Genomic DNA, 230,686 nt, shown 5'->3' with positions numbered 1-230,686 from the left:
CGTGCCAGGCGCGGTAGTCGAGGGCCGCGGTGAGGTCCTCCTGCCAGCTGCCGGCGCGGTCGTCGGCCTGCCGGCGGGCGATCTGCTCCTGGAGGAAGGCGCCGACTGCGGCCCGGTCCTCGGGCGACCAGGCGTCGGCCGACTGGCGCAGCCGGTCCCGGGCCTGGGCCAGCCCCTGCGGAGCGCGGCGGGAGGCGCGCCAGACCAGGCGCAGCTTCATGCCCGTGGACGTCGGCCGCTCCTCCAACTCCTTGTTCATGGCGCGCACTTGGCGTTCGGCCGCGCCGATCAGCTCCTGGAGGGTGCCGGCGACCTCGGTGATCAGATGGGTCTGCAGGATCTCGCGTTCGTGCGCGGAGAGGATGCGGGTCAGTTCGGCGACCTCGGCGGCGAGGGCTTCGGCGAGTTCGGGTACCGCACGTTCGCGGCCCTGGTAGACGATGTCGACGCGCATGCCGTCCTCGCCGGGGCGGGCCGTGGCGGTGTGGCCGTGCCGGGACAACGCGTCCTGGAGCCGGCCGAGTTCCTCGCTGAGATGTTTCTGGATGCGTTCCCAGGCCGCGTCGGAGTCGTCGATCGTGGCCAGCCGGGACTCGACGGCGCGGGCGAGGGTCACGGCGGGGGTGGCCGCCCACGGTCCGCCGTCCTCGTCCGGTACGGACAGGCCGGGGAGGGCTACGGCGAGGAGTCCGGTCGCCGTGAACCGCTGGAGCGCGGCGACGGCCCGTTCGCGGGCGGTGGTGGCGTCGGTGACATCGTCCGCGAGCCGCTCGATGCGCCCCTCGGCGTGGCCGGCCCGCCGGTCGGCGGCCTGGATGTCCTCCTGGGCCCGCTGTCGTTCGCGCTCACAGACGCGTGCGGCCTCCCCGGTCTCGGCCAGCCGCCGCTGGAGTTCGGCGACGGCCGCACCGACGGTGGAGCGGAGGGTGCGCAGGTGTTCGTCGGCGGCCGCGGCGAGCCGGGCCGACTCGGTGGCCCGGCCGACGAGTTCGGCACCGAGTCGCTCGGCGCGGCCGGCCTCGGCGCGTTCCCCGTCAACCGCATGCTCGGCGTCCACGCGCTCACGCGCCGCGGGCCAGAGTGCGGCGAGGTGGACGGCGTGGTCGACGAGTGCCTGCCGTACGGCGGCCAGGCCGTCCCGGCCGACGGGAAGGTTCAGGTCGCCCGCCGTGTCGCCGAGTTCGTTCGCCGTACGGTCGGCGTCGGCGGCCGCGCGGGCCAGTTCGGCGGCCCGCTCCCGCTGCCGGGTACGGGCCCGGTGGACGGCTTCGGCAGCCACGCCGAGCCGGGCGTGGGCGTGGCGCAGGTCGTCTTCGCCGGGTACGACGGCGAGTTCGGCGTCGAGTACGGTGCGCCGCTCGTACACCACCCCGCGCTCCCCGGCGAGTTGCTCCCCTTCGGCCGCCAAGGCCGCCTGTTCGACGAGCAGTTCGCCGATCCGGTTGCGGCGGTCCCGTTCGCGGGCCCCCTCTCCCACGTACTGGGCGCTGTCCTTGGCCCAGCCGCCGGTGAGCGCGCCGACCCGGAAGCGGCCGTCGATGGAGACCCAGGTACGGCTGTCACCGTCCTTGCCGACGTCCACCAGCGCGATGGCGGCCAGCAGTCGCTGGACGGTGTGCTCGCCGACGGCCGCGGCCCCGGCGTCGGCGTGGTCGACAGCCGGGCACAAGGCGCGGTCGAGCCCGTTTCCGGTGGGCAGGTCGAGCGGGTCGAGGAGTACGTCGTGGCCGTCCGCCCGCACCGCCGCGCCGTCCGGCCGCACCCAGGCGTCGAGGAGCCCGGAGGCCTCCAACGCGGCTTCCAAGCCCGCCCGTTGCGCTTCCGTCACGTGCGGGCGGAAGTCGACGAGACGCCACAGCGGGGCGCCGAGGGCGCGGCTGCGGAGATCGGCGGTGCGGGTGTGAGGGGCGGTGGGGCCGCGTTGCCCGCCGGTTTCCAGGGCGGCCAGTTCCTCGGCCCCGAGACGCAGGCGTGCGGCCGTCGCCGCCTCCGACTGGGCCAACGCCGCGGCCCGGTCGGCCAGTCGGGCGCCGAGTACGCGGTGGGCGGCGCTGGCGGCGAGTCGGGCCGGATGGGGCCCGTCCAGGCTGCCCGTCCAGCTCTGCACGGCGTCGAGCACCCCCGGCAGCCCGTCGACACGCAGTTCCACGAACGCCGACAGCTTCTCCCGTACGACCGCGACCAGGGCGTGCCCCGCCTCCTTGGCCGTCTCCTCGGCCTCGGCCAGCAGCTCCGCGCTGTGCCCGGCCTCCTCGTCGGCCTCGTCGGCGCGCAGCCGGGCGGCCTTGCGGGCGCCTTCCGCGCTCTCGGCCGCCGTCACGAGGGTCTCCACAAGGTCGACGGCCCGCCGCCTGCTCGCCGTGGCCTCGTCGGCGGCACGGCGCAGGGCCGGGGTGGGGGCTCCGGAGGTCTGGGGTATGTCGATGCGCGCCACCGTCGCGCTGTCAGCGACCCGGCCCTCGATGTCGTCCAGGGCATCCTGGGCGGCGGTCAGCCGGTTCGTGGCGGTGGCGAGCCGGCCGCGGGCCCGGGTGTGCGCTTCGGCGGCCTGCCGCCGGTCCGCCTCGGAGCGGGCGGCGTCCCCTGCCGTGCGGGAGGCGTCGGCCGCCGCCTGGTCGAGGGCGCGGGCGTCGCGCATCTCGGGACCCGACCGCAGTGCGGCTTCCTGGGCGCTGAGCCGTGCCGCCCGCTCGGCGAGCGCGACCGCCCGGTCCTGCGCCTCGTTCCGGTCGGTCACGGCCCGGTCGTGATCGGTCTGCGCCCTCGCCAGTTCCCGCTGGAGGTGTTCGTAGCGGGCGTGTTCGGCGCGGGGCAGGCGGGCCCGGCGGCGGGCGGCGATGCGGGCGTAGCGCCGGTAGTGGTCGAGGAACGCCGACGACGCCTGTTCGGCCTCGCGGGCCGCCCGCAGCTCCTCCTTCTCCTCGTCCAGCGACCGGAACGCCTCCGCGGCGTCGGCGATGACCGCCTGGTCCATCGGCGGCAGCGCCTCCGTCAGCGCCCGCGACAGGGCGGCCTCGTTGGGCCGCTTGGACAGCTGGGGCTGGCGCAGCTGGATGAGGAGGTCGACGAGCGCGCCGTAGCGCCGTTCCCCCAGCCCGAACAGGGCCTCGTCGACCGCTCGGCGGTAGGCCCTGGCGGTGTCGTACACCATGCCGTGGCCGCCGATGGCCTCGGCGAGCCGGTCCCGGGACAGGGCGGTGCCGGTGGCGTCGAGCAGGTCGAGTCCGGCGGCGATCCGCTGGGTGGTGACGGCGAACCAGTGGCGGGCGATACCGCGTCCGGCGACGGCCTTCAGGCCGCACAGCAGGGTGCGGAAGTGGGCCTCGCCGGTGGTGTCGTCGAGCCGGCCGAACTCGATCCAGGTGTAGCCGAGCCGTTCCGGATGGGGGTGTTCGCCGCCCAGGAGCAGGTTCCACTCCATCCGCTTGCCGGGGTCGCCGTCGGGCTCGACACGGCGCGCAGAGAGGTCGCCGTCCAGCAGGAACGGCAGGGTGAGGGCGAGCACCTTCGACTTGCCGGTGCCGTTGTTGCCGCGCAGCAGCAGCCGGCCGTCGCGGAACCAGAACTCCTCGACGTCGTAGTGGAACAGGTCGACGAGCCCGATCCGCAGCGGCCGCCAGCGGCCGGGCGCGGGGGCGGGGAGGACGAAGTTCGGGGACGCGGTCTGTATGGTCGGCGCGGTCACGGCGCGGGTCACCTTTCGTCGCCGGTCGTTCTGGTGACGGCGTCGCCGACCGCGTACCGCGCGAGGGCGGGGCGGGGCACGACGCCTCGCGGGGTGTGCTCGGCGAGCCCGAGGGCCTGGAGCTTGGTCAGGGCCTGCGCCACGAGCCCGGGTTCGGCTCCCGGCTCGCGGGCCGTCTTCGACCAGAAGTTGCCGTGCTCCACCGCGAGTTCGCGTACGTGCGCGGCCAGTTCAGCGACCGTGACGGGCCCGTCGGCCCGTGCCAGGTGCTGGGCGAGGAGCAGGGTGACGTGGCCGTGGGTGCCCTGTTCCGGCATGCGTACGTCGGTGAGGTCGTCCAGGGGGTCGACCATGGCGATGCCCTCGGCCCGGACCTCGGCGACCAGTCCGGTCAGTTCGGTGATGCGGGCGGTGATGAAGCCGCGTTGCCGGGTGAGGTAGCCGAGTTCGTCGTCGGTGAGATCGTCGTAATAGAGCACGGGGTCGTCGAGGAGGCGGCGGGTCAGTTTCCAGCGGATGGCCCGGAAGCGCAGTTCGTCGCTGTCGAGGGCGGTCCGTGCCGTCATCTCCGTCAGTCGTTCGGCGAAGTCCTCGGCCTCGATCAGGGAGGGACCGCGCAGGGCGGCGGGCATCCCGGCGAGAACCCGCCGGCGTACGTCGTACAGCACGTCACCGGAGCCGCTGACGTACGCCTCCTCGTCACCGGCGACCCGCCGCAGCACGCCGATCCGGAGCAGCAGACGTACGACGGCGGCGAGGTCGAGGCGTTCGTCGCGCCGTTCCAGGGTGAACTCGATTCCGGCGGCGAGGAGTTCGGGGTCGGCGGCGGCCAGGACGACCTGTTCGGCGAGACGGCCGAGGGCGACCTGGGCCTCGCCGCGCTCCAGGGCGGCGAGGGTCAGGCAGAGCAGGACGTAGCGGCGGCGGGTGAAGGGCAGGGCGGTGCGGGCCGTCTCGCGGGCGGGGTGGGTGGCGTCGGTGAGGGTGCCGGGTGTCTTGCGCAGCCGGGCCGCGTCGGCGTCGGTGCGCAGCGTCCAGCCGACATTGCGGTCGAACCAGTCGCGCAGTGCGGTGGCGTGCCGACGAACCAGCCGGAACTCCTCGGTGTACGGACCGTCGGCGGTCAGCAGCGGCTCCTTCAGCAACGCGCGTGCGGCACGCTGGAGTTCGGCCTCACGCTGGCCTTCGAGGACTTCCGCGAGAGGGCCGGAGGGGCCGGTGCCGCCGATGGGGCCGGTGGGGCCAGGGGGGCCGGCGGAGTCGGTCACCGGCCCTCCCCCGTGCCGGTCGTGGTGAGGTCGATGATGTCGATCAGGTGGTCGGGGCCGCTGAACACGCCGTCGAGAGTGCGCACTTCGGCTGTCGTGCCGTCGTCGAGCGCGGTCAGCCGTATCTCCATGGAACCGTCCGAGCCGGTCGCCGTGGTGGTCCTCATGCCCGGTCGCCAGGTGGCGAGGGCGTCGCCGAGCAGCCGCAGGAACAGCTGGAAGGCGAGGGGGTCGAGTTCACCGAGCCGGGACAGCCGTACCGGCCCGCCCGTCACGAGCCGGTCGCGGGCCTGCCTGGCCTCCGCCGTCTGGCGGGCGGCGAGTTCGGCGAGCCGGCGTTTCGCCTCGCCGCGGTCCGCCACTCGGCGTGGCCTGCCCCGGCGTTCGTAGCTTCCGGTACGACGCAGCTGGGGGCTGATCCGCAGGGGGCGCGCCTTGGCCCAGGGCGTCGCGGCGGGCTCCGGTACGGCGGCGCGTTCGGCGAGGGTGTCGGCGTCGACGGTGAGGTGCCGGGACGAGTGGAGCCCGAACGCCACCCGCCACAGCCGGTGCCGCGTCTCGTCGTCCGGCGCCTGGGCGAACCAGCGGGCCAGTGTGCGGAAGTCCGCGGAGCGGTCCGAGCGCCCGGCCCGTCGCTCGTTCAACTGCCTGACAACAGCCAGCAATTGAGGAATGGCTCCGAGGGCTCGCCCGCGCAGCAGCCGAGCCTGTGACTCCCGCCCCTCCTCCGACACGAACCACTGGGCGAGCCCGGACCAGCGAGCGGCCCACCTCTCGTACGCCATCGCCTCCGCCCGCTCGGCCTCCTCGGGAGCGGCGTCGGCGGCCTCCCGCCCGGCGGCGAGGGCCAGCAGTGGCGCCACCCTCCCCTGTTCCTCCAACTCGCCGATGAGCAGGGCGATCCGCCCACCGAGTGTGATCAGATCCTGGATGAACCGCTCCAGGTACTGGATCAGCCGGTCCTTGTACGCGAGGAACCCCTCGACCTGGATGTCGTGCAGGTCGATGGTGCGCTGCAATGAGCCCATGAAGGCACGCGCGTTGTCCGCGAGGTCGGTGAATCGAGCCGTGAGGACGGACAGCGCGATGTACGCCTTGGCCGGATCCGGCTCGTCCTCCTGGGCGATCACCAGCAGCGCCCGCAACTGCGTGACGATGTCGCGCAGCGCGACCGCCTGGAGTTCCCCGCGCCGCCCGAGCGTCGCGTCGTACGTCCCGAGCGCCGCCTCGGCCGCCTCGCCGGCCCGGGTGAGCTGGTAGATGAACCGCCTGCGGTAGAAGTCCTCGACGGCCGTCACCCGGGCGTGGTCCGGATCGGCCCGCAGGTTCCCCCACCCCACAAGCCTGTCCAGCGCCGTCACCACCGCCTCGACGTCACCGGGCCGGGCATCCGCGTCCAGCGCCGCGAACACGTCCTCCGGCCGCAGATGCACCGCGAACCGCTCCTTGGCGTCGAGGAACGCCCGCATCACCTGCCGGTAGAGGGCGGAGTTGGGCACGGTGAGGTGTGCGAACGGGCTGTAGTCCTGCGAGGTCATCGTGGGTCCATTGTTCCCGACCGCCGCCCCTGCCCGTGCGCGATGTCCGGTTTTCGTCTCACACCGGGCGCGAGACCGCGCGCCGACTCCACCCTGGTGCCGGCGGCCGTCCGCCGCGACCGCGCGGGTCCGGCCACCGCACGAGGCCGTGATCTGGAGCGCAGGTCAGCCATCCGTCTTCTCATGCTGGGCGCCGTGCGCCAGCACGGGCGGGCCGACGGCTACCAGGTGCGCAACGACCCCGCCCCGGACCGAGTACGAGATGACGGCGAAGGGCACCGAGGAGTACTTCCGGCTGCGGCGAAGCCGATGGATCTCGTGATCGTCCGTGCCGATCGGTTCCACCCTCACCGGAGCCGGAAGTGGCCGTGGCAGTGGCGGAGGGGTCAGCGGGTGGCCTTGGCAGCCTCGATGACGAGGTCGGCCACGGCGTCGGGCTGTGAGATGGCTACCGCGTGCGACGCCGCCACGCGCACGACGTGCGATCCGGCGCGCTCGGCCATGAACTCCTGCGCTTGGCCGGGGATCGCATTGTCCTGAGTCGCGATCACTGCCCACGACGGCAGCGTGCGCCAGGCCGGCCGACCGGAAAGCTCCGCCGTCAGGGCCTGCACGCGCACCGAGCGCTGGGTGACCGCGAGGACGTCGGTGACCTCGGCGGGCAGGTCACCGGCGATGACGTCCCGGTAGTGCTCAGGCAGGATGCGCAGCTCCGGTTCGCCCTCGTGCTCGGTGGCGACGGTGGTGTCCGGGCCCATCTTGGCGCCCGGGAAGCGAGCGGCGTTCTCCAGGCAGCTCTCGCCCTCGTCGGGCTGGAAGGCGGCCACATAGACCAGGGCCTCGACGTTCGACGCGTCGCGGGCGGCGCGGGTGATGATCGCGCCGGCATAGGAATGGCCGACCAGGACGACCGGGCCGTCCACGGTCTCGGCGACGGTGGCCGCGTACTGGGCGTCGGACTCCAGGCCGCGGAGCGGGTTCGAGACGGCGAGGGTGGTGTATCCCTGCGCCTGGAGCTTGGCGATGACGCCCTTCCACATGCCGGAGTCGCCGAAGGCGCCGTGGACGAGAACAATCGTGGGGGTGGTGCTCATGGGTTGGGTTCCGTACCTCTCAGGGAGAATGACCGGTCTTTCTTCAAGAAAGACTAGTCGTTCTCCCTAGGTGCGGCAACGTGACGAGGGCGACCGTCCAGAACGACTGGTCTTTCTTTACGATGGGTGTATGAAGACCGCCTCGGAGCTCCACCCCAAGGACCGGCTGCTGCGCACCGCGTCCCGCCTGTTCTACGCGGAGGGCATCCACGCTGTCGGTGTCGAGCGCCTCATCACCGAGGCCCAGGTCACGCGGGCCACCTTCTATCGGCACTACCCCAGCAAGGACGACCTGGTCTCCGCCTACCTGGCGACGACCGCCACGGGGATCCGGGACGCTGTCGGCCGTGCGCGAGACGGCAGGTCACCGCGCGAGGCGATCCGTGCGGTGATGGCCGTCCTCGGCGACGCGACCCTCGAAGACGGCTTCCGCGGCTGCCAGTTCCTCAACGCGGCCGCCGAGTACCCCGACCGCACCCATCCGGTGCGCGCGGTCATCGACGACCAACGCACCTGGCTGTTCGAGGTGTTCCGCGAACTCTCCACCGGCCTGGGTCATTCGGACCCCGAGCACGCCGCACGCGTACTCGTCCTGCTGCACGACGGCGCGTTCCAGGCAGCAGAACTCGGCGACCCGGCGGTCGTACGCGAAACACTGCGCCGAGCCGTCGACGAGGTGTTCCCCGCCGAGGAGGCCTGACCGAGACACCGGCGCCGGCCGTCAATCCCACCTTCTGCGCCTGACACGAACAGCCCCGACAAGGACGAGGCCGGACCTCAAAGCCCTGGCCCAGTACGGGCGCCGCCCTCACCGGCGGATCGAGGAGGCGCCTCCACAAGAACCGTCGAGTGACGCCGCCCCTCAGGACCGCCGCAGCGGTTGGATCCCGAACACCTGCCGACATCCCGTCAGAACGCGCGTCGAACGAGCGTCACGAGCACCGTCTCAGCGTCAGGACATCGCCCGTAACGCCCGCACCGCGCATCATCCGCACGGGCAGAACCGCGGGTCAGGCACCCTTCCCCACCGGCTCCAGGATCGCCACGCACTCCACATGGTGCGTCATCGGGAACAGGTCGAACGCCCGCAGTGTCCGCACCCGGTAGCCCCCGTCCCGGAAGTACGCCAGGTCGCGGGCGAGTGCCGCCGGGTCGCAGGCTACGTAGGCGATGCGGCGGGCGCTCAGCGACGTCAGGTGCTCGACCGTCTTGCGGCCCGCGCCCGCGCGGGGCGGGTCGAGGACGATGAGGTCGACCTCCGTGATGCCCGTGCGCGGCAGGACCGACTCGACCTTGCCCTGTTCGACGCGGACCCGGGGGAAGTCGGCGAGGTTGTGGCGGGCGTCCTCCACCGCGCGCTTGCCGGACTCGATGCCGAGGACCGCACCCTTCTCGCCGAGGCGGTCGGCGAGGGCCCCGGCGAAGAGGCCGACCCCGCAGTAGAGGTCCAGCGCCATCTCCCCCTTGCGCGGCAGCAGCCCCTGCATGACCGCGGTGACCAGGGTGTCGGCCGCCATCGGGTGGACCTGCCAGAAGCCGCCGCTGCCGACCCGGTGGGTACGGCCGTCGGCGCGTTCGCGGACGAAGGCGCGGCCGTGGACGCGGTGGATCCCGCCGTCGTGCTCGTCGACCCGCATCACCGAGACCGGCTTGTCGAGCTCGACCAGGGGAAGGCGCGCGCCCGGGCGCGGCTCCAGGATGACCATGCGGTCCTGGGAGCCCGTCGCGGCGATCGCCTCCACCGCGGCCATGCCCGACCAGTCCCGCTCCTCGATGCCCAGTTCGCTGACGCCCGGCGCCGCGATCATGCAGTGCTCGATCGGCTCCACCTCGTGCGAGCGGTGCCGGCGCAGTCCCGCGTTGCCGTCGGCGTCGACGGCGTACTGCACCCGGGTCCGCCACTGCGGCACCTCGCCCGCCGGCAGCTTGTCGCCCTCGGCGGGCATCACCGTGCCGTCCCACCCGGCGTCCTCCGGGGTGAGACCGGCCAGCCGCTTCAGCTGTTCGGCGATCACCTCGCCCTTGAGCCGGCGCTGGGCGCCCGGCTTGGCGTGCTGCCAGTCGCAGCCGCCGCAGCGGCCGGGGCCGGCGTAGGGACAGGGAGCCTCGACGCGGTCCTTGGACGGGTCCAGGATGTCCACCGCGTCCGCGCGCAGGAAGCGGGCGCCCTCCTCGCCCTCGGTCACCCGTGCCACCGCCCGCTCGCCGGGCAGCGCGTGCCGGACGAAGAGCACCTGGCCCTCGGCGGTCCTGGCGATGCAGTGCCCGCCGTGCGCGACCGGGCCGATCTCGACCTCGTACTCCGTCCCCACCAGCGATTTCTTCGGTTCTGCCTGCATGGCGGGGTGACTCCAGATCAAGGGGGAGGGAAACGGCCCGGACGAGGGCCGACGACAGCCCACCAGTCTACGTGGTCACCGAGCCGGCACCTGCCGCGCGGGCCGCCGCTCCCCTGCCCCGGTTGACCCCGGTTCCCCCGGTCAACCCCCGCTGTGCTCCTTGGGCCGGTGTTCCGCCGGGCCTCGGCGGACCGCACCCGGTGCGTTCCATTCCTGGCGCTTGCGGGCCCGGTTCCGTGCCGCCTCCGAGGACACCAGCTGGTAGGGCACGGACGTCACCATCACGCCGGGTGTGAACAGCAGCCGGCCCTTGAGCCGCAGCGCGCTCTGGTTGTGCAGGATGTGCTCGTACCAGTGGCCGACGACGTACTCCGGGATGATCACCGAGACCGCGTCCCGCGGGGACTGGGCGCGCAGGCCCTTGACGTACTCGATGATCGGCCGGGTGATCTCGCGGTACGGCGAGTCGAGGACCTTCAGCGGCACGTCTATCCCGCGCCGTTCCCACTCCTCGCGCAGCGCCTTCGTCTCGGCCGGGTCGACGTTGACGGTGAGCGCCTCCAGGGTGTCCGAGCGCATCAGCTTGGCGTAGGCCAGGGCACGCAGGGTGGGCCGGTGGATCTTCGAGATCAACACCACCGAGTGGACTCGGGACGGCCGTACCAGGTCGTCGTCCGGCTCCTCGGGGGCCGAGATCTCCTCGGAGACGCGGTCGTAGTGCTTACGGATCGCGGTCATCGTGGCGTAGAAGATGCACATGCCGAGCAGCGCCACCCAGGCGCCGTGGGTGAACTTCGTGACCAGGACGACGACCAGCACCAGACCGGTGAAGAAGGCGCCGAACGCGTTGATCGCGCGGGAGCGGACCATGTGGCTGCGCTTGGCCGGGTCCTGCTCGGTCGCCAGGTGGCGGTTCCAGTGCCGGACCATGCCGGTCTGGCTGAGCGTGAAGGACACGAACACGCCGACGATGTAGAGCTGGATCAGGCGGGTCGAGTCCGCGCCGTAGATGACCGTGAGCAGCGCGGCGGCGCCGGCGAGCAGCACGATGCCGTTGGAGAAGGCGAGGCGGTCGCCGCGGGTGTGCAGCTGGCGCGGCAGGTAGCGGTCCTGGGCGAGGATCGAGCCGAGCAGCGGGAAGCCGTTGTACGCGGTGTTCGCGGCCAGGAAGAGGACCAGGGCGGTGGCCGCGGCGAGCACGATGAACAGGAAGCTGCCCTTGCCGAAGACGGCCTCGGCGACCTGGGAGATCACCGGGTTCTGGACGTAGCCGGAGCCGATGGCGACGCCGTTGTGGATCAGGTCGGTGGCGGGGTTCTCGGCCATGCGGACCTTGGTGACCATGGCGAGCGCGATGATGCCGCAGAACATGGTGACCGCCAGCAGGCCCATCGCGGCCAGCGTGCTCGCCGCGTTCTTCGACTTGGGCTTGCGGAAGGCCGGGACGCCGTTGGAGATGGCCTCGACACCGGTGAGCGCGGCACAGCCGGAGGAGAAGGCGCGCAGCAGGAGGAAGACCAGGGCGAAGCCCGCCAGGCCCTGGTGCTCGGCCTTGATGTGGTAGGCCGCGGTCGGCGCGCGCATCGTGTCCCCGAGGACCAGGCCCCGGAACGCACCCCACGCGATCATGATGAAGACACCGCCGACGAACACGTACGTCGGGATCGCGAAGAGCTTGCCGGACTCCTTCACGCCGCGCAGGTTCATCAGCGTGAGCAGCACGATCACGGTGACCGCGCAGAGCACCTTGTGCTCGACGACGAAGGGGATCGCGGAGCCGAGGTTCTCGATGCCGGAGGCGATGGAGACGGCGACGGTCAGGACGTAGTCGACGAGCAGGGCGCTGGCGACGGTCAGGCCGGCCTTGGGGCCGAGGTTGGTGGTGGCGACCTCGTAGTCGCCGCCGCCGCTCGGGTAGGCGTGCACGTTCTGCCGGTAGGAGGCGACCACCGTGAACATCAGCACGACGACCGCGACCGCGATCCAGGGGCTGAAGTGGTACGCCGACACGCCCGCGATGGACAGGACCAGCAGGACCTCCCCCGGCGCGTAGGCGACGGAGGACAGGGGGTCGGAGGCGAAGACGGGGAGCGCGATGCGCTTCGGCAGGAGCGTTTCACCCAGTCTGTCGCTGCGCAGTGCGCGCCCGATCAGGATCCGTTTGGGCACGTCGGTCAGTTTGGACACGAGAGAGGATCGTAGGCCTTCCACCTGGTAGGTCTCCAGCCGCAGTACCGGATCTGCCTCCCGAGTGAAAAAGGAGACGGCTGGAACTGCGGATTCCGCAGCCTACGTCCGATCCGTGCCTAGATGACAGATCCCGCCCGTCTTCGCACTTCGGAGGTCCCATGCCCGCGACCGCAGAGCTGATCGGTGCCACGCTCGCCCTCGTCGGCCTCGGAATCCTCACCGCCTGGAGCGTGCGCAGCATCACTCGGCGATGAGCCTCGCACAGGGGTGCCCGGCCGGGACGGTGCGTGTGTAGCTTGGGCCACGGTCTGAGACCCTGATGGGGCTGAGCAGTAACTTTTGGACACCGGAAGGACGGTCGTGCACATCGTCATCATGGGCTGCGGCAGAGTGGGATCCGCTCTGGCCCAGACCCTGGAGCAACAGGGGCACACGGTCGCCGTGATCGACCAGGACCCCACCGCCTTCCGCAGGCTGGGCCCGGGATTCGGCGGCCGCCGGGTCACCGGTGTCGGCTTCGACCAGGACACCCTGCGCGAGGCGGGCATCGAGGAGGCAGGCGCCTTCGCCGCCGTCTCCAGCGGCGACAACTCGAACATCATCTCCGCGCGGGTCGCCCGCGAGATGTTCGGGGTGGAGAACGTCGCGGCCCGGATCTACGACCCCCGGCGCGCCGAGGTCTACCAGCGCCTGGGCATCCCGACCGTGGCCACGGTCCGCTGGACCGCCGACCAGATGCTGCGCCGGCTGCTGCCCTCGGGTGCCGAGCCGCTGTGGCGCGACCCCACCGGCGGGGTCCAGCTGGCCGAGGTGCACGCCTCGCCGAAGTGGGTCGGGCACAAGATCAGCAAGCTCCAGGAGGAGACCGGGGTCCGGGTCGCGTTCCTGACCCGGCTCGGCGAGGCGATGCTGCCCACCTCGCAGACGGTCCTCCAGGAGGGCGATCTGGTGCACGTGATGATGCGGACGGACGACGTCGACAAGGTCGAGGCCGCCTTCGCCGGGGGTCCGGAAGAGGAGAGCGGTCACTGATGAGGGTCGCCATTGCCGGAGCCGGTGCCGTCGGCCGCTCGATCGCGGGCGAGCTGCTGGAGAACGGCCACGAGGTCCTGCTGATCGACAAGGCCCCGACCGCCATCTCGGTCGAACGGGTCCCGCAGGCGGAGTGGCTGCTGGCCGACGCCTGTGAGATCACCTCCCTGGACGAGGCGGCGCTGCAGCGCTGCAACGTCGTGATCGCCGCGACCGGCGACGACAAGGTGAACCTGGTCGTCTCGCTGCTCGCGAAGACGGAGTACGGCGTCCCGCGCGTCGTCGCCCGGGTCAACAATCCCAAGAACGAGTGGCTCTTCAACGAGTCCTGGGGCGTGGACGTCGCCGTCTCGACGCCGCGCCTGATGTCGGCCCTGGTGGAGGAGGCGGTGTCGGTCGGCGACCTGGTCCGCCTGCTGCGCTTCAGCCACGGCGACGCGAACCTGGTGGAGCTGACGCTGCCCGAGGAGTCGGCGCTGGCCGGCACCCAGGTCGGTGACGTGGAGTGGCCCGAGGACACCTCCCTGGTCACGATCATCCGCGGCACCCGGGTCCTCACCCCCTCCCGCGAGGACTCCCTGGAGGCGGGCGACGAACTCCTCTTCGTCGCGGCCCAGGCCCGCGAGGAGCAGCTGGAGGACCTGCTGTCGGTCCGGCGGGAAGACAGCTGACGCGGACAGGAAGAAGGGCGCCCTCCGCAGCGGAGGGCGCCCTTCTGTCGTAACGGTCTACTTGCGGTGGCGTCCGGCGGTGCCCGAGGTCTCGCCGCTCCCGGCGGCCTGCGCCTGCGCCGCCTTGCGCTCCTCCTCGGCCTTCTCCTCCGCCTCCATCTCCGCGAACACGTCGATCGGCGGGGGCGCCTTGGCCAGGAAGACCCAGGTGAGCCAGACCGCGAGCAGGAACGGCGGGATCTTCAACGCGACGAGCACCCAGCCGAGTTGGGCCGTGTTGGCCCACCAGTACAGCGGGAAGAGGATCGCGCACTTGGCGAGCAGGATCAGGCCCCAGGCCCAGCTGGCCTTGGCGTAGGCCTTCTTGCGGCCGGGGTTGCGGGTGCGCCAGGAGAGGTTCTCCTTGAAGACCGGGCCGAGGATCAGGCCGATCAGCGGGACCCCGCACAGGGTCGTGACGATGTACGCCAGCGCCAGGCCCAGCGTGTAGAGCATGCCGGGGAGGTAGAAGTCCTTGGCGTTGCCGGTCATCATCGCGAAGACGACACCGAAGGCGACGCCGAAGACACCGCTGAAGGCGTGCTTGACGGTGTCCCGCATGGCGAGGCGCACCACGACCAGCACCACGGAGACCGCGAGGGCGGCGATGGCCGACCAGTGCAGGTCCTTGTTGATGGTGAAGATGGTGACGAAGAGCAGGCCGGGCAGGACCGTCTCGACCATGCCCCGGACACCGCCGAACGCCTCGAAGAGCGCGGCCTCGGTCACCGCCCGCGCGTCCTGCTGCGCGGTGTCCTCCGCCTGCGTGTCTTCGGTCGGCTTGTCGAGCGACGTCACCGGCTACTCCCTACCGAGGGGTCTCAGTTCGTACTTGGGATTGAACAGCACCCGGCGGCCCCGGCTCAGCGAGATCCGGCCCGATGCGATCAGCCTGCGCCCCGGTTCTATGCCCACGATGGAACGCCTGCCGAGCCACACCACGTCCAGCGCGGCGGAGCCGTCGAACAGCTCGGCCTCCAGGGCCGGGACTCCGGCACGCGGCCGCAGGGTGACCGTGCGCAAGGTACCAGTAACGGTGACGATCTGCCGGTCGTGGCAGTCACCGATCCGGATGCAGCCCTCGGTGTCGGCGTCCTCGCGCAGCTCCTCCGACTCCAGGTCCTCCTGGGACGAGGAGAGCCGGTCGAGCATGCGCCGGAACCGGCCGGCCGGCTTTTCGGAACGAGGTACAGCACTCATGTCTGAAGCGTACCGGGGCCCACCGACACCGCCGTAGTCCAGCTCACTTCTCGAACCGGTAGCCCATCCCCGGCTCCGTGATGAAGTGCTTCGGGTGGGACGGGTCCGCCTCCAGCTTGCGGCGCAGCTGTGCCATGTACACGCGGAGGTAGTTGGTCTCCGTCCCGTACGACGGCCCCCACACCTCCTGGAGCAGCTGCTTCTGGCTGACCAGCCGGCCGGTGTTGCGGACCAGCACCTCCAGCAGGTGCCACTCGGTCGGGGTGAGCCGGACGTCCCGGCCAGCCCGGTTGACCTTCTTCGCGGCCAGGTCGACGGTGAACCCCTCGGTCTCCACCAGGACGTCGTCCTCGCCGCCCCCGGCGACCGGCTCGGCGCGGCGTACGGCGGCCCGCAGCCGCGCCAGCAGCTCGTCCATGCCGAAGGGCTTGGTGACGTAGTCGTCGGCGCCCGCGTCGAGCGCCTCGACCTTCTCGTCGGAGGTGTGGCGGGCCGAGAGGACCAGGATCGGCACCCGGGTCCAGCCGCGCAGCCCCCTGATCACCTCGACGCCGTCCATGTCGGGCAGGCCGAGGTCGAGGACGATCACGTCGGGGTGGCGGGAGGCGGCCAGTTCGAGGGCGGTACGGCCGTCGGGGGCCGCGTCGACCTCGTACTTGCGCGCCTTGAGGTTGATCACGAGGGCACGCACGATCTGCGGCTCGTCGTCAACCACGAGCACACGCGTGGGGGTCTGGGGGGCACCCCCAGTCGGGCTCAGCATGAGGCCTGCCTTTCCGGTTCTGCTACGGGTGCCGCTGCCACGGCGGTGACCGATCCTGCCGCGCGGAGGCTGAGGACCATGGTGAGCCCGCCGCCGGGCGTGTCCTCGGCGTTGAGGGTGCCGCCCATCGCCTCCGCGAAGCCCCGGGCGACCGCGAGCCCGAGTCCGACGCCGGCGCCGCGCGGAGCGTCACCGTAGCGCTGGAAGGGTTCGAATATGCGTTCCTTGGCCTCGTCGGGCACGCCGGGTCCGCGGTCCACGATCCGTACCTCCACGCGGTCCGCGATGGCGCTGGCGGAGACCAGCACGGGCCGTTCGGGCGGGCTGTACTTGACGGCGTTCTCGACCAGGTTGGCCACCGACCGCTCCAGGAGCCCGGCATCGGCCTCGACCATCGGCAGGGTCTCGGGGACGTCCAGGTCCACACTGCCGTCCGGGACCCCGACCAGCGCCATCGGGACCACCTCGTCGAGGTCGGTCTCGTGGACGATCGGGGTGACGGTGCCGGTCTGGAGGCGGGACATGTCGAGCAGGTTGCCGACGAGGTGGTCGAGGCGGTCGGCGCCCTCCTCGATGCCTTCGAGGAGTTCCGCCCGGTCCTCCTCGGACCAGTCCACGTCGTCCGAGCGCAGTGACGAGACCGCCGCCTTGATCCCGGCCAGCGGGGTGCGCAGATCGTGGCTGACGGCGGCCAGCAGGGCCGTACGGATCCGGTTGCCCTCGGCGAGCGCGCGGGCCTGCTCGGCCTCCTCCTGGAGGCGCCTGCGGTCCAGTACGACGGCGGCCTGGGCGGCGAAGGCGGCGAGCACCCGGCGGTCCTCGGCGGGCAGCACCCGGCCGGTCAGCGCGAGGGCCATGTGGTCGCCCACCGGCATGTCGACGTCGGCGTCCTCGGGACGCTCCAGCGCGGGCCCGAACCCGGCGCGGCCCGCGCAGGTCCAGGGCTCGACGTCGCCCGCCCGCTCCAGGAGGGCTGCGGACTCCATGCCGAAGGTCTCCCGGACCCGTTCGAGCAGCTCCTCCAGGCTGGTCTCGCCGCGCAGCACGTTGCCCGCCAGGAAGGAGAGGATCTCCGACTCGGCGCGCAGCCGGGCCGCCTGGTGGGTGCGGCGGGCCGCGAGGTCCACCACCGAGGCGACGGACAGCGCGACCCCGAAGAAGATCACGATGGCCACGATGTTCTTCGGGTCGGCGATGGTCAGCCGGTGCAGGGGCGGGGTGTAGAAGTAGTTCAGCAGCAGCGATCCGAAGGCCGCCGACGCCAGCGCCGGGAAGAGCCCGCCGAGCAGCGCGGCCGCGACCGTGAGGGTCAGGAAGAGCAGCATGTCGTTGGCGAGACCGAGGTCGACGGTGTTGAGCAGCACCGCCATGACGGCCGGGCCGACCAGGCCGACCAGCCAGCCCGCGATGATCCGGCCGCGCCCCAGCCGGGTGCCGCGGGCCACCGGCAGTCCGCGGCCCTTGGCGACCTCCTCGTGGGTGACGATGTGGACGTCCAGGTCGGGTCCCGACTCGCGGGCGACGGTGGCGCCGACGCCGGGTCCCAGGACGTACTGCCAGGCCTTGCGGCGCGAGGAGCCGAGCACGATCTGGGTGGCGTTGACGCCGCGCGCGAAGTCGAGCAGGGCGGCCGGGATGTCCTCGCCGACGACGTGGTGGAAGGTGCCGCCGAGGTCCTCGACCAGGGTGCGCTGGACGGCGAGTTCCTTCGGGGAGGCCGAGGTCAGGCCGTCGCTGCGGGAGATGTAGACAGCGAGCACCTCGCCGCCGGCGCCCTTCTCCGCCAGCCGCGCGGCCCGCCGGATCAGGGTGCGCCCCTCCGGCCCGCCGGTGAGGCCTACGACGATCCGCTCCCGCGAGCCCCAGATCGCCGAGACCCGGTGCTCGCTGCGGTACTGCTTCAGGTACTCGTCGACCCGGTCGGCCACCCAGAGCAGGGCGAGTTCGCGCAGGGCGGTGAGGTTGCCGGGCCGGAAGTAGTTGGACAGCGCCGCGTCGACCTTGTCCGGCTGGTAGATGTTGCCGTGCGCCATCCGCCGGCGCAGTGACTGGGGCGACATGTCGACCAGCTCGATCTGGTCCGCGCGCCGTACCACCTCGTCGGGCACCGTCTCGCGCTGGCGCACGCCCGTGATGGACTCCACGACGTCGCCGAGCGACTCCAGGTGCTGGATGTTGACGGTGGAGACGACGTCGATGCCGGCCGCCAGCAACTCCTCGACGTCCTGCCAGCGCTTGGCGTTGCGGGAGCCGGGGATGTTGGTGTGGGCAAGTTCGTCCACCAGGGCGACGGTGGGGTTCCGGCGCAGTACGGCGTCCACGTCCATCTCCGTGAACAGGGCGTCCCGGTACTCCAGCTCCTTGCGCGCGACCTGCTCCAGGCCGTGCAGCATCACCTCGGTGCGCGGCCGGTCGTGGTGCTCGACGAACGCGACCACACAGTCGGTGCCCCGTTCGACGCGCCGGTGTGCCTCGGAGAGCATGGCGTAGGTCTTGCCCACGCCCGGTGCCGCACCGAGATAGATCCGAAGCTTGCCGCGTGCCATGGTCCTATTGTCTTCCTGCAACTGCCGCCTACGCAGCGTCGACCTTACGGCCAACAATCCGGTCGAACGGGGCAGGGAGCCCGGCAGCGGGCATCCTTGACGCAACCCTGATGGGCGCCGGTACGGCGGCTCCGGCGCCCGTCACCGTGCGCTCAGTTGGGGTTGTCGCCGTGCGTGAGGGTCTCCCAGGCGACGAAGAGGTTGTTGCTGCCCGCGGGCCGGTTGTTCAGGGTGAGCGTCTGCGTGTTGGTCATGGCGATGCCCAGGCGGTTGTGGAGGGCGTTGTAGCCGACCTCGGTGACGGGCCCGAGCCCGAGGTTCAGGGTGCCGCCGCAGAGCCAGCCGGGGACGGCGGTGCCCAGCTGGTACTTGGACTGGAAACCGAGCGCCTGCCGCAGCCGCTCGCCGACGTCCGTGCCGTACAGGTCGGTGCCCTGGATCCGGCTGGTCTCGGCGACGTGCGAGATCGCGGAGATGCCGTACCCGGTGTGCGTGAAGTCCCGGCAGGTCTCCTGGGTGAGGCCGGTGACGAAGGTGGACTGGCCCTGCCAGTAGGAGACGATCTTGGCGGTGGTGTCCAGGTTCTGACTGGGCACGGTCTTCGGCACCGACCCGTCGGAGGCCAGGTAGACGTAGGCGGCCGCGCGGGTGCGGAACTTCGCCATGGCCGTGTCGTACGACGCCTTGTCCTCCAGGAAGACGGAGATGCCGACGGCGGCCTCCATCATCGACAGCTCCCAGTTGCCGTTGGAGTTGGAGCCCTTGATGACGGTGGGGAGGTAGACGTTGCGCAGCATGGTGGCGAAGCGGGCCTCGTTCGCCCAGGTGCCGGTGTAGGTGTACCTGATGATCTCGGCGGCCTTGGGCCAGGAGGAGCCCGCCCAGCCGGTCTGGAGGGGCGCGTTGCTGTTGGTGTGGCCGGTGATGGTGGCCGACCAGGCGTCCATGATCTGGATGGCCTTCTGGGCGTAGCGGGCGTCCTTGGTGACGTACCAGGCGAGGGCGTCGGTGTAGGCGGCGATCGCGTCCTCGCGCTCGTCGGTGCAGCCGTGGTTCGGGTTCGAGTACGAGCCGCACTCGACCGTCGCCCAGGGTGTGGGCGTGCGGTTCAGGTCGGCGTACTCGCTCGCCATCATCTGGTCGTAGGCCGCCTTCCAGGGCTGGGCGCCGGCCAGTACCTCGGTGCGGGCGAAGTCCAGCTGGGCCTTGGAGACGGTGACTCCGGGATGCACGAAGGTGCTGGGTGCGGAGTGGGCGGCGGGGGCCGTGAAGGCGCCCAGGAGCAGGGCTCCCACGGCCGCGAGCAGGGGGATGCGACGCACAGCGACTCCGTTCTCGTACGTTCTCGTATGTGAACCTGGAGCGCCTCTGTGAACGTAGGCGTGATCCGAGACCGTAGGTACGGACCAGACTTCCGTCAAGGTGTGAAGTAAGCGGGAGTCATTCACACCGCAAGGCCCGCGCATGTGAAAGGGCCGCACCCCGGTGCGGGGTACGGCCCTCGTCGCCTGCCTGTCCTGCTACCGGACCTCGGTGATCTCCGGTCCGCGCTGGAGCTGGCCCATGCCACCGGAGAAGCGCGAGGACTCCTCCTGCTGGACACCCTCGGGGACCATCTGGGCGTCGTTGGGCAGCTTCAGGACGATCGGGTCGCGGGGCGCCATCGGGCCCTCGCCACGGACCACCACGGTGTCCCGGAAGATCTGCTCCAGCAGCCCGGCCGCCTGCGGCTGCACCGCGCCCTGCCCGGAGATCACACCGCGCAGGAACCAGCGCGGGCCGTCCACCCCGACGAACCGCACGACCTGGAAGCCGCCGGTGCCGTCCGGCAGCTGCACCGGCACCTGGGCGCGCAGCTCCCAGCCCAGCGGACCCTCGACCTCGTCGACGATGCCGCCCTGCTGGGTGATGCCGGTCGCGATCTCCTCGCGGACCTCGCCCCAGATGCCCTCGCGCTTGGGCGCGGCGAAGGCCTGCAACTGGATGGCGCTGTCGCGCAGCACCACGGTCGCCGCGACGATCGCGTCGCCCGCGACCTCGACCCGGAGCTCCATGCCGTCCACGCCGGGCACGAACAGACCGCCCAGGTCCACCCGGCCCTCGCCGGCCTCGCGCACCTCGGTGTCGTCCCACGGCCCGTCGGGCCGGGGCTCCGGCTCCAGACGAACGCGCTCGCGCTCGCCCTCTTCCTCGTCCGCCTCGGTGTCGACGCTGTCGACGACCTGCTCGGCCTCGCCGGCCGCGTCCTCGGCGGCACCCTTCTTCTTGCGACGTCCGAACACGTCACTGTCCTTCCCGGTCGGATACGACCGAAGCGTATCGATTCCCACCCGTCCGACCGCCCTCGGCGGCCTGACCGCTTGTGCCGCTCACGTCGCCCACCGCGGCATGACCGCCGGTGGACCCGAAGCCCCCCTCGGCCCGCGCCGAGTCGGGAAGTTCCGCCACCTCCTGGAAGCGGACCCTCTCGACCTGCTGGACGACCAGTTGGGCGATCCGGTCGAAGCGCTCGAACCGCACGGCCTCGCGCGGGTCGAGATTCACCACGATCACCTTGATCTCCCCACGGTACCCGGCATCAATCGTCCCTGGGGCATTCACGAGGGCCACACCGCACCGGGCGGCGAGCCCCGAACGGGGGTGCACGAAAGCCGCGTACCCCTCAGGGAGGGCGATCGACACTCCCGTGGGCAGTACGGCCCGTTCTCCGGGCTCCAGCTCGCACGCCTCGGTGGTGCGCAGATCGGCTCCCGCGTCACCGGGGTGCTCGTACGCCGGAAGCGGTACGTCGGGGTCCACTCGGCGGACGAGGACGCCGAGCGGGCGCACCGGGCCGGCCGGGGTCTCGGGGTGTACGGAGTTCACGGGTTCACCTCGAAGGCGCGGGTGCGCCGGGCCTGGTCCGGGTCCTTCATGGCGGCCTGGATCTCTTCCTCGCGGCCGTTGTCGACGAAGTGCTCGACCGGGACCTCGACGAAGAGGGCCTCGGCACGGACGGCGACGGGCCCCGTGGGGCCGTCCATGCGTCCGGTGGCGGTCGAGTAGATCTTCCGGCCGGCCACGGCTACCACCTCGGCCGCCAGGTGGAGCGTGGTGCCGACGGGCACGGGCCGTACGAAGTCGGTCTCCAGCCGGCCCGTCACGGCGATCTTCCGCAGCAGCCAGTTGAGCGAGCCCAGGGTCTCGTCGAGGGCGGTGGCGAGCACCCCGCCGTGCGCGAGGCCGGGGGCACCCTGGTGGGCGGGGCGCACGGTGAACTCGGCGGTGAGGGAGACGCCCTCGCCGGCCCGTGCCTCCAGATGCAGCCCGTGGGGCTGCTCGTGGCCACAGCCGAAACAGTGTTCGTAGTGTGCACCGAGGAGCTCACCGGGCGCGGGCGCGTCGGGGTGCCGCTCCGGTTTCCGGGCACTGGCGGGAGGCTGAAGAGCTGCGGAACTACCACTCACAGCCGCAGACCTTACCCGCGCGTCCAGTGAATCCGGACACCATGCCAAGCTTGGCTCCATGCAGCTCTCCGCCACCCCGTACGAAGAACGCCTCACCGCCCCCCGGTCGTGGTGGTTCATCAGCTTCCTGGTCGGTGTCTCGTTCGCCCTGATCCTGCTGCCGTTCGGCACCCTGCCGATGCTGGGCGGCCTGGCCGGCGGCACCGCGGCGGCGGCGGTGGTGGCCAGCTCGTACGGCTCCCCGCGGATCCGGGTCGTCGGTGACTCGCTGATCGCGGGCGAGGCGAAGATCCCGGTGTCGGCCCTGGGCTCGTCGGAGATCCTGGACGCGGAGGAGGCGCGCGCCTGGCGCACGTACAAGGCCGACGTCCGCGCCTTCCTCCTGCTGCGCTCCTACATCCCGGGGGCGCTGCGCGTGGAGGTCACCGACCCGGAGGACCCGACGCCGTACCTGTACCTGTCGACGCGGGAGCCGGAGGCCCTGGCGGCGGCCATCGAGGCGGCGAAGAGCCCGAAGGGGTAAGCGCCCGGCTGGAGGCGCCGCGATCTGCGGTCCGCGGCGCCGTCATGACCGGTCACGCCCGCGCGGCGGAGCCCTCGGCGTGATCCGCGACCGGATCATCCCCAGCGGCCGGTCGCGCCCGCGCGGCGGAGCCGCGTGTGAATACCGGCCCCGCCTCTTCGGGGCGCTGCCGAACCGCCGTGCACCTCGCCGGACCCGCTCGGCGCCCCCGGCAGCCGCCTACGGGCCCCTCCGGGGCCTGCCGAGCCGTCGGCCGACTCGTGCCGTGGGTCCGCCGCCGCGGCCGGCTTGCGCCGCCGGAGGGGACGGTTCCTCCGTCGGCCCTGGTTCTCCGCGGCTCCGTCCGCTCCCGCCGCTGATCTCTTTCCCGCCGCGACGGCGCTCCGCGACCACGGCACGGTCCGGCGGTGCCGAACCCACGCGCGGTGGCGGCGCCGGGGTCAGCCCCCGAAGTCCTCCGGGAGCTCCGCGATCGGCAGCGGCTCCGCCGGCTTCTCCAGCGGCGGCAGCTCCGGCAGCGCCTCCCACGGCACCTGGATCCTTCTCAGGTCCGACCGGATCCGCGCCGCGAGTTTTCTGGTGTCCCGGCGGTTCATGACGGCTCCCACCGCGGCGCCCACCATGAACGGCATCAGGTTGGGCAGGTCCCGCACCACCCGCTTCATGATCTGCTGGCGCAGCTCGCGCTTCATGTGGCCCCCGAGGGCCGTGTTGATCGTCGACGGCTTCATCACGTCGATCCCGCGCTCCCCCGACCAGGAGGACAGATACGCGGTGCTGCGGGCCTTCACGTTCCCCGGCGGCCGCGCGCCGTACACCTCGTGGAGCTCGGCGATCAGCTTCAGCTCGATCGCCGCGACCCCGGTGATCTCCGCGGCCAGCTCGGTCGGCATCGCCGGCGGCACCGGCAGCATCGCGGCAGCCCCGACACCGGCCCCGACCGCCGAGGTCGCGGCCGCCGCGCCCGCCACCAGTTTGTCGGCGAGCTGCTCGGGCCCGAGCCCCGGGAACTGCCGGCGCAGGGTCGCGAGGTCACGTACGGGGACACGCGGGGCGATCTCGATGATCCGGTCCGCCAGGTACGCCAGCCCCGCTTTCGCCCGGCTGCCGCCCTTACGGGCGCCTTCCCGGGCCATGTCCACGGCCCTGTCACGGATGGCCGCAACCCGTCGCCTGGCGACGGGCGCGGCCTGGTCCACCGGCGACGCCGGGAGGTCACCCCGGCCGGCCGCCGGTTCGAGCGAGGCTCCCGGATCGGATGAGCCCCGCTCGTCGTCATCACGCGCACGTGGGCCGTCGGACGGCCCCGAGTCCGCTCCCGGCAAGGGGAAGCGGCGCTTCCGAGGTGGGGTCGAGCCAGTCATGCCCGACCCGTCCTCAGTCGCAGTCGCGGCAGATCGGCTGACCGTTCTTCTCCCGGGCCAGCTGGCTGCGGTGATGCACCAGGAAGCAGCTCATGCAGGTGAACTCGTCCTGCTGCTTGGGCAGCACCCGGACGGCCAACTCCTCGTTCGAGAGGTCCGCGCCGGGCAGCTCCAGGCCTTCGGCGGCCTCGAACTCGTCTACGTCCACCGAGGACGTTGACTTGTCGTTCCGCCTGGCCTTCAGCTCTTCAAGGCTGTCCGAGTCGACGTCGTCGTCGGTCTTGCGTGGAGTGTCGTAATCGGTTGCCATGTCGCTCTCCCCCTCTGGGTGTCTGCGGTGTCTCCAGCGCACGTAACGCGTGAGAGGCCGGACTTGTGCCCGACCCGAGGCGGAGATTTTGCCTCACATCAAGGTCTGTTACTCAATCGACACCCAACCGGACCCCTCAAGAGCGATCGGGTTGAATGGCGATGGGGACCGTACACGGTCTTGTCGAGGCACTTCAAAGGCGCCTCACCCTGTACTTCCCGTGATCAAGACCCCTGAAAACAGGGATTTTCCCGGCTTTATTCCCCTAGCCATGATCACAGAGAGTAGATGGCCGGAAATCCGCCCTTGTGATCGATCACACACGGGGGAATGTGCCGCGCCGCCGGAAAATTCAGCGCAAAGCGAACATCCCCCGCGAGTGTCGCGATCTTGTAACAGCGTCAGACCGGCAGCGTGACCCTCATCACGAGCCCACCGCCCTCCCTGGGCTGTGCCGCGATGTGCCCGCCGTGCGCCCGGGCCACCGACCGCACGATGGACAGGCCGAGGCCCACACCCTTGTCGCTGCCCGTGCGCTCGGTACGCAGGCGCCTGAAGGGCTCGAAAAGGTTGTCGATCTCGTACGCCGGGACCACCGGCCCGGTGTTCGCGACGTACAGCACCGCCTGGCCGTGCTGGATCTCCGTGTTGACCTCGACCCAGCCCTCCTCGGGCACGTTGTAGCGCACCGCGTTCTGCACCAGGTTCAGGGCGATCCGCTCCAGGAGCACACCGTTGCCCTGGACCACCGCGGGCTTGCGTACGCCCCGGATCGTCACGCCCTTGGCCTCCGCCTCGGCGTGCACCTGGTCGACGGCCTGGGAGGCCACCTCGGCCAGGTCGACCGGCTTGCGCTCGACGATCTGGTTGTCGCTGCGGGCGAGCAGCAGCAGGCCCTCCACGAGCTGCTCGCTGCGCTCGTTGGTGGCCAGCAGGGTCTTGCCGAGCTGTTGCAGCTCCACCGGCGCGCCCGGGTCCGAGAGGTGCACCTCCAGGAGCGTGCGGTTGATCGCCAGGGGGGTGCGCAGCTCGTGCGAGGCGTTGCCGACGAAGCGCTGCTGGGCGGTGAAGGCCCGCTGGAGCCGCTCCAGCATGTCGTCGAAGGTGTCGGCGAGCTCCTTGAGCTCGTCGTCCGGGCCGTCCAGCTCGATCCGGCGGGACAGGTCCGAGCCGGCCACCGCGCGGGCGGTGCGGGTGATCCTGCCGAGCGGGGACAGCACCCGGCCGGCCATCGCGTAACCGAACGCGAAGGCGATCACGGCCAGGCCCAGCAGGGCCAGCAGCGAGCGGCTGAGCAGGTTGTCCAGGGCCGCCTGGCGCTGGTGGTCCACACACTGGGCGATCGCGTTGTTGAACTCCTGGAGCGGCACGGTGTTGGCCGTGCCGGCCATGTTGATCGCGGGGCAGTTGTCGCTGGAGACCTGGAGATTGTCGAACTTGACGATCTTGAACAGCGGCTGGTTGCCGGTGCTGATCGCCTGGGCCGCGAGCAGGTAGATGATCGACAGCAGCAGGATGCCCGCGATCAGGAACATGCCGCCGTACAGCAGGGTGAGGCGTATGCGGATGGTCGGGCGCAGCCACGGGAAGACCGGCTGCTGCTGCCTCCTCGGGTCCCAGGTGGGCTTGGGAGGTGCCTGCGGGGGTGCGGGAGTGGTCGCCACGGTCGTCAGATCCGGTAACCCGAACCGGGGACGGTGACGATCACCGGGGGCTCGCCCAGCTTGCGGCGCAGGGTCATCACGGTCACGCGCACGACGTTGGTGAAGGGGTCGGTGTTCTCGTCCCACGCCTTCTCCAGGAGCTGCTCGGCGCTGACCACCGCTCCCTCGCTGCGCATCAGCACCTCCAGGACGGCGAACTCCTTGGGGGCGAGCTGGACCTCCTTGCCGTCGCGGAAGACCTCGCGGCGGTTCGGGTCGAGCTTGATGCCGGCCCGCTCCAGGACGGGCGGCAACGGCACGCTGGTGCGGCGGCCGAGGGCGCGCACGCGCGCGATGAGCTCACTGAAGGCGAAGGGCTTGGGGAGGTAGTCGTCGGCGCCGATCTCCAGGCCCTCGACGCGGTCGCTGACGTCACCGGACGCGGTGAGCATCAGCACGCGGGTGGGCATGCCGAGCTCGACGACCTTGCGGCAGACGTCGTCGCCGTGCACCAGGGGGAGGTCGCGGTCGAGGACGACCACGTCGTAGTCGTTGACGCCGATGCGCTCCAGGGCGGCCGCACCGTCGTACACGACGTCGACGGCCATGGCCTCCCGGCGCAGTCCGGTGGCCACCGCATCGGCGAGCAGTTGCTCGTCCTCGACGACGAGTACGCGCACGTCGCTTGTCCTTCCTCTGTCCACTCGCGTAGCGCACGGCGGCGCACACGGGCAGGGGGCTCCATGGGGTGTGTGACCTCCATCCTGCCCTTTTCGGCCATAAGTCGGCAGTAAGACAGGGGGCCGGGCAACGGGATCGGAGGCCGCCGGGCGGGAATGCGGGATTTTCTCCTGCGGTTGAGGTTTCCACGGAGGGGAGCAGGGGGAGGACGGCAGGTACACCCCGCGATCACGCTCTGCATGTGCCGCAGCACCATGCGGTACGTACACCGCCGCTACAGCAGAGTGGACGATGGGGGTGTCCAGGCACCGTCGCCGCCCAGCAGGGCAGCGCTGGGCACCCGCGAGAGACGTGATCGCCCCTTTCGAACGGCACACCCCCGTGCCACCGACCCACGACCCAGGACGAGGGGGCGCAGCATGGACGCATTCACGACGGGGCTTCTACAGCGCATAAAGGCGACCGAGTCCGACATCACCAAGGCTCGTGACGAGGGTGACGACTTCCTCGTCGAAGTGGAACAGGCCGAGCTCGACGACCTGCGCCGCCTCGCCGCCGAACACGGTGTGGAAGTCGGCGCGACCAGCGTCTGACAGTCCCGCAGCACAGCACCACGAGAACAGGGCCCCGGCGAATCCAGCGCCGGGGCCCTGCCCGTACCTGATCCTTTCCCCCGTCACGGCGTTCGATTCCTGTCGGCCGCGGATGCACGCGATCTTTTTCGCGAGACCGGCGGCGGGGTACCGGCCCCGTCGCCCCCGCGCGCGGCGGATCTCAGTCGTGCCAGGCCCCGAAGTCCTCCAGGAGGCGCTGGAGGGGCTCGAAGACGCCGGGGGTGCCGGCGATCGTCAGGTCGCGGGAGAGGGGCTCTCCGGGGCGGCCACCGGTGCGGGCGCCGGCCTCGCGGGCGATCAGGTCCCCCGCTCCCCAGTCCCACGCGTTCAGCCCGCGCTCGTAGTACCCGTCCAGCCGGCCGCAGGCCACGTCGCACAGGTCGACGGCCGCCGATCCGCTGCGCCGGATGTCCCGGAGCAGCGGGATCAGCCGGGCGGCGACCTCGGCCTGGTGGGCGCGGACGCCGGAGACGTAGTTGAACCCGGTCGACACCAGCGCCTGGTCCAGCGGCGGCGCCGGACGGCAGCGCAGCTCCCGGCCGCCCTCCCACGCCCCGGTCGCCCAGGCCCCGCCGCCGCGTACCGCGTGGTACGTCTCGCCGCGCATCGGGGCCGCCACGACGCCGACGACGGTCTCCCCGTCCTGCTCGGCCGCGATGGAGACCGCCCAGGTCGGCAGCCCGTAGAGGTAGTTGACCGTGCCGTCGAGCGGGTCGATCACCCAGCGGATGCCGCTCGTGCCCGGCGTCGACGCGCCCTCCTCGCCGAGGAAGCCGTCGTCGGGGCGGTGACCGGCGATCAGGTCGGTGATCAGTTTCTCCGCCGCGATGTCCATCTCGGTCACCACGTCGATCGGGCTGGACTTGGTCCGGGCCACGGCGAGGTCGGCCGGACGGCCGTCCCTCAGCAGCTCGCCCGCGCGGGCGGCCGCCTCCCGGGCGAGCTTCAGGAGGTCGGTGTGCAGGGCGTCGGTCACGGGACTCCTCACGCGTAGGGGCTGTCGGCACCGGCCGCGGCCGGACTGGCGGCGCGGGCCGGGCAGCAGCCGACCGGGCAGAGGTCGTGGCTCGCGCCGAGCGTGCCCAGGGCGCACGGCGTGACCTTCCGCCCGCTCTCCGCGGCCGCACGCTCCAGGACGAGCTCGCGGATCGCGGCGGCGAACCTGGGGTCGTCCCCGACGGTCGCGGAGCGCCGTACCGGAAGATCCAGTTCCGCGGCCTTGGCCGTGGCCTCCGTGTCGAGGTCGTAGAGGACCTCCATGTGGTCGGAGACGAAGCCGATGGGGGCCATGACGACGGCCGGCACCCCGGCGCCGTGCAGCGCCTCCAGGTGGTCGCAGATGTCCGGCTCCAGCCACGGGATCTGCGGGGCGCCGGAGCGGGACTGGTAGACGAGCCGCCAGGGGTGGTCGACGCCGGTGCGCTCGCGGACCGCGTCGGCGATCAGCTGGGCCACGTCCAGGTGCTCCTCGACGTACGCGCCGCCCTCGCCGTGCGTCCCGACCGGGCCGGAGGTGTCGGCGCTCGCGGTCGGGATGGAGTGGGTGGTGAACGCGAGGTGGGCGCCCGCGCGGACGTCCTCGGGGAGGTCGGCGAGGGACGCGAGGACCCCGTCGGTCATCGGGTCGAGGAAGCCCGGGTGGTTGAAGTAGTGCCGCAGCTTGTCGATCTTCGGGAGTTCCAGCCCCTCGGCCTCCAGCGCGGCCAGCGAGTCCGCCAGGTTCTCGCGGTACTGGCGGCAGCCCGAGTAGGAGGCGTAGGCGCTGGTGGCGAGCACCAGGATGCGGCGGCGGCCGTCGGCGACCATCTCGCGCAGGGTGTCCGTCAGGTACGGCGCCCAGTTGCGGTTGCCCCAGTAGACCGGCAGGTCCAGGCCGTGCTCGGCGAAGTCCTTGCGCAGGGCGTCCAGCAGGGCGCGGTTCTGGTCGTTGATCGGGCTGACCCCGCCGAACAGGAAGTAGTGCTGCCCGACCTCCTTGAGACGTTCCTTCGGGATACCGCGCCCGCGCGTCACGTTCTCCAGGAACGGAACCACGTCGTCCGGGCCTTCCGGGCCGCCGAAGGAGAGCAGGAGCAGGGCGTCGTAGGGGGTGGCATCGAGCGCGTCTGACATGAGCCGATCCTGTCACCCGGCGCTGACGCCCCGGAAACAGGAGCGTGAAGAGTCGGATTCGGGAGATTTATCCCCGGTACCGAGCGGGTGCAACACGGCTGTCTCACTCGTAAGCTGTATCAGCCGCAATCACGCCTTACTCGCACATCTGTCGGAGATCCCCGTGCCCAGCCCCTATCGCGCCCTGTTCGCCGCCCCCGGCAGCAAGGGCTTCTCCGCCGCGGGCTTCGTCGGCCGGATGCCGCTGTCCATGATGGGCATCGGCGTGGTCACGATGATCTCCCAGATCAGCGGGCGGTACGGGCTCGCGGGCGCGCTGTCGGCCACCATGGCGCTGTCCGCCGCGGCGCTCGGCCCACAGGTGTCCCGGCTGGTCGACCGGCACGGCCAGCGCCGTGTCCTGCGCCCCGCGACCCTGCTGGCTCTGGTCGCCGCGGCCGGGCTGCTGTTCGCCGCGCACTACGGGTGGCCGGACTGGGTGCTGTTCGTGTGCGCCGCCGGGATCGGCGCGGTGCCGAGCCTGGGCGCGATGATCCGGGCCCGCTGGGCCGCCCTCTACGGGGGCACCCCGCAGCTGCACACCGCCTACTCGTTCGAGTCGGTCGTCGACGAGGTGTGCTTCATCTTCGGACCGATCCTCTCCATCGGCCTGTCCACGACCTGGTTCCCGGAGGCGGGCCCGCTGCTGGCCGCCTGTTTCCTCGCGGCCGGCGTCTTCTGGCTGACCGCGCAGCGGGCCACCGAGCCCGAGCCGCACCCGCGCGGACACCACGGCGGCGGCTCGGCGCTGCGGGCGCCCGGCCTCCAGGTGCTGGTGGCGACCTTCGTGGCCACCGGAGCCATCTTCGGGGCGGTCGACGTGGTGACCGTCGCCTTCGCCGACGAACGCGGCCACAAGGGCGCCTCCAGCATCGTCCTGGCGCTGTACGCGGCGGGCTCCTGCGTCGCCGGAGCGGTCTTCGGGCTCATGCGGTTCGCGGGGAGACCGGAACGCAGGTGGCTGCTGGGCATATGTGCGATGGCCGTGAGTATGATCCCCCTCCTACTGGTCGGAAACTTGCCGCTTCTGGCCGTGGCGCTGTTCGTTGCGGGACTGTCCATCGCGCCGACGATGATCACGACGATGTCCCTCATCGAAAAGCACGTACCTCGCGCGAAACTCACCGAGGGCATGACCTGGGTGAGTACCGGCCTCGCGGTCGGGGTGGCGCTCGGCTCCTCGGTCGCCGGCTGGGTGATCGACGCGGCCGGCGCCCGTGCCGGGTACGGGGTTCCGGCCGTGTCCGGAGCCGTCGCGGTCGCGGTCGGTTTCCTCGGGTACCGCCGGCTCAACAGGCCGGTCACGGGTCGGGGAGGCACCGTTGGGCAGCACAGCGAGCGGGAAGAGCGGCACGTGGCGTAACTGGGGAGGGAACGTCATCGTCCGGCCCGCGCGGGAGGTCATGCCCGCCTCCGTGGACGAACTCGCGGCGGCCGTACGGCAGGCGGCCGAGGACGGCCTGAAGGTGAAGGCGGTCGGCAGCGGTCACTCCTTCACCGCGATCGCCGCGACCGACGGTGTCTCGATCCGCCCCCAACTGCTGACGGGCATCCGCGGCATCGACCGCAAGGCCATGACCGTCACGGTCGAGGCCGGCACCCCGCTCAAGAGACTCAACGTGGCCCTGGCCCGCGAGGGCCTGTCGCTGACCAACATGGGCGACATCATGGAGCAGACGGTCTCCGGGGCCACCAGCACCGGCACCCACGGCACCGGCCGCGAGTCGGCGTCGCTCGCCGCGCAGATCAGGGAACTCGAACTGGTCACCGCCGACGGCTCGGTGCTCACCTGTTCGGAGAAGGAGAATCCCGAGGTCTTCGCGGCGGCGCGGGTCGGCCTCGGCGCCCTGGGCATCGTCACCGCGATCACGTTCGCGGTGGAGCCGGTCTTCCTGCTCACCGCGCGGGAGGAGCCGATGCCGCTGGACCGGGTGCTCGCCGAGTTCGACCAGCTCCGCGCCGAGAACGAGCACTTCGAGTTCTACTGGTTCCCGCACACCGGCAACACCAACACCAAGCGCAACAACCGCAGCGCCGGGCCGCCCCAGCCCGTGGGGCAGCTGGCCGGCTGGTTCGAGGACGAGTTCCTCTCCAACGGGGTCTTCCACGCCGCCCAGTTGCTCGGCCGCGCGGCGCCCGCCGTCGTGCCGACGATCGCCCGGATCTCCAGCACGGCGCTGTCCGCACGGTCGTACACGGACATCCCCTACAAGGTCTTCACCTCCCCGCGCCGGGTGCGCTTCGTGGAGATGGAGTACGCCGTCCCGCGCGAGGCGCTGGTGGACACGCTGCGGGAACTGAGGGCGATGGTCGACCGCTCCGGTCTCCGGGTCAACTTCCCGGTCGAGGTCCGCACCGCTCCCGCCGACGACATCGCCCTGTCCACCGCGTCCGCCCGGGACAGCGCCTACGTCGCCGTGCACATGTTCCGGGGCACGCCGTACCAGGCGTACTTCACCGCCGCCGAGCGCATCTTCACCGCGCACGAGGGGCGCCCGCACTGGGGCAAGGTGCACACCAGGGACGCGGACTACTTCGCCGGGGTCTACCCGCGCTTCGGCGAGTTCACGGCGCTGCGGGACCGGCTCGACCCGGACCGGCTGTTCCAGAACGACTACCTGCGGAGGGTCCTGGGCCAGTAGCCGAGGAGCCGGACCTTTCCCGCATTCCCGAACCTTGCCCGCCCTTCCCGTACTTGTCCAAACGACTGTGCGGGAAAGGGGCGTGGCGACGAAGCCATTGGTTCCGTTTCTGCGTATTGCGTGAAGTGCGCCACGTTCAAGATCGCCCGAGATGGGCAAACAACGGCCGGAGAGCGGTTGTTGCCAGAACTTGGGTGGCGCGCCAATCCACGCACGTGGCCCGAATGGAGTACTGTTGCGAGCCCTGGGCCAGGTCTCCCGCCAGGATGTCCGAGGCCTTGCAAGGACCGCCGGGAGGGGGCTAGTTGCACAGGGTGATGGAGTTGGTCACTTAGCGTTGCGAATAGGTAACCGTGCCATAACGGCGACCCCGGGCCCATGCCCGACACGCCGGGCAACTCGGCAAGGTTGTGGCAGGCTGCACCCGGGCAGGCCACACTCGACTAGCGGAAGCAGCGACGCACGTGACGTCGGCAGGCACCACCCGGGAGGTCCCCATGCCCGAACTGCGTGTCGTGGCCGTCTCCAATGACGGCACACGGCTGGTGCTCAAGGCTGCCGACTCTACGGAGTACACCCTTCCGATCGACGAACGGCTCCGTGCCGCCGTGCGCGGCGACCGGCCCCGGCTCGGCCAGATCGAGATCGAGGTCGAGAGCCATCTCCGGCCCCGAGACATCCAGGCGCGGATACGGGCGGGCGCCAGCGCGGAAGAGGTCGCGCAGCTCGCCGGGATCCCCGTCGACCGGGTGCGGCGCTTCGAGGGTCCGGTACTGGCCGAGCGCGCCTTCATGGCCGAGCGGGCCCGCAAGACGCCCGTCCGCCGGCCCGGCGAGAACTCCGGTCCACTGCTCGGCGAGGCCGTGCAGGAACGACTCGTGCTGCGCGGTGCCGAGAAGGACACCGTGCAGTGGGACTCCTGGCGCCGCGACGACGGCACCTGGGAGGTCCTGCTCGTCTACCGGGTCGCGGGCGAACCGCACTCGGCGAGCTGGACCTACGACCCGCCCCGGCGGCTCGTCCAGGCGGTCGACGACGAGGCTCGCTCGCTGATCGGCGAGTCCGACGACCTGTCCGTACCGGAGCCCAGCTTTCCGTTCGTGCCGCGTATCGCCCGGCTGCCGCGCGACCGGCCGCTGGACCGCTCCGCGGACCGGGACCGCGAGCGGCCGAGCCTGCCCGCCCAGTCCTCCGAACCGGCCGAGGAGAGCATCGCCGAGCGGGACTCGCTGACCAGCCTGCTGGAGGCGGTGCCGAGCTTCCGGGGCGACATGGTGGTCCCGGAGCGCCCCGCCGAGGTCACGGAGGAGCCCGCCCCGGAACCGGCGGAGGAGGAGCCCCCGGCCCCGGCGGCCTCGGCCGGCTCCGCCTACGCGGACGTCCTCATGCCCCGCTCCGTCGGCAGCCACCGCGACCGGCTGATCGGTGCCACCGACCGCCAGGCCGAGGCCGACGGCGTCCGCCCCGGCCGCCGGGCCGCCGTGCCGAGCTGGGACGAGATCGTCTTCGGAACGCGGCGCAAGAAGCAGGAGTAGGGAACAGGAACAGGCCGTACGACGGTACGAAGAAGGGGCACGCGCGCGTGCCCCTTCTTTCGGCTTCCCTTACTGCGGGTCCGGGCCGACCGCCACCGGGCGGGACGGGTCGGCGGACCACTCCGACCACGAACCGACGTACAGCGCCGCCGGAATGCCCGCGACGGCCAGTGCCAGCACCTCATGGGCACCGGAGACTCCCGAGCCGCAGTACACGCCCACCTCGGCCGCCTCGGAGGCGCCCAGGCCCTTGAAGCGGTCGCGGAGTTCGGCGGCGGGCAGGAAACGGCCGTCCGGGCCGACGTTCTCGGTGGTCGGCGCCGACACGGCGCCCGGGATGTGGCCGCCGACCCGGTCGATCGGCTCCACCTCCCCCCGGTACCGCTCCCCCGCGCGGGCGTCGAACAGGACACCCGAGCGGGCCAGCGCCGCCGCCCCGTCGGCGTCGAGCAACCGCCCCGCGCCCGGGGCCGGTTCGAAGTCACCCTCGGCCGGCTCGGGCACGTCGGTCGAAAGAGTGCCCGGCCAGGACGGCAACCCGCCGTCGAGGACCCGCACGTCCGGGTGACCCGTCCAGCGCAGCAGCCACCAGGCGCGCGCCGCCGCCCAGCCCTGTCCGCCGTCGTAGACGACGACCGGTCGGCCCGCCGACACCCCGGCGCGGCGCATCGCCGCGCGGAAGACGGCCGGATCGGGCAGCGGATGCCGGCCGTTCTCGCCGGGAGCGGCGGCCAGTTCGCCGTCCAGACGCACGTACACGGCGCCCGGCAGATGCCCTGCCGCGTAGGCCACCCGGCCGTCGAAGGGCGGCGTGTTTGGCGAGGGCAGCTGCCAGCGGACGTCCAGCAGGACCGGCGGAGTCGGCCCGGCCAGCTCGTCGGCGAGTTCGGTTGCGGTGATGATGGCTTCCATGGCCCCATCCTTACGCCAGGGGTGGCCGCATCGTCCAGGGACGACTACTCTGCTCGGCCGGACAGGCTCGATCACCGGGTGTACGGGATCGGGCACATGCTGTACAGCTGATGGACACGCGACGGCAATCGGCCGGAAACGGGCGGGAAACGGCAGACCAGGCATCCTCGCGGCGAAGCCGCCCGACAGCCGTGGACGCAAGCCGCCACGGAGGGTGCGAGCATCGGCACGGGACGTGTCCGCGGCTGCGGCGCAACCGGTCCGGAGAGCGCAAGCGACACGGCCACCGCAAGGGGCCGAGGGGAGAGTGACGATGACCGAGGTACGGGGAGCGGCCGGACCGAACGGCGGCACGGACGCTCGGCGCGCGCCCGGGACCCCCTGCTGGGTGAGTCTGATGGTGCACGGCTTGACCGCGACCGAGGAGTTCTACGGAGCCCTGTTCGGCTGGGAGTTCGAGCCCGGTCCCCAACAGCTCGGCCCCTGTGTCCGGGCCTTGCGCGACGGGCGGGAGGTGGCGGGCATCGGACAGCTGTCGCCGGACCTGCATCTGCCGATCGCCTGGACGCCGTACTTCGCCTCGGACGACGTGGACCTGACGGCCGAGACGGCCCGGCTGTGCGGCGGCACGGTGGGCGTCGGCCCACTGGACGCGGCCGAGGCCGGGCGGATGGCCATCGCCTCCGACCCCGCCGGCGCGGTGTTCGGCATCTGGCAGGCCGCGGCCCGCCTCGGCACGGCCCTGAGCGGCGTCCCGGGCACGCCCGTCTGGGACGAACTGCTCACCTTCGAGACGTCGAGCGTCGCGAAGTTCTACGAGACGGTGTTCGGTTACGAGGAGGAGCCGGTGGTGTCCGCCGACTTCGACTACGTGACCCTGCACGTCGGGGGCCGCCCGGTGGCCGGCATCCACGGCGTCGGCCTCTCACTGCCCCGGGACCGGGGGCCGCACTGGCTGACCTACTTCGAGGTGGCCGACGTGGAGGCGACCCTGCGGGAGGTCGCCGAGCTGGGCGGGCAGGTGCTGAAGCCGGCCCGGGACAGCGCGCACGGACGGGTCGCGACGGTGGCCGACCCGGAGGGCGCGGTCTTCTCGGTGATCCAGAGCCCGCGCTGAGCCGGCGCCGGCGTGGGACGGGCGGTACGCGTCCGCCCGTCCCACGCGACGGTGACGCCGGTCAGTGCCGACGGCACCTGTTCACGTCGATCCGTACGATCTGCGGGTCGTGGTCGCTGGCCTGGTCCGCGAACTCGGCGTTGATGTGCACCACGTCGTAGTCGAAGCGGGTCACGGCCGGGCTGGTCAGGATGTGGTCCAGGGTCTGCGAGTTGCCGTCGTACACGTAGGTGTAGCGCTCGGCGGCCGGCAGGGTGGTGATCAGCGGGGTCAGGGCGCCGCCGTCGGTCAGCCTGGTCAGCGTCTGCGAGAACTCGTAGTCGTTCAGGTCGCCGAGCACCACGGCCTTGGCGTCCTTGTCCGCCGCGAGCAGGGACTTGACGAACGTGTTGACCTCGGTGGCCTGGGCCGCGCGCTGGGTCTCCGAGCTGCGGGCCGGCGGCTGGTAGCGGCCGTGCAGCGGCTGGTCGCCGCCCTTGGAGACGAAGTGGTTGGCGACGACGAAGACGGTCTGGCCCTGGAAGACGAACTCGCCCACCAGCGGCTTGCGGCTGTCGTCCCACGCGTCGCTGGTCGGGTCGATCCGGCCCGGGGAGTAGGTGAGCCGGGCGCCCTTGCGGGTCTTGACCACACTCGTGCCCGTGGTGGCGTCGCCGCCGGGCCGGTCGGTGAAGGAGACCCGCTTCGGGTCGAAGAGGAAGACCTGGCGGATGTTGCCGCCGGGTTCGCCGCCGTCCTGGTCGTTCTCGGGCGCGATGTAGCGCCAGGAGTAACGCGGGCCGCCGGCCGCGCGGATGGCGTCGGTGAACCGCTTGAGGGTGGCCTCGGCGGTGACGGTGCCGTCGTCCGTGGCGCCGTTGTCGTCCTGGATCTCCTCCAGGGCGACGACGTCGGGCGAGTTGAGGTTGACCGCGACGCCCTCGGCGAGCCGGTCGAACTTCTCCTGGTCGTCCAGCGCGTCCAGGTTCTCCACGTTGTAGGTGGCGACCGCGAGTTCGTCACCCTTCTGCCTGCGGGTCACCTCTCGCTTCAGCCCGTTGTCGACCAGGGTGCCGAGCTCGGTGGCCTGGACGTCGTAGCCGCCGTAGGCGGAGTAGTCGAGCGGGCCGGTGGTGGTGCCGGACAGTTCGTCGCCGACGTTCGCCGCCGGGAAGGCGGTGCCGGTGTCCAGGGACATCACCTCGATACGGCCGGTGTTGGGCTGGTCGTAGGAGGAGTAGAGGGTGCCGCCGCGCGGGGTCGGGTTCTCGTCGGGCTTGACGGTCACCCAGAGTTCGCCGTACGCGTCGCTCGCGCCGACCACGCGGGCGTCGGCGAACGTCGTCCGCATGCCCTCCAGGGACTCGTAGAAGTCCTGGGCGTAGACGGCCGGCTGGAGGGCGAGCGACTCGATGCTCGCGCCGTCGGCGGTGGGGATGTACGCGTCCGGGACGGCCGCGGCGTCCAGGGTGACGGCGGCGGGCAGTGCGTTGCCGCTGGAGAGCACGGTCGCGGTCGGGCCGTCGAGCTCGGTGACCGACTGGCTGGTGCTGCTCGGGTAGTACTCGCTGACCTTGCCGGTGACCAGCACCGAGTCGCCGACCGCCACGGCGGGGGTGGCCGAGCCGGTGTAGACGAAGACGCCTTCGCTGGTGCGCGGGTCGGCGTCGGGCGCCGGGTCCTGGATCCAGTAGCCCTTGGAGCCGGTCGTACGGACGCCGGTGACGATGCCCGGCACCTTGGCGACGGTCTGCCCGGCGAGCGGGGACTTGCGGGTGGTGCCCTGGATGTCGTGGATGCGGACGGTGCCGGGCTGGGTCGGGTCGTCACCGCCCCCGCCGTCCCCGCCGCCCGAACCCGGGCTCTGCCCGGCCGAGTTGACCGGGGAGGGGGTGCCCGCGGTGAGGTCCGCCGCGTTGTCGTCGGTGTCGGCCAGGGTGTCGGCGCGGGCCACGGAGGCGGTGTTGGAGGCGCCGGTGACCGGGCCGCTGCCCTCGCGGACCACCGCGGTGCCGTAGCCGACCAGGTCGACGACACGGCTGTCGGCCGCGCAGTCGGCGGCGGTCTTGCAGGTCAGCGCGGTGGTACCGGAGACCAGGGCGATCGTGCCGGTGGTCGCGCTCATCGCGATCGTGCCGGTCGCGTCCGGGGTCGGCAGGGCCGTGGTCCCGCCGCTGCCCTGGGACTCGGCGACCAGGAAACGGCCGCCGGGCGCGACCGAGCCGCTGAGCGCGGTCACCTGCCACTGCGAGGACGACGACGGCGAACCGGGCAGGTACTGCACGCTGTAGCCGGCCAGGTCGTAGGCCGCGGCCCCGGCGTTGCCGAGTTCGACGAAGTCCCGGGTCAGGGTCGCACCGGAGTTGCCGCCACCGCCGTACACCTCGGCGATCACCGCCGCCGCGGACGGCGTGGCGTACGCGGCGGGAAGGGCGGTCATCGCGAACGCGCTCGCCACGCTCACGGAGATCAGCGGGTAGGCGGCGCGGCGCATACGGGATCTGTTCCCTGCGGGTCTGGACACGCTGGCGGTCCTCCTCGGACGTCGGATGCTTCAACACACCGCGGACGGGCGGTGCTTGAACCGGGCGTGTGGGGGGAGGCGGGCTCAAGTTACGCGTGTAGACGCCCGATCGCCAGGATGCCGTCGGTTAATTCCAGGGAACGCGGAGGTGGTCGGCGGCGCGCGACACCGTCGGCAGCCGCCGGGCCGGTCCTACGTGACCGGCAGTACGTCGGGAGACAGGGCCGCCGCGCGCGCCGTCGCGCTGGTCATGCGCTTGCGGTGGTGGCGGCGGCACAGCACCTCGTAACCGACCTTTCCGCCCGCCCCGTTGACGTCCCCCACGACCACCTGGGCGCCCTCGACGACCATCTCGCCGTCGACCGTACGGGCGTTGTGGGTGGCGCGGGCGCCGCACCAGCACAGGGCCTCGACCTGGAGCACCTCCACCCGGTCGGCCAGCTCCACCAGCCGCTGCGAGCCGGGGAACAGCTTGGAGCGGAAGTCGGTGGTGATGCCGAACGCGTACACGTCCAGGCCCAGGTCGTCGACCACGCGCGCGAGCTGGTCGATCTGCTCCGGCGCCAGGAACTGCGCCTCGTCGGCGATGGCGTAGTCCGCACGACCGCCCTGCGAGAGATGGTCGACCAGGTACGCGTACAGGTCCTGGCCGTCCTCGACCTCCACGGCGTCCGTCACCAGACCGAGACGGGAGGACAGCTTGCCGTGGCCCGCGCGGTCGTCGCGGCTGAAGATCATGCCGACCAGACCGCGCGCCGACCGGTTGTGCTCGATCTGGAGAGCCAGCGTCGACTTCCCGCAGTCCATCGTTCCGGAGAAGAACACCAGCTCGGGCATGGGGAGTTGCGCACCTTTCGGTGAGTTCTGCGGTCAGGGGTGTCAGGAGCGTACTTCGAGCAGCGGTACGAGCTGCTCGGCGGGGGTCATCGAGCCGTGGTTGCCGACCATCGCCGACTCCTTGGGCTCCCGCTCGGAGGCGATGAGCAGGACGTCGTCGTGCGCGGCCGCGACCACGTCGCCGATCCGTTCGTACACCCGCTCGTCGAACCGGTCCGGCGGGCCGAACCAGCCGGCCGCGATCGCCTCGTCCCGCGAGGCCACCCAGAACTGCTCGCCGAGCACCTCCCGCCAGCAGGTCAGCACGTCGTTCGAGGCACCGGGCACCGCGTAGACGTGCCGGGCCCGGCCCTCGCCGCCGAGCAGGGCGACGCCCGCCTTCAGCTCCCAGTCCTCGTCGAAGTCGATGCGGTGCTGTTCGTCGAACGGGATGTCGACCATGCCGTGGTCGGCGGTGACGTACAGCGCGCTGCGCGGCGGCAGCTGCTCGGCGAGCCGCTGGACGAGCCGGTCGACGTGCATCAGCTGGCCGCGCCAGGTGTCGGAGTCCACGCCGTAGCGGTGCCCGGCGCCGTCCAGTTCCGCGTAGTACGTGTACACCAGGGAGCGGTCGGCGACGGCGAGCTGCTCCGCCGCGAGGTCCATCCGCTCCTCGCCGGTCAGCCGCCCGTGAAACGTTCCGCCGCTGAGCGCGACCTTGGTGAGCGGGGTGTGCTGGAAGGTCGGGGAGGAGACCTGGGCGGAGTGCACCCCGGCGTCGGCGGCGAGCTGGAAGACGGTGGGGTACGGCTGCCAGGCGGCCGGGTCCGACCACGGCTGCCAGCGGAGCTGGTTCATCAGCTGGCCGGTGGCCGGATTGCGGACCGTGTAGCCGGGCAGGCCGTGGGAGCCGGGCGGCAGGCCGGTGCCGACGGAGGCGAGAGAGGTCGCGGTGGTGGCCGGGTAGCCGGCGGTGATCGGCCGCCCGGTGCCGCCGCGCGAGCTGCCGAGCAGCGCGGTGAGGAAGGGCGCCTCGTCCGGATGGGCCTTGATCTGCTCCCAGCCGAGCCCGTCGATCAGGAAGACGCAGTTACGGTCGGCGGGCGTCAGCTCCGTGATCGACGCGGTCATGCCGGGTACGGCCATGCCCGCGGCCAGGGTGGGCAGCAGGTCGGCGAGGGAGCCGCTGCCGTACTCGGGCAGCGGCGCGGAGCCGAGGGCGAGGGGTTCGGGATGGTCCCAGGCCGCGTACGCCATCAGCGGGTGACGTCCGCGGTCGCCTCGGAGATGGCCTGCGCGAAGACGAGCGCCTGGCGCACCGTCTCCGGGCCGTCCCCGGCCTCGCTGACCCGCAGGCTGAGGTCGTCCGCCGTGGAGTTGCCGGTGTAGCCGTGGTCGGCCTCGCAGTTGGGGTCGCCGCAGGCGGCGGGCTCCAGGTCGATGCGGGAGACGGCGCCCCAGCCGATGGTCAGCACGATCTCGCGGGGCAGGGTGCCCGGTGTGTACTGCTCCGGGTTGGCCACGACCCGGCTGACCACGACCGACGAGATCCGGCCGAGCTTGACCGACTCGGTCGAGGTGGTGGCGTAGGGGGTCGGGGAGGTGCTGTCGGCGGCCTGCTCGTCGGTGTGGCTGACGATGAAGCGGTTGCCGGTGAGGACGAGCACGGTCACGTGCCGCCGCACCTCGTTCTGGTCGAACGTCGTCTCCTGGTGGACCAGGTACGACCGGATCGGCTCGCCGCCGATGGCGGCCTCCACCGCCTCGGCCACGAGGGCCGGGTAGTAGCCGCTGCGCTCGATAGCGACACGCAGCCCCTGGGTCGTCGTACTGGTCTTGGCCATGGCGTCCATCCTAATCCGTGGGCAAGGGGACCCGGGCCAGTCGCGCACGGCGGCGTTCGACGCGCCCGCGTGCGACGGCCGGGCGCGACGGCGGCCGCGTCGAACGCCGCCGACGGGTGCGGGCGTTCGCCTCGGTCAGTAGGCGGGCAGGGTGCGCGGGCCCAGGTCGTCGCGGGCCGGCGGGGGCGCGAGGCGCACGGTGGCGCCCAGGACACTCACGCCGTGCCGGGCGACCACGACCGGCTCCAGGGTGACCGCGACGACCTCGGGGTGGTCGTCGACCAGCCGGGAGACCCTGAGCAGCAGCTCCTCCAGGGCAGGTGTGTCGACGGGCGCGGAGCCGCGCCAGCCGAACAGCAGGGGCGCGGTCCGGATCGACCGCACCAGCGAGGTGGCGTCCCGGTCGGTGACCGGAACCAGTCGGTGCGCCATGTCGCCGAGCAGCTGCGAGGCGGCGCCGGCGAGACCGAAGGAGACCACGGCCCCGGCGGCCGGGTCGATCACGGCCCGTACGACGGTGTCGACGCCCCGGGGCGCCATCCGCTGCACCACCGGCCGCAGCTCCTCCGGCGGCCCGTACAGCTCGCCCAACTCGTCGTACGCCCGGCGCAGTTGCTCCTCGTCGGCCAGGTCGAGGCGCACTCCGCCCAGGTCGGCGCGGTGGCGCAGGTGGGGAGCGGTGGCCTTGAGGGCGACGGGATACCCGAGCGCGCGGGCGGCTCCGACGGCGGCGTCGGGGGTGGCGGCGGGCAGCGCGCGGTGCACGTCGATGCCGTACCTGCCGAGGAGCCGGCAGGTCTCCTCGACGCCGATGGTGAGCCCCTCCCCGCGCTCCAGCAGCCCGCCGATCAGCTCGGCGGCGCCCCGCTCGTCGATGTCGTCGAACTCGGGCACCTTCCCGGGATCGGCGGCCTCCCGCCGCCACTGCGCGTACTTCACGGCTTCGGCGAGCGCCCGCACGGCCCGCTCGGCGGCCGGGTAGGCGGGGATGAGCCGGGAGTAGGGGGCGCCGAGCTTCAAAGCCCGCGGCACCACGGCAGCCGACGCCTCCGCCTCCGCAGCCACCCCGGCGAGCACGTCCGCCGTTGCCGCGGCGGGCACGTCCGCCGCCACCCCGGAGGGCACGTCCGGCTTTACCGCGGAGGGCACGTCCGCCGCCACCCCGGAGGGCACGTCCGCCGCCACCGCGGTGGGCACGTCCGGCTTTACCGCGGAGGGCACGTCCGCCGCCACCCCGGAGGGCACGTCCGCCGCCACCGCGGTGGGCAGGCGTTCCGCAGGGCGGAACGGGTGGGCACCGCCACCGGTGCCGGGTGCCGTCGGACTCGCGGTAGGTGCGGTACGGCCTGCGGCGGACAGCGCCTCCGCCAGCCCCCCGAGCTCCACGTGCACCACGAGCACCGGCTTGCCCGGAACCTCTTCGGCCGCCGACCGCAGCGCCTCCGCCAGCTCCGCGTCCCCCACCGCCCCCTCCCCGATCGTCGGGATCGCCGTGACGACCACCGCGTCGCACGACTCGTCCGCCAGCGCCTGCGACAGCGCCCGGTGGAAGTCCCCGGCACTCGCCCGTGTCGTCAGGTCCAGCGGCCGGGCCGGGCGCAGCCCCTCCGCAAGGCAGCGGTCGTACGTCAGCAGCCCGAGCGACTCCGAGTTGCCGAGGATCGCCACCCGCGGCCCCGCCGGCAGCGGCTGCCTCGCGAGCAGCAGCCCCGCGTCGACCAGCTCGGTGATCGTGTCGACGCGGATCACCCCGGCCTGCCTCAGCAGCGCGGACACCGTGGCGTGCGGCAGCCGCGTCGCCCGTACCGCGTGGCCCGGCGGCGCCCCCGCGCCCTGCACCACGACCAGCGGCTTCGCCGCCCCCGTCCGGCGGGCGAGGCGGGTGAACTTGCGCGGGTTGCCGATGGACTCCAGATACATGAGGACGACGTCGGTCTCGGGGTCGTCGTACCAGTACTGGAGGACGTCGTTGCCGGAGACGTCCGCGCGGTTGCCGGAGGACACGAAGGTGGAGACGCCCGTGGTCCCGGTGACGCCGCCGCCGCGCCGGTGCAGCCGGGACAGCAGGGCGATGCCGATGGCGCCGGACTGGGCGAACAGGCCGATGCGGCCGGGGCGGGGCATCTCGGGTGCGAGGGAGGCGTTCAGCCGGACGTCGTCCGCGGTGTTGATGATGCCGAAGGCGTTGGGGCCGATGATGCGCATGCCGTAGCTGCGTGCCTGCCGGACGAGCGCGCGCTGGCGCTCCCGGCCGTCGGGGCCGCTCTCCGCGTATCCGGCGGCGAGGACGACGAGTCCCTGGACGCCGTGCTCGCCGCACTCGGTGACGACGTCGGGTGCGTGCTCGGCGGGCACGGCGACCACCGCGAGGTCGACAGGGCCGTCGATGTCCCGCACCGAACGGTGCGCGGGCACCCCGTCGACCTCCTTGAGGTCCTCGGGGAAGGCGTGGTTCACGGCGTGCAGGCGGCCGGTGAAGCCGGCGTCCCGGAGGTTGCCGAGGACACTGCGGCCGACCCCGCCGGGCGTGCGGCCGACACCGATCACGGCCACGGAACCGGGCGCGAGCAGCCGTCGTACCGAACGGGCCTCCGCGCGCTGCTCCCGCGCGCGCTGGACGGCGACCGAGCGGTCCGTGGGCTCCAGGTCGAACTCCAGGCGGACGACGCCGTCCTCGAAGCTGCGCTGCTGGGTGTAGCCGGCGTCCGTGAACACCTTGATCATCTTGCTGTTGGCGGGCAGCACCTCGGCCGCGAAGCGGCGGATCCCGCGCTCGCGCGCGACGGCCGCGATGTGCTCCAGGAGGGCGGAGGCGACGCCCCGGCCCTGGTGGGCGTCCTGGACGAGGAAGGCGACCTCGGCCTCGTCGGCGGGCGCGGAGGCGGGCGTCCCGTCGGGGCCAATGCGGTCATAGCGTACGGTTGCGATGAACTCGCCGCCGATGGTGGCCGCGAGTCCCACCCTGTCCACAAAGTCGTGGTGCGTGAAGCGGTGGACGTCCTTGGCGGAGAGCCTGGGGTAGGGCGCGAAGAAGCGGTAGTACTTCGACTCGTCCGAGACCTGCTCGTAGAAGCTGACCAGCCGGTCGGCGTCATCAACGGTGATGGGCCGGATGCGCGCGGTACCGCCGTCGCGCAGCACCACGTCAGCCTCCCAGTGGGACGGGTACTCGTGCCGGTCCTGCGGGTCCGCCGGGGTCTGCATGGGCCCCAGAGTACGGCTCGCGTCCGACAACGGCGCGAGGCAGTCTGTGCAGGACGCAAGTCGGGCCGAGGCCGCGGTCCGACGACACACCCGGAGGGGACCCATGTCCACTCCGGGCATGCTTCACGATATGGGAAACTGGTCTAGACAACCCTGAAAACCGAAGGGCAGCATCACATGGCTGAGCGCCGCGTCAACGTCGGCTGGGCCGAGGGTCTCCACGCCCGTCCCGCTTCCATCTTCGTCCGGGCCGCCACGGCCGCAGGTATCCCGGTGACGATCGCCAAGGCCGACGGCAACCCCGTCAACGCGGCCTCCATGCTGGCTGTCCTGGGCCTGGGCGCCCAGGGCGGCGAGGAGATCGTCCTCGCCTCCGAGGCCGAGGGCGCCGACGCCGCCCTCGACCGCCTGGCCAAGCTGGTCGCCGAGGGTCTCGAGGAGCTCCCCGAGACCGTCTGAGCGCCCGGCGCCCGCACGTCCGGGGCCGCGCCCACTCCCACGGAGGTCGGCGCGGCCTCGCCGTCTCCGCCGCCGCCCCGGGCCCGAGCCGGGCCACCGTCATGTGCCGCAATTCCATGACGGCCGCACATGACTTCACAACAGGGCCGCACGCGCCTTTACGACGGGCCCGCCCCCGGAGTTTCCGAAGACCCCGGCACCCGGCTTTACCCCGGACACACACGGAGGACACGACCGCGAATTCTCGACGTGCGTCAATTCGGGCAGCAAAAAGGGGCCCCGCCGAATAACACCTCTTTGTATACGGCGCGCGTGTTAATGCCGCAGGCCCGACATGTTTACGGGATGTTGCGAAGTCCTCACACCGTTCGCCCGTTCGGTCGCACCGGAAAAACGCAGCCGGTGGGAGGCCCCGGAGCGCTCGGTGTGCAGGGCCGTGATCGCCCGCGCGCGCTCGCCGTCGCCGCGCGCCACCGCGTCCACGATGGCGCCGTGCTCGGTCCAGGACTCCACGGGGTTGGCGGGCGTCTCCACGGTGTACATCCAGGCGATCTTGTGCCGCAGCTGGGTGAGCGTGGAGGTCAGGGCGTGGCTGCCGGAGGCCTGGGCGAGCGTCTCGTGGAACCAGCCGCCCAGGGAGCGCAGGTCCTCGCTGTTGCCGCGCCTGGCCCGCTCCTGCCCCAGCCGTACCAGACCGCGCAGTACCTTCAGGTGGGCCTCGGTGCGGCGCTGGGCGGCCCTGGAGGCACCGAGCGGTTCCAGGAGCATGCGCATCTCCAGCAGGTCGGCGGCCTCCTGCTCGGTCGGTTCGGCGACGCACGCGCCCGCGTGCCGGCGCGTCACGACGAAACCCTCGGCCTCCAGGGTGCGCAGCGCCTCGCGGACGGGGACCCGCGAGACCCCGTAGCGGCGGGCCAGGAGTTCCTCGGTGAGCCGGCTGCCGCGCTCGTAGACACCCGCGACGATGTCGTCCCGGATCGCCGTGCATACCGAGTGCGCCGGAATACGCATGACCGACCTCCGTCTTAATCCCCGTGAAACGCCGCCGAGTGACGCCCGTTCCGTGACTCTATTGCAATGAGCCGGAATTTCCGACGGCGGGCCGGAATCCGGGGATATATTTTGGACACCGGGTGCACGAAAACGACGAAAGCCCCGGCACGGGGGCCGGGGCTCCGGAAGATCTCACGAGTTGTTGTCGCAGTACCCTGCCGGGTTTGCGTCGGTGGTCGGGTGCGGTGCGTGGGGGTTGCTCGCACAGTTCCCCGCGCCCCTGAAGGGGCGCTGCGCCTGACGCCCCTGAAAGGGGCGGGGAACTGCGCGAGCAGCCACGACGACCCGCACCCGGCGCACGCACAGCAACCCCTACGTCCGTCTCGGCGCCGGACCCGCGTCCAGCTCCCTCAGACGTCCACGCCGTGCTTGCGCAGGTAGGCGACCGGGTCGACGTCGGAGCCGTAGTCCGCGGTGGTGCGGGCCTCGAAGTGGAGGTGGGGGCCGGTGGTGTTGCCGGTCGCGCCGGAGAGGCCGATCTGCTGGCCCGGGGTGACCTTCTGGCCCACCGAGACGCCGATGGAGGAGAGGTGGCCGTACTGGGTGTACATGCCGTCGGCCATCCTGATGACGATCTCGTTGCCGTACGCCCCGCCCCAGCCGGTGGAGACGACCGTGCCGGTACCGACCGCGTGGACGACCGTGCCGCTGGCGGCGTGGAAGTCGATGCCGGTGTGGGCGCCGGAGGACCACAGGGAGCCGCCGGTCTTGTAGCCGGTGGAGACGTAGGAGTCGCTGATCGGCGCGACGAAGGTGTTCAGCCGCTTGCGCTCGGCCTCGCGGGCGGCACGTACCTTGGCCGCGCGCTCCTTCTTCGCCTGCTCCGCGGCCTTCTCGCGGGCGGCCTCCTCGGCCGCCTTGCGCTCGGCGACGGCCTGCTGGGCGGCCGCCTGGGCGTCGATCTGCTCGGCGACGGAGTCGCTCATCGTGATGACCGGGGTGAGGCCGGTCTGTTCGACGGAGTTCTCGGCGGCGAGCGCCGGAGCGGCCGAGACGGTGCCGATGACACCCGTGGTGGTGAGGGCCGCGATACCGGCGGCCTGCGCGGTGGTGCGCTTCACCCGGCCGGGACGACGGTGCTTCCCGGGGGCGCACATGAACGCCATGTAGAGGCTGGTCCTTTCCTTCCCTCTCGCCTACCGGGTTAGCTGACGGGTTCGGAGCAGGAAGGTCTCCTACGGGCCCCCTCGCGGCACGCGCGGGCGCTCGATTCACCCCAGGGACTGCATGGGTCCCCGGCTCCCCTGGCTCGCGCCGTACGGGGACTCGGCGATGACTGTCCGGTGCCGCGGATGCGGCGCACTGCCTGACGGACAGCCCGGACGAACCTACGAGGCCGCGCTTGCGCCGCCCAAACCGAACCCGGCTTTTGTAGCGCATCCCACAGGGCAGACAGGCAACCTCCACCTCAATTCGGACATGCGAGAGCCCTGATGACCCGACAGTCACCAGGGCTCTTCAGCCGCGTCGGCCCTAATCCGCGGTGACGACCGTGACTTCGCCGATGCCGAGCGCCTCGACGGGCTCCCTGATCTGTGCCGCGTCCCCGACGAGGACCGTCACCAGGCGGTCCACCGGGAAGGCGTTCACGACCGCCGCGGTGGCCTCCACGGTGCCGGTGGCGGCCAGTTGCCGGTACAGCGTCGCCTGGAAGTCGTCGGGCAGGTACTGCTCGACCTGGTCGGCCAGGGTGCCCGCGACGGCCGCCGCCGTCTCGTACTTGAGCGGCGCCACCCCCACGAGGTTCTGCACGGCCACGTCGCGCTCGGCGTCCGTGAGTCCCTCGGCGGCGAGCGTGCGCAGCACCGTCCACAGGTCCGTCAGGGCCGGGCCCGTGTTCGGGGTGTCCACGGAGCCGCTGATGGCGAGCATCGAGACACCGGTGCCGTCGGGGGCGGACCGCAGGACCTGGCCGAACGAGCGGACGCCGTAGGTGTAGCCCTTCTCCTCGCGCAGGACGCGGTCCAGGCGGGAGGTGAGGGTGCCGCCCAGGCAGTAGGTGCCGAGCACCTGGGCGGGCCAGACGCGGTCGTGCCGGTCGGAGCCGACGCGGCCGATGAGCAACTGGGTCTGGACGGCGCCGGGGCGGTCCACGATGACGACCCGGCCGGTGTCGTCGGCGGTCACCGACGGGACCGGGCGGGGCTGCCCGGCGGCGGCGCGCCAGGCGCCCAGGGTCTCGCCGAGCAGCTCGTCCAGGTCGATGCCGGTCAGGTCGCCGACGACGACCGCGGTGGCCGTGGCGGGGCGGACGTGCCGGTCGTAGAACGCGCGGACGGCGGCCGCGTCGATCTTCTCGACGGTGTCCTCGGTGCCCTGGCGCGGGCGGGACATCCGCGCGGTGGCCGGGAACAGCTCCTTGTAGAGCTGCTTGGCGGCCCGGCGGCTGGGGTTGGCCAGCTCGTGCGGGATCTCGTCGAGGCGGTTGCGGACCAGCCGCTCGACCTCGCTCTCGGCGAACGCGGGCGCCCTCAGGGCGTCGGAGAGCAGCCCGAGGCCCTTGGCGAGCCGGGAGGCCGGGACCTCCAGGCTGATACGGACGCCGGGGTGGTCGGCGTGCGCGTCGAGGGTGGCGCCGGCCCGCTCCAGCTCGGCCGCGTAGTCCTCGGCGGAGTGCTTGTCGGTGCCCTCGGAGAAGGCGCGCGCCATGATGGTGGCGACGCCGTCCAGGCCGGCCGGCTCGGCGTCCAGGGGCGCGTCCAGGAGCACCTCGACGGCGACGACCTGCTGGCCCGGGCGGTGGCAGCGCAGCACGGTCAGACCGTTGTCCAGGGTGCCGCGCTCCGGGGCCGGGAAGGCCCAGGGCCTGGCCGCGCCCGGCTGCGGCTGGGGGTGGAAGTCCATGGTGGCGAGCTCGGTCACTTGGCCGTCTCCTCGTTCTCGTTGCCGGCCTCTACGGTCGCTTCCCGCTCCGGGTCCTCGCCGCGCCCCGCCTCCTGGGTGTGCTCGGCGGACTCCGCGGACAGCGGCTCGTAGACGAGCACCGCGCGGTTGTCGGGCCGCAGTCGGGCCTGGGCGACCTCGCGGACCTCCTCCGAGGTGACCGTCAGGACCCGCTGGACGGCGGTCAGGGCGAGCTGCGGGTCGCCGAACAGGACGGCGAAGCGGCACAGTTCGTCGGCGCGGCCCGCGACGGTGCCGAGCCGGTCCAGCCACTCGCGCTCCAACTGGGCCTGGGCGCGCTCCATCTCCTCGGGGGTCGGGCCCTCCGCGGCGAACCGGGCGAGCTCCTCGTCGATGGCGGCCTCGATGACCGGCACCTCGACGTCACCGGAGGTCTTCACGTCCAGCCAGCCCAGGGAGGGCGCCCCGGAGAGCCGCAGCAGACCGAAACCGGCGGCGACGGCCGTACGGTCGCGCCGCACGAGGCGGTTGTAGAGGCGGGAGGACTCGCCGCCGCCGAGGACGGTGAGCGCCAGGTCGGCCGCGTCGGACACGCGCGTGCCGTCCTCCGGGAGCCGGTAGGCGGCCATCAGCGCCCGCGCGGGGACCTCCTCCACGACGACCTCGCGCAGCTCCTCGCCCATGATGTCGGGCAGCGAGCCGTCGCGCGGGGTGGGCTTGCCGTCGTGCGCCGGGATGGAACCGAAGTACTTCTCGATCCAGGCGAGCGTCTCCTCCGGGTCGATGTCGCCGACGACCGACAGCACGGCGTTGTTGGGCGCGTAGTAGGTGCGGAAGAACGCGCGGGCGTCCTCCAGGGTGGCCGCGTCCAGGTCCGCCATCGAGCCGATCGGCGTGTGGTGGTAGGGGTGGCCCTCCGGGTAGGCGAGCGCGGTCAGCTTCTCGAAGGCCGTGCCGTAGGGAACGTTGTCGTAGCGCTGGCGGCGCTCGTTCTTGACGACGTCCCGCTGGTTCTCCATCGACTCGTCGTCCAGGGCGGCGAGCAGGGAGCCCATGCGGTCCGCCTCCAGCCAGAGGGCGAGCTCCAGCTGGTGGGTGGGCATGGTCTCGAAGTAGTTGGTGCGCTCGAAGCTCGTGGTGCCGTTGAGCGAGCCGCCGGCGCCCTGGACGAGCTCGAAGTGGCCGTTGCCCTTGACCTGGGCGGAGCCCTGGAACATCAGGTGCTCGAAAAGGTGAGCCAGGCCGGTACGGCCCTTGACTTCGTGCCGGGAACCGACGTCGTACCAGAGGCAGACCGCCGCGACCGGGGTCAGGTGGTCCTCGGACAGCACCACGCGCAGACCGTTGGCCAAGCGGTGCTCGGTCGCTGCCAGGCCTCCGGAGCCTGTCTCGGCCGTGGTCGTGTGACCCATGGGCATGTACGTCCCTTCGCTCGCGGAAGCGGTCTCGAACCGCGGTTCTTCTGCCGGTCCTGCCACTGTATGCAAGCGTGCGGGGACCCGGCGAAGTTCCCGCACTACGTACGCCCACAGCGGATCGTGCGGGCGGATCGCGTAGCCTGCGTCCCACCCGCCCTGTGACGGCTTCCGGCACCGGGGCGGGCCGCGGCGCCCGGGTCCTGGCCCGGGTTGTCAGTACCGCGGTCCACAATGGTCAGCGTCAGATCCGTTCACGCATGAGCAAGGAGCCGGCAGCGATGGCCCGCCGCAGCACGAAGACCCCGCCGCCCGACGACTCGTTCGAGGAGAGGATCCTCGACATCGACGTCGTGGACGAGATGCGCGGCTCCTACCTTGAGTACGCGTACTCGGTCATCTACTCGCGCGCCCTGCCGGACGCCCGCGACGGTCTCAAGCCGGTGCACCGCCGCATCGTCTACCAGATGAACGAGATGGGCCTGCGCCCCGAGCGCGGCTATGTGAAGTGCGCGCGCGTGGTCGGCGAGGTGATGGGCAAGCTGCACCCGCACGGCGACGCGTCGATCTACGACGCGCTGGTGCGCATGGCCCAGCCGTTCTCGATGCGCGTCCCGCTGGTCGACGGCCACGGCAACTTCGGCTCGCTGGGCAACGACGACCCGCCGGCCGCCATGCGGTACACCGAGTGCCGGATGGCCGAGGCGACCAGCCTGATGACCGAGTCGATCGACGAGGACACGGTCGACTTCGCGCCCAACTACGACGGCCAGGAGCAGGAACCGGTGGCGCTGCCCGCCGCGTTCCCGAACCTGCTGGTCAACGGCTCGTCGGGCATCGCCGTCGGCATGGCGACCAACATGCCGCCGCACAACCTGGGCGAGGTGATCTCCGCCGCGCGCCACCTGATCCGCTACCCGAACGCGGACCTCGAGACGCTGATGAAGCACGTCCCGGGCCCCGACCTGCCCACCGGCGGCCGGATCGTCGGCCTGGAGGGCGTGCGGGACGCCTACGAGACGGGCCGCGGCACCTTCAAGATCCGGGCGACGGTGGAGGTGGAGACGGTGACGGCCCGCCGCAAGGGGCTGGTCATCACCGAGCTGCCCTTCACGGTCGGTCCCGAAAAGGTCATCGCCAAGATCAAGGACCTGGTCAACGCGAAGAAGCTGCAGGGCATCGCCGACGTCAAGGACCTCACCGACCGCGAGCACGGGCTGCGTCTGGTCGTCGAGATCAAGAACGGCTTCGTGCCGGAGGCGGTCCTGGAGCAGCTCTACAAGCTGACGCCGATGGAGGAGTCCTTCGGCATCAACAACGTGGCGCTGGTGGACGGCCAGCCGCTCACCCTGGGCCTCAAGGAACTGCTGGAGGTCTACCTCGACCACCGCTTCGAAGTGGTCCGCCGGCGCAGCGAGTTCCGCCGTACCAAGCGCCGCGACCGCCTGCACCTGGTCGAGGGCCTGCTCACCGCCCTGGTCGACATCGACGAGGTCATCCGGCTGATCCGCTCCAGCGAGAACAGCGCGGAGGCCAAGCAGCGCCTGATGGAGCGCTTCTCGCTGTCGGAGATCCAGACCCAGTACATCCTCGACACGCCGCTGCGCCGTCTCACCAGGTACGACCGCATCGAGCTGGAGGCGGAGAAGGAGAAGCTCACCGCGGAGATCGCCGAGCTGACCCGGATCCTGGAGTCGGACGCGGAGCTGCGCAAGCTGGTCTCGGCCGAACTGGCCGCGGTCGCCAAGAAGTTCGGCACCGAGCGGCGTACGGTCCTGCTGGAGGCGTCGGGTGCGGCGGCGGCCGTGGTGCCGCTGCAGGTGGCCGACGACCCGTGCCGGGTGCTGCTGTCCTCGACGGGCCTGCTGGCGCGCACGACGAACGGCGAGCCGTTCCCGGAGGACACCGACGGCAGGCGTGCCAAGCACGACGTCATCGTCTCGGCGGTGCCCGCGACCGCGCGCGGTGAGGTCGGCGCGGTGACCTCGACAGGCCGCCTGCTGCGCATCAACGTCGTCGACCTCCCCCAGCTCCCCGACACGGCGACCGCCCCGAACCTCGCCGGTGGCGCTCCCCTCGCCGAGTTCCTCTCCCTGGCGGACGGCGAGGCGCTGGTCTGCCTGACCACGCTGGACGAGTCCTCGCCGGGTCTTGCGCTCGGCACCGAGCAGGGCGTGGTCAAGCGCGTGGTCCCCGACTATCCGTCCAACAAGGACGAGTTGGAGGTCATCACCCTCAAGGAGGGTGACCGGATCGTCGGCGCGGTGGAGCTGCGCACCGGCGAGGAGGACCTGGTCTTCGTCACGGACGACGCGCAACTGCTGCGCTACCAGGCCTCCCAGGTGCGTCCGCAGGGGCGGCCGGCGGGCGGTATGGCGGGCATCAAGCTCACGGAGGGCGCGAAGGTCATCTCCTTCACCGCCGTCGACCCGGCGGCCGACGCGGTGGTCTTCACGGTGGCCGGTTCGCGCGGCACCCTCGACGACTCGGTGCAGACGACGGCCAAGCTGACCCCGTTCGACCAGTACCCGCGCAAGGGCCGGGCCACCGGTGGCGTGCGCTGCCAGCGTTTCCTGAAGGGCGAGGACTGCCTGTCCTTCGCCTGGGCGGGCCCGGTCCCGGCGAAGGCGGCCCAGAAGAACGGCACGCCGGCCGAACTCCCCGACATGGACCCGCGCCGCGACGGCTCCGGCGTCTCGCTCGCGAAGACGGTGTCGGTGGTGGCGGGCCCGGTCTAGGCCTCGTAGTCCTCCTCGGGGCCCTCCTCCAGGCCCTGTACGTACCGCAGGACGCCCCACATGCCGTGTTCGTCGGCGTGTGGGGCGTCGTTCGTGCACGCCTCGAGTTCCTTGCGCAGGGCGGCCGTGTCGATGCCGGAGCCGATCAGCACGAGCCGGGTGAGCCGTTCCTCGCCCGGCCCCCAGGGTTCCGGGTAGAACCGCAGGAACCGCCCCACGGCATGCACGGCGTACCGGTTCGCGCTGTCGTACGGCCCGAAGTCGACGTACCCCTTGATCCGGTAGAGCCCCTCGGGACGGCTGTCGAGGAAGGCCATCAGCCGGCGGGGGTCGAGCGGCGGTTCGGAGGCGAAGGACAGGCTGTCGTAGGCGGTGTGCAGATGGCCCGCGTGCGCGCCGTCCGCGTGGTGGTCGTGCAGGTCGTCGAAGGACAGCTGTCCGAGGCGTTCCTCGCTGGGCCGGCAGTCGAAGAGGAACTCGGGGTCGATACGGCCGTAGGTCGCCGGGACGACCGCGGACCCGGGGCCGCCGAGCGACCGCACGAGCCCGAGGACGCGCTCGCCGCCCTCCGCGGCCCGGTCCAGCTTGTTGACGACGACCAGGTCGGCGAGGGCGAGATGCCGGTCGATCTCGGGGTGCCTGGCGCGCGTGTCGTCGAACTCGGCGGCGTCGACGACCTCGACGAGGCCGCCGTAGACGATCCCGGGGTGCCCGCTGGCGAGCAGCATCCGGACGAGTTCCTGGGGTTCGGCGAGGCCGCTGGCCTCGATCACGATGACGTCGACACCGGTGCCGGGGGCGGCCAGCCGCTCCAGGTAGACGTCCAGTTCGCTCGCGTCGACGGCACAGCACAGGCACCCGTTGCCGAGCGAGACGGTGGAGTCGCCGAGGGCGCCGGCCACGGCCATCGCGTCGATCTCGATGGCCCCGAAGTCATTGACGATCGCCCCGATCCGGCTCCCTCCGCTGCGGTGCAGCAGGTGGTTGAGGAGCGTGGTCTTCCCGGAGCCCAGGAATCCGGCGAGGACCACTACCGGGATCTGCCGTGGGGTGGGGTGGTGCTCCAACGGGGGCCTCTTTCGCACGGGCGGGGGTGTGGCGGGCCGGTCCAGGATAGGAAACGGCCGGACCGGACACCGTGCCCCGTGCCCCGTGCCCCGTGCCCCGTGCCCCGTGCCCCGTGCCCCGTGCCGACTGTGCGGTGACGGCGTGGGCCTACGCGGTGACGGCGTCGGCCTACGCGGTGACGGCGTCGGCCACGATCGGCTCCGGGCCCACGTACCGTGCCACCGGGCGGATGATCTTCGAGTCGGTCGCCTGTTCCAGGATGTTGGCGCTCCAGCCGACCACGCGGGCCGCCGCGAAGGTGGGGGTGAACATCTCGCGGGGCAGACCGCACAGTTCCATGACGACGCCCGCGTAGAACTCGACGTTGGTGTGGAGTTCGCGGCCGGGCTTCAGTTCGGCGAGGATGCGCTCGACGTGGCGTTCGACCTCCACGGCGAACTCGACGCGGGGGCCGCCGAAGTCCTGGGCGATCTCGCGGAGCATACGGGAACGAGGGTCCTCCGTGCGGTAGACCGCGTGGCCGAAGCCCATCACGCGGTCGCCGGCGAGGACCCGTTCGCGGATCCACGGGTCGATCCGGTCCGGCGTCCCGATCGCGTCCAGGGTGTCCAGCGCGCGGCTGGGCGCACCCCCGTGCAGCGGACCGGACAGCGCGCCGACGGCACCGACGAGGCAGGCCGCGACATCCGCGCCCGTCGACGCGATGACACGTGCGGTGAACGTTGATGCATTGAATCCATGATCAATGGTTGAGATCAAGTATTGCTCGACCGCACGCGCCCGCCGGGAATCCGGTTCCGTGCCCGTCAACATGTAGAGGTAGTTGGCCGCGTACGACAGGTCCTCGCGCGGCTCCACCGGGTCGAGCCCCTGCCCCAGCCGGTACAGCGCCGTGAGCAGCGTCGGTACGGCCGCGCAGGCGGCGACCGTGTCGGCCCGGCGCCGGTCCGCGCCGATGTCGTACACCGGCCGGAATCCCTTGGCCGCGCCGAGCAGCGAGAGGGCGGTGCGCAGCCCGGCCAGCGGGCCCGACGCGCCGCTCGCCGCGGCCACCGCGGGCAGGGCGGTCCGGACCTCGGCGGGCAGACGCCGCAACGCGGCGGTCCCGGCGGCGAAGGCGGCCGCGCGCTCCCGGTCCGGCAGCGCGCCGTGGACCAGGAGGTGCCAGACGTCCTCGAAGCCGCGGGTGCGGGCGAGTTCGACGGCCGAGTGCTCACGGTAGTGGTAGAAGCCCTCGGTTCCCCGGACGTCTCCGACCTCCGTGTCCGTGACGACGACACCGGCGAGCCCGCGCGGCACCTCGACAAGGGTCGACGCGCTCCTGTTGACGGTCATGACCTGCCTCCGCTTTCCTCCCTGAACTTGATTCGACTGTCCATGATTGACTATATGGGTGTCAATATTGATTGGATCAACATATTGCAGGGAGCGCCGGCACGGCCGGGTGGGGTCACTGGTTGCTGAACGCCGAGTCGAAGGCCGCGTCGGGCAGTGGCCACAGGGCGGCACGGATCCGGCCGAGAGCCTCCGCCGCACCGTGCAGCCGGTCCATGCCCGCGTCCTCCCACTCCACGGAGATCGGGCCGTCGTAGCCGATGGCGGCCAGCGCACGGAAGGCGTCCTCCCAGGGCATGTCACCGTGGCCGACGGAGACGAAGTCCCAGCGCCGGCGCGGGTCGCCCCAGGGCAGGTGCGAGCCGAGGATCCCGGCGCGACCGTACGGTGGCCGGACCCGGGTGTCCTTGCAGTCCACGTGGTAGATGCGGTCCGCGAAGTCCGTGATGAAGCCGACGGGGTCGACGCCCTGCCAGATCATGTGCGAGGGGTCCCAGTTGAAGCCGAATGCCGGGCGTCGGCCGATCGCTTCGAGGGTGCGCTCGCTGGTCCAGTAGTCGTAGGCGATCTCGGACGGGTGGACCTCGTGGGCGAAGCGCACGCCCTCGGCGTCGAAGACGTCGAGGATCGGGTTCCAGCGGCGCGCGAAGTCCTCGTACCCCTCGTCGATCACCGCCTGGGAGACCGGCGGGAACATCGCCACGTACTTCCAGATCTTCGATCCGGTGAACCCGACGACGGTGTCGGCGCCGAGCCTGCGGGCGACCCGCGCGGCGCGCTTCATGTCCTCGGCCGCGCGCTGCCGGACGCCCTCGGGGTCGCCGTCGCCCCAGATCTCCGGACGCAGGATCGCCTGGTGCCGGAAGTCGATCGGGTCGTCGCACACGGCCTGGCCGCCGAGGTGGTGGGAGATCGCCCAGACCTTCAGCCCGTACCGCTCCAGGACGGCCTGGCGCTGGGGCAGGTAGTCGGGGTCGGCCTCGGCACGGGCCAGGTCCAGATGGTCGCCGGAGGCCGCGATCTCCAGGCCGTCGTACCCCCACTCGCCCGCCAGCCGCGCCACCTCCTCGAACGGCAGATCCGCCCACTGGCCGGTGAAGAGGGTGACCGGCCGCCGGGCCGGTTCCTGGCTCTGGTTCATGTGCAACCTCCTTGGCGTTCCGGATACTTTAGCTTAATGTGAGCAAAAGTCGACCTTGCTGGAGTCGCCAATCTCCGTTTTTTCGACTTGTTCACGCGTTAGCTCCCGGAGTGGGAAGAAGAGAAGAGGTGTGTGGCATGCGCGTCGCTGTCATCGGTACCGGCTTCATGGGGGCCGTGCATACCCGGTCCGCGCTCGTGGCGGGCGGCGAGGTGGTGGGCGTGGTCGGGTCGACGCCCGAGAAGGGCCGCCGCGCCGCCGCGGAGTTCGGGGTCGGCCGCGGTTTCGACTCGGTCGAGGACGTGCTGCGGCACGGGGTGGACGTGGTGCACGTGTGCACGCCCAACGCCACGCACGCCGCCCTCTGCCGTACGGCCCTCGCCGCGGGTGTCCCGGTCGTCTGCGAGAAGCCGCTGGCCACCGACGCCGCGACCGCGCGCGAACTCACCGAACTGGCGGCGGAGCGCGGGCTGGTCACCGCCGTGCCCTTCGTGTACCGGTACTACGCGTCCGTACGGGAGGCACGCGACCGGATCCGGCGCCCGGGGCACCGGCCCCCCTGGCTGATCCACGGCAGCTATCTGCAGGACTGGCTGGCCGACCCCGAGGCCACCAACTGGCGGGTCGACCCGGCGAACGGCGGTGCCACGCGCGCGTTCGGGGACATCGGGGTCCACTGGTGCGATCTCGCCGAGTTCGTGACCGGGCAGCGGATCACCCGGGTGAACGCCTCCTTCGCCCGCGCGGTCCCGGCCCGGCCGGCGGCGGACCGCACCCCGCGCCCCGTCGAGACCGAGGACGGCGCGGTCGTCCTCCTCGAGACCGACGCCGGCGCGATCGGATCGGTGGTGGTCAGTCAGGCCTCCGCGGGGTACAAGAACGCGCTGTCGTTCTCCTTCGACGGGCCCGACGCGAGCTACGCGTTCCGCCAGGAGACCCCCGAGTCGCTGTGGATCGGCGGCCGGAGCGCCAACGAGGTGCTGCTGCGCGACCCGAACCGGGCCGGGGCCCCCAGCGGGCGGGCGGCCCGTCTGCCGTCCGGGCATCCGCAGGGCTACTACGAGGCCTTCGCCGACTTCGTCGCCGATGCGTATGCGGCGATCCGCGGCGAACAGGTCACCGGGATGCCGTCCTTCGCCGACGGGCTGCGCGCGGCCGACCTCGCCCAGGCGGTCGTCGACTCGGCACGTGACGGCGACTGGGTCGACGTCCCGGCAGCCGAGCAGGCGATCCGGTCCGCGTAGGCACGACAGTCCCCGTCACGGGGGACCGGAAATCGGGGCTTCCAAGGGCCCAGGACCCAGGCGCAGGACCGTAGGGGCACCAGGGGCAGGGCCGGGCCGTAGCGGCACCAGCGAGTCGCTACCGCGCGCCCGCCAGCGGCACGTCGAGTGGGCGTGGCTCGGTGAGGTCGCCGGTGTGTGCGCGGATCCCGCGCGGGTTCCCGTGCCGGAGCCACCGGTCGAGCAGTTCCGGGCGCAGCAACTCGTCGATGACCAGGGTCGCCGCGCCGACGACTCCCTCGGAGCGGTCCAGTGCGACGCGTTCGATGACGAGTTCGTCGGTGGCCAGCGGCAGCGACCGCCTGGCCACGACCTCGGCGACGGGGTCCCGGAACACGTCACCTGCCTGCGCCAGCACACCGGCGAGGTAGACCGTCGACGGGTTGAAGACGCTGACGAGCGTGGCCAGTTGCCCGCCGACCAGCTCACCCGCCCTGGTGACGAGCTCGGTGCTGACCCGGTCGCCGGCCCGGCAGCCGTCGAGCACGTCGGTGACGGCCAGTGGCGCGTCCCGGCGCTCCAGACGCTCGGCCAGGAAAGGGCTCCGCCCCTCCAGGGCCGCGGCGCGCGCGTCACGGGTGAGGGCCCAGCCGCCCGCGAACGCTTCGAGGCACCCGAACTTGCCGCACCGGCACCGGTGGCGGGACTCCTCGGCGACGATGGTGTGCCCGAGGTCGCCGGCCGCGCCGCGCGCTCCCCGGTGCAGCCGGCCCCTGGACATCAGGCCCAGCCCGATCCCGGTGCTCGCCTTGACGAGGAGGATGTTGTCGCCCGCGGCCGCCCGGGTCCGGCTCCAGGCGCCCAGCGCCATCAGGTTGGCGTCGTTGTCGACCCAGGCCGGCACGTCGTAGTGGGCTTCGAGCCGGTCCCGGAGCGGAAAGCCGTGCCAGCCGGCCATGATCGGCGGCTGCACCGGCGTCCCGCGCGCGAAGTCGACCGGCCCGGGGACACCCACGCACACCCCCCACAGGCACTCCCGCGGCTCCGGGGCGAGCAACTCCCCCGCCATCTCGACCAGGGTGGCCAGGGACGCCTCGGGGCCCGACTCGATGTCCCACGGCACCCGCCGCTCGGCGCGCACGGTCCCGTCGAGATCGGTCACCGCGGCGTGCAGATGGGTGGCGCCGAACACCGCACCGAGGACGACTCCGCGGCCCGACGCGATCCGCAGGATGCGGGAGGGCCGTCCGCCGGTGGAGGGGGCCGGCTCGCCCTCGGCCACCAGGCCGACCCGGATCGCGTGGTCCACCCGCTGCGTGATGATCGTCCGGCCCAGCCCGGTCTGCCGGCCGAGGTCGGGCCTGGTCACGGCCGCTCCGCTCCTGATCAGGCTCAGGACCAGGGAGAGGGTACGGGTGTGGTCGGTCATGCAGTGAGCTTATGGTCCCGGCGGCCGCTGTCGTCGCCGACGGCGGGCGGGTGGGAGGGCTCCACCGGCATTTCACCGCGCACGGAGCCGACCACACGGAGCCGACCGCACGGAGCCGACCTCGTGGAGACGTCACCCGGGCGGCTCGGTGCGATGCCGCCGTCGAGCGACCGCGCGACACCGGCCTGCCCGTCGCCTCGGTGAGCCCCTGGACCTCCGTCAACTGAGCCGCGGACCTCTGTCAACATTGATCGAGTCAATCCATGTCGGAGCGGCTACGGTGACGCCCATGCACGATCAACACCCCGCTCCCGGCAGTCCCGCGCGGCGGCTGAGCACCAGGGAGACCGCCGAACTGCTCGGCGTGAAGCCCGAGACCGTCTACGCCTATGTGAGCCGGGGCCAGCTCAGCAGCAGACGCGAGCCCGGGGGCCGCGCCAGCACCTTCGACGCCGGGGAGGTCGACGCGCTCGCCCGGCGCAACAGGCGGGAGGCCGCCGGGACTCCGGGCTCCGGCGGTGATCTGTCGGTGCGCACCCGGATCACACTGATCGACAAGGACCGGTACTTCTTCCGGGGGGTCGACGCCACCGAACTCTCCACACACCACTCCTACGAGGAGGTGGCCGAGTGGCTGTGGACGGGCCGCATGACCCGCGGCGTGACCTTCACCGCCCCGGAGACCACCGCCGCGGTCGCCCGCCGGACCGCCGACGCGCTGCCCGAGCACACCTCGCCCACCGACCGGCTGCGGGTCGCCACGATCGCCGCGGCCACCGAGGACCCGCTGCGCTTCGACCTGTCCGAGGAGTCCGTCCTCGGTTCCGCGCGCGTGCTGATCCCCACGCTCGTCGCCGCGCTCCCGGTGCGGCGCCGGCGGGGGCACGACGACGGCCCGCTGGCCCATCGCCTGTGGCGCCGGCTGACCGGCACCGACCCCAGCGACGCCGCGCTGCGCGTCCTGGACACCGCGCTCGCGCTGCTCGTCGACCACGACCTGGCCGCCTCCACCCTCGCGGTCCGGGTCGCCGCCTCCGCGCGTGCGCACGCGTACGCGGCGGTGTCGGCGGGGCTCGGTGTGCTCGAAGGCCCCCTGCACGGCGCCTCCAGCGGCCTCGCCCACCGGATGCTGCTCGACGTCCTCGACCAGGGCACGGCCGTCACGGTGATCGCGGACGAGCTCCGCGCGGGCCGCCGCATCCCCGGCCTCGGCCACCGTCTCTACGAAGGCGAGGACCCACGCGCGCGCGTCCTGTTCACGCTGCTGGAGCAGGTGCCCCGCGCGGAACCCGCCCTGCTCGCGGCCCGGGACATCGTCGCCACGACCGCCCGGCACGCCCCGCTGCACGCCAACGTCGACCTGGCGCTGGCCGTGTTCACGGCCTCCTGCGGCATGCCCGCCACCGCGGGCGAGACGATCTTCGCCGTCGCCCGGACCGCGGGCTGGATCGCCCACGCCCTGGAGGAGTACGGCGAACGCCCGCTGCGCATGCGCCCCAGCGGCCACTACGTCGGCCCGAAACCACCGCAGCCCCTGCCCGAATAGCTCCCGCGGCGCCCCCTCGGTACCGCGGACGGGCGAGGCCGGAAGCCACCCCGGGCAAAGTCAGGTTAGGCTCACCTCTGTGAGTAGGTGCGCAACCGTCTCCCGGATGCTCGACGAGCCCGTTTCGGGTACCGCCGCCACCGCGACGACGTGGCTACTGCTGGAACAACCCGGCCCGTGGGGTCCCAAGGCGCTCACTTCGAGCCACCTGGACCCCGCGCTGGGCCGCGCCCTGGAGGCCGCCGCCACGGGCACCGGTGTACGGATCGCGCTCATCCGCCGCCCCGGCCGCCACGCCGATCCCGGCGGCTCCGCCCTCCGGCAGGTGTACGTCGCCCACACGGTCCCCGGGAACGTCTGGCTGCACAGCGCCACCACCCGCGACCCGCGCCGGCTGCTCGACCTCGACTTCGCCGCGCTCGGCGCGGGCGACCACCGTTCGTTCGACACGGCGCTCGACGGCCGGCCGCACCGGGGCAACCCGCTCGCGCTCGTCTGCACCAACGGCAGGCGCGACCGCTGCTGCGCCCTGCTGGGCCGCCCGCTCGCCGCCGAGCTGGCCGCGTCCGGCGTGACGGGCACCTGGGAGGTCACCCATCTGGGTGGTCACCGTTTCTCGCCGACGGTGCTCGTCCTGCCGTACGGCTACACGTACGGCCGCGCCGAGGCCCACGCCGTCAAGGAGGTCCTGCACGGCATCCAGGACGGCCGTGTGGTGCTGGAGGGGTGCCGGGGCTGCTCCGCCTGGGAACGGCCCGGCCAGGCGGCCGAACTGGCCGTGCGCGAGGCCGCGGGTGAGTACACGGCGGGCGTGCTGAGCGTCGTACGGACCGAGGGCGCGGCCCCGCGCTGGGAGGTCACGGTCGCCCACGCAGACGGCCGCCGCTGGCGGGTGTGCGTGGCCCAGGGCGCCTCGCTGCCGCCGCGTCCGGAGAGCTGCGGGGTGTCGGTGCTGGGGTCGCCGGCCCGGATGGACGTGGTGTCCCTGCGGGAGCTGCGGACGACGACGGCCCTGGCGAGCTGACCCGCGCTCTCCCAAGAACCGGTCAAGAGATCCATGCCACACCCCCTTAAGCACGGCGTACCCGCGCACGTACCGTCGTGGGTATGAGCCCCACACCCCCTGTGCGCCGTCTGCGCCCCCGGCTGCCCCGGAAGGTGTTCTCACAGGTCCTGTTGATGCAACTGGCGATCGCCGCGGGCGTCGCCGTGCTCGCGACCGGGCTCTTCCTGGCGCCCCTGAGCAAGCAGCTGGACCAGGAGGCGATGCGCAGGGCGCTGGCGATCGCCCAGACCACGGCGCAGGACCCGCAGATCGCCGAGGGCGTCCTGACCACGGCGCCGACCGTGAACGGGCCGGTGCAGCAGGAGGCGGAGCGGATCCGGAAGGCCACCAACGCCGAGTACATCGTGGTGATGGACCGGGGCGGATTCCGCTGGTCGCACACCACGCCGTCGGAGATCGGCCGCCATGTGTCGACCGATCCCACGGAGGCGCTGGACGGCAAGGAGGTCATGCAGATCGACAACGGCACGCTGGGCCGCTCCGCACGCGGCAAGGTGCCCCTGTACGACTCGCGGCACCGGATCATCGGGGCGGTCTCGGTCGGCATCGCCTACGACAGTGTGCGGGCGCGGCTGCTCAGCACGATCCCGGGGCTGTTCGCCTACGCCGGCGGTGCTCTCGCGGCCGGTGCGCTGGCCGCCTGGCTGATCTCCCGCAGGGTCCAGCGGCAGACCCGTGACCTGGCGTTCTCCGACATCTCGGCGCTGCTCGCGGAACGCGAGGCGATGCTGCACGGCATCCGGGAGGGCGTCGTCGCCCTGGACCGCGGCGGCCGCATCCGGCTGCTGAACGACGAGGCGAGACGGCTCCTGGGCATCGGCGACGAGGCCGTCGGCCGGTCCCCCGACGACGCGCTCGGCACCGGCCGTACGACCGACGTGCTGGCCGGCCGGGTGACCGGCACCGATCTGCTCACCGTGCGCGGCCAGCGGGTCCTGATCGCCAACCGCATGCCCACCGACGACGGCGGCGCCGTCGCCACCCTGCGCGACCGCACCGAACTGGAACAGCTCGGCCGTGAACTCGACTCCACGCGCGGTCTGATCGACGCCCTGCGCGCCCAGGACCACGAGCACGCCAACCGCATGCACACCCTGCTCGGGCTGCTGGAACTGGAGATGTACGACGACGCGGTGGAGTTCGTCGGCGAGGTGGTCGGCGACCACCGGGTCACCGCCGAGCAGGTCACGGAGAAGATCCAGGACCCGCTGCTGGCCGCCCTGCTGGTCGGCAAGGCCACCGTCGCGGCCGAGCGCGGGGTCGCCCTGTGGGTGTCGGACCGCACCTGGCTCCCGGACCGGCTGATCGACCCCAGGGGCCTGGTCACGGTCGTCGGCAACCTGGTGGACAACGCGCTGGACGCGGTCGCCGGTACCCCGCACGCGCGCGTGGAGGTCGAGTTGTGCGCGGAGGGCCGCGCGATCGTCCTCGGGGTGCGGGACACGGGGCCCGGGATCCCGGCGGCACAGCGGGAGCTGGTCTTCACGGAGGGCTGGTCCACCAAGAAGCCGCCCACGCACGGCAAGCGCGGCATCGGGCTCTCCCTGGTGCGCCGGCTCGCCGAACGCCAGGGCGGCAGCGCGCACGTGGACGAACCTGAGGGCGGGGGCGCCCAGTTCACCGTCGTGCTCCCCGAGGCGCTGACCGAGCCTGAACTGGAGCCGGCGCTCGCCCCTGCCGAGGAGGAGACGCGATGATCGAGGTCCTGGTCGTGGACGACGACACCCGGGTCGCCCGGGTCAACGCCGCCTACGTCGGCAAGGTGCCCGGCTTCCATGTGGCCGGCGAGGCCCACAACGCGGCCGAGGCTCTGCGGCAGTTGGAGACCCTGCCCCGCCTCGACCTCGTCCTGATGGACCACTATCTGCCCGACGACACGGGCCTCGCGGTGGTCCAGGAGATGCGCCGGCGCGGCCACCAGACCGACGTGATCATGGTGACGGCGGCCCGGGACGTGTCGACCGTGCAGGCGGCGATGCGCCAGGGCGCCCTGCAGTACCTGGTCAAGCCGTTCGCGTTCGCGGGGCTGCGCGCCAAGCTGGAGGCGTACGCGCAGCTGCGGCGCACCCTGGACGGCGGCGGCGAGGCCGAACAGTCCGAGGTGGACCGCATCTTCGGCGCCCTGTCCGCGTCCTCCGAGCCGGGGCTGCCCAAAGGTCACTCCCCCACCACCGCCGAGCTGGTGCGCCAGTCCCTGATGAGCGCCGAGGGCCCGCTGTCGGCCCTGGAGGTCGCCGAGCGGACGGGGGTGAGCCGCCAGACCGCCCAGCGCTATCTGAAGCTCCTGGAACGCACCGGACGGGCCCGGCTGACCCTGAAGTACGGCGACGCGGGCCGCCCCGAACACCGTTACGTGTGGGCGACCCGCGGCTGAGACGTACTGCCTGGCCTACTTGGCCTACTTGGCCGCCTCGACGAACTCCGTGGTGTACGTCTTGCTGAGGTCGACATCGGCGTTCTGGATGTTCGTGTTGAACGCCTTGAGCACCTTCTCCACCGTCTCCGGGCCGTTCTCCGGCATCACACCGTCGTCGGTGAACATCGGCAGCGTGCTCTTGATGGACTGCGTGTAGAGAGCCTTGTCGCCCTGGGAGTAGTCGGCGGGCATCTTGGCCGCGATCTCGGCGGCGCTGTGCGTGGACATCCACTTGAGTGTCCTGACGAATGCATTGACCAACTTCTGGACGGTGTCCTTGTGACCATTGACCCAGTCCGTCTGCATGTACAGGCTCGACGACGGGTACGGCCCGCCGAGCGCCTTCTGGGAGCCCTCCGGCGTCCGCATGTCCACCAGGACCTTGCCCGCCTTCTTGTCCAGGATCGTCGCGACGGTCGGGTCGGTGGTCATGCCGCCGTCGATGGAACCCTGCTGGAGCGCCGAGATGAAGGTCGCGCCCGCGCCGACGGCGACCGGCGAGAACTCGTTGACCTTCACCCCGTTCTTGACGGCCAGGTACTTGGTGAGGAAGTCGGTGGACGAGCCGAGGCTGGTGATGCCCAGCTTCTTGCCCTTGAAGTCCTTGGGCGAGGTGATGTCGCCGGCCGCCTTGGTGGAGACGATCTCCACCTCGCCGGGCGCACGCGAGAACTGCACGACGGACTCCACGGCCTTGCCCTTGGTCTGGAGGTCCAGCGTGTGGTCGTAGAAGCCGACCGTCCCCTGGACCTGCCCCGCGACGAGCGCCGTCTCGGCCTGGACGCCGGCCGGCTCGGTCAGCAGCTCCACGTTGAGGCCCTCGGCGTCGAAGTAGCCGAGCCGCTGGGTGAGCATCGCGGGCAGGTAGATGACCTTGTCGAGGCCACCGACCATGATCTTGACCTTCGTGCCCTTGCCGGAGCCGGTGGAGGTCGTGCTCGCGGCGTCGTTGGCACAGGCGGTGAGGGAGGAGACGGCGAGCAGGCCGGCGGCGGCCAGGGTGCTGTATCTGGCGGACTTGCGCATGCGGTTCACGTCCTTGTGAGAGGGCGGTGCGGGGAGGAGCAGGGGAAGCGGGACGGGGGTCAGCTGTCGGAGTCCGACGGCTTCCACCGGAAGATGCGGCGCTCGGCGAAGGTGAGCAGCCCCTCGGCGGCGAGCGCGACGACGGCGAGGATGACCATCGCGGCGTACACACCGGCCGCGTTGAAGGTGCCCTGCGACTGCGCGACGAGCAGGCCGATGCCCTTGGTGGCGCCGATGTACTCGCCGACGATGGCGCCGATGAGGGCGAAGCCGAAGCTCACGTGCAGGCTGGTGAAGATCCACGAGGTGGCGGACGGGATGACGACCTGGAGGGTCACCCTGCGGTCGCTCGCGCCGAGGATCCGGGCGTTGGCGACCAGGTTGCGGTCGACCTCACGGGCGCCCTGGAAGGCGTTGAAGAACACCGGGAAGAACACCAGCACGACGGCCGAGGCGACCTTGGAGGAGGCGCCGAGCCCGAACCAGATCACGAAGATCGGGGCGAGCACGATCCTGGGGATCGAGTTGAGCACTTTGATGTACGGGCCGAGGACGTCGGCGAGGAAGGCGATCCGCCCGAGGGCGATACCGAAGACCACACCGGCGATGACACCGATGACCCAGCCGAGCAGCGCCTCGTAGAGCGTGTACCAGATCTGCTCGCCCAGGGGGCCGAGCGCGGTGCCGTGGGTCACCCAGGTCCAGATCTGGTCCCAGATCTTCGACGGCATCGAGAAGTTGAACGGATCGATGACCTCGGCCCGGGACAGGGCCTCCCACAGGCCGAGGACGGCCACCAGGAGCAGGACGCGCACGGCGAACACGATCGCCTTGCGTCTGCGGGCGGCCTGGGCCCGCGACCGCGCGCGGTCCGGACCGGCCTTGACCGTGTCGACGACCGGTGTGCTGAGCGTCTCAGGCGACATGGGAGGCACCCCTCTCACGGGTGATGCGGACCTCTTCGCCGAGGGACTCCCAGATCTCGCGGTAGATCTCGATGAACCGCGGCTCCAGACGCACCGACTCGACCTTGCGGGGACGGGGCAGGTCGATCTCGAAGACCTGCTTCACGGTCGCGGGCCCGGCGGTCATGACGACGACCTTGTCGGCCAGAGCGATGGACTCCTCCAGGTCGTGGGTGACGAAGACGACCGAGGCGCCCGTGCCCTCCCACAGTTCGAGGAGTTCGTCCGACATCAGGGCCCGGGTCTGCACGTCGAGCGCGGAGAACGGCTCGTCCATCAGCAGGATCTCGGGGTCGTTGACGAAGGTCGCGGCGAGCGCCACGCGCTTGCGCTGACCGCCGGAGAGCTGATGCGGATAACGGTCCTCGAAGGCGGCGAGACCGACCTTGGCCAGCCAGTCACGGGCCTTCTCCTTGGCCTCCGCCTTGGGCACACCCCGGAAGCGGGGGCCGGCCATCACGTTGGACAGCACCGTCCGCCAGGGGAAGGTGGCGTCCTGCTGGAAGACGAAACCGACCTTGTCGCCGACGCCGGTGACCGGCTCACCGGCCACCAGCACCTCGCCCTCACTGGGCTCCTCCAGCCCGCTGACCAGGGTCAGCGTGGTGGACTTGCCACAACCCGTCGGCCCTACGACGGCCACGAACTCACCACGCCCCACGGTGAGGTCGAGGTCGCGGACAGCCGTGTGCAGACCCCCCGACGGGGTCTTGAAGATCTTGCTCGCGCCCCGCAGCTCGATGGCGGGGCTGATGTCTGCGCTCATGGGCCGGGACGGTAGGTGTGACCCGGGCCACGGCAGCAGTCTTCTGGGCGCAAGCCGTTCTTTTGCTCGCAAGCATCTGTTGTGCTCTTTTTGCTCGCGCTACAACTGCGCAGACGAAACACGGGCTTAACGCTCGCCGGCCTTGAAGGAGAGGCCTGATGATTGACGTCCTGGTGGTCGATGACGACTTCCGCGTCGCCGAGATAAACGCCAAGTACGTGGGGAAGGTTCCCGGCTTCCGGGTGGCCGCCCGCGCGCACAGCGCCGCCCAGGCCCTGGCAGCCGTGAACCGCGGCACCATCGACCTGGTCCTGCTGGACCACTACCTGCCGGACCGGACCGGCCTCGAACTCGTCCACCAGATGCGGGAGCAGGGCCACGGCACCGACGTCATCATGATCACGGCGGCCAGCGACGTGACGACCGTCCAGAAGGCGATGCGCCTGGGCGCCCTGCACTACCTGGTCAAACCGTTCACCTTCGCCGCCCTGCGCACCCGCCTGGACTCCTACGCGGCCCTGCGCCGCACCGTCGACCGGGTCGGCGGCCGGGGCCTGACGGGTCAGGAGCAGGTCGACCGGATCTTCGGCGCCCTGCGCACCTCACCCGCGCCGTCCGCGCCCGGCCTGCCCAGCGGACAGTCCGAGCCCACGACGGACCTCATCTGCGGCGTCCTGCACCGCGCCGACCACCCGCTCTCCGCCCACGAGGTCGCCGCCGAGACCGGCCTGAGCCGCTCCACGGCCCAGCGCTACCTCCGTCACCTGGAACAGGCCGGCCGTCTCAGCCTCTCCCTGAAGTACGGCGACACGGGCCGCCCGGAACACCGCTACGCCTGGGTCGCGCCGTAGCCGCTAGACCGCCCCCGCCCCCGTCAGCGACCGCACCTCGGTCTCCGCGTGCCTGGCCTCGTCCGGGACCTCGTCCGAGGTGACCGTGCCGAGCCAGCCGGCCAGGAAGCCCAGCGGGACGGAGACGATCCCGGGGTTCTGCAACGGGAAGTACTGGAAGTCCACCCCCGGGAACAGCGCACCCGGGCTCCCGGACACCACCGGGGACAGCACGACCAGCGCCAGCGCCGGCACCAGCCCGCCGTATACGGCCCACACCGCGCCGCGTGTCGTGAAGTTCCGCCAGAACAGGGAGTACAGCAGCACCGGCAGGTTCGCCGAGGCCGCCACCGCGAAGGCCAGCCCCACCAGGAAGGCGACGTTCATGTCCCGGGCCAGCAGGCCCAGGGCGATCGCCACGACACCGATGCCGACCGCCGCCGTGCGCGCCACCCCGACCTCACTGCGATGCCTGGCGTGCGACCTGCGCAGCGAGGCGTACAGGTCGTGGGCGACGGACGCCGAGGAGGCGAGGGTGATCCCGGCGACCACGGCGAGGATCGTCGCGAAGGCGACGGCGGCGACGACCGCGAACAGCACCGTGCCACCCGTGGAGCCCGAGCCACCGCCCAGGTCCAGCGCCAGCAGCGGCATCGCGGTGTTCCCCGCCTCGTTCGACGCACGCACCGCGTCCGGTCCGACCACGGCCGCCGCCCCGAAGCCGAGCACGATCGTCATCAGGTAGAAGCTCCCGATCAGCCCGATCGCCCAGACCACCGAACGCCGTGCCGCCCGCGCGGTCGGCACCGTGTAGAAGCGGGACAGGATGTGCGGCAGACCTGCCGTGCCCAGTACCAGCGCCAGTCCCAGGCTGATGAAGTCCAGCCGCTCGCTCCAGCTCCCGCCGTACTTGAGCCCCGGCGCCAGGAACGCCCTCCCGTGCCCGCTGCGCTCGGCGGCGGTGAGCAGCAACCGGTCGACGTCGCCGTGGAAGCGCAGCAGCACCAGCACGGTCAGCACCACCGTCCCGCCCATCAGCAGGACCGCCTTCACGATCTGGATCCAGGTGGTGGCCCGCATCCCGCCCAGCGACACATAGATCACCATCAGCGCGCCGACCCCGATGACCGTCCACGCCTGTGCCGCCTCGCTGGTCCGCCCGAGCAGCAGCGCGACCAAGCTGCCCGCCCCCACCATTTGCGCCACCAAATAGAGAACGGACACGGTGACCGAGGACGCACCCACCGCGATCCGCACCGGCCGCTCGCTCATCCGCGCCGCGATCACGTCGGCCAGCGTGAACCGACCGCAGTTGCGCACCAGTTCGGCCACCAGCAGCAGCACGACCAGCCACGCCACCAGGAAGCCGACCGCGTACAGCAGCCCGTCGTAGCCGAACAGCGCGATGAGACCGGCCACCCCGAGGAAGGAGGCCGCCGACATGTAGTCGCCCGCGATGGCAAAGCCGTTCTCCATCGGAGAGAAGAGCCGCCCGCCCGCGTAGAACTCCTCCGCCGAACCGTGCCGCTTCCGGCTCACCCACGTCGTGATCCCCAGCGTCACGGCGACGAACGCGCTGAACAACAGCAGCGCCAGGGTCTGGTGATGGACCGTCATGACACACCACCCCGGGCACCCCGGGTCAGCTCCTGGGTGTCCCAGCGCAGCTCCAGCGCGGCACGGTCCCTGCGCAAGCGCGCGTGCCGGGCGTAGGCCCAGGTGAGCACGAACGTGCTGAGGAACTGCCCGAGCCCCGCGACCATCCCCACGTTCACCGCTCCGACGACGGGGCGCGCCATCAGTCCCGGCGCCGACGTGGCGGTCACCACATATCCCACGTACCAGGCGAGGAAGACGGTGATCCCCGGCACCACGAACCTCCGGTAACGGCTGCGCACCTCCTGGAAGGCCGCACTGCGCTGCACCTCCAGATACACGTCACGGGCGCGAACCTCCGCCCTGTCACCCTCCGCCTCCGCTCGCGCGCCGGGTACGGCGGGAGCAGGCCGCCCGGCGCCGTCCGACTCGCCCCAACCAGAGGCCAGTGCGTCGTACCAGGGGTCCTCGTACCTGACTTCACGGGAGGCCGTGCCGTACTCGCCCTGGTCCTCGTGCTGCCCGGCCGAACTCTCGGAGCCGCCCCCGCCGTCGCGGTGACGCCCGTTGCTTGACTGCATGCCCAAGGATGGACAGATCGGGAAGATCCCCGACACTCTTCCCCCAGCTCTTCACCCCATTAGGTGACTCAATTCGCTGGTGGCCTCACCAGCCCCTTCCCGTACGCGTAACGCACCGCCTGGGCACGGTCCTTGAGCCCCGTCTTCGCGAACAGGTTGTTGATGTGTGTCTTCACGGTCGCGGTGGAGACGTGCAGCTTCCGGGCGATCTCCTGGTTGGTGAGCCCCTCCGCGATCAGCACCAGAACCTCGGTCTCCCGTGCGGTCAGCCCGTCCGGCGTCTCCGTGGCCACCGGCACCGGTTCGGGCTGCGACAGCTTCTCCAGCAGCCGCCGTTGGATGCTCGGCGACAGTCCCGCGTCCCCCGAGAGCACGCTCTCCACGGCCCGCACGATCTCGTCGCCGCCCGCGTCCTTGGTCAGATACCCACGGGCACCGGCTCTCAGCGCCGGGAACAGCGACTCGTCGTCCGCGAACGTGGTCAGCACCACGACCTGGGTCCCTGGGTACTGCGACCGGATCCGCCGGGTCGCCTCCACCCCGTCGCAGCGCGGCATTCTCAGATCCATCAGCACCACGTCCGGCGAGAGTTCCGCGACCAGCCGCACCGCCTCCTCCCCGTCGCGCGCCGCTCCGACCACCTCCACGCCGGGCAGCAGCCCGAGAAGCATCACGATGCCTTCCCTGACCACGGTCTGGTCGTCGACGACCACGACCCGCGCGGGCTTCTTCTCCCCCTCCGTCATGCGGGCACCCTCAACCTCACCTCGAAACCCTCGTCGTCACGCCCTGCCTCCAGCGACCCGCCCAGCAGTTCGGCCCGCTCACGCATACCCAGCAGACCGTACCCGCCGCCGGATCCGGTGAGTTCGCCCGGACGACCTCCCGAGTCACGCACGTTCAGCGTCACTTCGTGCTCGCTGTAGTCCAGCCGCACCTGGACCTTGGCGCCGTGGGCGTGCTTGCGGACGTTCGTCAACGCCTCCTGGGCGACGCGTCGTACGGTCTGCGACGCCTCGGCGGGCAGGGCCCTGCGTTCACCCGTGACGGTCACGTCGGCGCCGTCGGTCGAGCCGACGAGCTCGGTCAGGAAGTCCTCCAGCGGGGTGAGCTCGCCGCGCAGGGCGGACAGGGCCTGACGGGTCTCGGCGAGTCCGTCGCGGGCCATTCCCCGGGCGGCCACCACCCGTTCGAGGATCTGCTCCCGGTCGGCTCCGCGCTCGATCAGCAGCCGTGCGGCCTCCAGGTGCACCATCTGGGCGGAGAGGCTGTGGGCCAGCACGTCGTGGATCTCCCGGGCGATCCTGGCGCGCTCCCCCAGCGCCGCCGACTCGGCCTCGGCCGCTCTCGCGGCGCGCTCCTGGGCCAGCAGGAGCTGTGCATGGCCTCGGGCCTCGGCGTCGAGCCTCATGACGTAGCCGGCGAGTGCCATGCCGACGACCGTGGCCGCGGTGGTCAGCCACACGTCGTTGTTGAACGCCGAGTACGAGGCCAGGGCCACGGACGTGACGGGCAGCGCGACCGCGATCGGCAGCCGCTCCAGGGCCGAGATCCCGCAGCCGCACCAGATCACGAGAGCCTGTCCGCGGAAGCCTGCGATCTCCGCCGCCACCGCGACGGCCAGGAGGACGGAGATGAGGACGAGCGAGGGCAGCAGCCGGTGGGCGTACGTGGCCCGGTAGAAGCCCCAGGCGGTCGCCGCGGTCACCAGGACGGCCGCCACCGCCGCGGCCATGCCCCAGCCGTGCACGTGCGACTGGTTGAAGGCGCTCCACAGCAGCAGGGCGAGGACGAGCAGTCGCACGCCCCAGGCCAGGGAGCGCCGTGGCCGGGAGACTCCCGCACGGCTCAGCGCTTCTCGCGAGGGCCAGCGCGTCCAGGCGTTCTCCGTCACACGCCCTCCCTCCGGGCGACCCGAGCCATGCCGTCACCGTACGCCCGGGTGGGGCCGCCGACAGGCGGGGCGGAGGGGAGGGTCTGAACACGCCAGACGAGGATGCCGGCGCGGACGAGCAGGGTGACCGCCAGTCCGAGCATGAGGGCCGCGCTGTCCTGGTGGACGCCGACGCCGGCTCCGAGGGCGTAGAGACCGACCCGCACGGCGATACCGGCGAACCAGACGGCCGCGCTGGCCTTGGTGCTCTTGGACCACACGACACCGTCGGCCTCCGTCCACACCCGGGTGGTCCAGGCCCACGCTGCGCCCGTCACCATTCCCACCACCATCTCGGTGGCGAGCAGGACGGCGGACGCGGTGCGGTGGTGGGCGTCGAGTATGCCGTGCTCGCGCACCGCGACGACCGCCAGGATCACGGGCAGCAGCCACCAGCGCCGGCCTGTGTCGATCGGGCGGGCGCGGAACTGCCGCACGATCACCACGACGACGACGGCCACGACCAGCAACGCGTTGACGAGCCCGGACATCAGAGCCTCCGTGAGCGGGAAGGGCGGTGCCGGGAGCGGGAGCTGCCGACGCCTTCGACGCTACGGAAATGCACAGGTCAGCAGATCGGAGCGGGGGTGGATCACGGGTGGATTCCGACGAGCGGGATCTCTCCACCCCCGGGTGGAGAACCACAGGCGGCGCCGCACGGGCGTCGGCCCGGCACCTCGGGCGGGCCGGCCGCCGGACCGGCGCGAAGACCGACGGGGCGCGGCAGGGCCGCCGGGGAATCCCGCAGAGCGGCCGACCGGCATCGCGCAGAAAGGCGGGCAGACGACGCGCGGCTCGCGAGCGGGCGGCCGGGCGGCACACACCGCGAAACGCTCGGCTGACGCCTCGCGGAGCGGCCGGCAGACGGCCCGTGGAGACGCCGGTCGGCGTTCGGCCGGGCAGCCTGCGGGCTTCCTGGCCGGATGAGGCCGACCAGACAGCGCGCACCTCGCCGCTGTCCGGCCCGCCACGACCCGCCGGCCGTCTCGTCGGCCGCGGCCCAGCGCAGCGGCTACGCGTCGATCCGTGACCGGTCCAGCGTCGCCGCCGAGCTGGAGATGAACTCCTTGCGCGGGGCCACGTCGTTGCCCATCAGCAGGTCGAAGACCTGTTCGGCCGCATCGAGGTCGGAGAGGTTGATGCGGCGCAGGGTGCGGTGGCGCGGGTCCATCGTCGTCTCGGCCAGCTGGTCGGCGTCCATTTCACCGAGACCCTTGTAGCGCTGGATGGAGTCCTTGTACCGGATGCCCTTGCTCTGGAACTCCATGAGCTTGTCCCGCAGCTCGCGGTCCGAGTACGTGTACACGTACTTGTCCTGCCCCTTCTTGGGCTGGACGATCTCGATCCGGTGCAGCGGCGGCACCGCGGCGAAGACCCGGCCGGCCTCGACCATGGGCCGCATGTAGCGCTGGAACAGCGTCAGCAGCAGGCAGCGGATGTGGGAGCCGTCGACGTCGGCGTCGGTCATCATGATGATCTTGCCGTAGCGGGCCGCGTCGATGTCGAAGGTGCGGCCCGAACCCGCCCCTATGACCTGGATGATCGCCCCGCACTCGGCGTTCTTCAGCATGTCGGTCACCGAGGACCGCTGGACGTTGAGGATCTTGCCGCGGATCGGCAGCAGAGCCTGGAACTCGGAGTTCCGGGCGAGCTTCGCCGTACCGAGCGCGGAGTCACCCTCGACGATGAACAGCTCGCTGCGCTCGACGTCGTCGCTGCGGCAGTCGGCGAGCTTGGCGGGCAGCGACGAGGACTCCAGGGCCGTCTTGCGGCGCTGCGCGTCCTTGTGCTGGCGGGCCGCGATGCGGGTCCGCGCGGCAGCGACCACCTTCTCCATGACCACGCGGGCCTGGGCGGCGGCGTCGCGCTTGGTCGAGGTGAGGAAGGCCTTCAGTTCCCTGGAGATCACGCTGTTCACGATCCGGCGGGCCGCCGAGGTGCCGAGGACCTCCTTGGTCTGCCCCTCGAACTGCGGCTCCGCGAGCCGGACCGTGACGACGGCGGTGAGGCCCTCCAGGGCGTCGTCCTTGACGATGTCGTCCTCGGCGACGCGCAGCAGCTTCTTGGCGCGCAGTGCCTCGTTGAGGGTCTCGCGGATGGCCTGCTCGAAGCCCGCCACGTGGGTGCCGCCCTTGGGCGTGGCGATGATGTTGACGAACGACCGGACGTTCTGGTCGTAACCGGTGCCCCAGCGCAGCGCCACGTCGACGCCGAGTTCGCGGGTGACCTCGGTGGGGGTCATCTGGCCGTGTTCGTCCAGGACCGGGACGGTCTCCTTGAAGGTGCCCTGCCCGGAGAAACGGAGGACGTCGCAGACCGGCCTGTCGGTGGCCAGGTACTCGCAGAACTCGCTGATGCCACCGTCGAAGCGGAACGACTCCTCGCCCTTGCTGCCGCCCTCGCCGAGGCCGTACTCGTCACGGACGACGATGGTCAGGCCGGGCACCAGGAACGCCGTCTGGCGGGCACGCTGGTGGAGCGTGTCCAGGGAGAGCTTGGCGTCCTTGAGGAAGATCTGGCGGTCGGCCCAGTAGCGCACGCGTGTGCCGCTGCGGGTCTTGGGCACCCTCTTGGTCTTGCGCAGCCCGCTCCCGGCCTCGAACGTGCCGTCCGGACCGACACCCGTGAAGGCCCCCGGCACGCCGCGGCGGAAGCTGATGGCGTGCACGCTGCCCCCGCGGTCGACCTCGACGTCGAGACGCGCGGAGAGCGCGTTCACCACGGAGGCGCCGACGCCGTGCAGACCGCCGGAGGCCGCGTAGGAGCCGCCGCCGAACTTGCCGCCGGCGTGCAGCTTGGTCATGACGACCTCGACGCCGGACAGGCCGGTCTTGGGCTCGACGTCCACGGGGATGCCGCGGCCGTTGTCCCGGACCTCGACGGAGCCGTCGTCGTGGAGGATGACGTCGATGTGGTCGCAGTAGCCGCCGAGAGCCTCGTCGACGGCGTTGTCGATGATCTCCCACAGGCAGTGCATCAGGCCCCGGCTGTCGGTCGAGCCGATGTACATGCCGGGACGCTTGCGCACGGCTTCGAGGCCCTCAAGGACGAGCAGGTGCCGCGCGGTGTAGTTGGAGCCGTCCCGGTCTGCTCCTGCCAGCAGCGCAGTGGACGGCACGGACGTATCGGCGGTCACGCGGTTCGCTCCTCGCTGAATTTCAATGGAGCCCCTTTGGGGTAAGGGGCCGGCTTCGGTCGCCGCTCAGAGGGTACCGAGGCCTGGTAGAGCCGTTGCAACGCCACCCTCGTCGTGAACTCACCCTAGTCCAAGGTCGTATGCGTGTTCGATCCCTCGATGGAGTGAAGTACATATCACGTTCCCTTCGAGGCATGAACCATTTAGGCTCCGGGCACGTCCTCACAAACAACCGGCAACCCAGCCGGGAGGATGAGACCGATGAACCGCGCGAACCCGTAAGCACTCAAGAAACGCAATACGGCACATTCGCCGCCAACCGGCAGCAGACGGCCACCTCGAAAGATTTTTTTCGAGGAGAAGCCCCGAGCGGGAACGTTTTCGGGCTGGTTGGATGTTGACCCTGGTACGACAGCTCGTCGAGCTAGAGAAGAGGCGACGTGACTACTGTTCTGACCCCCGCGAGCCACCTGACGGCCGCCGATCGCTGCGACCGCTGCGGCGCCCAGGCATACCTGCGCGTCGTGCTGCTCAGCGGCGGAGAACTGCTCTTCTGCGCCCACCACGGTCGCAAGTTCGAGCCGGAACTCAAGAAGATCGCCGCTGAGATACAGGACGAGACGGAGCGGCTGACCACCGTTCCGGCCATCGCCTCGGAAGATGAGCGCTGACCTCTCGCATCCACGACGAGCCAGCTCCGGCACAGGCCGGTGAAGGGCGGCCGCTCCCTCCGGGGGAGCGGCCGCCCTCGTCATAGCTCCGCAGAGGCCGTCAGGCGGGCGTGTGAGGCCTGCGTGAGCCGCTGAGGGCACCGCCGGGGCCCAGCGCCCGTACGACCTCCGAGACGCGCGTGTAGACGCCGGGATTCCCCGGGCGTCCGCAGCCGCTGCCCCACGACACGAGCCCGATCAGCTTCCCGTCGGCGACCAGCGGTCCTCCGCTGTCGCCCTGGCAGGCGTCCGGGCCGCCCCGGGTCTCGCCCGCGCACACCATGGAGTCGGCCCGGTAGGTGCCGTCGGCACCGCCGGGATAGGCCCGCTCGCACGTCGCGTCGGGCAGCACATGGAGCCGCGCCGCGTACAGCCGGCGCGAGTAGTCGCCGCCGCCCGTGACGTCACCCCATCCCGAGACCAGGGCACCGGTGCCGGGCGCGTAGGCGGTGTCCCCCCGGCGGGCCATCGCGATGACCGCGTCGCCCGGCAGGGGCTCGGCAAGGGTGAGGACGGCGAAGTCACCGGTATTGGCGTCCGGGTCGTAGCCCGGGTTGACGCGGACGACGGTGACGGGGATCTCCTGGCCCTGCGTCGCCAGCAGATCCGTGCGGCCCGCGATGACCTTGAGGTCGCGGATCCGGTCGGACGACCCGCCGATGACCTCGTCGGCCAGGCAGTGGGCCGCGGTCAACACGGTGGTCCGGCCGATGGCCACGCCCCCGCAGAACTGTCCGGCCCGCGTACCCCCGAACCGGTCACGGCTGGACAGCGCGACCGTCCACGGGGCCTGGGAGACGTCGACGGGGAAGCCGCCTACCACGACACTGTCGGCGGTGGCGGGAGGCGTGGTGGCCAGCGGTATGGCCGTGGCGACAGCCGCCAGGATCAGCGGCCGGATCAGGGCCGGGGCAACAGAACGGCGCATGCACGCTCCTCACTCTGGGTGGTACCGGGACACCCAGAGTCATCCACCGCACCGCGACCCGCAGCACGAAGGCCCGGCCCCCACGGTGGGAGGACGGGCCTTCGACGTCGTGCGACCGCGACCTAGTCGAGGTAGTCGCGCAGCACCTGCGAACGCGACGGGTGGCGCAGCTTCGACATGGTCTTGGACTCGATCTGGCGGATGCGCTCACGCGTGACGCCGTAGACCTTGCCGATCTCGTCGAGGGTCTTCGGCTGACCGTCGGTGAGACCGAACCGCATGGACACGACGCCGGCCTCGCGCTCGGACAGGGTGTCCAGCACCGAGTGCAGCTGCTCCTGGAGGAGCGTGAAGCTGACGGCGTCGGCGGGGACGACGGCCTCGGAGTCCTCGATGAGGTCACCGAACTCGCTGTCGCCGTCCTCACCCAGGGGAGTGTGCAGGGAGATGGGCTCACGGCCGTACTTCTGGACCTCGATGACCTTCTCCGGGGTCATGTCGAGTTCCTTGGCCAGCTCCTCCGGGGTGGGCTCGCGGCCCAGGTCCTGGAGCATCTGACGCTGCACGCGCGCGAGCTTGTTGATGACCTCGACCATGTGCACCGGGATACGGATGGTGCGGGCCTGGTCAGCCATGGCGCGGGTGATCGCCTGGCGGATCCACCAGGTGGCGTACGTGGAGAACTTGTAGCCCTTGGTGTAGTCGAACTTCTCGACCGCGCGGATCAGACCGAGGTTGCCCTCCTGGATGAGGTCCAGGAAGAGCATGCCGCGGCCGGTGTAGCGCTTGGCCAGGGAGACCACCAGACGGAGGTTGGCCTCCAGGAGGTGGTTCTTGGCGCGGCGGCCGTCCTCGGCGATGATCTCCAGCTCGCGCTTCAGCTTGGGGGCGAGCTTGTCGGCGTTGGCCAGCTTGTCCTCGGCGAACAGACCGGCCTCGATGCGCTTGGCGAGCTCGACCTCCTGCTCGGCGTTGAGCAGCGGGACCTTGCCGATCTGCTTGAGGTAGTCCTTGACCGGGTCGGCGGTGGCACCGGCCGCGGCGACCTGCTGCGCCGGCGCGTCGTCCTCGTCCTCGTCGGACAGGACGAAGCCCGCGCTCTCGGCGCCCTCGGGCTCCTCGGTGCCGGCCTTGGCCTCCTCGAGCACCTCGTCCTCGAGGATCTCGGCATCGTCCTTCTTGGCGGCGGTCTTCTTGGCCACCGTCTTCTTGGCGGCGGCGGTCGCGGTCTTCTTCGCGACCGTCTTCTTGGCGGCGGGGGCGGCCTTCTTGGCGACGGCCTTCTTCATGGGCGCCGCCTCGTCGGCCGGGTCGTCGCCGACGCCGGCGGGAACCATGGCCGGGGCGGCCGTGGCGGTGGCCTTCCTGGTGGTCACCGTCTTCGCCGCGACCGTCTTGGTGGCGGTGCGCTTGGCCGGACTCTTCGCTGCGACGCTCTTACGGGTGCGCTTGGGCTCCGCGGCACTGACCATCAGCGTCACACCCTCTTCCTCAAGGATCTGGTTGAGGCTGCGCAGTACGTTCTTCCACTGAGTGGCCGGAATCTGGTCAGCTTCGAAGGCCCGACGCACATCGTCGCCGGCGATCTGCCCCTCAGCCTTTCCCCGCTCAATGAGAGCCATGACAGAGACGGACTCGGCGATCTCCGGCGGGAGCGTACGGGATGTGCTGGCCGACACGAACAACCTCTCGGAACGTTGGAAAACGGCTTCCGGCCCCGTCCGGGACGGACTGGAGCCGACCGTCGGCTTGGGGATGGGCCGACGGCGCGGGCGGGGGCCGGGAAGATACACAGCGCCATGAATGGCGTCCGTATTCCCTCCGCGGCTGTCACCTCTTAGGTCATCGCGTTGTTCGCAAGAGCGTTACGCCCAATCTACGTGGCCCGAGTCACACCCCGTAAGCGCTCAAAAATGGTTAGAAGCGGGCAGAAGTTGTCGTTGATGATCTCTCCGGACCGTTCGGACCACCGCAGAGCCTGCCACACGACCACCGCGGAACCGGTCGTACGACCGTCGCGGAACCTGCCGCACGACCGGATCACCGCGAGCCGCGCCGACCCCACCGCGACACCGGGCCCACCACCGCACCGCCGGGCCCCGCCGGAGCCCCGAGGGCTTCGGCGGGGCCCGGCGGTGGCCGACGGGGGCGGATTCCCGGACCGACGGCGCCCCGCGCACGCGGCACTGACCGAGCGCACCGTTCTCGCCCCGGGTCAGTGCTCGCGCGGGGCGGGCACCACGCGCTCCACCTCGGGGTGGACGGTCAGCAGCTGCCGCATCGCCGACTCGGCCGCGGTGGCGTCGCCGGTGCCGACCGCGTCGACGATCCGCGCGTGCTGGGCCAGGGACGTCTCGTTGGGCCGCTCGCAGCCGGCGACCGGGCCGCCGGACACCTGGAGGGCCGCCGACACGATCCCGGAGAGGTGCTCCAGCATGCGGTTGCCCGCGACCTGGATGAGCAGCGAGTGGAACTCGGCGTCGGCGCGCGAGAAGGTCAGCGCGTCGCCCTGGGCCATGGCGTGACTCATGATCTCGACCATGTCGCACAGGCGCTGCTGAACGTCCTCGCGCCCGTGCCCGGCGGCGAGGCGGGCGGCGAGCGGCTCGATCGTCCAGCGCAGCTCGCTGAGCTCACGGCGCTGGTCGTCGCGCTGCGGCCCGAAGGCCCGCCACTCGATGATGTCCGGGTCGAGGAGGTTCCAGTCACTGACGGGACGCACGCGCGTGCCGACGTTCGGGCGGGCGCTGACCAGGCCCTTGGCCTCCAGGACCCGGAGGGACTCGCGCACGACGGTGCGGGAGACCTCGAAACGCTGGCCGATCTCCTCGGGGACCAGGGGGCGGTCCGCGCCCAGGTCACCGGAGACGATCATCTGACCGAGCTGTTGGACGAGTTGACCGTGCAGTCCGCGGCCGCGGCTGCCCGCGGCGCGTCGGCCCACACGGCCGAGTTCCGGATCCGCGCCCTCCCAGGAGGGCGTGCCGACGCGATCGGTGGCCGGGACCTCCGCATAGGGGTAGCGGTCGAGTTCGCCCGGGCCGACCAGACCAGAGTCTGCGGAGCGGGCGGCGGTCATCATGGTGTGCGCAAGGGTACTCACGGATCCTTTGTCGGCGCTGCCTTCAACTCCCTTGAGGTCTTTGGTGAAAAGCACACGAAAGGGTGATCGCTCACCCCGTCGCAATTGACGCCTTATCGGAAAGAAATGGGCTTTCTGCGGGGAGTTGTGCGCACGGCGGGATCGCAAGCGCCCGGTCCGCGGTCATCGCACCCTGGCCCGCAGGGTGCTGAACAGGTACGCGCAGAGCAGCGCGACCAGCGACAACGCCAGCGCACCGGCCACGGGTTGGGCCAGTACCCGGGCCGATCCGACCAGATAGCGCTCTCCCCCGAAGGGCCACTTCAGCAGGAACGTCTCCCGCATCCGCACCGGAAGTCCGGCTGCCATCCGCACCCCCGTGCCCTGTACAGCCTTGTGTACGACGGGCACGACGAGCACGGGTACGGCGAGCACCGCGGCGAGACCGGCCGTGGTGGAACGGAAGACGCCTGCCGCCAGTACGCCGGCCCAGGCGCAGCCTACGATCAGCCCGAACCAACTCGTGGTCAGCAAGAGCCAGTCGGCGGGAACCTGTGCGAGCTCCCGACCGTAGACGAGATAGAGCACTTCCGCGTCGCAGCCCACGGTGAGGAACGAGAGGAGGACCGCGGTGGCCCCGGAGACCAGCAGTTTCGCGGTGAGCAGCCCCAGCCGACGGGGCACGGTGCCGCGGTCCGCCGCCAGCGCGGGGTGACGGAACTCGTCTCCGAAGGCCAGCGCCCCGAGCAGTCCCGCACCGAGTGCCGCCGGGGGCAGCGGCAGCTCCCGCGGCCAGGCCGCGAACAACCGGGCCTGCGGGGTGTGCCCGACCCGGGCCAGCAGTACGGCGGTGAGGGCGGACACCAGCAGTACGGCACCGCAGGTGAGGAACCCGGCGCCGATCCCGGCAGCTCGGCGGAGTTCGTAGCGCACCGGACGGAGGGGGCGGGGCGCGGGGCGGACGGTGATGGGGGGAGGCAGCGGGGACAGAGGGTCCGGACCGTCGGCGGGTCCGGAGCGAGCGGGCGCGCGGCCGGTGGAGGCGTCGGCGGGCACGGCACGGATCGGTGACTCGCCGCCGGCGGCTGCGGCGGACACGGCGCGTGCCGACGGCTGCGCACCCGGAGCCTCGACGGGCAGCGCTCGGGCCGGTGGCTGGGCCGTGGTGGGTGCGGTGGGTGTGGCGGGTGCGGCGTGGACCGGCGGCGACTGGGCGGCGGGGGCTTCGCCGGACACCGCCCGGTTCAGCGGCTGGGTGGACATGGCGGCCGGCGGCTGGGCGGGGACGGCGGGCGCCGTCCTGGTGGAACCGGCATGGCCGGAGGGCTCGGCGGAGCCGAGGGAGACCGACGGCTTGGCGAGCGCGGGCGCCGTCGAAGGCTTGGCGGTCGCCGGTGCGGGCAACTGGTCGGCGGGCCGCACGCTCGTGGAGAGCTCCGTGTCCGGGGTCGCGGGCAGAGAGGTGACGGCCGGGTCGCCGACGGGTTCTGCGGCGGCGGAGGGCCGTGGTCCAGCCGTGCCGGAGGGGTCCGCAGCTACCGCCGGCGTGCTTCGCCGCGGGTCCCGGTCAGCGGTGCGCGACTGCTGTACGGGGCTCGGGGCGGCCGCGGGCTGCGAGCGGCCCAGTTCCGCCCTGGGCTGCGGGGCGACCGCGGGCGTCTCCGCGTCCCTGCCCCGGTCCGTGCGCGGCGCTTCCTGCCGACCGGCGGCCGGCATCTCCGCAACGGTCCGCCGCGGAGACGCCGGCCGGGCACCGTCCACCGTGGTCCGCTCACCCTCGCTCGCGCCAGGTCGCCGCTCGCCCGTCGGCCGGGCCTCGTCCACCGCGGTCGGCTCGCCGCGGTCCTGGTCATCGTGGTCCTGGCCAGCGTGATCCCGGCCAGCGTGGGCCGGCTCCCGCCACACCGTCTCCGGCGCGCTCCTCGTATCCCCCGTCTCCTCCAACGACGGCTCCGCCCCGGCGCCCGGCCCCATGTCGCCGGTCTCGTGCGCGAGTTGGTGGACGAGGATGCCGTGACGGAAGGCGGTCTCGCCGACCTCGGCGGTCGTACTGCCGTACACGGAAAGGCGGTTGCCGCCTTCCCGCACCACCTCCACCGAGCGGTGGGCCGTGCGGGCCTCCTTGCCGAGAACGGCGGCGAGCCTGGCGGCGTGGGGGCTGCGGACGGCCACCCGCGGGCGGAGCCGGGTGCGGGCGAACTCTCCGGCCCCCTGGTCGGCGACGAGCCTCCCGGTCTTCAGGGTGACGACCCGGTCGGCGGCGCGGGCGGCCTCCTTGGGGTCCGCGGTGGTGAACAGGACCGTGCCGCCCTGCGCCGCGTGCGCCCGGAGCATGCGGTGCAGCCAGTAAGCCTCACGGGCGGGGAGACCGGCCGTGGGTTCGTCCAGAACGAGGGCGTGCGGGTCGGGGAGAAGGGCGCAGGCCAGGCCGAGTCGACGGTCCATGCCGTGGGACAGCGTGCCCAGGCGCTCCTCGCACAGGCTGACGAGCCCGACCGCTTCGAGCACTTCGTCGGCGCGCCGGGCCGGCACCCCGGTCGCCGCGCACAGCATCCGCAGATGGCCGCGGACGGAGCGCGACGGATGGCCGGGGACATCGCCGAGGAGTACGCCGACCTCATGGGAGGGATGGGCGATGCGGTGCAGGGGGTGGCCCCTGAAGTAGGTGAGCCCACGGCCCTGTTGGAGTTCGAGCATCAGTCTGAGCGCCGTGCTTTTGCCCGCGCCCGCCTCACCCAGGAGCGCGGTGACGCGGCCCGCGCCCGCCTCGAAGGTCACGTCGTCGACGGCGGGCGGGTGCGCCTTGCGGGGGTCGCTGGTCAGTCCGAAGGCCTGGATCACCTTAGGGAAGATAGCGCGGAATGACCGTTTTTCCGGGTATAGAGAGGTTTATTGCCGATCGAGTTCGCGCTGTCGGACGGTCACACCTCGGGTCGCAGCATCGGCGGGTTGAGCAGGGTGGCCCCGCCGGCCCGGAAGAGCTGGGCCGGGCGACCGCCCTGGCGGGTGGTCGTGCCGCCGGTGGGGACGAGGAAGCCGGGGGTTCCGGTCACCTTGCGATGGAAGTTGCGCGGGTCGAGCGCCACGCCCCACACCGCCTCGTAGACCCGGCGCAGCTCGCCGACCGTGAACTCGGGCGGGCAGAACGCGGTGGCCAGGGACGAGTATTCGATCTTGGAGCGGGCCCGTTCCACACCGTCGGACAGAATCTGGGCATGGTCGAAGGCGAGCGGCGCGACCGGCTCGCCGTCCCGGCCGTAGCCGCCCTGCGCGAGCAGTTCCTCCACCGGCGCCCACCGCGCGTTGCTGGCGTCGCCGCCCGCGCGCGGTGCGGGAAGGTCGGGGGCCAGGGCGAGGTGGGCCACACTGACCACGCGCATCCGGGGATCACGCTTGGGGTCGCCGTAGGTCGCCAGCTGCTCCAGGTGGGCCCCACCCTCCTGGGCGGGGGCGTCGGGGTCGTGAGCCCGTAGCCCGGTCTCCTCGGCCAGTTCTCGCGCCGCCGCCTGCGAAAGATCCTCGTCGGCCCGCACGAAGCCGCCCGGCAGCGCCCAGCGCCCCTGGAACGGCGACTCGCCTCTGCGTACCGCCAACGCGCACAGGGCATGGCGGCGCACGGTCAGCACGACCAGGTCCACGGTGACGGCGAACGGCGGAAAGGCTGACGGGTCGTAGGGCATGTGGTGATCATAGTCGTCTGCCTGACGATAAACACTCCCTTCGGTCCTCACTCCGACGGCTGATCCACTTCGCGTGCCGCCGTACCGGCTCGCCCTTCTGCCGGGCAGGTACTCACACGCCCAGTTGCAGGCCGTCCGCGGCCTCCTCGACCATGGCCAGGCCGAGCCTGCTGACCCGCACCGAGAACGGCGCACCGGCCACCCGCAGTCCGGTCAGGCCGAGTTCTCCCAAGGGCGCGCTGTGGACCGGTCGGAGGGTGACGGTCCCTGCCGGGGCGTCGGGGCGGATGCCCGCCAGCGAGGTCAGGAGCAGGACCCCGGCGGCAGCGGCCGTGGCCGCCGGACGGCAGGCCGCAGGGTGCGGAAGGGGGGCGCTCCCCTCGGCGCGCTGTTCACCGGCGAACATCTCCGGCAGCCGGTGACCGAAGTGCTCGGCCGCCGCCAGCAGGCCGCGCAGCAGTCCGCCCGCCTCCTTCTCGTAGCCCGCGGCGGCCAGCCCGGCGACGGCAAGTGCCGTCTCCTGGACCCGGACGGCGCCGGACCGATGGCCGAACGGGCTGTGTCCCGCCTCCTTGGCTCCCAGGCCGCGCAGCCCCCACCCCGAGTCCATGGCCGGTCCGCCGAGCAGCCGGGCGAGCTGCTCGGTCTGCACTCTGTCGAGCAGGCCGACCGCCCGTTGGCCCGCGCCGAGCAGGCCGGTGTCGAGCAGGTGCACGGCGGTGGAGCAGAGGTGGGTCAGGGGGCGGCCGTCCGGGGTCAGCGCTGCCGCGGGACGACCGCCGCCCCGGTCCTCGACCCAGAAGTCCGTCCGGAAGGCCTCTCTCAGCTCCGCCGCCCACTGCCGCAGCCCGGCACCGCCGGGCCGGTCGCAGGCGTCGAGGAGGTCGGCTCCGAGCAGGGCGGCCCGGTGGGCGTGGGCCTGGGTCTCGGCGCGCGCGGGGCCGCCGGGCTGCGGGTCGCAGAGGTAGGTCCGCTCTCCTGCCGTGGTGCGCAGCCAGGTCAGGCAGCGCTCGGCGGCGGGCAGCAGTTCCCGTGTCTCCTGTTCCGGGAGCCCCCAACGGCGGGCCTCCGCCAGCAGGACGGGGAAGAGCAGGGTGGCCTCCGTCCCGGTGCAGCCCGGCGGCAGGTGTGCTCCGGCGTCCCGGCGCGGACCGGGGATCATGCCGGCCCGCGGCCCCGGACCGCGGAGTTGGGTACGGGCCAGGGTGCGCAGTGTTCCTGCGGCGAGGCGCGTGCCGAGGGGCAGGGTCATCCGGGCGGCGGCGAGTGCGTCGGCCGGGGCCAGACCGCAGCGCCAGGGCGCCCCGGCGGCGAGGTAGCTGTCCGAGGGGTGCGCGGGGTCGCGAAGCAGCAGCGCCTGGAGGTCGTCGATGCTCGTCCTGAGCAGCCTCGAGACCCTGGGGTCGTCGCCCGTGACCCTGGCCGGTGCCAGCGGGCTGGTCGCGGCGCGTCCCACGGCGCGCAGGGGGCCCGCGCCGTCCGGGCGTACCCGCAGTTCCACGCTCGCCGTCGCCCCCGGGGGCAGTTCGAACTCCCAGCGCAGCAGTCCCGCCGAGGCCAGCGCGTCGGCGGGCGGCGGGTCCGCTGTCACCGACGCATTGCCGGTAGGAGTGGTCCAGCGGAGTCCGGAGTCGTGGACGCTGGCCGGGAGTTCGGGTCCCGGGGTGCCGGAGGCGATGGCGCTCAGGTCGGCCAGGTCCGTGCCGAGGGCCGTCTCCAGCGGGAGGCGCAGGGCGTGGAGTGCGCAGTTGCGCAAGGTGATGCGCTCCGTGCCGTCGGCGTGCCGGATCCGTTCCACGACGACGTCCGGATCCGGCCCCGCCGTCGGGGAGGCCCGGAGCGTGCCGACGAAGCGGGCGGAGTCCGCCCCCGTCATCCGGGCCTGCACGGCGAGCGGTTCGCGGCCTGCGACACGGACCTGGCAGCGCGCGAGCAGCCGCCGGCCCGCGCGGTAGAACCCTTCCAGGCCCTGGCCGGTCAACTGACCGTGTTCCGTGGAGATGGCGAGGCCGGGCAGCGCGACGCAGATCAGGGCGGTATGCGTGGGCGGCAGCCCGCCGACGCGCCCCCGACCTGGGGGAACTGGTCGGGCGGGAGCGGCCCGCGGGGCGCGGCCGCGAGGCTGTGCCGGGCCGCCTTCCGTCGACGAGGGCCAGGGCGGGCCGTCCCGCAGTCGACGGTTGTCGGCGGTGGTGGAGGGCGGAGTCGGCTGATGCATGAGGAGGCTTCTTCTGCGCGCTGTGCGCCTGTGATTGTGCCGGGCGCCGGACGGAGGGCTCTGGGGGACGGGGACGGGCGGCGGCACGGCCCGTCCAGGCGTTCCGCCACTCAGGTGAACGGAGACGGGCTGCTCCTGGTCACGCACCCACTTGTTGAAGCCGATCGAATGCCGGGGCGGTGCTCCGTCGTTCGTACCGGCCGGCCTGCGCCCGTGGCTGCGGACACCCGGGTCCGGCAGGCCGGTCCGCCGGGTGCCGGTGAACCTGTGACCGCATCGCCGTTCCCCTCCGACGAGGCCTCGGGCCCAGCGGCCGACTCGGCCTGCCCAGGTTCGATCCCAGCGGCCGACTCGGCTTGCGCAGGTCCTTGCGACTGCCGCCCCTGCGCGGCGCCCGTTCATTCGTCCCTCTGGTTTCGGCCGTTCCCAGAGCGCCTGCCCTCCTGCGCGGCTCGGCCGCCGCCCGTCTCGCTTCGCTCTGCTTTCTCCGCCGCACGCCTGCGTGTGGCGCCCGGCCCGGACATACCGGGGCGGGTGTGCTCCGCGCGCACCCGACGCGGACGGGAGTCTTCCGGCCGCGGCCGTCGGTCGTCGGCGGTGTCCACGGTGCGCGGGCGACGGCGACGGCGGGTGCCGGAAGCGGTGGCCGACGCGTCGTCGGGGCAGGGGGCGGCGTCGAGGCAGGGGGTGGCGTCGAGGTGAGGCGGACCGACATCGCCGAGGGCTGCCGTGCCGTCCTGCGACGCCCGGCCCGTGTGGCTCATGAGTTCCGTGCGTCCCGTGCGTTCCGTGCGCAGGCAGCGGCGGATCGACTCCGGGTCCAGGCCCTCGTTGCAGGCCTGGTGGAGCAGCCGGGCGAAGAGGTAGTCGGGGTCCGCGCCGAGGGCCATCGCCAGAGCCTCCCGTGCCTCCAGGTCGTCGCCGGTCGACCAGGCGACCCAGCCCGCCAGGGTGAGGGGAGCAGCGGCGTGTTCGCCGTACGGGCCGACGCAGCGGCGGGCCAGGGCCCGCCACAGGCGCAGTGCCGGTCCGGCCTCGTCTCCCTCCATCCAGGCGGCCGCGCGGTCGCGGGTCGTGCGGTCCTGGAGTCCGAGAATCAGCGTCGCGGCCTCGTCGTGGGAGAGCAGGGTGTCGTCGCGGAGGTCCGCCCGGTGGGTGCCGGACACGGGGGCGGCAGCGGCGTACCGGGCGATGACCAGTTCGGCGAGGGCGAGGGTGCCCTCGGCCACGTCCGCGCGGAAGGCGCCGTCGAGGATGCGGGGCACCAGGGCCATTCCGGCGCTGTCGAGGGCGGTCTCCTGCTCCAGGATGGCGCCCGTCTCCCAGGGGAGCAGCCTGGCCCGCAACTCCCGCAGGCTGCCGCGCACCTGGATCCCGGCATAGGTGGCGGCGGCCGCGAGCACGGAGGTGCCGGGCAGGCCCATGGGGGCGCCGTCGGGCGGACAGCATTCTTCGGTAGGGCAGCAGTACGACCAGAAACGGCCGTCCGAGACGCACAGTGCCTCGATCACGGGCACGTCGAGGCGACCGCACTCGGTCCGCAGCAGCTGGGCCAGCGGTGTGAGCCGGCGCATCACGTCACGGCCGGATTCGCCGGACGCCGGTTCCTGGCAGACGTAGGCGACCATCTGCTCGGCGCGGGCTCCCCGGCGCTCGCCGCCGGTGACCAGGCCCTGTGCGAGCTGGCGTGCGGCCGACTCCCAGTCGTCCTTGTTCGCGGGGATGCCGAGCCGGGCCCGACCGCCGAAGCGGCCGCGGCCGGCGCGGTCGTGCAGGGCCACCAGCACCATGCTGTCCTCGGGGCGGTACCCCAGCAGATAGGGCAGCGCGTCCGCCAGTTCGGCCGGGGTGCGCAGGGTGACCTGGGTGTCGTGGGCGGATCGCCCTGGGGAGCCCCCGTCTCGGCTGATGTCGCCGTTTTCGGAGGGTCCGGTGGTTTCGCTGTGATTCGTCATGCGCAGACGATCTCGCGGATCTCGCGATTCCGGTTGGGCCTGTGGATAAGTCGCAGCAGGGACACGACAAAGCCGTCTCCCGTATCCACAGGGCCGCCCGACTGTCGGTCCCGTCCTGTTGTATGGGACGCATGGAGCACACGAGCAACGCGGAACTCCGGGCCCGGGCGGACACCGTCCTCGCCCGTCTCGTCGGGGACGACACGGGCACCGCCCGGCTGCGCGAGGACCAGTGGCGGGCGATCGAGGCACTGGTCGCGGACCGGCGCCGGGCCCTGGTCGTCCAGCGGACCGGCTGGGGCAAGTCCGCGGTGTACTTCGTGGCGACCTCGCTGCTGCGGGCCTCGGGCGGCGGGCCGACGGTGATCGTCTCCCCGCTGCTCGCGCTCATGCGCAACCAGGTGGAGGCCGCCGCCCGGGCCGGTATCCACGCCCGCAGCATCAACTCCTCCAACACGGAGGAGTGGGAGTCGATCCAGGCGGAGATCGCGGCCGGCGAGGTCGACGTCCTCCTCGTGTCCCCGGAGCGGCTCAACAACCCGGACTTCCGCGACCAGGTCCTGCCCAAGCTCGCCGCGGCGACCGGGCTGCTCGTCGTGGACGAGGCGCACTGCATCTCGGACTGGGGCCACGACTTCCGGCCCGACTACCGGCGACTGCGCACCATGCTGGCCGACCTGCCGCCGGGCGTGCCGGTGCTGGCGACCACCGCCACGGCCAACGCGCGCGTGACCGCCGACGTGGCCGAACAACTCGGCACCGGTGGCGCCTCGGACGCGCTGGTGCTGCGCGGTCCGCTGGACCGGGAGAGCCTCAGTCTGAACGTACTGCGGCTGCCGGACGCCGCGCACCGGATGGCCTGGCTCGCCGACCACCTGGACGAACTGCCGGGTTCCGGCATCGTGTACACACTCACCGTGGCCGCCGCGGAGGAGGTCACCGCGTTCCTGCGGCAGCGCGGGTACACCGTGGCGTCGTACACGGGGAAGACCGAGAACGCCGACCGGCAGCAGGCCGAGGACGACCTGCTCGGCAACCGGGTCAAGGCGCTGATCGCCACCTCGGCGCTCGGCATGGGCTTCGACAAGCCCGACCTCGGGTTCGTGGTGCACCTCGGCTCGCCCTCCTCCCCCATCGCCTACTACCAGCAGGTGGGCCGTGCGGGCCGCGGTGTCGAGCACGCCGAGGTGCTGCTGCTGCCGGGCAGGGAGGACGAGGCGATCTGGAGCTACTTCGCCTCGCTCGCCTTCCCGTCGGAGGACCTGGTGCGCCGCACCCTGGACGTCCTCTCCCGGGCCGGCGGCCCCGTGTCGCTGCCCGCGCTGGAACCCCTGGTGGAACTGCGCCGCTCCCGGCTGGAGTCCATGCTGAAGGTCCTCGACGTGGACGGCGCGGTCAGGCGGGTCAAGGGCGGCTGGATCGCGACCGGGCAGCCGTGGACGTACGACGCGGAGCGGTACGCCTGGGTGGCGCGGCAACGGGAAACCGAGCAGCAGGCGATGCGCGAGTACGCGGCCACGTCGGAGTGCCGGATGGAGTTCCTCCAACGCCAGTTGGACGACGAGGACGCGAAGCCCTGCGGCCGCTGCGACAACTGCGCGCGGCCCCGCTTCACGGCCGACACCTCCTCGGCCGCCCTGGACGCCGCGCGGGTCGACCTGGGACGTGCGGGCGTCGAGGTGGAGCCGCGCCGGATGTGGCCGACCGGCCTGCCGGCGATCGGTATCGATCTCAAAGGGCGCATTCCGGCCGGTGAACAGGCGTCGGCGGGAAGAGCCCTGGGACGGCTGTCGGACATCGGCTGGGGCAACCGGCTACGGCCGCTGCTCGGCCCCCAGGCCCCGGACACTCCGGTGCCGGACGATGTCGCCCGTGCCGCGGTGGAGGTACTGGCCGACTGGGCGAAGGGTTCCGGCGGCTGGGCTCCTGGCGCGGCCGACGCACAGCCGCGCCCCGTGGGCGTCGTCACCGTCGCCTCGCACTCCCGGCCGCGGCTGATCCACTCCCTGGGCGCGCGCATCGCAGAGGTCGGCAGACTGCCGCTGCTGGGCTCCGTCGAGTACCTGGGTGAGGCGCCACGGGTCTCGCGCAGCAACAGCGCCCAGCGTCTGAAGGCCCTCGACGGCGCACTGACGGTGCCGCCCGACCTGGCCGCCGCTCTCGCCGAGGTCCAAGGACCGGTCCTGCTGGTGGACGACTTCACCGAGACCGGGTGGACCCTGGCGGTTGCGGCTCGCATGCTCCGCGGGGCGGGAGCGCGGGGGGTGTTGCCGCTGGTCCTCGCCGTTCAGGGCTGACCGACCCACTGTTGTTCGAATACGGAGACGGGTACGGCGTACGAACGTGCCTCGCTCGAAGGTCCCAGGGGTCGCCAGGCGTCTCATCGGGTAGGGATATATGCCACACACCATCAGATAACAGTCGGTGGCCCCATTTGCTCGTTGCCGCATCCAAGTTCGACAGGAAGAATTGAAGTCCGCTCCCCGCACGGTTCGCCCGTGATCCGGTTGGGCTTTGCTGCGGTGTGCGCGGCCCCGAATCCGATCTCGCCCCCTGTGTGGGCGCGTAGCCGAAGGGAGGAACGTGACCTTCGGATTCGCTCCGTCCTCGGCGGCATCGTTGTCGACATCCGCGTCCGCCGCTTCTGCCAGTCGTCTGCTCGAGCCCGCGGAGTGGGCCGACGCCGGGATACCGCTGCTGCGCAACCCTCGCGAGGTCGTCAGCGGTCTGCACGCCCGGCATCGCCCCCGTCCGGGGACCGCGGTCGTCGCCGTCCTCGATCCGGAGGAGCGGCTGTGCGCCAGCGCCTCCTTCAGCAGGCGCTCGGCCCCGGCCGACGGCTGGATGTTCCGCAACGTGCTGCTGGCCCAGCTACGCCGGGTCATCCCGCACGACCTGCGCCGCCGCACCCCGGTGCGGACCGCCGTACTGCTCTACTGCCGCGAGGGGGACGCGCGTTGGACAGAGGAGGACGGTGCGTGGATGTGGGGGCTGCGGGACGCCTGCACGCTGCACGGCCTGCGCTGCGGGGCGTACATCACGCTGACGCATGACGGCTGGCAGGTACTCGGCGAGGGCCGCGGCGGCCGACGCCCCAACGCCGACTCGCCTCCCGAACCCTTCGCCCTGTCGGAGGTCCCGCCGCTGCCGCCGCGTACCGGCGGCGCCGTCTCCGACGTACTGCGTCGCGCGGCCGCCCGCTGAACGCCGGCCCCCGCGAGGGGGCACCGGTCGTGCACACTCCGCCGGGCACGGCGCCCCGGACCTGACGTCCGGCGTGCTCGTGCGCTCGGCGGTCGCGTCGTGCGCCGCGACGGACAGCGGTACCCGCCCGCCGTCCGGGCATGCCGAAGGCAGCGCTGTGCGAGTCACCGCTGCGGCTCCTGCGGTACCTCCGGAGTCCCGGAGGCGCCGGAGACAGCTCAGACGCCCGCGCCCAGCACCGAGTTGATGTGCTGCGGGTCGCCGCAGACGATCAGCAGGGCGCCGGCCCGGGAGAGGGCCAGTGGCAGCGCGGTGGCGGCGACGGAGTCGGGGCCACCGTTGACGGCGACGACGACCACGGCGCGGGTCACGGCACGGGAAGCGGCGGCGGCGTCCAGGTAGAAGACGTCGTCGCCCGCGTCGTGCTGAGCCCAGTAGGAGGCTTCGCCGAACGACAGCTCGTGGTCGGCCCACGGGTGCTGCGCGCCGGTGGTGATCACCAGCACGTCGCCGGGGGCACGACCCGAGTCGAGGAGCAGGTCCACTGCTTCCTCGGCCGCGTCGAGAGCGCTCTCGACCGTGGCCGGGATCAGCTGGACCTGCGGGGCCGCCGCTGTCGCGGCGGGGACGGCCGGGCCGGAGGGGCCTGGCTTGGCCACGTCACGTGGGGTCCGCTGCACCGGCGGCGTGGGCCGCAGAGGGCCTGGACGACCGGGACGCGACGGAGCCGCAGGGCGGGGGCCGGGTACGGGACGAGGGGTCGGCGCGGTACGGCCACTGGCCGGAGTGGCGCGGGGACCCTGGGCACTCTCGTGAATCTGAGGCTCCTCGGGAATGAGAGGCATGAGCTGATTTGTATCAAACATTGGTGCAGGTCACGTGAACTGGGTGGCACAACAGTGCGACTGGAAGGTCAGAAGTCGAAGCCGAGCTGACCCTCGATCTCCGGAACGCTTCCCTCCGCCCAACTGCGGACCTTCTTGAGGTGCCGCCACTGGGGCAGCGCATCAAGATACGCCCACGACAACCGGTGGTACGGGGTGGGGCCCCGCTCCTCCAGTGCGGCCTTGTGCACGGGCGACGGGTACCCCGCGTTGGCCGCAAATCCGAAGTCTGCATGGTCGATACCCAGTTCGGCCATCATTTTGTCGCGCTGAACTTTGGCGATCACCGAGGCCGCGGCCACGGCGACACACGATCGGTCACCCTTGATGACCGTGCGCACCCGCCACGGGGCACCCAGGTAGTCGTGCTTCCCGTCGAGGATGACCGCGTCGGGACGGATCGGCAGAGCCTCCAGGGCACGGACCGCCGCCAGACGCAGCGCGGCCGTCATCCCGAGGTCGTCGATCTCCTCCGGCGAGGCATGGCCCAGGGCATAGGCCGTGACCCACCCCCGCAGCGCCTCGGCAAGTTCCGTACGCCGCTTGACGGTCAGCAGCTTGGAGTCGGTGAGGCCCTCGGGCGGTCGGCGAAGACCGGTGACCGCGGCACAGACGGTGACGGGCCCGGCCCAGGCGCCGCGCCCCACCTCGTCGACACCGGCAATGACCTTGGCTCCGGTCGTGGCGCGAAGGGAGCGCTCGACGGTGTGAGTAGGTGGTTCGTACGGCATGGCGCCCTTAGGGTACGCCGCGCTGCTCCCCGAGCGACACCCCGGCCACCCGGACCGTGCCAGGGGCCGTCGGCGCCGCGACTCACGCCGGCCGCGACAGCAGCAGCGGAAGCATGAACCGGTCGATCATCTCCTCGATCTCCTGGTCGTTCCATTCGCTTCCAGAAATCTTGTTGCGGTACATCATCATCGCCGGAATGGCATCGAGGACGTAGCCGTTGGCCGCGTCGGCGCGCACCTCCCCTCGCTCAATTCCACGGGTGACGACGTCGCCGATCAGCTGGATCGTCGGCCCCACGACCCCGTCGAAGATCACGCCATGGAAGCGCTCGACCTGCAAGGGATCGCATTCGTGAATCACCGACCGCAGTGCGAAGCCAGGACGCGAGAACATCGCGTCCCGGGCCTGCCGGCACAGAGCCAACAGGTCTTCGCGCACACTTCCGAGGTCGGGGGCCTCCTCCAAAGGTGGCAGACCGGCCTGCAACGCGTCGGCGACCAGCTCCTCCTTGGAGGACCAGCGGCGATAGACCGCCGCCTTCCCGGTCTGGGCGCCGGCGGCGACGCCCTCCATGGTGAGGCCGTTCCAGCCGACGGTGCTGAGCTGCTCCAGGGCGGCGTCCAGGATCGCGCGTTCGAGGACCGCACCGCGCCGACGAGGGGTTGCCGCCTGAGGAGGAGCGGCAGTCCAGCGCGAGGTAACCATCTGAGTTTCTCCAGCGAGCAAGGGGAAGGCGGGGATTCCGGAGCGGAGGGGCACGGCGCGCGACGACAAAGGGGGACGCGACACGCGACGCACAGTTAAGTGAACGCTTGCGTTCTCTACCGAGGACTCACTACCGTTGACGCGACAGTGAACGCTGGCGTTCACTAAAACCTTCGTGGGGGATCCATAGTGACAACCTCTCAACTGATACAGGACCACAAACCGGGTGCCGCCCGCCGGCAGGGGCGCCCCGGCATCGCGCTCACCGTGATTGCCGCCTGCCAGCTCATGGTGGTACTCGACGCGACGATTGTGAACATCGCACTCCCGCACATTCAAGACGCGCTCAAGTTCAGCACCACGGACCTCACGTGGGTGGTCAGCGCCTACACCCTCACCTTCGGCGGTCTGCTGCTCCTCGGTGCACGGGCCGGTGACATCCTCGGCCGACGCCGGGTGTTCATGACCGGCATCCTGCTGTTCACCTTCGCCTCGCTGCTCGGCGGTCTCGCCCAGGAGCCCTGGCAACTGCTCGCCGCCCGCGCCCTCCAGGGCATGGGGGGCGCGATCGCGTCGCCGACCTCGCTGGCGCTGATCACCACGACGTTCCCCGAAGGTCCGGAGCGGAACCGGGCGTTCGGCGTGTTCGCCGCGGTCTCGGCGGGCGGCGGGGCCATCGGCCTGCTGGCCGGGGGCATGCTGACCGACTGGCTCGACTGGCGCTGGGTGTTCTTCGTCAACGTGCCGATCGGACTGCTGATCGTCGCCCTCACCCCGCAGTACATCAACGAGTCCGAGCGGCACCCCGGACGGTTCGACATCACGGGCGCACTGACCTCCACGCTGGGCATGGCCTCCCTGGTCTACGGCTTCATCAGGGCCGCGGAGAAGGGCTGGCACGACGGCCTGGCCCTCGGGTCGTTCGCCGCAGCGGTGATCCTGCTGCTGGCCTTCGTCTTCAACGAGACCCGGGCGAAGGAACCCATCACCCCGCTGCGGATGTTCGCCGACCGCAACCGCTCCGGCACCTATGTGATCATGCTCAGCCTGGCCGCGGCGATGTTCGGCATGTTCTTCTACATCGTGCTGTTCGTGCAGAACGTGCTGGGCTACAGCCCGATCAGGGCCGGTCTGGCCTTCCTGCCCGTGACGGCGGCCATCGCCGTCGGCGCCGGGCTCTCGCAGCGGTTCCTGCCCGTCCTGGGCCCGAAGCCGTTCATGATGACCGGTTCGGCGCTCGTGGTGGTGGGGCTCACATGGCAGACGTTCATCAGTCCCGACAGCTCCTATCTCGGCGGAATCCTCGGGCCCATGCTGATCTTCGGCTTCGGGATGGGGCTGAACTTCGTGACCGCGACCGTCACCGCGGTCTCCGGGGTCGCCCAGCACGAGGCCGGAGCGGCTTCCGGGCTGCTCAACGCCATGCAGCAGGTGGGCGGTTCGCTCGGTCTGTCCATCCTGACCACGGTGTTCGGCACGGCCAGCAAGGACGAGGCGAAGAAGCAGCTGCCGAAGTTCCTCGCCGATGGTTCGCCGGAGCAGAAGGCGGCGTTCGCCAAGACCCACCAGCTGCCCGCGCCATGGGGGCACGAGGTGCTCGCACACGGCATCTCGACCGCGTTCATCCCCGCCGCCGCCATGGCCGGGCTCGGCCTGCTCACCGCCTGGCTGGTGATCAAGGTCCGCAAGAGCGACCTCGAAGCCCTCGCCGGTACGGCCGGCCCGGGGATGGGCTGACCCCACCGGGTCCGCGCGGAGCAGCGGACGGCCGGGCCTTCGCCGGGGGACAGCCGGCAGAGGCAGGGCTCCGGTCGTCCGCACCGCGGCCGTCGGAGCCGCGGTCGTCAGCGCCGCGCACATCATCAGAAGAGCCACTCCGACCGACACGACCGACACCTCCCCCCCGGCTACACCTCCCGCCCGCCTGTCCGCACATGCGCCAAGTGGGGCGGCTGCCGTGAAAACGCCTGGCGGTCACGCAGAGTTCCCATCGGGCACGGAGAGTTTTCCATACGGACCGCGGGATTCACCATGGCCCGCAGGCGCCGGTCACGGGACTGGCCGCGGACCAGCCGCGGACCGACCACCGACCCACCGCGGACCGGCCTCGCGCCAACCACAGACCCGACCGTGGACCGACCTCGCGCCGACCACGGGCCCCTCTCAAGCCGCTCCAAGCCGCTCCAAGCCGCTCTCGGGCCGCTCTCGGGCCGCTCTCCGACCGATCAGCTCGCCCCGGCGCCCGTCGCCGGTGCCCAGACGGCTCAGGGCCCGCCTCAAGACGGCAGCGCCGCGACGAGGTCGCATTCGGCACGAGTAGGCCCGGCAGGGGGGCGCCGGGTCTCGTCGGCGCCGCCGCACCGGGGTCCGGGCCCGTCCTCGGCCGGTCAGCCGCCGGCGCCGGTCCCCGTACCCGCCGGCATCCACTCCGGCAGCGCCTCGGTCCGCTCCGCCCATGCGGCCGGCGGTGCTCCCGACCGGCCGCCCGCGAGCACGCCGCCGACGATGGCGCAGGTGGTGTCCACATCGCCGCCCACCTGGGCGGTGGCCCAGAACGCCGTCCGGTAGTCGCCGAGGGCGCGCGCCGCCGACCAGAGCGCGAAGGGGACGGTGTCATGGGCGGTCGTACGCCGTCCGCAGCCCAGGACGGCCGCCACGGTGCCCGGGTCGGCGTAGTCGAGCATGTCGCGGGCGCGCCGCAGGCCCTGGCCGACGGCGCTTCTGGGAACGAGGGCGACGACCCCGTCGAGGAGTGCCTGGGGGCTCGGCGGGCCGCCGGGCGCGGCCACCAGCGCCGCCGCGGCCGCAACGGCCATGGCGCCGACCACGGCCTCCCGGTGCTGATGCGTGGGATAGGCCGAGATCTCGGCCTGGTGGGTGGCCTGCTCCGGGTCGTCCGCGTACCAGGCGCCCAGGGGCGCGATCCGCATCGCCGCGCCGTTGCCCCAGGACCCCTGGCCGTTGAAGAGCGCGGCGGCCAGCTCGCGCCAGTCGCCACCCTCCCGGACGAGGCGCAGCAGGCGGTTGACGGCGGGGCCGTAACCCCGGTCGAAGTCGTGGTGCGCGGCGAAGGAGTGAGCCAGCGCGTCCTGGTCGATGCGGTGGTGGGCGGCCAGGACGGCGACGACGGAACAGGCCATCTCGGTGTCGTCGGTCCACTGCCAGGGGGCCGGAGGCAGTTCCCGCTGCTTCAGCAGCGGGTAGTTCGCCGGCACGAAGAACTGCGAGCCCAGCGCGTCGCCGACCGCGAGTCCGCGCAGGCTGGCCAGGGCGCGCTCCAGGCGCCCGGGGGTCGAGGAGTCAGTGGAAGAGATCATCGCGGCCAGCCTAGCCGCTCATCCAGTAGGGCTCCGGGTCCCGCCAGCGGTCGAAGGGCTGGTTGAGGGTGTACTTGCCGTCCTCCCCGAGGACGAGCATCCGCATCTCGGCGTTCCCGGGGTTGGAGAGCGACTCGAACTCCGCGACCGTCCAGTGGAACCAGCGCATGCAGAACAGCCGCATCGCCAGGCCATGGGTCACCAGGAGCACGTTGGGCGGATGGTCCGGCGCCTCGAAACTGCGGAACAGACTCTCCAGGAAGCCGCCGACGCGGTCGTACACGTCTGCCCCGGACTCACCCTGGGGGAAGCGGAAGAAGAAGTGTCCGTACGCGTCCCGGTACGTCTTCTGCAGCCGTACGTCGTCGCGGTCCTGCCAGTTTCCCCAGTCCTGCTCACGCAGCCGGGGCTCCTCACGCACGCGTATGAGATCCGGGTCGAGGTGGAAGGCGCGGAGGGTCTCGTGCGTACGGCGGTACGGGGAGACGTACACGCTGACAGGTTCCCGGCCGAAGATCTCCCGGACGCGTTTTCCGGTCTCTTCAGCCTGCCGCCAGCCCCGCTCGGTCAGGGCCAGCGCGTGGTCGGGTTCCCGCTCATACACGGAGTCGTCGACATTGCCGGTTGACTCGCCGTGCCGGACAAGGACGATGCGCCGTGGTCGTGCCATGCCAAAACCCTAGATCGAGTGACGAAAAATCGAGCACTCGGATGGGCCTCATACGGCGCAGGTCACACAAATCAAGGGTTGGACATTCAAACGATCCAGCTCGGTTCGAGCTCCACGATGTCACCCGTGAGGGCCGCGATGTCGGCCTCCGTCTGGGCGCGCAGGGCCAACCGCTCCACCCGTTCGGTGCGGTACTTGCCGTGCTCGGCGGCCGACCGCCACATCGAAAGGATCATGAACTCGTTCGCCGGGGCCTCCGCGAACATGCCACGGATCATGCCGGGCGAGCCGGCCATCGCCGGGTTCCAGACCTTCTCCTGCATCAGCGTGAAGTGTTCGACGCGCTCCTCGTGCACCCGGCAGAGTGCCACGCGGACCAGGTCGCTGTCGGTGAACCGAGGTTCGAAACCGGTCTTCACATCGAACCGGTACTCGAACAGCTTGACCTGCTGGTCCTTGTACGTGCCGGACTGGGACGTGGCAAGGCGATCATGCGAACGCGCCATGAAGGAGTCGTAGAAGGCACGGCTCTCCCAGAAGGCGAAGATGTGCGCCACTCCGGGTCGCTGCCGACTCCAGCCCCCGCCCTGTCCCCGAAATCCCGGCTCCCCCAGAAGCCCCGCCCATTTCCGCTGCCCCCGCTCGAATCCCCGGCGGTCCACCACGGTGCAGCGAATCCACTTGACCAGCACCGCGCCATCGTAAGGCCATGGAGCGTGGTGTTGGTCACGCTCCGGCTGAGATCACCCGCGCATGCGCCCCCGCGCACGTGGCACGATGGACAAAGAGCCTGGGCAGCACGTCAGTTGGGGCAGTGGACCTCTAGGGGGAAGGGGACGCGTGATGAGCGGTCTCAGCAAGGCGATCAGCAAGGTCGAGGTCGCGGTGAAGTGGGATCCCAGCCCTTCCGGGCAGCCGCCCACCGATCTCGACGTCGTCGCCGGGACGTTCACGGCGGCCGACCCGTACGGAACTCCGGCCTATCTCGTGCACTTCGACAGCCGTTCGCCCGACGGCACGATCTTTCTCAACCGGGACAGCCAGGACGGCAAGGGCTTCGGCTGGGACGAGGTGATGACGCTCGAACTGGACCGGCTCGGCAGCCGGTACGCGCGCGTGGTCGTCGGAGTCGTCATCCAGCAGCGGCCCACGCACCGGACGTTCGTGAACGTCCTGAACCCGGCCGTCCGCGTCCGGGAGGGCTACAACGTGCTGGCCGAGGACGACTTCGGCTCGGTCCTCGGGGCGACGGCGGCCACGGTCGCGGAGTTCGTGCGCGACGGTTCCGGTGACTGGAGCTTCCGGCCCGGGCTGCACGGCTTCGAGGACGACCCGGTGGTCTTCACCCGGGAGATGGGCGGGCTCGGCCGTCCCTGACGGCCGACCATCACCCGGGGCAGGCAATCGGTAAGGGGCGCCGGCAGTGGTCGGCGCCCCTTACTTCACGTCACTTCGGCTCGTCCTGGGAGAACGCGCGCAGCCTCAACCGCGGCGCCCGGTGATCGGCGAGCCATCTCATCCGGTTGTCACCCGCCGCGAACCCCGCGCGTGCGGTCCGGGTCCACTCCTCCCGGTCGAGGACTTCGAGGTACGTCGTCCGGAGCGCTTCCCGCTGCGCCGCCGTGCACCCCGCGTCGTCGAGGGACTCCGTGGTCAGGTGCTGTGCGAGCGCGGCGACCGTGAAGTAGCGCTCGACGGTCGGACCGAGTGAACCCACATGGTGCGCATGAGCTTCCAGGACGACTCCCGCGTGGGGGTAGTGGGCGAGGGTGATTCCCATCCCTCCGCAGCCGCTCATGAGATGGAGCAGCCGACCTGTGTGATCGACCAGCTCGCTGTCGGAGTCGAGGTCCGCGAGCGCCTCATGGAGTCTGGCGACCATGGCGACCTCGCCGGCGAAGTATCCGTTGAGGGCGTCGCCGTCGCAGGCCCTGCGCAGCAGCCACGGCCGGGCAGCCGGATCGTCAAGTCTGCAGAGAGCTTCGACGACATAGACGCGTCCCCAGCCGGTGACCCGCTCGGCAAGCCACAGCAGGGCCTCGGCTCCTCCTGGCCGAGTCTCGAAAGCGTGCGCCGCCAGTGGCCCGAAGTGGTGGGAGAGCAGCCCGATCGTCTGGATCAACGGGATGTCGTCGGCTGTTCCCACCGCTGCGACCAGGGCCAGCCCAACAGTGACGGAGCATCGGTCGGTGCCGTGTCGGACCAGCCAACGGCCGGTCCGGCGACAGCGTTCTCGGTCCGCCCGCTCAGCCGCGGCGGTGATGTGCTCGTTGGGTTGGATCGGGATGTAGACGTCGTGGAAGGCATTCGCCAGTTCGCCGGGCAGAGCAGAGGCCGTCGCGAAATGCGTGTCCAGGATGCGGGCGACGTCCTTGTCGGCCGAGCGCCGGTCCTCAGGCGCCTCAGGGCCTCCCTGACGATGGTGCGACTCGCCGTCGGGACAGGGTTCCCCGTCGCGCGGAAGCGGCTCCCCCGGAGCCGACCGGTGCAGCCGGAGTGCGTGATCGAACAGCGCTGTCGGTGACCCGGGCAGTCCTGTCCCGGTCGTCTCGCTCATCGGCGGACGGAGGACTCGATTCTCTTGATCATGGCCCGGAGCGTGCCACAGGAGCAATCGCCACGACAAGGCCTCGACGCGGCGGCGCGCTGCATCAGACACGACAGCCAGGCGTCACACACGTCGAGGGCGGTGCAGCCGGAAGACCGGCTGCACCGCCCTGAACATGCGATCTACGCCTCAGCGGCGCCCAGGGTCAGCTGCAACCGCTGGTCGAGCCGCAGCCCTCGCAGATGTAGCAGGAACCGGCCCGCTGCATCTTCGTGCCGCAGGAGAAGCAGAGCGGGGCGTCGGCCTGGATGCCCAGCTGCATCTCCACCAGCTCGGCGCTGGTGTGCGCCTGCCTCGGGGCGGGCTTGGCCGAGTCGGCCTCGGCCCGCGGGGCGGCGACGGCCTTCAGCTCCTGGGTGCGCGGCGCCGACTGGGCCAGACCCTCGACGTCGACCTCGTCAGCATCGAGGGACGGCTCGTACGAACCGGTGTCCAGGTGCCGCTGACGCTCCTCGGCGGAGTGGATGCCGAGCGCGGAGCGCGTCTCGAACGGCAGGAAGTCCAGCGCCAGGCGGCGGAAGATGTAGTCGACGATCGACTGCGCCATCCGCACGTCCGGGTCGTCCGTCATACCGGCCGGCTCGAAGCGCATGTTGGTGAACTTCGAGACGTACGTCTCCAGCGGCACGCCGTACTGGAGGCCGACGGAGACCGCGATGGAGAAGGCGTCCATCATGCCCGCGAGGGTCGAGCCCTGCTTGGACATCTTCAGGAAGACCTCGCCCAGGCCGTCGTCCGGGTAGGAGTTCGCCGTCATGTAGCCCTCGGCACCGCCGACGGTGAAGGACGTGGTGATACCGGGACGACCCTTCGGGAGGCGCTTGCGGACCGGACGGTACTCGATGACCTTCTCGACCGTTTCGCGGATGGTCGCCTCGGCCTTCTCCGTGACCTCGGCCTTCTCCTTCTCCTTGGTCTTGGCGGAGAGCGGCTGGCCGACCTTGCAGTTGTCGCGGTAGATCGCGAGCGCCTTGACGCCGAGCTTCCAGGCCTCGTAGTAGATCTCCTCGACCTCCTCGACGGTCGCCGTCTCCGGCATGTTGACCGTCTTGGAGATGGCGCCGGAGATCCAGGGCTGGATCGCGGCCATCATGCGGACGTGGCCCATCGGGGAGATGGCGCGCTCGCCCATGGCGCAGTCGAAGACCTCGTAGTGCTCGTGCTTGAGGCCGGGGGCGTCGATCACATTGCCGTTCTCGGCGATGTGGGCGACGATCGCCTCGATCTGCTCCTCCTGGTAGCCCAGGCGGCGCAGGGCCTGCGGGACCGTGCCGTTGACGATCTGCATCGAGCCGCCGCCGACCAGCTTCTTGAACTTGACCAGGGCCAGGTCGGGCTCGACGCCGGTGGTGTCGCAGGACATCGCGAGACCGATGGTGCCGGTGGGGGCGAGAACGGACGCCTGGGAGTTACGGAAACCGTTCTTCTCACCGAGGCGGACCACGTCCTGCCAGGCCTCCGTGGCGGCGGCCCAGACCGGGGTGTCCAGGTCGTCCATGCGGACGGCCACGGTGTTGGCGTCGGCGTGCTGCTTCATGACGCGCTTGTGGGCGTCGGCGTTGCGGGCGTAGCCGTCGTACGGGCCGACGACCGCGGCGAGCTCGGCGGAGCGCTTGTAGGCGGTGCCGGTCATCAGGGAGGTGATGGCACCGGCGAGGGCGCGGCCGCCGTCGGAGTCGTAGGCGTGGCCGGTCGCCATCAGCAGGGCGCCGAGGTTGGCGTAGCCGATGCCGAGCTGGCGGAAGGCGCGGGTGTTCTCGCCGATCTTCTGGGTCGGGAAGTCCGCGAAGCAGATGGAGATGTCCATCGCGGTGATGACCAGCTCGACGACCTTGGTGAAGCGGTCGACGTCGAGGGACTGGGTGCCCTTGCCGTCGTCCTTCAGGAACTTCATCAGGTTCAGCGAGGCGAGGTTGCAGGACGTGTTGTCCAGGTGCATGTACTCGCTGCACGGGTTCGAGCCGTTGATCCGGCCGGACTCCGGGCAGGTGTGCCAGTGGTTGATGGTGTCGTCGTACTGGATGCCCGGGTCGGCGCAGGCCCAGGCCGCCTCGGCCATCTTGCGGAACAGGCTCTTGGCCTCGATCTCTTCGATGACCTCGCCGGTCATCCGCGCGCGCAGACCGAACCGGCCGCCCTGCTCGACCGCCTTCATGAACTCGTCGTTCACGCGGACCGAGTTGTTGGCGTTCTGGTACTGGACGGACGTGATGTCGTCGCCGCCCAGGTCCATGTCGAAGCCCGCGTCACGGAGGGCGCGGATCTTCTCCTCCTCCTTGACCTTGGTCTCGATGAAGTCCTCCACGTCCGGGTGGTCGACGTCGAGGATGACCATCTTGGCGGCGCGGCGGGTGGCACCGCCCGACTTGATGGTGCCGGCGGAGGCGTCCGCACCCCGCATGAAGGAGACCGGGCCGGAGGCGTTGCCACCGGAGGAGAGCAGCTCCTTGGAGGAGCGGATCCGGGACAGGTTCAGGCCGGCACCGGAGCCGCCCTTGAAGATCATGCCCTCTTCCTTGTACCAGTCGAGGATCGACTCCATGGAGTCGTCGACGGCCAGGATGAAGCAGGCGGAGACCTGCTGGGGCTGCGGGGTGCCCACGTTGAACCACACGGGGCTGTTGAAGCTGAAGATCTGGTGCAGGAGGGCGTACGCCAGCTCGTGCTCGAAGATCTCGGCGTCCGCGGGCGAGGCGAAGTAGCTGTACTCCTCGCCGGCCTTCCGGTACGTCTTCACGATGCGGTCGATCAGCTGCTTGAGGCCGGTCTCGCGCTGCGGGGTGCCGACGGCACCACGGAAGTACTTGCTGGTGACGATGTTGACCGCGTTCACCGACCAGAAGTCGGGGAACTCGACGCCACGCTGCTCGAAATTGACCGAGCCGTCGCGCCAGTTGGTCATGACGACGTCACGGCGCTCCCAGTTCACCTCGTCGTACGGGTGCACGCCGGGGGTGGTGTGGATGCGCTCGATACGCAGTCCCTTGGTGGCCTTCGTCCCCTTAACGCGGGAACTCCGTGCCGGACCGCTCGCCGTCTCTGTCATGCCGCCTCCCTCTACGGGCGAAAACGCCCTGAAATGCCACGATGTTCCCGTGACACGCTGCTCTGTTATCGCGCCGCGGGCACCTTCAGCTGCCACCCGCGACAAGTCCTGGATCGCCGTCCGACAACCGGATCCGGGCCCTCCGCCCGGTTCCGGTCCGCCCGTCAGCCGGCGATGTGAACGGGCGCGGGCACCTGAGCGCTCCCGCCCGGCCCGTGATCGTCCTCCCGGCCCCCCGCTTCCGCGTCTTCGTCGTCCGCGGCGAGGTCGTGCGAAGCCCTCCTGAGTTCCGCGATCGCGGCCTCGAAGTCGTCGAGCGAGTCGAACGCCCGGTAGACGGAGGCGAATCGCAGATAGGCGACCAGGTCGAGCTCCTGCAACGGGCCGAGTATGGCCAGCCCCACGTCGTGGGTGGTCAGCTCGGCGCTTCCGGTGGCCCGCACCGCCTCCTCGACCCGTTGGCCGAGCTGGGCGAGCGCGTCCTCGGTGACAGGCCGTCCCTGGCACGCCTTGCGCACGCCATTGATGACCTTGGTACGACTGAACGGTTCGGTGACTCCGGACCGCTTGACCACCATGAGCGAGCACGTCTCCACGGTCGTGAAACGACGGGAGCAGTCCGGACACTGGCGGCGCCTGCGGATCGACGTGCCGTCGTCGGTCGTACGACTGTCGACCACGCGGCTGTCGGGGTGCCTGCAGAAGGGGCAGTGCATGATCTCCAACCCTCCTCACAGCAGACTCGATAGCCTCGCTGGGCCACATGGGCCCCTCGAAGCAGCCCCAAGCATAGGCGATCTCAGAGGGACCGTGGACCCGGGGGACCACAACTTGTGGGCTGCTGTAGCAATCCAACCACTAGATGTGGTGATTGGCTGATACATCGCCAGGTTGCGCGTGTCGCACACGTACCGCTACGGCAGATACGGAGATACCGTGGGCGCCGCACGGAGGTCACGTGCGACTCCGGCGCAGATGGGGACCTACATCCTGGTCGGCGGCAGCCCGGATGGCAGACTGGGCACACCCACAAGGTCATCCCCCCGGCGGGGAAGAGTACAACAATGGGCCCTTTTGCCCGCCGGGCATCGCGTGAGCCATACACCCAGACATGTGATTGCGTACGGTGAACCGCGTTTTTTCACTCGAACGTGTGTTTGGCGCAACCTTTCGAAAGCAACTACCGTTGTCCAGCAGGGAGACCATCGAGAGGGGCCGACGTGACCACGACCGCAGACAGTGCCACCATCACCGCCCAGGACCGCTCCCAGGGCCGACTCGACCCGGTGCATGCCATGAACGAAGCCGTGAATCCAGAGGGACACAAGCGTTCCCTGCCGGGCCGACCGCCAGGCATCCGGGCGGACAGCTCGGGCCTCACGGACCGGCAGCGCCGGGTGATCGAGGTGATCCGGGACTCGGTACAGCGGCGGGGCTACCCGCCGTCGATGCGGGAGATCGGCCAGGCCGTCGGCCTGTCCAGCACGTCCTCGGTGGCGCACCAGCTGATGGCACTGGAGCGCAAGGGCTTCCTGCGCCGTGACCCGCACCGCCCGCGCGCCTACGAGGTGCGCGGCTCGGACCAGGCCGTGACCGTGCAGCCCACGGACACCGCCGGCAAGCCCGCCGCGTCGTACGTCCCGCTGGTCGGCCGGATCGCCGCCGGTGGGCCGATCCTCGCCGAGGAGTCGGTCGAGGACGTCTTTCCGCTGCCCCGGCAGCTGGTCGGCGACGGCGAGCTGTTCGTGCTCAAGGTCGTCGGTGACTCCATGATCGAGGCCGCGATCTGCGACGGCGACTGGGTGACCGTCCGCCGCCAGCCGGTCGCCGAGAACGGCGACATCGTCGCCGCCATGCTCGACGGCGAGGCCACCGTCAAGCGTTTCAAGCGCGAGGACGGCCACGTCTGGCTCCTCCCCCACAACGCTGCCTACGAGCCGATTCCCGGCGACGACGCGACCATCCTGGGCAAGGTCGTCGCGGTACTGCGGCGCGTGTGACGCCTGCGGCGGGCGGTCATCCCGCCCGCCCTCCGATCGGGCCCCGGGACCCCTGCGCCGGTTCCGGGGCCCTGCACTGCCCGGGGGCTCTTCGTTCACCTGTCCGGATCGCGGGCCGGCCTGTCCCGGCGTCGGGGCAGGCCGGCCCGCGATCACGTCGCCTCCGCCTGACGTGCCACCGCGTCGATCGCCGCGAGCGACTTCCGGGCCTGGTTACGGTCCGTGGTGTACCAGAAGTCGGGCAGCGAGGACTTGAGATAGCCGCCGTAACGCGCGGTGGCCAGCCGCTGGTCGAGTACGGCGACCACGCCACGGTCCCCCGACGCACGGACGAGCCGACCGGCGCCCTGCGCCATCAGGAGCGCGGCGTGGGTGGCGGCGACCGCCATGAAGCCGTTGCCGCCGGCGTCCTCGACGGCCTTCTGCCGGGCACTCATCAGCGGGTCGTCGGGACGCGGGAACGGAATCTTGTCCATGACGACCAGCTGGCAGCTGGGGCCGGGGACGTCGACACCCTGCCAGAGCGACAGCGTGCCGAAGAGACAGGTCCGGGGGTCCGCCGCGAAGTTCTTGATCAGCTCACCGAGGGTCTCCTCGCCCTGGAGGAGTATCGGGAACTCGGGGATCCGGACCCGCAGCTCCTCGGCGGCCTGCTGGGCGGCCCGCATGGAGGAGAAGAGGCCCAGAGTGCGGCCGCCAGCGGCCTGGATCAGCTCGGTCAGCTCGTCGAGCATGTCGGCGCGGTCGCCGTCCCGTGCGGGGCGCGACAGATGCTTGGCGACATAGAGGATGCCCTGCCTCGGGTAGTCGAAGGGCGAGCCGACGTCGACGCCCTTCCACTGCGGGAGGTCGTCACCTTCGATGCCCTCCGCGGCAAGGCCCAGAGAGGCGCCGACGCCGTTGAAATCGCCGCCGAGCTTGAGGGTCGCGGAGGTGAGGACGACCGAGCGGTCCGCGAAGAGCTTCTCCCTGAGCAGGCCCGACACGGACATCGGGGCGACCCGGAGGGAGGCGCCGAAGCGGTCGTGGCGTTCGTACCAGACGACGTCCCACTCGGAGCCGTTCACGATCCGCTCCGCCACGTCGTGCACGGACTCCACGGAGGCCAGCGCCTGCTTGCGGACCGCGTCCTCGTCCTGGACCGACTTGTCGCGGGTCGTGCCGATCGCGGAGATCACGGTGCGGGCGGCGTCCCGGAGCGCCGCCAGAGCGTAACCGAGATCTTCCGGGATCTCCTCCAGACGGCCCGGCAGGGCCAGCTCCATCAGCCGCTCGAAGCCCTCGGCGGCGGTCTGGAGCTGGTCGGCGGCCTTCTCGTCGACCAGCTTGGCGGCGCGCCGGACCGCGCGGTTGACCTGGCCCGGGGTGAGTTCGCCGGTGGCGACACCGGTGACCCGGGAGACCAGTTCGTGCGCCTCGTCCACGATCAGCACCTCGTGCTGCGGGAGCACCGGGGCGCCCTCGATCGCGTCGATCGCGAGCAGGGCGTGATTGGTGACGACCACCTCGGCGAGCTTCGCCCGCTCACGGGCCATCTCGGCGAAGCACTCGGCGCCGTAGGCGCACTTGGACGCGCCGAGGCACTCCCGGGAAGAGACCGAGACCTGGGCCCAGGCCTTGTCGGAGACACCCGGTGTGAGGTCGTCGCGGTCGCCGTTCTCCGTCTCGTCGGCCCAGTCGCGCAGTCGCAACAGGTCCTGGCCGAGCTTGCTGGTGGGCGCGGCCGCCTCGAACTGGTCGAAGAGACCCTCCTCCTCGTCCTGCGGCACACCCTCGTGCAACCGGTGCAGGCACACATAGTTCGACCTGCCCTTGAGCATGGCGAACTCGGGGCGCCGGCGCAGCAGCGGGTGCAGGGCGTCGACGGTGCGCGGCAGATCACGCTCCACGAGCTGTCTCTGGAGGGCGAGGGTCGCCGTCGCCACGACGACCCGTTCTCCGTGCGCGAGCGCGGGTACCAGATAGCCGAGCGACTTTCCGGTACCGGTGCCGGCCTGGACCAGCAGATGGGATCCGTCGTCGATCGCCTCGGCGACCGATTCGGCCATGGTCACCTGGCCGGGGCGCTCCGTGCCGCCGACTGCTGTGACAGCGGCATGCAGGAGTTCGGGGAGTGAGGGCTTCGTCATAGCGCGACCACCCTACGACCCGGCACTGACAATCGGGCGATCACGGCGGGGACGGGGGGTGGGATCACGCCGGGGGCTCCTCGACGGCAGGCCAAGGGGGAAGGGCCGGCCGGTGACCGGGCCGCTCGGATTTTTTTGGACGACCGGGAACTCGATCGGTCGCCGCTTCGTACTACATGTGTACACACAACTACTCAGCGCTACATCAGATGACGTAGGGACCGGTCCCGCATCATGAGGGCGGCCCGTTTGCAGGGAAGGTCGACCTCGGCCGCGTAGCGGAAGCCCGCGTTGAGGAAGGCGGCCACGGAGGGGGTGTTATGAAGATCGGGTTCCGCGACGACGCGCGCACAGGCGGGGCGCTGATCGAGTACAAGATCGGCCACGGCTCTGAGCAGGGCGGACCCCAGTCCCCGTCCCCGGTCGGCGACGTCGCCGACGAGGAGGTGGACACCGGTGTCGTGCGGGCGGGCCGGATAGCAGCGGGCGAGCGGGTCCAGGTCGGCTCGGTAGATCTCCCAATAGCTCATGGGGACGCCGTCGAGCACGCCCAGACACGGCACGCTGCGTCCGTCGCCCGCGAGCTGGGCGCGCAGATGCTCCTCCGTGTGCACCGGTGAGCCGGCCAGCTGCCAGAACGCGGCGACGGCGGGGTCGTTCATCCAGCCGCTGATGATCGGCAGGTCGCGTTCGGCGTGGACGGGCAGCAGTTGGAAGGGACCGACGGGGGTCTCGGTGGGGCCCCAGGTGCCGACCTGGTCGAGCAGGTCGTGGGCGTCGAGCGGGCCGGGCCGGTCCTGGGCGAGCCCGGGGACTCGTTCGTCGGCGTCGGGCGTCCTCCCCGCGATGAGGGCGAGGAATTCGTCGGGCAGGCGGAGGTCCAGGGTGTCCTCACAGTCCCTGATGTCCTCGGCGGTTCCGGAACTGCCGGGGTAGCCAGGGTGGCCGGGGGGTCCGGGGTGGACCGGGACGGGGCCTGTGCCGGCGCTCGCGTCGGTGGGAGGCATGGCGCGCTCCTCTCAGGAGACGGGGTGGGTCATGTTCCTCGGTCGGTGCAGGAAAGCCGGAGAAGGAAGGGGGGTGGGCGAGAGCCGATGACGGTGCTGGTGCCGGTGGGATCAGGCGGGTGCGCAGTGGAAGGGGTTGGCGATGGTGACGTAGACGGACTGGGTGTCGACCGGGCCCACGAGTTCGTCGAGGCCGTGCAGCCGGGTGAGCAGGTTGGCCTTGCAGCGCAGGACGGGTGAGTCGAGCAGGCGGGCGGGCAGCGAGGTGCGCAGCCTGGCCGGTCCGGAGGCGGCGTCGGTGAGGAACCGGCGGAACGCCGCGAGCAGGACGCGCTCGTCGGCGAGCCGCTGGGAGCCGAACGCGCCGATCATGCCGAGCACGTTGTTGATGCCGAGGTAGTAGCCGAAGCGTTCGTCGGTGACCTCGTCGGAGACGAAGGTGTCGCTGTGCTCGCCGATGCCGGGCAGCCGGGCGTCCAGGTCGGCCCGTCGGGACTCGCGGAAGTAGTAGCCCTGGTTGTCCCGGTAGCGGCCGCCGGCGGGCCAGCCGTCGGCGTCCAGCAGGAGCAGGGTGTTCTGCTGGTGCGCCTCCAGGGCGATGCCGGCCTCGCTGTCGAGCCAGAGCACCGGGCGGACGACCTGCTCCAGGTAGCGCAGGAACCACTCGGCGCTGACGGCGCCGACGGGTCGGCCGGTGCGTTCGGCGAGCCGGGAGACCACCTGGGCCAGCCGGGAGCGGTGTGCCCGGGGCATGCCGTTCGCGGCGGGGACGTCGAGGGGCCGGGGCGTGACCAGCCCGGCGACGCAGGACACGTCGGCGGCGGCGGTGAACGGGTTGTGCCGGATCACCACGTCGAGTCCGGGCACGGGCCGGCCGTCCAGGCCGTCGACGGCCAGCCAGGCGGGGTCGCGCACGATGTCGAAGCCGGGGTGGGCGGCCTGCCACTGCCTGGCGAGGCCGGTTCGCAGCAGGCGGTGCACCTCGACGCCGCGGTGGAGTTCCTTGCGGAGGTTCTCCCGGCGGGAGTTGGTGATGCGCAGGCCGAGCGACAGCTTGAGCATGGCGGGGGCGCCGGTGCGGTGGACGGTTCGTACGGAGGAGGTGGGACACCAGGGGGCGCCGAGCGGGCCCAGGTCGCGGAGGAGTCCGGCGTCGAGGAGGGCGGCGGTCTCCTCGCAGTGACCGGCCTCGCGGGCCTGCCAGGGGTGCAGGGGCAGCGCGGCGGCGCAACCGTCGGGCAGGGGCAGAGCGGTGCCGGCCAGGCGTTCCATGAGGCGCGGCGCGGGGACGGGGCGGCCGCGCTCGGTCCAGGCCGAGTCGGTGGCGAGCAGGGAGGAGGAGACCGCCATCCAGTGCAGGGGGAAGGAGCCGCGCAACTCCGGTGAGTAGAGCCGGGCTTCGGACTCGGTCAGGCCCTCGCGGCTCTTCGGGGTCGGGTGCAGCGGGTGCCCGAGGAGAAGTGCCTGCTCGGCGGCGAGGAAGTGGTCGGGGCCGTCGGCGGGGTGGGCACGCCGGTCGGCGATGAAGGTGGCCGTGCGGCGCAGGGAGTCGGCGACCCGGGCCACGAGGTCACCGTCGCCGGGGGCGGCCCACCCGCCGGGAGCGCCGTCGGAGGCGTGGGCACCTGTTCCTCTGGCGGGACCGGTACCGCTCTCGGCTCGGCCGACCGTGGCCGCCGGCCCTGTGGTCGTCTCGCGGGTGAGCAGGGCGGCGAGGGTGACCGCGTCGACGGGTGGGGCGGTGTCGGGGGCGCCGGCCAGGCGGGGTGGTCCGAAGCGGTGCCAGCCGGCCGGGGACCAGTGCCGGATCGGGACGATCAGCGCCGTACCGCTGGCGGGCAGCGGGATGCGGAGGGGGCCGGTGTCGGGCGCGGGCAGGTTCGTCTCGCGTACCCAGCAGCGGAGCAGGTTCTCCACGGCGGCGGTCTGGGCGGCGATGTACGGGTCGGGGTGTTCCAGGAGGTCTCCCGTCTCGTCGCGCGGTCGCTCGGCCTGGGCTGCCCGGCGGTGCTGGTGAGGGACCGACTCGGCGAGCGGAACGGGGCGTCCCTGTGGGCCTTGGTCTCCGTTGTCGTCGGGGGTGGGGGTGGCGTTCAAGGGGGGTTCCTGGGGGCTCGGGCGGTGCGGTTTTCGGCGTGGGGCCGCCGCTCCGGGCTGGTCGAGTGCTGAGTCGGGAGGGGGAGTTGAAGGGATGCGGCGCAGGGGATGCGGCGCAGGGGGGTGAGTCGCGCAGGGGTGAGCGCAGGGGGTGAGTCGCGTAGGGGGTGAGGTGAGTGCTGGGTGGCCTGGTGGGAGGGGTGTGGGTCGGGGGGCGGTGCCGGGGGGGGCGGTGCGGTGCGGGGGGGGCAGTGCGGTGCGGGGGGGGGCAGTGCGGGGGCATCGGCCGGCTGGAAGGCTTGGTGGTCCCGGCAGGCCAGGTGGCCAGGTCCCGGCGGGTGGTTCCGGTTGTTCCTGTGGTTCCGGTGGTTCCGGAGGTTTAGGTGGTTCGGGTCGGGAGGGCCCGTTGGGTGGGGTTGACCGGTGCGGTGGTCAGTCGGCCGGCTCCTTGTGGCCGTCGGGGCGTCGGCGCGGGGCACCATGGGCGGCAGGGTCGCGGGCCACGGCCGCCACGGCGTCGGCGAGGCGGTCCAGTACGGCGGTCGCCTGTTCGTCGGTGATGGTCAGCGGCGGCAGCAGTCGTACGACGCCGGCGTGGCGGCCGCCGAGTTCGACGATCAGGCCCCGCTCCAGGCAGGCGCGCTGGACCGCCGAGGCCAGTTCGGGAGCTGCGGGGCGCGGCCCGGGCCGGGGGTCGCCCTCCCATCCGCTCACCGCACCGCCTCGCGTCCGCAGCTCATCACCGGCTCCCCGGGTTTTCGCCTCCCCTGCGGCCTCCTTCGCCTCGGTCACGCGCTCCGTCTCCCCCGTGAGCTCCTCCCCTTCCGGATCCACCAGCTCCACCCCGATCATCAGTCCCCGTCCCCGCACATCCCCGACGCACGCGAAGTCGTCCTGGAGTCGGCGCAGTTGGGACAGCATCCGGGAGCCGAGGAGGCCCGCTCGTTCGGCGAGGGCGTTCTCACGGACGTGGGCGAGGGTGGCGGTTCCAGCGGCCATGGCGAGCTGGTTGCCGCGGAAGGTGCCGGCATGGGCGCCGGGTTCCCAGACGTCGAGGTCTTCTCGGTAGACGACGACGGCGAGGGGGAGGCTGCCGCCGATGGCCTTGGACAGGACCATGACGTCGGGGGTGACCCCACTGTGCTCGACGGCCCAGAAGGCGCCGGTCCTGCCCACGCCGGTCTGGATCTCGTCGGCGATCAGAGGGATGGACCGGTCTGCGGTGAGCCTGCGCATCCGGCGGAGCCAGTCGTCCGGCGCGGGGATCACCCCGCCCTCGCCCTGGACGGGTTCGAGGATCATGCCGGCGGGGACGGGGACGCCGGACTTGGGGTCGTCGAGGACGGTCTCGGTCCAGCGGGCGGCGAGTTCGGCGCCGCGGGGGCCGCCGACGCCGAACGGGCAGCGGTAGTCCTGGGGGTAGGGCAGCCGGGCCACGCGGACGTCGGCGGCCCCGCCGGAGGCGGCCAGGGCTCCGGTGGTCATCCCGTGGTAGGCGCCGGTGAAGGCGAGGATGCCGGTGCGGCCGGTCGCGGCCCGGACGAGTTTGAAGGCGGCTTCTACGGCGTCCGTACCGGCGGGCCCGCAGAACTGGACGCGGGCGTGGTCGGCGAGGCCGGGCGGCAGGGTGCGGAACAGTTCGGTGATGAAGGCGTCCTTGACGGGGGTCGCCAGGTCGAGGACGGAGAGCGGGGCGCCGGAGTCGAGGACCTTGCGGATCGCTTCCAGTACGACGGGGTGGTTGTGGCCGAGGGCGAGGGTGCCGGCGCCGGAGAGGCAGTCCAGGTAACGGCGGCCGTCGGCGCCCTCGATGGTCAGGCCGCGGGCTCGTACGGGCACGATGGGGAGGGCGCGCGCGTAGGTACGGGCCCGCGACTCGCGTGCGGACTGGCGCTTCAGGATCCCCTCGTGCGTCGCGTGCGCTTCCCCGACCGGCTCTCCGGTCGCCGATTCCGTCACGGCCACGGCTCGCTGTCCTCCCCGCTGTCCAGAGGCGAGTTGATCGGCGGGCACCGGGCACAGGCAGCGGGCCCCTCACCGCTACCAACCCCGGACCGGCCAGCGGGTTACGGGTCGCCTCAAGATCCTTGCCGCGATCTTGCCTTCCGGCCGACCCCGGCGGTCGATCTGCCGGACCGGGATGCGCCCCCGCCGCCCCTACCCGTCCCATCCTCCAGGGGGTGGGCCCCCTGCGACCGCCCGATTCGGGGGCTGCGCCCCCGGACCCCCGCTTCGGCCTGAACGGCCTCGTCCTCAAACGCCGGACAGGCTGGGAGGAACGGGGGTGCGGACAGGCTCTCGCCCGCGCATTCCCGACGGGCAGGGGGGCGGGAGCACGGACCCACCCCAGGCCCACCCACTACCCACAGGCAAGGAGAGACAGGAGCACGGACCGGCTCTCGCCCGCGCATAACCGACAGGCGGGGAGGGGCGGGAGTACGGGCCGGCCCACGCCCACGCATTCCCAACAGGCAAGGAGAGACAGGAGCACGGACCGGTTCTCGTCCGCGCAATACCGACAGGCACGGAGAAGCGGGAGTACGGACCAGCCGACGCCCACCCACTACCGACAGGCAGAGAGAGACAAGAGCACGGACCACCCCACGCCCACCCACTACCCACAGGCAGGGAGAGACAGGAGCACGGACCGGTTCTCGTCCGCGCATTGGCGGCAGGCAGGGAGGGGCGGGAGTACGGGTCGGTCCATGGGCATGGACGTTGGATGGATCGGTGGGGGTACGGAGCGGTGGGGCCCTTTGGCAGCTTCTGCGGCTGGAGTCGGGGGTGTGCACTCGTGTCCGCGTCGGCGACAGGTGACGCGTTGATGCCGGGGGACAACTGTGGTTGCCCCGCTGGTGGGGGCCGTAGCGAAACCGTTGCGGTTCCATGGGAAGCGGTGCACAGCGAGCGCATAGTGTGTGGCGCTGAAGTTCCTTACCGACAGGGGGAGTCACCACCATGCGATCCATCCGGCCGTCGTTCGCCCCGCGAGGTGGAAGGGGCGCGCCCCGGGCGCTGGCGGCCGTCGCCCTCGCCTCGGCGCTGACACTGACCGCCACCGCCTGCGGCGGCTCCGGTGACGACAAGGCGGGCGCCCCGGCTTCCTCGTCCGCCACGGCCGACACCGGTGACGGCAAGATCAAGATCCCGGACGACATCAGGAACAAGCTCAAAGAGCACGGGATAGACATCGACAAGTGGAAGAACGGCGCCTGGAAGAACTGGGACAGGAACGACTGGCTGCGCGAGGCCAACGACTTCGTCAACCCCATCATCAAGGGCTTGTGGGACCCGCACCGGATGCGTGACGCGAACGACCCCGACAAGGACAAGGGCGTCGACGGCAACGACCTCTCCGGTGACCAGGGAGTGACCGACCCGACGCCGGAGCCGGTCCAGGCGAAGGCCGTGCAGCCGTCGTACCACGCCAACGCGGCCACGTCCGGGAAGGTGTTCTTCGACTCCCCCGAGGGCACGATGGTCTGCTCGGCGACGGTCGTCGAGGACCCGGCGCACCCGGGCAAGTCCAACCTGGTGTGGACGGCGGGGCACTGTGTGCACGCCGGCAAGAACGGCGGCTGGTACCGCAACATCGCGTTCGTGCCGTCGTACAACGACAAGGGGCTGACCGGTGCGGCGCTGGCGGCGGCGAGCCGTTCGCAGATCGCGCCGTACGGCGTCTGGTGGGGTGACGGGGCGAAGACCTCGCAGCAGTGGATCGACCAGGGCGGTGAGACGGGCGGCAACGGCGCGTCGTACGACTACGCCGTGATCCATGTGACGCCGGAGCAGGGCAGCGGCGGCAAGTCCCTGGAGGAGACGGTCGGTTCGGCGTTGCCGGTGAACTTCGACGCGCCCGCGGTACCGAAGGTGTCGAGCATCACCGCCACCGGGTATCCGGCGGCGAAGCCGTACGACGGGTCGCTGATGTACCGGTGCGCGGACAAGCCGGGGCGGCTGTCGGTCGACGCGTCGGCGCCGACGATGTACCGGATCGGGTGCACGATGACCGGCGGGGCGTCCGGTGGTGGCTGGGTGGAGCAGGGTGCCGACGGCAAGGTGGCGCTGGTGTCCAACACGTCGATCGGACCGGTGAGTTCGGGGTGGTTGGCCGGGCCTCGGTTGGGTGATGTGGCCAAGGGCGTGTACGAGGCGGTCAGCAAGGAGTTCGCTGGTCAGTGAGGGTGGTTGATGTCGCCCTGTCGCCGTAGGGGGAACTGTGGTTCGGCGGCTCACGGCCGTCGTGGGTTGCTCGCGCAGTTCCCCGCGCCCCCAGGTAAGTGAAGGCCCCGCTCCCTCGAAAGGGGGCGGGGCCTTCATGCCAGGCGTTACGCAGTCGGCGTCGGAACGTACGGCGTGAGCTCCGCCGCCAGTTCCTCGTGGACGCGGACCTTGAGGAGGGTGCCCTCCGCGGTGTGCTCCTCGGAGAGGACCTCGCCCTCGTTGTGGGCGCGGGCCACCAGCTTGCCGTGGGTGTACGGGACCAGGGCCTCGATCTCGACCGACGGGCGGGGCAGGTCGTTGTCGAGGAGGGCCAGCAGTTCCTCGATGCCCTGGCCGGTGCGGGCCGAGACCGCGATGGACCGCTTCTCGTTGCGCAGCAGGCGCTGGAGGACCAGGGGGTCCGCCGCGTCCGCCTTGTTGATCACGACGATCTCGGGTACGTCGGTGGCGCCGACCTCCCTGATCACCTCGCGTACGGCGGCCAGCTGCTCCTCCGGGACCGGGTGCGAGCCGTCGACCACGTGCAGGATCAGGTCGGCGTCGCCGACCTCCTCCATGGTGGAGCGGAAGGCCTCGACCAGGTGGTGGGGCAGGTGGCGGACGAAGCCGACCGTGTCGGTCAGGGTGTAGAGGCGGCCGCTCGGGGTCTCCGCGCGGCGGACCGTCGGGTCCAGGGTCGCGAACAGGGCGTTCTCGACCAGGACGCCCGCTCCGGTGAGACGGTTGAGCAGGGAGGACTTGCCCGCGTTGGTGTAGCCCGCGATGGCCACGGACGGCACCTTGTTGCGGCGGCGCTCCTGGCGCTTGATCTCGCGGCCGGTCTTCATCTCCGCGATCTCCCGGCGCATCTTCGCCATCTTCTCGCGGATCCGCCGCCGGTCCGTCTCGATCTTGGTCTCACCGGGACCACGGGTGGCGAGACCGCCGCCCTTGCCGCCGCCCATCTGGCGGGACAGCGACTGACCCCAGCCTCGCAGCCGCGGCAGCATGTACTGCATCTGCGCGAGCGAGACCTGCGCCTTGCCCTCCCGGGACTTGGCGTGCTGGGCGAAGATGTCCAGGATCAGGGCGGTCCGGTCGATGACCTTGACCTTGACGACGTCCTCCAGCTGGATCAGCTGGCCCGGACTGAGCTCACCGTCGCAGATGACGGTGTCCGCGCCCGTTTCGAGGACGACGTCGCGCAGCTCCTGGGCCTTGCCGGAGCCGATGTAGGTCGCCGAGTCCGGCTTGTCGCGGCGCTGGATGACGCCGTCGAGGACCAGCGCACCCGCCGTCTCGGCGAGGGCGGCCAGCTCCGCGAGGGAGTTGTCCGCGTCCTGTGCGGTGCCCGAGGTCCACACGCCGACCAGCACCACCCGCTCCAGGCGGAGCTGTCGGTACTCGACCTCGGTGACGTCCTCGAGCTCGGTGGAGAGGCCGGCCACGCGGCGCAGGGCCGCGCGCTCGGTACGGTCGAACTGGTCGCCGTCCCGCTCTCCGTCGATCTCGTGGCTCCAGGCGACGTCCTCTTCCATCAGGGCATCGGCCCGAAGACCGTCGGGGTAGTCCTGCGCGAGGCGCCTGGTGTCCTGGGAAGGGGAAGAAGAGGAGGTCATTGGGTCCTTACGTCGATAGGGATGCCGAAATCGGCGTTCGGTTTCTCAACGTACGAGTACCCCGGGAGATTCCCCGCGACCCGTACCGCGCCGACCCCATGATGGTCGCACGGTACGCGCCGCCCCGGCACTGTGTTATTCCCGGGCCGTCCCGTCGTCACTTCCGGGCGGGCTTCTTCGGGGCCGGGGCCTGCTTCCAGTCCGGGTGGCCGGGCATCGGCGGGGTCTTCTCGCCGTACAGCCAGGCGTCGAAGAAGCCGGTGAGATCGCGGTTCGCGACCGCGGAGGCCAGGCGGACGAAGTCGGCCGTGGTCGCGGTGGAGTCCCTGTGCTGCTGGACCCAGATCCGCTCCAGGCGTTCGAAGGCGGGCTTGCCGATCTCCTGGCGCAGGGCGTAGAGGGCGAGGGCGGCGCCGTCGTAGATGTTCGGGCGGAAGATGCCGATCTTCTGGCCGGGCTTGGGGACCTTGGGCCGGGCGGGCGGTCCGCCCTCGGCGCGCCAGCGGTCGGAGAGGCCGTACGCGGCCTTCATGCGGTTGATCATGGGCTGGTGGCCCTTCTCCTGCGCGTACAGCTCCTCGTACCAGGTGGCGTGGCCCTCGTTCAGCCAGACGTCGGACCAGACGCGGGGGCTGACGCTGTCGCCGAACCACTGGTGGGACAGCTCGTGCACCATGATCGACTCAAGGTACCACTTGGGGTACACGGGCTCGGTGAACAGGCTCTTCTCGAACAGGGAGAGGGTCTGGGTCTCCAGCTCGAAGCCGGTGGACGCCTGCGCCATGAGCACGCCGTACGTCTCGAACGGGAACGGTCCGACCTTGCCCTCCAGCCAGGCGATCTGGTCCGGGGTCTTGGCCAGCCAGGGTTCGAGCTTCTTGGCGTCGGCGCTCGGGACGACGTCCCGGACGGACAGTCCGTGCGGGCCCTTGCGGTGCAGTACGGCGGAGCGGCCGATGGAGACCTGGGCCAGCTCGGTGGCCATGGGGTGCTGGGTGCGGTAGGTCCAGGTGGTCCGGCCGCCGACCCGGGCGGAGTCGGTGGGGAGCCCGTTGGCGACGACGGTGTAGCCGTTCGGGGCGGTGACGTGGAAGGTGAACATCGCCTTGTCGGACGGGTGGTCGTTGCACGGGAAGACCAGGTGGGCGGCGTCGGCCTGGTTGGCCATGGCGAGCCCGTCGGTGGTGCGCACCCAGCCGCCGTCCTGGCCCTTGGCGGCCACCGGGTCGCTGGTGTGCTTCACCGTGATCCGGGTCCAGCTGCCCCGCCGCAGCGGCCGGCCGGGCGTGACGACCAGGTCCTCGCCGGCGCTCTCGAAGGCGGCGGACCGCCCGTCGACCTCGACGGACTCGACCTTGCCGTGCGCGAAGTCGAGGTTGACCCGGTCCAGGTCGGCGGTGGTGACGGCGTCGATGGTGGTGACGGCCTGGAGCGGCTTGTCGTTGCTGCCGGGGTAGGTGAAGGAGAGGTCGTACGACGCCACGTCGTAGCCCGGGTTGCCGAGGTACGGGAAGAGCCGGTCGCCGATGCCCAGCGGGACCGGCGGGGCGCTCGCGCCGAGCAGGGCGACGGAGACGGCGGAGGCGAGGAGGGCGGCGGCCCGCCGGTGCCGGAGCGGGCCGGTGCCGCGCCTGGACGGTCGGCTGCGTCCGGGCAGCGGACGAAGGCGTTCCGTCAGCGGGCGGGTGCGGAGGGTGAGCAGCATGAACCACCGCTACCAGCGCACCCCGCCCTCACGCCGACGAACCACGACCAATCCACTCGAACGAGTAAGTCCGATTAAGTCACTGATGCTGCGCTCGGCCGACGTCGTACACACCGGGCACATTGCGCATCGCACGCATCAGGGCGGGCAGACGGGCCGCGTCGGGCAGTTCCACGGTGTAGGTGTGGCGGACCCGCTGCTGACTGGGGGGTTCCACGGTCGCCGAGACGATCTCGGCACCCTCCTGGGCCATCGCCTCGGTGAGGTCGGCGAGCAGATGGGGGCGGCCGAACGATTCGGCGACCAGGGTGACCCGGCAGGCCGTGCTGTCGCCCCAGCTCACGGCCACCTCGGGGCGGCCGGTGCCCTTCATGTGGGCCACCGAGGCGCACTCCACACGATGCACGGTGACCGCTCCGCCGCGCACGGCGAAGCCGGTGACCTCGTCGGGAGGTACGGGGGTGCAGCAGCCGGCGAGCCGTACGGTGGCGCCGGGGCGGTCGACGACCATCGCGCTGGCGGTCCGGGGCGCACCGCCGGAGGCGCTGCCGGGAGCCGTGAGGTCGAGCGCCGGACGGCTGGGGACGGGGGCCGGGGGCTCCTCGGTACGGTCCGGATGGGCGGCGAGCCAGCGCTGGATGGCGATCCGGGCCGCCGGGGTGTGGGCGTGCTCCAGCCACTCCCGGGAGGGCTCGGAGGCCGGGTCCTGGCCCATCAGGAGCTGGACGGTGTCGCCGTCCCTGAGGACCGTGCTGAGGGTCGCGAGGCGGCCGTTGACGCGGGCGCCGATGCAGGCGTGCGCGTCCTCGCCGTACTGGGCGTACGCGGCGTCGACACAGGTGGCGCCCTCGGGGAGGCCGAGGCTGCCGCCGTCGGGGCGGTAGACGGTGATCTCGCGGTCCTGGGCGAGGTCCTCGCGCAGGGTGGACCAGAAGGTGTCGGTGTCCGGAGCGGCCTTCTGCCAGTCGAGCAGGCGGGAGAGCCAGCCGGGCCGGGTGGGGTCGGCGCGCTCGCCGTCGACCGGGGAGTCGGCGGAGGCGTCGGCGTCGGCGGCCGGGGTGTCGCCTGCCGGAGTGCCGGCGGCCGGGGTGTAGGGGTTGCCGAGGGCGACCACGCCGGCCTCGGCGACCTTGTGCATCTGGTGGGTGCGGATGAGGACTTCGGCGACCTGTCCGTCACCGCGCGCGACCGCCGTGTGGAGCGACTGGTACAGGTTGAACTTCGGTACCGCGATGAAGTCCTTGAACTCCGAGACCACCGGGGTCATACAGGTGTGCAGCTCGCCGAGGACGGCGTAACAGTCCGCGTCCTCGTTGACCAGCACCAGCAGCCGGCCGAAGTCGGCGCCGCGCAGTTCGCCGCGCTTGCGGCTGACGCGGTGGACGGAGACGAAGTGCCGTGGCCGGATGAGGACTTCGGCCGGGATGTCGGCCTCGCGCAGCACTCCGCGGACCTCGTCCGCGATCTCGGCGAGCGGGTCGCCGGAGCGGGCCGCGTTCGCGGCGATCAGCTCCCGGGTGTGCTCGTACTCCTCGGGGTGCAGGATGGCGAAGACTAGGTCCTCCAGCTCGGTCTTCAGCGCCTGGACGCCGAGCCGCTCGGCGAGCGGGATGAGCACGTCCCGGGTGACCTTGGCGATGCGGGCCTGTTTCTCGGGACGCATCACGCCGAGGGTGCGCATGTTGTGCAGGCGGTCGGCGAGCTTGATCGACATCACCCGGACGTCGCTGCCGGTGGCGACGAGCATCTTGCGGAACGTCTCGGGTTCGGCGGCGGCCCCGTAGTCGACCTTCTCCAGTTTCGTCACCCCGTCGACCAGGTACCGGACCTCCTCGCCGAACTGCTCCCGCACCTGGTCGAGCGTCACATCGGTGTCCTCGACGGTGTCGTGGAGCAGAGACGCCGTCAGGGTCGTGGTCTCGGCGCCGAGTTCGGCGAGGATCAGGGTGACCGCGAGGGGGTGGGTGATGTACGGCTCGCCGCTCTTGCGCATCTGGCCGCGGTGCGAGGACTCGGCCAGGACCCAGGCGTGGCGCAGGGGTTCCAGGTCGGCGTCGGGATAGTGGGCGCGATGCGCCTCGGCGACATGGCCGATGGCATCGGGGAGTTTGCCGCGCGCGGCGTTGCCGAGCAGCGCGGCCCGGCCGAGCCGGCGCAGGTCGATCCGGGGGCGGGCCTTCCTGCGGACCGCCGCCGTGGGCACGACGGGACCGGGCGTCGCAGGGTTCGTGGCCTCCGCACTCATGGGCACCTCCGGCTCGTGTACCGGCGGACGGGGCCCCAGGGCATACGCGGCTCAGGGATTGGCGACGTTCCCCCGTCCGTGCCGGTGCTTGATGCTACCGAGCCCATCGCGCCCGATTGACCGGCTCCCGCCGAGCGTGAAACGGATCACCCAATCGAGCGACGATTTCAAGGTTTACGTTTTTGCGCCACCTGTTCGGGGGGTGGCCGATGTTTCTCGCCACCGGGGGCAACGCGGGCCGTGGATCCGGATGTTGGACGACCACCCAGACCACGGTTCCCGACCTGCGGTCACCTCAACGGGCGGCGTTTTCCAGCCACTCGGCGTCGATCTCGCCCGTGGCGACAATCACTGCGGGGCCGGTCATCTCGATCTCGCCGCCGGGCCGCTCGGTGATGACGAGCCGTCCGCCGGGCACGTCCACGGTGTACGTCGCCGGGGTGCCGGTGACCGTGGGGTCGGCGCCGTCGCGGCGGGCGGCGGCGACGGCGACCGCGCAGGCGCCGGTGCCGCAGGAGCGGGTCTCGCCGGAGCCGCGCTCGTGCACGCGCATCGCGACGTGGCGGGGGCCGCGGTCGACGACGAACTCGACGTTGACCCCTTCGGGGTAGGCCGACGGCGGGCTGAAGGGGGGCGGGGTGTGGAGGTCACCGGCGTCGGTGAGGTCCGCGACGAAGGCGACGGCGTGCGGGTTGCCCATGTTCACGTTCCGCGCGGGCCAGGTGCGGTCGCCGACGCTCACGGTCACGTCGCCCTCGGGGAGGCGGGCGCGGCCCATGCCGACGGTGACGTCACCGTCCTCGGCGATGTGCACCTTCTTCACTCCGCCGCGGGTGGCGACGCAGAGGTCGCCCTCGGTCACGTGGCCGGCGTGCTGGAGGTAGCGGGCGAAGACGCGGACGCCGTTGCCGCACATCTCGGCGATCGAGCCGTCGCCGTTGCGGTAGTCCATGAACCACTCGGCGTCGGCGGCCATCCCCTTGGCCTCGGGGTGCGCGGCGGACCGTACGACGTGCAGCACGCCGTCGGCACCGATGCCGGCACGGCGGTCGCAGAGAACGGCAACGGCGGCCGGGGTGAGGTCCAGGGCGTTGTCGGGGTCCGGGACGATCACGAAGTCGTTCTCGGTGCCGTGGCCCTTGAGGAAGGGGATGCTCATTCTTCGAGGGTAGAGGAGGAACGGGTGGTGCTTCGGGTGCGGGCCGGTGAGGGCTGGTCGCGCCCACGCGGCGGCAGCCGCACATCGAATACAGCCCCGCGCCCCTGACGGGGCGCTTCAGCGGAGCCTTGCTACCCGCCACACCGCCAGGACGGCCACGATCGCCACCAGGACCACGTAACCGATCACCACGCGCCAGTCGGGCCTGCGGCCCGAGCCCTTCGCCGGGAGGCCGGGCCAGGTGTAGCCGACCTTCCTCGCCGCCATCATTCCCCAGCCGGCCGCGCAGGAGCAGATCAGCAGGCCCAGCATCGCGATCACCGCGCCGCTGTCGCCGAAGTCGAAGGCCAGCGGGAAGGCGAACATCAGGGAGCCGACCGCGGCCAGGCCCACGATGGGGGCCAGCTGCCACAGGCGCAGGCGGCGCTGCGGGCGGAGCTCGACCTCGACCTCGGGGCCGCCGGCGAACATCTCCTCCGGCTCGGGGCCGTCGGCGGTGACACCGCCGCCCACCGTGTCGTCCGGACCGTCCGGCGAGAGTCGCCCCTCGCCCTCCTCGGCCCCGCCGGGTTCGATGACCTCAAGGGCCTCGACGGCGACATGCTCGGTGTCTTGTGCGGTGTCGCGAGGGCCGGCCTCCATCGCCACGCGCCCTCCCAACCTAGGACTCCACTTGCGATCGAAGCTCGATGATGGCACGGCACCGGAGGCACCGATGACCCGTGGCGCATCCCGATGCCATGACGTGATCAGGCTGTGACCGGTCGTTCGACCAACGCCATGGCCAGCCGCGGAAGTTCCTCGCGGTCCGCCGCGGCCCCACTCAACCAGTGCACCCGGGGGTCGCGCCTGAACCACGAATCCTGACGGCGCGCGAAGCGTTTGGTGGCGCGGACGGTCTCGGTGCGCGCTTCCGCTTCCGTGCACTCGCCCGCGAGCGCCGCCAGGACCTGCTGGTAGCCGAGCGCGCGCGAGGCCGTGCGGCCCTCGCGCAGCCCGTGCGCCTCCAGGGCGCGCACCTCGTCCACGAGGCCGGCCTCCCACATCCGGTCGACGCGCAGCGCGATGCGCTCGTCGAGCTCGGGGCGGGCCACGTCGACACCGATCTGGACGGTGTCGTAGACCGAGTCGTGGCCGGGCAGGTTGGCGGTGAAGGGGCGCCCAGTGATCTCGATCACCTCCAGCGCGCGGACGATACGGCGGCCGTTGCTGGGCAGGATCGCGCGGCCCGCCTCGGGGTCGGCGGCGGACAGCCGGGCGTGCAGGGCGCCGGAGCCGCGCAGCGCGAGCTCGTCCTCCAGGCGGGCCCGGACCTCGGGGTCGGTGCCGGGGAACTCCAGGTTGTCGACGGCGCCGCGGACGTACAGCCCGCTGCCCCCGACCAGGATCGGCCAGCGGCCCTCGGCGAGCAGGGCGTCGATGCGGGCGCGGGCGAGCCGCTGGTACTCGGCGACGGAGGCGGTGACGGTCACGTCCCAGATGTCGAGCAGGTGGTGCGGGACGCCGGCGCGTTCCTCGGGCGTCAGCTTGGCGGTGCCGATGTCCATCCCCCGGTACAGCTGCATGGAGTCGGCGTTGACGACCTCCCCGCCGAGCCGTTGGGCCAGGAAGACGCCGAGGTCGGACTTGCCGGCCGCGGTGGGGCCGACGACGGCGATGACACGGGGGGCGGAGGGTGCGCTGCTCACCGCACCAGTCTCGCAAACCTCGGAGGCGGGTCTCGAACGAGTTACGTGACGGAGCGTGTCCGGTTTCGTTGCCGTTGCGAGGTTCCCGCCGCCGTCGGCGAGAGGCGGAGACCGGTCCGACGCAATCGGGCGCACCGGGGTCACGCGGGATTTCGCTCGCACGAGTAACGTATGGAGTTGATATGGGCGTTTTTGCACGGTTCATTGGGAAGAAGCCGAAGACGTCGGAAGAGCCGGACGCCACCGTGCCGGCCGATGCCGAGTCGTCCGGCTCCGAGCCGGACGGGGCCGGACCGGAGAACACTACGGAGACCGCGGCGGAGGACGTGGTGGCGGACGCGGCGGAGGAGACAGCGGAGGAGGCAGTCGAGGCGGCGACGCAGGGCTCGGGCGACGACGACGGCCGGAGTGCGGACGCGCGGACGGAGACGGAGCGCGCCGCGGTCACCGCCGAGAGCACCGAGATCCCCCGGCAGCAGTCCGCCAGGGAGGCCGCCGACAACGAGGCCGGCGAGAGCGCCCGCACATAACGGCCCGCGAGGGAAGCCAGAGGGAAGCCACAGGGAAGGTAACCATGGGTCTTTTGGACAATTTGAAGGCCAAGCTCGCCCCGGCCAAGGACAAGGCCTCTCACTTCGCGCAGCAGCACGAGGACAAGGTCGACAAGCTCCAGCACGGCATCGACAAGGCCGCGCGGGTCGTCGACGAGAAGACAAAGGGCAAGTACAGCGACAAGATCCAGACGGGTACCGGCAGGGCCAAGGGCGCGATGGACCGGTTCGTGCACCCGGACGACATGGGCGGTACGGGCGCTACGACGCCCGACCCCACCGCTCCGCCCCGCTCCGACGGGTCGCCGCCGGCTTCCTGAGCCGGGCGGGTCCCGGAGCAGCTCGGCGTACGAGCAGATCGGCGGACGGCCGAGAGTCACCCGACTCCCGGCCGTCCGCCGTTTCGGGACCGCCGTTTCGGGACCGCCGTTTCGGGACCGCCGTTTCGGGACCGCCGTTTCGGGACCGCCGTTTCGGGACCGCCGTTTCGGGACCGCCGTTTCGGCAGCCGCTCAGGACCAGGCCGCCACCAGGTAGCAGACGCCGTACGGTGCGTCGTCGTAGAGGAGGGCGCCGGCGAGGTCCGCGTCCTCGGCCGCGCCGGCGAGGACCTGCCAGGGGGCCCGGCCCGCGGCCTTGAGCTGGTGTGCCAGACCGGCGTCGAGGGCCTTGATCGCGTCGATGTCGGCCGCGCCGAGCGCCCGGGCGGCCTCGGCGTCGAAGGGGGCCGCCCGTTCGTCGAGGTAGCCGGGCGCCTTGAGGGTGCGGCAGGCGCTGGCGTCGCCCATGACCAGCATCGCGACCCGCGCGGCCCGGCCGGCGAGCTCCCGGCCGGTCCGCACGCACCGCTCGGTCTCCAGGGGCTCGCCGACGCCGAGCCCCTCGATGGGGGCGTCGGACCAGCCGGTGCGCTCCAGCAGCCAGGCGCCGACCGCCAGCGAGGGCGGCAGTTCCCGCTCACCGGCGCGCGCACCGGCCGCGCCACCGCCCAGCCGTACCTCGACCTCCGCGCCGAAACCCCGGAACGTGCCCCGGCTGCCCTGCGGGAAGACGCCCCGCCCGGACTGTTCGGCGGGCCCCGTCACCACCAGGAGGTCGGGGCGGGCCGCGGCGAGCACCCCGAGCGCGTCGGCGCAGGCGGACCGTGCGGCGTCCAGTTCGGGGGCCGCGCCCGCGGCGACCTCGGGGACGAGGAGCGGCGGGCAGGGACAGACTGCGGCGGCTACGAGCATGATCCGCAGGGTAGTGCGCCGGGCGTCACTCCTCCAGGAGAACGTCCGTCAGGTCGATGACCGTGAGCACCAGGACCACGAGCTTGCCCTCGCTGATCACATACTCGATGAAGAGGTTGCGCGACAGAGCGATCTCACGCGTGGACTCGTCGCCAAGGACAGAGTGGGAAAGTTTGTGCCGCGGGTCGGTCACCAGGATCGCCAGGCCTCGCTCCAGCAGGTCGCGACCGTCCGGGCTCAGACTGTCACGCACCCGGGCAGCCTGTTCGGTGAACGCAACGCTGTACGGCATGCAATGCTCCCTTCCCGGCCTTGTGCCAGCCCGTCAGTGCGCCGCGCAGCCCCCGGTCGCGGCCGGCAGCGGCGCCGGCACCCCGATCTTCGGCAGCCCCAGCAGCACGCCGGCCGGCTTGGCCGCCTCGGCGGTGTTCCGCTTCTCCCAGGCGTCGCCGGCGCGGGTGCGCCGTACGGCGAGCGTGGGGCCCTCGGCGAGGAGGTGGTGCGGGGCCGCGTAGGTGATCTCGACCGTGACGACGTCGCCGGGCCGGACCTCCTGGTCCGGCTTGGTGAAGTGGACGAGCCGGTTGTCGGGGGCGCGGCCTGAGAGGCGGTGGGTGGCACCGTCCTTGCGGCCCTCGCCCTCGGCGACCATCAGGTCGAGGGTGCGGCCGACCTGCTTCTTGTTCTCCGCCCAGGAGATCTCCTCCTGGAGGGCGACGAGACGCTCGTAGCGCGCCTGCACGACCTCCTTGGGGATCTGGTTCTCCATGGTCGCGGCCGGGGTGCCGGGCCGCTTGGAGTACTGGAAGGTGAAGGCCTGGGCGAACCGGGCCTCGCGCACCGCGTGCAGGGTCTGCTCGAAGTCCTCCTCGGTCTCGCCGGGGAAGCCCACGATGATGTCGGTGGTGATCGCCGCGTGCGGGATGGCGGCCCGCACCTTCTCGATGATCCCGAGGTAGCGCTCCTGCCGGTAGGACCGGCGCATGGCCTTCAGGACCGTGTCCGAACCGGACTGCATCGGCATGTGCAGCTGCGGCATCACGTTCGGCGTCTCCGCCATGGCCGCGATCACGTCGTCCGTGAAGTCCCGGGGGTGCGGGGAGGTGAACCGCACCCGCTCCAGTCCCTCGATGGTCCCGCAGGCCCGCAGCAGCTTGCCGAAGGCCTCGCGGTCGCCGATGTCGGAGCCGTACGCGTTGACGTTCTGGCCGAGCAGCGTGATCTCGGAGACGCCCTCGGCGACCAGGGCCTCGATCTCGGCGAGGATGTCACCGGTGCGGCGGTCCTTCTCCTTGCCGCGCAGGGCCGGGACGATGCAGAAGGTGCAGGTGTTGTTGCAGCCGACGGAGATGGAGACCCAGGCGGCGTAGGCGCTCTCGCGCCGGGTCGGCAGGGTGGAGGGGAACGCCTCCAGCGACTCGGCGATCTCGACCTGGGCCTCTTCCTGGACCCGGGCGCGCTCCAGCAGGACCGGCAGCTTGCCGATGTTGTGCGTGCCGAAGACGACGTCGACCCAGGGGGCCTTCCGGACGATGGTGTCGCGGTCCTTCTGCGCCAGGCAGCCGCCGACCGCGATCTGCATCCCGGGCCGCTCCGCCTTCCTCGGCGCGAGCCGGCCGAGGTTGCCGTACAGCCGGTTGTCGGCGTTCTCCCGGACCGCGCACGTGTTGAAGACCACGACGTCGGCATCGCCGTCGGATCCCTCGGGGGCGCGCACGTACCCGGCCTCCTCCAGCAGCCCGGACAATCGCTCGGAGTCGTGAACGTTCATCTGGCACCCGTAGGTGCGCACTTCGTAGGTCTTGGGTTCCTGAACGTCCACCGCGAGGCTCCGGTCACTGCTGCTGGTCATGGGTCAAGGGTAGGCGGTCGGGAACGGAGCCCGTCTCGGCCACCGGCGCTGCCGGTCGGGCGCCTCCCGGAGCCGGGGCAGCGGGCCCTCCGGCCTTGCGGGAGCCCGGTGCTGGAGGGGGGTCGGGGATTGACGCGACCACATTTACTTAGAGTAGCCTTGCCTAAGTTGACCGTCTCCGGAGGGTGGCCGGTGGGATCAGGGGAACTGTCGGGGCGTGATGTCCTGGCCAGCTCGGTCAGAGGGCAGGGGCGGCGGGTGGCCGTCAGCGCGGCACTCGGCTCCGTGCACCAGCTCGGGGAGGCTCTGGTCCCCGTACTCATCGGTGTCGTCGTCGACCAGGCCGTGGCCGGGCAGCACGCCGGACGCCTGGCACTGTGGCTGGCCGTCCTGGCCGCCCTGTACGTGTGCCTGTCGTGGAGTTTCCGGCTGGGCGCCCGTGCCGGAGAGCGCGGGGCCGAGGAGGCCGCCCACGAGCTTCGGCTGGCGGTCGTCCGCCGGGTGCTCGCCCCCCGCGGCGGGGCCGGGACGGACCGGCTCTCCGGTGAGCTGGCCAACGTCGCCACCGAGGACGCCAAGCGCGTCGGAGCGGTCAACATGGCGCTGATGAGCGGAATTTCGGCCGTCGTCGGCATCGCCGTGAGCGCCGTCGCCCTGCTGCTGACGTCCGTGCCGCTCGGTCTGATCGTGCTGCTGGGCACGCCGGTGCTGCTGTGGCTCGGCCATCTGCTCAGCAAGCCCCTGGAGCGGCGCAGCGAGGCCGAGCAGGACCGGGCCGCCGGCGCCGCCGGGGTCGCGGCCGATCTGGTCGCCGGGCTGCGGGTGTTGAAGGGGCTCGGCGCGCAGCGGGCCGCGGTCGAGCGTTACCGCCGTACCAGCCAGGTCTCCCTCGCGGCCACCCTGCGCGCGGCGCGGGCCGAGTCGTGGCAGACCGGACTCGTGCTGGCCCTCACCGGCGGGTTCATCGCGCTGATCGCCTGGGTGGGCGGCCGGCTGGCGCTCGACGGCTCGCTCACGCTCGGGCAGTTGGTCTCCGCGGTGGGCCTCGCGCTGTTCCTGCTGGGGCCGTTGGAGACGTTCGCCTGGGTCAACGCCGAACTGGCACAGGGCCGCGCCTCCGCGAACCGGATCGCCGAGGTGCTCTCCGCGGGGCCCGCCGTCACCGGCGGGGACGAGCCGGTTCCGGACGCGGTGCGCGGCGAGTTGCGGCTGCGCGGGGTACGGCTCGGCGGCCTGGACGGCGTCGACCTGGACGTGCCCGCCGGCCTGCTGACCGGCATCGCGGTGACGGATCCGGCCTGCGCCGAGGCCCTGTTGAGCTGTCTGGGCCGGGAGAGCGACCCGGAGTCGGGCTCGGTCGAACTGGACGGTGTGCCGCTGACCCGGCTGGACCCGGCACGGCTGCGGGCCGCGGTGCTGGTCGCCGCGCACGACGCAGCGCTGTTCGAGGGCACCCTCGCCGAGAACGTGGTCCCCGCGGACACCGCCGACGACGCACTGACCGCACGCGCCCTGGCCGCCGCCGACGCCGACGAGGTGGTCCGCTCGCTGCCGCACGGCGCGGCCACCGGGCTGGGCGAGGGCGGGCGCTCGCTGTCCGGCGGGCAGCGGCAGCGGGTCCTGCTGGCGCGGGCCCTGCGGGCCGGACCCCCGGTCCTGGTCGTGCACGACCCGACGACCGCCGTGGACGCGGTCACCGAGGCCCGGATCGCCGAGGGACTCAGGGAGTTCCGGCAGGGCCGTACGACGGTCGTGGTGACCAACAGCCCGGCGCTGCTCGCCGTCACCGACCGGGTGGTGCTGCTGGACGGCGGCCGGGTCGGCGCCGAGGGCACCCACGCGGAACTCGCCAGGACCCATGAGACCTACCGGACGGCGGTGCTGGCATGACGGACGTCACCAAAGAACCGGGCGGCACCGCAGGGCCGGGTAGCCCGACCGGGCCGGGCGGCCCCACAGAGCCGGGTACCGCCGCAGAGCCGGGTAGCACCGCAGGACCCGGTGGTGCCGAGAGCGGGCTGTTGCCCACCGCCACAGCCGCCCGGACCCGGGCTGCCGTTCGCGAACTCCTGCGCCCCGACCGGAAGCTGGCGGCCGCCGGCTTCGGCACGATGATGGTCGCCACGGCCGTCGGGCTGCTCACCCAGCCGCTGCTCGGGCACATCGTGGACGTGGTCACCGAGCACCGCTCCCCCGACGCACTCACCTGGCCCGTCCTCGCGCTCGCCGGGGTCGCCGTGGTGCAGGGCGTCACCACCGCGCTGGGCATGTCCCTGGTGTCCCGGCTGGGCGAGACCGCGCTCGCCCGGCTGCGCGAACAGTTCGTGGAACGCGCCCTGTCGCTGCCCCTGGAGCGGCTGGAGCGGGCGGGCTCGGGCGACCTCAGCGCCCGGGTCACCCGGGACGTCTCCCGGGTCGCCGACGCGGTCCGCACCGCCCTGCCCGAACTCGCCCGCTCCGGGCTGTCGATCGTGCTCACCCTGGCCGCCCTCGCCCTGCTGGACTGGCGGTTCCTGCTGGCCGCGCTGCTCGCGGTGCCCGTTCAGGCACACACCGCCCGCTGGTACGTGCGCAACGCCGTGCCCCTGTACGCCAGGGAGCGGATCGCCACCGGGGCCCAGCAGCAGCAGTTGCTGGACACCATCGGCGGGGCCCGGACGGTACGGGCGTACCGGCTCCAGGACGACCACACCCACCGGGTCACCGAGCGTTCGCGGGCGGCGGTGGAGCTGACCATGCGCGGGGTGCGGCTGGTGCTGCGCTTCTACAGCAGGCTGCACATCGCCGAGTACGTGGGCCTCGCCGCCGTCCTGCTCACCGGGTTCCTGCTGGTGCGCTCCGGCGCCGCCTCGGTCGGTACGGCGACGGCCGCCGCCCTCTACTTCCACAGCCTCTTCGGCCCGGTCAACACCGCGCTGGTGCTCCTGGACGACGCCCAGTCGGCGACGGCGGGACTGGCCCGGCTGGTCGGAGTCGTCGACGAGCCGTCGGCCGCGGCCGACGAACACGCCAAGGGCCGCGGCACCGGTGCGACGGCGGATCCGGCCGTGACGCTCAGCGGGGTCTGGCACGCCTACGTGCCCGGCCGTCCGGTGCTGCACGGCGTCGACCTGGAGGTACGGCCCAAGGAGCGGGTCGCGCTGGTCGGCACCACGGGGGCGGGCAAGACGACCCTGGCCCGGCTGGTGGCGGGACTGCACCGTCCGGAGGCCGGGCGGGTCGACGTCGGCGGCGCCGAACCGGACGGCTCCGGCCGCCTGGTGGGGCTGGTCACCCAGGAGGTGCACGTCTTCGCCGGCCCGCTCGCCGACGACCTGCGCCTCGCCCGCCCGGACGCCGGTGACGAGGAGTTGCGGGACGCGCTGGCCACCGTGGGCGCCCTCGGCTGGGCCGAGGCCCTGCCGGAGGCCCTGGCCACGGTCGTCGGCGACGGCGGGCACCGGCTCACCGCCGACCAGGCCCAGCAACTCGCGCTGGCCCGGCTGCTGCTGGCCGACCCGCCGGTGGTCGTGCTCGACGAGGCGACCGCCGAGGCGGGCAGCTCCGGCGCCCGGCTGCTCGACGAGGCCGCCGAGCAGGCGCTGCGGGGCCGTACCGCGCTGGTCGTGGCACACCGGCTCAGCCAGGCCGCCACGGCCGACCGGGTGGTCGTGCTGAGCGACGGCCGAGTGGTGGAGGAGGGCACCCACGGCCAACTCCTCGCCGCCCGGGGCCGGTACGCCGCCCTGTGGCAGGCCTGGTCGGACCACCGCTCCCCCGACGAACCCGCCACCGCCGACGCCCCCCACTGAACCCGAGCCCCCCGCAGGCCCCATCGCCGAGAACAGCCGAGAACAGCCGAGAACGGCCAAGAACAGAAGGATCAGCCGATGCCCCGCGCCACCAGAGTGTCCAGGCTCACCGGCCTGCTCGCCTCCGTACTCCTGCTCACGGCGACGGCGGTCGCCTGCGGCACCTCCGACTCCGACAACGACTCCGGCTCGTCGTCCTCGTCCGCGGCGAAGGGCTCGACCGCCGACGCGTTCCCCGTGACGATCGCCCACAAGTTCGGCAGTACGACCATCAAGTCCGAGCCCCAGCGGATCGTGACGGTCGGCCTCACCGACCAGGACGCCGTCCTGGCCCTCGGCAAGGTCCCGGTCGGCACGACCGAGTGGCTGGGCGGCTACAAGGGCGCCGTCGGCCCCTGGGCCCAGGACAAGCTGGGCAGCGCGGCCGCGCCCACCGTCCTGAAGGACACCGGCACCGGCCCCCAGGTGGAGAAGATCGCCGCGCTCAGGCCGGACCTGATCCTCGCCGTGTACTCGGGTCTGACCAAGGCCCAGTACGAGAGCCTGTCGAAGTTCGCGCCGGTCGTGGCGCAGCCGAAGCAGTACAACGACTACGGCGTGCCGTGGCAGCAGCAGACCGAGGAGATCGGGCAGGCGCTCGGCAAGGCGGACGAGGCGAAGTCCCTGGTCTCGGGTGTCGAGGCCAAGTTCGCCGCGGCCAAGAAGGCCAACCCCGATTTCACTGGGGCAACGGCGGTCATGGCGACGCCGTACGAGGGCACGTTCGTCTACGGCAGCGAGGACCCGCGGTCCCGGCTCCTGTCCGACCTCGGGTTCTCGCTGCCGAAGGACCTCGACAAGGTGATCGGGGACCAGTTCGGCGCCAACATCAGCAAGGAGCGCTTCGACCTGCTCGACCAGGACGTGGACGTCTGGATCGTGCCGGACACCACCTCGGCGGTCACCAAGCTGCACAGCGACAAGGTCTACGCGGACCTGAACGTGGTGAAGCAGGGCCGCGAGGTCTTCGTCAAGGAGACCAGCGACTACGGCAACGCGGTGTCCCTGTCGACCGTGCTGAGCATCCCCTACGTCCTGGACCGCCTGGTCCCGCAGCTGGCGGCGGCGGTGGACGGCAAGGCGTCGACGAAGGTGACCCAGCCGGCGTCCTGAACGCGGGAAGGGGAAAGGGGGGTGGCCCGGTTCGACACCGGGCCACCCCCCTTTCCCGTCGCGTCCGTCAGGAGCCCTCGACCAGGCTCTTGGGCCGCATGTCCGTCCAGTGCGTCTCGATGTGGTCCAGGCACTCCTGCCGGGGCGCCGGGCCGTGGGCGACCGTCCAGCCGGCCGGTACGTCCACGAAGTCGGGCCACAGGCTGTACTGGCCCTCGTCGTTGACGAGGACGGAGTAGACGCCGTCGGGATTCTCGAACGGGTTGCTCATGTCAGCGGGTCCTTGCCTTTCGGTCTGTTCGGTGGGTGCGGTCTGTTCGGTGGGTGCGGACGGTCAGTTCAGTTCGTCCGCGCGTGCTACCAGCGCCTCCAGCGCCCGGAACCAGGTCCCGGCCAGCTCCCGTACCGCGTCCTCGGTGAGGAGTCCGGCCGCGTACGACCAGTGCGCGCCGAGTTCCGGCCCCTCGGGGCGGTCCTCGGTGAGGGCGTTGAGGGTGAGCGCGTGCGACATCGGCATATCGGCGTCGGGATCGAGGTCGGCGGCGTCCTCCTCGGCGGCGTAGGACCAGTCGGCGGCCGCGGGGCGGTCGAAGCGGCCCATGTAGTTGAACTCGATCTGCGGCTCGGCGAGTTCGGCGAGGAGCGGGGCGGTCGCGGGGTTGAGCCGGCGCAGCAGGCCGTGGCCGATGCCGGCCGCCGGGAGGGCGGTGAGGTGGTCGCGGATCCGGGCCACCGCCGCGTCCAGGGCGGGTCCGCCGGCCAGGGCGTCGGGGCCGCAGGCACCGGGGTCGAGCCGTACCGGGACGACGCTGGTGAACCAGCCGACCGTGCGGGACAGGTCGGCGTCGCCCGCGAGTTCCTCCTCGCGGCCGTGGCCCTCCAGGTCGACCAGGACCGGGCCGCCGGTGCCCGCCGCGCCCAGGGTCCGGGCCCGCCAGTCGCCGACGGCGAGGGCGAACGCGGTGAGCAGGACGTCGTTGACGCTCGCCCCGAAGGCGGCCGGCACCCGGCTCAGCAGCGGGCCGGTGACGGCGGCCGGCAGGGAGAGGGACAGGTGGCGGCTGGTGGCGACCGTGTCCCGGGCCGGGTCGAGCGGGCGGGCCAGGGGCAGGTCGGCGCCCGCGGCGAGGGCGGAGGTCCACCAGGGCAGCTCGTCCTCGGCCGCCGGTTCGCAGGCCCGGGCGCCGAGCAGCCGGGACCAGCGGGCGAACGACAGCTCCACCGGCGCCAGTTCGGAGGTACGGCCACCGCGGACGGCCGACCAGGCGGTGGCCAGGTCGGGCAGCAGTACGCGCCAGGAGACGCCGTCGACCACCAGGTGGTGGACGAGGAGCAGCAGCCGTCCGGGCCGGTCCGGGCCGGCGTCGAACCAGACCGCCCGCACCATCGCCCCGGCCTCGGGATCGAGTCCCGCGAGGGCCGCCGGCGCGTGGCGGGCGATGACGTCCCGCAGCACGGCCTCGTCCGGAACGGCCCCGGAGGCGACGGCCTCGGACGTCACGGCTCCAGAGGCGACGGCCTCAGACGTCACGGCCCCGGAGGCGACGGCCTCGTCGGGAACGGCCCCGAAGGCGACGGCCTCGGACGTCACTGCCTCGCGTACGTCGACCCGGGTGAGCCAGGTTCGTACGTCGGTGTCGGTTGCCGCGGGTACCGAGAGCGCGGCCTCCGGAGTGCGGACGAGCCGGGCCCGGAGCATGTCGTGCCGGGCGGCGAGCGCCCCGAGCACGGCCAGCAGGCCGGGTTCGGTGAGGTCCGCCGGGGTGCGGAGCAGGGCCGCCTGATGGTAGGCGGCGACCGGGCCGCCGCGGTCGAGCAGGGCGCGCATGATCGGGGTGAGCGGGACGCTGCCGGTGCCGTCGTCGTGCGTGGCCCGCCGGTCGTCGGCGCCCAGCGGGACGGCGACGGCGGCGAGGCCGGCGACCGTGCGGTGCTGGAGGACCTGGCGGGGGGTGACCCGCAGGCCGCCCGAGCGGGCGCGGGCGACGAGTTGCATGGCGACGATGCTGTCCCCGCCGAAGGCGAAGAAGTCGTCGTCCGTGCCGATCGCCTCGGCGGGCAGGCCGAGGGCGTCCGCGAACAGGTCGCGCAGGACGCGCTCGGTGTCGTTCTCCGGCACCCGGCCACCGCCCGACGCGCTGAAGTCGGGGGCGGGCAGGGCGGCCCGGTCGAGCTTGCCGTTGGAGAGCAGCGGCAGCCGCTCCAGGACGACCACGGCGGCCGGGACCATGTAGTCGGGCAGGCGGGCGGCGGCGTACGCACGCAACTCCACGCCGCCCGTGCCGCCCGTGCCGTCCGTGCCGCCCGTGCCGTCGGCGCCACCGGTGACCGCGTAGGCGATCAACTGGCGTACTCCGGGCCGGTGTTCGCGGGTCACGACGACACTCTGCGCCACCGCCGGGTGGGCGTCCAACGCGGCCTCGATCTCGGCGAGTTCGACCCGGTAGCCGCGGATCTTCACCTGGTCGTCGGTGCGTCCGGCGAACTCCAGGAGCCCGTCCTCGGTCCAGCGGGCCAGGTCACCGGTGCGGTACATGCGGGTGCCGGGCAGCCCGAAGGGATCGGCGACGAAGCGTTCGGCGGTGAGGTCGGGCCGGTCGAGGTAGCCGCGGGCCAGGCCCGGTCCGGACAGGTACAGCTCGCCGGTGACGCCGGGCGGGACCGGGCGCAGGGCGGTGTCCAGGACGTAGGCGCGGGAGTGGTGGACGGGGCGGCCGACGACCGGTCGGGCGCTGTCGCCGACCCGGCCGACGAGGGCGTCGACGGTGGCCTCGGTGGGGCCGTACAGGTTGACCGCCTCGGTGTCCGGGAGTGCGGCCAGCCGGTTCCACAGCGACTCGGGGACGGCCTCGCCGCCGAAGCCGACCACCGCGAGCGGGCAGTCGCCGCCGGGCCCGATCAGGCCGCTGTCGGCCATCCGGGCCAGCAGGGACGGGGTGACCTCGATGAAGTCGATGCCCCGGTCGCGGATGAAGGTGGTGAGGAGCTCGGGGTCGCGGCGGGTCTCGTCGTCGGCGATGTGCAGGGCGTGGCCGTCGAGGAGCCACAGCTGCGGCTGCCAGGAGGCGTCGAAGGAGAACGACCAGGCGTGCCCGACCCGCAGGTGGCGCCGCCCGGTGCGCTCCTTGGCGAGGTCGTGCAGGTCGTGGCGGTGGCTGTGGAAGAGGTTGGCGATACCGCGCTGGGTGACGACGACGCCCTTGGGGCGGCCGGTGGACCCGGAGGTGTGGATGACGTAGGCGGGGTGGTCGGGGCCGGGGGCGGTGGGTTCGGCCCGCGGCAGGCCGTCCGGCAGGCCGTTCGCCGGGGCGTCGAGGAGCAGGACCGGGGTGTCGGTGGCGGGCAGGCCGGTGGCGGTCTCGGCGGTGGCCAGGACGAGTACCGGGCGGGCGTCCGCGAGCATGCCGGCGAGACGGGCCGTGGGCAGGTCGGGGTCGAGGGGCAGATAGGCGGCGCCCGCCTTCATGACGGCGAGGATCGCGGCGATGTGGTCGGCGGTGCGGGGCAGGGCGAGGGCGACGATCCGCTCGGGTGCGGCGCCGTGCCCGGCCAGGACGCGCGCCAACTCGGAGCTGCGGGCGTCGAGTTCGGCGAAGGTCCAGGTGGTGCGGCCGTCAGTGACGGCGACCGCGTCCGGGGTGGCGGCGGCCTGGGCGGCGAACAGCGCCGGTACCGTGCCGAGGCGTTCGGCGGCCGGGAGGGCGGTGTCGTTCCAGGTCTCCAGGACGGTGTACCGGTCGGCGGACCCGAGCAGGTCGAGTCGGCCGACGGGGCGCCCGGGGTCGGCGGCCATGCCGGTCAGCAGGCCGGTCAGGGCGTCCGTGATCCGCCGTACGGTGGCCGCCTCGAACAGGTCGGGGCGGAACTCGGCGGTCACCCGCAGGCGTTCGGCGGGCTCGACGGCCCAGGCCAGCGGGTAGTGGGTGGAGTCGGCGTGCTCGCGGACCGTGGCGCGCGGCGCGTCACCCGGGTCGTGGTCGGGTTCCGCCACCGGGTACGACTCGAACACCACCAGTGTGTCGAAGAGTTCGCCCAGTCCGGCGGTGCGCTGGATGTCGGCGAGGCCGAGGTGCTGGTGGGCGATGAGCCGGGACTGTTCGTCCTGGAGCCGTTCCAGGAGGGCGGCCGTGCTCTCCTCGGGGCGGATCCGCACCCGGACCGGGATCGTGTTGATGAACAGGCCGATCATCGCCTCGGATCCGGCGAGTTCGGGCGAGCGGCCCGCGACGGTGGCGCCGAACACCACGTCGTCACGTCCGGTGAGCCTGCCGAGGAGCACGCCCCAGGCAGCCTGGACCAGGGTGTTGACGGTGACGCCCGCACGCCGGGCGGCCGCCTCCAGCTCCGCCGTCCGGCCGGCGTCCAGCTCCACGGTGTGGGTGTGCGGGACGGCGGCGGCCCGGTCGGGGTCGGCGGGCGCGAGCCGGGTGGGTTCGGCGAGGCCGGTGAGGGCCCCGGCCCAGGCGGCGGCGGAGGCGGCCGGGTCCTGGGCGGCCAGCAGCCGCAGGTGCTCCCGGTAGGGGGCGGGCGGAGCCGGTGTGCGGCCCTCGTAGCGCGCCCAGAGTTCGGCGGCGAGCAGCGGCAGCGACCAGCCGTCGAGGAGCAGGTGCTGGTGCGAGAGTACGAGGCGGTTCCGGTCCGGGCCGGTGCGGGCCAGCAACAGCCGCAGCAGCGGCGGGCGTTCGGGGTCGAAGCGGCGCCGCTCCTGTCCGAGCAGCCGGGTCCAGACCGCCTCGTCGCCCGGGTCGGCGCCCCCGTCGGTGAGGTCGAGCTGCCGCCAGGGCAGCACGGCGGTGCGCGGTACGACGGCCACCGGTCGTCCGGAGGACAGGTACCGGAAGCCGCTGCGCAGGTTCTCGTGGGCGTCGAGCAGGTCCTGTGCGGCGGTGCGCAGCCGGTCGGCGTCGACGGGGCCTTCGAGGTCGTAGGAGATCTGGACGGTGTAGACGTCCGGGCCGTCGTCGCCGGAGTCCAGGGCCGCGTGGAAGAGCAGTCCGGCCTGGAGCGGGGAGAGCGGCAGCACGTCGGTGCCGGCGGGCAGGGCGGCGACCTCGGCGCGTTCGGCGTCGGTGAGGTCGAGCAGGGCGGCGGTGGCGTGCCGTTCGTCCACCGCGGTCGTCGCGACCGCGGCCAGCCCCGCCACCGACTTGTGCCGGAACACGTCGCGCGGACTGAACGCCAGCCCGGCGGCGCGGGCCCTCGCGACCAGTTGCATGGCGACGATGCTGTCCCCGCCGAGGGCGAAGAAGTCGTCCTGCACACCCACCCGTTCGAGGCCGAGCACCTCGGCGACGAGGGCGCCCAGGGTCTCCTCCAGCGGGGTCCGCGGCCGGGTGTCGGTCACCTCGGCGGCGAAGTCCGGGGCGGGCAGGGCCCTGCGGTCGAGCTTGCCGTTCGGGGTGAGCGGCAGGGCGTCGAGGGTGACCACGGCGGCCGGGACCATGTACTCGGGCAGGGCGGCCGCGATGTGGACCCGCAGGGCCGCGGGGTCCACCGTGGCGCCGGGGGCCGGGACGACGTGGGCCACGAGCCGGTCGTCGAGGACGGTGACGGTGGCGTGGGCGACGGCCGGGTGGGCGGCGAGCACCGCCTCGATCTCACCGGGTTCGATCCGGAACCCGCGCAACTTGACCTGGTCGTCGGTACGCCCCAGATACTCCAGCACACCGTCGGCCGTCCACCGGGCCAGGTCACCCGTCCGGTACATACGAGCCCCCGCCCGACCGTACGGATCGGCGACGAACCGCTCGGCCGTCAGGCCGGGCCGGGCCAGATAACCGCGGGCCAGCTGCACACCCGCCAGGTACAGCTCACCCGGGACGCCCGGCGGCACCGGACGCAGCCCCGCGTCGAGAACGTACACACGGGTGTTCCAGACCGGCCGACCGATGGGGACGACCGCCGCACCCGGAACGATCTCGATCGCCGTGACGTCCACGGACGCCTCGGTCGGACCGTAGAGGTTGTACAGGCGGGCGTCGAGCACCCCGTGGAAACGGCGGGTGAGAGCGGCCGGGAGCGCCTCGCCGCTGCACATCACCTGACGCAGCCCGGTGCAGCCGGCGGCGGCGGGCTCGTCGAGGAAGGCGCGCAGCATGGACGGCACGAAGTGGACGGTGGTGACGCCTTGTTCGCGGATCAGCGCGGCCAGGTAGGCCGGGTCCTGGTGGCCCTCGGGCCGGGCGACGACCAGTGCGGCGCCGGTGATCAGCGGCCAGAAGAACTCCCACACCGACACGTCGAAGCCGGCCGGCGTCTTCTGCAGCACCCGGTCGTCGGCGCCGAGCCGGTAGGTGTCCTGCATCCACAACAGCCGGTTGGCAATGCCCTCGTGCGGGACGACCACGCCCTTGGGGCGGCCGGTGGAGCCCGAGGTGTAGATGACGTACGCGGGGTGGCGGGGGTCGTAGGAGGCCGGCAGGGGGGCGTCGGCCGGGTGGTCGGGGGTGCCGTCGGCGGTCACCGTGAGGCGGGGTACGCCGGTGTCCGGAACGGTCACGCCGTCTCCCGTGACCAGGCAGGCCGGACGGGCGTCGGTGAGCGTGTACGCCAGCCGATCGGCCGGGTAGCCGGTGTCGAGGGGCAGGTAGGCGGCGCCCGCGCGGTGCACGGCGAGCAGGGTCACCACGAGGGCGACGGAGCGCGGCAGGGCGACGGCGACGGTCGTCTCGGCGCGGGCGCCGTGCGCGGCCAGGGTGTGGGCGAGCCGTTCGACGCGCCGGTCGAGTTCGGCGTAGGTGAGGGAGGTGTCCTCGAAGACGACGGCCGGGGCGGCGGGGGTGCGGGCCGCCTGGGCGCGGAACAGCTCGGGGAGGGTGAGGTCCGGGACCGGACGGGCGGTGTCGTTCCAGTCGGCGAGGACGAGAGCGCGTTCGTCGTCACGCAGCACGTCGAGGGTGCCGACGCGGCGGCCGGGGTCGGCGGCGACCTGGGCCAGCAGGGACTCCAGGCGGCGGGCGAGGAGTTCGGCGGTCCGCTCGTCGAAGAGGTCGGCGCTGTACTCGATCCAGCCGTCGATGTGCTCGCCCTGCTCGACGAAGTCGAAGCTGAGGTCGAACTTGGCGCTGTCCTGCCCGACGGTCTCGCGGCGGGCGGTGAGGCCGGGCAGCGCGGGTCCGGCGCCCTGTCCGGCGAGGTGGACGACCATCACCTGGAACAACGGGTGCCGGGCCAGGGAGCGTTCGGGGTTGAGGGTCTCCACCAGCCGTTCGAAGGGCAGGTCCTGGTGCTCGTAGGCGGCGAGGTCGGTGTCCCGGACCCGGGCCAGCAGGTCGGCGAAGGTGGGGTCGCCGGACAGGTCGGTGCGCAGGACAAGGGAGTTGACGAAGAACCCGACGAGGTCTTCGAGTGCCTCGTCGGTCCGCCCGGACACCGGGGCGCCGAGCGGGATGTCGTCGCCCGCGCCGAGCCGGTGCAGCAGGGTGGCCACGGCGGCCTGGGCCACCATGAACATGCTGACGCCGTGGGCGCGGGCCAGGCCGCGCAGGGCGCCGGCCAGGGCGGGCGGGACGGTGAAGCCGGTGGTGCCGCCGCTCCCGGTGGGCTCGACGGGGCGCGGCCGGTCGGTGGGCAGATCGAGCTCGGCGGGCAGCCCGTGCAGGGTTTCGGTCCAGTGGGCGAGCAGCTCCGTCTCGGTCGCGGCGAGCAGGTCGCGCTGCCAGAGCGTGTAGTCGGCGTAACTCGCGGGCAGCGGGGCCCAGTCGGGGGCGCGTCCGGCGGTGCGGGCCGCGTAGGCGGTGGCCAGGTCGGCGAGCAGCGGGCGGTCGGACCACTCGTCGGTGGCGATGTGGTGCAGCAGGAGCAGCAGCACGTGCTCGTCGGGCCCGGTCTCGAACAGAGTTGCCCGGACCGGGAGTTCGCGTTCCAGGTCGAAGAGGTGCGCGGCCCGTTCCGTCAGCTCCCCGAACGGCGCTGTCTCCAGGGGAACCTGGGCGTCCGGCAGGATCCGCTGGTACGGCACTCCGTCGACCGCCGGGAAGACGGTGCGCAGCGGGGTGTGCCGGGCCGCCACATCGTTCAGGGCGGCCTGGAGGGCGTTCCGGTCGAGAGGGCCTGCCAGCCGCCAGGCCGAGGGCAGGTTGTACGCCGTACTCGCCCCGTCGACCTGTGCGAGCAGCCAGAGCCGACGCTGGGCGGAGGACAGCGGAAGCAGTTCGGGGCGCGGGCGCGGGACGGCGAGGGCGGGACGCGATCCGGTGGCCGGCGTGCCGGTGCGGGCGGTGAGCAGGGCCACCGTCGGTGCCTCGAAGACGGCGCGGACCGTCAGGTCGGTGCCGAGTGCGGTGCGGATACGGCCGACCAGGCGCATGGCGAGCAGCGAGTGGCCGCCCAGCGCGAAGAAGTCGTCGTCCACGCCCACCCGTTCGCGGCCCAGGACGTCGGCGAACAGCGCGGCGAGGATCTCCTCGCGCGCGGTGCGCGGCGCGGTGCCGTCGCCCGTGCCCGCGGTGAACTCGGGGGCGGGCAGGGCCTTGCGGTCGAGCTTGCCGTTCGGGGTGAGCGGCAGCGTGTCGAGGGTGACGTAGGCGGCCGGCACCATGTGGGCGGGGAGTACGGCGGCGGCGTGGCCGCGCAGGGCGGTCGCGTCCACCACGGCGCCCGCGGCGGGGACGACGTGGGCCACGAGTGCCTGGGCGTGCACGGTGACGGTGGCGTGGGCGACGGCCGGGTGGGCGGCGAGCACCGCCTCGATCTCACCGGGTTCGATCCGGAACCCGCGCAGCTTGACCTGGTCGTCGGTACGCCCCAGATACTCCAGCACACCGTCGGCCGTCCACCGGGCCAGGTCACCCGTCCGGTACATACGAGCCCCCGCCCGACCGTACGGGTCCGCGACGAACCGCTCGGCCGTCAGGCCGGGCCGGGCCAGATAACCGCGGGCCAGCTGCACACCCGCCAGGTACAGCTCACCCGGGACGCCCGGCGGCACCGGACGCAGCCCCGCGTCGAGAACGTACACACGGGTGTTCCAGACCGGCCGACCGATGGGGACGACCGCCGCACCCGGAACGATCTCGATCGCCGTGACGTCCACGGACGCCTCGGTCGGACCGTAGAGGTTGTACAGGCGGGCGTCCGGCAGGACGTGGTCGAACCGGGCGGCCAGCGGCGCGGGAAGCGCCTCGCCGCTGCACATCACCTGACGCAGCCCGGTGCAGCTCGCGGCCGTCGGCTCCTCCAGGAAGAGCTGGAGCATGGAGGGCACGAAGTGGACGGTGGTGACGTCCTGTTCGCGGATCAGCGCGGCCAGGTAGGCCGGGTCGCGGTGGCCCTCGGGCCGGGCGACGACCAGTGCGGCGCCGGTGATCAGCGGCCAGAAGAACTCCCACACCGACACGTCGAAGCCGGCCGGCGTCTTCTGCAGCACCCGGTCGTCGGCGCCGAGCCGGTAGGTGTCCTGCATCCACAGCAGCCGGTTGGCGATGCCCTCGTGCGGGACGACCACGCCCTTGGGGCGGCCGGTGGAGCCCGAGGTGTAGATGACGTACGCGGGATGGCGGGGGTCGTACGACGACGGCAGCTCGCCCTCCGGGCCGGCGGGCAGGGCGTCGCGGATCACGCACACCGGGCGGGCGTCCTCGACCATGAGGGCGAGCCGGTCCGCCGGGTATTCCGGGTCCAGCGGCAGATAGGCGGCACCGGCGCGGTGCGTGGCGAGGATGGCGGTGACGAGGTCCGCCGAACGCGGCAGGGCGACGGCGACGGTGCGCTCCGGGCCCGCACCGAGACCGGCCAGGACCCGGGCGGTGTGCTCGACGCGGGCGTCCAGCTCGGCGTAGGTGAGCCGCTGTCCCTCGAAGACGAGGGCGGTGGCGTCGGGGGTGCGGGCCGCCTGGGCGCGGAACAGCTCGGGGAGGGTGAGGTCCGGGACCGGACGGGCGGTGTCGTTCCAGTCGGCGAGGACCCGGGCCCGCTCGTCCTCGTCCAGGAGGCCGAGGTCCCCGAGCGGGGCGTCCGGTGCGGCGGCCGCGTGCGCCAGGAGCCGGGCGGCCCGGTCGGCCAGGGCTTCGGCGGTGCCGTGGTCGTAGAGGTCGGTGGCGTACTCCAGGAGCAGGACCACGCGGTCGGACTCGTCGACGTAGGTGAAGTGCAGGTCGAACTTGGCCATGCCGGTGTCCATGTCGGACCACTCGGTGGCCAGGCCCAGCACGTCGGGGTCGCCGTCGGGCCGGTGGTGGTAGCCGAGCATGACCTGGAAGAGCGGGTTGCGGCCGGCCACCCGGGGCGGGTTGAGCGCCTCCACCACCCGGTCGAAGGGCAGGTCCTGGTACGCGAAGGCGGACAGCGACGACTCCCGTACCCGGCCGAGCAGTTCACGGAAGGTCAGCCGGTCGCCGGAGAGATCGGTGCGCAGCACCAGGGTGTTGACGAAGAAGCCCACCAGGTCGCCGAGCGCCTCGTCGGTGCGGCCCGCGATGGGTGCGCCGAGGGGGATGTCGTCGCCCGCGCCGAGCCGGTGCAGCAACGCGGCGGTGGCGGCCTGGAACAGCATGAACATGCTGGTGCCGGTGGCCGTCGTGAGGTCGCGCAGGGCGAGGCCGGTGGCGGCGGGCAGCTCCAGCCGGACCCTGCCGCCGCGTCCGGTCGGCTCGGCGGGGCGCGGCCGGTCGGCGGGCAGCGCCAGCTCCTCGGGCAGCTCGCGCAAGGCCGTGGTCCAGTAGGCGAGTTGGACCTCGCCGGTGGCGTCGAGCAGCTCCCGCTGCCAGAGGGTGTAGTCGGCGTACTGCACGGGCAGCGGTGCCCAGTCCGGGGCCGCACCCGCGCGGCGGGCCGCGTAGGCGGTGCCGAGGTCGGCGAGGAACGGCCGGTCGGACCACTCGTCGGTGGTGATGTGGTGCAGCACGACGGCCACCACGTGGTCGTGGTCCGCGAGCCGGAACACCTCGCAGCGCAGCGGGAGTTCCGCGGCCAGGTCGAAGGGCCGGCGCTGGGCCGCCTCGATGAGCGCGGGCAGTTCCTCCTCGGTGGCTTCGGCGACGGTGAGGGCCGGGTGTGCGTCCTCGGCGGGGAGGATCCGCTGGTACGGCTCGCCGTCGTGAGCCGGGAACACGGTGCGCAGCGCCTCGTGGCGGGCGGCCACGTCCCGCAGGGCGGCGCGCAGGGCCCCGGTGTCGAGGTCGCCGCGCAGCCGGAAGACCAGCGGGAAGTTGTAGGCGACGCCACTGCCGGTGATCTGCTCCACGAGCAGCAGCCGGCGCTGGGCCGGGGACAGCGGGATCCGGGCGGGCCGGTCGGTCACCGGGGTGACGGGCGGCCGGGCCGGGCTTGCCGAGCCGACCCGGGCGGCGAGCCGGGCCGGGGTGGGGGCCTCGAAGAGGTCACGGATGGCGAGTTCGGCGCCCAGTTCGGTGCGGGCGCGGCTGACCAGCCGGGTGGCGAGCAGCGAATGGCCGCCCAGGTCGAAGAAGTTGTCCTCCGCACCGGCCTCGGGCAGCCCGAGCACCTCCGCGAACAGGCGGCAGAGCACCTCCTCCTGCGGGGTGCGGGGGCCGCGGCCGCCACCGAGGGCGACGGCGGGTTCGGCCTCGGGCAGGGCCCGCACGTCCAGCTTGCCGTTGGCGTTCATGGGCAGGCCGTCGACGGTGACGAAGGCGGCCGGGACCATGTACTCGGGCAGCTCCCGGCCGAGGTCCTCGCGCAGCCGCCGGACCAGGGCGCTGGTCTCGCGGGCGGCGGTGGGGTCGTTGGCGTAGGGGACGGTACCGCCGCCGGGGCGGAACAGGCCGCCGGTGCGGGGGTGTTCGGCGGTCAGGAAGACGGCGTCGTAGCTGCCGGTCCGCTCCGACCAGGTCGTCAGCACGCGGTGTCCGGCCTCCGCGCCGAGCGCGTGCAGGGTCTCCGGGTCGACGCCGTCCTCGTGGGTGCGGCCGTCGGGGATGCCGGTGACGCGCAGCGCCCCGGGCCGTTCGGCGGCCGGGCGTCGGCCGACCCGGGCGGTGAGCTGCCCGATGCCGTCCAGCAGGCGGCCGACGGCCTCGGACGTCCGGTTGCCGTGGACGAGTTCGCCCACCGCGTGGGCCGCGGCCCACTCGACCGACGGCGCGTCGTCGAGGCGGAGGTCCGGCTCTCCGGCGTACAGGACGACGTCGTAGCGGTGCCGGGTCAGTTCGTTGTGGTGCCGGCCGCGCTTGGTGCGCAGGTCGACTCCGTAGCCGAGGGTGGTGAAGTAGTCCGGGTCGACGAGGAGTTCCTTCTCCAGGCGCAGTCCGCGCTCCACCGCCCGCTCCAGGTCGGCCGCCGCCGTCCCGCGGGCGCGCTGGATCTCGGTGTGGAAGGTGCGGGCGAGCCGCAGGTTGCGGACGTCGCCGACGAACAGGGCGCCGCCGGGGGCGAGCAGCTCCATGGCGCCGTCGATGACGGCCGTGAGGTACTCGATGCTCGGGAAGTACTGGATGACGGAGTTGACGACGATCGTGTCGAAGTGGCCGACGGGCAGGCCGCTGAGGTCGTCGGCGGGCCGGCAGCGCAGTTCGACCCTCGCCGCCAGCCCGGCGTCACGGGCCCGCAGTTCCGCGCCGAGCTTGCGGATCACCGGGGCGGCGAAGTCGGTCGCCCAGTACTCCTCGGACTCCGGGGCGAGCCGGGAGAGCAACAGGCCGGAGCCGACGCCGATTTCGAGGATGCGGCGCGGGTTCAGGGCGCGGATGCGGGCGACCGTGGACTCGCGCCACTCGTGCATCTGCTCGAAGGGGATGGGCCGGCCGTCGTAGGAGCTGTCCCAGCCGTCGTACTGCTCGGTGAAGACGGCGGTGCCGATCTCCTCGTACTCGTCGGAGTAGATCTCCTGCCACTCCCCCACCTGCGCGGCCTCGGCGGCGGTGCGGTCGGCGGGGTCGGCGCCGGAGGGCACGACATAGCCGACGAGGCGTTCGTCGCGGACCACGACGGCGGCCTGGGAGACCAGCGGGTGGCGGCTGAGGGCGGTCTCGATCTCGCCGGGTTCGACGCGGTAGCCGCGGATCTTCACCTGGTCGTCGGTGCGCCCGAGGAAGTCGAGGTTGCCGTCGGGGCCCCGGCGCACCAGGTCGCCGGTGCGGTACATGCGCTCGCCGGGCTCCCCGAACGGGTCGGCGACGAACCGCTCGGCGGTCAGGCCGGGCCGGTCGAGGTAGCCGCGGGCCAGGCCGATGCCGGCGATGTACAGCTCGCCGGGGACCCCGTCGGGCACCGGGCGCAGCCAGGCGTCCAGGAGGTGGGCGCGAGTGCCGCGGATGGGCTTGCCGACGGTGGGGGTGGCGCTGTCGAGGGTGCCGCCGCCGAGGGTGTTGATGGTGTACTCGGTCGGCCCGTACAGGTTGTAGCCGTAGGTGCCCTCGGTGTCGCGCAGGGCCGCCCACACCGTCTCCGGGACCGCCTCGCCGCCGAGCAGGACGAGCGGCGGGACATGCCCCTCCAGCAGGCCCTGCTCGATCAGCAGCCGGGCGTACGTGGGGGTCACGTTGACGACGTCGACGCGGTGGCGTTGGCAGTAGGCCACCAGCGCCTCCGCGTCGCGCCGCAACTCCTCGTCGCAGATGTGCACTTCGTGGCCCTCGACCAGCCAGAGCAGCTCCTCCCACGACATGTCGAAGGCGAAGGAGACGGTGTGCGCGATCCGCAGCCGCCGGCCGCCCGCCGCGGCGATCGCGGGCTCGAAGATCTCCTTCTGGTGGTTGAGCTGCATGTTGGTCAGGCCCCGGTAGGGGGTGACGACGCCCTTGGGGCGGCCGGTGGAGCCGGAGGTGTAGATGACGTAGGCGGGGTGTTCGAGGCTGAAGCGGCGGCGGACGGGGGTGCCGGGCAGCCCGGCCAGTTCGTCCCGGACCGCCGGGTCGTCGAGCAGGACGCGCGGCAGGTCGTCGCCGTCGAGGGTCGCGGAGACGGCGGCGGTGGAGAGCAGCAGCAGCGGGCGGGCGTCGGCCAGCATCAGGGAGAGCCGGTCGGCCGGGTGGTCCAGTTCCAGGGGCAGGTAGGCGGCGCCGGTGCGCAGGACGGCGAAGAGCGCGACCACCATGTCCAGGGAGCGGCCGAGGCCGAGCGCGATCACCCGCTCGGGACCGGCGCCGCGTTCGATGAGCAGCCGGGCCATCCGGTCGACGGCCGCGTCGAGTTCGGCGTAGGTCAGCGCGCGCTCGCCGAGGACCAGGGCCCTGGCGTCCGGGGTACGGACGGCCTGGGCGGCGAGCAGGTCGGCGACGGTCTCCTCTGGGACCTCGACCCGGCCGGCCGCCCGCTCCTCGCGCAGGGCCGCGTGTTCGGCGGGCAGCAGCGGGTCGAGGGAGCCCACGGGTGCCGTGAGGTCGGCGGTGAGCCGGTCGACGAGGAGGGTGAAGCGGTCGAGCAGGGCGCGGGCCCGGTCGGCCGGGACCAGGTCGGGCCGGTGGGTGAGGGTGACCGCGATCCGCTGTCCGGGGGTGATGACGAGGTTGGCCGGGTAGTGGGTGGCGTCGACGTTGGCGACGGCGGTGGCGCCGTGCCGGGTGCGGAGCTCTTCGAGCCGGTCCTCGGTGTCGTTGTTGCGGAGCACGAACAGGGTGTCGAAGAGCTTGCGGTGCCCGGTCTCGGCCTGGAGCACGCCGAGGCTGAGGTGCTCGTACGGCATCAGGTCGAGGCGCTCGCCCTGGATGCGGCGGAGCAGGTCGAGGACCGGCTCGGCGGGGTCGAGGGCGATCCGGGTGGGGACGGTGTTGAGGAACAGGCCGATGATGTTCTCGACGTCGTGGACCTCGCTGGGCCGGCCGGCGACGGTGGTGCCGAACACGATGTCGAAGCGGCCGGTCGCGGACCCGAGGGTGAGTCCCCAGGCCGCGTTGAGCAGGGTGTTCAGGGTGAGGCCGTGCGCGCGGCCGGTCTCCCGCAGCCGGTCGCCGAGTTCGGCGGTGAGGCGTACGTCGAGCTGGTCGGGGATGACCGGTTCGAGGCCGTCGGCGGCCGTCGGGGCCAGCAGAGTGGGCTCCTCCAGACCGGCCAGCGCGGTGCGCCAGGCGGCGGTGGCGGCCCGGTCGTCCTGCTGGTCCAGCCAGGTCAGGTAGTCCCGGTAGCTGCCGGGGGCGGGCAGCGCGGAGGCGTCGCCGCCGGTCTCGTACAGGGCGAACAGCTCGTCGAGGAAGAGCCAGGCCGACCAGCCGTCCCAGAGGATCAGGTGCCGGCCGATGACGAGCCGGTCGCCGCGCTCGGCGCCGAGGCGCAGCAGGAGCAGCCGGAACAGCGGGGGTGCGGACAGGTCGAACCGCCGGTCGCGCTCGGCGCCGGTCAACTCCCGGACTCTGCGGTCCTGTTCGTCGGCCGGGAGGTGGGAGAGGTCGACCTCGTCGAGCGGGATCTCCGGGGTCTCGACGATGAACTGCACGGGCTGGTCGAGGCCTTCGCTGGTGAAGCCGGCCCGCAGGCCCGGGTTGCGGTCCAGCAGCGTGCGGGCGGCGGCGCGCAGCCGGTCCGGGTCCAGGCCGGCCGCGAAGTCGAAGGTCTCGTGGACGGTGTAGACGTCCAACGCGCCCTGGTCGTAGGCCGAGTGGAAGAACAGGCCCTCCTGGAGGGGAGCCAGCGGCCAGACGTCGGCGACCGCGGCCGGGGCGGCGAGGGCACGGATCCGGGCGTGCTCGGCGTCGGTGAGGGTGAAGGCGGCAGCGGTGGCGGGCGCTTCACGGGTGGCGGTGCCGGTGGTGGCCGCGAGGGCGGCGGGGGTCCGGTGGGTGAAGACGTCGCGCGGGGTGAGGTCCAGGCCGGCCGCGCGGGCCCGGCTGGCTACGCCGATGGAGCTGATGCTGTCGCCGCCGAGCCGGAAGAAGTCGTCGTCCGGGCCGACGTCGGCGATGCCGAGGACGGCGGCGAAGATCTGGGTGAGCCGCTCCTCCAGGGGTCCCGCGGGCTCGCGGCGGACGGCGCGCTCGGTCTCGGGGGCGGGCAGCGCGGCCTGGTCGAGCTTGCCGCTGGGGGTGAGCGGCAGGTCGTCGAGGACGACGTACGCCTCCGGGACCAGCGGTGCGGGCAGCGCCTCGGCGAGGGCGGCGCGCAGTTCGGCGGGCTGTGCGACGGCACCGGTGGCCGGGACCGCGTACGCGACCAGGCGCTGGTCGCGGACGACCACGGCACCGCGCGCCACCGCCGGGTGCCGGGTCAACGCGGCCTCGATCTCGCCGAGTTCGATCCGGTTGCCGCGCAGCTTGACCTGCCGGTCGGTGCGGCCCAGGTAGTCGAGGGTGCCGTCGGGGCCCCGGCGCACCAGGTCGCCGGTGCGGTACATGCGCGCGCCGGGCTCCCCGAACGGGTCGGCGACGAAGCGGTCGGCGGTGAGGGCGGGGCGCCGGTGGTAGCCGCGGGCCAGCTGGACACCGGTCAGGTACAGCTCGCCGGGCACTCCGTCGGGCACCGGGCGCAGGCAGCCGTCCAGCACCCGCAGGCCGGTGTTCCACACGGGCCGTCCGATGGGCACGGTGGTGCCGGGCGTGCCGTCGTAGGCGTGGTACGTGACGTCGACGGCGGCCTCGGTGGGACCGTACAGGTTGTGCAGCGGTACGCCGGTCAGGTCGCGCCAGCGCCGGGCCGCCGCGCCGGACAGGGCCTCACCGCTGCTGAAGACGCGGCGCAGGCCGTCCGCCCAGGCCGGATCGGCGGTGACCTCCTCGGAGGCGAGGAAGGCGTCCAGCATCGACGGCACGAAGTGCGTCGTCGTCACGCCCTCGGCCTGGATCAGCCGGGCCAGGTAGGCGGGGTCGCGGTGCCCGTCGGGCGCGGCGAGCACGACCGCGGCGCCCTCCCGCAGGGCCCAGAAGAACTCCCAGACGCTGACGTCGAAGCTGGACGGGGTCTTCTGCAGCACCCGGTCGTCGGCGGCGAGTCCGTAGGCGCCCTGCATCCAGGAGAGCCGGTTGCCGATGGCCCGGTGGGTGACGACGACGCCCTTGGGGCGGCCGGTGGAGCCGGAGGTGTAGATGAGATAGGCGGGGTGGTCGGGGGCGAGGGGTATGGACCGCGGTACGCCCTCGCGTGCGGGCCCGTCCCCGTCGGCGTCCTCGACCTCGTCCTCGTCCTCGACGTACACGGCCTCCAGTCCGTCCACCGCCGGCAGGCGTACGGCGTCCCGGGCCGTGGTGACGACGGTCCGGGCGCCGGAGTCGGCGAGCATGTACGCGATGCGGTCGGCCGGGTAGTCGAGGTCGACCGGGAGATACCCGGCGCCCGACTTCAGCACGCCGAGCAGGGCGACCATCAGCTCGGCCGAGCGCGGTACGGCGACGGCGACGAACCGCTCGGGTCCGGCGCCGCGGGCCCGCAGGCGACGGGCCAGCCGCTCGGCACGGGCGTCGAGTTCCACGTAGCTGAGGGTGGTGCCCGCGAAGACGACCGCGGTGGCGTCGGGGGTGCGGGCGGTCTGCGCCGCGACGGCGGCGGGCAGGGTGGCCAGTGTTACGGGGCGGAGCTCGCCCTCGGAGTGCACCGCTGCCCGCTCGGCCTCGGTGCGCAGGTCCAGGGCGGCGACCGGGCGCGCGGTGTCCCCGGCGAGGGCGTCCAGGACCCGGGTGAGCCGGTCGGCGAGCAGGTGCACGGCCTCGCCGGAGAGCCGGTTCGCGTGGTGCTTGAGACGCAGGTCGAGCCGGCGGCCGGGCTTGACGATCAGGGCCAGCGGATAGTGCACGGCGTCGTGGAAGGCGTGCCCGGTCAGCCGGACCGTGCCGGTGGGGTCGGCGAGGTCCGGTTCGGCGGGGTAGTTCTCGAACACCACCAGGGTGTCGAAGAGTTCCCCGCCGCCCGCGTGTCCGGCGGCCCGCTGGATCTCGGCGAGGCCGAGGTGCTGGTGGTCCAGCAGGGCGCTCTGCTCCCGCTGGAGGCGTTCCAGGACGGCGCCGAGGGAGTCGGCGGGGGCCCAGCCGAGGCGGGTGGGCAGGGTGTTGATGAAGAGGCCGACCATCGACTCGATGCCGGGCACGGCGGCGTCGCGGCCGGAGACGGTGGTGCCGAAGACCACGTCCTGGCGGCCGGTCAGCCCGGCGAGGAGCAGTCCCCAGGCGGCCTGGACGACCGTGCCCAGGGTGACGCCGTGTTCGCGGGCGCGGGCGGTGAGCCGGGCGGTGGTGCGCTCGGGCACCTCGACGCGGAGCTGGGCGGGCTCGATGGGTCCGGCGGCCGGGGTCCCGGCCAGCCGGGTGGGCTCGTCGATCCCGGCGAGGGCGGTGCGCCAGGCGTCCCGGGCGGCCCGGCGGTCGGCGCGTGCGACGCGGGCCAGGTACCCGTGGTACGGGGCGACTTCGGGCAGTGGTGCGGGCTTCTCTCCGTATAGGGCGAGGAGTTCGCGGTGCAGGACGGGCAGCGACCAGCCGTCCGCGACGATGTGATGGAAGGTCAGGAGCAGGTGGCTGCGGTCCGCGCCGAGGCGGACCAGGGCGCAGCGCAGCAGCGGCGGGCGGGCGAGGTCGAAGCGGCGGGCGCGTTCGTCGGCGGCGACGGCCTCGGCGAGGCCGGCGCGGACGGCGGTGTCCTGGGCGGACAGGTCGACCTCGCGCCACGGCACGTCGAGGCCGGTGGCGACGAGTTGGGCCGGACGGCCGTCCGGGAGCTGGCGGAAGCAGGCGCGCAGCGGGGCGTGCCGGTCGAGGAGCCGCTGGGCGGCCTGCCGCAGGAGGTCGCCGTCGACGGGTCCGGAGAGTTCGAGCACCTGCTGCACGACATAGGCGTCGTGCTCGGCGCCGTCCACGAGGGCGTGGAAGAAGAAACCCTCCTGGAGCGGGCCGAGCGGCAGGACCTCGGCGACCGCGAGCGGGTCTTCGCCCTGGAGCGCGGCGAGTTCGCCGGTGGTCGGCGGGTCCCAGGGCACCTCGGCGGTCGCGCCCTCGGCGGGTGCGGTACGGGCGGCACCGGCGAGCTGGGCGACCGTGCGGTGCCGGAAGACGTCCCGCGGGGTCAGCTCCAGACCGGCCCGGCGGGCCAGGACGAGCAACTGGATGGCGACGATGCTGTCCCCGCCGAGCGCGAAGAAGTCGTCGTCGACGGTCACCGAGGGCACCCGCAGGGCGCGTGCGTACAGATCGCAGAGCAGCCGCTCGCGTTCGGTGCGCGGGGCCCGGCCGGAGCTGAGCAGGCCGTAGTCCGGGACCGGCAGGGCGGCGGAGTCGAGCTTGCCGCTGGGGGTGACGGGGAGCCGGTCCAGCGGGACGAGGGCGGCCGGGACCATGTACTCGGGCAGGAACTCGGCCGCGTGCGCGCGCAGCCCGGCCATCAGCGCGGTGACGTTGCGGAACGGCGCCGGGCGGTTGGCGTGCGGGTGCGCCTGGCCGGGGACGTACAGCGGGCCGAGCGGGGTGTCGGCGCCGCGCGCGAACACCGCGTCGAGGCTGCCGTCCTCGGCGTCCGGGGTCCAGGTGAGTTCGGCCCGGCAGCCGCTCCGGGCGGCGGTCTCGTACAGGTCCTCCGGGTCGACGCCGGCGCTGCCGGTGCGGCTGCGGTCGTCGAGGGCGCCGAGCGCGGCCAGGTCGGGGGCGAGGCGGGCGTTGGGAATGCCGGTGACGCGCAGGCGGTCGGCACCGTCCAGGACGGCGAGCCGCCCGGCAAGGCCCTGTGGACCGCCGAGCGCCGACCAGGGCACCTCGGTCACGAAGCCCCCGGATCCCACCCCGGCCACCGGCACCGCGGCAGGGCCCTGGAGCGGGGAGTCCGTCGGCGCCCCGAGATCCACCGAGGCTTCGGGAAGCGTCGGTGTCGCCGGGTCCGTGGGCGTGCCGGAGGCCGTCGAGTCCGTCGGCGCCGTGGGAGTCGCCGAGCCCGCCCGGACCGTCGCAGTCGCCGTGCCCGGCGGTGCGTCGGCGGCCGCCGTGCCCGGCGGTGCGTCGGCGGCCGCCGGCAGGCTCTCGGCCGGGCGCAGGACGACGTCGTACCGGTAGCGGGTCAGTTCGTTGTGGTGGGTGCCGCGCTTGACGCGGATGTCGGCGGTGAAGCCGTCCAGGGTCGCGAAGTAGTCGGGGTCGACGAGGAGTTCGCCCTCCCAGGCCACGGCCCGGTCGACCGCCGCGCGCAGCGCCTCCTTGTCGTCGGTGGACTCCGTGTGGGTCCGGCCCGACTCGATGGCGGCGGCCAGCGTCCGCAGCAGCCGCAGATTGCGGACGTCGCCGATGAACAACGACCCGCCGGGTGCGAGCAGTTGCGCGGCCGAGCGCAGGACGCCGGTGAGGTAGTCGGCGCTCGGGAAGTACTGGACGACGGAGTTGACGACGATCGTGTCGAAGTGGCCGGCGGGCAGGCCGGTCAGCTCGTGTGCGGGGCGGGCGTGCAGGGTGACCCGGCCGGCCAGCTCGGGAACGGCGTCGACCTGGGCGCGCAGCGCGCGTACCGCCTCCTCGGAGAGGTCGGTGCCGACGTACTCGGCGCACCCGGGGGCGATCCGGGACAGCAGCAGACCGCTGCCGACGCCGATCTCCAGGACCCGGCCGGGCCGCAGTCCGCGGATCCGGGCGACGGTCGCGTCCCGCCACTCGCGCAGGTCGGCGAGCGGGATGGGCAGGCCGTCGTACATGCTGTTCCAGCCCGCGAAGTTCTCCTCGAAGCCGTCGGATCCGGCGGCGGAGTAGAGGAGTTCGTGCAGGTCCTTCCAGTCGGACACGGCCTCGGCGGCCTCGGCGGCGGCGTCCAGCGAGGGCACGACGTAGGCGGCGAGGCGGCGGTCGCCGGGGCGGTCCTCGCGGACCACGACGGCGGCCTGGTCGACGGCCGGATGGGCGCGCAGCACGGACTCGATCTCGCCGGGCTCGATCCGGAAGCCGCGGATCTTGATCTGGCTGTCGGCGCGGCCGTGGAACTCAAGGCGTCCGTCGGACTTCCAGCGGACCAGGTCGCCGGTGCGGTACAGCCGTTCGCCGGGCGCGCCGAACGGGTCGGCGACGAACCGCTCGGCGGTCAGCGCGGGCCGGCCGAGGTAGCCGCGGGCGAGCCCGGCGCCGCCGAGGTACAACTCCCCGACCACTCCGGCGGGTACGGGCCGCAGCCGGTCGTCGAGGACGTGGGCGCGGGTGCCCGGGTCGGGGACGCCGATGGGCACGATGGTGCCGGCCGGGGTGTCCGGGTCGCAGCGGCCGAGCGTGGAGTTGGTGGTGGCCTCGGTGGGTCCGTAGGCGTTGAACATCATCCGGCCGCGCGCGTAACGGCCGACCAGTTCGGGCGAGACCCGCTCGGTGCCGGCCAGCAGGGTGGCGGTGGGCGGGAGGTGTACGTCGTCGGGCATGGCCGCGAGCAGGGCGGGCGGCAGGATCATGAAGGTGATGCCGTGCTCGTCGGCGTAGTCGGCGAGCGGCGCGCCGGGCACCCGGCGGTCGGCCGGTACGACGACCAGCCGGCCGCCGGAGAGCAGGCCGAGGCACAGGTCCCAGAAGGCCACGTCGAAGCTGGGCGAGGCGAACTGAAGGACCCTGCTGTGCGGGCCGATCCCGAACCGCTCGCGCTGGGTGGCGACCAGCTTGGCGACGCCCGCGTGGGAGAGCACCACGCCCTTGGGGCGGCCGGTGGAGCCGGAGGTGTAGATGACGTACGCGGCGTGCGCGACCGTCAGCCCGTCGGCGGTGGCCGGGTCGTGGGCCGGGTGGGCGGCCAGCTCGGCGACGGTCTCCGGGGCGTCCAGGACCAGCGGGTCGGTGCCCGGCGGCAGGTCGGGGACCGTCTCGGCGGTGGTGACGAGGCAGACCGGACGGGCGTCGTCGAGCATGTAGGCGATGCGGTCGGCCGGGTAGTCGGTGTCGACGGGGAGGTAGGCCGCGCCCGTCTTCAGTACGGCGACCTCCGCCACGATCATGTCGGCGGACCGGGGCACGGCGAGCGCCACGACCTGCTCGGGACCGGCGCCCCGGGCGACCAGGGCGTGTGCCAACCGGGCCGCTCGGGCGTCGAGTTCGGCGTAGGTGAGACGGACGTCCGCGTGGATGAGGGCGACTTCGTCGGGGCGGGCGGCCACCTGCTCGGCGAACATGCGCGGCCAGGTGAGCGCGGGCACGTCGTGCGCGGTGTCGTTCCAGTCGGCCAGGATCAGCTGCCGCTCGTCGGCGCCGAGGAGTTCCAGGTCGGCGACCGGGGTGCCGGGCCGGTCGAGGGCGTCGGCGAGGAGGGTGGCGTAGTGGCCGAGGACGCGGTCGGCGGTGGCGGGCTCGAAGAGGTCGGCGGCGTAGTCCGCACGCACCTCCGTGCCGTTCACGGACAGCGCCAGGTCCAGCGGGCCGCCGCCGTCCCAGGGGGCGGTGCCGAAGCCGGCCGAGCACAACAGGGCTCCGCCGCGGCCGGGTTCGGGGGCGAGCAGTCGTAGCAGCTCCGCGGTCGGCAGCCGATGGGCGGTGGCCTGCGCGCGAGCCCGCATGACCTGCTCGCGCAACTCGGCGAACGGCATGTCCCCGTGCACCGTCAGCCGCAGCGGCAGGCCCTGGTGAGCGACCGTCAGATCCTGGGCCACGCCGCCGCCGTAGCGATGCAGCAGGGCGGCGAAGGCGGCGAGCAGGGTGTCCTCGTCGGCCGTCCCGGCGAGCCCGGTCGCATCCGACGCCGGTGCGGACGCCCGTTCGGCACGCGGCCGCGGCTCCCGCAGACGCGTCGGATGCGGGAAGTCGAACGGCAGTGAGGTCTGCGGTGCCGGTGCGGCGAACCGTTCCCGCCAGTACTCCTCCGTGGATGTCGTCCGCGCCGTCGAAGCAGAAGTCGAAGTCGCAGAAGAAGGTGCGGAAGAACGCGTGTTGCCCGACACAGCTGTCCGTGCCTCCCCATAGGTGTGGAACGGCTCAGCGGAGCCGCGACCGCTCGCATAGTAAGGTAAGGATTGCCTAACTCAACAGGGTCAATCCGACTTCAGCGGCCCAAGTCACAGCAGCTGAGGTTATGCTCACCTAACCTGCTATCAGGACTGTTCGCGGTCCACCGGACGACGGCATGGAGACCGGCAAGTGGCTTCAGGCAGAAGGCTTCGCACCACGGTGCTGGTGACACTGATCGTCGCCCTCCTGGTCCTCCTGTCCCTTCTCTCGGTGGCGCTGGGCGCGTTGAGCGTCCCGCTCGACCAGGTGGTGCGCTCGGTCCTCGGGCATCCGCCGAGCCGACTCGTCGACAACGTGATCTGGTCGGTGCGCATCCCCCGGACCCTGCTCGGCCTGACCACGGGCGCCGCGCTCGGCATGTCCGGCGCGCTGATGCAGGCCCTGACCCGCAACCCCCTTGCCGACCCCGGCATCCTCGGGGTGAGCGCGGGCGCCTCCTTCGCGATCGTCGTGTCGGTCGCGGTGTTCGGGGTCGGATCGCTGTACGGCTATGTATGGTTCGCGTTCGCCGGGGCGCTCGCCGCGAGTGTCCTGGTCTTCTTCCTCGGACGGCTGGGCCGCTCCGGGGCGACCCCGGTGAAGCTGGCGCTCGCCGGAGTGGCCGTCACCTCGCTGCTGTCGTCGCTGACCAGTGCCGTGGTGCTCACCGACCAGGACGCGCTGGACCGTTACCGCTTCTGGTCCGCCGGCACCCTGGCCGACCAGGACTCCGGCGACCTGGTGCGCATCCTGCCGTTCCTCGCGGTCGGCGCCGTCCTCGCCCTGTCCTGCGCCCCGGCCCTGAACAGCCTGGCGCTCGGCGACGACGTGGCCGCCTCGCTGGGCCGACGGCTGGGTCTGGTACGGCTCCAGGGGGTGACCGCGATCGTGCTGCTGACCGGCGCCTCGGTCGCCGTCATCGGTCCGGTGGTCTTCCTCGGCCTGGTCGTCCCGCACATCGCCCGGCTGCTCGCCCAGTCCGCCGGCATCGGCCCCGACCACCGCTGGCTGCTGCCGCTGTCCGCCGCGCTGGCGCCGGTCCTGCTGCTGTCCGCCGACATCGTGGGCCGCATGGTGGCCCGGCCCACCGAGATCCAGGCCGGCGTCCTGGTCGCCTTTCTCGGCGGCCCGTTCTTCATCGCCCTGGTCCGCCGCCGGAAACTCGCGGAGGTGTGAGCGTGCCCGCACAGTCGTCCCCCGTCGCTCCGGCCCGGTCCGGCCGGAGCGGGCGGCCCGCCCGCGGCGCGCTGCGCGACCGGCCGTTCCGGCTGGCCGTACCCCCGGTCTCCGGCATGCTGCGGCCGCGCCTGGTGCTGACCGGAGTCCTGGTCGGCGTGGGCGCGTTCGCGCTGTTCTGCTGGGGCCTGGCCATCGGCGACTACCCGGTGAGCCTGCCCGGCGTGGTCAAGGCCCTGTTCGGTGTCGGCGACCCCGGGACGCTCGTCGTCGTACGGGACCTGCGGCTGCCCCGCGCCCTCACCGGCCTCCTGGTCGGCCTCGCCTTCGGGGTCTCCGGGGCGGTGTTCCAGACGATGACCCGCAATCCGCTGGCCAGCCCCGACATGATCGGGCTGACCGAGGGCGCCGGTACGGCGGTGGTGGCCGCGGTGGTGCTCGGCTTCGCCGACGGGCTCGGGCTGTCCACCGTCGGGCTGATCGGCGCCCTGGCGACCGCGCTGCTCGTGTACGCGCTGGCCTGGAAGGGCGGAGCCACCGGCTACCGCATCATCCTCGTCGGCATCGGCGTCTCGTGGATCTGCACCAGCGCCACCGACTTCCTGGTGGCACGGGGCAACCGGTTCCAGGCCGAGGAGGCGCTCGGCTGGCTGGTCGGCAACCTCAACGGCCGTACCTGGGGCCAGGTGGACTCGCTGGCGATCGCCCTCGCCGTGCTGCTGCCCGTCACCCTGGGCCTGGGCCGCTGGATGCGCACGCTCCAGCTCGGCGACGACGTGGCCGCCGGGCTCGGCACCCCCGTCCAGCCGGTCCGGCTGGCGCTGCTGCTGACCGGGGTGGGCCTGGTCGCCTTCGGCACGGCGGCGGCCGGACCGGTGGCCTTCGTGGCCCTGGCCTGCCCGCAGATCGCGCTGCGGCTGGCCGGCACCTCGGCACCGCCCCCGCTCGTCTCCGGTCTCACCGGCGCGTTCGTCGTCCTCGGCGCCGACCTCCTCGCCCGCGAGGCGGTCCCCGGGACGGAACTGCCGGTCGGGATCGTCACCGGCGCCCTCGGCGCGCCGGTCCTGCTGTGGCTGCTCGTCCGCGCCAACCGCGCGGGATCTGGAGGCTGATCCCATGTCGACCACCGCCCCGCGCCCGTCGGGCTCTCCCGAACAGCCCGCCAAGGGCCCCGAGTTGCGGGCCCGCGGCCTCCATCTCGCCTACGACGGGCGGCCGGTGGTGACGGACCTCGACCTCACCGTGCCCACCGGCCGGATCACGGCCATCGTCGGGGCGAACGCCTGCGGCAAGTCGACCCTGTTGCGCGCCCTCGCGCGGCTGCTGGCCCCGCGCCAGGGTGTCGTCGAACTGGACGGCACCGCCCTGCGCTCCATACCGACCCGCGAACTCGCCCGCGCCCTCGGCATCCTGCCGCAGACACCGGTGGCGCCGGAGGGGCTGACCGTCGCCGACCTGGTCAACCGCGGGCGCTCCCCGCACCAGACCTGGTGGCGGCAGTGGTCCGCCGCGGACGAGGAGGCGGTACGGGCCGCGCTGGCGGCGACCGGCCTGACCGAGCTCGCGGACCGGCCGGTGGACGAGCTCTCCGGCGGCCAGCGGCAGCGCGCCTGGATCGCCATGGCGGTCGCCCAGGGCACGCCCGTGCTGCTCCTGGACGAACCGACGACCTATCTCGACCTGGCCCACCAGATCGACGTCCTGGACCTGGTCACGGACCTCAACCGGCGCGAGGGCCGCACGGTGGTGATGGTGCTGCACGACCTCAACCAGGCCTGCCGGTACGCCGATCACGTCATCGCCATGAAGGCCGGCCGCATCGTCGCCCAGGGCGCACCGGCCGAGGTGGTCACCGAGGCGACCGTCGAGGACGTCTTCGACCTGCGCTGCCGGATCACCCCCGACCCGGTCAGCGGCACCCCGATGGTCATCCCCCTCGGCCGCCACCACCACGACGGCGACACCCAGGACGCCGAGACCGCGGTACCGGCCACGATCGACTGAACGCCCTCCCGGGGGGAGGCGACCGGGACCACCGCCGGGAGCACGAACAGGGCGACGGCCGGGCCCGCAGACGAAAGCACCGCCGGGTGCGCCGCCGGAGCGGCAGGGCCGGGACCACCCCGGAGGGGGCAAGGCCGAGACCGCAGCCACAGCCACCACCGCCACCACCACCGCCACCGCCACCGCCACAGGAAGCAACGCCGGGGCCGCATCCGGGGAGGGCGAAGCCGGGGCGGTGGTGGCGGCTTGGTGGTCGGGGAGGTTGTGTGGGCGGGTGTCCCGGTGTGGTCGTGGGTGGCCGGTGGTGCGGCCCCGGTCGGTGCCGGAGCCGCTCGGGATGTCGCCTCGGCGGCGGGTGCCGGCTCAGGGACGGGACGTCAAGTAGCCCCCCATGGTGCGGAAGTAGTCCGCCGCCGCGTGCTCCGTGCCGTCGTCCGTGCGCACCCGCCGGACCGACAGCCCCCGGCAGCGCCCCGTGTGCGCGTCGGGGCCCGCCACGACGACCACGCCGTCGCCCTCGCGGATGAAGATCCGGCCCGGGGTGCCGCCGTAGCGCCCCTCGGAGACGGCGGCGGAGACGATCCTGAGCCGCTCGCCGCGGTGGAAGGCGTAGGCGTTCGGGTACGGGTCCGACTGGGCCCGTACCAGGCGCTCCAGACGCTCCGCGGGCCAGGTCCAGTCGATACGGCTGTCCTCCAGGGACCGCTTGTGGAAGAAACTGGCGCGGCCGCGGTCCTGCGGCACCCACTGGCCGGCGTCCCGGCCGGCGGCGATCAGGTCGAGCGACTCGCGCACGATCGGCGCGATCAGGCCGACGGTCCGGTGGAACAGGTCGGTGGCCGTGTCGGTGGGCCCGACCGGCACCGAGCGCTGCACCAGGACGTCTCCGGCGTCGAGTTCGGCGTTCATGCGGTGCGCGGTCACCCCGACCCGCTCCTCGCCGTTGATCAGCGCCCAGATGATCGGCGAGAACCCGGCGTAGGCCGGCAGCAGCGAGTCGTGGATGTTCAGGGTGCCGTGCGGGGGCAGGTCGAACAGCTCCGGGGGCAGCCAGGTCCGCCAGTTGTTGGCGACGATGATGTCCGGCCGGGACTCCCTTACGGCGGCGAGGAGTTCGGCGTCGTCGGGGCGGTTGCGCAGGAGCACCGGGACGTCGTGCTTCTCGGCCAGTTCGGCGACGTTGTCGTCCCAGATCTTCTCGTAGGCGTGCTCGCTCCTCGGGTGGGTGACGACGAGGACCACCTCGTGATCGGAGTCCAGCAACGCCTGAAGCGTGCGGTGACCCCAGGTCTGGTAGCCGAGCATGACGACCCGCATGACGGTCCTTCCCTTCACTGACTCCATTGCTAGGTAAGCCTTACCTTATCTAGCATGGGTCTGCCTGAGGGAGGCGATGCAAAGGTGAAATCACCGGTCATGGGTTCCGACGTCGTCCACGACATCATCGGAATCGGTTTCGGCCCGTCAAATCTCGCTCTGTCCATAGCGGTTGAGGAGCACAACGCGGGCCTCGCGGCGGACAGCCGTCTCAACGCCCTGTTCCTGGAACGGCAGCCGCGGTTCGGCTGGCACCGGGGCATGCTGATCGACGACGCCACGATGCAGGTCTCCTTCCTCAAGGACCTCGTCACTCTGCGCAACCCGACCAGCGACTACAGCTTCCTCTGCTTCCTGCGTGAACAGGGCAGACTGATCGACTTCCTGAACCAGAAGACCCTCTTCCCGCTGCGGATGGAGTTCCACGAGTACTTCGAGTGGGCGGCGGCACGGGTCGCGCACCAGGTGTCGTACGGCAGCGAGGTGGTCGCGGTGGACCCGGTGCGGGACGACGACGGCCGGGTCACGCACTTCGACGTCACCTGCCGGGACACGGCCCGCCCGGAGGCGACCGTGACGCACCGCACACGCAACATCAGCGTCGCCATGGGGCTGGAGCCGCACGTGCCGCCGGGGCTCGAACTCGCCGAACGTGTCTGGCACAACAGCGAGTTGATCCCACGGGCCGAGCAACTGGCCGCGACAGGCGCGCCGGTGCGGCGGGCGGTCGTCCTGGGTGCCGGGCAGAGCGCCGCGGAGACGGTGGACTACCTGCACCGTACGTTCCCGGACGCCGAGGTCTGCTCGGTCTTCGCCAAGTACGGCTACACGCCCGCCGACGACAGCCCGTTCGCCAACCGGATCTTCGATCCCGAGGCGGTCGACGTCTACTTCTCCGCGCCGTCGGCGGTCAAGCAGTCCCTGCTGGACTACCACCGGTCCACCAACTACTCGGTCGTCGACATGGATCTGATCGAGTCGCTGTACGCCACCACGTACCGCGAGAAGGTGGCGGGGCGGGAGCGGCTGCGCTTCCTCAACGTCTCCCGTGTCCGCGACATCGCGGACGGCGCCGACGGCGGTCTCGACATCACCGTCGAGTTCCTGCCCACCGGCGAACAGCAGACGCTGCCCGCCGACATCCTGGTGCTCGCCACCGGCTACCGGCCCCGGGACCTGACCGCGCTCATGGGCGACGCGGCCAAGCTGTGCCTCAAGGACGACGGCGACGCGATCCGGGTCGGCCGGGACCACCGCGTCGAGACGGTGCCGGAGGTCGAGGCCGGCATCTACCTCCAGGGCGGGACCGAGCACACCCACGGACTCACCAGCACCCTGCTGTCGACCGTGGCGGTCCGCGCCCAGGAGATCCACCGATCCCTGCTGACCGACCGGGCGACGGCGGCCTGACCCCCGGCCGCCCGGCGCCGCCCCGCCGCCCCGCCCCTGCCCCGCCACCCCGCACTCCCGTGTCCCGGACGGTACGGTCCCGTCCGGGACACGGGTCCCGGCACGGCGTGCGGGAGGCTCGCGGAGACGGGCGGTCTAGTACGGCCCGTGGGTCCAGCGGCCGGCCGTCATCGTGGCGTGCACGGGCATCGTGCGCAGCGCGTCCGGGTCGGCCGTCGACGGGTCCACGTCCACGACCACCAGGTCCGCGGGGTCCCCGACCCTGATGAGCCGGCGCCCGCGGGCCGCCGCGGCCAACGCGTCCGGCACCGGCAGGCGCTGTTCCGGGTGCCAGGCGGGGCGGTCGTCGTCGGTGCGGGCGACGGCCGACGCGACGGCGAGCCAGGGGTCCAGCGGTGAGACGGGGGCGTCCGAGCCGAACTCCAGCCGAGCCCCTGCGGCCAGCAGGTCGGCGTAGGCGAAGGCACGTCCGGTGCGTCCGGCCCAGTACCGGTCCGCCACGTCACGGTCGTCCGTCGCGTGCCGGGGCTGCACCCCCGCCGTGACCCCCAACTCGGCGAAGCGCGGCAGGTCTTCGGGGCTCAGCAGCTGCGCATGCTCGATCCGGCCGCGGCAGCGCACGGCCTCGAAGGCGTCCAGGGCGACGGTGTTGGCCCGGTCGCCGATGGCGTGCACCGCGGGTTCGATGCCGTGGGCGGCGGCCCGGCGCATGAGCCGCACCAGCTCGTGCGGTGCCGTCTGCTCGATGCCGTGCGAGCCGTCCGTGCCCTCAAGGCCCGGGTAGGGGTCGCGGCACAGCGCGGTACGGGTGTTGAGCGAGCCGTCGGTGAAGAGCTTGAGCGGGCCGACCCGCACCAGGCCGCCCGGCGCGCCGATCCCGGACCCGGTGCGCAGACCGCGGGCCACGGCCGCGTCCAGGTGGCTCGGGTAGACGGCGGCGGACACCCGTATCGCGGGCGGGAACCGCGCCGAGCGCCGCTCCCAGGCGCCCACGGTGTCGCCGTACTGGAAGTCGATGACCCCGGTGACCCCGCGCGCGGCGGCGGCCCGGCAGGCGTCGGTGACCCAGCCGTCCAGCGTGTCGGCCGGCACCTCGGGCAGGGCCGCGAGAACCTCGTGCCCCTCCTGCTCCCGGACCAGTCCGGTCGGATGGTCACCCCGGCCGACGAGGGTCAGGCAGGCGGAGTTCAGCCACACGGCGTGCAGGTCGGCGCTGACCAGGACGACCGGCCGGTCCGGCAGGGCCGCGTCGAGGAGCCGCTTGTCCGGGGCGTCGGCCCACAGCCCGTCCCGGAAGCCGTATCCGAACAGCACCGTCCGGGCGCCGGGCGCCGTACGGCCGTGCGCGCGCACCCGGTCGGCCGCCTCGCGGGCGGAGACGGTTCCGGAGAGGTCGAGCCGACGGCGCGCGCTCGCCCACTCGGCGAGGTGGACATGGGCGTCCCACAGGCCCGGCAGGAGCACGCGCCCGTCCAGATCGAGGACCCGCTCCCCCACGGCGGCTCCGGCGGGTGCCACGGCCCCCTCACCCGGGACGACATGGGTGACCCTGCCGTCCGCCACCCGCACGGCGACCGGCGGCCCGCCCGCCCCCAGCCGCACGCGGGCGAGCGTCACCGCCGCCGGCCGGTGCGATGTGGTCGCGAAGTCCGTCATCGAGCAGCCTCCCTCTGCGGCGGCGCGCCGTGCCGGGCCGTGCCGCCGCGGACATGGCCGCCGGCCGGGACCGCGTGGGCCGCCGGGACGCGAACGCCCGGCAAGGCATACGGCGCCGCCCCGACCGCGACCCGGAATATCAACTTAGGCTCACCTTACTCAACCCGAGCCCCGTCGGTCTCCGGACACCGGCGAACGGGGCACGCACGGACACGCACGGCGCCCCCGTCGGAGGGGCGATCGGCACGCGCACACCGGCGACGCCGCGCACCGCGGCCGACACGAACCACACCACGGGTCAGATGCCACATGCCACATGCCACATGCCACACACCGCACACCGCACACCGCACGAGCCACCTCGTAGGCCACACGCCACGCGGACCGCGAGCCGGACCGCACCGCGAGCCACACCGACCGCGAGCCGGTCCGTTCAATGGAACAGGGCGTGACGGCCGACGGCTCTGGGTTCACTCTCGGTACCGGCGGAGTCGGCGCCCCATGGGAGCCGACGCGCGCGGGGGCTTCGCCGGGCCCGTACCCGAGAGGGCGGGATCTGGCCGACAAGGATCGTAGATCCGTACGGCGGTCGTGGTGTGACGGACCGCCGTGCGCCCTCGTCGCGTTGCCGACGCCGCAGCCCGCGCCCTGGCCGGTGGTCCCCCCTCAGGCCGACGGCGCAGGTCGGCGGCGTGCCGTCGCCCGGCCAGGAGCCGCCCCCTTGATGCTCCGGCCGGGCGGCGGGCCCCGGACCGCGGCGCGGTCCACTGAACGGAACAGGACATGACGGACCGCGTCCGGCCTTTCACTCTGGTCACCCGGGCCACGGGAAGGGCCTGGGCACCACAGGCCGCCCGACCGGCGGCCGCGACACGGGGGAACGGGGAACGGCGGATGGCGTGGAGCGAGTTGACGGTGGAACCGGCGAGAGTGCGAACGGCGGAGCCGGTACCGGCGATCGCCAGACTGTGTCTGTTGGGCACCTTCCGGCTGGAGGGCGCGCACGGGACCGTGGCCGTCCCGGCGAACGAACAGCGGCTGCTGGCCTATCTCGGCCTGCACAAGCGCGCGTCCCGCTCGGTCGTCGCCGGGACCCTGTGGCCCGACGTCTCCGAGGAGCACGCGCACGGCAGCCTGCGGACGGCGCTGTGGCGGCTGCGCCGGACGCGGCGGCCGATGGTCTGCGCGGACGGCGACCACCTGTACCTGTCGGACGCCGTCCGCGTGGACATCGACGACTTCGCCCGAGCGGCCCTGCGGGTCACCGGGGCCGGGCACGACCCAGAGGACGCGCCGCCCTCGCCGGACCTGTTGGCGGGCGGTGAGCTGCTCCCCGGCTGGGACGAGGAATGGATCTTCTTCGAGCGCGAGCGGCTGCGCCAACTCCGTTTGCACGCACTGGAATCGCTGAGCGCCCTGCTCACCCGGCGCGGCTGCTACGCGCTCGCGCTGGAGGCCGCCCTCAGGTGCATCGCCATCGAGCCGCTCCGCGAGAGCGCGCACTGCGCGCTGGTCGCCGTGCACCTGGCGGAGCACAACGTCGCGGAGGCGATCCGGCACTACGAGGCGTTCAGGCGGCTGCTCCGCGCGGAGTTGGGGCTCGAACCCTCGGCGCGGTTCACCGCGATGTTCCCCCGGCGGACGTCCGGGACCTGACGCGCACCGCGTCCCGCACTTGACCGACACCATGAAAGGGGGCGGCACGAGATGCCCACATGCCGTGGAATCGACCTCTCCGTCTATCAGGGAGCCCAGGACTGGAAGGCCCGCGAGGCGGAGGGCGTGGTCTTCGCCTTCGCCAAGGCCAGCGAGGGCGAGCACACCCACGACCAGCACTTCGTCCAGCACATCACGGGCATCATCGGGGCCGGACTGGTCCCCGGTGCCTACCACTTCGGCTGGCCCAACCAGGACGTCGCCACCGAGGCCGCCAACTACGTCGCCGCCGTACGGCCGTACGCCCGTCAGGGCTTCGTGCACTGGCTGGACCTGGAACGCCGGTCCGACGGCTCGAACTACGCGGGGACGACGGCGGCCGGGATCCGGGCCTACGCCACCGCCTGGATCGCCAAGGTGCAGGCCGCGTTCCCCGGCCAGCAGGTCGGTGTCTACACCTCGGGGAGCGATCTGGCCGCCGGCCACGCGCCCGCCACCGTCCCCCTCTGGTATCCCGCCTATCCCTGGTCCGGAGCCGCGACCTACGCCCAGGCCGAGGCACACCCCAAGCCCGGCCCGTCCGGCAGGTCGCCGCTGTTCTGGCAGTTCACCTCGACCCCCTTGGACCGATCCATCTGCTACCTGAGCGAGTCCGCGCTGCGCGCGTGGGCCGCCGGAACGGAGACAGACATGCCACTCACCACGGACGACATCGACAAGGTCGCGGCCGCGGTCGTCGCGAAACTGGTCGCGGGCGGCGGTGTGCTGGAGACGCAGGACGTCAGCAAGGTCGCGTCGGCCACGGCGAAGGCGGTCCTCACCCTGGACGGGGTGATCGCGGCCCCCACCGACGCCCCGGACGTGAAGACCAACCAGTTCTGGGCCCTGCAGTCCTACGTCAAGGACACCAACGCCCGGCTGCGGCTGGTGCAGGCGACAGAGGCGGCCCAGAGCGCGGCCATCGCCCAACTCGCCACCGCCGTCGCGGCGTTCGACAAGACGATCGACGCCGCCGCGCTGGCCGCCTCGGTCACCGCGGCGATCGAGGCCGCCGTCCGCAAGGTGGTCATCCACCTCGACCCCGCTTCCTGACGTCCGGGACAGGCCTCCTCATGAACCTCTTCGCCAGCTTCATGCGCACCGTCGTGCCGATCGTGGCCGGACTCGTGCTGACCCTTCTGGTGCACATCGGCGTCCAGTTCGGTTCGGCGTCCGTGGCCAGTGTGGTCACCACCGTCCTGACCGGCGCCTACTACACGGTCTTCCGGCTCCTCGAAGACCTTGCCGCGAAGATCCGCTCCCGGCCGCTCGCCGTCGTCGCCGGCACCTTGCTCGGCTGGGCGACGCCGCCCGACTACCCGACCGCGGCCCGCCGGACGGCGGACCGCCCGGGAACCCCTGCCCCGTCCTCCTGACCCTGCCTCCTCCTGGCCTCCTTGCCGACTGGCCTCCTGACCGACTGGCCTCCTGGCCTCCCGGCCGGCGAGGAGGATTCCGCCGCCACCGCTCCTGGTCGCCGGACGCGGCCTCACACCGCCAGCGCACACACCACCGACGGGACGGCCGCCGTGGCGACCGGCTCGCCGAGGGCGCCCGAGTCCAGGACCGGCAGCACGGCCAGGGTGCCGCTGTGCTGGTTGGCGACGAGGACGTGGCCCGGGACCGCGGTCAGCCCGCGCGGCCAGCTGCCGCCGGACGGCGTCTCGCCGAGCGGCACCAGGGTGGTGCCGTCGAGCCGGAAGGCGGCCACCGTGTCGGCGCCCCGGTTGGTGACCTGGACGAACCGCTCGGAGACGACGATCCCGCCGGGCTGGTTGGGCACCCCGGCGGCCGTGGCGGGCACCCGGGACAGCTCGACCAGGGTGCCGGACTCCGGGTCGTAGCGATGGCAGGTCACCGTCGAGGAGAGTTCGTCGGCGCTGAACACCAGGTCGCCGGTGGGCGCGAACGCGAGGTGCCGGGGTCCGGAACCGGGCCGCAGCCGGTTCACCGCGACGCGTTCCAGGGTGCCCCGGACCAGGTCCAGGCGGTAGGTGAACACCGCGTCGGCACCGAGGTCGGTGGCGAGGACGAACCGGCCCGCCGGGTCGACCAGGACCTGGTGGGCGTGGCTGCCCTCCTGCCGCCCCACGACCGGCCCGGAACCCTGGTGCTCGACCACGTCGGTGCGGCCGGTGATCCGGCCGGCCGCGTCGAGCCGGTGCACGGCGACCGTGCCGGGCAGGGTGTCGGTGCCGTAGTTCGCGGTCAGCAGCCAGTCGCCGCCGGGGTGGACGGCGAGATGGCAGGGGTTGGCGCCGCCGCTGCCGACGGGCGCGCCGAGGGCGGTGACCCGGTCCGCCAGGGCGAAGGCCCCCACGGCACCCTCGGTGGACTCGTGCGTGCTGTAGACCACGGGGAGGACCGGGTGGGCGGCCAGGAAGGAGGCGCCGCTCGCGGGTACCGGCGCCGCCTCGGTGGTCAGCACCCGACCGGCCAGCCACAGCGGGGTGAGTCCGACGCCTTCCCCGCCGCTGTCGGGGGTGTAGGAGCCGGCGAGAACTATGGACATGGGGATTCCTCGGGTCGGTCAGCGCAGTACGTCGTCATGGTGGTCGAGCAGGGCGAGTTCGGTGCGCCTGGGCAGGCCCTCCCAGTCTCCGCTGGTGGTGACCGCGAACGCGCCGAGCCGGGCGGCGGTGTGCAGCCGGCGCTCCGGTGGCTCACCGGCCAGCAGTTCGGCGAGGTACCCGGCGACGAAGGCGTCCCCGGCGCCCACGGAGTCGTGCACGCGCACCGGCAGCGCGGGCTGCCGGTAGGACACCCCGTCCAGCAGCGCGTACGCCCCCTCCGCGCCCAGCTTCACCACGGCTCCCCGCGGGCCCAACTCGCACAGCCCCTTGGCGAGTTCGGCCGGCTCGTGCAGGTCGGGCACCGCGAGCCGGGCCTCGTGCGGCCCCGCGAACACCAGGTCGACGTCGCGCAGCAGCGGCAGTACGGCCCGCCGGGCGTCCTCCTCGCTCCACAGCAGGGAGCGGAAGTTGATGTCGAAGGAGACCAGGACACCGGCGTCCCGGGCGATCCGCACCGCCTGGCGGACCGCGCTCGCGGGAGCGTCGCCGAGGGCCGGGGTGATCCCGGTGAGGTGCAGCACCGCGGCGCCGGCGACGACGTCTTCCGGGATGTCCTGGGGCGCCAGCCGGACCCCGGCCGTGGCGGTGCGGTAGTAGCGCATGCGGTGGTGGGTGCCGGTGCGCCGCTCCTTGAGGAGCAGCGAGGTGGGCGCGGGGTCGCGGACGGCCAGCACGGTGACGCCCTCGGCACGCAGTTCGCGCAGCACGAGTTCGCCGAGCTGGTCCTCGCTGACCCGGCCGATCCAGGTGGCCCGCCCGCCGAGCCGGCTCACCCCGACGGCGACGTTGGACTCGGCCCCGGCGACCCCGAGGCGCAGCGCGGAGCCCACGGCCAGGGGGCCGGGCTCGGCGGCGGAGAGGACGGCGAGGGTCTCGCCCACGGTGACGAGGTACGGCCGGTCCGGGTCCGGGGAACCGGCCGGTCCTGCCGCAGCGTTGTCCGAGGCACCGTTCACAGGTCGCCCTTCCCGGCCCGCAGCGCGGGCCTGACCGTCTCCAGCAGGGCGCGTGCTCTCCCGGTGAGCGCGTCGAGGGCGGCCGGGTCACCGGGGGTGCGGTCCGCGCCGCGCAGCAGCGGGCTGCCGACGCCCACGGCACGGGCCCCGGCGGCCAGGTACTCCGCGGCCTGGTCGAGGTCCACGCCGCCGACCGCGACGAGCGGGATCTCCGGGAGCGGCGCGCGGAGTTGCCGCAGGTGCGCGGGGCCGCCGGTGGAGGCGGGGAAGAGCTTGACGGCGGCGGCGCCGGCCCGCCAGGCGGCGGCCACCTCGGTGGGCGTCCAGGCCCCGGGGTAGAAGGGGACTCCCAGGTCGGCGGCGGCGCGGACGACGTCGGGTTCGACGTTGGGGGCGACCAGGAACTGCGCGCCCGCGGCGACCGCGTCCCGCAGGTCGGCCCGGGTCAGGACGGTACCGGCGCCGACCGCGGCCGTGGCGCCCAGCTCCTCCCGGATCCGGGCGAGCGCGTCCAGGGCGCCCGCGGTGGTCAGGGTGACCTCCAGGCAGGTGACCCCGCCGGTGGCCAGCGCGCGGGCCACGGCGGGCAGCCCGGTGGCGTCGGCCGAGCGGAGGATGGCCATCACACCGGTGTCGGCCAGCTGGGGGGTGAGGGCGGGACGCAGGGTCACTTGACCGCTCCCGCGGACATGCCGGCCACGACCTGGCGCTGGAAGAAGACGAAGATGACCAGCAGCGGCAGCACCCCGAGCAGGGCGGCCGGGAACAGGGTGGTCGGCTGCACGGTGTGCGGGTCGATGAAGGAGTAGGCGTTCACCATGACGGTGCGCTTGCCCGGGTCCTGGAGGAACACCAGCGGCACCAGCAGGTCGTTCCAGACCTGGAGGGCGACGAAGGTCAGCAGGGTGCTGGTGACCGGCCGCAGCAGCGGCAGCACCACCACGAAGAAGGTGCGGAAGGCACCGCAGCCGTCGAGCGCGGCGGCCTCCTCCAGGTCGACCGGGATCGAGCGGATGAAGCTGGTGTAGAAGAACACGGCCAGCGGCAGGTTGATCGCGGTGTAGATGAAGACGACGCCCGCGTAGGTGTCGAGCAGGTTCATGTCGCGCATCAGCAGGTACAGCGGCGCCACCACCACGAAGACGGGGATGGAGGTGCCGAGGATGAACAGCCGGTACACCGCCGTCGACCAGCCCGCGGTGATCCGGGCCAGTGGATAGCCGGCCAGCGAGCCCAGCACGGTGATGCACACGCACGAGAGCCCGGTGATGAGCAGGGTGTTGAGGGTGCTCGGCCCGTAGTGGATCTGGTGGAAGGCGTCGCTGAAGTTCTTCAGGGTGAAGGAGTGCGGGACACCCAGCGGAGCGCGGGCGACATCGGCCGCGGTGCGCAGCGAGGTGACGACCGTGAAGAGGAACGGCAGCACGAACAGCGCGGTGCCCACCCACAGCAGGGCGGTGCCGAGGCCGCTTCCCAGGCGGCCCGCGCGGCGCGGCTTCCGGGGACTGGTGACCTGTGCGGTCACCGGGAGTCGGGAGGTCTCAGAGGTCATGGTGGCGATCCGTCCGGTTCGATCAGGTGCGTACGGCGTCACGGGGCCGCCGTCAGGGGCGTACGACGTGACGGGCGCCGTCAGATGCGCCGTTCGCGCAGCCTGAGCAGGGAGTTGGTGGCGCTGGACAGGACGACCACGGTCACCAGGAGCAGTACCGACAGCGCGATACCGAGGGCGAACTTCCCGCCGCCGAAGATGTTCCGGTACACCAGCAGGGTCAGGGTGTCGGTGGCGCCGGCCGGGCCGCCGTTGGTCAGGACGAGCGGGAACTCGAAGACCTTCAGCGAGCCGATCAGGCTGAGGGTGACGTTGACGGTGAGGGCCGGGGCGAGCAGCGGCCACTCGATGCTGCGGAACCGCCGCCAGCCGCGGGCGCCGTCCAGCGCGGCCGCCTCCAGCAGTTCGGTCGGCATGCTCATGTAGCTGGCGAGGAAGATGGCGCACGAGTAGCCGGTGAACATCCAGACGTTGACGGCGGCCACCGCGTACAGCGCGGTGTGCGGGTCCCCCAGCCAGACGTGCCGGAGGCTGCCGAGGCCGACCGCGTCGAGCAGGCCGTTCAGCCCGCCGCCGGGTGCGAGCAGGTACGACCAGATGAACGCGGCCATCACCGGGGAGATCAGGGTCGGCGTCAGCAGGACGACGTTGAGCGCCTGGCGGACCCGGGGCCGGCGGAACAGCATCGACGCGAACAGCAGCCCGAGGCCGTTCTGCACGACGACGACCACCACGGCGTAGAGCACGGTGTGCCACAGGGCCGCCGAGACGGCCGGGTCGTCCGCCATGGCCCGGTACTGCTGGAGCCCGACGAAGTGCGCGACCGGGCCGCCGAGGCTGTCGGTGAAGCTCAGGTACAAGCCCCGGACCAGCGGATACAGCATGAAGACGCTGTACACGGCGATCGCCGGGAGCAGGAAGGCGGCCATGGTGGCGCGCCGACGGTGGAACACGGGGATCGATCCTCCTTGGCCGGGGACCGCGGTGTGGGCGGGCCTGCCCCGAAGGGCGGGGAAGCGGGCCGCACCCGCACCGCGGCGGTCCCGGGACGGGACTGGTCGGCCGGTCTACTTGGCGGAGGCCGCCGTCTGGATGTCCTTCAGGGTCTGCGCCTCGGAGGCCTGGCCCAGCAGATAGGCCTGGATCTTGGAGCCGACGGCGGTCTCGGCGGTCGCGCCGTACCAGGAGTTGGACGGCAGGACCCGGTAACGGCCCTCGTTGAAGGCGGCGTTGAAGGTCTTGGTCTGCGTGGCGTCCGGGGTCGTACCGCCGGTGAAGGGGGACTCGGCGTGCTCGGCGTCCAGGTACTTGGCGAGGTTCTCGCTCTGCGACCAGAAGTCCACGTACTCCTTGGCCGCGTCGGCGTGCTGCGACTGGGAGTTGACGCCCCACATGGTGCCGGAGAAGAGCATCGCGTTGGGCTTGGTGCCGGCCGCGCCGGCCGGCCAGGGGGTGAACTGGACCGGGAAGCCGGCCTTGGCGATGTTGGAGACCTGCCAGGCGCCCTGGTACCAGAAGGCGCTCTTGCCGGCGCTGAAGTCCTGCGGGCCCTGCGACCACTCGTCGACGCCGAGCTCGTTCTTCCAGCTGACGTACCCCTTGTCCGCAAGGGTCTTCAGCTGCTCCAGCGAGCTCTTCCAGTCGGTGCCGAAGGAGGCCTTGCCGGCCAGGAAGTCGGCGTCCCACTCCTTGTTCTTCTGGTAGACGAGCGTGGAGCCGATCGCCTGGAAGGTGGAGCTGCCGGTCCAGCCGGACTTGTCGGGCAGTGCGATCGGGGTGATGCCGACCTTCTTGACCTTGGCGAGGTCGGCGAGGAACGTCGGCCAGTCCGACGGCACTTCGGTGATGCCGGCCTTCTTCAGCAGGTCCATGTTGGCGTACAGGCCGATGCCGATCAGCTCCATCGGCATCGCCAGCACCTTGCCGTCGCTGGTCGCGAACGGCTTGGCGGAGTCGGAGATCTTGCTCGCCCAGGACTCCTTGGAGAGGTCGGCGAGGTAGCCGGAGGCGCCCCACTTGTTCATCTTGTCCGTGTCGACCATGATCACGTCGCCGGCCTTGCCGCCCAGCAGCTCGGGCTGGAGCTTCTGGGTGTAGGTGTCGTTCGCGGTGATGTACTCGAAGTCGACCTTGATGTCGGGGTGGGCCTTCTCGAAGGCCTTGTTGATCTCCGCGACGTTCGCGGGCTCCGCGCCGCCGCCCTTCCACGCCTCGACCTTGATGTGGACCTTGCCGTCCGAGGAGGACGAGCCGGAGCCACCGCCACAGGCGGCGAGCGTGGTCGCCAGGGCGGCGACCGTGGTGGCGACTGCGAGCAGTCTCCCGGAGCGCTTCATTGCACACCTCACCCATTCGTCGGCACGGGCCGACATCTCATTGTTTGCGGAGCGACTGAGCTCGGTCGGCATTTCGAACCGAGTTTGGTATTGCGAACACAGTGGGGGGAAGCGGGGGGAGCAGGGGACGGGGGCGTCGGACGGGGGGACCGGTCGGGGTTTCGGACGGTCCGGGGGTCGGGCCGGTCGGGGTTTCGAACCGGTCGCCGATGGCGAGTTTCAGCCCTGCCGTTTCGGCCTGGTCTGCATGGATATATCACTGATATCCACTTGAGGAAACCGGTTGACCAAGACTTCGGCGAACGCTAGGTTGCGGCGCCAGAAGGTGTCAAGAGCTCAAACACAACCGACCGCTTGGAGGAATCGCAGTGCCCGATCAGCCAGTACGGGCCAGGCTGGTGGATGTCGCCAGGGAAGCCGGTGTCTCCAAGGCGACCGTGTCCAAGGTGCTCAACGGACGCCAGGACCTGTCCGTCCGCCCCGAGACCAGAGCGCGCATCCACGAGGTGGCCGAGGCCCTCGGCTACCGCCCGCACTCCGGCGCCCGAGCCCTGGCCGGCGCGAGCACCCACGCCCTGGCCCTGCTGGTCCCGTCCCTCGGCAACCCGACGTACGTGACCATCTCCCGCGGCGCCTACCAGCGCGCCCGTGAGCTGGGCTATCTCTCGCTGCTCGCCGAGGACTTCGACGGGCAGGAAGCCGACGAGACCTTCAACGACCTGGTCAAGGAAGGCCGCGTGGACGGGCTGCTGATCGCCTCCGCCCGCCCCGGCCATCCGCTTCTGGAGACACTGCGCCGCAGCCCCGTCCCGCATGTGTTCCTCAACCGCGCGGTCGAGGGCTCGGGGCGCAACGTCACCATGGACGTGGCCCGTTCCAGCGTCACCGCGCTCGACCACCTGCACGAGCTCGGCCACCGCGTGGTGGGCCATGTCGCGGGCCCCGCCGGCATCGCGCCCAGCGAGGACCGCAAACAGGCGTTCCTCGACCGCGCCGCCGAGCTGGGACTGCTCGCCGCGCCGGTCGCCGCCGGGGACTTCACCGAGGAGGGCGGCGCCGCGGCCGCCCGCGAACTGCTCGCACCCACCGAGCACCGCCCGCCGGTCACCGCGCTGTACACCAGCTCGCTGGCCCAGGCGATCGGCGCACTGCACGCGATCGGCGAACTCGGCCTGCGGGTCCCGCAGGACGTCTCGCTGGTCGGCAACGACGATCTCCCGGTCGCCGGTTACCTCACCCCCTCCCTCACCACCGTCGCGATGCCCCTGTACGACCTGGGCACCGCCGCCGTCGACGCTCTGGTCGCCGAGATCGAGGGCAAGTCCCCCGGGGACGTGATCGTCCCCACCGAGCCGCGGCTGGTCCGCCGCGGCTCCACCGCTCCCCCGGCCGAGCCGGGCGGAAGACCAGACTGACGAACCTAACGGGATGACCGAGCCGCCGGTCGCACCGAGAGGAACCCCATGAGCCGCACCATCGCCACCCGCTACGCCGGGCACACCGCCCTGCTCACCGCCGCCGCCTCCGGCATCGGCGCCGCCACCGCCCACCGGCTGGCCGCAGAGGGCGCGTCCGTCCTGGTCACCGACGTGGACGAGGAGGGCGCCGCCCGGGTCGCCGAGGAGGTCCGCGCCAAGGGCGGCGACGCCCGCCACCGCGCCCTGGACGTGACCGACCCCGAAGCCTGGCCGCACGCGGTCCGGGCCGCCGAGCAGTGGACCGGCCGCCTGGACCTCCTGCACCTCAACGCCGGCCGCAACCTGCCCGGCGCCGTCCACGAACTCGACGACGCCGCCTGGCACGGCCACCTCCGCCTCGCCCTCGACTCCGTCTTCTACGGCTGCCGCGCCGCCGTACCCCTGCTCTCCGCCGCCCGCGGCGCGATCGTCGTCACCTCGTCGGTGCACGCCGTCCTCGGCTTCAGCGGCTTCCCCGCCTACGCGGCCGCCAAGGGCGGGGTCACCGCGCTGGTACGGCAGCTGGCGGTGGAGTACGGCGGCCGGATCCGCGTCAACGCGGTCGTCCCCGGGGCCGTCGACACCGGCCTGTGGGTGGACGCCCCGGCCGAGTACCGCGCCCGGACCGCCGCCCGCACCCCGGTCGGCCGTATCGGCGAACCCGAGGACATCGCCGCCGCCGTCGCCTTCCTCGGCTCCGCGGACGCGGCCTTCGTCACCGGCCAGAACCTGGTGGTGGACGGCGGCCGCAGCATCAGCGCCGACGAGTAGCCCGCGACTCCCCTTCCTCGTACGTCACCGCCCCGGGCCGTCGTGCCCGCGGACCCGGAGGTCCCGCACCATGAAAATCACCGGATACGAGCTGTTCTTCGTCGAGCCGCGCTGGCTGTTCCTGCGCGTCGACACCGACGAGGGCGTTTCCGGCTGGGGAGAGCCCGTCGTCGAGGGCAAGGCGCACACGACGGCGAAGGCCGTGGAGGAGATGTTCGACCACCTCCTCGGCCAGGACCCGGCCCGTATCGAGGAGCACTGGCAGATGCTCGCCAAGGGCGGCTTCTACCGGGGCGGCCCGGTGCTCAGCAGCGCCCTCGCCGGCATCGACCAGGCCCTGTGGGACATCGCCGGCAAGACCCACGGCGTCCCCGTGCACCAGCTCCTCGGCGGCCATGTCCGCGACCGCGTCCGCATCTACGGCTGGCTGTACGGCGAGACGCCCGAGGAACTCGCCGAGTCGGCGGCCGGCCAGGTGGCCAAGGGTCTGACGGCCGTGAAGATGAACCCGTGCGCCCAGCTGGAGCCGCTGGCGACGCCGGCCGCGATCGCCGCGATCGTGGACCGGGTGACGGCGGTCCGCGAGGCGATCGGCCCCGACCGGGACCTGGCGCTGGACTTCCACGGCCGCTTCAGCGGGGCGATGTCGCGGCGGGTGCTGCCCTTCCTGGAACCGCTGCTCCCGATGTTCGTGGAGGAGCCGGTGCTGCCGGAGTTCACCCGCGACCTCGGCGAGGTGGTGCGCGCCACGTCCATCCCCATCGCCACGGGCGAACGCCTCTTCTCCCGCTGGGACTTCCGTGACGTCCTCGGCGACGGGATCGCGGTGGCCCAGCCCGACATCAGCCACGCGGGCGGCATCTCGGAGACGCGTCGCATCGCGGCGATGGCCGAGGCGTACGACGTCCTCGTCGCCCCGCACTGCCCCCTCGGCCCCATCGCCCTCGCCGCGAGCCTCCAACTCGACTTCGCCATCCCGAACTTCCTCATCCAGGAACAGTCCCTGGGCATCGGCTACGGCGACAGCAGCGGCCTGCTCGGCTATCTGGCCGATTCCTCGCCGTTCGAGGTGAAGGACGGCTACATCGACCGGCTCACCGGGCCCGGCCTCGGCATCGAGATCGACGAGACGGTGATCAGGAAAGCGGCGGAGAAGGGGCACCGCTGGCGCAACCCGGTGTGGCGGAACACGGACGGCTCGCTGGCGTCCTGGTAGCGACGCCAGCGACTCGGCTGCGGGCCGGTGGGGGTTGCTCGCGCAGCTCCCCGCGCCCCCAAGAAGGTGCGTCCACTGGTCGCGCCCCGAAAGGGGCGCGGGGAACTGCGCGACCAGCCCCCACGCACCCGCGGCCGCGAACGGTCCGCGCTGTACCTCTTCTGCTACCCCACAAGACCCCGGACGGGCCCGCGGCAACGGACCCGCCCGGTTTTTCGGAGGACACTCACTCTCACCAAGGAGCGTCGCAATGAAGCGTCGCAGATCATCCGTGAGTCCGGCCAGTCGAACAGCCCGCGTGCTGACTCTTCTGGCCACCCTCGCGGGCGCGCTGCTCGTCCCGGCCACCGCCGCGCACGCGGCCGGCACCACCTACTACGTCGACTGCTCGGCCTCCAGCAACGGCACCGGCACCCAGGCCAGCCCCTGGAACGCGGTCGGCGGCGTCAACAGCACCACCTTCGCCGCAGGCGACAGCATCCTGTTCAAGGCCGGCACCACCTGCACCGGCCAGCTCACCCCGGGCGGCTCGGGAGCCTCCGGCAGCAACATCTCGATCAGTTCCTACGGCTCCGGCGCCAAGCCGGTCATCGACGCGGCCGGCGCCACCGGCGCGGTCATCAAGCTGCTCAACCAGCAGTACTGGGACATCGGCGGCCTTGAGCTGGTCGACAACGCCTCCTCGCCCGCCTACCGCTCCGGCGTCCTCGCCGAGAACAGCTCCGGCGGGGTCCTGCACCACATCCGCGTGCACGACATGTACATCCACAACATCGCGGGCTACGGCGGCGGCTGGTACTCCACCAACGCGGGCGTCGGCGTCCAGACCGACCACACCACCCCCGTCTCCACCTGGGACGACGTCGTCGTCGAGAACAACACCTTCGACCACGTCGACCGGATCGCCGTCGCCGTCACCCCCGACGGGGACGGCCAGGGCACCGGCCTGACCACGAACACCGTCATCCGCAACAACACGATGACCTACGACGGCGCCGACGACATCCTCGTCGTGAAGAACGACGGCGCCCTGATCGACGGCAACAAGGCGGGCTACGGCGGCGCCAAGTCCACCTGCCCGCCGTCCGGCCAGTACTGCAACGGCGCCTCCGCCGGCATCTGGATGTCCGGCAGCAGCAACACCGTCGTCCAGAACAACGAGGTCTACTGCCACGTCAACGGCGCCGACGGCACCGGCTTCGACGTGGACTGGGGCAACCACAACACCACGTTCCAGTACAACTACAGCCACCAGAACCTCGGCGGCTTCCTGCTGGTGATGCCGCCCTTCACCATCGCCAACGAGCCCACCTCGACGGTGCCCAGCGACGGCACGGTGGTCCGCTACAACATCAGCGAGAACGACGGCAGCAACTCCGGCTGCCCCACCTCCGGCACCCAGACCCACGGCGCCGGCGTCCTGCACTTCGTGGGCGGCGTCCCGAACCAGAGCGGCAGCTCGTCCGCCGTCCCGCTGTTCTACAACAACACCTTCTCCGTCCGGGACGGCCTGAGCACCCCGATCCTGTACTCCCGCTCCGGCACGTCCATCAGCGGCGCCCTGTCCTTCCAGAACAACGCCGTCTTCAACTACGGCTCCGGCAACTACTTCACCACCACCGGCACCTCGACCTACTCCAACAACCTCTTCTACGGCAACCACCCGTCCCGCGAGCCCGCCGACGCGGCGAAGGTGACCGCCGACCCCGAGTTCCGCAACCCGGGCAACGCCAACACCTCGTCCTCGTACACCGGCAAGAACGCCTACCAGGTGCACGCGTCCTCCCCGGTGATCCGGGCCGGCACGGTGATCAGCTCCAACGGCGGCCAGGACGCCTTCGGCAACGCCGTCTCCGCCACGGCCGCCCCGAACATCGGCGCCTACAACGGCACCGGCGGCAACCTGCTCTCCAACGCGGGCTTCGAGTCAGGCGCGTTGAGCCCCTGGACCCAGGCCAGCGGCAACGCCTCCTCGGTGACCGCGGCCAATGCCCACACCGGCAGCGACGCGCTCACCACCACCGCCGCCGGCAGCGGCGCCAACCAGGCCCTGACCGGCCTCAGCCCGAGCACCACCTATCTGCTGACCGGCTGGGCCAAGGTCGCCACCGCGGGCGAGACCCTCGCGATCGGCGTGAAGAACTTCGGCGGCACGGAGACCTACACCAACATCGCCACCACGGCCTACAGCCAGGCGGCGGTACTCTTCACCACCGGTTCGTCGAGCACCACGGCGACGGTCTACTGCTGGAAGAACGCCGGTGGCAGCGGGGCCGGTTACTGCGACGACCTCTCAGTGGAGCCGCTGTCCTCCGCCACCAACGCCGTCACCAACCCGGGCTACGAGACCGGCGCCCTGACCCCCTGGGCCCAGTCGACCGGCACGGCGTCCAGCGTGGTCGCCTCCAACGCGCGCTCCGGCAGCTACGCGCTCCAGACCGGGGTCAGTGCCAGCGGCGCCATCCAGACGGTGAGCGGTCTCACCGCCGGCAGCACCTATCTGCTGACCGGCTGGGCCAAGGTGGCCACCGCCGGTGAGGAGGTCGCGGTGGGCGTGAAGAGCTTCGGCGGTACGGAGACGTACCTGCGGAACTCGACCACGTCCTACGCCCAGCAGCCCATCTTCTTCACCACGGGCGTCTCCACCACCTCCGCCGGTGTCTACTGCTACAAGAACTCCGGTTCGGCGGCCGGTTACTGCGACGACTACTCGCTGATCAAGCTGTCGTAACAGCAGCGGCGACGAGCGGGCGGGCGGGCCGGGTCACCGGGCCGCCCGCTTCCTCGTCCCCGCCGGAGCTCGTCGCCTCCGGAAGAGCTCGTCCAGGTCCGTCTGCGAGATCTGGTCCTCGGCGACGTTCTGCGTCCACGCCGCCCAGTCTGGCAGCCGCCACCGGCAACGAGGCCTCAGCGGCTCCCGGCGAGATCCAGGGCGATGTCCGTGATCATGTCCTCCTGGCCGCCGACCAGCTTGCGGCGCCCCACCTCGACCAGGATCGCCCGGGTGTCCAGGCCGTGCCGGCGGGCGGCGGCCTCGGCGTGCCGCAGGAAGCTGGAGTACACGCCGGCGTAGCCGAGGGTGAGGGTCTCGCGGTCCACCCGCACCTCGCGGTCCTGCAGCGGTCGTACGACGTCGTCGGCCGTGTCCATCAGCGGGAACAGGTCGCAGCCGTGCTCCCAGCCCATCAGGTCGGCGACCGCGACGAACGCCTCCAGCGGGCAGTTGCCGGCTCCGGCGCCCTGCCCGGCCAGCGAGGCGTCGACCCGGGTGACGCCGTTCTCGACAGCGACGACCGAGTTGGCCACGCCCAGGCCGAGGTTGTGGTGGGCGTGGATGCCGAGCGCGGTGGCCGGGTCCAGGACGTCCCGGTACGCCCGGACACGGTCGCGCACGCCGTCCATCGTCAGACGGCCTCCGGAGTCGGTGACGTAGACGCAGTGCGCACCGTAGGACTCCATCAGCTTGGCCTGGCGGGCGAGTTCGGCGGGTTCGGCGAGGTGGGACATCATCAGGAACCCGGCGACGTCCATGCCCAGTTCACGGGCGGCGGCGATGTGCTGGGCGGAGATGTCGGCCTCGGTGCAGTGGGTGGCGATCCGGACCGAGCGGATGCCCAGGGAGTGAGCCTGCCTCAGGTCGTGGACCGTACCGATGCCCGGGAGCAGGAGGGTGGTCGGGATCGCCCGGCGCACGGCGTCCACGACCGCCGCGATCCACTCCCAGTCGGTGTGCGCGCCCACTCCGTAGGTGACGCTGGAGCCGGACAGGCCGTCGCCGTGGGCCACTTCGATCGCGCGCACCCCGGCCGCATCGAGGGCGGCGGCGACGGTACGGGCCTGGTCGACGGTGTAGCGGTGGCGGACGGCGTGCATGCCGTCCCGCAGGGTGACGTCCTGGACGTACAGACGGGGACCGGTCATCGGGACGCCACCTCCGGGGTGGTGCGGTGGGCGGCCATCCGCTCGGCGGTGCGCAGGGCGGCCGAGGTCATGATGTCGAGGTTGCCGGCGTAGGCGGGCAGGTAGTGGGCGGCGCCCTCCACTTCGAGGAAGACGGAGACCTTCACGGCGTCGCCGGGGGCCAGGGTGCGCAGCGGGTCGTCGGCGGCCACCCGTTCGAACTGCACCTTCTGCTTGAGGCGGTAGCCGGGGACGTAGGTCTGCACGCGCGCGACCATCCGCTCCACCGACTCCGTGACCGCCGCGTCGTCGCAGTCGCCGACCAGGCAGTGCACGGTGTCCCGCATGATCAGGGGCGGTTCGGCCGGGTTGAGCACGATGATCGCCTTGCCGCGGACCGCGCCGCCGACCTTCTCGATGGCGGCGGAGGTGGTCTCGGTGAACTCGTCGATGTTGGCCCGGGTGCCGGGACCGGCGGAGCGGGAGGAGATCGAGGCGACGATCTCGCCGTAGTGGACGGGTGTCACCGCGTTCACCGCGGCGACGACGGGGATGGTGGCCTGGCCGCCGCAGGTGACCATGTTGACGTTCGGGGCGTCCAGGTGGGCGTCGCCGTTGACGGGCGGGACGACGTACGGGCCGAGCGCGGCCGGGGTGAGGTCGACGACCGTACGGCCGAGGGCGCGCAGCACCTCGTCGTGGCGGCGGTGGGCGCCGGCGGAGGTGGCGTCGAAGACGAGCGAGACGTCCTCGAAGGCGTCCAGGGCGACCAGGCCGTCCACACCCTCGTGGGTGGTGGCCACCTTGAGGCGGCGGGCACGGGCCAGGCCGTCCGAGTCCGGGTCGATGCCGGCCATCGCGGCGATCTCCAGGGACTCGGAGAGCCGCAGAATCTTGATCATCAGGTCGGTGCCGATGTTCCCGGACCCGATGACGGCGACCTTCGTGGTCATGCGCCGGCCCCTTCCGTGGCGAACGCGACCCCGACCGTGCCGAGGCCTTCGATGTGTGCGGTGAACTCGTCGCCCGCGGCGGCGACCGCCATCGGGCCGAGCGCGCCGGTGAGGACGATGTCGCCGGCCCGCAGCGGGTCGCCGAGCCCGGCGAGGGTGGCGGCGAGCCAGCGGGCGGCGGTGAGCGGGCTGCCCAGGCAGTCGGCGCCGGAGCCCCGGGAGACGGTCTCGCCGTTCTTGTCCAGGGTCATCCGGACGCCCCGCAGGTCGACCCGGTCCAGCGGGACCGGTGTGCCGCCGAGGACGAACAGGCCGCTGGAGGCGTTGTCGGCGACGGTGTCGACGATCGTGATGTCCCAGCCGGCGATCCGGCTGTCCACGATCTCCAGCGCGGGCAGCGCGAAGGCGGTGGCCCGCAGCAGGTCGGCGACGGTCGGGTCGCGGTACGGCAGGTCGGCGGCCAGTACCAGGGCGACCTCGGCCTCGACCTTGGGCTGGAGCAGCCGCCCGGCCGCGACCGGCTCGCCCTCGGCGACCGCCATGTCCGCGAAGAGGGCGCCGAAGTCGGGCTGTCCGACCCCGAGCTGGCGCTGCACGGCGGGCGAGGTCAGGCCGATCTTGCGGCCGACCGGGCGGCGGCCGGCCGCCACGCCCCGCTCCACGTGCAGCCGCTGCACCGCGTAGGCGGTCTCGATGTCCCCTTCGGGGAGCAGGGCACGCACGGGGGCGCAGGGGGTGCCGGTGCGGGCGGCTTCGTCGAGGACGTCGGCCACCTTGGTGACGAGGTCAGGGCTCATGCCGACAGGTATAGGCGGGCGCCGGGAGACGCGGCAAAATATGTTCCATGACACGGAACAGTGACCAGGGCAACATGCTCGACAAGTCCATGGCCGTACTGAACTGCTTCCGTCCGAACGGCGGCGCGTTCCGCCTGACGGAACTCGTCGAGCGGTCCGGGCTGTCGAAGACCACCGTGTTCCGGCTCTGCGCCGACCTGGTCCGGCTGGGCCTGCTGGAGCGGGACGCGGAGACCTACCGGCTGGGCGGGGCCCTCTTCGAGCTGGGGTCGCTGGTGCCGCGCCGGCAGGATCTGCGGGAGGCCGCGCTGCCGTTCCTCCAGGACCTCTTCGAGGCGACCCACGAGACCGTGCACCTGGGGGTGCGCGAGGGCGACGAGGTGGTCTACGTCGAGCGCATCCACGGCCACGACGTACTGCGGCTGCCGTCCCGGATCGGCGGCCGGCTCCCGCTGAGCTGCACCGGGGTCGGCAAGGCCCTGCTGGCGTTCTCGGGCGCCGGGCTGGTCGAGGAGGTGCTGGCTGCGCCGCTGCCCCGGCTGACCCCGCGGTCGATCACCGATCCCGGGAGGCTGCGCACGGCGATCGAGCAGGCGCAGGTCGCGGGGCTGGCCTACGAGGAGGAAGAGGCCGCGGCGGGGGTCAGCTGTATCGCGGCGCCGGTCTTCGACGGGCCGACGGCGGTGGCGGCGCTGTCGGTCGCGGTGCCGTGCGGGCGGTTCCGGCCGGCCCAACTCGCCCCGGCGGTACGGACCGCCGCGCTGGGGTTGTCACGGGCGTTGCGCTCAGGCCGGTGACCAGCCGAGGTCCGGATGCCGCGCACTCATCTCGGGGCGCCCGCCACGCATGGGCCGCAAGACGGCCGCGGCGAGCGGCAACGCCCGACGCAACCGCGACCACCGGGACCAACCCCGCCGAGCAGCTCTGAGCCAACCCCGGCTGAGCGGCTCTGGGCCAACCCCGGCTGAGCAGCTCTGAGCCAACCCCGCCGAACGGCTCTGGGCCACCTCCGCCGAGCAGCTCTGGGCCAACCCTGCCGAACGGCTCTGGGCCACCTCCGCCGAGCGGCTCTGGGTCACCCCGGCTGAGGCTCTGAGCAAACCCCGGCTGAGGGCTGAAGAACCGCGGCCGGCCGGAGGTCCGGGCCGCTCCGGAGAACCCGGTCGCGGCGGCCCGGCCGGTGTGCGCGGAGCTGTGGACGCGGGCCCTTGCGCGGATGCCGGACGGCGTACTGTCGTGCGTGTCCGGCGCCCGCCGTCACCACGGCCGTCACCACGGCGGTCACCACGGCGGTCACCACGGCCGTCACCACGGCCGACACCGCGCGACACCGCCCGGCACCGCCCCCCTCGACATCGATGGACGACCATGGAGGAACCGCCCCGTGACCTGCCGAGTCATCCTGATAGCCCCGGCCTTCACGCCCTCGCTGCGGCGGGCCCGCTTCGACGACGGTGACTCGATCGAGAACCCCGACGCGGTGGCGCTGTCCCTGCCGGCCGCGGGCGAGGAGCTCCACTCCCCCAGCGTGCGCTGCCGGGAGACGGCGGCCGCGCTGGGCCTCGACGCCTCGGCGGAACCCGAACTGTCGGGCCTGGACGCGGGCCGCTGGCGGGGCCGGACGCTGGAGGAGCTGGGCGGCACCGAACCCGACGCGCTGCTCCAGTGGCTGACCGATCCGGCCGCCGCGCCCCACGGAGGCGAGTCCGTACGGGAGTTGTGCGCGCGGGTGGCCGGCTGGCTGGACCGGACGGGCCTGACCATCGGCAGGACGATCGCCGTGGTGGAGCCCGAGGTGGTGCGGGCCATGGTGCTGTACGTGCTCGGGGCGCCCGATTCCGCGTTCTGGCGCGTGGACGTGCCCCCGCTGTCGGCGACGGAGATCACGGGCGGCCCCGGGCGCTGGAACCTGCGGCTCGGCCAGGTCGGCGGTTAGGCGGTGGCCGGCCGGGCGCCGGAAATGCGGTGGAGCCGTGCGCCCCGGCCTGCCTAGGGTCGCGCCATGACCACCCGCACCTTCCGTGTCACCGTCCGCGGCGTCTTCGACGGCCTCAGCGCCCCACAGCGCGCCGAACTGCTCTCCCGGGCCGCCGAGCACGACGTGCTGCACGCGGCCTTCACGCCCGAGGGCCATCTCAGTTACGACATCGCCGCCCGTCCGGCCTTCACCTTCCGCTTCCAGGACACCGGGGAGGAAGAGGAGGACATCCTGGCGGCGACCGAGCGCGCCGAGGCGGCGGCCGGGGCGTGGCTGACCCAGCGCGGCTACGGCTACAAGAACCTCAGGTCCAGCGCGCAGGACCTCTCCCAGGCACCCCTCGGCAAGCGGCAGCGCCGGGAGGCCGCGCGGCAGCAGGGCTGACCCCGCGCGGAAACGGCCACGGCGGCCTGAAGTCGCCGTGGTTCAGGTCACGTCGGGATGTGGCCGGATTGTGGGGACCCTGTGTCGCGGGCATGGCATGCTCGGGGCCACACCAAGTTACCGACCGGTTCTACCCGACGGTAACCATGATCGGTGTCTCTTCGGCCCCCCACCTCCAGGACTGACCTTGCGCAGACGCACAAGGCCCGGGCGCGCCCTCATGCCCGCCTTCGCCGTGACCGCACTTCTCCTCGCCGCCGGCTGCTCCACGTCTCAGCACCAGACCTCCGCCGGCGACCAGGTCCGGCAGCAGACCGCCCGGACCTCCTCCGACGGCAGCGCCGCCGCCCGCACGGACGGGCAGTCGCTCGCCGTCGCCGCCGCACCCGCCGCCACCGCGAGCACGGCCGCCGGTTCGGCGGCCGCCGGCCGCCCGGCCCACCGCACCTCGCTCACCGTCAGCTCGTACGACAGCAAGACCCGACGGGCCGTCATATCCCGTGCCACGAAGGGGGATTCATCGGGCAAGGGGAACCCGGCGTCCCCGACCGTCTCCACCGCCCCCGCGTCCTCGCCGGCCCCCTCGGCATCGGCGTCGGCATCGGCATCCGCCTCCACCCGGCAGGCCGCCGTCGGTGACGTCATCGCCAGCGCCCCCGCGCCCGGCGCCCCGGACGGCCTGCTCGCCAAGGTGACCAAGGTGCTCGGCGAGACCGACGCGGGCACCGAGGTGCAGACCGCGCCCGCCACCCTCGACGCCCTGCTCGGCGACGACACCGCCAAGGGCACCGTGCCCGTCGCCCCGGCCGCCTTCGACGTCGACAAGCTGCTGCCCGACGTGAAGGTGTCCTGGTCCGGGACCGGTGGCGGGCACGTCGGTCCGGAGGGCGCCACCGTGCCGCTCGGCAGCCTCCGACTGGACGTCAGCACCGGGATACCGGCCGCCGAGGGCGCCCCGGCGTCCGCCGCGGCCTCGGTCTCCGGCTTCGTCCAGGTCGCCCCGCAGGTCGACTTCGCCTACGGCGGCGCGGGCACCGGCACCGCGCCCGGCTCCGCCTACCTCGGCGTCTCCGGCGACTGGGACTCCGGCTGGGCGGTCAAGGGGCGGGTGGCGGCCACGGCGACCCCGCTGCGCATCCCCTTCGCCAAGCTGCACGCCGACCCGGTCCTCCAGGTCGGCGCGGTCCCCGTCGTCGTCAACCTCGACCTGACCTGCTATCTCCAGGTGAGCGGCGACGGGAAGATCACCGTCGACGTGGAGCAGAACCTGAAGGGCGACTTCAAGGCGGGCGGCACCTTCGGCACGGCCCAGGGCTGGACGCCGGTCAGCAGCTCGGCCATGACGAGCACGCCGGTGCGCACCTCGGTGACCGCCGCGGGCAGTGTCAGGACCACGCTCGGCGCCGAGGCCTCCGTCGGCCTCTACGGCAGCGTGGGCGTCACCGCCGACCTGGCGCCGTACCTGCGCGGCGAGGCCACCGGCACGGTCACCGCCACCTCCACGGCCCCGGGCGCGGAAGTCCAGGGCACCTGGACCCTGTACGGCGGGGTCGACCTCTCCGGCACCCTGCGCCTCCAGCTGTCGGTCTTCGGCACACCCGTGCTGGAGCGGAGCATTCCGCTGGGCACGCTGCACCGTGAGTGGAAGCTGGCGGACGGCGGCCTCTGACCCCGGGTCAGGCCGCGCCGCCGGGTGTCCAGCCCTGGTCGCGCAGCACCGCCGAGACGTCCGGCGCGCGGTAGTGCTCGCCCTTGAGCACCTTGCCGTCGGCCCGGCGGGCGACCTGCCCGTCGGGCCCCAGCTTGCTCATGTTGGCCCGGTGGATCTCGGCGAGCACCGCGTCGAGATCGATCCCGTGCACCAGCGCGGTGCCGTACGCCACGTAGACCACGTCCGCGAGCTCGTGCGCGAGCCGGTCCAGGGGTCCCTCGACCGCGACCTCGGCGACCTCCGCGGCCTCCTCGGCGAGCAGTTCCCCCCGGTGCGCGGCCAGTTCGGGGGACACCTCGGCCGGCGTGGTGCGGACGTCCAGGCCGAAGGCGTGGTGGAACTCCCGGACGAGGCGGGCGGGCGAGCTGCCGGTCGGGGCAGCGGGGACGGAACCGGTCATGCGAACGACTCTAGCCGCCGCCACCGACAGTCCGGGTCCGCCGCCCTGCCCACCGGCCCTGGTCAGGACCGTGCCCTGCTGGCAGGATCGCGCGCATGCCCAAGGTCTTCCCCCGTATCGGCAGGCGCCGCGCGCTCCAGGGCGCGGCCGCCTGCCTCGTCGCCTCCGGCCTGCTGCTGTGGTGGCTGCTGCCGCTGGGCGAGAAGCCGCCGACCGGGACGATCACCTTCAGCACCGGGACGCTGCGCGGCGTCTACCAGGAGTACGGCGAACGGCTGCGCACCGAGCTGGGCAAGGACATGCCCGGGCTGAAGGTGAAACTGGTGCAGAGCAACGGGTCGTACGAGAACGTGCGGCGGGTGGCGACCGGTCACGCCGACTTCACCATCGCGGCGGCCGACGCGGTGGAGACGTACGAACTGAACGACGGGCCGGGCGCCGGACAGCTGCGCGGGGTGGCGCGGCTCTACGACGACTACGTCCAGCTCGTCGTACCCCGCGACTCGACGGTCACCAGCGTCGCGCAGCTGCGGCACAAGCGGGTGGCGATCGGGCTGCCCAACTCCGGGGTGCGGCTGATCGCCAACCGGGTGCTCAGGGCCGCCGGGGTGGACCCGGTGAAGGACATCACGCCGGTGTCCGAGGGCATAGACACCGGCCCGGACCAACTGCGGCGGGGCAAGATCGACGCGTTCTTCTGGTCGGGCGGGCTGCCGACCAAGGGACTGCTGGACCTCGCGAAGAAGTTCAGCTTCGCGTTCGTGCCGATCGGCGGGAACCTGGTGACCAAGCTGCACACCGAGAGCGAGGCCGCGCTCTACTACCGGGCGACCAACATGCCGGAGTCGGCGTACCCGTCCGTGCAGCAGGGCACGACGGTGCCCACGATCGCGGTGTCCAACGTCCTGATGACCCGCAAGAACATGGACCCGCGCCTCACCGAGTGGGTGACCCGCACGGTCATCAAGAGCCGCGACGACATCGGCAACCACGTCCACTCGGCCCAACTGGTCGACCTGCGCACAGCGATCTACACGGACCCGCTCCCGTTGCAGGAGGGCGCACGACGCTACTACCGCTCGGTGAAACCCTGACTGAAGCGCCCCGTCAGGGGCGCGGGGAACCGCGCGAGCAACCCCCCACCCACCCGCACCCGAAACACGACGGCACAAACCCGCCCCTCACCCACCCGCCCGTCACCCACCCCGCGGCACCGACACGGTCACCCGCAACCCCCGCGGCTCATGGTGCTCGTAGGCGATCGCACCCCCGCCCGTCACCAGCAACGCCCGCGTGATCGACAGCCCCAGCCCCGACCCCTTCACGTTCTGGTGCCGCCCGCTCCGCCAGAACCGGTCCCCCACCCGCGCGAGTTCGTCGTCCGTGAGCCCCGGGCCCGTGTCGGTCACCACGACCGTCGACACGTCACCCGCGACGCTCACGGTCACCTCCACCGCACCCCCCTCCGGCGTGAACTTCACCGCGTTGTCGATCACCGCGTCCAGCGCGCTGGACAGCGTGACCGGATCGGCCCACCCGGTGGTCGGCGCGCAGTCCCCGGTCAGCCGGACCCCCTTCGCCGCGGCGGCCGGCGACCATGCGGCGATCCGGTCCCCGGCCAGCCGCCCGATGTCGGTCAGCATCAGCTCCGCCTCGGCGTGCTCGGCCAGCGCCAGGTCGAGCAGGTCGTCCAGTACCTGTGCGAGCCGCTTGCCCTCGGTGCGGACCGAGGCGATCTCCTCGTTGTCCTCGGGGAGTTCGAGCGCGAGCAGCTCGATGCGCAGCAGCAGCGCGGAGAGGGGGTTGCGCAGCTGGTGGGAGGCGTCGGCGACGAAGGCCCGCTGCTGCTCCAGCACCTCCTCGACGTTGTCCGCCATCTCGTTGAACGCCCGGGCCAGCCGCCTGAGTTCCGGCGGCCCGCCGGCCGCCGCGACCCGGGACTTGAGCCGGCCGCTGGCGATCGCGTGCGTGGTGGCGTCGAGCACCCGTACCGGCCGGAGCACCCACCCGGTCAGCCGCAGCGCCGCGCCGACCGCGAGCAGCATCGCCGCGCTCTCGCCGGCGCCGATGAGCAGCCAGTCGCGCACGGTGCGGGAACGCATCGGACCGGTGGGCGAGTCGGTGACCACCACGGCGACGACGTCACCGTCCCGGATCACCGGCGAGGCCACCACCAGCCGGCTGCGCTGCCAGGGCCACACCTGCTCGGGGTCGTGGCTGCGACGGCTGAGCAGGGCCTCGTCGAAGGCCTCCCGGACCTCGCCGCTGATCGGGAGCACCCAGTCGTCGGGCGCGTTGGCCATGGAGGAGGCGTTCCGGTAGAAGACGCCCGCGCGGATGCCGTAGACGCCGTAGTAGCTGGCCAGTTCGCGGCGGAGGGTCTCCAGGCGGTCGTCCGTGCTCTTGGGGCGCGCGGTGGTCGGCGTGTCGGTCACGAACTGGGCGAGGGCCGCGAACCGCGCGGTGTCGTCGATACGGTCGACGACGACCTTCTGCTGCTGTGCGGAGGCCGTGCTGACGGCGAGCGGAACGCCGAGCGCGAGCAGCACGGCCGCCAGCAGGACGATGAGCAGCGGAAGGAGACGTGTGCGCACCCGTCCCCGCTACCCGGCCGGGGCGACGAGCCGGTAGCCCACGCCGCGTACGGTCTCGATCAGCGCCGGCATGCGCAGTTTCGCGCGCAGGGAGGCGACATGCACCTCCAGGGTGCGGCCGGTCCCCTCCCAGCTGGTGCGCCAGACCTCGCTGATGATCTGTTCCCGGCGGAAGACCACGCCGGGCCGCTGCGCGAGCAGCGCCAGCAGGTCGAACTCCTTGCGGGTGAGCTGGACGGCCTTGCCGTCCACGCTGACCTGGCGGGTGGGCAGTTCGATCCGGACGGGGCCGAGCAGCAGCGCGCCGTCCCCGTCACCCGGGCCGTCCTCGTGGTGGGTCCGCCGGCTGACGGCATGGATCCTGGCGAGCAGTTCCCCGGTGTCGTACGGCTTCACCACGTAGTCGTCGGCGCCGAGGTTGAGGCCGTGGATGCGGGAGCGGACGTCGGAGCGGGCGGTCACCATGATCACCGGGGTGGCGGTGCGCTTGCGGATCTTGCCACAGACCTCGTAGCCGTCCTGGTCGGGCAGGCCGAGGTCGAGGAGGACGACGTCGAAGCCGTCGCTGTCGGGGACGAGGGCCTTGAGGGCCTCCTCGCCGTTGCGGGCATGGGTGACGGAGAACCCGTGCCGGGCCAGCACCGCGGAGAGCGCGGCGGCGACGTGGTTGTCGTCCTCGACGAGCAGCACTCTCATTCCGGCCCCCTCCGGTTCAGCGGTCGTACGGTCGCGGTTCGTCGTCGGCTTGTCAGTGGAAAACCCGCGCATTGTAGAAAACGCGCGCACACGCGCGTGCACAGGGCAGTCACGCTGATGGACGCCGACGGCGTCAAGTGGGTTCCGGTGACGTGCGGTTTCCGTTACCCGGCCGAAACGCGGGCGGCCGAGGGCGCCACATCATGCGCCCGATTGCGATCGGATCGTGATCCTCAGATCTCGCTCAGATGTGCTGACGCCGCTCATCAGCGAAAACTACATTCCTCCGCAACCGAGGAGGACGGAGCCCGAAAGCGATGACCGAAGTATCGGTGGCCAAGGAAGAGGTGGCCGCGACCGGCGACCTGGTCGTCCTGAAGAGCGTCAACAAGCACTTCGGCGCGTTGCACGTGCTCCAGGACGTCGACCTGACGATCGCCCGCGGCGAGGTCGTCGTGGTGATCGGGCCCTCCGGGTCCGGCAAGTCCACTCTCTGCCGCACCGTCAACCGCCTGGAGACCATCGACGCCGGAACGATCACCATCGACGGCAGGCCGCTGCCCCAGGAGGGCAAGGAACTGGCCCGGCTGCGCGCCGATGTCGGCATGGTCTTCCAGTCCTTCAACCTGTTCGCGCACAAGACCGTGCTCGAGAACGTCATGCTCGGGCAGATCAAGGTCCGCAAGGCGGACCGGAAGCAGGCCGAGGTGAAGGCCCGCGCCCTGCTCGACCGGGTCGGGGTGGGCACCCAGGCCGACAAGTACCCCGCACAGCTCTCCGGCGGCCAGCAGCAGCGCGTCGCCATCGCGCGGGCGCTGGCCATGGACCCGAAGGTCATGCTCTTCGACGAGCCGACCTCGGCCCTCGACCCCGAGATGATCAACGAGGTCCTGGAGGTCATGCAGCAGCTGGCCCGGGACGGCATGACGATGATCGTCGTCACCCACGAGATGGGCTTCGCCCGCTCGGCCGCGAACCGGGTGGTCTTCATGGCCGACGGCCGGATCGTCGAACAGGCCACGCCGGACCAGTTCTTCAGCAACCCGAGCAGCGACCGGGCCAAGGACTTCCTGTCGAAGATCCTGCACCACTGAGGCGCGGCAGGACCCGCTTCCTTTCCTGGACGCCTTCACAGCCGTCTTCGCAGCCGTCTTCGCAGCTGTTTTCACGACTGCCTTCACGACTGCCTTCACAGCCGTCCTCACACCCGTCCTCACCAGAACGAGGGATGTTCATCATGCAGCTTCGCAAGGTCACCGCCGCCTCGGCCGCCGTACTCGCGCTCGCTCTGTCCGCCACGGCGTGCGGCAGCAGCGACAAGGACGACAGCGGTTCCTCGGGCGGCGGCAAGATCAAGGTCGGCATCAAGTACGACCAGCCCGGTCTCGGCCTCCAGGAGCCCGACGGCTCCTTCTCGGGCTTCGACGTGGACGTGGCCACCTATGTCGCCGGGCAGCTCGGTTACAAGCCGAGCCAGATCGAGTTCGTGCAGACCAAGAGCGCCGACCGGGAGAACGCCCTCGCGCGCGGTGACGTGAAGTTCATCGCGGCGACCTACTCGATCACCGACGAGCGCAAGGCGAAGGTGGACTTCGCCGGCCCGTACCTGCTGGCCCACCAGGACCTGCTGGTCAAGAAGGCCTCGACGATCGCCAAGGGCGAGGACCTCAACGGCAAGAAGCTGTGTTCCGTGACGGGTTCGACCTCGGCGCAGAACATCCAGCAGACGATCGCCCCGAAGGCCAACCTCAAGGAGGTCGGCACCTACTCGGAGTGCATCGCCGGCCTGCAGAGCGGCTCCGTCGACGCGGTGACCACGGACGACTCGATCCTCGCGGGCTTCGCCGCGCAGGACAAGTACAAGGGCCAGTTCAAGCTCGCCGGCCTGAAGCTGAGCAACGAGAACTACGGCATCGGCGTCAAGAAGGGCGACACCGCGACCGTCGACAAGATCAACAAGGCGCTGGAGAAGATGGTCAGCGACGGCTCCTGGCAGAAGGCCGTCGACAAGAACTTCGGTCCGGCGGAGTACAAGAACGAGCCCGCCCCGAAGATCGGCGCGATCGTCAAGTAAGGCACCCCGCAAGGCGGTTCACCACCGATGCAGGGACCCGGGCGGACCATCGCACGGTTCCTCGCGCGCGCCGCCGCCACCGCTTCCCCGGCGGCGGCGCGCCATGTCCTCCCCGTACGCCACACACCCGGAAGCGCGGGAAAACGTGTTCGACTTTCTGCAAGGCTACGACGTCCTAGGGGCGTTCTGGACGACGGTGAAACTGACCGTCTTCTCCGCCGTCGGCTCCCTGGTCTGGGGCACCCTGCTGGCCGCGATGCGGGTCAGCCCGGTCCCGCTGATGCGCGGGTTCGGCACCGCCTACGTCAACATCGTCCGGAACATCCCCCTGACGGTCATCATCATCTTCACCTCGCTCGGTCTCGCCGACATCTTCGGCGTGACGCTCGGCGCCTCCGACTTCAAGGTGCAGGGCTTCCGCCTCGCCGTCCTCGGGCTGAGCGCCTACACCGCGGCCTTCGTCTGCGAGGCGATCCGCTCCGGCATCAACACCGTGCCCGTCGGACAGGCCGAGGCGGCCCGCGCGATCGGGCTGAACTTCTCCCAGACCCTGCGGCTGATCGTGCTGCCGCAGGCCTTCCGCGCGGTGATCGGCCCGCTGGCCAACGTCCTGATCGCGCTGACCAAGAACACCACGGTGGCGGCCGCGATCAGCGTGGCCGAGGCCGCCGCCCTGATGAAGACGATGATCGAGAACGAGGCCCAGACGCTGTCCATCGGCGCGGTCTTCGCCTTCGGCTTCGTGGTCCTGACCCTCCCGACCGGCCTGCTCCTCGGCCGGCTCGCCAAGCGCCTGGCGGTGAAGCGATGAGCTCCGTCCTGTACGACGCCCCCGGGCCCCGCGCCAAGCGGCGCAATGTGATCCTCTCCGTCGTCTTCGTGCTGCTCCTCGCCCTGCTGGTCTGGTGGGTCTGGCAGAAGCTGGACGACAAGGGCCAGCTGAAGTGGGACCTGTGGCAGCCGTTCACCACCTCCGAGGCGTGGACCACGTATCTGCTGCCGGGCCTCGGCAACACCCTCAAGGCGGCCGCGCTCGCCATGGTGATCGCCCTTCCGCTGGGCGCGGTCCTCGGCATAGCCCGGATGTCCGACCACCGCTGGGTGCGGATCCCGGCGGCCTGGGTGGTGGAGTTCTTCCGCTCGATCCCGGTGCTGCTGCTGATGCTGTTCGCCCAGGAGTTCTACGTCCGCTCCACCGATGTCGGCAGTGACGAACGGCCGCTGTACGCGGTCGTCACCGGCCTGGTGCTCTACAACGCCTCGGTCCTCGCCGAGGTGGTACGGGCCGGCGTCCTCGCGCTTCCCAAGGGGCAGACGGAGGCGGCGTACGCCGTCGGACTGCGCAAGGGGCAGACGATGGCGAGCATCCTGCTGCCGCAGGCGGTCACCGTGATGCTGCCGGCCATCGTGAGCCAGCTCGTGGTGGTCGTGAAGGACACCGCGCTGGGCGGTGTGATGCTCCAGTTCACGGAACTGCTCACGGCACGTGGCACGCTCGCCGCCAACTACGCCAACGTGATCCCCAGCTTCGTCGTCGTCGCGGTCATCTTCATCCTGCTGAACCTCGCGCTCACCACGTTCGCCTCCTGGCTGGAGCGCCGGCTGCGGCGCAGCAAGCGGGGCACCGGCGCGGTCCTCGGCGCCGAGGACGGCCAGGCCCCGAACACGGCCGAGGTGCCCGGCGCGTACGCCTCGGGAGCCTCCGCCTGACCCGGGGGCGAACCGCGCACCAGGGACGGAGACGGCGCCCAGACGGCCGCCGCCTCCGTCGCGTCGCGGCGGCAGGACGCACGTCGCCGCCGACGCGTTACGGCGAGCGGGCAGACATCGTCGCCGGCGCGTCGCGGCGGACGGCGGACCCCCGTCGGCGTCTCGTTCCGGCGGCCGGACGGTCGCCGCGCGCCCGCCATGCTGACGTGTCCCCGGGTGCGCCGCTTGACCGGGTGGCGCCCAGTCTGTTGCATACGTTCTGTGATCGTGCACCCTGCTCCACCCACTTGTTCACCCATGTCCGCCGGGACTTGCGTACGGGCAGGGGGCGCCGCGCCGTGGACCCGGTGATCATCGTCGGAGCGGGGCCCGTCGGGCTCACGCTCGCCCTGGCGCTGGCCCGCCAGGAGGTACCGTCCGTCGTCCTGGACGAGGGTCCGGGCAAGGACGATCCGCGCCCGGCGCGCACGGTGGTGCTCCGCGAGGACACCGCCGCCCTGCTGACGCGGCTGAGCGGCGCGCCCCTGGACGACCTGGGCGTCCGCTGGACCGGCTGGCGGTCGATGCGGCGCCGGCAGGTGCTGCGCGAGGTGGTCTTCGACGACGCCGGTGAGCCGGCCCCGCTGCACATCGCGCAGCACGTGCTGACCAACGCCCTGCGCACCGCGATCGCCGACGAACCGCTGGTCAAGGTCGTCACCGACAGCCGCCTGGACACCGTCGAACAGGAGCGCTCCGGCGTCACCGCGCACACCCGCGGCCCCAGGGGCACCTGGTGGCGCGGCAGCTATCTGGTGGGCTGCGACGGCCCCCGCTCGACCGTCCGCAAGCTCCTGGACATCCGCTTCCCGGGCCGCACCGCGGTGGAACGGCACGCGGTCGCCGCACTGCGCACGGAACTTCCGTGGCCCGGTCAGGCGTTGCTCCATCGGACACCGCCGTGGCGGATGTCCGGGCCCTCGGCCGGGGAGGTGACCGCCCGCCCCCTCCCGGACGGCGTGTGGCGCCTGGACTGGCTGCTCCCGCCCGGCAAGGACCTGGTCACACCCGAACTGCTCGTGACCCGGATCCGCGAGACCCTCGCGGGCTGGACGGGCGGCACCACACCCCCGTACGACCTGCTCGACACCGGAGTCCACACCGTGCACCACCGCCTCGCCCGCAGGTGGCGGGTGGGCCGGGTGTTCGTCGCCGGGGACGCCGCGCACCTGCTCGGCGCGCTCGGGACGCACGGCCTCGACGAGGGGCTGCGGGACGTCGACAACCTCGCCTGGAAGCTCGCCCCGGCCTGGCACCACGGCCCGCACGAGGCTCTGCTGGACAGCTACCAGACCGAGCGGCGCACGGCGGTCGCGGCCCGGCTGCGCGCCGCCGACCAGGTGCTGCCGGTGCTGCGCGGCGGTGGCGCACTGCGCGGGTTCGTCCCCGGCACGTCCCGGGGGCACGACGCGCTGCTGGCGGACGGTCACCTGGGGCACGGTCCGCTCGGTGCGCCGGGGGCGTACGCCGACTCACCGCTCGCACCCCGGCACCTGGAGCACGAGATCCCGGTCGACACCCCGCCGGGGACACCGGTCACCGATGTCCGGGTCACGGCGGAGGACGGCTCCTTCGTCCAGCTGCGCTCCCGGCTGGGCCGCGGCGCGCTGCTCGTCGTCCTCGTCGCGCCCGGTACGGGGGTGTGGGACCGCAAGCACTGGGTCTCCGCCGGGATCATGCCCCGGCTCGCGGCGGCCGTGACCGCGCTGCCGCACCCCGCCGAACTGCTGGTCTCCGAGACCTACCCGGGCGCACCGGCGCACACCGTGCTGCTCGTGCGCCCCGACGGCCATCTGGTCACCGCGCTCAACGGGGTCCGCCCCGCCGACCTGTACGCGGCGGCCGAGGCGACGCTGGGCGGCAAGGACCGGGACCGGACGGAGCAGGCCGAAGACACCGAAGTGGCCGAAGAGACCGAGCGGACCGAGCGGGCGGAGCAGAGGTCGGGGGCCGGGGCGGAGGCCGGTTCCCGCACCCGGTGACCACGGGGGACCCCGTGGTCCACATGCTGACGGTGAGTTGACCGGCCCGCACCGGCATGGTGTACTCCGGATCGTGAACGACACGACTGTGCGCCTGTGGCGGAAGGTCCATGTGGACCTGGTCCGCTATGCGGGCTGCGTGTGTCTTCCGTCCTGCTGATTTCGCACTCCTCTTCTCTCCGGGCGCCGTCTGCGCCCGCTTCTGCGAACCCTCGTCAGGATCGGTGCACGTGTCTGCCTCCCTCTCTTCCGCCTCCTCCGTTTCCCCGTCCGCGCCTGCGACCGGCGCCGCGCCCACCCAGGCGGACCTGCTCGACTTCGTCCGGCGTACGGCCGCCGACACCGACCTGATCGCCTCGCTCCCGCTCGACCCCGAGGGCCGCACCTGGGTACGGCTGGAGGGCCCGGCCGGCAGCGAGGCCTGGCTGATCGGCTGGCCGCCGGGCTCCGGCACCGGCTGGCACGACCATGCCGAGTCGGTCGGCGCCTTCCTCACCGCCACCGGTGAGCTGAAGGAGTACTCGCTGGCCACCCGGCTGCCCACCGACGGCTGGAAGACCCTGGAGCTCTCCGAGGGCGTCGACCGCGAGCGCCGGCTGCCGGCCGGGAAGGGCAGGTCCTTCGGACGCGATCACGTCCACGAGGTGCTCAACGAGTCCACCGAGCACCACGCGGTCTCCGTCCACGCCTACTACCCGCCGCTGCCGCGGATCCGCCGCTACAGCCGCACCGGACAGGTGCTGCGCCTGGAGCAGGTCGAGCGCCCGGAGGACTGGCAGTGAGCGGCACGGAACCGGTGGAACCCCGTCCGCTGGAGCCCCGCCCGGTGGGCATCGACGAACTGCTGGAGCGGGTGCGCGCCGACTACCGGCGCGTCGAGGCGCAGGAGGCGTACGACGCGGCGCGCACCGGCGAGACCCTGCTGGTCGACATCCGGTACGCGGCGCTGCGCGAGCGGGACGGGGTGATACCCGGCGCCCTCGTCATAGAGCGAAACGAACTGGAGTGGCGGCTGGACCCCCAGGGCAGCCACAAGGCTCCGGAGGCCACCGGCCACGACATCCAGGTCGTCGTGATCTGCAACGAGGGCTACGCCTCCAGCCTGGCCGCCGCCTCCCTGCACCAGCTGGGCCTGCACCGGGCGACGGACCTGGTCGGCGGCTTCCAGGCATGGAAGTCAGCGGGCCTGCCGGTCACACCCGGCCAGGCCTAGGGGGTCGTGTGGATCAGGCCGGCGTCGCGGGCCCTGGCCCGCACCGGACCCCGCTCGGGTCGGCCAGTACCCACCGTTCGTCACAGCCGGCCTGATCCGAACGACGTCCCCTAGTCGTCCGTCGGGCAGTACACGGGCGCGATATCCGCGTTGTCCTTGGTGACCAGCCTGATCCGGGCCTTGGCGATCTTGTCGGCCTTCTCGTCGCGCAGCAGGGCGATCGTGTTCTCCACCGCCAACTGGCCCATGTCCGCAGCCGAGTTGGAGACCGTGGCGGCGAACCGCCCGTCCTTGAGGGCGGCCAGCCCCTCGTCCGTGCCGTTGACGGTGACGATCTGCACGCCGGTGGCCCCGGCCGCGTCGAACGCCTTGCGCGCCCCGAAGGCCATCTCCTCGTTGGCGACGAACGCGTAGTCCAGGTCGGGATGGGCCTTGATCATGCTCGCGGCGACGCTCTTCGCCTTGGCCGCGTCGAACATGCCCGGCTGGTCGGCGACCACCTTCGCGTTGGCCGGCAACGCCTTGGTGAAGCCGCCGACGAGCAGGTCGGAGGCGGCGCCGGGCGCCCCGGCGACCACGCCGACCCGCACCTGCCGTCCGGCCGCGGCGTCGGCGATCCACCCGGCGTCCAGTTCGCCCACCTCCTTCAGATCCACCACGACCGCCCCGAGGATGTCCGAGGGGTCGGCGTCGACCGAGGTCAGGAAGACGGGGATGTGCGCGCTGCGCGCCTTCGCGATGTCCTTCTCCAGCGCATCGGTGCTGACCGTCTGAATGACGATCACGCCCACCTTGCGCGCGATCATGTCCTCGATGTTGGACAGTTCCCGGGCGGCGTCCTGATGCGAGTCTGCCGTGATGATCCTGGCGAAGTTGTCCCTGGCCGTCTTCACCACGGCCCGCTGCAGGCAGGTGTGGAACCGAGTGGTCCCGCCGTTCACGAACCCGATCACCAGCGGGCCGTCGTCGTCACTCGCCCGGGTCGAGTCGAACGCACAGCCGCCCAGTGCGAGCCCGGCGACGAGTCCGAAGGCGGCCAGGGCTCTTCGGGTGCGAACAGTTCCGGGCATGCTGGGGCCGCCTTTCGAGCGCACGGACTCGCCGGCCTCTCAGGGGAGTTGCCGGCACAGGGAGTTCCCGGCGGGTGGCGGGACCGGGCGAAGCTACCGCCGCCCCAAACGAATCGGCCCCGCCCGCGCACGCACGCTAAGAGTGCGCACGCCGTAGCCATCCGCAGCCATCCGCGGTCCGGCGAGCATCAGCACGGACAGCGCTTCGGTGCGCAGCGTCCGGAGCACCTGACGGCGGGTGCACCGGCCGGTCCGAGCAGCCCGAGCTCCGGGCACCGCGGTGGTCCGGCATCTTGGCAGGGGGATGACCTCACCCCCGCCGGGGCCGTCGCCCCGTCAGAAGTCCCCGCCCGTCAGGAACTCCGGGTCCTCGCCCTCCTCCTCCAGCGCGCGCCGGACCACCCGCAGGGCCATGCCCTCGGAGTACCCCTTGCGGGCGAGCATGCCGGCGAGGCGGCGGACGCGCTTGTCCCGGTCGAGGCCCCGGGTGGAGCGGAGCTTGCGGGCGACGAGTTCGCGGGCCGTCTCCTCCTCCTGCTCGGAGTCGAGCTGGGCGACGGCCTCGTCGACGAGCGCCGGGTCGACGCCCTTGGTGCGCAGTTCCTGGGCGAGTGCGCGCCGGGCCAGTCCCCGGCCGTGGTGCCGGGACTCCACCCAGGCGTCCGCGAACGCGCTGTCGTTGATCAGCCCGACCTCCTCGAACCGCGACAGCACCTCCTCGGCGACATCGTCCGGGATCTCCCGCTTGCGCAGGGCGTCCGCGAGCTGCTTCCGGGTGCGCGGGGACCCGGTGAGCAGGCGCAGACAGATCGCCCGCGCCCGCTCAGCCGGGTCCGCCGGAGGTTCCCCCTGCTCGGCCCTCGACAAGGAGGAGGAACCCCCGTCCTCAGCGGACGGCTCCCCGAAGCCACCCCGACGGCGTGTCCCGGGCTTCCGCGGGCCACGGCCGGGTGATCCGTGCCCGCGGGGCCCGTCCGGGCCGTCGTGCGTGCCGTCCTCGTACGAGCCGCCATACGCGCTGCCCCGCCCGTAGCTGTCGCCGCCCGTGCCGTAGGCCTCGTCACCGTCCCCGGCGGAGCCCGGGTCGCCCCCGGTGCCCCTCCCCCACGCGCCGCCGGGGGACGGGGACGCGTACTCGTGGTCGGCCCAGTCGGTTCGTCGTGTCACGGCGTCAGCTCTTGGCGGTGGCGGCCTTGGGCTTGGTGACCTTGGCGGCGGCCGGGGCGGGCACCGCCTTCGCCGTGTCGTCCGCGGCCGCGGTGGTGACCGCCGCGTCCGCGCCCGGCTCGGCGGCGGGCTGCTCCGGACGGACGCCGACGCCCAGCTTCTCCTTGATCTTCTTCTCGATCTCGTTGGCCAGGTCGGGGTTGTCCTTGAGGAAGTTGCGCGCGTTCTCCTTGCCCTGGCCGAGCTGGTCGCCCTCGTACGTGTACCAGGCGCCGGCCTTGCGGACGAAGCCGTTCTCCACGCCCATGTCGATCAGGCCGCCCTCGCGGCTGATGCCATGGCCGTAGAGGATGTCGAACTCGGCCTGCTTGAAGGGCGGGGCCACCTTGTTCTTGACGACCTTGACCCGGGTGCGGTTGCCGACCGCCTCGGTGCCGTCCTTCAGGGTCTCGATGCGGCGGATGTCGAGGCGCACCGAGGCGTAGAACTTCAGCGCGCGGCCACCGGTCGTGGTCTCCGGGGAGCCGAACATCACGCCGATCTTCTCGCGGAGCTGGTTGATGAAGATCGCGGTGGTCTTGGACTGGTTGAGCGCACTGGTGATCTTCCGCAGCGCCTGGCTCATCAGACGGGCCTGGAGACCGACGTGGCTGTCACCCATCTCGCCCTCGATCTCCGCGCGCGGGACGAGCGCGGCGACGGAGTCGATGACGATGAGGTCGAGGGCGCCGGAGCGGACCAGCATGTCCACGATCTCCAGGGCCTGCTCGCCGTTGTCCGGCTGGGAGAGGATCAGGTTGTCGATGTCGACGCCGAGCTTCTGCGCGTACTCGGGGTCGAGGGCGTGCTCCGCGTCCACGAACGCGACCTGGCCGCCCGCCTTCTGCGCGTTGGCCACGGCGTGCAGGGTCAGGGTCGTCTTGCCGGAGGACTCCGGTCCGTAGATCTCCACGACGCGGCCGCGCGGCAGGCCACCGACACCCAGCGCGACGTCGAGCGCGGTCGACCCGGTCGAGATGACCTCGATGGGCTCCTTGGTCCGGTCGCCCATGCGCATGACCGCGCCCTTGCCGAATTGCCGTTCAATCTGAGCGAGCGCGGCGTCGAGCGCCTTCTCGCGGTCAGTTCCTGCCATGGGTTCCACCCGGTTTGCTTGAGTCGATCGCTTCACGTCAAAGACGCTAACGCCTGCCACTGACAATGCGCCCCGACGCCGGTCCGGCCTGTGGATAACTCGGGGACGTCTCCACCGAAACCGTGTCGAACTTCCGCTGGGATCCCCGCCGCGAGTCGTTCCGGAGCCTCCATAAGAATGGATGTTCGATTTTCGTGTCAAGCGCACCACGCGGTACTCCCGCCACTTCCCCGCAGGGTGCTCACCCACCGCTCACCCACCGCTCACCCCCGCTCACCCCCGCTCACCGAGCGCGCGACGACGGCGTACCGCGGCGAAGGCGTGACGCACGGCGCGCGGGAGCAGCGGTGCGCGGCGCACGGGCGGGGTGCTCGGGGCGCGAAAGCCGAGGCCGGAAGCGGGGACCGCGCCGCAGTGATCCGCTCGGTTCGCCACGGCGTTCACCCGATCGTGAGTTTCCGCATGCCCGCGCCCGTCGCGCCGCGATGCTCGAAGAGGCGGCCGGGGAGCGGCGCCGCCCCTGTGTGCCGTGGGTGGGAGAACGCATGACACGTGAGACGGGACGACAGACGGGACGACGCGGTCTGGACGAGCAGGCCGTACTGCTGGCGGCGGGGCTGGCCGATCTGGCGGTGAGCACGGTGGGCACCGCCTTCGGGACGTTACGGGGGCTGCTGCGCCGCTCGGACGCCGGTGCGCTGGCGGCGGAGGCCGAGCACGACCTCACCGCGCGGGGACGCCTGGCCCTGGACCGGTACACGAACGTGCCCCCGGCCCATCTGGAGATCCTCGCCCGGCACGCCCTCGTCCGGCGGACCGCCGGCGATGACTGACCGGTGGGATCCGGGCGCCTTCAAGAGCCGCGTCGACGAGGTGCTGCGCGGGTTCGTCGCCCGGGAGGCCGACCTGTTCGCGGCGGTCGACCCGCTGCTGGCCCCGGTGGCCGAGCAACTGGAGGCGGCGGTCACGGACGGCAAGCGGCTGCGGGCGGCGTTCTGCTACTGGGGCTGGCGTGCGGTGGGCCAGCCGGACAGCGAGGCGCTGGTGCGGGCGACCGCGTCCATGGAACTCGTGCACGCCGCCGCCGTCGTGCACGACGACCTCATCGACGACAGCCCGCTGCGGCACGGGCGCCCCACCCCGCACCTCGCCCTTCGTGCCGCCGTACGGGACCGTCCGCGCGCCGACGACACCGCGCGGTCGCTGGCGATGCTCGTGGGCGATCTGCTGATGTCACTGGCCGGGCAGTTGTTCGCGACCTGCGGGCTGCCCGCCGCCTACCTCGCGCGGGCCCGCCCCCTGTGGTCGGTGCTGGCCCGGGAGCTGATCGCGGGCGAGTGCCTGGAGATCCTGCGCACCGGAGCCGGTCCGGACACCACCGCCTCGCTGAAGGTGATCCGCTACAAGACCGCGAAGTACACCGTCGAGCAGCCCCTGCTGATCGGCGGCGCCCTGGCCGGGGCCGGCGAGCGGCTGCGCGAGGGGTACTCCGCGTACGGACTGCCGCTGGGCGAGGCCTTCCAGCTGCGCGACGACCTGCTCGGCCTGTTCGGGGCACCGGAGCACACCGGCAAGGCCAACGCCGACGACGTACGCGGCCACCGGCCCACCGCCCTGCTCGCGGAGACCTGGCGCCTCGCCCGTGCCGACGACCGGGAGCGGCTGGGCGCGTTGCTCGGCAGCCGTGACCTGGACGCGGACGGCCTGGACGCGGTCCGCGAGGTGATGTGCCGGCTCGGGGCACCCGACCGGATCGAGCACATGATCGGCGCGCGGGTCGCGGAAGCACTCGACGCCCTCCACGGACTGAACGTGCCGGCCCCCGCCGCCGGCGCCCTGACCTCGCTGGCCCACTCGGCCACGGTCCGCCTGTCCTGACGCCGACGAACCCACGGGGGCCCGGACGACGCCCGGGACGCCCGGGACGCCCGGGACGACAGCCACCACGACAACCACCACGACACCTGCGACGACAAGGAGCCCTGCCGTGACCCACACCGAGGCCTCGATGGACACCCTGCGGCACGCCGGCGACGAACTCGCCGACGCCACGGTCGCCGCACTCTTCGAACGCGGGGAGGTGGGCACGTTCAACACGCTGATGCGCTACGTCTCCACCGCCGGCACGCCCCTGCCGGACGGGCTGCCCGATGTCGCGCGGGAGTACCTGGAGGCCACCCGGGTACCGCCGTCCTGGGTGGACTGGGGCGAGATGGAGAAGGCCCGGCTGTTCTTCATCGACAACAACGTGCACATCTCGACCGCGCTGTCCTTCGCCTCCATGCCCGCCTGCTACGTCGTCCCGCGTGTGGCGAAGCTGCTGTCGGCCACCCACGGGCTGAGGTACCCGTCCAAGCGCATGGCGGAGACCGGTCAGTTCACCGTCCACCTCATGCAGCCCGACGCCTTCGAGGCCGGCAGCCGCTTCATCCCGGCCGCCCAGAAGGTGCGCCTGCTGCACGCCTCCATCCGGCACCACCTCAGGCGCGAGAACCGCTGGGACACCGAGGCGCTCGGCACGCCGATCTGCCAGGAGGACATGATCGGCGGGCAGATGTTCTTCTCGCTGCTGGTCCTCGACAGCCTGCACCGGCTGGGCATCCATCTGTCCACGGAGGGCGCGGAGGCGTACTACTACGCGTGGCGGGTGGTGGGCGCCATGCTCGGCGTCGACCAGGAGGCCGTCCCGAAGACCCTGGACGAGGCGCGCGTCTTCCTCGATCTGTACATGGTCCGGCACATGGGCCCCTCCGAGGAGGGCGTGGTCCTCACCCGGCAGCTCATCGACCTCTACGAGGAGGTCGTCCCCGGCACCTTCTTCGACCCGGTCGTCTCGGCCCTGATCCGCCATCTGGTCGGCGACACCTGCGCCGACTGGCTGGAGGTGCCGCGCACCCCGTGGGACACGGTGGTCAAGGCGGTGCCGCACCTTCTCGGCGTCCTGGAGACCATCGAGGACCGTTCCCCGCTGGGCGCCTGGGCCCTGGACCGCCTCGGCCACCTCACCACCGTCCTGGAGCTGTCCTCGCTCACCCGTGGCCGCGTCATGCACTACGCCATCCCCGAACACCTCAGGAAGGACTACGGCGTCCCGGGCGCCGTACCCCGCACCCGCCGGTGGACCCCACCGGCCGCCACGGTCTCCTGATCACCCCCGCATCCCCCTGATCCCGCTACGCCGCATCCCCCTACTCCGCACGGCGTACGACGGCTGTCTTCGGCCGGACGACGACCGCGCGGGCGGCCACCGGGAGGCTGGGCGCATGCCCTCCTCCCTGAAGAGCCCGCCCCGAAAGCCGCCGGCGAACCCGCTGACCGGGGTGCGCCCCGCCGAGCGTCTCTGTCACACGACCGGTGCGCTCCTCGTCCTCTCCGGTCTGGCGCATCTGGTGGTGTTCGCGGTCGACGGCGGCCCCTGGTACGGGCCGGTGTCCTGGCGCAAGCCCGTCACCTTCGGGCTCTCCTTCGGGCTGACGCTGATCGCGGTCACCTGGGTCACCTCGTACCTGAAGGTCGGGGAACGGCTGCGGACCGTACTGCTCCTCGTGTTCGCCGCGGACTGCGTGCTGGAGGTGGGCGGGATCACCCTCCAGGCGTGGCGGCGGGTGCCCTCGCACCTCGACATGGAGACGCCCTTCGACACGGCGGTGTCCATGTCGCTCGCGGTGGGCGGCGGGATCCTGGTGGTGGTGCTCACCGTCTTCGCGGTGGCGTCCTTCCGGCACCGGCCGGCCGGTCCCGTGGGCATGGCGCTCGCGGTGCGCTCCGGGTTCGCGATCCTGCTGGTGGCGCTGGCGTCGGGAGCCGCGATGATCGCGCGTGGGGTGGTGCTCGTCCGGACCGGGCACCAGGAGGCGGCGTACGACTCGACGGCCCCGCTCAAGCCGCTGCACGGGGTCAGCCTGCACGCGGTACTGGTCCTGCCCGCACTGGCCTGGCTGCTGTCCCGCACCTCCTGGAGCGAGCAGGCGCGGTGGCGGACCGTGGCCGTGGCGGTGGGCTGCTACGCGGCCGCGGTGGCCGCGGCCGGAGCGTGGGCGGTGCTCGCCCGCCGGTAGCGGCGGCCGTCAGGCCGAGTTCTCCTCGGGCTCCTCGGCCGGCCGCTGCCATATCAGCCGCCGTATGCGCGTGAGCAGGCCGGGGCCGCCCGCGCCACGCCGGCGGTGACCGTGCACCCGCGGGTCGTCGGTGACGTCGTAGCGCTTCACGTAGGCGCTCAGGAACGCCTGGAGGGTGGCGACGGCCGGGATGGCGATCAGGGCGCCGACCGCGCCCAGCAGCGCGGTGCCGGCGATGACCGAGCCGAAGGCGACCGCCGGGTGGATGTCGACCGACTTGGAGGTCAGCTTGGGCTGGAGCATGTAGTTCTCGAACTGCTGGTAGATCACGACGAACACCAGCACCCACACCGCGTACAGGGGGTTCACGGTGAACGCGATCAGCATCGGCAGCGCACCGGCGAGATAGGTGCCGATGGTGGGGATGAACTGCGAGACCAGCCCCACCCAGACGCCCAGCACGGGCGCGTACGGCACGCCCAGGGCCTCCAGCAGGATGTAGTGGGCGATGCCGGAGATCAGCGCCATCACACCGCGCGAGTACAGATAGCCGCCGGTCTTGTCGACGGCGATCTCCCAGGCGCGCAGCACCTCGGCCTGGCGGGCGGGCGGCAGCACGGAGCACAGGGTGCGGCGCAGCCGGGGGCCGTCGGCGGCGAAGTAGAAGGCGAACAGGGTGATCGTCAGCAGCTGGAACAGACCGCCGAGCACCTGCCCGGAGACGTCGAGCACACCGGCCGCGCTGTTCTGCGCGTACTTGCGCAGCCAGTCGGAGTGCAGCAGGCCCTCCTGGACGTCGACCCGTCTCACATGGCTGTGGAAGGTCTCGTTGACCCAGTTGATGACCGAGTCCAGGTAGTCCGGGAAGTCCTCGACGATCTTGTTGATCTGTCCGGCCAGCATCGAGCCGAGCAGGGTGACGAAGCCCGCGACGGCGATCGCCAGGCCGAGGAAGACCAGGAAGGTCGCGAAGCCGCGGCGCAGGCCACGGGAGGCCATCCAGCTCACCGCGGGCTCGATGGCGAGCGCCAGGAAGAACGCGATGAGAATGTTGATCAGCAGGCCGGTGAGCTGGTGGAAGGCCCAGCTGCCCAGCTGGAAGGCGGCGACGAGGGTCAGCGCCAGCACCATGGCGCGCGGCAGCCAGCGCGGCATGCGGGCACCCGTCATCGCGGCGCCGGCGGCCGGGGATCCGGCGCGCGGTGTCGTGTCGACCGGGTCGGCCGTACCGACCGGGGATGCGTCCTGGGCGATACGCCCGTCGTCGTCAGTGGGTGCCACGGTGCAAGTCTCGCCCACGCCACTGACAACCTGTGGCCGGTGTCCGGTCTTCGTGCACGGTCAGTGCCTCTCCCCCGGAACGTTCATGACCGTGCAGACCACACGCCACACGTCCTTCGCCTCCCAGCCGGAGTCCAGCGCCTCGTGCACCGTCAGCCCGCCGAGCTCCGTCATCACGTGATCGCGCGCGAAGGTGTCGGCGTACCCGGAACCGAAGTGTTCCGCCATCCGCTGCCAGAAGACCGTCAACCGCATGACACCAGTATCCCGCCCCTGAGAGTGGGCCCTGCCCAGGAGCGCTTGCCGAGACCGCTTTCCGCCCTACGGTCTTTCGCATGGCCGAAACCGGAGCTTCCCCGCTCCCCCCTACGCCCCCGGCGCACACCCCGCTCTCCCGCGCCGAACAGTTCATGTGGCTCACCGCGCGCGTGCTGGAGCAACGTCTCTTCTCGTACCACTTCCTGACCGGCGGTCCCGATCCGGTGGAGACGGCACTGGACGCCTACCGCAACGAGGACGGCGGCTACGGACACGCGCTGGAGCCCGATCTGCGCGGCCCGGTGAGCCAGCCGCTGCACACCGGGCGCGCGCTGCGGGTCCTGGACGCCATCGAGCGGTGCGGCGGACAGCGGGTGGAGCGCCTGTGCCGCTACCTGACGGCCGTCTCCACGGCGGACGGGGCACTGCCGGCGGTCCGTCCGAGCCAGCGCGGCTATCCGGTGGCACCGTTCGTCCCGGTCGTCGACAACCCGCCCAGCGAGCTGCTCGCCACCGGTCCGGTGGTGGGCCTGCTGCACCGCAACGAGGTCTGGCACGCGTGGCTGTTCCGGGCCACCGACTTCTGCTGGCAGGCGATCGACTGCCTGGAGAAGTCGCACCCCTACGAGATCGAGGCCGCGGTCGCCTTCCTGGACACGGTGCCCGACCGCCCGCGCGCGGAGGCGGCCGCCGACCGGCTGGGCCGCCTGGTGCGCGGACGGCGACTGGCCGCGCTGGACCCGGAACGCCTCGACGCGTTCCCGGTTGCGCCCGGCTACGCCCCGCGCGAGCACCATTTCCCGCACGACTTCGCGAAGTCCCCGGACTCGCTCGCGCGCGCGTGGTTCACCGACGAGGAGATGACCCGTTCGCTCGACTTCCTCACCGCCGAGCAGGAGGCGGACGGCGGCTGGCCGATCCGCTGGCGCCAGTGGGCACCGGCCGCCGCCCTGGAGGCCCGCTCCATGGTGACGGTCGAGGCCCTGCTCACCCTCAGGGCGTACGGCCGCTTCGTCGGGTGACGGAAGTCTCAGCCGGTGATGGCGCGCAGCCCCGCCGTCACCGCCACGGCGACTCCGACGACGAGCAGGAAGGGCGCCCGCAGCAGTAGTGCCACGGCGGCCGCCCCGAGTCCCGCGGCCCGGGCGTCCAGCACCAGCGCGTGCCCGTCGGCGAAGGTCTGCTGGGCGGTGAGGGCCGCGAGCAGGGCCACGGGCAGCAGGGCGGCCAGCCGTCGCACCACCGGCCGCTCCAGCACCCCCGCGGGCACCAGCAGTCCGGCGAGTTTGACGGCGTAGCAGCCGAGGGCGGTCAGGCCGATCGCGATCCAGAAGTTCACCGGGTCTCCTCGGTAGCCTCGTCACGGGTACGGTCGCGGCCGGACCGGCGGCCGGAGACGAACAGGGCGGCCGGTGCCGCCAGCGCGGCCACCAGGACCGGCACCCCGGCCGGCAGCACGGGCAGCAGACCGAGCCCCAGCAGCACCGCGAGGGCGGCGACCGCGCGGTCGGTCGTGGTCTTGAGCATGGGGGCGAGCAGGGCCAGGAAGACGGCGGGTCCGGCCGCGTCCAGGCCCCAGGCGTCGGTGTTCCCGACGGCCTTGGCGCCGAGCGCGCCGAGCAGGGTGGTGAGGTTCCACAGCACGTAGAGACTGAGCCCGGTGACGGTGAACCCGAGCCGGGCGGTGCGGCGCGTCGGCTGGGCCAGGGTGACCGCGGTGGTCTCGTCGATCACCCACTGGGCGGCGAACGGCCGTACCGCGCGCGGGAGGGCCAGTACCTGGGAGAGGCGCAGCCCGTAGAACGCGTTGCGCACCCCCAGGAAGAAGGCGCCGGCCGCCGCGGTGAACGGGTTCCCGCCGGCCGCGAGCGCGCCCACCAGGGCGAACTGGGAGGCGCCGGTGAACACCAGGAGGCTGAGCGCGCAGGTCTGGAGCAGGCCGAGCCCGCTGCCCGCCGAGGTCACCCCGAAGGCGAACCCGGACAGTCCTACGGCGACGCCGACCCCGAGGGCGTCCCGGACGACGGCGGAGTCCGGCTTCGGCCCGTCTTCGTCGTGTATGTCTTCGAGTGCTGTCTGTTGTGCCACGCCCAGGACGTTACGGGCGGCCGTCCCGCACGTCTTCTCCATTCTTGCGCTCGCGATTCTTGCGCTCGCGCCGGCAGGTGCCCGTCGGGGCGCCGACGATCCGGGCGAAGTGCGCCCCCGGACGGCCGACACCCCGTCCGGCTCTTCTCAACCGCTGCCGACCCGTCCGGCCCCCGTCGCAGCCGCAGGCGAAGCCGCAGGTCAGCCCCGGTTGTCAGTAGCCGGGTGCAGGATGGACGCATGGCGAAATCCGCACACCGGGCCCTCGACGGCTTCTCCCCCGCGACCCGCGGCTGGTTCACGGGGGCGTTCTCCGCGCCCACCGCGGCCCAGGCGGGCGCGTGGCAGGCCATCGGCGCGGGCTCGGACGTGCTGGTGGTCGCCCCGACCGGCTCCGGCAAGACGCTGGCCGCCTTCCTCGCCGCCCTGGACCAGCTGGCCGCCACCCCGCCTCCGGCCGACCCGAAGAAGCGCTGCCGCGTGCTGTACGTGTCGCCGCTCAAGGCCCTCGCGGTCGACGTCGAGCGGAACCTGCGCAGCCCGCTGACCGGCATCCGTCAGGAGTCCGTGCGTCTCGGCCTGCCCGAGGCGGAGGTGAGGGTCGGCATCCGCTCCGGCGACACCCCGGCCGCCGAGCGCCGCGCCCTGTCCACCCGCCCCCCGGACATCCTGATCACCACTCCGGAGTCCCTCTTCCTCATGCTGACGTCGGCCACGCGCGACGCGCTGACCGGCATCGAGACGGTGATCCTGGACGAGGTGCACGCGGTCGCCGGCACCAAGCGCGGCGCGCACCTCGCGCTCTCCCTGGAGCGGCTGGACGAGCTGCTGCCCAGGCCGGCCCGCCGGATCGGCCTGTCGGCGACCGTCCGCCCGGTCGACGAGGTGGCCCGCTATCTCTCGCCGCACCGCAAGGTGGAGATCGTCCAGCCCAGGTCCGGCAAGGAGTTCGACCTCTCCGTGGTCGTCCCGGTGCAGGACATGGGGGAGCTCGGCGGCTCCCCGGCCGCCGACGGCGCCGAAAGGGCGGAGAAACCGTCGATCTGGCCGCATGTGGAAGAGCGGATCGCCGATCTGGTGCAGGCCCACCGCTCGACGATCGTGTTCGCGAACTCGCGCCGCCTGGCGGAGCGGCTGTGCAACCGGCTGAACGAGATCGCCTACGAGCGCGCGACCGGCGAGCCCCTGGACGAACACCACTCCCCGGCCGAGCTGATGGGCGGCTCGGGCGCGGCCCAGGGCGCCCCGCCGGTCCTGGCCCGCGCCCACCACGGCTCGGTCTCCAAGGAGCAGCGCGCCCTGGTCGAGGAGGATCTGAAGGCCGGCCGGCTGCCCGCCGTGGTGGCCACCTCCAGTCTCGAACTGGGCATCGACATGGGCGCGGTGGACCTGGTCGTCCAGGTCGAGTCCCCGCCGTCGGTCGCCTCCGGGCTCCAGCGGGTCGGCCGCGCGGGACACCAGGTCGGGGCGGTCTCCACCGGCGTGGTCTTCCCCAAGTACCGGGGCGACCTGGTGCAGGCGGCCGTGGTCACCGAGCGGATGCGCACCGGTTCCATCGAGTCCCTGAGGGTCCCGGCCAACCCGCTGGACGTCCTGGCCCAGCAGCTCGTGGCGATGACCTCGCTGGACACCTGGCAGGTCGACGACCTGCTCGCCACGGTCCGCCGCGCGGCCCCCTTCGCCTCGCTCCCGGAGTCGGCGTTCACCGCGGTCCTCGACATGCTCGCGGGCCGCTACCCGTCGGACGCGTTCGCGGAGCTGCGCCCGCGCGTGGTCTGGGACCGGGTCGCGGGCACGGTCACCGGCCGCCCCGGCGCCCAGCGGCTCGCCGTCACCTCCGGCGGCACCATCCCCGACCGCGGCCTCTTCGGGGTCTTCCTGGCCGGCGCCGACCCCAAGAAGGGCGGCGGCCGGGTCGGTGAGCTGGACGAGGAGATGGTGTACGAGTCCCGGGTGGGCGATGTCTTCACCCTGGGCACCAGCTCCTGGCGGATCGAGGACATCACCCGCGACCGGGTCCTGGTCTCCCCCGCCCCCGGCGTCCCGGGCCGCCTGCCCTTCTGGAAGGGCGACCAGCTGGGCCGTCCGCTCGAACTGGGCCGCGCGGTCGGCGCGTTCCTGCGCGAGGTCGGCTCGCTCCCCAGGGACGACGCCCGGCTGCGCCTGCTGGCGGCGGGCCTGGACGCCTGGGCGGTGGACAACGTGCTGTCGTACCTGGACGAACAGCGCGAGGCCTGCGGTCATGTCCCGGACGACCGGACGATCGTCGTGGAGCGCTTCCGCGACGAGCTGGGCGACTGGCGGGTGGTCGTCCACTCCCCCTTCGGCGCCCAGGTGCACGCCCCCTGGGCGCTCGCCCTCGGTGCCCGGCTGTCCGAGCGGTACGGCATGGACGCCCAGGTGATGCACGCCGACGACGGCATCGTGCTGCGGCTGCCCGACGCCGACCTGATGGGCCTGGACCTGCTCGACCAGGCCCCGCCGAAGGCCGGCACACCTTTCCACACGGTCGACACCGAGCAGGCTCCCGTGGGCGCGGCGGACGTCGCCTTCGACAAGGGCGAGGTCGACCAGATCGTCACCGACCAGGTCGGCGGCTCGGCCCTGTTCGCCGCCCGCTTCCGCGAGTGCGCCGCCCGCGCGCTGCTGCTCCCCCGTCGCAACCCCGGCAAGCGCACCCCGCTGTGGCAGCAGCGCCAGCGCGCCGCCCAACTGCTCCAGGTGGCGAGCGAGTTCGGATCGTTCCCGATCGTCCTGGAGGCGGTCCGCGAGTGCCTCCAGGACGTCTTCGACGTCCCCGGGCTGGTCGAGCTGATGGGCGACCTCGAATCCCGCAGGGTCCGCCTGGTCGAGGTCACCACCCCGGAGCCGTCCCCGTTCGCCCGCTCCCTCCTCTTCGGGTACGTCGCCCAGTTCCTGTACGAGGGCGACTCCCCGCTCGCCGAGCGCCGCGCGGCCGCGCTCTCCCTGGACTCCCGGCTGCTGGCGGAGCTGCTGGGCCAGGCGGAGCTGCGCGAACTGCTCGACGCGGAGGTGCTGACCGAGCTGGAGCGCGAGCTCCAGTGGCTGGCCGAGGACCGCCGGATCAAGGACCCGGAGGGCGTGGCCGACGTACTGCGGCTGCTCGGGCCGCTCACGGACGCCGAGTTGGCCGAGCGGGGCGCCGAGCCGCAGTGGGCGGCGGAACTGGCGGGCGCCCGGCGGGCCATCAGGGTCCGGATCGCCGGTACCGAGCACTGGGCCGGGATCGAGGACGCGGGCCGGCTGCGCGACGCCCTCGGCACGGCCCTGCCCGTCGGGGTCCCCGAAGCCTTCACCGAGCCCGTGAAGGACCCGCTCGGCGACCTGCTCGCCCGGTACGCGCGTACCCACGGCCCGTTCACGTCGGCCACCGCGGCCGCCCGCTTCGGGCTCGGGGTGGCGGTCACGGAGGGCGCGTTGCAGCGGCTCGCCGCGGGCGGGCGGGTCGTACAGGGCGAGTTCCATCCGGCGGGCATCGGCCAGGAGTGGTGCGACGCGGCGGTGCTGCGCAGGCTCCGGCGCCGTTCCCTGGCCGCGCTCCGGCACGAGCTGGAGCCGGTGGCACCGGCCGCGCTCGCCCAGTTCCTGCCGCAGTGGCAGCACATCGGCCGGGGGCACGGGCTGCGCGGCGTCGACGGACTGGTGCGCGCCGTGGAGCAGTTGCAGGGCGCGTCGGTGCCGGCCTCGGCCCTGGAGAAGCTGGTCCTGCCGTCCCGCGTGGCGAACTACTCGCCGGCGATGCTCGACGAACTCACCGCGGCCGGCGAGATCGTGTGGGCCGGCGCGGGCGCCCTGCCGGGCAAGGACGGCTGGGTCTCCCTGTATCTGGCGGACGCGGCCCCCGTGCTGCTCCCGCCGCCGCACCCGCTGGAGCTCACCGCCCTCCACCAGTCCGTCCTCGACGCCCTCTCCGGGGGCTACGGCCTGTTCTTCCGTCAGATCGCCGACCAGGTCCGCGCCACCACCCACCCCGACGCCACCGATCCCCAACTGGCCGACGCGGTCTGGGACCTGGCCTGGTCCGGGCGGCTCACCAACGACACGCTGGCCCCGCTGCGCTCCCTGCTGGGCTCCGGACGTACCGCGGGCTCCACCGCCCACCGTGCCAAGCGGGCCGTCCCGCGGGGCCGCTACGGCTCCCTGACGGCCTCCGCCCGGCCCGTCTCCCGTACCGGCCCGCCGACCGTGGCCGGGCGCTGGTCCCTGCTGCCGCAGCGCGAGCCGGACCCCACCGTGCGCGCGCACGCCCTGGCCCGGATCCTGCTCGACCGGCACGGCGTGGTGACCCGGGGCGCGGTCGCGGCGGAGGGCGTCGAGGGCGGCTTCTCTGCGGTGTACCGGATCCTGTCGGCGTTCGAGGACAGCGGCCAGGCACGCCGGGGTTACGTCGTCGAGGGCCTGGGCGCGGCGCAGTTCGCGATGGACGGCGCGGTCGACCGGCTGCGCGCGGTGTCCAATGCCCGCGAGCGGGGCGAGGGCCTGCCGGGCAGCGCCTTCGGCGGCACCGGAGCCGTCTCGTCCACCGGCCCGGACGGCGGCCGCGGCGCCACCTCGCCCATCGGCCCGCACAGCGGCCTGGACGGCGGCCCGGACGGCGGTCACGGCACTCCCGCCCCCGCCGAGCCGTTCGACCCCCTCGGCCCCTTCGACGCGGCCGGTTTCCCCGACCTGGACGGCGACTTCTCCTGGCCGCCCGAGCCGCCCACGGCTCCCGGCGACCACGTCTCCCCCAAGGACCTCGCCCCCGCCGACCCGTTCACCGCCCCCGGCTGGGGCGGCCCCCGAGGGGGCGGCCCCGCCAACCCCTACGGCCCGAACCCGTACGCCTACGGCAACCACCGCACCCGCGTGCCCGCCGCCCCCGACCCCAGAGCCGTGGTCCTCGCCGCCGCCGACCCCGCGAACGCCTACGGCGCCGCCCTCCCCTGGCCCGAGCCGCCGACCGGAGCCGGGCACAAACCGGGCCGCAAGGCGGGCTCTCTGGTGGTCCTGGTCGACGGCGAGCTGACCCTCTACATGGAGCGCGGCGGCAAGACCCTGCTGGCCTGGCCCGCCGCCCCGGACACGGCCGCCACCGACGACACCCGGCTCCGTGCGGCCGCGGAGTCCCTGGCGGCGGCCGCCCGTGCGGGCACCCTCGGCACGGTGACGGTGGAGCGCGTCAACGGCGTCTCGGCCCTGACCTCCCCGCAGGGCACCGTGCTGGAGGGAGCCGGCTTCATCGCGACCCCGCGCGGCCTGCGCCTACGGGCGTGATCCACTGTGCGAACCTCACCGCCCGTCACCACCCGTCTTCTCGTGCCACCCTTGACCCATGCCCGAGGGTGACACGGTCTGGCAGGCCGCGAGGCGCCTGCACGACGCGCTCGCCGGCCAGGTGCTGACCCGCAGCGACTTCCGGGTGCCCAAGTACGCCACGGTCGACCTCACCGGCCGTACGGTCCTCGGCACCGTCCCGCGTGGCAAGCACCTGCTCACCCGCTTCGAGGGCGGCCTGACCCTGCACACGCATCTGCGGATGGAGGGCGCGTGGAAGGTCTACGGCGGTGCCGAGCGCTGGAAGGGCGGTCCCGCGCACCAGATCCGGGCGATCCTCGGCACCGTCGACCGTACGGCCGTCGGATACCGCCTCCAGGTCCTGGAGTTCCTGCGCACCGGCGAGGAGGATCGCGCCGTGGGCCATCTCGGCCCCGACCTGCTGGGTCCCGGCTGGAACCCCGACCGCGCCCTCGCCAACCTCCTCGCGGACCCGGCCCGCCCGCTCGGCGAGGCCCTGCTCGACCAGCGCAACCTCGCCGGGATCGGCAACATCTACAAGAGCGAGCTCTGCTTCCTGATCGGCGCGACCCCCTGGCTCCCGGTCGGCGCGCTCCCCGCCGACCGCGCCGCGATCCTCCCCGGCATGGCCCAGCGCCTCCTGGCGGCCAACCGCGACCGTCCGGTGCGCCGGACCACCGGCCTGCGCGACCACGACCTCTTCGTCTACGGCCGCGCCCCTCGCCCCTGTCTGCGCTGCCACACCCCGGTCCGCCTCGCCGACCAGGGCGACGGCTCCCGCGAGCGCCCCACCTACTGGTGCCCCGCCTGCCAGACCGGCCCGGCCCCCGCCCAGGGTTCCCGGCACCCCCACGGAAGCCGCCCCCGCCCGACCAATTGACGGTCCGTCAGAAACGCTCGTACCGTCGCTGTCATGTCCCTCAAGGCGTACGACCTCACCGGACGCACCGCGTTCGTCACCGGCGCCGCCGGCGGCATCGGCCGGGCGTCGGCCGTGCTGCTCGCCGAGGCGGGCGCGACCGTGCACTGTGCCGACCGGGACGCGGACGGCCTGCACGAGACGGCGGCCCTGATCAAGGACCAGGGCGGTCTCGCCCGCACCCACACCCTCGACGTCACCGACCGGGCGCGGCTCGGGCAGGCCGTGCGGTCCTGCGAGCGGCTGGACGTGATGGCGGCGATCGCCGGGATCATGCACCGCAGCCCGGTCCTGGAGACCAGGGACGAGGACCTCGACCGGGTCCTGGGCGTCAACTTCAAGGGGGTCCTGTACGCCTGTCAGGAGGCGGCACGGCTGATGCTGGCAGGACGGACCGGGGGCAGCATCATCACCATGGCCTCGGGTGCGATCGACACCGGCGGCCCCGGCCTGCTCTGCTACGGCGCGGCCAAGGCGGCCGTGGTCCAGCTGACCAGGACGCTCGCCAACGAGGTCGGCCGGCAGGGCATCCGCGTCAACGCGGTCGCCCCGGGCTGGACCCGCACCCCCATGACCGACCGCGACGACCGTGCGGAGCAGGAGCGGACGGAGACGCGGATGGCCCGGATGTCGCCGCTGGGCCGGGTCGGCGAGGCGGAGGACATCGCACACGCCGTGCTCTATCTGGCGTCCGACGCCTCCTCGTTCACGACGGGCCAGATCCTGCGCCCGAACGGAGGGGTCGCGATGCCCTGGTAGCTCCGTGTGCCCGCCAGGCCGTCCGCCACCGCGCCGGGCCCAGGGCCCCGGCCGCGCGGGCCCTCGGCACGCAGTTCACCGGCAGCAGGCTCAGTCCCCACCCGCCGGCGGCCACGGTCCCCTCCAGCGCCCCGGCGCCGTCGGTGAACGCGATCCGCAGCACGGCCCACCACCACACCGCCGCGAGTCCCAGGGCAACCCCCCACCGCACTATCCGCCCCACCATGGCCGCCACCTCCAGCCGGACGCTAGAACGCCGCCCGGCCCACCGGGTAGGCGCACCGAGGGCTCACCGATGCAACGGCCGTCGACCGACATCGTCCTCTGCTACGCGTTCTCCGCCTGGAACATCCAGTGATGCTTCTCCAGATCCGCCGTGATCCCGATGAGGATGTCCTGGGACACCGGATCCGGCTCCGCGGTCACCGTGACCCGCTCCCGCATCCGGGTGATCACCGCGCCCAGCGCGTCCACCAGGGCCGCCACCGCGTCCGAGTCCTTGACCCAGCCCCCGGGCACCGGCCCGATGCCGCTGTCGGCCGCCACGGTGGCCGCACGCCCGTCCGGTGAGACGCCCAGCGCCGACGCCCGCTCCGCGACCGTGTCGGAGTGCAACCGGACCGTGTCCACGACCTCGTCGAGCTGGAGGTGGACGGTCCGGAAGCGTTGTCCGACCACGTTCCAGTGGATCTGCTTGGCCGCCAGTGCCAGGTCCACCAGGTCGACGAGGGCGCCCTGCAGCGCTTCTGCCACGGTCTTCAGGTCCGCGTCGGACAGCGGGCTCTTCACGACGTACATGCGTTCTCTCCGGTCGTCGGCCCCCTGTCATGTCCCTCCACCATGACCGGACCACCGGGCACCGGCAAATGGACGCACCCGGTACGCAGACGCACGAAGGCCCCGGCCGCACCTCACCAGGTCACCCCGGGAGGCCCCGGCCGGGGCCTCGCGCACTTCTTCGACGCCAGGTCGGCGCCGCGTCGGTCTACACCCGCGCAGGCGTCACGCGGCGACCACGTCCACCGCCTCGGCGGGCGCCTTGATGGTCACCCGTTCCGGTGGCACGCCGGTCACCGAGACGGTACCCAGCATCGGGCGAACCGGCGTGGGCACGGGCTCGGTGGCCCGGGCGGACTGGGCCAGCTCGGCGAGGGCGAGCTCGTCGCTCACTTCCCGCATGAGCTCGGACATCCGTACGTCCAGCGCGTCGCAGATGGCGGAAAGCAGTTCGGAGGATGCCTCCTTCTGCCCCCGCTCCACCTCGGAGAGATAGCCGAGTGAGACTCGGGCGGACGAGGAGACTTCGCGCAGAGTACGGCCCTGGCGCTGGCGCTGCCGACGCAGCACGTCACCCAGCAGGCGACGGAGCAGAATCATCGGTGGCTCCCTCCTCGGACCGCGTAGCCGCATCCTTCACGCCCCACCGTACCGCCTTGCGCCGCGGCCGTGCGGGGAGCGATGTCGTGTTCACTCAGGGCTGCAAACATCAAAACCCCCCGTTCTGTTCCGTATCCTGTGTCCGCTCATTCCCGGTCTGTTCGCCCGCAAGCTCCGTCAGGAGCAGTGCGAGTACGCTCCGTACACTCTCTCTACGAATTTCCGCGCGGTCGCCGTTCAACCGCAGGGCCGCCACTTTTCCGCCAGTGGCAGAACCGGAACCAGGGCCGAACGGCCCGTCCACGGCCACGAAAACCGTCCCGACCGGACGGCCGTCCTGCGGTTCCGGGCCGGCGACTCCGGTGGTCGCGAGACCCCAGTCGGCACCCAGCGCCTTGCGCACTCCGGCCGCCATCTGGGCCGCGACCTGCGGATCCACCGCTCCGCGCTGGGCCAGCAGGGTGGCGTCTACACCCAGCAGATCGTGCTTCAACTCGGTGGCGTAGGCGGTCACGGAGCCCCGGAACGCCTTGGACGCCCCCGGGACCGTGGTGATCTCTGCCGCGACCAGACCGCCGGTCAGCGACTCGGCGACAGCGAGGGTCTGCCCTCTCACCGTCAGTAGTCGCACCAGTTCGGCGGCCGTGGAACTCACGCTTCCGTCTCCTCCGACGCTGCCGCGCGCTCGGCGATTCCCTGCCTCCGCAGCACAATGGCCTGTCTCACATAGTCGAGGCCGGTGACGACGGTCAGCACGACGGCCGCGGCCATCACCCAGAACCTCAGCGTCGCCAGCCACCCCGTCAGTGCCAGCACGTACATCCCCACGGCCACACCCTGGGTGAGGGTCTTGAGCTTGCCGCCGCGGCTGGCGGGGATCACGCCGTAGCGGATGACCACGAAACGCATGAGCGTGATGCCGAGTTCCCGGGCGAGGATCACGATCGTCACCCACCAGGGCAGATCGCCCAGCCCGGACAGGCAGATCAGCGCCGCCCCCATGATCGCCTTGTCGGCGATGGGGTCGGCGATCTTCCCGAAGTCGGTCACCAGGTTGTACGTGCGCGCCAGATGCCCGTCGAACAGGTCGGTGATCATGGCGATGGCGAAGGCCGCCCAGGCGAGCGAGCGCCACGCCGGGTCGTATCCGCCGCCCGCCAGCATCAGGGCGACGAAGCCGGGCACCAGGACCAGCCGGAGCATCGTCAGCAGATTGGCGACGTTCCACAGGCTCGCCTGGTTGACGGCGGCCGCGGCGATCTTCGCGCCACGCGCGGGCCGCCCGTCGTCGTGGGAACCGGAGTCGTGGGAACCGGAATCACGGGAACCGGAATCCGGGGCGGCACCGGACGTGGCGGCGGAGCCCGGCGCGCCGTGCGCGCCGGAGGAGCCGCCCGCGGCGGACGCCGGGACTCCGGTCATCTGGCGGTCTCCTCACTCCATGCGGGCGAGCCCTGCAGCGGCTCGGCCACCAGGTCGACACCTTCCGTACCGACCACCTTCGCCTCGACCATACGGCCCACGCGCAGTCCCGCGCCGCTGGTGAGCAGCACCTGTCCGTCCGTCTCGGGCGCCTGGTGGGCCGCCCGGCCGTGGACGCCGTCCTCGTCGTCCACGGACTCCACGAGGACGTGCACGGTCTCGCCGAGGCGCTCCTCGGCCCGCTGCGAGACGAGCTCCTCGGCGAGCCGGGAGATGTGCGCGAGGCGCTCGGCGACGACCTCCTCGGCGAGCTTGTTCTCGTACGTCGCGGCCTCGGTGCCCTCCTCGTCGGAATACCCGAAGACACCGATGGCGTCCAGCCGGGCGCCGTTCAGGAAGCGCTCCAGCTCGGCCAGGTCGGACTCGGACTCGCCGGGGAAGCCGACGATGAAGTTGGAGCGGACGCCGGCCTGCGGGGCCTTGGAGCGGATGGTGTCCAGCAGCTCCAGGAAGCGGTCGGTGTCGCCGAAGCGGCGCATCGCGCGCAGCACGCCGGGCGCGGAGTGCTGGAAGGACAGGTCGAAGTACGGGACGACCTTCGGGGTGGAGGTCAGTACGTCGATCAGGCCGGGGCGCATCTCGGCGGGCTGGAGGTAGCTGACGCGCACCCGCTCCACGCCGTCGACCTCGGCGAGCTCCGGCAGCAGGGACTCCAGGAGGCGGATGTCGCCCAGGTCCTTGCCGTAGGAGGTGTTGTTCTCGGAGACCAGCATGATCTCCTTCACACCCTGCTCGGCCAGCCAGCGGGTCTCGTTCAGCACGTCGCTCGGGCGGCGCGAGATGAAGGAGCCGCGGAAGGACGGGATGGCGCAGAAGGAGCAGCGGCGGTCGCAGCCGGAGGCGAGCTTGACCGAGGCCACCGGGGCGCCGTCCAGGCGGCGGCGCAGGGGCGCACGGGGGCCGGAGGCGGGCGCCACGCCCTCCGGGAGGTCGGACGGGCCGTGGCCCGGCAGAGCCACCGCCGCGGCGGAGTCCTGCCGCTCGGCCGGGCTGATGGGCAGCAGCTTGCGCCGGTCGCGCGGGGTGTGCGAGGCGTGGATGCCGCCGTTGAGGATGGTCTGGAGCCGGTCGGAGATGTCGGAGTAGTCGTCGAAGCCGAGTACCCCGTCCGCCTCGGGCAGCGCCTCGGCGAGCTCCTTGCCGTACCGCTCGGCCATGCAGCCCACCGCCACGACGGCCTGGGTTCTGCCGTGCCCCTTGAGGTCATTGGCCTCCAGAAGGGCGTCGACCGAGTCCTTCTTGGCGGCCTCGACGAATCCACAGGTGTTGACGACGGCGACGTCCGCGTCCGATGCGTCCTCGACAAGCTGCCAGCCGTCCGCCTCCAAACGGCCTGCGAGCTCCTCCGAGTCCACCTCGTTACGGGCGCAGCCGAGAGTGACGAGTGCGACGGTACGGCGTTCAGGCATGGGCTCAAGACTACTTTGTCTCACCGACACCCCACGTCGAAGGGGCTGGCCGATCATGGCCAACCCCTTGGGTACGTGCTCGATCCGAACGATTATCCGACTTCCGGGTCGCCCTTGGTGTACGTCAGGCGCTCCACCGCACCGGGCCGGAACTGGTCCTCGATCTTCTTGCCGTTGACGTAAAGCTGGATGGCACCGGCGTCGCCGAGGATCAGGTTGATCTTGGAACTGTCCTGGAAGGTCTTGGAGTCGCCCTTCTTCAGGAGCCCGTCGAAGAGCATCCGGCCGTTGTGGTCCTTGGCCGAGATCCAGCTGCGTCCGTTGACCGCGCTGACCTGGACGGTGACCTTGTCCTGGGGCGCGGCGGCGATCGCGCTGTCGGAGGGCGCGGGGGCCTTGCCGGGCTTGCTCTCCTTCGGGGTCGGCGAGACCGGCTTGCTGGTCGTCGGCGCGGGGCCCTCGGCGACCGACTGCTTCGCGTCGTCGCCGTTGCCGCCCTTGAAGGCGGTGAAGCCGACGAAGCCGATCACGACGACGATCGCGGCGACCATGGCCGCGGTCCAGTTGGGTCCGCGGCGCTCGGGGCGGATACGTTCCGCCTCGAACAGCGGTGCGGCGGGCGTCGGCGCGGGCCGCCCACCGCCGTGCTCCGCCGCGAACTGCGCGAGCAGCGGTTCGGGGTCGAGGCCGATGGCCCTGGCCAGGGTCCGGATGTGCCCGCGGGCGTAGACGTCGCCGCCGCAGGGGGCGAAGTCGTCGGCCTCGATGGCGTGCACGATGGCGATACGGACCCGGGTGCTCCCGCTGATGTCGTCGACGGTCAGCCCGGCGGCGATGCGGGCCTGTTTGAGGGCTCGGCCTACGGAGGGGCGGTTTTCCTCGGACACGTCTGGGAACGGACGCTCGTCTTCAGGGGAGTTGCTGCCGATGGACACGGGGGCGCCTTTCGAGCGTGTAGCCACCTGTGCTGGAGGTTCAGTCTAGGGGGGGTGCGAAAGGGTGAGGCAACCGGGCGGTACGACTTTGTACGCCATCGGTATGGCCGGACATGCCGATGACGGGTCAGGCGTGCGCCCCAAGATGGAGTACACACCTTTCCTCTCGCTCAACTTGACGTGCGTCAAAGGGAAACGGTTGCCCGACGATCCCTAACGGGTGGATCACGACAATGACTCCACCCGGTCTACCGGCGCCCGTGGCCCTGAGACAGGCCTACCCCGCGGACTCCCCGCGGATCACAGCAAGCACCCCATCCAGCTCATCGGGTTTCACCAGAACGTCGCGCGCCTTGGACCCCTCGCTCGGCCCGACCACACCGCGCGACTCCATGAGGTCCATGAGCCGGCCGGCCTTGGCGAAGCCGACCCGCAGCTTGCGCTGGAGCATGGACGTGGAGCCGAACTGCGTGGAGACGACCAGCTCGGCCGCCTGGCACAGCAGGTCGAGGTCGTCGCCGATGTCCTCGTCGATCTCCTTCTTCTGCTTGCTGCCCACCACGACGTCGTCCCGGAAGACCGGCGTCATCTGGTCCTTGCAGTGCTGGACGATCGCCGCGACCTCCTCCTCGGTGACGAACGCGCCCTGCATACGGGTCGGCTTGTTCGCCCCCATCGGCAGGAAGAGCCCGTCGCCCTTGCCGATGAGTTTCTCGGCGCCGGGCTGGTCGAGGATGACGCGGCTGTCGGCGAGCGAGGAGGTGGCGAAGGCGAGCCGGGAGGGCACGTTCGCCTTGATGAGGCCGGTGACCACGTCGACCGACGGGCGCTGGGTGGCGAGCACCAGGTGGATGCCGGCCGCCCGCGCGAGCTGCGTGATACGGACGATCGAGTCCTCGACGTCACGCGGGGCGACCATCATCAGGTCGGCGAGCTCGTCGACGATCACCAGCAGATACGGGTACGCGTGGAGCTCGCGCTCACTGCCCTCCGGCGTCTTGAGCTTGCCGTCGCGGACGGCCTTGTTGAAGTCGTCGATGTGCCGGTAGCCGAACGCGGCCAGGTCGTCGTAGCGCAGGTCCATCTCGCGTACGACCCACTGGAGCGCCTCGGCGGCCCGCTTCGGGTTGGTGATGATCGGCGTGATCAGGTGCGGGATGCCCTCGTAGGCGGTCAGCTCGACGCGCTTGGGGTCCACGAGGACCATCCGCACGTCCTCCGGGGTCGCCCGCATCATGACCGAGGTGATCAGACAGTTGATGCAGGACGACTTGCCGGAGCCGGTGGCGCCGGCGACGAGCATGTGCGGCATCTTCGCCAGCGAGTGCATGACGTAGCCGCCCTCGACGTCCTTGCCGAAGGCGACCAGCATCGGGTCGTCGTCCTCGGCGGACTCGGCGAGCCGCAGCACGTCTCCGAGGTTGACCATCTCGCGGTCGGTGTTGGGGATCTCGATGCCGACCGCGGACTTGCCGGGGATCGGGCTGATGATCCGCACGTCCGGGCTGGCGACGGCGTACGCGATGTTCTTGGTGAGCGCGGTGATCCGCTCGACCTTCACGGCGGGGCCGAGTTCGACCTCGTAGCGGGTGACCGTGGGACCGCGGGTGAACCCGGTGACGGCGGCGTCGACCTTGAACTCGGAGAAGACGTTGGTGAGCGAGGCGACCACCCGGTCGTTGGCCTCGCTGCGCGCCTTGCCGGGGCCGCCGCGGGTCAGGAGGTCGAGCGACGGCAGCGAGTAGGTGATGTCGCCGGAGAGCTGGAGCTGCTCGGCGCGCGGCGGCAGGTCGCGGGGTTCCTCGGGCGCCGGTTTGGTGAGGTCGGCGACGACCGGCTCGACCTTGAGCCGCTCCTGCTTCGGCCGCGCGGCCGGCACCGGACTCGGGCCGGGGCTCGGGGCCGGTACGGGTGTCGGCATGGTGTCCTCGCGGTCGCCGACGCTGACCCCCTGGGTGAGGTCGGCGACGAGCGGGGAGGGCGGCATGCCGTGCAGGACGGCGCCGTCGAGCGCGGCCGCGGCGGCCGCCGCGACGTCCACGGCGTCCAACCGGCGGCCCAGTTCGGGCTGCGGCACGGCGGAGCGCCGCGGCCGGCCCCGGCGCTTGGCGAGGGCCTCCTGCTCGGCGCCGTCGGGGTCGTAGTCCTGGGGGGCGCCGGGGCGCCGGCGGGAGCGCGCGGGCAGCGCCTGGCGCCACTGCTCGTCGTAGCGCTCGTCGTCCTCGCCGTACTCCTGGTACTCGTCGGGCTCGGGGTCGTGCAGCAGCCCGAGGCGCACGCCCAGCGACCGCAGCCGCTGCGGGACGGCGTTCACCGGGGTCGCGGTGACGACGAGCAGCCCGAAGACCGTGAGCAGCACCAGCAGGGGTACCGCGAGGACCTCGGTCATGGTGTAGGTCAGCGGGGTCGCCGCCGCCCAGCCGATGAGGCCACCGGCGTCCCTTATGCCCTGCATGCCGTCGCTGCGGGCGGGCGAGCCGCACGCGATGTGGACCTGCCCGAGCACCCCGATGACCAGCGCGGACAGGCCGATCACGATCCGCCCGTTGGCGTCCTGCTGCTCGGGGTGGCGCATGAACCGTACGGCGATCATCGCGAGCAGTATCGGCACCAGCAGGTCGAGACGGCCGAAGGCGCCGGTGACGAGGATCTCGACCAGGTCGCCGACCGGGCCGCGCAGGTCGGCCCAGGTACCGGCGGCGACGATCAGGGCGGCGGCGAGCAGCAGCAGGGCGACGCCGTCCTTGCGGTGCGCCGGGTCCAGGTTCCTGGCTCCCTGCCCTATGCCGCGGAAGACGGCGCCGACGGCGTGCGCGACGCCCAGCCAGAGGGCGCGCACCAGGCGGTAGACGCCCCCGGTGGGGCTGGGCGCGGGCTTGGGCGCCGGCGCGGACTTCTTCGCCGCGGTCCTCTTGACGGCCGCCTTCTTGGCCGGGGCGTTCTTCGCGGCGGCCTTCTTCGCCGGAGCCTTCGAGGGAGCGGCCTTCTTCGCGGGCTGCTTCTTGGCTGCCGAGGGACGTGAGGCCATGGGTGTGAGGTTACCGGGGGAGGCGACGAGGGACACGTGTGCCCACAGCTTCACCCGTTCGTGTCGCCCTTTTCGGGGCGCAGAACTGACGAAGGCTCATGGGCAACAGTGTCCGTGCTCGCGGTCAGTTCTGCGAAGGAAGCGACGGCGTGGCGCCGCCCGTGCCCGGTTCCAGGGCGTCGAGCGCCCGGCGCAGACCGGTGAGTTTGCGCTCCAGGTGGGCCGCCGTGGCCACCGCGGCCGCGTCCGCGGACTCGTCGTCGAGCTGCTTGGAGAGCGCCTCGGCCTGCTCCTCGACGGCCGCGAGCCGGGCGGACAGCTCGGCGAGCAGCCCCGCGGACTCCTTGCCGGCGACCGCGCCCTTGCCGCCGCCCTCCAACTGGAGCCGCAGCAGCGCCGCCTGCTCGCGCAGCTGGCAGTTCTTCATGTACAGCTCGACGAACACCGAGACCTTGGCGCGCAGCACCCATGGGTCGAAGGGCTTGGAGATGTAGTCGACCGCGCCCGCGGCGTAGCCCCGGAAGGTGTGGTGGGGGCCGTGGTTGATGGCGGTGAGGAAGATGATCGGGATGTCCCGGGTCCGCTCCCGCCGCTTGATGTGTGCCGCGGTCTCGAATCCGTCCATGCCCGGCATCTGGACGTCCAGCAGAATGACCGCGAAGTCGTCCGTGAGCAGTGCCTTGAGCGCTTCCTCCCCGGACGATGCCCGGACCAGTGTCTGATCGAGCGCAGAGAGGATGGCCTCCAGCGCCAGCAGATTCTCCGGCCGGTCATCGACCAGGAGGATCTTGGCCTTCTGCACCATGGCCCGCCCTCCTCGCCCCGGATGTGCACCGGGCGCCGCCCCAGGGGACGACTCCCTTTCGCCGCCCGTCCTTGTGCCGGTCATGGTAGCCGCACCCCGCCTGTCGCCACACCCTGTCACCGCGATGTCACTGTGCACGTAGCAGAAACGCAGCCGGGGACCAGAAGGTTCCCCCAATCCCGCACTTCTACACGGGTTCCGCCACCCTGAGTCAGCAACTCCCCGTGCACACGGAACGTTCCCACAACGTTCACATCACATCTGACCGTTCCGGTCACTCCCCGCTCATCCACTGCTCCATCACCGCCAGAAGATGATCGGGGTCGACCGGCTTGGTGACGTAGTCGGAAGCGCCCGACTCGATGGCCTTCTCCCGGTCGCCCTTCATCGCCTTCGCGGTGAGAGCGATGATCGGCAGCCCGGCGAACTGCGGCATCCGACGGATCGCACTGGTCGTCGCATAGCCGTCCATCTCCGGCATCATGATGTCCATCAGCACGACCGCGACGTCGTCGTGCTGCTCCAGGACCTCGATGCCCTCCCGGCCGTTCTCGGCGTACAGCACCGACAGACCGTGCTGCTCCAGGACGCTGGTGAGCGCGAACACGTTGCGGATGTCGTCGTCGACGATCAGCACCTTCTCGCCGCCGAACCGCATGCCCCGGCGCGGCTGCGGGGACGTCACCGCCTGCTCGGCCAGCACCGGCCACGCCTCGGCCACCGGAGCCCCCCGGCGCCGGCGCCGGAAGAGCGCCGCGGCGCCGTTCTGCGTCTCCTGGTACGACTTCACCTCGGCCGGCGTCTCGATCTCCACGCCGGACAGCTCCAGGCCGTGGTTCTGGGACGCCACCAGGTCACCGGCCTCCAGCGCGGGCATGGACTGCTGGTAGCCCTGCGGCGGCAGCTCACTCGGGTGCAGCGGCAGGTACAGCGTGAACGTCGAACCGCGGCCCGGCTCGCTCTGCGCGTGGATCTCACCGCCGAGCAACTGCGCGATCTCCCGCGAGATGGACAGCCCGAGGCCCGTACCGCCGTACTTGCGGCTGGTCGTGCCGTCGGCCTGCTTGAACGCCTCGAAGATCACCCGCATCTTGCTGGCGGCGATGCCGATGCCGGTGTCCGTCACCGAGAACGCGATCAGCGGCGCGTCCGGATCACTGAGCGAACCGGCCTCCAGGAGCTGCTCCCTGATCCCCACCGGCACGGCACTGCCGGCCGGCCGGATCACCAGCTCCACCGAACCGGAGTCGGTGAACTTCACCGCGTTGGACAGCAGGTTGCGCAGCACCTGGAGCAGCCGCTGCTCGTCGGTGTGCAGGGTGGCCGGCAGCTCCGGCGAGACCCGCACCGACAGGTCGAGGCCCTTCTCCGCGGTCAGCGGCCGGAAGGTGGCCTCCACGTAGTCCACCAGCTGGACGAGCGCGATACGCGTCGGGGAGACGTCCATCTTGCCCGCCTCGACCTTCGACAGGTCCAGGATGTCGTTGATCAGCTGGAGCAGGTCGGACCCCGCGCCGTGGATGGTCTCGGCGAACTCCACCTGCTTCGGCGAGAGGTTGCCCTCCGCGTTGTCGGCGAGCAGCTTGGCCAGGATCAGCAGCGAGTTCAGCGGAGTGCGCAGCTCGTGCGACATGTTGGCGAGGAACTCGCTCTTGTAGCGCATGGAGACGGCGAGTTGCTCGGCACGCTCCTCCAGGACCTGCCGGGCCTCCTCGATCTCGGTGTTCTTCACCTCGATGTCCCGGTTCTGCTGGGCCAGCAGCTCGGCCTTCTCCTCCAGTTCGGCATTGGACGCCTGGAGGGCCTTCTGCCGGTTCTCCAACTCGGCCGACCGCTCCTGAAGCTGCTCGGTCAGCTCCTGCGACTGCTTCAGCAGGACCTCGGTCTTGGTGTTGACGGAGATGGTGTTGACGCTGGTCGCGATCATCTCGGCGATCTGGTTGAGGAAGTCCTTCTGGATCTGCGTGAACGGCGTGAAGGAGGCCAGCTCGATCACGCCGAGCACCTTGCCCTCGAACAGCACCGGAAGCACGATCACCTGCGCGGGCGGGGCCTCCCCGAGCCCGGAGGAGATCTTCAGATAGCCGGTGGGCGCCTTCTCCACCAGGATCGTGCGCTTCTCCTGCGCGGCCGTCCCGATCAGCGCCTCACCCGGCCGGAACGACGTGGGCATGGAGCCCATCGAGTAGCCGTACGAACCGAGCATCCGCAGCTCGTACGCGTCCTCGTTCTCGGCGTTGGTCTCCTTGCCGTCGACCAGGGGCATCGCCAGGAAGAACGCGCCGTGCTGCGCGGTCACCACCGGCGTCAGCTCGCTCATGATCAGGGAGGCCACGTCCGCCAGGTCACGTCGGCCCTGCATCAGCGCGGAGATACGGGCCAGGTTGCCCTTCAGCCAGTCCTGCTCCTGGTTGGCGACCGTGGTGTCGCGCAGGTTGGCGATCATCTTGTTGATGTAGTCCTGGAGTTCCTGGATCTCGCCGGCCGCGTCCACGTCGATCTTCAGGTTCAGGTCGCCGCGGGTCACCGCGGTCGCCACGCGCGCGATGGCACGCACCTGCCGGGTCAGGTTCCCGGCCATCTCGTTCACGGACTCGGTGAGGTCCCGCCAGGTGCCGTCGACGTCACGCACCCGCGCCTGCCCGCCCAGCGCCCCCTCGGTGCCCACCTCACGGGCCACCCGGGTGACCTCCTCGGCGAAGCTGGACAGCTGGTCGACCATCGTGTTGATCGTCGTCTTGAGTTCGAGGATCTCGCCGCGGGCGTCGATGTCGATCTTCTTGGTCAGGTCGCCCTTCGCGATGGCCGTGGTGACCATCGCGATGTTGCGGACCTGGCCGGTCAGGTTGGACGCCATCTGGTTCACCGACTCGGTGAGGTCCTTCCACGTCCCCGCCACACCCGGTACGTGTGCCTGACCCCCCAGGATGCCGTCCGTGCCCACCTCACGGGCCACCTTGGTGACCTGGTCGGCGAACGAACTCAGGGTCTTCACCATCGTGTTGATGGTGTCGGCGAGCTGGGCCACCTCGCCGCTCGCCTCGATGGTGACCTGCCGGGTCAGGTCGCCGTTCGCGACCGCCGCCGACACCTGGGAGATGTTCCGCACCTGCGTGGTCAGGTTGTTGGCCATCAGGTTCACGTTGTTGCTGAGGTCCTTCCAGATACCCGTGATACCCGGAACGTGCGCCTGACCGCCCAGGATGCCCTCGGTACCCACCTCACGGGCCACCCGGGTCACCTGCTCGGCGAAACTGGACAGCTGGTCGACCATCGTGTTGACCGTCGTGACGAGTTCGAGGATCTCGCCCTTCGCGTCCACGGTGATCTTCTTCGACAGGTCGCCCTTGGCGACCGCGGTCGTGACCTCGGCGATGTTGCGCACCTGGATGGTCAGGTTGTTCGCCATGAAGTTCACCGACTGGGTGAGGTCCTTCCAGGTGCCCGCGACCCCCTGCACCTCGGCCTGGCCGCCGAGGATGCCCTCGGTACCCACCTCGCGCGCCACGCGCGTGACCTCCTGGGCGAACGACGACAGCTGGTCGACCATCGTGTTCAGGGTGTTCTTCAGCTCCTGGATCTCACCGCGCGCGTCCACGGTGATCTTCTGCGAGAGGTCACCGCGCGCCACCGCGGTGGCGACCTGCGCGATGTTGCGCACCTGGGCCGTCAGGTTGCCGGCCATGCCGTTCACGGAGTCCGTCAGGTCCCGCCACACGCCGGCCACACCGGGCACCTGCGCCTGACCGCCCAGCCGGCCCTCCGTACCCACCTCACGGGCCACCTTGGTGACCTGGTCGGCGAAGGCGGAGAGCTGATCGACCATCGTGTTGATGGTGTTCTTCAGTTCGAGAATCTCGCCACGGGCGTCGACGTCGATCTTCTGGGACAGATCGCCCCGTGCCACCGCCGTCGTCACCTGGGCGATCTGCCGTACCTGCGAGGTCAGGTTGCCGGCCATGAAGTTGACGGAGTCGGTCAGCTCCTTCCAGGTGCCCGAGACGCCGTCCACCCGCGCCTGACCGCCCAGCCGGCCCTCGGTACCCACGTCCCTGGCCATCCGCGTCACCTGGTCGGCGAAGCTGGAGAGCTGGTCCACCATCGTGTTCACGGTGTTCTTCAGCTTCAGCATCTCGCCGGAGACGTCCACCGTGACCTTCTGCGACAGATCACCGTTGGCCACCGCCGTCGTCACCTGGGCGATGTTGCGGACCTGGCCGGTGAGGTTGCGGAACGCGGTGTTGACGGAGTCGGTCAGGTCCTTCCAGGTACCGGCGGCTCCGGCCACCTGCGCCTGACCGCCCAGCTCGCCCTCGACACCGATCTCCCGGGCCACCCGGGTCACCTCGGCACCGAACGACGACAGTTGGTCGACCATGCCGTTGACGGTGTTCTTCAGTTCCAGCATCTCGCCGGCCACGTCGACCGTGACCTTCTGCGACAGGTCACCGTTGGCGACCGCCGTCGTCACGGCGGCGATGTCCCGCACCTGGGTGGTCAGGTTCCGGAAGACCGTGTTGACCGAGTCCGTCAGGTCCTTCCAGGTACCCGCCGCGCCCGGCACGTTCGCCTGGCCGCCGAGCCGCCCCTCGCCGCCGACCTCGTTGGCCACACGCGTGACCTCGTCCGCGAAGATCCGCAGCGTCTCGGTCATCTGGTTGATCGTCTCGGCGAGCTGCGCGACCTCCCCGCGCGCCGGGACGGTCACCTTCCGGGACAGGTCACCGTTGGCGACCGCGGTGGTCACCTCGGAGATCCCGCGCACCTGGGCCGTCAGGTTCCCGGCCATCGTGTTGACGGAGTCGGTGAGCTCCTTCCACGTACCGGCGACCCCCGGCACGTTCGCCTGACCGCCCAGGATGCCGTCCGTGCCCACCTCACGGGCGACCCGGGTCACCTCGGAGGAGAACGCCGAGAGCTGGTCCACCATCGTGTTGACGGTTTCCTTCAACTCCAGCATCTCACCGGCGACCTGAACCGTGACCTTCCGGGACAGATCACCCTTCGCGACCGCCGTCGTCACCAGTGCGATGTCACGCACCTGCGCCGTCAACCGGTACGCCATCGTGTTCACCGAGTCCGTGAGGTCCCGCCACGAACCGGACATACCACGCACCCGGGCCTGCCCGCCCAGCTTGCCCTCGGTGCCCACCTCACTGGCCACGCGCGTGACCTCGTCGGTGAACGTCGACAACTGGTCGACCAGGTTGTTGACGGTCCGGCCGACCTTCAGGAACTCACCTCGCAGCGGATGCCCGGCACCGTCCGGCGACGGCGACCGCAGCTCCATGCGCGGCGACAGATCGCCCTCGGCCACCGCCGTCAGGACCCGGCCCACCTCGGAGACCGGCCGGACCAGGTCGTCGACAAGGGCGTTGGAGTTGTCGATGGCGGTCGCCCACGAACCCTCACAGGCACCCGTCTCCAGCCGCTCCGTGAGCTTTCCCTCACGTCCCACGACACGCCGTACCCGTGACAGCTCACCCGTGAGGTGGAGATTGCGGTCGGCGACCTCGTTGAAGACCGCCGCGATCTCCGACATCACGCCGTCCCCGGACACCGGGAGCCGCTTGCGGAAGTTGCCGTCCCTCATCGACGTGAGAGCCGCCAGCAGCCGGTTCAGCGAAGCCGTGTCCACCGCGGTGGTCCCGTCACCGCCCCGCTGCCTGCTCAGGGACGGCCCGCCCTTCGCACGCGCCTTCGTGCCCCGCGCCGCTGCGCCAGACTCCACTGTGTCCCTCCCGCAGGGGTCGACCGTTACCGCTTGTCCTCGGACACCGCCATACTCGGCGTACCGCTTACTTCCGCGTACCAGTTACTGCTGCGTATCACTGCCAGACGAGATCCGGCCACACCAGGGGCTGCTGCCCGCCGAACACGGAACGCACTCGGGCCGACCGGACCTTCGTCAGAAGCCTGCCCAGTGTTTCACCCCGGCCGAACCAGGCCATAACAGTTCGGCAGCTTCGCACATCGTCCGCACACCCTGGGGGCGTAAACACCGGCGACCGGCATCCGCTCGGACGGCGAAGGTAAGTAACCTTGCATGCGGCTGTCCAGCCGCACCGGTCCGTCCGGCCTGGGCGGTGGCACAAGAACGAGCGGGCATTCGGAGGGGCGGCCGCAGACCATGACCACCGGAGTGATCCCCGGGGGACACAACCCGGAGCCACGGCCCACAGGCGAGCGCATGCCGCAGCAGCGGCACCAGCCGGCCGGCCAGGGAAGCCCGCATGTCGAGACCCGGTCGAGGAGTTCAGTGATCACCGCGCGCGCGGCCGCCAGCTTCGAGCCCGTCGGGCGATCGGTCGCGACCGCCCGGTCCTTCGTCCGCGACACCCTCCAGGGCTGGGGCTTCGCGGACATCGTCGACGACGCCGTGGTCCTCACCAGCGAACTGGTGACCAACGCGGTGGTGCACGCAGGCACCCACGCCGACGTGCTCTGCCTGCGCGCGGACGACGGAGTGCGCATCGAGGTCTCCGACCGCTACCCGGAACGCGAGGTCCCGCTCCAGGGCTCCGCCGTCAACATGGGCAGCCCCGACCGCGAGGGCGGCCGCGGACTCCAGCTCTGTGCGGCACTCGCCACCCGCTGGGGTGTCGAATACACGTCCACGTACAAGAATGTCTGGTTCCAGCTCGATCTGCCCGAGCGCCCGGTGGGCACCCGCGCCGCCGGACCGTCCCTCCCCGCCGACCTGCTGCCGCTCGCCGACGGCCGGGTCCGCGTCGCGGTCGTCCAGATCGACCGCAAGGGCTCCGTCTCCGCCTGGAACGAGGACGCCGAGGAGATCTTCGGCCACACCGCCGCCGCGGTCACCGGCAAACCGCTCACCGACCTCGCCGCCTGGCCGCACACCCCCGGCACCGGCACCGGCATCGCCGAGGCCCTCCAACTCTCCCGCTGGGAGGGCAGCTACGGCATCCGCGGCGCCGACGGCCGGGTGACCCCCGTCTACGCCTCGCACCTGCGGGTCCGGGACACCGGCGGCGAGCCCTCCACGGTCTGCCTGCTCGTACGCGACCACGAACGGGCCGTCCTCCAGACCCCGTTGCGCGTCCCCGCCTCCGACGCCGGGGGCGCCTCCGACGGCCAGAGCAGCGACCCCTTCGAGGTGTTCATCGGTTCCCCGGCCCCGGACGACCTCGACGGCCTCCTGCAGCGCACGGTCGAACGCGCCCGCGACATGCTCGACGGCGACTCCGCGTTCCTGCTCCTCGCCACCGACGACGAGACCGAGTTGGAGGTCCGCGCCTCCACCGGGCTCCCCTCCGCCCGCCAGCGCTTCGCGCGCGTGCCCGTGGAAGCCGGCCCCGGCCGCTACGGCTCGGCCCGCATGCCGGCCGTACACGACGATCTGGCGGCCGTTCCGGGCGCCGTGCCCCTCCTGGCCGGGACCGGCATGCGTTCGGTCGTCACGGTCCCGCTGAAGGTCGAGGGCCGCCTCACCGGCTCCCTGGGCGTCGCGGCCGAGGCATCGGGCCGGTACTCCAACGAGGAGGCACTGCGCCTCCAGTTCGCCGCCGACCGCATCGCCCTGGCCGTCGAGTCCGCCCGCCTGGGCGAGCTGGAACGGCTGCGCCGCGGCTCGCTCAGCTTCCTCGTCGAGGCCTCCGACCTGCTCGCCGGCACCCTGGACCGCGACCAGACCCTCGCCCTGATGGCCCAGATGACGGTCCCGACCCTCGCCACCTGGTGCGCGGTCTACACCATCGCCGACCAGGCCTCCGAGCCCTACCTGTCGTACGTCCTGCACGAGGACGAGGAACTCATCGACGGCATCAAGTCGCTGCTCTCCAAGGTGCCCCCGCCGGACCCGGTACCCACGCCCGGTGCCCGGGTCTGGACGGCCCCCGGCGCACACGCCCACCAGGCCGCCCTGCGCAGTTCCATGCGCAGCCTCGGCCTGGCCGGCGGCCCCACCCGCCAGGTCTCCTCCGGCATCGGCCCGACACTCGCCACGGCCTCGGCCGTGGGCGGCGAGACGGTGGTCCTCCCGCTGGTCGCCCGCAACCGCGTCATCGGCATGCTCACCCTCGGCAAGCCCACCGACGAGCACTTCCGCCAGGAGATCCTCGAACTGGCCGAGGACCTCTCCCGCCGGGCCGCCCTGGCCCTGGACAACGCCCGCCTGTACTCGGAGCGCACGGCCATCAGCCAGGCTCTCCAGCGCAGCCTCCTGCCCCCGGGCACCCCGCACATCGAGGGCATGGAGGTCGAGGTCATCTACCGCGCGGCCGGCGAGGGCAACGAGGTCGGCGGCGACTTCTACGACGTCTTCCCGATCTCCGACGACGCGTACGGCTTCGCCATCGGCGACGTCTGCGGTACCGGCCCGAACGCGGCCGCCGTCACCGGCCTCGCCCGGCACGCACTGCGCCTCCTGGCTCGCGAGGGCCTCAGCGGCCCGGCCGTCCTGGAGCGCCTCAACTCGGCCATCCTGGACGAGGGAGCCCGCAGCCGCTTCCTGACCCTTCTCTATGGCGAGATGCGCCTCCAGGAGGACGGCAGCGCCGAGATGAAGGTGGTCTGCGCCGGCCACCCGCTGCCGCTCCGACTGCGCCAGGACGGCACCGTGGAGGCGGCCGCCGAACCGCAACCCCTGCTGGGTGTCATCGAGGACCTGGAGTTGTACGAGCAGACGGTCACCCTCGACCCGGGCGATGTCCTCCTCTGCGTCACGGACGGCGTGACGGAGCGCCGGGAGGGCACCCGCATGCTCGGCGACGACGGTCTCGCGGACGTTCTGACGACCTGTACGGGTCTGACGGCGGGCGCGGTCGCCGCACGCATCATGCGCGCGGTGGAGCGCTTCGCGTCGGACGCCCCGTCGGACGACATGGCCATCCTGGCGATGCGGGTCCCCGGCCTCCAGAAGGACTGAGAGGCACAGCGAAAGAGGGCATGAAAAAGGCCCCGCCCTTACGGGCGGGGCCTTTTGGCTGGAGCCCCCAAACGGAATCGAACCGTTGACCTTCTCCTTACCATGGAGACGCTCTGCCGACTGAGCTATAGGGGCCTGTTGCCTTTTCGGGGTTTCCCCCGGCAACGGAATAGATCATACCCCGATCAGGCCCGAGTTCCCAAACTCGTTCAGAAGGCGGACTGAAGCAGTCCGCCGAGGGCATTGCAGGCGGACACGATCCGCTGCATCTCCCGCTTCGTCAACGCGGCGTCCACGGGCAGCGCCAGCGTCTCGTCCGCGGCGGCCTCCGTCTGCGGCAGCGAGACACAACGCCGGAATTCCGGCAGTCGGTGCACCGGCGTCTTCACCGGCACCCGGCAGTCAACTCCCTTGCCCCGCAGGGCCCGCGCGAAGGCGTCCCGGTCCGGCCGGCCGTTGCCCGGCACCCGCACGACGTACTGCTGGTACGTGTGCCCGTCACCACCGTCGGGCGTCCAGACACCGCGCAGCTTCGTGTCGAGGTACGCGGCCCGCTCCCGGCGCTGCGCGATCTCGTCGTACGGAGCCTCCGACTCGCCCTGCTCCAGCACCAGAAGTCCGTGCCGTTTCCCCAGCTCACGCAAGTGCCTGACATCGGCCCACCGTCCAAAGCGGTGGACGACAACCACCGCCGCGGAACGGGCGGTTACGGCCGCTTCCACCGCGGTGACGTCGAGGCAGTAGGTCAGCGGATCTATGTCGGCGAACACCGGAAGCGCACCGGCCAGTGTCACGGCCTCGGCGACCTCGACGTTCCCGAAGGCCGGCACGATGACCTCGTCGCCGACTCCGACGCCGGCGGCCCTGAGCATTGCAGCAGTACCCATGCTGGGATGCTCGGGGCGCAACGTGAACTTCAAGTTACGCAAAATAAAAAAGGGTTGGGCCCTGAACCGAAGTTCAGGGCCCAACCCTTTCAAAATTTGTTCGGCGGTGTCCTACTCTCCCACAGGGTCCCCCCTGCAGTACCATCGGCGCTGTA

Annotated in this window: 166 protein-coding genes, 1 tRNA gene, 1 pseudogene and 1 riboswitch (1 of these 169 cut by a window edge); of the genes and pseudogenes, 62 read left to right on the top strand and 106 right to left on the bottom strand. The window is 72.1% G+C overall.

Going from position 1 to position 230,686, the window contains the following annotated elements; genetic code table 11:
• The 3 genes in view from IEZ11_RS10500 to IEZ11_RS10490 are tightly spaced (at most 8 nt apart) and all read right to left on the bottom strand, a layout consistent with a single transcriptional unit that may run on beyond the window.
• On the bottom strand, positions 1-3,685 hold the 5' portion of the coding sequence (locus IEZ11_RS10500) for a TIGR02680 family protein (RefSeq protein WP_229712935.1). 470 nt of this gene lie to the left of the window's left edge; 3,685 of the gene's 4,155 nt are visible here — the first part of the coding sequence; the start codon lies at positions 3,683-3,685; its stop codon lies beyond the left edge, outside the window.
• An 8-nt stretch (positions 3,686-3,693) separates the two neighbouring features.
• Entirely contained in the window at positions 3,694-4,953 is a 1,260-nt protein-coding gene (locus IEZ11_RS10495) for a TIGR02678 family protein (RefSeq protein WP_229712934.1), read from the bottom strand.
• On the bottom strand, positions 4,950-6,491 hold the full coding sequence (locus IEZ11_RS10490; protein WP_189262395.1) for a TIGR02677 family protein: 1,542 nt from the start codon (positions 6,489-6,491) through the stop codon (positions 4,950-4,952). Before IEZ11_RS10490 ends, IEZ11_RS10495 begins: the two co-directional genes overlap by 4 nt.
• 183 nt (positions 6,492-6,674) lie before the next feature.
• Here IEZ11_RS10490 and IEZ11_RS10485 point away from each other — a divergent pair.
• Positions 6,675-6,795: pseudogene (locus IEZ11_RS10485) on the top strand (PadR family transcriptional regulator); the annotation flags it as partial.
• 82 nt (positions 6,796-6,877) lie between these two features.
• Here the strand turns inward: IEZ11_RS10485 and IEZ11_RS10480 are convergent.
• Positions 6,878-7,585: an alpha/beta fold hydrolase gene (locus tag IEZ11_RS10480; protein ID WP_189262394.1), complete on the bottom strand. Its 708-nt coding sequence runs from the start codon at positions 7,583-7,585 to the stop codon at positions 6,878-6,880.
• Positions 7,586-7,715: 130 nt separating this feature from the next.
• Between IEZ11_RS10480 and IEZ11_RS10475 the strand changes: the two genes are divergently transcribed.
• A complete protein-coding gene (locus tag IEZ11_RS10475) occupies positions 7,716-8,285 on the top strand; it encodes a TetR/AcrR family transcriptional regulator (protein WP_189262393.1) in 570 nt (189 codons plus the stop codon).
• A gap of 310 nt (positions 8,286-8,595) precedes the next feature.
• Here IEZ11_RS10475 and IEZ11_RS10470 read toward each other — a convergent pair whose 3' ends face one another.
• Positions 8,596-9,924: a class I SAM-dependent RNA methyltransferase gene (locus IEZ11_RS10470; protein WP_189262392.1), complete on the bottom strand. Its 1,329-nt coding sequence runs from the start codon at positions 9,922-9,924 to the stop codon at positions 8,596-8,598.
• Between the two features lie 141 nt (positions 9,925-10,065).
• Positions 10,066-12,111 carry an APC family permease gene (locus tag IEZ11_RS10465; protein ID WP_189262391.1) on the bottom strand — a complete coding sequence of 682 codons (2,046 nt, stop codon included), beginning with the start codon at positions 12,109-12,111 and terminating at the stop codon, positions 10,066-10,068.
• Positions 12,112-12,474: 363 nt separating this feature from the next.
• Between IEZ11_RS10465 and IEZ11_RS10460 the strand changes: the two genes are divergently transcribed.
• On the top strand, positions 12,475-13,146 hold the full coding sequence (locus IEZ11_RS10460) for a potassium channel family protein (RefSeq protein WP_189262390.1): 672 nt from the start codon (positions 12,475-12,477) through the stop codon (positions 13,144-13,146).
• Positions 13,146-13,817 (top strand): potassium channel family protein, encoded by a 672-nt coding sequence (locus tag IEZ11_RS10455; RefSeq protein WP_089104281.1) that lies wholly within the window; start codon positions 13,146-13,148, stop codon positions 13,815-13,817. Before IEZ11_RS10460 ends, IEZ11_RS10455 begins: the two co-directional genes overlap by 1 nt.
• 57 nt (positions 13,818-13,874) lie before the next feature.
• Here the strand turns inward: IEZ11_RS10455 and IEZ11_RS10450 are convergent, their stop codons facing one another.
• The 8 genes from IEZ11_RS10450 to IEZ11_RS10415 form a co-directional block, all read right to left on the bottom strand.
• Positions 13,875-14,654 carry a DUF3159 domain-containing protein gene (locus tag IEZ11_RS10450; RefSeq protein WP_189262389.1) on the bottom strand — a complete coding sequence of 260 codons (780 nt, stop codon included), beginning with the start codon at positions 14,652-14,654 and terminating at the stop codon, positions 13,875-13,877.
• Between the two features lie 3 nt (positions 14,655-14,657).
• Positions 14,658-15,056 (bottom strand): OB-fold nucleic acid binding domain-containing protein, encoded by a 399-nt coding sequence (locus IEZ11_RS10445; protein WP_189262388.1) that lies wholly within the window; start codon positions 15,054-15,056, stop codon positions 14,658-14,660.
• A gap of 43 nt (positions 15,057-15,099) precedes the next feature.
• Complete coding sequence (locus tag IEZ11_RS10440) at positions 15,100-15,819, bottom strand: response regulator (RefSeq protein WP_189262387.1); 720 nt, start codon at positions 15,817-15,819, stop codon at positions 15,100-15,102.
• Positions 15,813-18,365, bottom strand: coding sequence for an ATP-binding protein (locus IEZ11_RS10435; protein ID WP_189262386.1), 2,553 nt, complete (start codon positions 18,363-18,365; stop codon positions 15,813-15,815). The genes IEZ11_RS10440 and IEZ11_RS10435 overlap by 7 nt, the downstream gene beginning before the upstream one ends.
• 152 nt (positions 18,366-18,517) lie before the next feature.
• Positions 18,518-19,687, bottom strand: coding sequence for an alginate lyase family protein (locus IEZ11_RS10430; protein ID WP_189262385.1), 1,170 nt, complete (start codon positions 19,685-19,687; stop codon positions 18,518-18,520).
• Positions 19,688-19,885: 198 nt separating this feature from the next.
• Positions 19,886-20,647 (bottom strand): DUF3710 domain-containing protein, encoded by a 762-nt coding sequence (locus IEZ11_RS10425; protein WP_189262384.1) that lies wholly within the window; start codon positions 20,645-20,647, stop codon positions 19,886-19,888.
• Between the two features lies 1 nt (position 20,648).
• A complete protein-coding gene (gene dut / locus IEZ11_RS10420; RefSeq protein ID WP_373294889.1) occupies positions 20,649-21,230 on the bottom strand; it encodes a dUTP diphosphatase in 582 nt (193 codons plus the stop codon).
• The gene (locus IEZ11_RS10415) at positions 21,227-21,811 is read right to left on the bottom strand and encodes a PaaI family thioesterase (RefSeq protein WP_189262383.1); all 585 of its coding nucleotides are present in this window, start codon (positions 21,809-21,811) and stop codon (positions 21,227-21,229) included. Before IEZ11_RS10415 ends, dut begins: the two co-directional genes overlap by 4 nt.
• A gap of 58 nt (positions 21,812-21,869) precedes the next feature.
• Here IEZ11_RS10415 and IEZ11_RS10410 point away from each other — a divergent pair, with 58 nt between their 5' ends.
• Positions 21,870-22,334 (top strand): DUF3093 domain-containing protein, encoded by a 465-nt coding sequence (locus IEZ11_RS10410; RefSeq protein ID WP_189262382.1) that lies wholly within the window; start codon positions 21,870-21,872, stop codon positions 22,332-22,334.
• A gap of 440 nt (positions 22,335-22,774) precedes the next feature.
• On the opposite strand, the gene IEZ11_RS10405 is transcribed toward IEZ11_RS10410, so the two are convergent.
• From IEZ11_RS10405 to IEZ11_RS10390, 4 genes are all read right to left on the bottom strand, one after another.
• Entirely contained in the window at positions 22,775-23,698 is a 924-nt protein-coding gene (locus IEZ11_RS10405) for a hypothetical protein (protein ID WP_189262381.1), read from the bottom strand.
• A gap of 13 nt (positions 23,699-23,711) precedes the next feature.
• Entirely contained in the window at positions 23,712-24,008 is a 297-nt protein-coding gene (locus IEZ11_RS10400) for a DUF4193 domain-containing protein (protein WP_003997302.1), read from the bottom strand.
• A 401-nt stretch (positions 24,009-24,409) separates the two neighbouring features.
• Positions 24,410-25,672, bottom strand: coding sequence for a sensor histidine kinase (locus tag IEZ11_RS10395; protein WP_189262380.1), 1,263 nt, complete (start codon positions 25,670-25,672; stop codon positions 24,410-24,412).
• Positions 25,673-25,677: 5 nt separating this feature from the next.
• Positions 25,678-26,331 carry a response regulator transcription factor gene (locus tag IEZ11_RS10390; protein WP_004924460.1) on the bottom strand — a complete coding sequence of 218 codons (654 nt, stop codon included), beginning with the start codon at positions 26,329-26,331 and terminating at the stop codon, positions 25,678-25,680.
• Positions 26,332-26,751: 420 nt separating this feature from the next.
• On the opposite strand from IEZ11_RS10390, the gene IEZ11_RS10385 reads away from it, so the two are divergent.
• Positions 26,752-26,925 carry a hypothetical protein gene (locus tag IEZ11_RS10385; RefSeq protein WP_189262379.1) on the top strand — a complete coding sequence of 58 codons (174 nt, stop codon included), beginning with the start codon at positions 26,752-26,754 and terminating at the stop codon, positions 26,923-26,925.
• Between the two features lie 181 nt (positions 26,926-27,106).
• Here IEZ11_RS10385 and IEZ11_RS10380 read toward each other — a convergent pair whose 3' ends face one another.
• A complete protein-coding gene (locus IEZ11_RS10380) occupies positions 27,107-27,922 on the bottom strand; it encodes an inositol monophosphatase family protein (protein ID WP_189262378.1) in 816 nt (271 codons plus the stop codon).
• Positions 27,923-27,930: 8 nt separating this feature from the next.
• Complete coding sequence (locus IEZ11_RS10375; protein WP_189262377.1) at positions 27,931-29,058, bottom strand: ferrochelatase; 1,128 nt, start codon at positions 29,056-29,058, stop codon at positions 27,931-27,933.
• Positions 29,059-29,221: 163 nt separating this feature from the next.
• On the opposite strand from IEZ11_RS10375, the gene IEZ11_RS10370 reads away from it, so the two are divergent.
• From IEZ11_RS10370 to sepH, 3 genes are all read left to right on the top strand, one after another.
• Positions 29,222-30,460, top strand: coding sequence for an MFS transporter (locus IEZ11_RS10370; protein ID WP_189262376.1), 1,239 nt, complete (start codon positions 29,222-29,224; stop codon positions 30,458-30,460).
• Positions 30,420-31,739 carry a D-arabinono-1,4-lactone oxidase gene (locus IEZ11_RS10365; RefSeq protein ID WP_189262375.1) on the top strand — a complete coding sequence of 440 codons (1,320 nt, stop codon included), beginning with the start codon at positions 30,420-30,422 and terminating at the stop codon, positions 31,737-31,739. Before IEZ11_RS10370 ends, IEZ11_RS10365 begins: the two co-directional genes overlap by 41 nt.
• Before the next feature lie 497 nt (positions 31,740-32,236).
• Positions 32,237-33,274, top strand: coding sequence for a septation protein SepH (gene sepH / locus IEZ11_RS10360; RefSeq protein ID WP_189262374.1), 1,038 nt, complete (start codon positions 32,237-32,239; stop codon positions 33,272-33,274).
• 69 nt (positions 33,275-33,343) lie between these two features.
• On the opposite strand, the gene IEZ11_RS10355 is transcribed toward sepH, so the two are convergent.
• Positions 33,344-34,186 carry a sulfurtransferase gene (locus tag IEZ11_RS10355; RefSeq protein WP_189262373.1) on the bottom strand — a complete coding sequence of 281 codons (843 nt, stop codon included), beginning with the start codon at positions 34,184-34,186 and terminating at the stop codon, positions 33,344-33,346.
• A gap of 313 nt (positions 34,187-34,499) precedes the next feature.
• On the opposite strand from IEZ11_RS10355, the gene IEZ11_RS10350 reads away from it, so the two are divergent.
• A complete protein-coding gene (locus IEZ11_RS10350; protein WP_189262372.1) occupies positions 34,500-35,303 on the top strand; it encodes a VOC family protein in 804 nt (267 codons plus the stop codon).
• A 61-nt stretch (positions 35,304-35,364) separates the two neighbouring features.
• Here the strand turns inward: IEZ11_RS10350 and IEZ11_RS10345 are convergent, their stop codons facing one another.
• The 5 genes from IEZ11_RS10345 to IEZ11_RS10325 all read right to left on the bottom strand — a co-directional run bounded on the left by IEZ11_RS10345 (position 35,365) and on the right by IEZ11_RS10325 (position 43,670).
• A complete protein-coding gene (locus IEZ11_RS10345; RefSeq protein WP_189262637.1) occupies positions 35,365-37,776 on the bottom strand; it encodes a DUF8508 domain-containing protein in 2,412 nt (803 codons plus the stop codon).
• Positions 37,777-37,998: 222 nt separating this feature from the next.
• Positions 37,999-38,643, bottom strand: a complete 645-nt coding sequence (locus tag IEZ11_RS10340) for a thymidine kinase (protein ID WP_189262371.1) — start codon at positions 38,641-38,643, stop codon at positions 37,999-38,001.
• Positions 38,644-38,685: 42 nt separating this feature from the next.
• Complete coding sequence (locus tag IEZ11_RS10335; protein WP_189262370.1) at positions 38,686-39,879, bottom strand: alkaline phosphatase family protein; 1,194 nt, start codon at positions 39,877-39,879, stop codon at positions 38,686-38,688.
• Positions 39,879-40,466 carry a DUF5998 family protein gene (locus tag IEZ11_RS10330; RefSeq protein WP_089104457.1) on the bottom strand — a complete coding sequence of 196 codons (588 nt, stop codon included), beginning with the start codon at positions 40,464-40,466 and terminating at the stop codon, positions 39,879-39,881. The genes IEZ11_RS10335 and IEZ11_RS10330 overlap by 1 nt, the downstream gene beginning before the upstream one ends.
• Positions 40,467-40,601: 135 nt before the next feature.
• On the bottom strand, positions 40,602-43,670 hold the full coding sequence (locus IEZ11_RS10325; protein ID WP_189262369.1) for a bifunctional GNAT family N-acetyltransferase/acetate--CoA ligase family protein: 3,069 nt from the start codon (positions 43,668-43,670) through the stop codon (positions 40,602-40,604).
• Positions 43,671-43,847: 177 nt separating this feature from the next.
• Between IEZ11_RS10325 and IEZ11_RS10320 the strand changes: the two genes are divergently transcribed.
• Positions 43,848-44,129, top strand: a complete 282-nt coding sequence (locus IEZ11_RS10320) for an HPr family phosphocarrier protein (RefSeq protein WP_189262368.1) — start codon at positions 43,848-43,850, stop codon at positions 44,127-44,129.
• Positions 44,130-44,444: 315 nt separating this feature from the next.
• Here IEZ11_RS10320 and IEZ11_RS10315 read toward each other — a convergent pair whose 3' ends face one another.
• From IEZ11_RS10315 to IEZ11_RS10300, 4 genes are all read right to left on the bottom strand, one after another.
• Positions 44,445-45,140: a GntR family transcriptional regulator gene (locus IEZ11_RS10315; RefSeq protein ID WP_189262367.1), complete on the bottom strand. Its 696-nt coding sequence runs from the start codon at positions 45,138-45,140 to the stop codon at positions 44,445-44,447.
• Between the two features lie 392 nt (positions 45,141-45,532).
• Complete coding sequence (locus tag IEZ11_RS10310; RefSeq protein WP_189262366.1) at positions 45,533-46,288, bottom strand: M23 family metallopeptidase; 756 nt, start codon at positions 46,286-46,288, stop codon at positions 45,533-45,535.
• A gap of 12 nt (positions 46,289-46,300) precedes the next feature.
• A riboswitch (cyclic di-AMP (ydaO/yuaA leader) is annotated at positions 46,301-46,464 on the bottom strand.
• Positions 46,465-46,655: 191 nt separating this feature from the next.
• Positions 46,656-48,044, bottom strand: coding sequence for a M16 family metallopeptidase (locus IEZ11_RS10305; protein ID WP_189262365.1), 1,389 nt, complete (start codon positions 48,042-48,044; stop codon positions 46,656-46,658).
• Positions 48,041-49,444, bottom strand: a complete 1,404-nt coding sequence (locus IEZ11_RS10300) for a M16 family metallopeptidase (protein ID WP_189262364.1) — start codon at positions 49,442-49,444, stop codon at positions 48,041-48,043. The genes IEZ11_RS10305 and IEZ11_RS10300 overlap by 4 nt, the downstream gene beginning before the upstream one ends.
• 278 nt (positions 49,445-49,722) lie before the next feature.
• On the opposite strand from IEZ11_RS10300, the gene IEZ11_RS10295 reads away from it, so the two are divergent.
• On the top strand, positions 49,723-52,179 hold the full coding sequence (locus IEZ11_RS10295) for a DNA gyrase/topoisomerase IV subunit A (RefSeq protein ID WP_189262363.1): 2,457 nt from the start codon (positions 49,723-49,725) through the stop codon (positions 52,177-52,179).
• Here IEZ11_RS10295 and IEZ11_RS10290 read toward each other — a convergent pair.
• The 3 genes from IEZ11_RS10290 to IEZ11_RS10280 all read right to left on the bottom strand — a co-directional run bounded on the left by IEZ11_RS10290 (position 52,176) and on the right by IEZ11_RS10280 (position 55,723).
• The gene (locus tag IEZ11_RS10290; RefSeq protein ID WP_229712933.1) at positions 52,176-53,264 is read right to left on the bottom strand and encodes a CobW family GTP-binding protein; all 1,089 of its coding nucleotides are present in this window, start codon (positions 53,262-53,264) and stop codon (positions 52,176-52,178) included. The two genes, IEZ11_RS10295 and IEZ11_RS10290, sit on opposite strands and share 4 nt — an antisense overlap.
• A 151-nt stretch (positions 53,265-53,415) precedes the next feature.
• Entirely contained in the window at positions 53,416-54,582 is a 1,167-nt protein-coding gene (locus IEZ11_RS10285; protein WP_189262361.1) for a citrate synthase/methylcitrate synthase, read from the bottom strand.
• Positions 54,583-54,697: 115 nt separating this feature from the next.
• Positions 54,698-55,723, bottom strand: coding sequence for a sugar phosphate isomerase/epimerase family protein (locus tag IEZ11_RS10280; protein WP_189262360.1), 1,026 nt, complete (start codon positions 55,721-55,723; stop codon positions 54,698-54,700).
• 137 nt (positions 55,724-55,860) lie between these two features.
• On the opposite strand from IEZ11_RS10280, the gene IEZ11_RS10275 reads away from it, so the two are divergent.
• Positions 55,861-56,967 (top strand): Gfo/Idh/MocA family protein, encoded by a 1,107-nt coding sequence (locus tag IEZ11_RS10275; RefSeq protein WP_189262359.1) that lies wholly within the window; start codon positions 55,861-55,863, stop codon positions 56,965-56,967.
• 118 nt (positions 56,968-57,085) lie between these two features.
• Here IEZ11_RS10275 and IEZ11_RS10270 read toward each other — a convergent pair whose 3' ends face one another.
• The gene (locus IEZ11_RS10270; protein ID WP_189262358.1) at positions 57,086-58,375 is read right to left on the bottom strand and encodes an ROK family protein; all 1,290 of its coding nucleotides are present in this window, start codon (positions 58,373-58,375) and stop codon (positions 57,086-57,088) included.
• Between the two features lie 289 nt (positions 58,376-58,664).
• Here IEZ11_RS10270 and IEZ11_RS10265 point away from each other — a divergent pair, with 289 nt between their 5' ends.
• The 4 genes from IEZ11_RS10265 (at position 58,665) to IEZ11_RS10250 (ending at position 63,361) form a co-directional block, all read left to right on the top strand.
• Entirely contained in the window at positions 58,665-59,921 is a 1,257-nt protein-coding gene (locus IEZ11_RS10265) for a citrate synthase (protein ID WP_189262357.1), read from the top strand.
• Between the two features lie 79 nt (positions 59,922-60,000).
• Positions 60,001-60,945, top strand: a complete 945-nt coding sequence (locus tag IEZ11_RS10260; protein WP_189262356.1) for a ferredoxin family protein — start codon at positions 60,001-60,003, stop codon at positions 60,943-60,945.
• 83 nt (positions 60,946-61,028) lie between these two features.
• The gene (locus IEZ11_RS10255; protein WP_189262355.1) at positions 61,029-62,684 is read left to right on the top strand and encodes an ATP-binding protein; all 1,656 of its coding nucleotides are present in this window, start codon (positions 61,029-61,031) and stop codon (positions 62,682-62,684) included.
• Positions 62,681-63,361, top strand: coding sequence for a response regulator (locus tag IEZ11_RS10250; protein ID WP_189262354.1), 681 nt, complete (start codon positions 62,681-62,683; stop codon positions 63,359-63,361). Before IEZ11_RS10255 ends, IEZ11_RS10250 begins: the two co-directional genes overlap by 4 nt.
• Before the next feature lie 24 nt (positions 63,362-63,385).
• Here the strand turns inward: IEZ11_RS10250 and IEZ11_RS10245 are convergent, their stop codons facing one another.
• From IEZ11_RS10245 to IEZ11_RS10235, 3 genes are read right to left on the bottom strand one after another with little or no spacing between them, the layout of a single operon-like run.
• Positions 63,386-64,429, bottom strand: coding sequence for an ABC transporter substrate-binding protein (locus tag IEZ11_RS10245; protein WP_189262353.1), 1,044 nt, complete (start codon positions 64,427-64,429; stop codon positions 63,386-63,388).
• Positions 64,430-64,488: 59 nt separating this feature from the next.
• Complete coding sequence (locus tag IEZ11_RS10240) at positions 64,489-65,355, bottom strand: ABC transporter permease (RefSeq protein ID WP_189262352.1); 867 nt, start codon at positions 65,353-65,355, stop codon at positions 64,489-64,491.
• A complete protein-coding gene (locus IEZ11_RS10235; protein ID WP_189262351.1) occupies positions 65,345-66,160 on the bottom strand; it encodes an ABC transporter ATP-binding protein in 816 nt (271 codons plus the stop codon). The genes IEZ11_RS10240 and IEZ11_RS10235 overlap by 11 nt, the downstream gene beginning before the upstream one ends.
• Positions 66,161-66,318: 158 nt before the next feature.
• Here IEZ11_RS10235 and IEZ11_RS10230 point away from each other — a divergent pair, with 158 nt between their 5' ends.
• Positions 66,319-67,011, top strand: coding sequence for a response regulator (locus tag IEZ11_RS10230; RefSeq protein ID WP_189262350.1), 693 nt, complete (start codon positions 66,319-66,321; stop codon positions 67,009-67,011).
• A gap of 3 nt (positions 67,012-67,014) precedes the next feature.
• Here IEZ11_RS10230 and IEZ11_RS10225 read toward each other — a convergent pair whose 3' ends face one another.
• The 6 genes from IEZ11_RS10225 to IEZ11_RS10200 form a co-directional block, all read right to left on the bottom strand.
• Complete coding sequence (locus tag IEZ11_RS10225; protein ID WP_189262349.1) at positions 67,015-68,607, bottom strand: monocarboxylic acid transporter; 1,593 nt, start codon at positions 68,605-68,607, stop codon at positions 67,015-67,017.
• Entirely contained in the window at positions 68,604-69,167 is a 564-nt protein-coding gene (locus IEZ11_RS10220) for a DUF485 domain-containing protein (protein ID WP_189262348.1), read from the bottom strand. Before IEZ11_RS10220 ends, IEZ11_RS10225 begins: the two co-directional genes overlap by 4 nt.
• Before the next feature lie 68 nt (positions 69,168-69,235).
• Positions 69,236-69,913 (bottom strand): response regulator, encoded by a 678-nt coding sequence (locus tag IEZ11_RS10215; protein ID WP_189262347.1) that lies wholly within the window; start codon positions 69,911-69,913, stop codon positions 69,236-69,238.
• Positions 69,910-71,061, bottom strand: coding sequence for a sensor histidine kinase (locus tag IEZ11_RS10210; protein WP_189262346.1), 1,152 nt, complete (start codon positions 71,059-71,061; stop codon positions 69,910-69,912). Before IEZ11_RS10210 ends, IEZ11_RS10215 begins: the two co-directional genes overlap by 4 nt.
• The gene (locus IEZ11_RS10205) at positions 71,058-71,591 is read right to left on the bottom strand and encodes a CcdC protein domain-containing protein (RefSeq protein ID WP_189262345.1); all 534 of its coding nucleotides are present in this window, start codon (positions 71,589-71,591) and stop codon (positions 71,058-71,060) included. Before IEZ11_RS10205 ends, IEZ11_RS10210 begins: the two co-directional genes overlap by 4 nt.
• 521 nt (positions 71,592-72,112) lie before the next feature.
• Positions 72,113-74,236: a DNA gyrase/topoisomerase IV subunit B gene (locus IEZ11_RS10200; protein ID WP_189262344.1), complete on the bottom strand. Its 2,124-nt coding sequence runs from the start codon at positions 74,234-74,236 to the stop codon at positions 72,113-72,115.
• A gap of 440 nt (positions 74,237-74,676) precedes the next feature.
• Between IEZ11_RS10200 and IEZ11_RS10195 the strand changes: the two genes are divergently transcribed.
• Complete coding sequence (locus IEZ11_RS10195) at positions 74,677-74,907, top strand: DUF7455 domain-containing protein (RefSeq protein WP_089104328.1); 231 nt, start codon at positions 74,677-74,679, stop codon at positions 74,905-74,907.
• Positions 74,908-75,007: 100 nt separating this feature from the next.
• On the opposite strand, the gene IEZ11_RS10190 is transcribed toward IEZ11_RS10195, so the two are convergent.
• The 7 genes from IEZ11_RS10190 to IEZ11_RS10160 all read right to left on the bottom strand — a co-directional run bounded on the left by IEZ11_RS10190 (position 75,008) and on the right by IEZ11_RS10160 (position 86,809).
• Positions 75,008-75,874 (bottom strand): serine protease, encoded by an 867-nt coding sequence (locus IEZ11_RS10190; protein WP_189262343.1) that lies wholly within the window; start codon positions 75,872-75,874, stop codon positions 75,008-75,010.
• A gap of 122 nt (positions 75,875-75,996) precedes the next feature.
• On the bottom strand, positions 75,997-77,553 hold the full coding sequence (locus IEZ11_RS10185; protein ID WP_268239903.1) for an RNA polymerase sigma factor: 1,557 nt from the start codon (positions 77,551-77,553) through the stop codon (positions 75,997-75,999).
• Positions 77,554-78,089: 536 nt separating this feature from the next.
• Positions 78,090-78,977 (bottom strand): FadR/GntR family transcriptional regulator, encoded by an 888-nt coding sequence (locus IEZ11_RS10180; protein ID WP_189262341.1) that lies wholly within the window; start codon positions 78,975-78,977, stop codon positions 78,090-78,092.
• A 162-nt stretch (positions 78,978-79,139) separates the two neighbouring features.
• The gene (locus IEZ11_RS10175; protein WP_189262340.1) at positions 79,140-81,797 is read right to left on the bottom strand and encodes an ABC transporter ATP-binding protein; all 2,658 of its coding nucleotides are present in this window, start codon (positions 81,795-81,797) and stop codon (positions 79,140-79,142) included.
• A gap of 80 nt (positions 81,798-81,877) precedes the next feature.
• On the bottom strand, positions 81,878-82,636 hold the full coding sequence (locus IEZ11_RS10170) for an NUDIX hydrolase (protein ID WP_093498678.1): 759 nt from the start codon (positions 82,634-82,636) through the stop codon (positions 81,878-81,880).
• Between the two features lie 112 nt (positions 82,637-82,748).
• Positions 82,749-84,854 (bottom strand): glycogen debranching N-terminal domain-containing protein, encoded by a 2,106-nt coding sequence (locus tag IEZ11_RS10165; RefSeq protein ID WP_189262339.1) that lies wholly within the window; start codon positions 84,852-84,854, stop codon positions 82,749-82,751.
• Positions 84,855-85,252: 398 nt separating this feature from the next.
• Positions 85,253-86,809 carry a DUF4192 domain-containing protein gene (locus IEZ11_RS10160; RefSeq protein WP_189262338.1) on the bottom strand — a complete coding sequence of 519 codons (1,557 nt, stop codon included), beginning with the start codon at positions 86,807-86,809 and terminating at the stop codon, positions 85,253-85,255.
• Positions 86,810-86,940: 131 nt separating this feature from the next.
• Between IEZ11_RS10160 and IEZ11_RS10155 the strand changes: the two genes are divergently transcribed.
• Complete coding sequence (locus IEZ11_RS10155; RefSeq protein WP_189262337.1) at positions 86,941-89,106, top strand: RecQ family ATP-dependent DNA helicase; 2,166 nt, start codon at positions 86,941-86,943, stop codon at positions 89,104-89,106.
• Between the two features lie 286 nt (positions 89,107-89,392).
• Entirely contained in the window at positions 89,393-90,013 is a 621-nt protein-coding gene (locus IEZ11_RS10150; RefSeq protein WP_189262336.1) for a hypothetical protein, read from the top strand.
• 218 nt (positions 90,014-90,231) lie between these two features.
• On the opposite strand, the gene IEZ11_RS10145 is transcribed toward IEZ11_RS10150, so the two are convergent.
• From IEZ11_RS10145 to IEZ11_RS10135, 3 genes are all read right to left on the bottom strand, one after another.
• Complete coding sequence (locus tag IEZ11_RS10145) at positions 90,232-90,858, bottom strand: hypothetical protein (protein WP_189262335.1); 627 nt, start codon at positions 90,856-90,858, stop codon at positions 90,232-90,234.
• 68 nt (positions 90,859-90,926) lie between these two features.
• Positions 90,927-91,628: a ribonuclease HII gene (gene rnhB, locus IEZ11_RS10140; protein ID WP_189262334.1), complete on the bottom strand. Its 702-nt coding sequence runs from the start codon at positions 91,626-91,628 to the stop codon at positions 90,927-90,929.
• Between the two features lie 82 nt (positions 91,629-91,710).
• Entirely contained in the window at positions 91,711-92,334 is a 624-nt protein-coding gene (locus IEZ11_RS10135; RefSeq protein ID WP_189262333.1) for a TetR/AcrR family transcriptional regulator, read from the bottom strand.
• Between the two features lie 189 nt (positions 92,335-92,523).
• On the opposite strand from IEZ11_RS10135, the gene IEZ11_RS10130 reads away from it, so the two are divergent.
• Positions 92,524-94,071 carry an MFS transporter gene (locus tag IEZ11_RS10130; protein ID WP_189262332.1) on the top strand — a complete coding sequence of 516 codons (1,548 nt, stop codon included), beginning with the start codon at positions 92,524-92,526 and terminating at the stop codon, positions 94,069-94,071.
• 650 nt (positions 94,072-94,721) lie between these two features.
• Here the strand turns inward: IEZ11_RS10130 and IEZ11_RS10125 are convergent.
• The 3 genes from IEZ11_RS10125 to IEZ11_RS10115 all read right to left on the bottom strand — a co-directional run bounded on the left by IEZ11_RS10125 (position 94,722) and on the right by IEZ11_RS10115 (position 97,013).
• Positions 94,722-95,651 (bottom strand): ADP-ribosylglycohydrolase family protein, encoded by a 930-nt coding sequence (locus IEZ11_RS10125; protein ID WP_189262331.1) that lies wholly within the window; start codon positions 95,649-95,651, stop codon positions 94,722-94,724.
• A gap of 10 nt (positions 95,652-95,661) precedes the next feature.
• Positions 95,662-96,321, bottom strand: coding sequence for a histidine phosphatase family protein (locus IEZ11_RS10120; RefSeq protein ID WP_089104342.1), 660 nt, complete (start codon positions 96,319-96,321; stop codon positions 95,662-95,664).
• An 86-nt stretch (positions 96,322-96,407) separates the two neighbouring features.
• Complete coding sequence (locus tag IEZ11_RS10115) at positions 96,408-97,013, bottom strand: YdbC family protein (RefSeq protein ID WP_189262330.1); 606 nt, start codon at positions 97,011-97,013, stop codon at positions 96,408-96,410.
• A 151-nt stretch (positions 97,014-97,164) separates the two neighbouring features.
• Here IEZ11_RS10115 and IEZ11_RS10110 point away from each other — a divergent pair, with 151 nt between their 5' ends.
• Entirely contained in the window at positions 97,165-97,698 is a 534-nt protein-coding gene (locus IEZ11_RS10110; protein ID WP_189262329.1) for a TerD family protein, read from the top strand.
• A gap of 70 nt (positions 97,699-97,768) precedes the next feature.
• Here IEZ11_RS10110 and IEZ11_RS10105 read toward each other — a convergent pair whose 3' ends face one another.
• The 3 genes from IEZ11_RS10105 to nrdR all read right to left on the bottom strand — a co-directional run bounded on the left by IEZ11_RS10105 (position 97,769) and on the right by nrdR (position 102,691).
• Positions 97,769-98,878: a hypothetical protein gene (locus IEZ11_RS10105; protein WP_189262328.1), complete on the bottom strand. Its 1,110-nt coding sequence runs from the start codon at positions 98,876-98,878 to the stop codon at positions 97,769-97,771.
• A 196-nt stretch (positions 98,879-99,074) separates the two neighbouring features.
• Complete coding sequence (locus tag IEZ11_RS10100; RefSeq protein ID WP_189262327.1) at positions 99,075-101,975, bottom strand: vitamin B12-dependent ribonucleotide reductase; 2,901 nt, start codon at positions 101,973-101,975, stop codon at positions 99,075-99,077.
• Positions 101,976-102,139: 164 nt separating this feature from the next.
• Positions 102,140-102,691: a transcriptional regulator NrdR gene (nrdR, locus tag IEZ11_RS10095; protein ID WP_189262326.1), complete on the bottom strand. Its 552-nt coding sequence runs from the start codon at positions 102,689-102,691 to the stop codon at positions 102,140-102,142.
• 504 nt (positions 102,692-103,195) lie between these two features.
• Between nrdR and lexA the strand changes: the two genes are divergently transcribed.
• Positions 103,196-103,975: a transcriptional repressor LexA gene (gene lexA, locus IEZ11_RS10090; protein ID WP_133028126.1), complete on the top strand. Its 780-nt coding sequence runs from the start codon at positions 103,196-103,198 to the stop codon at positions 103,973-103,975.
• Positions 103,976-104,127: 152 nt separating this feature from the next.
• Here lexA and IEZ11_RS10085 read toward each other — a convergent pair whose 3' ends face one another.
• The 4 genes from IEZ11_RS10085 to IEZ11_RS10065 form a co-directional block, all read right to left on the bottom strand.
• A complete protein-coding gene (locus IEZ11_RS10085) occupies positions 104,128-106,104 on the bottom strand; it encodes an ATP-dependent DNA helicase (RefSeq protein WP_189262325.1) in 1,977 nt (658 codons plus the stop codon).
• A gap of 200 nt (positions 106,105-106,304) precedes the next feature.
• Positions 106,305-107,111, bottom strand: a complete 807-nt coding sequence (locus IEZ11_RS10080; protein ID WP_189262324.1) for a GNAT family N-acetyltransferase — start codon at positions 107,109-107,111, stop codon at positions 106,305-106,307.
• 111 nt (positions 107,112-107,222) lie between these two features.
• Entirely contained in the window at positions 107,223-109,208 is a 1,986-nt protein-coding gene (locus IEZ11_RS10075) for an IucA/IucC family protein (RefSeq protein WP_189262323.1), read from the bottom strand.
• Positions 109,209-109,640: 432 nt separating this feature from the next.
• Positions 109,641-111,173 carry a diaminobutyrate--2-oxoglutarate transaminase family protein gene (locus IEZ11_RS10065; protein ID WP_189262322.1) on the bottom strand — a complete coding sequence of 511 codons (1,533 nt, stop codon included), beginning with the start codon at positions 111,171-111,173 and terminating at the stop codon, positions 109,641-109,643.
• Positions 111,174-112,166: 993 nt separating this feature from the next.
• Here IEZ11_RS10065 and IEZ11_RS10060 point away from each other — a divergent pair.
• Positions 112,167-113,390 (top strand): trypsin-like serine peptidase, encoded by a 1,224-nt coding sequence (locus IEZ11_RS10060; RefSeq protein ID WP_189262321.1) that lies wholly within the window; start codon positions 112,167-112,169, stop codon positions 113,388-113,390.
• Positions 113,391-113,536: 146 nt separating this feature from the next.
• Here the strand turns inward: IEZ11_RS10060 and hflX are convergent, their stop codons facing one another.
• The 6 genes from hflX to miaA all read right to left on the bottom strand — a co-directional run bounded on the left by hflX (position 113,537) and on the right by miaA (position 121,827).
• Entirely contained in the window at positions 113,537-115,030 is a 1,494-nt protein-coding gene (gene hflX, locus IEZ11_RS10055; RefSeq protein WP_189262320.1) for a GTPase HflX, read from the bottom strand.
• 157 nt (positions 115,031-115,187) lie between these two features.
• On the bottom strand, positions 115,188-116,735 hold the full coding sequence (locus IEZ11_RS10050; RefSeq protein ID WP_189262319.1) for a M1 family metallopeptidase: 1,548 nt from the start codon (positions 116,733-116,735) through the stop codon (positions 115,188-115,190).
• Positions 116,736-116,814: 79 nt separating this feature from the next.
• Positions 116,815-118,980 carry a RelA/SpoT family protein gene (locus IEZ11_RS10045; RefSeq protein ID WP_189262318.1) on the bottom strand — a complete coding sequence of 722 codons (2,166 nt, stop codon included), beginning with the start codon at positions 118,978-118,980 and terminating at the stop codon, positions 116,815-116,817.
• Positions 118,981-119,275: 295 nt separating this feature from the next.
• On the bottom strand, positions 119,276-120,139 hold the full coding sequence (gene dapF, locus IEZ11_RS10040) for a diaminopimelate epimerase (protein ID WP_189262317.1): 864 nt from the start codon (positions 120,137-120,139) through the stop codon (positions 119,276-119,278).
• 117 nt (positions 120,140-120,256) lie between these two features.
• The gene (locus IEZ11_RS10035; RefSeq protein WP_189262636.1) at positions 120,257-120,781 is read right to left on the bottom strand and encodes a hypothetical protein; all 525 of its coding nucleotides are present in this window, start codon (positions 120,779-120,781) and stop codon (positions 120,257-120,259) included.
• A gap of 107 nt (positions 120,782-120,888) precedes the next feature.
• Entirely contained in the window at positions 120,889-121,827 is a 939-nt protein-coding gene (gene miaA / locus IEZ11_RS10030; RefSeq protein WP_189262316.1) for a tRNA (adenosine(37)-N6)-dimethylallyltransferase MiaA, read from the bottom strand.
• A 182-nt stretch (positions 121,828-122,009) separates the two neighbouring features.
• Between miaA and IEZ11_RS50680 the strand changes: the two genes are divergently transcribed.
• Complete coding sequence (locus IEZ11_RS50680; RefSeq protein WP_229712932.1) at positions 122,010-122,357, top strand: hypothetical protein; 348 nt, start codon at positions 122,010-122,012, stop codon at positions 122,355-122,357.
• A gap of 44 nt (positions 122,358-122,401) precedes the next feature.
• Positions 122,402-122,698 (top strand): antitoxin, encoded by a 297-nt coding sequence (locus IEZ11_RS10020; protein WP_189262315.1) that lies wholly within the window; start codon positions 122,402-122,404, stop codon positions 122,696-122,698.
• Between the two features lie 192 nt (positions 122,699-122,890).
• On the opposite strand, the gene IEZ11_RS10015 is transcribed toward IEZ11_RS10020, so the two are convergent.
• From IEZ11_RS10015 to miaB, 3 genes are read right to left on the bottom strand one after another with little or no spacing between them, the layout of a single operon-like run.
• Positions 122,891-123,610 carry a class III extradiol dioxygenase subunit B-like domain-containing protein gene (locus IEZ11_RS10015; RefSeq protein WP_189262314.1) on the bottom strand — a complete coding sequence of 240 codons (720 nt, stop codon included), beginning with the start codon at positions 123,608-123,610 and terminating at the stop codon, positions 122,891-122,893.
• 25 nt (positions 123,611-123,635) lie between these two features.
• A complete protein-coding gene (locus IEZ11_RS10010; RefSeq protein ID WP_189262313.1) occupies positions 123,636-123,902 on the bottom strand; it encodes a hypothetical protein in 267 nt (88 codons plus the stop codon).
• 33 nt (positions 123,903-123,935) lie between these two features.
• Entirely contained in the window at positions 123,936-125,462 is a 1,527-nt protein-coding gene (gene miaB / locus IEZ11_RS10005) for a tRNA (N6-isopentenyl adenosine(37)-C2)-methylthiotransferase MiaB (RefSeq protein WP_189262312.1), read from the bottom strand.
• Positions 125,463-125,669: 207 nt separating this feature from the next.
• Between miaB and IEZ11_RS10000 the strand changes: the two genes are divergently transcribed.
• The 3 genes from IEZ11_RS10000 (at position 125,670) to IEZ11_RS09990 (ending at position 130,405) form a co-directional block, all read left to right on the top strand.
• Complete coding sequence (locus tag IEZ11_RS10000) at positions 125,670-127,352, top strand: ABC transporter ATP-binding protein (protein WP_189262634.1); 1,683 nt, start codon at positions 125,670-125,672, stop codon at positions 127,350-127,352.
• Entirely contained in the window at positions 127,349-129,253 is a 1,905-nt protein-coding gene (locus IEZ11_RS09995) for an ABC transporter ATP-binding protein (RefSeq protein ID WP_189262311.1), read from the top strand. The genes IEZ11_RS10000 and IEZ11_RS09995 overlap by 4 nt, the downstream gene beginning before the upstream one ends.
• Before the next feature lie 78 nt (positions 129,254-129,331).
• Positions 129,332-130,405, top strand: a complete 1,074-nt coding sequence (locus tag IEZ11_RS09990) for an iron-siderophore ABC transporter substrate-binding protein (RefSeq protein ID WP_189262310.1) — start codon at positions 129,332-129,334, stop codon at positions 130,403-130,405.
• Between the two features lie 67 nt (positions 130,406-130,472).
• Here IEZ11_RS09990 and IEZ11_RS09985 read toward each other — a convergent pair whose 3' ends face one another.
• Both IEZ11_RS09985 and IEZ11_RS09980 read right to left on the bottom strand, forming a co-directional pair.
• Positions 130,473-130,676, bottom strand: coding sequence for an MbtH family protein (locus tag IEZ11_RS09985; RefSeq protein WP_189262309.1), 204 nt, complete (start codon positions 130,674-130,676; stop codon positions 130,473-130,475).
• 63 nt (positions 130,677-130,739) lie between these two features.
• Entirely contained in the window at positions 130,740-153,092 is a 22,353-nt protein-coding gene (locus tag IEZ11_RS09980; protein ID WP_189262308.1) for a non-ribosomal peptide synthase/polyketide synthase, read from the bottom strand.
• 196 nt (positions 153,093-153,288) lie between these two features.
• Between IEZ11_RS09980 and IEZ11_RS09975 the strand changes: the two genes are divergently transcribed.
• The 3 genes from IEZ11_RS09975 to IEZ11_RS09965 all read left to right on the top strand — a co-directional run bounded on the left by IEZ11_RS09975 (position 153,289) and on the right by IEZ11_RS09965 (position 156,318).
• Positions 153,289-154,314: a FecCD family ABC transporter permease gene (locus tag IEZ11_RS09975; protein WP_189262307.1), complete on the top strand. Its 1,026-nt coding sequence runs from the start codon at positions 153,289-153,291 to the stop codon at positions 154,312-154,314.
• 116 nt (positions 154,315-154,430) lie between these two features.
• Complete coding sequence (locus tag IEZ11_RS09970) at positions 154,431-155,426, top strand: FecCD family ABC transporter permease (protein WP_229712962.1); 996 nt, start codon at positions 154,431-154,433, stop codon at positions 155,424-155,426.
• Positions 155,427-155,430: 4 nt separating this feature from the next.
• The gene (locus IEZ11_RS09965; protein ID WP_189262305.1) at positions 155,431-156,318 is read left to right on the top strand and encodes an ABC transporter ATP-binding protein; all 888 of its coding nucleotides are present in this window, start codon (positions 155,431-155,433) and stop codon (positions 156,316-156,318) included.
• Between the two features lie 363 nt (positions 156,319-156,681).
• Here IEZ11_RS09965 and IEZ11_RS09960 read toward each other — a convergent pair whose 3' ends face one another.
• The gene (locus tag IEZ11_RS09960) at positions 156,682-157,635 is read right to left on the bottom strand and encodes a methionyl-tRNA formyltransferase (RefSeq protein ID WP_189262304.1); all 954 of its coding nucleotides are present in this window, start codon (positions 157,633-157,635) and stop codon (positions 156,682-156,684) included.
• Positions 157,636-157,734: 99 nt separating this feature from the next.
• Between IEZ11_RS09960 and IEZ11_RS09955 the strand changes: the two genes are divergently transcribed.
• Positions 157,735-159,045, top strand: coding sequence for a lysine N(6)-hydroxylase/L-ornithine N(5)-oxygenase family protein (locus IEZ11_RS09955; RefSeq protein ID WP_373294885.1), 1,311 nt, complete (start codon positions 157,735-157,737; stop codon positions 159,043-159,045).
• A gap of 135 nt (positions 159,046-159,180) precedes the next feature.
• Here IEZ11_RS09955 and IEZ11_RS09950 read toward each other — a convergent pair whose 3' ends face one another.
• Complete coding sequence (locus IEZ11_RS09950) at positions 159,181-160,701, bottom strand: amidohydrolase (protein ID WP_189262302.1); 1,521 nt, start codon at positions 160,699-160,701, stop codon at positions 159,181-159,183.
• A gap of 975 nt (positions 160,702-161,676) precedes the next feature.
• Between IEZ11_RS09950 and IEZ11_RS09945 the strand changes: the two genes are divergently transcribed.
• Genes IEZ11_RS09945 through IEZ11_RS09935 form a run of 3 tightly spaced genes read left to right on the top strand, consistent with a single transcriptional unit; the run spans position 161,677 to position 163,772 of the window.
• Positions 161,677-162,357, top strand: a complete 681-nt coding sequence (locus IEZ11_RS09945) for an AfsR/SARP family transcriptional regulator (RefSeq protein WP_229712930.1) — start codon at positions 161,677-161,679, stop codon at positions 162,355-162,357.
• A 51-nt stretch (positions 162,358-162,408) separates the two neighbouring features.
• Positions 162,409-163,449, top strand: a complete 1,041-nt coding sequence (locus tag IEZ11_RS50675; RefSeq protein WP_229712929.1) for a glycoside hydrolase family 25 protein — start codon at positions 162,409-162,411, stop codon at positions 163,447-163,449.
• 20 nt (positions 163,450-163,469) lie between these two features.
• Positions 163,470-163,772 (top strand): hypothetical protein, encoded by a 303-nt coding sequence (locus IEZ11_RS09935; RefSeq protein WP_189262300.1) that lies wholly within the window; start codon positions 163,470-163,472, stop codon positions 163,770-163,772.
• Positions 163,773-163,885: 113 nt separating this feature from the next.
• On the opposite strand, the gene IEZ11_RS09930 is transcribed toward IEZ11_RS09935, so the two are convergent.
• From IEZ11_RS09930 to IEZ11_RS09905, 6 genes are all read right to left on the bottom strand, one after another.
• Positions 163,886-164,908 carry a lactonase family protein gene (locus IEZ11_RS09930; RefSeq protein ID WP_189262299.1) on the bottom strand — a complete coding sequence of 341 codons (1,023 nt, stop codon included), beginning with the start codon at positions 164,906-164,908 and terminating at the stop codon, positions 163,886-163,888.
• Between the two features lie 18 nt (positions 164,909-164,926).
• Positions 164,927-165,925 carry a sugar kinase gene (locus tag IEZ11_RS09925; protein ID WP_189262298.1) on the bottom strand — a complete coding sequence of 333 codons (999 nt, stop codon included), beginning with the start codon at positions 165,923-165,925 and terminating at the stop codon, positions 164,927-164,929.
• Positions 165,922-166,596 carry a bifunctional 4-hydroxy-2-oxoglutarate aldolase/2-dehydro-3-deoxy-phosphogluconate aldolase gene (locus IEZ11_RS09920; protein ID WP_229712928.1) on the bottom strand — a complete coding sequence of 225 codons (675 nt, stop codon included), beginning with the start codon at positions 166,594-166,596 and terminating at the stop codon, positions 165,922-165,924. Before IEZ11_RS09920 ends, IEZ11_RS09925 begins: the two co-directional genes overlap by 4 nt.
• A complete protein-coding gene (locus IEZ11_RS09915) occupies positions 166,593-167,477 on the bottom strand; it encodes a carbohydrate ABC transporter permease (protein WP_189262297.1) in 885 nt (294 codons plus the stop codon). The genes IEZ11_RS09920 and IEZ11_RS09915 overlap by 4 nt, the downstream gene beginning before the upstream one ends.
• A gap of 80 nt (positions 167,478-167,557) precedes the next feature.
• Positions 167,558-168,430, bottom strand: coding sequence for a carbohydrate ABC transporter permease (locus IEZ11_RS09910; RefSeq protein WP_189262296.1), 873 nt, complete (start codon positions 168,428-168,430; stop codon positions 167,558-167,560).
• 114 nt (positions 168,431-168,544) lie between these two features.
• Entirely contained in the window at positions 168,545-169,813 is a 1,269-nt protein-coding gene (locus tag IEZ11_RS09905) for an ABC transporter substrate-binding protein (protein ID WP_189262295.1), read from the bottom strand.
• 368 nt (positions 169,814-170,181) lie between these two features.
• Here IEZ11_RS09905 and IEZ11_RS09900 point away from each other — a divergent pair, with 368 nt between their 5' ends.
• From IEZ11_RS09900 to IEZ11_RS09885, 4 genes are all read left to right on the top strand, one after another.
• Positions 170,182-171,228, top strand: a complete 1,047-nt coding sequence (locus IEZ11_RS09900; RefSeq protein ID WP_229712927.1) for a LacI family DNA-binding transcriptional regulator — start codon at positions 170,182-170,184, stop codon at positions 171,226-171,228.
• Between the two features lie 48 nt (positions 171,229-171,276).
• Positions 171,277-172,041, top strand: coding sequence for an SDR family NAD(P)-dependent oxidoreductase (locus IEZ11_RS09895; protein WP_189262294.1), 765 nt, complete (start codon positions 171,277-171,279; stop codon positions 172,039-172,041).
• Positions 172,042-172,111: 70 nt separating this feature from the next.
• The gene (gene dgoD, locus IEZ11_RS09890; RefSeq protein WP_189262293.1) at positions 172,112-173,257 is read left to right on the top strand and encodes a galactonate dehydratase; all 1,146 of its coding nucleotides are present in this window, start codon (positions 172,112-172,114) and stop codon (positions 173,255-173,257) included.
• A gap of 298 nt (positions 173,258-173,555) precedes the next feature.
• A complete protein-coding gene (locus IEZ11_RS09885; RefSeq protein WP_229712926.1) occupies positions 173,556-175,988 on the top strand; it encodes a carbohydrate binding domain-containing protein in 2,433 nt (810 codons plus the stop codon).
• 176 nt (positions 175,989-176,164) lie between these two features.
• Here the strand turns inward: IEZ11_RS09885 and dmpG are convergent, their stop codons facing one another.
• The 3 genes from dmpG to IEZ11_RS09870 are packed head-to-tail and all read right to left on the bottom strand — an operon-like array spanning position 176,165 to position 178,907.
• Positions 176,165-177,178: a 4-hydroxy-2-oxovalerate aldolase gene (dmpG, locus tag IEZ11_RS09880; protein WP_189262291.1), complete on the bottom strand. Its 1,014-nt coding sequence runs from the start codon at positions 177,176-177,178 to the stop codon at positions 176,165-176,167.
• The gene (locus tag IEZ11_RS09875) at positions 177,175-178,110 is read right to left on the bottom strand and encodes an acetaldehyde dehydrogenase (acetylating) (RefSeq protein ID WP_189262290.1); all 936 of its coding nucleotides are present in this window, start codon (positions 178,108-178,110) and stop codon (positions 177,175-177,177) included. Before IEZ11_RS09875 ends, dmpG begins: the two co-directional genes overlap by 4 nt.
• Positions 178,107-178,907 (bottom strand): 2-keto-4-pentenoate hydratase, encoded by an 801-nt coding sequence (locus tag IEZ11_RS09870; RefSeq protein ID WP_189262289.1) that lies wholly within the window; start codon positions 178,905-178,907, stop codon positions 178,107-178,109. Before IEZ11_RS09870 ends, IEZ11_RS09875 begins: the two co-directional genes overlap by 4 nt.
• A 74-nt stretch (positions 178,908-178,981) precedes the next feature.
• Between IEZ11_RS09870 and IEZ11_RS09865 the strand changes: the two genes are divergently transcribed.
• The 4 genes from IEZ11_RS09865 (at position 178,982) to IEZ11_RS09850 (ending at position 182,938) form a co-directional block, all read left to right on the top strand.
• Positions 178,982-179,704 carry an IclR family transcriptional regulator gene (locus IEZ11_RS09865; RefSeq protein ID WP_189262631.1) on the top strand — a complete coding sequence of 241 codons (723 nt, stop codon included), beginning with the start codon at positions 178,982-178,984 and terminating at the stop codon, positions 179,702-179,704.
• A 587-nt stretch (positions 179,705-180,291) separates the two neighbouring features.
• Positions 180,292-180,843 carry a histidine phosphatase family protein gene (locus tag IEZ11_RS09860; protein WP_189262288.1) on the top strand — a complete coding sequence of 184 codons (552 nt, stop codon included), beginning with the start codon at positions 180,292-180,294 and terminating at the stop codon, positions 180,841-180,843.
• Between the two features lie 66 nt (positions 180,844-180,909).
• Positions 180,910-181,269: a DUF6204 family protein gene (locus IEZ11_RS09855; protein ID WP_189262287.1), complete on the top strand. Its 360-nt coding sequence runs from the start codon at positions 180,910-180,912 to the stop codon at positions 181,267-181,269.
• Positions 181,270-181,489: 220 nt separating this feature from the next.
• Positions 181,490-182,938, top strand: coding sequence for a hypothetical protein (locus tag IEZ11_RS09850; RefSeq protein ID WP_189262286.1), 1,449 nt, complete (start codon positions 181,490-181,492; stop codon positions 182,936-182,938).
• A gap of 7 nt (positions 182,939-182,945) precedes the next feature.
• Here the strand turns inward: IEZ11_RS09850 and IEZ11_RS09845 are convergent, their stop codons facing one another.
• Positions 182,946-183,380 (bottom strand): pyrophosphohydrolase domain-containing protein, encoded by a 435-nt coding sequence (locus IEZ11_RS09845; protein WP_189262285.1) that lies wholly within the window; start codon positions 183,378-183,380, stop codon positions 182,946-182,948.
• A 95-nt stretch (positions 183,381-183,475) separates the two neighbouring features.
• On the opposite strand from IEZ11_RS09845, the gene IEZ11_RS09840 reads away from it, so the two are divergent.
• Entirely contained in the window at positions 183,476-184,474 is a 999-nt protein-coding gene (locus tag IEZ11_RS09840; RefSeq protein WP_189262284.1) for a TAXI family TRAP transporter solute-binding subunit, read from the top strand.
• Between the two features lie 102 nt (positions 184,475-184,576).
• On the opposite strand, the gene IEZ11_RS09835 is transcribed toward IEZ11_RS09840, so the two are convergent.
• Both IEZ11_RS09835 and IEZ11_RS09830 read right to left on the bottom strand, forming a co-directional pair.
• Positions 184,577-185,974, bottom strand: coding sequence for a sensor histidine kinase (locus tag IEZ11_RS09835; RefSeq protein WP_189262283.1), 1,398 nt, complete (start codon positions 185,972-185,974; stop codon positions 184,577-184,579).
• Between the two features lie 9 nt (positions 185,975-185,983).
• Entirely contained in the window at positions 185,984-186,670 is a 687-nt protein-coding gene (locus IEZ11_RS09830) for a response regulator transcription factor (protein WP_189262282.1), read from the bottom strand.
• A 317-nt stretch (positions 186,671-186,987) separates the two neighbouring features.
• On the opposite strand from IEZ11_RS09830, the gene IEZ11_RS09825 reads away from it, so the two are divergent.
• From IEZ11_RS09825 to IEZ11_RS09795, 7 genes are all read left to right on the top strand, one after another.
• Positions 186,988-187,764: an amino acid ABC transporter ATP-binding protein gene (locus IEZ11_RS09825; RefSeq protein WP_189262281.1), complete on the top strand. Its 777-nt coding sequence runs from the start codon at positions 186,988-186,990 to the stop codon at positions 187,762-187,764.
• A gap of 143 nt (positions 187,765-187,907) precedes the next feature.
• Positions 187,908-188,744, top strand: a complete 837-nt coding sequence (locus IEZ11_RS09820; RefSeq protein WP_189262280.1) for a glutamate ABC transporter substrate-binding protein — start codon at positions 187,908-187,910, stop codon at positions 188,742-188,744.
• A 145-nt stretch (positions 188,745-188,889) separates the two neighbouring features.
• A complete protein-coding gene (locus IEZ11_RS09815) occupies positions 188,890-189,555 on the top strand; it encodes an amino acid ABC transporter permease (protein ID WP_189262279.1) in 666 nt (221 codons plus the stop codon).
• Positions 189,552-190,454 carry an amino acid ABC transporter permease gene (locus IEZ11_RS09810; protein ID WP_189262278.1) on the top strand — a complete coding sequence of 301 codons (903 nt, stop codon included), beginning with the start codon at positions 189,552-189,554 and terminating at the stop codon, positions 190,452-190,454. The genes IEZ11_RS09815 and IEZ11_RS09810 overlap by 4 nt, the downstream gene beginning before the upstream one ends.
• A gap of 338 nt (positions 190,455-190,792) precedes the next feature.
• Complete coding sequence (locus tag IEZ11_RS09805) at positions 190,793-192,475, top strand: FAD-dependent monooxygenase (protein ID WP_189262277.1); 1,683 nt, start codon at positions 190,793-190,795, stop codon at positions 192,473-192,475.
• Between the two features lie 230 nt (positions 192,476-192,705).
• Entirely contained in the window at positions 192,706-193,257 is a 552-nt protein-coding gene (locus IEZ11_RS09800; RefSeq protein ID WP_229712925.1) for a cupin domain-containing protein, read from the top strand.
• Positions 193,248-193,688 (top strand): rhodanese-like domain-containing protein, encoded by a 441-nt coding sequence (locus IEZ11_RS09795; RefSeq protein ID WP_373294897.1) that lies wholly within the window; start codon positions 193,248-193,250, stop codon positions 193,686-193,688. Before IEZ11_RS09800 ends, IEZ11_RS09795 begins: the two co-directional genes overlap by 10 nt.
• 110 nt (positions 193,689-193,798) lie before the next feature.
• On the opposite strand, the gene IEZ11_RS09790 is transcribed toward IEZ11_RS09795, so the two are convergent.
• The 3 genes from IEZ11_RS09790 to recA all read right to left on the bottom strand — a co-directional run bounded on the left by IEZ11_RS09790 (position 193,799) and on the right by recA (position 197,060).
• Entirely contained in the window at positions 193,799-194,758 is a 960-nt protein-coding gene (locus IEZ11_RS09790; protein ID WP_189262274.1) for a sugar ABC transporter substrate-binding protein, read from the bottom strand.
• Between the two features lie 336 nt (positions 194,759-195,094).
• Positions 195,095-195,925, bottom strand: coding sequence for a recombination regulator RecX (gene recX, locus IEZ11_RS09785; RefSeq protein ID WP_189262273.1), 831 nt, complete (start codon positions 195,923-195,925; stop codon positions 195,095-195,097).
• Positions 195,926-195,929: 4 nt separating this feature from the next.
• The gene (gene recA / locus IEZ11_RS09780; protein ID WP_189262272.1) at positions 195,930-197,060 is read right to left on the bottom strand and encodes a recombinase RecA; all 1,131 of its coding nucleotides are present in this window, start codon (positions 197,058-197,060) and stop codon (positions 195,930-195,932) included.
• A 545-nt stretch (positions 197,061-197,605) separates the two neighbouring features.
• Between recA and IEZ11_RS09775 the strand changes: the two genes are divergently transcribed.
• The 4 genes from IEZ11_RS09775 to IEZ11_RS09760 all read left to right on the top strand — a co-directional run bounded on the left by IEZ11_RS09775 (position 197,606) and on the right by IEZ11_RS09760 (position 201,118).
• Positions 197,606-197,893: a polyprenyl synthetase gene (locus IEZ11_RS09775; RefSeq protein WP_189262271.1), complete on the top strand. Its 288-nt coding sequence runs from the start codon at positions 197,606-197,608 to the stop codon at positions 197,891-197,893.
• Positions 197,886-198,938, top strand: coding sequence for a polyprenyl synthetase family protein (locus IEZ11_RS09770; protein ID WP_189262270.1), 1,053 nt, complete (start codon positions 197,886-197,888; stop codon positions 198,936-198,938). The genes IEZ11_RS09775 and IEZ11_RS09770 overlap by 8 nt, the downstream gene beginning before the upstream one ends.
• A gap of 109 nt (positions 198,939-199,047) precedes the next feature.
• Positions 199,048-200,208: an oxygenase MpaB family protein gene (locus IEZ11_RS09765; RefSeq protein ID WP_189262269.1), complete on the top strand. Its 1,161-nt coding sequence runs from the start codon at positions 199,048-199,050 to the stop codon at positions 200,206-200,208.
• A 115-nt stretch (positions 200,209-200,323) separates the two neighbouring features.
• Positions 200,324-201,118, top strand: a complete 795-nt coding sequence (locus IEZ11_RS09760) for a hypothetical protein (RefSeq protein ID WP_189262268.1) — start codon at positions 200,324-200,326, stop codon at positions 201,116-201,118.
• Between the two features lie 9 nt (positions 201,119-201,127).
• On the opposite strand, the gene IEZ11_RS09755 is transcribed toward IEZ11_RS09760, so the two are convergent.
• Both IEZ11_RS09755 and IEZ11_RS09750 read right to left on the bottom strand, forming a co-directional pair.
• A complete protein-coding gene (locus IEZ11_RS09755) occupies positions 201,128-202,399 on the bottom strand; it encodes an AI-2E family transporter (protein WP_189262267.1) in 1,272 nt (423 codons plus the stop codon).
• Between the two features lie 60 nt (positions 202,400-202,459).
• Complete coding sequence (locus IEZ11_RS09750) at positions 202,460-202,654, bottom strand: DUF3046 domain-containing protein (RefSeq protein WP_189262266.1); 195 nt, start codon at positions 202,652-202,654, stop codon at positions 202,460-202,462.
• 80 nt (positions 202,655-202,734) lie between these two features.
• Here IEZ11_RS09750 and IEZ11_RS09745 point away from each other — a divergent pair, with 80 nt between their 5' ends.
• Entirely contained in the window at positions 202,735-203,679 is a 945-nt protein-coding gene (locus tag IEZ11_RS09745) for a hypothetical protein (RefSeq protein WP_189262265.1), read from the top strand.
• A gap of 8 nt (positions 203,680-203,687) precedes the next feature.
• Here IEZ11_RS09745 and IEZ11_RS09740 read toward each other — a convergent pair whose 3' ends face one another.
• Positions 203,688-203,996: an AzlD domain-containing protein gene (locus tag IEZ11_RS09740; protein ID WP_189262264.1), complete on the bottom strand. Its 309-nt coding sequence runs from the start codon at positions 203,994-203,996 to the stop codon at positions 203,688-203,690.
• Positions 203,993-204,745, bottom strand: coding sequence for an AzlC family ABC transporter permease (locus tag IEZ11_RS09735; protein WP_189262263.1), 753 nt, complete (start codon positions 204,743-204,745; stop codon positions 203,993-203,995). Before IEZ11_RS09735 ends, IEZ11_RS09740 begins: the two co-directional genes overlap by 4 nt.
• 240 nt (positions 204,746-204,985) lie before the next feature.
• On the opposite strand from IEZ11_RS09735, the gene IEZ11_RS09730 reads away from it, so the two are divergent.
• From IEZ11_RS09730 to IEZ11_RS09720, 3 genes are read left to right on the top strand one after another with little or no spacing between them, the layout of a single operon-like run.
• Positions 204,986-210,022, top strand: coding sequence for an ATP-dependent helicase (locus IEZ11_RS09730; protein WP_189262262.1), 5,037 nt, complete (start codon positions 204,986-204,988; stop codon positions 210,020-210,022).
• A gap of 58 nt (positions 210,023-210,080) precedes the next feature.
• Positions 210,081-210,923, top strand: coding sequence for a DNA-formamidopyrimidine glycosylase family protein (locus IEZ11_RS09725; RefSeq protein WP_189262261.1), 843 nt, complete (start codon positions 210,081-210,083; stop codon positions 210,921-210,923).
• A gap of 33 nt (positions 210,924-210,956) precedes the next feature.
• On the top strand, positions 210,957-211,721 hold the full coding sequence (locus IEZ11_RS09720) for an SDR family NAD(P)-dependent oxidoreductase (RefSeq protein WP_189262260.1): 765 nt from the start codon (positions 210,957-210,959) through the stop codon (positions 211,719-211,721).
• A 327-nt stretch (positions 211,722-212,048) separates the two neighbouring features.
• Here the strand turns inward: IEZ11_RS09720 and IEZ11_RS09715 are convergent, their stop codons facing one another.
• The 9 genes from IEZ11_RS09715 to IEZ11_RS09675 form a co-directional block, all read right to left on the bottom strand.
• Entirely contained in the window at positions 212,049-212,519 is a 471-nt protein-coding gene (locus IEZ11_RS09715; protein ID WP_189262259.1) for a Dps family protein, read from the bottom strand.
• A 204-nt stretch (positions 212,520-212,723) separates the two neighbouring features.
• Positions 212,724-213,098, bottom strand: a complete 375-nt coding sequence (locus tag IEZ11_RS09710; RefSeq protein ID WP_189262258.1) for a helix-turn-helix domain-containing protein — start codon at positions 213,096-213,098, stop codon at positions 212,724-212,726.
• Between the two features lie 109 nt (positions 213,099-213,207).
• On the bottom strand, positions 213,208-213,753 hold the full coding sequence (locus tag IEZ11_RS09705) for a CinA family protein (protein WP_189262257.1): 546 nt from the start codon (positions 213,751-213,753) through the stop codon (positions 213,208-213,210).
• Positions 213,750-214,520 (bottom strand): CDP-diacylglycerol--glycerol-3-phosphate 3-phosphatidyltransferase, encoded by a 771-nt coding sequence (gene pgsA / locus IEZ11_RS09700; RefSeq protein ID WP_189262256.1) that lies wholly within the window; start codon positions 214,518-214,520, stop codon positions 213,750-213,752. Before pgsA ends, IEZ11_RS09705 begins: the two co-directional genes overlap by 4 nt.
• On the bottom strand, positions 214,517-215,989 hold the full coding sequence (rimO, locus tag IEZ11_RS09695; RefSeq protein ID WP_189262255.1) for a 30S ribosomal protein S12 methylthiotransferase RimO: 1,473 nt from the start codon (positions 215,987-215,989) through the stop codon (positions 214,517-214,519). The genes pgsA and rimO overlap by 4 nt, the downstream gene beginning before the upstream one ends.
• A 92-nt stretch (positions 215,990-216,081) precedes the next feature.
• The gene (locus IEZ11_RS09690; RefSeq protein ID WP_189262254.1) at positions 216,082-216,924 is read right to left on the bottom strand and encodes a helix-turn-helix domain-containing protein; all 843 of its coding nucleotides are present in this window, start codon (positions 216,922-216,924) and stop codon (positions 216,082-216,084) included.
• Positions 216,925-217,201: 277 nt separating this feature from the next.
• Positions 217,202-219,952: a DNA translocase FtsK gene (locus tag IEZ11_RS09685; protein WP_189262253.1), complete on the bottom strand. Its 2,751-nt coding sequence runs from the start codon at positions 219,950-219,952 to the stop codon at positions 217,202-217,204.
• Positions 219,953-220,076: 124 nt separating this feature from the next.
• Positions 220,077-220,757 carry a response regulator gene (locus tag IEZ11_RS09680; RefSeq protein ID WP_189262252.1) on the bottom strand — a complete coding sequence of 227 codons (681 nt, stop codon included), beginning with the start codon at positions 220,755-220,757 and terminating at the stop codon, positions 220,077-220,079.
• A 274-nt stretch (positions 220,758-221,031) separates the two neighbouring features.
• Entirely contained in the window at positions 221,032-226,488 is a 5,457-nt protein-coding gene (locus tag IEZ11_RS09675) for a HAMP domain-containing protein (RefSeq protein WP_189262251.1), read from the bottom strand.
• A gap of 399 nt (positions 226,489-226,887) precedes the next feature.
• Between IEZ11_RS09675 and IEZ11_RS09670 the strand changes: the two genes are divergently transcribed.
• On the top strand, positions 226,888-229,644 hold the full coding sequence (locus tag IEZ11_RS09670) for a SpoIIE family protein phosphatase (RefSeq protein WP_189262250.1): 2,757 nt from the start codon (positions 226,888-226,890) through the stop codon (positions 229,642-229,644).
• Between the two features lie 59 nt (positions 229,645-229,703).
• Here the strand turns inward: IEZ11_RS09670 and IEZ11_RS09665 are convergent.
• Positions 229,704-229,779: transfer RNA gene (locus IEZ11_RS09665), tRNA-Thr, on the bottom strand.
• 74 nt (positions 229,780-229,853) lie between these two features.
• Positions 229,854-230,516 carry a DegT/DnrJ/EryC1/StrS family aminotransferase gene (locus IEZ11_RS09660; protein WP_189262630.1) on the bottom strand — a complete coding sequence of 221 codons (663 nt, stop codon included), beginning with the start codon at positions 230,514-230,516 and terminating at the stop codon, positions 229,854-229,856.
• Positions 230,517-230,686 lie beyond the last annotated feature (170 nt).

Source organism: Streptomyces fuscichromogenes, from assembly GCF_014645815.1.
Classification (GTDB): Bacteria; Actinomycetota; Actinomycetes; order Streptomycetales; family Streptomycetaceae; genus Streptomyces; species Streptomyces fuscichromogenes.
Note: the sequence above shows the minus strand (reverse complement) of the source record. Positions and strands in the feature narration are given on the sequence as shown.

Bases quoted from the DNA above. Each gene is read 5' to 3' on its own strand.
- IEZ11_RS09845 (WP_189262285.1), bottom strand. From the start codon at position 183,380: ATGACCGGTTCCGTCCCCGCTGCCCCGACCGGCAGCTCGCCCGCCCGC.
- IEZ11_RS10020 (WP_189262315.1), top strand. From the start codon at position 122,402: ATGGGTCTTTTGGACAATTTGAAGGCCAAGCTCGCCCCGGCCAAGGAC.
- IEZ11_RS10015 (WP_189262314.1), bottom strand. From the start codon at position 123,610: ATGCTCGTAGCCGCCGCAGTCTGTCCCTGCCCGCCGCTCCTCGTCCCC.
- IEZ11_RS10445 (WP_189262388.1), bottom strand. From the start codon at position 15,056: ATGAGTGCTGTACCTCGTTCCGAAAAGCCGGCCGGCCGGTTCCGGCGC.
- IEZ11_RS09685 (WP_189262253.1), bottom strand. From the start codon at position 219,952: ATGGCCTCACGTCCCTCGGCAGCCAAGAAGCAGCCCGCGAAGAAGGCC.
- IEZ11_RS10385 (WP_189262379.1), top strand. From the start codon at position 26,752: ATGGACGCATTCACGACGGGGCTTCTACAGCGCATAAAGGCGACCGAG.
- IEZ11_RS10325 (WP_189262369.1), bottom strand. From the start codon at position 43,670: ATGCAGACCCCGGCGGACCCGCAGGACCGGCACGAGTACCCGTCCCAC.
- rimO (WP_189262255.1), bottom strand. From the start codon at position 215,989: ATGCCTGAACGCCGTACCGTCGCACTCGTCACTCTCGGCTGCGCCCGT.
- IEZ11_RS09830 (WP_189262282.1), bottom strand. From the start codon at position 186,670: ATGAGAGTGCTGCTCGTCGAGGACGACAACCACGTCGCCGCCGCGCTC.
- IEZ11_RS09865 (WP_189262631.1), top strand. From the start codon at position 178,982: ATGCTCGACAAGTCCATGGCCGTACTGAACTGCTTCCGTCCGAACGGC.
- IEZ11_RS10470 (WP_189262392.1), bottom strand. From the start codon at position 9,924: ATGCAGGCAGAACCGAAGAAATCGCTGGTGGGGACGGAGTACGAGGTC.
- IEZ11_RS09870 (WP_189262289.1), bottom strand. From the start codon at position 178,907: ATGAGCCCTGACCTCGTCACCAAGGTGGCCGACGTCCTCGACGAAGCC.
- IEZ11_RS10165 (WP_189262339.1), bottom strand. From the start codon at position 84,854: ATGCATCAGCCGACTCCGCCCTCCACCACCGCCGACAACCGTCGACTG.
- IEZ11_RS09760 (WP_189262268.1), top strand. From the start codon at position 200,324: ATGCCCTCCTCCCTGAAGAGCCCGCCCCGAAAGCCGCCGGCGAACCCG.
- IEZ11_RS09985 (WP_189262309.1), bottom strand. From the start codon at position 130,676: ATGAGCAACCCGTTCGAGAATCCCGACGGCGTCTACTCCGTCCTCGTC.
- IEZ11_RS10125 (WP_189262331.1), bottom strand. From the start codon at position 95,651: ATGATCTCTTCCACTGACTCCTCGACCCCCGGGCGCCTGGAGCGCGCC.
- sepH (WP_189262374.1), top strand. From the start codon at position 32,237: ATGCCCGAACTGCGTGTCGTGGCCGTCTCCAATGACGGCACACGGCTG.
- IEZ11_RS10245 (WP_189262353.1), bottom strand. From the start codon at position 64,429: ATGCGCAAGTCCGCCAGATACAGCACCCTGGCCGCCGCCGGCCTGCTC.
- IEZ11_RS10035 (WP_189262636.1), bottom strand. From the start codon at position 120,781: ATGGAGGCCGGCCCTCGCGACACCGCACAAGACACCGAGCATGTCGCC.
- IEZ11_RS10105 (WP_189262328.1), bottom strand. From the start codon at position 98,878: ATGAGCGAGACGACCGGGACAGGACTGCCCGGGTCACCGACAGCGCTG.
- IEZ11_RS10120 (WP_089104342.1), bottom strand. From the start codon at position 96,321: ATGGCACGACCACGGCGCATCGTCCTTGTCCGGCACGGCGAGTCAACC.
- IEZ11_RS10010 (WP_189262313.1), bottom strand. From the start codon at position 123,902: ATGCCGTACAGCGTTGCGTTCACCGAACAGGCTGCCCGGGTGCGTGAC.
- dapF (WP_189262317.1), bottom strand. From the start codon at position 120,139: ATGAGCATCCCCTTCCTCAAGGGCCACGGCACCGAGAACGACTTCGTG.
- IEZ11_RS10220 (WP_189262348.1), bottom strand. From the start codon at position 69,167: ATGCAGTCAAGCAACGGGCGTCACCGCGACGGCGGGGGCGGCTCCGAG.
- IEZ11_RS10295 (WP_189262363.1), top strand. From the start codon at position 49,723: ATGGCCCGCCGCAGCACGAAGACCCCGCCGCCCGACGACTCGTTCGAG.
- IEZ11_RS10275 (WP_189262359.1), top strand. From the start codon at position 55,861: ATGCGCGTCGCTGTCATCGGTACCGGCTTCATGGGGGCCGTGCATACC.
- IEZ11_RS10170 (WP_093498678.1), bottom strand. From the start codon at position 82,636: ATGCCCTACGACCCGTCAGCCTTTCCGCCGTTCGCCGTCACCGTGGAC.
- IEZ11_RS10330 (WP_089104457.1), bottom strand. From the start codon at position 40,466: ATGGCCAAGACCAGTACGACGACCCAGGGGCTGCGTGTCGCTATCGAG.
- IEZ11_RS10355 (WP_189262373.1), bottom strand. From the start codon at position 34,186: ATGGAAGCCATCATCACCGCAACCGAACTCGCCGACGAGCTGGCCGGG.
- IEZ11_RS09875 (WP_189262290.1), bottom strand. From the start codon at position 178,110: ATGACCACGAAGGTCGCCGTCATCGGGTCCGGGAACATCGGCACCGAC.
- IEZ11_RS10160 (WP_189262338.1), bottom strand. From the start codon at position 86,809: ATGACGAATCACAGCGAAACCACCGGACCCTCCGAAAACGGCGACATC.
- IEZ11_RS09995 (WP_189262311.1), top strand. From the start codon at position 127,349: ATGACGGACGTCACCAAAGAACCGGGCGGCACCGCAGGGCCGGGTAGC.
- IEZ11_RS09810 (WP_189262278.1), top strand. From the start codon at position 189,552: ATGAGCTCCGTCCTGTACGACGCCCCCGGGCCCCGCGCCAAGCGGCGC.
- IEZ11_RS09960 (WP_189262304.1), bottom strand. From the start codon at position 157,635: ATGCGGGTCGTCATGCTCGGCTACCAGACCTGGGGTCACCGCACGCTT.
- recA (WP_189262272.1), bottom strand. From the start codon at position 197,060: ATGGCAGGAACTGACCGCGAGAAGGCGCTCGACGCCGCGCTCGCTCAG.
- IEZ11_RS10405 (WP_189262381.1), bottom strand. From the start codon at position 23,698: ATGACTGGCTCGACCCCACCTCGGAAGCGCCGCTTCCCCTTGCCGGGA.
- IEZ11_RS10060 (WP_189262321.1), top strand. From the start codon at position 112,167: ATGCGATCCATCCGGCCGTCGTTCGCCCCGCGAGGTGGAAGGGGCGCG.
- IEZ11_RS09720 (WP_189262260.1), top strand. From the start codon at position 210,957: ATGTCCCTCAAGGCGTACGACCTCACCGGACGCACCGCGTTCGTCACC.
- IEZ11_RS10050 (WP_189262319.1), bottom strand. From the start codon at position 116,735: ATGCTGCTCACCCTCCGCACCCGCCCGCTGACGGAACGCCTTCGTCCG.
- IEZ11_RS10475 (WP_189262393.1), top strand. From the start codon at position 7,716: ATGAAGACCGCCTCGGAGCTCCACCCCAAGGACCGGCTGCTGCGCACC.
- IEZ11_RS10350 (WP_189262372.1), top strand. From the start codon at position 34,500: ATGACCGAGGTACGGGGAGCGGCCGGACCGAACGGCGGCACGGACGCT.
- IEZ11_RS10320 (WP_189262368.1), top strand. From the start codon at position 43,848: ATGGCTGAGCGCCGCGTCAACGTCGGCTGGGCCGAGGGTCTCCACGCC.
- IEZ11_RS10310 (WP_189262366.1), bottom strand. From the start codon at position 46,288: ATGGCGTTCATGTGCGCCCCCGGGAAGCACCGTCGTCCCGGCCGGGTG.
- IEZ11_RS10300 (WP_189262364.1), bottom strand. From the start codon at position 49,444: ATGCCCATGGGTCACACGACCACGGCCGAGACAGGCTCCGGAGGCCTG.
- IEZ11_RS10225 (WP_189262349.1), bottom strand. From the start codon at position 68,607: ATGACGGTCCATCACCAGACCCTGGCGCTGCTGTTGTTCAGCGCGTTC.
- dmpG (WP_189262291.1), bottom strand. From the start codon at position 177,178: ATGACCGGTCCCCGTCTGTACGTCCAGGACGTCACCCTGCGGGACGGC.
- IEZ11_RS09725 (WP_189262261.1), top strand. From the start codon at position 210,081: ATGCCCGAGGGTGACACGGTCTGGCAGGCCGCGAGGCGCCTGCACGAC.
- IEZ11_RS10400 (WP_003997302.1), bottom strand. From the start codon at position 24,008: ATGGCAACCGATTACGACACTCCACGCAAGACCGACGACGACGTCGAC.
- IEZ11_RS09905 (WP_189262295.1), bottom strand. From the start codon at position 169,813: ATGAAGCGCTCCGGGAGACTGCTCGCAGTCGCCACCACGGTCGCCGCC.
- IEZ11_RS10335 (WP_189262370.1), bottom strand. From the start codon at position 39,879: ATGGCGTACGCGGCCTGGGACCATCCCGAACCCCTCGCCCTCGGCTCC.
- IEZ11_RS10455 (WP_089104281.1), top strand. From the start codon at position 13,146: ATGAGGGTCGCCATTGCCGGAGCCGGTGCCGTCGGCCGCTCGATCGCG.
- IEZ11_RS09790 (WP_189262274.1), bottom strand. From the start codon at position 194,758: ATGCCCGGAACTGTTCGCACCCGAAGAGCCCTGGCCGCCTTCGGACTC.
- IEZ11_RS09895 (WP_189262294.1), top strand. From the start codon at position 171,277: ATGAGCCGCACCATCGCCACCCGCTACGCCGGGCACACCGCCCTGCTC.
- IEZ11_RS09935 (WP_189262300.1), top strand. From the start codon at position 163,470: ATGAACCTCTTCGCCAGCTTCATGCGCACCGTCGTGCCGATCGTGGCC.
- IEZ11_RS50675 (WP_229712929.1), top strand. From the start codon at position 162,409: ATGCCCACATGCCGTGGAATCGACCTCTCCGTCTATCAGGGAGCCCAG.
- IEZ11_RS09745 (WP_189262265.1), top strand. From the start codon at position 202,735: ATGGCCGAAACCGGAGCTTCCCCGCTCCCCCCTACGCCCCCGGCGCAC.
- IEZ11_RS10265 (WP_189262357.1), top strand. From the start codon at position 58,665: ATGCACGATCAACACCCCGCTCCCGGCAGTCCCGCGCGGCGGCTGAGC.
- IEZ11_RS10435 (WP_189262386.1), bottom strand. From the start codon at position 18,365: ATGGCACGCGGCAAGCTTCGGATCTATCTCGGTGCGGCACCGGGCGTG.
- IEZ11_RS10250 (WP_189262354.1), top strand. From the start codon at position 62,681: ATGATCGAGGTCCTGGTCGTGGACGACGACACCCGGGTCGCCCGGGTC.
- IEZ11_RS09775 (WP_189262271.1), top strand. From the start codon at position 197,606: ATGACACGTGAGACGGGACGACAGACGGGACGACGCGGTCTGGACGAG.
- IEZ11_RS10085 (WP_189262325.1), bottom strand. From the start codon at position 106,104: ATGACGAAGCCCTCACTCCCCGAACTCCTGCATGCCGCTGTCACAGCA.
- IEZ11_RS09770 (WP_189262270.1), top strand. From the start codon at position 197,886: ATGACTGACCGGTGGGATCCGGGCGCCTTCAAGAGCCGCGTCGACGAG.
- IEZ11_RS10235 (WP_189262351.1), bottom strand. From the start codon at position 66,160: ATGAGCGCAGACATCAGCCCCGCCATCGAGCTGCGGGGCGCGAGCAAG.
- IEZ11_RS10255 (WP_189262355.1), top strand. From the start codon at position 61,029: ATGAGCCCCACACCCCCTGTGCGCCGTCTGCGCCCCCGGCTGCCCCGG.
- IEZ11_RS10215 (WP_189262347.1), bottom strand. From the start codon at position 69,913: ATGACGGAGGGGGAGAAGAAGCCCGCGCGGGTCGTGGTCGTCGACGAC.
- rnhB (WP_189262334.1), bottom strand. From the start codon at position 91,628: ATGCCGTACGAACCACCTACTCACACCGTCGAGCGCTCCCTTCGCGCC.
- IEZ11_RS10145 (WP_189262335.1), bottom strand. From the start codon at position 90,858: ATGCCTCTCATTCCCGAGGAGCCTCAGATTCACGAGAGTGCCCAGGGT.
- IEZ11_RS09930 (WP_189262299.1), bottom strand. From the start codon at position 164,908: ATGTCCATAGTTCTCGCCGGCTCCTACACCCCCGACAGCGGCGGGGAA.
- IEZ11_RS09950 (WP_189262302.1), bottom strand. From the start codon at position 160,701: ATGACGGACTTCGCGACCACATCGCACCGGCCGGCGGCGGTGACGCTC.
- IEZ11_RS10280 (WP_189262360.1), bottom strand. From the start codon at position 55,723: ATGAACCAGAGCCAGGAACCGGCCCGGCGGCCGGTCACCCTCTTCACC.
- IEZ11_RS10190 (WP_189262343.1), bottom strand. From the start codon at position 75,874: ATGCGCCGTTCTGTTGCCCCGGCCCTGATCCGGCCGCTGATCCTGGCG.
- IEZ11_RS10410 (WP_189262382.1), top strand. From the start codon at position 21,870: ATGCAGCTCTCCGCCACCCCGTACGAAGAACGCCTCACCGCCCCCCGG.
- IEZ11_RS10480 (WP_189262394.1), bottom strand. From the start codon at position 7,585: ATGAGCACCACCCCCACGATTGTTCTCGTCCACGGCGCCTTCGGCGAC.
- IEZ11_RS09670 (WP_189262250.1), top strand. From the start codon at position 226,888: ATGACCACCGGAGTGATCCCCGGGGGACACAACCCGGAGCCACGGCCC.
- pgsA (WP_189262256.1), bottom strand. From the start codon at position 214,520: ATGACCGGAGTCCCGGCGTCCGCCGCGGGCGGCTCCTCCGGCGCGCAC.
- IEZ11_RS10205 (WP_189262345.1), bottom strand. From the start codon at position 71,591: ATGTCCGGGCTCGTCAACGCGTTGCTGGTCGTGGCCGTCGTCGTCGTG.
- nrdR (WP_189262326.1), bottom strand. From the start codon at position 102,691: ATGCACTGCCCCTTCTGCAGGCACCCCGACAGCCGCGTGGTCGACAGT.
- IEZ11_RS09715 (WP_189262259.1), bottom strand. From the start codon at position 212,519: ATGTACGTCGTGAAGAGCCCGCTGTCCGACGCGGACCTGAAGACCGTG.
- IEZ11_RS09730 (WP_189262262.1), top strand. From the start codon at position 204,986: ATGGCGAAATCCGCACACCGGGCCCTCGACGGCTTCTCCCCCGCGACC.
- IEZ11_RS10045 (WP_189262318.1), bottom strand. From the start codon at position 118,980: ATGAGTGCGGAGGCCACGAACCCTGCGACGCCCGGTCCCGTCGTGCCC.
- IEZ11_RS10230 (WP_189262350.1), top strand. From the start codon at position 66,319: ATGATTGACGTCCTGGTGGTCGATGACGACTTCCGCGTCGCCGAGATA.
- IEZ11_RS09710 (WP_189262258.1), bottom strand. From the start codon at position 213,098: ATGATTCTGCTCCGTCGCCTGCTGGGTGACGTGCTGCGTCGGCAGCGC.
- hflX (WP_189262320.1), bottom strand. From the start codon at position 115,030: ATGACCTCCTCTTCTTCCCCTTCCCAGGACACCAGGCGCCTCGCGCAG.
- IEZ11_RS10240 (WP_189262352.1), bottom strand. From the start codon at position 65,355: ATGTCGCCTGAGACGCTCAGCACACCGGTCGTCGACACGGTCAAGGCC.
- IEZ11_RS10375 (WP_189262377.1), bottom strand. From the start codon at position 29,058: ATGTCAGACGCGCTCGATGCCACCCCCTACGACGCCCTGCTCCTGCTC.
- IEZ11_RS10315 (WP_189262367.1), bottom strand. From the start codon at position 45,140: ATGCGTATTCCGGCGCACTCGGTATGCACGGCGATCCGGGACGACATC.
- IEZ11_RS09750 (WP_189262266.1), bottom strand. From the start codon at position 202,654: ATGCGGTTGACGGTCTTCTGGCAGCGGATGGCGGAACACTTCGGTTCC.
- dgoD (WP_189262293.1), top strand. From the start codon at position 172,112: ATGAAAATCACCGGATACGAGCTGTTCTTCGTCGAGCCGCGCTGGCTG.
- IEZ11_RS09660 (WP_189262630.1), bottom strand. From the start codon at position 230,516: ATGCTCAGGGCCGCCGGCGTCGGAGTCGGCGACGAGGTCATCGTGCCG.
- IEZ11_RS10135 (WP_189262333.1), bottom strand. From the start codon at position 92,334: ATGGTTACCTCGCGCTGGACTGCCGCTCCTCCTCAGGCGGCAACCCCT.
- IEZ11_RS10490 (WP_189262395.1), bottom strand. From the start codon at position 6,491: ATGACCTCGCAGGACTACAGCCCGTTCGCACACCTCACCGTGCCCAAC.
- IEZ11_RS09970 (WP_229712962.1), top strand. From the start codon at position 154,431: ATGCTGCGGCCGCGCCTGGTGCTGACCGGAGTCCTGGTCGGCGTGGGC.
- IEZ11_RS09840 (WP_189262284.1), top strand. From the start codon at position 183,476: ATGCCCAAGGTCTTCCCCCGTATCGGCAGGCGCCGCGCGCTCCAGGGC.
- miaB (WP_189262312.1), bottom strand. From the start codon at position 125,462: ATGACCAGCAGCAGTGACCGGAGCCTCGCGGTGGACGTTCAGGAACCC.
- IEZ11_RS10100 (WP_189262327.1), bottom strand. From the start codon at position 101,975: ATGACAGAGACGGCGAGCGGTCCGGCACGGAGTTCCCGCGTTAAGGGG.
- IEZ11_RS09855 (WP_189262287.1), top strand. From the start codon at position 180,910: ATGACCACCCGCACCTTCCGTGTCACCGTCCGCGGCGTCTTCGACGGC.
- IEZ11_RS09680 (WP_189262252.1), bottom strand. From the start codon at position 220,757: ATGGTGCAGAAGGCCAAGATCCTCCTGGTCGATGACCGGCCGGAGAAT.
- IEZ11_RS10285 (WP_189262361.1), bottom strand. From the start codon at position 54,582: ATGACCGTCAACAGGAGCGCGTCGACCCTTGTCGAGGTGCCGCGCGGG.
- IEZ11_RS09990 (WP_189262310.1), top strand. From the start codon at position 129,332: ATGCCCCGCGCCACCAGAGTGTCCAGGCTCACCGGCCTGCTCGCCTCC.
- IEZ11_RS10440 (WP_189262387.1), bottom strand. From the start codon at position 15,819: ATGCTGAGCCCGACTGGGGGTGCCCCCCAGACCCCCACGCGTGTGCTC.
- IEZ11_RS50680 (WP_229712932.1), top strand. From the start codon at position 122,010: ATGGGCGTTTTTGCACGGTTCATTGGGAAGAAGCCGAAGACGTCGGAA.
- IEZ11_RS09820 (WP_189262280.1), top strand. From the start codon at position 187,908: ATGCAGCTTCGCAAGGTCACCGCCGCCTCGGCCGCCGTACTCGCGCTC.
- IEZ11_RS09915 (WP_189262297.1), bottom strand. From the start codon at position 167,477: ATGACCTCTGAGACCTCCCGACTCCCGGTGACCGCACAGGTCACCAGT.
- IEZ11_RS09850 (WP_189262286.1), top strand. From the start codon at position 181,490: ATGCCCGCCTTCGCCGTGACCGCACTTCTCCTCGCCGCCGGCTGCTCC.
- IEZ11_RS09955 (WP_373294885.1), top strand. From the start codon at position 157,735: ATGGGTTCCGACGTCGTCCACGACATCATCGGAATCGGTTTCGGCCCG.
- IEZ11_RS10340 (WP_189262371.1), bottom strand. From the start codon at position 38,643: ATGCCCGAGCTGGTGTTCTTCTCCGGAACGATGGACTGCGGGAAGTCG.
- IEZ11_RS09825 (WP_189262281.1), top strand. From the start codon at position 186,988: ATGACCGAAGTATCGGTGGCCAAGGAAGAGGTGGCCGCGACCGGCGAC.
- IEZ11_RS10270 (WP_189262358.1), bottom strand. From the start codon at position 58,375: ATGACCGACCACACCCGTACCCTCTCCCTGGTCCTGAGCCTGATCAGG.
- IEZ11_RS10080 (WP_189262324.1), bottom strand. From the start codon at position 107,111: ATGCCTCCCACCGACGCGAGCGCCGGCACAGGCCCCGTCCCGGTCCAC.
- IEZ11_RS10155 (WP_189262337.1), top strand. From the start codon at position 86,941: ATGGAGCACACGAGCAACGCGGAACTCCGGGCCCGGGCGGACACCGTC.
- IEZ11_RS10345 (WP_189262637.1), bottom strand. From the start codon at position 37,776: ATGCGCCGCGCCGCCTACCCGCTGATCTCCGTGAGCGTGGCGAGCGCG.
- IEZ11_RS09965 (WP_189262305.1), top strand. From the start codon at position 155,431: ATGTCGACCACCGCCCCGCGCCCGTCGGGCTCTCCCGAACAGCCCGCC.
- IEZ11_RS10110 (WP_189262329.1), top strand. From the start codon at position 97,165: ATGAGCGGTCTCAGCAAGGCGATCAGCAAGGTCGAGGTCGCGGTGAAG.